Here is a 230,686-nt window from a genome sequence, read left to right as displayed (position 1 = left end):
AAATCTCACTCTCCCAACCCATAAAGCGTGTTTTTGTACAATCTCGCACTCTAAAATAAATCCTGACATTTAATTTTTATTTTCAATTCACATTGAAATTGAAATTATTAATATTTCAATTTTCCAAATTAACCTAAATAAAAACCCCACCCGTATAGTGAATTTAAAACAAAAATAAATAACCGTAACTTAAGATGAAATTTAAAATCTAAAAAAACACAAACTTGTTTATTTATAAAAACAAACACAAAATACTTAAGCTTTAATTCACAAGCGAAAAACATTCACGAAATTATATTTTATATCGAACTCAGTTCGGAGAGTTAAAATGAAAAAACAGATTATTGCATCGTTAATTGCAACAGGAACTTTATTAATTTCTGCTAATGGCTTTGCCAAAGATGGTGATATTAATTTCACGGGCGAAATTACCGATAACGCATGTCAGTTAGCATCCGGTTCTGATGCTATTCAAGTGAACTTAGGTAAAGTCTCTAAAACATCGCTGGCGGGTACTGGTAGTACTGCCGCTGCCACTAAGTTTACCATTCAATTAGAAAACTGCCCTGCCGCAGTAACAACTGCAACGGTAAAATTTGATGGCGTTTCTTATGAAGGTGATAACAGCGTTCTGCAGTTAACCAATGCAGGAACATCTGGAATTGCTAAAGATGTTGGTATTCAGATCCAAGACGTTAAAGGGATCACCGTACCTTTATATACAGCATCCAGTGAATATGCCCTAAAAGAAACGGTTGTAAATAATTTAGATTTTACCGCGCGTTATATTGCGATGTCTGATGCTGTTAGTGCAGGTTTAGCAAACTCAACGGCAACATTCACAATTAATTATAACTAATTTCAATTTAAGGTTTATAGGGATATAAGCCTTAGTGATTTATTTTTTGTTTTGTTATAACTCAGTGGTGGCTATATGAAATCAATAATTACTATTTTTATCTTTCTTTTCACACTTATCAGTACAGCCAATGCCGGTGTCATTATTGGTGGTACCCGCGTCATTTATCCTGAAGGGAAAAAAGACGTGAGCATTAGCGTGGAAAATCCAGATAAAATGCCTTATTTAATTCAATCATGGATTGAAAACGCCAATGAAGGCAAGCAAACGGACTTTACTATTACGCCACCACTTTTTCGTTTAAATCAAGAAAAGACAAATGCTTTACGGATATTTCTAACCCAAGACTCTCTACCAAAAGATAGAGAATCTTTATTCTGGTTAAATGTAAAAACAATTCCTGCAACAGAGAAAAAATCAGAAAACTCACTAAAGATCGCATTCAAAACTCAGATGAAATTAATTTATCGCCCTGATTCATTAACGAATGTCGATTTTAATGAAGAGCAAAAAAAACTTAAGTGGTCGAAAAACAGTAAAGCCATTACTGTTAATAACCCAACACCTTATTATATGAACTTCCAGAGTATTAAATTTAATGGAAAGAGCGCAGAAAACATTTCTTATGTCGCACCATTTTCAGAGAAAAGTTTTAATATTAGCAATCCTGAATTACATGGAACTATTAAATGGGAAGTAATTAATGATTATGGCTCCGCCAATATTCCAGCAGAAATAAAAATATAGCCTTAAGGATAGTTAGGTTTATCTATGAAAATAAATAAAATATGCCTTAGCCTATTTTTATCTCTAGGCTATATTGCGACGTCTTCGGCAGAAACGGACACCTATTTTGATCCTGAATTTCTTGAGCTACCGAATAAAGAATCCGTGGACTTAGAACAGTTTGAGCGTAATGAACAATTACCGGGTCAATATTATGTGGATATCTATATTAATAAGAGCTTGATTGGCTCAAAAAGTGTTAGCTTTTCCACCAATAAAAATAATGAACTAGAACCTTGCTTAACCCTCTCTGACCTGAAAGATGTTGGGGTTAAAGTCGGGGAATACCCTGAGCTGCAAGTCACGGGTAACCAATGCATTAATTTATCTGCTATCCCCGATGCCAAAAGTGAGTTTGAATTTGGTTCTCAGCGCCTTTATTTAAGCATTCCGCAAATTGCATTGAACATGAACCCGCGCGGTTATGTGGATCTCGCAGCGATCGACGATGGGATCACTGCCCTATTACTCAATTACAGCTATAACGGCTCGCGCAATACCGATCGTAAAAATGATAATAACAGCAGCAATTCCAACTATGTGAACTTGCGCCCAGGACTGAATATTGGCCCGTGGCGTCTGCGCAACTACACGACGTGGCAAAGTAGTGATGGGCAACGTAATAAGTGGGACACGGTATATACCTATTTAAGCCGTAATATCAATGCGATAAAAAGTCAGCTGATCCTCGGAGACAGCTCATCACCGTCCGATATTTTCGACAGTGTGCCGTTTCGTGGGGTACAGCTTTCCACTGACGATGATATGAACCCGGAAAGTCTACGTGGGTATGCGCCAGTGGTACGGGGTATTGCGCGCAGTAATGCGCAGATCACCATTCGTCAAAACGGTTACACCATTTACCAAACCGATGTGGCAGCGGGTCCGTTTGAAATTAACGATCTCTACCCTACAGGGGGTAGTGGGGATTTACACGTTACGATTAAAGAAGCCAACGGTAGCGAACAGTACCAAATTATTCCGTTTGCCTCTTTACCGGTTTTACAACGTGAAGGCTATCTCTCCTATAGCGTGACAGGCGGGCAATACCGCAGTTATGACAGTAGCGTAGATAAAAAAACCTTTGCGCAATTTGCACTAACTTACGGTCTACCATGGGGAGTAACTCTGTTTGGCGGAAGCCAAGTCAGTGACAAATATCAGGCTTACTCCATCGGTTCAGGGCAAAACTTAGGACGCTTTGGTGCGTTATCTATCGATGTCACCCACGCCAGTTCGACCCTCAGTAATGGTGAAAAAGAGAGCGGACAATCCTACCGTTTTCGCTATAACAAAAACCTGAATGATATTGGCACCAACATCGCTTTAGCGGGCTATCGTTATTCCACTAAAGGGTTTTATAGCTTGTCGGAAGTGTTTGATGGCTATCGAAAAGAAGCATTTACCGCATTGCATGAGCGCCGCCGTAACCGTGGAGAAATTACCCTTAGCCAAAGCTTAGGGGATGGTTGGGGTTCCTTATCGGTAGGTTTTGTGAGTGAAGATTACTGGAATAGCGATCGCAAAACTCAGTCTACAACTATTGGCTATAACAATAGCTGGAACGACATTAGTTATGGCGTGAATTATAGCTATAACAAAAACACCAACCCAAATAACTACGATGGACGCAATAAAGACGATGATCACCAGTTTGCCTTTACGGTGAGTGTGCCATTTAGCCTGTTTGATAGCACTTTCTATTACAACTTTAACGGCACAAACAGTAGTAGCAATGGCTCCTCAGGCAGCATGGGGGTTTCGGCAACGCAACTGGATAATCGCTTGAACTGGAGTGCTCAACAAAACTTCCCAACCCGCGATTCTGGGGCTTCCGGTAACTTAAACGCCAGCTACCGAGGGCAATATGGGGAAGTTTCTGGTGGTACGGGTTACAGCACCGACAATTACAACCTGTATTACGGTGCCAGTGGCAGCGTGGTCGCCCATTCCGGAGGGGTAGTTCTCGGTCAGCAACTGGGTGAAACGGCTGCATTGGTGGAAATTCCCGATGCGGCTAATGTCCCTATTCTGAACCAAACTGGTATTCAAACTAACGGGCAAGGCTATGCGTTAGTGCCGTATGTCACTGCATATCGCAGCAATGGCATCCAAATTGATACCAGTAAATTGCCAGATGATACCGAAATGGAGTTAACCACCCAGAATGTGGCACCAAGCCGAGGGGCAATTGCCAAAGCCAGCTTTAATGCCAATGTGGGCTATCGCGCCATCATGACCTTACATTTTAAAGATGGCAAACCCGTGCCATTCGGGGCGCAGGCAATTTTCCCAAGCAATAATCAGCTCAATGCCATGGTCGGTAATGATGGGGAAATTTATCTGTCAGGAATGCCAGAGAGTGGCTCATTTACGATTCAATATAACGATAAGCAACAGTGTCAGGTGAATTATAGCTTGGCGGGATTACCGAATTATATTGGCTTATATAAAACGGAGGCGGTATGCCAGTAACTGGAGGATATATGAAAAAGAATTTAAAAAAATTCGCTATGCTCGTCAGTAGTATTATTGTTTTTTATTCTAGCACGGTTAATGCATCCTGCATCAAGAACCCTAATTTCAGTGGTGTCAATAGAACATTACCGAGTGCCACGTATACAATACAGTTTGATAATACTAATTCATACACCATTGATACATTAAAAACGAGTAGCTACGTTAGTACTAAAACTAGCCTAGCAAGATTGCCCAATGATGTTGAATGTCGAGGTCAAATGCGTGCATATTATTTATCGCCTTGGTCTGGGCGTTTCTCTGTAGATAGAGTGTCGACCAACATTCCCGGTATTTACTTAAAAGTCTACGCTAGGGGTGCAGGCTGGGTACCCGTAAGTAGCCCTATAGCTACTACATCATATATCATGGACCCGTCATTTAATTGGCAGGTCGATATTATAAAGCAAGGCAACGTAACACAAAGTACAACCATCAACAGTGGTGCCCTCGCGGAAATTTACCAATTTAATTATGTTAATAGTTCTCGGTTCAATGTATCAACTCTTTATATTCCCGCAAATGGAATCAGAATAAATGTTGTAAATTGCTCATTAAAAAACAATCAAAATACCTACAACATTAATATGGGCGACTGGTATGACACACAATTTAAAAATATTAATGACACACAAGGTACCACCGCCATTCCGATTGCATTAAGTTGTCTTACTGGTACCAATATTAAGGTCACAGTGACTTCAGATAATATCGATAATGCGGCCAACGGTCGACTAGGTTTAACCGGTGCAGATAAAGCGACAGGCATTGCAGTTCAATTATTAAACAATGCAGGAACACCTATTGTATTAAATCAACAATTTATTCAGCAAAATGGTGTAACTCAAACCGATTATATTTTTGGCTGGAAAGCCCGTTATATTAAAACGGCCGCAACAGTTACACCGGGTACGGCAAATGCCAATGCCACTGTCAATATTCGCTATGAATAGAGGTTTAAAATGAAAAATTTATTAATTACCTTACTATTCTTAAATATTTCGATAATCTCTTACGCGGCCGATACGGTCTACTTAAAATTTACCGGAAATATCAAAGCAGCGACCTGTAATTTATCTACCGCTAATAATGTAGATGTGGATCTGACCACCATTCCTTTAGATACTTTTTATAGTGGAACGAAAGCCTCGGATTGGAAACCGTTTACCATTGAATTAAAAGATTGCTCTTCGTTTATTAATAGCGTGAAGCTCTCTTTTGCAGGAATTGCTGACAATGCGGATATCAACAGCCTGTATAAAAATAGCGGCACCGCCACCAATATCGCCATTCAACTGCAAAGTGGCGATGGCGCAACGCCGCTAGGCAATACCAAGGTATTAACGGTTCCCACCAATGGGCAATCTTTGGTGAGTGTACCGCTGCGTACACGGGCATTTTCTTCACTCGGTAATGGTACCGCGGGCACCTTATCTGCCAATATTACTGCCACCATTACCTATCTATAGGAGCGAATAATGAAAATATTTTTCTTCAGTGTATTGGGGTTATTAGCGCTACCTGCAATAGCAGAAACCGTCAATATTAAGGTGCATGGTAATGTGATTGCCATGCCCTGCAAAATCGAAAATACCAGTTATAACATAGAATTAGGTAAAATAAATCGCTGGAATTACCGTAACCCGGCACAAAGCCCATGGGTGGATTTTTCTATTAAATTGGTTGATTGCCCTGTGACAACAAAAAATGCCAAATTCAGCATTAACGGAACACCCGATACCATCGACAATAACTATTTTGTGAATACAGGCAGTTCCACAGGTAGCTTACTGCATCTCGCGCAAACAAATAATAAAACGACCATTAAAAATGGCAATATGGTAGATGTCACAATCAATAGCGCCACTAAAAGTGCCGAAATTCCACTATCTGCAAGAATGGTAAGTTTACAGCCTATGTTTACTGCTGGAGATTTTAAAAGCCATTTAGAGTTTTCAGTTATATATCCTTAATAAAGGAATATGATATTCATATGGTTATCCGTTAAAGATAATCTTAATATAATGCTCTTATTATGAAAAACATTATTAATAGGATGAAAATAGCATTCTCTAATTGAAATTTTAATTATTAACCTCCATATAAAATGGATAACTTTAATTGATGTGATTTAAGTCAAGATATCAAGTTAAATACCTGATAAACATATCTTTGAGGTAATAATATTCATTTGCCATCTGTTAGTTTATTTAACATATCGCAAATAATAAAAAGAGGTGAATTAATGGAAAATAGCTATCCAGTCTCCGCTGTTATTGGATATAAAATACGAAAATTACGTAAAGAAAAAGGGTTATCTCTACTCACTGTAGCTCAATCGATTGGAATTAGTGAACAGCAGCAACTTCGTTATGAGCGTGGAAATAATCGAATATCGATTGATCGGCTCAAACAATATGCTATTTATTTCAATACGAGTATTAATGACTTCTTTTTATTTAATGAAAGTGAAAGGGAAAAAATAAAGCAGAGTCTTAAAAGATCTCCAAATATATAGTATTTTTACTTAATCAATATTGGTCATTATAATGAAAAAGAACACCTCCAAAATTGTTGGCGCTCGCATTCGCTCATTCAGAAAAGAGCGAAATATGAGCATTCAACAGTTAAGCAAATTACTGGGCATTAGCCAACAACACCATTCCCGCCATGAACTGGGTGATATGCGTATTCACGTTGATACCTTATATTCAATTGCTGAAATTTTAGACATCGATATTATAGAATTAATCTGTGACGGCACTGAACAAGAAGATGGTTTTAATTATGTCTGTAAGGCTGATCGCAGTCGTCGCTATCAGGCTGAATCTTTGATTTCACCAGAACAAGATTTTTCACTGTTTAAATAATACTCAAGCCACCTACCGGTATCTTTTTTATCATTGATACTGGCAGGTATCCTTTTAAAGTTTCTCTCTGACCAATATTAGCAAAAATAACCCCCATTAATGACAGACTAAAATTTATAATCATTTACGCTATTTCGGTATAGATACTCATCCTAAGACTAATTTCGATATTCTTATTGAGAATGTTAAGTTTTATTTTTCATTTTTAGATAATACATATTTGTCACTAATAACAAAACCGTATTCTCCCCTCAAATTTTACGTTTAAATAATCTCCATATGCGAGATAGTTTATAGTTTAAAATCATAAAATAATTATTTTTAGTTTTATATTGTTATTTTACTTTAGTTTAAATAAATGAAGCTCAATAAAAATACCTTATTTAAATAATGATACCAAATGCTAGCGCATAATGTGTTTATATAAAAATTAGTAATAACAAATTAAAAATATTGTTATTAAAATTCAAAATACCCCTATCTTGTTTATTTATAAAAATAGTCACAAAATACTCGTGCTTTGAGTAGATAAGCAAATTTATATATTCCCCCCAATTAAATTGAATATCGAATTAAGTTTCGGAGAGTAAAAAATGAAAAAACACGTCATTGCATCTTTAATTGCAACGAGCACCTTATTAATTTCTGCCAATGGCTTTGCTAAAGATGGTGATATTAATTTCACAGGTGAAATTACGGATAACGCATGTCAACTTGCAGCGGGCTCAGATGCTATCCAAGTAAATTTAGGAAAAGTTTCTAGAACGGCATTGCCAAGCACAGGTAGCACCGCCGCTGCCACTAAATTTACTATCCAATTGGAAAACTGCCCTGCAGCAGTGACCACCGCAACAGTAAAATTTGATGGTGTTTCCTATGAAGGCAACAACAGCGTACTTCAATTAACTAATCCAAATACCTCTGGTGTTGCAACCGGTGTTGGTATCCAAATTCAAGACGTTAAAGGCTTAACTGTCCCACTGTATACCGCTTCTAGCCCATACACATTACAAGAAACCGTTGTGAACAACTTAGATTTTACAGCGCGTTATATTGCGATGTCTGACACAGTGACCGTCGGTTTAGCAAATTCAACAGCAACCTTCACAATTAACTATAACTAATGATTAATTAAGGTTTATACGGACATAAACCTTAATTATTTTTACCCAGTGGTGGCAATATGAAAACAATTATCTCTGTCTGTATCATGTTATTTGCGCTCAGTCAGTCGGCCTATGCCGGTGTGATTATTGGGGGAACCCGCGTAATTTATCCAGAAGGGAATAAGGATGTCAGTATTAGCGTCGAAAATCCGGATAAAGTGCCCTATTTAATTCAATCATGGATTGAAAATGCCAATGAAGGCAAGCAAACGGACTTTACCATTACGCCACCACTTTTTCGTTTAAACCAAGAAAAAACCAACACATTACGTATTTTCTTAACCCAAAATACACTACCCAATGATAGAGAATCATTATTCTGGCTAAATATTAAAACTATTCCAGCCACTGAAAAGAAAACAGAAAACTCATTAAAAATCGCGTTTAAAACTCAGATGAAATTAATTTATCGCCCGAGTGCCATTAGTAAAGTCGATTTTTTGGAAGAGCAGAAGAAATTAACCTGGTTAAAAGACGGTCAATCGATCACCGTCAAAAACCCAACCCCCTATTATATGAATTTCCAAAGTATCAGTTTTAATGGAAAAAAAGTGAATGATGTCTCTTACGTGGCACCATTTTCCAGCAAGTCTTTCTCACTAATTAGCCCTGAACTGCACGGCACCATTAAATGGGAAGTGATCAACGATTATGGCTCAGCCAATAATCCGGCGGAAATAAAAATATAGCCTTAATGGCAATTAGGTTTATCTATGAAAATAAATAAAATATGCCTTAGCCTATTTATCGCCTTAGGCTATATTGCGACGTCCTCAGCAGAGCCAGACACCTATTTTGATCCTGAATTTCTTGAGCTACCAAATAAAGAATCGGTGGACTTAGGGCAATTCGAACGTAATGAACAATTACCAGGTCAATATTATGTGGATATCTACATTAATAAGAGCCTGATAGGTTCAAAGAGTGTCAGTTTTTCCAATAATGCCAAGAAAGAGCTGGAGCCATGCCTGACGCTCAGCGATTTAAAAGATGTGGGTGTGAAAGTTACAGATTATCCTAATCTACAAACCGCAGGGAATTCGTGCGTGAATCTATCCGCGATCCCCGATGCCAAAAGTGAGTTTGAATTTGGCTCTCAACGTCTCTATTTAAGTATTCCGCAGATTGCGTTGAATATGAACCCGCGCGGCTATGTGGATCTGGCGGCGATTGATGATGGGATCAACGCCCTGTTACTCAATTACAGTTATAACGGATCACGCAATACCGATCGCAAAAACGACAAAAATAGCAGCAATTCCAACTATGTGAACTTACGTCCGGGGCTGAATATCGGCCCGTGGCGTCTGCGTAACTACACCACATGGCAAAGCAGTGACGGGCAGCGCAATAAATGGGACACGGTATATACCTATTTAAGCCGGAATATCAATGCGATAAAAAGCCAGCTGATTCTCGGGGATAGCACATCACCATCGGATATTTTTGACAGCGTGCCGTTTCGTGGGGCGCAGTTGGCGACCGATGATGATATGAACCCAGAAAGCTTACGTGGGTATGCACCCGTGGTACGCGGTATTGCGCGCAGTAATGCGCAGATCACCATTCGCCAAAACGGTTACACCATTTACCAAACCGATGTGGCAGCAGGTCCGTTTGAAATTAACGACCTCTACCCCACTGGCGGTAGCGGAGATCTGCACGTCACCATCAAAGAGGCCAATGGTAGCGAGCAATATCAAATTATCCCGTATGCCTCTTTGCCAGTTTTACAACGTGAAGGCTATGTTTCCTATAGCGTGACGGGTGGGCAATATCGCAGCTATGACAGCAGCGTAGATAAAAAACCGTTCGCCCAGTTCACATTGATCTACGGCTTACCGTGGGGGCTCACCGCCTTTGGGGGTAGCCAACTGAGTGATAAATACCAAGCCTATTCTGTGGGTGCGGGGCAAAACTTAGGGCGCTTTGGGGCATTATCTGTGGATGTCACCCACGCCAACTCCACTTTAAATAATGGCACCACGGAAAGCGGGCAATCTTACCGTTTTCGCTATAACAAAAACCTAAATGATATTGGTACCAACATTGCCCTCGCAGGGTATCGCTACTCTACGCAAGGCTTCTACAGTTTGGCGGAAGTGTTTGATGGCTATCGTAAAAGTGGATTTAGCCCACTGTATGAACGCCGCCGTAACCGCGGGGAAATCACCCTTAGCCAAAGCTTAGGGGATAACTGGGGTTCACTGTCTGTCGGTTTTGTTAGCGAAGATTACTGGAACAGTGATCGTAAAACCCAATCCACTACTATTGGCTATAACAATAGCTGGAATAATATCAGTTACGGATTGAATTACAGCTATAACAAAAATACTAACCCGAACATGAATAGTGGTGGACGCACGAAAGATGATGATCACCAATTTGCTTTTACAGTGAGCGTGCCGTTTAGCGTGTTTGAAGACACCTTCTATTACAACTTTAACAGTACCAGTAGCAGCGCCAATGGCTCGTCAGGGAGCATGGGGATTTCAGCAACCCAGCTGAACAATCGCTTAAATTGGAGTGCTCAGCAAAACTTCCCAACCCGTGATTCAGGGGCTTCCGGTAACTTAAATGCCAGCTACCGCGGGCAGTATGGGGAAATCACTGGGGGGACGGGATACAGCACCAACAATTACAACCTGTATTACGGTGCCAGCGGCAGTGTGGTCGCTCATTCCGGAGGGGCAGTTCTTGGTCAGCAACTGGGTGAAACGGCAGCCTTGGTGGAAATTCCCGATGCGCCTAATGTCCCGATTCTGAACCAAACCGGTATTCAAACTAACGGGCAAGGCTATGCCTTAGTGCCGTATGTCACCGCGTATCGCAGTAATGGGATTCAAATTGATACCAGCAAATTACCAAGTGATACCGAAATGGAGTTAACCACCCAAAACGTGGCGCCAAGCCGTGGGGCAATTGCCAAAGCCAGCTTTAATGCCAATGTGGGCTATCGCGCTATCATGATTTTGAATTTTAAAGATGGTAAACCGGTGCCATTCGGGGCACAGGCGATTTTCCCTAATAATAATCAGCTCAATGCCATGGTGGGTAATGACGGTGAAATTTATTTGTCGGGAATGCCAGAAAGCGGTTCATTTACCATTCAATATAACGATAAACAGCAGTGCCAAGTTTCTTATAACTTAGCAGGGTTACCGAATTATATTGGCTTATATAAAACCACTGCGGTTTGCCAATAAGGGAACATAAAATGAAAAAACTCATTATTCAATTTACATGTACCATTGGATGCTTATTTTTATATTCTGGTTATGGCTATTCTGCTGCATGTGCTAAGAATCCTAATTTAAATAATCGAACTGAATATATTCCTGCTAGAACATATACTATTCAATATGACGATAGTAGCACCAAAGTTTTAGATACCATCAAATTAACTTATGGAACTGCACCTTTATCTGTAACTGCGAATCCGAGTGGTTGCTACAATATTGGGCTACAATTACTCAACAGCCCGCCAATAACAAATACAACTATATCTACTTCAATTCCAGGCATCACTTTCACTGCTGAAACTGCGGCATTAAAAGTAAGTCAACCAATTAGTGTTTGGCAAGATAGTGGTACATTACTCAATATTAATAGCCCTTTATGGGAAATTAAAGTACAAAAAACAGGCTATGTTCGGACTGGTGGAACTGTGAATGCTAGAACTATAGGAACACTACAAGGGCTTGGTAATGAAAATGGTGTAAATACACGTTGGGCTTGGAATTTAACTACAGCAATACTTCCAGCAAATACAATGAAAATAATCGTATTAAGCTGTTCATTAAAAAACAGCCAAAGCACCTATAATATTAATATGGGCGACTGGTATGACACCCAATTTAAAAATATTAATGATACACAAGGTACAGTTGATATTCCAATTGCACTAAGTTGTCTTGCTGGCACCAATATTAAAGTCACGGTAACATCAGATACAATTGATAATGCAGCGAATGGTCGACTGGGTTTAACCGGTGCAGATAAAGCGACAGGTATTGCAGTGCAATTATTAAATAATGCCGGAACACCTATTGTATTAAATCAAAAATTTACTCAACAAAATAATGTTTCCCAAGGGGATTATATATTTGGCTGGAAAGCCCGTTATATTAAAACGGCCGCCACAATTACACCAGGTACGGCAAATGCCAATGCCACTGTCAATATTCGCTATGAATAGAGGTTTAAAATGAAAAAATTACTGCTCACCCTACTATTCTTAAATATTTCGATAACGGCTGATGCGGCGGATACTGTCTATTTGAAATTCACCGGAAATATAAAAGCTGCAACGTGCAATTTATCTACCGGTAATAATGTGGATGTGGATCTGACCACCATTCCTTTAGATACTTTTTATAGTGGAACGAAAGCCTCAGATTGGAAACCTTTTACTATTGAATTAAAAGATTGCTCCTCGTTTATTAATAGCGTGAGATTAACGTTCACAGGAACCGCAGATAGTGCCGATATCGCCAGCTTGTATAAAAATAGCGGCACCGCTACCAATATTGCCATTCAATTGCAAAGTGGCGATGGGGCTACACCGCTAGGCAATACCAAGATATTAACGGTTCCCACCAACGGGCAGCCTTTGGTCAGTATTCCCCTACGCACACGGGCATTTTCCTCACTCGGCAATGGTACCGCAGGCAGTTTATCCGCCAATATTACCGCCACTATTACCTATTTATAAGAGGCTGATCATGAAAAGAATATTATTCAGTTTACTTGGATTGTGCGCCCTGCCAGTGATGGCAGAAAACGTCAATATCTATGTGCATGGTAATGTCGTGGTTATGCCCTGCAAAGTTGAAAATACCAGTTATAACGTGGAATTAGGTAAGATAAACCGTTGGAATTATCGCAACCCTGCGCAAAGCCCATGGGTGGATTTTTCTATCAAATTGGTTGATTGCCCTGTTTCAACAAAAAATGCCAAATTCAGTGTTAATGGCACTGCCGATGCCACCGATAATAACTATTTTGTGAATACAGGTAGCTCTACAAACAGCTTGCTGCATCTGGCGCAAAAAAGTAATAAAGCCACCATTAAAAATGGCAGTGCAGTAGATCTGGCCATTAATAGCACCACCAAAAGTGCCGAAATTCCGCTATCCGCAAGAATGATTAGCCTTCAACCCATGTTTACCCCTGGGGATTTTAAAAGCCATTTAGAGTTTTCGCTGACATATCAGTAAAACATAATCTTAAAAACGTACTGTAATAGCTTAATAATATTTAACAGCACTCTTGTGATAAATCTTTAATAAGGTATACAAAATGAAAAATCGTATTTATCGCACCATATTAGTTATTGGGACTTTATTTTTATATTCCCATTACTCTTTGGCTGAATGTGCTCAAAATCCGCAAAATAACTTAAGAAGTACAGCTTCAGGAAAAACAATTACTGTGCAGTACGATAATATTTCAGCAGTCGGAACCGTTCTTGATACACAATATGTGCAAGCATTTTCGAGTAATTATAATTTTGCAGATGTTGCAACTGGTAAAATTGCATGCGGTGGATATCAAGATCTTTATTATGTGAATGGGTGGGCAGCTAACGCCAGTAAAATAGCAGCAACCGGTATCGCTGGTATAGGTATTAGAATCAATTACAATACTTTTGGTTCAGGTAGCTATATTCCTATAACATCAGCAAATGCAGGAAGTGGCTCTAGTTGGACTATGCCACCCTCTGGTTGGAATATTCAAATTGTAAAAACAGGTACTATTACATCCTCAGGAACATTAAGAAGTGGAGAAATCGCCTATATAACTCAAGGTAATTCGACAACAGGAACCCGATTTATAGGAAATAGATTAAGTCTTCCAACAAACTATCGAATCAACGTCGTTAGTTGTTCACTAAAAAACAGTAAAAATACCTATGATATTAATTTAGGTGACTGGTATGACACCCAATTTAAAAATATTGGTGATTTCCAAGGAACGGTTAATATTCCGATAACATTAAGTTGCCAAACAGGTACCAATATAAAATACACAGTAACTTCAGATACTGTTGATAATGCAGTAAATGGGCGGCTTGGGTTAAGTGGAGCAAATAAAGCCACAGGCATTGCTGTGCAATTACTGAATAACGCTGGAACCCCAATTCAGTTAAATACTAAATTAGTGCAACAAAATTCCGTTCCTGCAAATGACTATATTTTTGGTTGGAAAGCACGCTATATCAAAACCGCAGCAATAGTAACACCAGGAACCGCAAATGCTAATGCAACTGTTAATATTCGCTATGAGTAGGTAAGAAATAGATTATCTATTTTCGTTAATTAGAAATTTTATTGAATAATAATCGAATTAGATGATTAAAGAGGAGTTGATGATGCCTGAATATTACCCTGTGTCCCGAATTATTGGCAATAAAATAACCTATTATCGAAAAATGAATGGCTTATCTCTTTACGATATTGCCAAAATGATTCATGTTAGCGAACAGCAACAATCTCGCTATGAACGAGGTATTAATCGTATTAATTTGGATAGACTTAGCCAGTATGCGGAAATATTCAATGTTGATTTATTAGATTTTTTTAACCTGAGTGAACATGAAACTAAAAATATAAAAATACATTTTAATAGATAATCTAATATCGATAATTATCAAATAAAAGACAACAAGAGAAATTTTCATTTATTGACCTAGATCTATAGTTTAACCTGAGAATTAATGCTAGGTTAATAATCATATTGAGCTTATTAGGCTTAATAAATCATCTAATTAAGATTGATTTATTTCCATGTATTCACTTATTCACAGAGAGGCTCAATATGTCTAAAGATTATCTCATATCTAAAATGGTCGGTAGTAAAATTATTTATTATCGAAAAATGAATGGAATCACATTACGGGAGCTTGCGGATACCATTGGTGTTAGCGAGCAGCAGCAGTCACGTTATGAAAGAGGAGTTAATAGAATTAATTTAGATAGATTATGGCAATATGCGGATTATTTTGAAATTGGTATAAGAGACCTTCTAGATATCAATGAAAAATAAGTATTTCGATATATTCTATTTATATAAAAAATCTAATTAACTCTCATAATAAATATACCTAGGAGTTAACGATATGGAGAAAATCGTATCAAAATCTGTCGGTCTAAAAATAAGAGCGCTAAGAGATAGCCACGGAATCAGTGGAAAACAACTGAGCGAACAATTGGGGATCAGTCAGCAACATTTATCTCGCTACGAAAATGGCGATGTGAATATTCATGTGGACACGCTCTACCATTTCTCTCTTATTTTCTCGGTCGACCCTGCCTATTTCTTTGCAGAATTTAATGAAATAACTAGCAGCCGCGAGGAGCAAGACCATAAAAAAAGTTACTACGCTGCCGAGTCGGTCGTTTTCTGAACGAACGTTTCTGAATTCATACTCGCCACACCCTAGCTAATTTCACAATCGGTGCTTTAAAATTTAAGCACCGATTTATCACCCTATAAATGATCCTTCTTTTTGGATTCTTCAAGTAACCATTGCTGGAAAATCGTCATAGCTGGTGTCATCGGTTTGGATTTTAATCGACTCAGCCAGTAGCCCCCGAGAGTCACGGAAATATCAAATGGCTGAACCAAATCCCCTGCACTTAGCTCCCGCTCAAACATACAGCTTGGTGCGATGGCAACACCGTCCATCAATAAAGCCGCTTCCACCATTAAACGGGAAGAATCAAAAACAGGTCCTTTCACACGCCACGGTTCCACATTCGCCGCTAAAAACCATTTTTCCCATTCATCTTTACGATAAGATCGCATCAACGGAAAATTTTGTAAATCAATGGGATGCTTAAGTTTATGAGCGACCTTTTCGGCACAAAGCACCGTATGCGGCGCAGAAAATAACGGCGTATTTTCCACTAATGGCCAAAGCCCTTCCCCAAAACGGATCGCAAAATCAGCCCCTTCTCCAGCTAAATTCACCACGTTATTGTGGGTCATAATGCGCAAATCAATATAAGGGTAAAGATCGGAAAAATGCGATAAACGCGGTAATAGCCAGCCCGCCGCAAAGGTGCCTACCACAGAGACATTCAGGACTTCATGATAATGACCATCTTCGAATTGCTGCAATAATGATTCGATTTGGTCGAAAGATCGGCTAACGACAGGCAATAATGCCAACCCCTCATCGGTCAGTGCTAGCCCTCTAGGCAAACGAATAAATAGCTCTAAGCCTAGTTGTTCTTCCAGCGCACGAACTTGCTGGCTTACCGCTGCCTGAGTGACATTTAACTCCATACCTGCTCGAGTAAAGCTTAGATGGCGCGCAGATGCCTCAAAGGCTCTGAGTGCATTGAGGGGTAAACGGTAGCGAGCATTTTCAGCCATAAGATTTTCTTTTACCTCATCGAATTTTATATCGTTTTAACTAATGCCAAAAAAGCCGCATACTCCAACACCAGAATCACTCTTCCTTTGGTATGTGACCGCCTCTTGTTTGTCACTCATCATAACTAAAACTTTTATTTAAATGGATATCTGTATGAAAAATCTTTTTCGTCGCGGACGGCTGCTTGTCGCCCTAAGTTTGGCATTTACCTCACTATCTAGCGTGGCATTAACGCAATCCGATGTGGACAGCATTATTAAACCGTTGATGAAACAGCAGCAAATTCCGGGAATGTCTGTTGCGATTTCCGTGGATGGTGAGCATTTTATTTATCACTATGGCGTGCAGTCTAAACAGACTCAGGTGCCTGTGAGCAACAATACGTTGTATGAAATCGGTTCTTTATCAAAGACCTTTACCGCCACGCTTGCCGCCTATGCTCAAGGACAAGGTAAGTTAGATTTTGCACAAACCGTCAGCCATTATTTACCCGAATTAAAAAATAGCGCATTTGATAAAGTAACAGTGATGAATCTAGCCACCCACACTTCAGGCTTATCGCTATTTGTTCCGGATGCAGTGACTAACCGCGCGGAGCTAATCCATTATTATCAGCAGTGGTTCCCTGTAAAACCTATTGGTGAATACCGTTCATACTCCAATCTTGGTGTGGGTTTATTAGGCATGGTGACTGCTAAGCAACTTAATCAGTCATTCCCTGATGCAATAGAAAAGATGATGTTACCAGCTTTGGGCATGAAGCATACTTATTTACAGGTACCGCAAAATCAGCAAAAAAATTATGCTCAAGGGTATAACAAGCAGCATCAACCGGTGCGTGTAACTCCACAAATTTTAGATAATGAAGCCTACGGCTTGAAATCCAACGCGAAGGATTTGATCCACTTTTTAGATATTAATATGCAAGTCGCCGACGTGGCAAAACCGTGGCAGGAAGCAGTAGAAGATACGCATACAGGCGTGTATATGACGGATTCTTTTGTGCAAGATTTGATGTGGGAAAGTTATCCGTGGCCAGTTTCACTCGCCCAGTTACAACAAGGTAACCGTGATGATATGGCACTGAAACCGCAAAAAGTGGATGCCATTCAGCCACCGATGCCACCAGAATCTCGCTCACTGTATAACAAAACTGGCTCTACCGGCGGATTCGCCACCTACGCGGTATTTATTCCCGAGGAAAAAATCGCCGTGGTGCTGCTTTCCAACCAATGGTACCCAATTCCTGAGCGCATCAACACCGCTTACCAGCTGATCGAAAAAGTGAAGCACTAGCCCAGTGAAATATGAAGAATTTGGAATCTGGAATGTTTTAGATAACTATCCTAGCAAACATCCAATGTTCTAAATAGTTCGTGTTGTAGCTAGGCGGCAAGAGAAGCTAAGCCCTAGGAGCATACAAAAGTATGTGACTAGGGTTAGCGAACGTAGCCAACAACGCTACAGCACGAAATATGACGAACATTTAAATGACACGGGAGAATTGGCGAACACGCATTTGGCTTCTAAGATAAACATCAAAACACATACACACATTACGAATCAGCAAACGCCCACGTGGCGTGACTTTAATCCCCGTTTCACTGACTTCCACCAGCCCATCTTCTGCCATCGGTTTCAGCAGTTCTAGGTCTTCTTTGAAGTAGGTTTTGAAGTCAATTGGGTAGAGCGCTTCTATTTGCGCAAAACTCAATTGGAAGTTGCAAATCAATGTTTTAATCACGTCACGGCGCAGGCAGTCGTCGTCAGTTAGCACTAATCCACGCCATAGGGCATGCCCCTTTTCTTCCACTTGCGCGTAGTAAGTTTTTAAATCTTTCTGATTTTGGGCGTAGTTATCGCCGAGCATGCTGATCGCTGATACCCCTAATCCTAATAAATCGCAATCTCCTTGGGTGGTATACCCTTGGAAATTACGATGTAAAATTCCTTCTCGCTGTGCGACCGCCAGTTCATCTTCTGGGCGCGCAAAGTGATCCATCCCAATAAATTGATAACCGTCGGATGTCAGCGTTGCGATAGTATCTTGCAGAATATCCAGTTTTTGCTCCGCCGTTGGCAGGTCTTCATCTTTAATTTTACGCTGCGCTGCAAATAAATTCGGTAAATGCGCATAGTTGAAAACGCTTAAACGATCGGGAGCGAGCTCCGCCACTTTTTTCAATGTAAACGCGAAGCTTTCAGGGGTTTGTTTTGGTAAACCATAAATTAGGTCGATACTGGTTGAAGTGAAGCCAGTCTCTTTGGCACGTTTAATGAGTGCAAAAATAAACTCTTCATCTTGCTCGCGGTTAACCAGAACTTGCACTTCTTTATTAAAATCTTGAACACCCATGCTTAGGCGGTTAAAGCCTTCACTGCGCAGATGGTCAATCATGTCGAGTTCGATTTCGCGGGGATCCACTTCGATGGACATCTCGGCATCAGGCGCAAAATGAAAATGTTTTTTCAGCAAGCCAACTAAATGGCTCACTTGTGCCTTATCTAGATACGTTGGTGTACCGCCGCCCCAGTGCATTTGAGTCACTGTGCGGTTTTTAAGTAACGCAGCACGCTGGATAATTTCTTTTTCAATGACTTGTAGATACTCATCCGCTTTATGTTTTTGGCGAGTGACTAGCTTATTACAGCCGCAGAAATAGCACAGTTTGTGGCAAAACGGGATATGCACATACAGAGACAAAGGACGGTCAGGATAACGCTGGGTTGCCTCAACAAAAGCCTGTTCGTTGTAGTCTTGATTGAACTCTAAGGCTGTTGGATAAGAGGTATAACGCGGACCTGAATAGTTATATTTCTGGATGAGAGAGAGATCCCAAACGATATTTTGCTCTGACATTGATATTCCTTAATTGACCACAAGCTCGAAAGCATCACTGTTAATTATATCTCTTTAGATTATTTTTTAGCTATTTATGTAAAGAGTCTATACCGCAAAGATTATAGCGATGTTAGAAAATACAGATCCGATGCAACATCAAAGAAAAGGAAGATAGGCGAGAAATTAAGCAGAATTCCTCCCGCTTACTACGGGAGGAACGAATAGATAGGAAATTATTTACTTTTTAAGATGCGCATAATGTCATCAAATTTCTCTTCTTCCTCTTCATCACCGTCTTCGTCCGCATATTCGATACCGAGGATATTCATCAGTTCATCGATGCGATCTAAGCAGGTATCAACATATTGCTGCTCTTGAGCAGTAATGGTTTCGCCATCTTCCAGTCGTGCCAGAATCTCATCTAAGCGATCGTTGCTTTCCAGCATTTCCAGTTCTTTTTCTGGCGTCAGTTTTTCTTTAGCAACTGGCTTTTCTTTCACGACAGGACGCGCAACTGGCTGGTTACTTTCAACCACCAGTGGAATTGGTTTTTTACTGCCAATACGTGGGTCAGCCTGAACATTTTGCCCATTTTTTTGACCATTCGAAGCACCGTCTTGGTTACGGCTACCAGACTTATGCCCGCGATGTTTTTTCTCGCGTTTACGCTCACGACCTTCTGCGTTGAGCTCTTCTTTCGTCTTACGGTATTTTTTCTTCAGTTTTGCGGTCGGTTTTTTCGGTGAATTCATGGTTTGCTACCTTGATAAAATCAGTTTCTGCGGCGGAATCTAGCAGGATCCCTTAAGCAGCGAAAGCACTACTTTGCAATTTAGGTGAATTTTATCTCACTTTGCATTCGCAACAGTACTTTAATGATTATACCTTAAATAATTTGAGTTGCATGCAAGCAACAAAAAGGGAGAGCCTAACTAGCTGTACGCCAGAAAATAGAAAGATATCCTGAGCAATATTCTAAATAATTCAAGTTGCCTAAGCATTCCAATGCTCTCAATAGCTGTATCGCCAGAGGGCAAAAAATAGAGAGTCACCTTGAGCAATGCTCTAAATAGTTTGTGCTGTAGCAAGGCGGCAAGAGTTGCTAATCCCTAGGAGCATACATAAGTATGTGACTAGGGTTAGCAACCGAAGCCAACGCCGCTACAGCGCAAAATATGACGAGCATATTAGGCGTCAACGAGGATCATTTTTAGTAGAAACATCGCCGCGACAAGGATCACACACAGACCCAGATCACGCCAGCGCCCTGTACCAATCTTCATCGCACAGTACGCAATAAACCCTAGCGCAATACCTTCTGTAATCGAGAAGCTAAATGGCATCATGACCGCAGTAATAAACGCTGGAACGGATTCCGTTAAGTCATCCCATTTCACGCGCGTTAAGCTTGAAGTCATCAGAACGCCAACATAGATCAGCGCGCCTGCGGTTGCATAAGCGGGAACCATGCCTGCCAGCGGAGAGATAAACATCGTCAATAGGAATAACACACCGACGACAATCGCGGTTAAACCTGTACGACCGCCCACCGATACCCCTGAAGAGCTTTCGATGTACGCCGTTACGGATGAAGTCCCCATTGCAGAACCTGCCACAGAACTTAAGCTATCCACATACAGTGCTTGCTTCATGCGAGGGAAAGTCCCGCGCTCGTTGGTAATACCGGCTTTGTCTGTTACCCCAATCATGGTGCCCGAGGAGTCAAACAGGTTTACCAACATAAAGGCAAAGATAACCCCAGAAAGTGCCAGATCCAGTGAGCCTGCAAAGTCCACTTGTCCAACAACACTGGTAATGCTTGGTGGCATTGAGAAAATACCCGTATATTTCACATCACCCAGCGCTAAACCAATCAGCGTCGTCACGGCGATAGATACCAATACTGCCGCATGAATATTACGCGCCGCTAAAATGGCAATAATGAAAAAGCCTAATGCCCCTAACCACACATTATGGTGAGTTAGGTTACCAATTGACACTAAGGTATCTGGGTTTGCGACGATAATACCGGAGTTTTTCAGTCCCATCATGGCGATAAACAGACCGATACCGCTGGTGATCCCCACACGTAAACTCAGGGGAATATTAGCGATAATCCAGTAACGAATACGGAATAACGTTAGAATAAATAAGCCAACTGCGCCCCAGAATACCGCCCCCATAGCGACTTGCCATGAATAGCCCATCGCCCCAACGACCACAAAGGCAAAGAAGGCATTTAGCCCCATCGCGGGTGCAACAGCAATAGGTAAGTTAGCCAGTAAGCCCATTAAAATACTGCCGATGGCTGCGATTAAGCAGGTGGTCACGAATACCGCTTTGATATCCATGCCAGCGACGGACAAAATTTGTGGGTTAACGAAAACGATATATACCATCGTCAGGAAGGTGGTGAACCCTGCAACGACCTCTGTTCTTGCGGTGGTGCCGTGTTCTTGTAATTTAAACACACGCTGAAACAGACCCTGCGATTGCGAGGAGCCAGATGATTGATTAGTCATTAAAATGCGCCTTGTCGAAATGTCATGCCCTAGATTGCCAATGGATGCGTGGTGGGCACGAAAAAAAGTTTTTTTCGGCTCATGGTACAACTAAACGATGCAAAAGAAAACGATTGCGTCATTTTAAATAAGTCGTATTTCCTAACTGACTGATACTGTAAATGAATATCGAGGGAGATATGGCGGTTGTCATACCGCCATTGAGGGATTAAGCCGCCTTTGTGCGATTAAGAAAGCGCAATCAGCTTTTGACGTCGCCAAAACAGCCAACCGCGTTTTGCTGAACGGCTGCGCGCTGCACTTTTATCACTGAGCTTTTTCGCCACTTGATTGGCAATAATTTCTACTGACAGGCACATCACAAAGTAGATAAATGCCACAAACAAAAACACTTCCAGCGGATAGATCATTTCACGGTTATTCACCTGTGTTGCTAAGAATGACAGTTCTGCAACCCCCACAATATACGCCAGAGAGGTATCTTTAATTAACGCAACCCATTGGTTAATAAAGGAAGGCACCATCATTCGTAATGCCTGAGGTAACACCACATTCCACAGAACTTGCCAGCGGTTAAACCCGAGAGAAAGCCCAGCGTTCCATTGCCCTTGACCGATAGCTAAAATTCCCGCTTTCACGCCGTGCGCTAAATAGGCTGAAGTGATCAGCGCTAATGCGCACACCACCGCCGTCACGCCCGGAATTTCCGTTCCGAAGACAATAGGCAGTAGGAAGTAAGTCCAGAAAATCAACATGATGACGGGAATGGCGCGGAAAAAACCTAAAACGGCGGCAAATAAATTCATCCAGAAGCCACGTAGCATCGCCAGCGCAATACCACCCAATGTGCCGAGGACAATAGACGCAGCGCCAGCCAATACGCTCATAATCAGCGTCAGTGCTGCCCCTTCCAAGGGACCATCAGGATAAGCCCCAAATAACAGATATTGCCAGTTATCCGTAATGACTGAAAAATCCATCTTATACCCCCTGGGCCAATTGACGCTGTTGTCGCCACTGACCCCAGCCTTCCATAAAGGCAATGATTGCAATGTACAGTACTGTAGCTAAACCAAATGCAGCAAATGTTTGTAATGATTGGCTATCTACCTGGCGTGATACATAAGAAAGCTCAGCCACCCCGATCGCCATCGTTAATGACGAGTTTTTGACGACGTTCATGTATTGCCCTAACAGCGGCGGTAACGCGATTTTTACGGCTTGCGGTAAAATCACTAAACGCATGGACTGCCATGATGTCAGCCCTAAAGCGAGAGCTGCTTGTTTCTGTCCTTGACGCACTCCTCGGATACCAGAGCGCACTTCTTCCGCAATGAAAGGTACGGTGTATAGCGTTAAGCCGACAAATCCGGCTAAAAATTCAAAGGATGGCCAACCCAATGTTATCCCTAAAATTTCAATTTCATGGGGAGTATTCAGCCATTCCATCGCTGATTCAGGGAGAATTTCTCCCGAGGCGAAATACCAGAAAAACAGTTGCACCAGTAGTGGCGTATTACGGAAAATCGAAATATAAACGGTCACAAACCAGCGTAGCGGCGCGATTTGGCTGTCTCTTGCCGAGGCGGCAATAAAACCTAATAGCGTGGCAGCGATGATCGTACAAATCGAGATCCAGACTGTAAGCAAAAAGCCATAGCCAAACCACTCAAGGTATTGTGGTGCTAGTAGATGCGCAGACCAGAAGTCACCGCTGAAAAATTTGTCGAACATATTTCGCCTCGCTATAACTGACAACCCCTGCAACATGGCAGGGGCGTTTACTCTCACTAAACTGCATGACTAACTTAAGATTTAGGCTGCTCGCTCAATGGGGCAAATTTGAATTCACCACGTGGTTGTGCCGCTTTGGTGTCTGGACCAAACCAACGGTTATAAATCTCGTTCGCTTTGCCTTCTTTCTCCAGTTTCAGCAAGGTAGCATTCACGTTTTCAATTAAACGCGTTTCTCCTTTGCTCGCGCCTAGCGCTTGGTACTCTTTGGTTAAGCTAAATGGTGAAATTTCAAAGTCTGCTTTCACTTTTTCTGGCAAGTTACCAAGCAAGCCCACCAGCTTCGCATCATCTTGGGTGATCGCTTGTACGTTACCGTTACGTAGCGCTGCGAAAGCTTGCGGGGTATCGTCGTAAGAGATAACTTTGGTATTCGGGAAACGTTCGCGCAGAGTCACTTCCTGAACAGTTCCTTTGTCTGCACCAATACGCAGTGGAGCGATATCTTCAGGGGTTTTCAGTACGCCTTTACGCGCGATAAATTTTTGCCCTGTTGCAAAGTCAGGAATGGAGAAATCCACCTGTTTTGCACGTTCATCTGTAATTGTGAAGTTGGCACCAATCAGGTCAACTTTGCCGGATGTTAACAGTGGAATGCGGTTAGCTGGGTTGGTTGGACGCAGCTCTAATTTCACGCCAAGATCATCAGCAATCGCTTGGGCGATATCGATATCATAGCCAGCAAGTTTCTTGGTTTTAGGATCAATAAATCCGAATGGGGGATTACTGTCAAAAACAGAAATGCGGATCACTCCCGCTTGTTTAATATCATCTAATTTATCTGCGCTAGCGACATTCGCTGTCAGCGCCAGACCTGCAACTAAAAGTGCGGAAGTAAGAAAACGAGCTTTCATTGAATACCCCTAACGGTAAATTTGTGTAAATCGACCATCACAAGCTATCAACTATTTCTTAGCACCTGAAATAATATTAAATAATATATTTATATCAATTTGGAATATGGATAGACATAAAAAAAGGGGCGAAAATTCATCGGAGCGACCCCTAAAATGTTGCAGATTAAGACTCTTATCGAGCAAGAAGAAAATGAAGAAGATGAACACTGAGGTGGCCAGCACCCCAGTGGTTTAACAGTTACTCTTTGTTGCTGTCTTTCGAGCTAGTCAGCATTTTTTCAAGGCTGTCTCCACCTACATGGCGGAAATCTTGCCCTTTAACATAGTAGAAAATAAATTCACAAATGTTCTGGCAACGGTCACCGATACGCTCAATGGAGCGAGCACAGAACAGCGCAGTTAAAACACTTGGAATGGTACGCGGGTCTTCCATCATATACGTCATTAACTGACGGACAATCCCCTCGTATTCTTGGTCTACCTTTTCATCTTCACGATAAATACGGATAGCTTCTTCCAAGTCCATGCGCGCAAAAGCATCTAGCACGTCATGCAGCATTTGCACGGTATGGCGACCTAATGACTCCAAGCTCACCAACAATGGCTGGTGCTGCTGAGAGAATTTTTCCAGTGCGGTTTGGCAGATTTTATCCGCGACGTCACCGATTCTTTCCAGCTCAGCGATGGTTTTTGAGATTGCCATAATCAAACGCAAGTCGCTCGCGGTTGGCTGGCGCTTGGCGATGATTTTGACGCACTCTTCATCGATTGCCACTTCCATCATGTTGACTTTATGGTCATTGGCAATCACTTCTCGCGCTAGGGCTTCATCCTGATTATGCATCGCAGTGATAGCCTTGGTGAGCTGCTCTTCAACTAGCCCTCCCATGGTCATCAACTCAGTATGGATATGTTCCAGTTCAGCGTTGAACTGCCCTGATATATGTTTGTTGTGGTTCAGCGTATCCATCGTCGGCTCCATATCAACCGTAGCGGCCAGTAATATAATCTTCAGTTTGTTTCATTTCTGGGGTGGTAAACATCTTGTCAGTGTTATTAAATTCCACCAACTCACCCAAGTACATAAATGCCGTGTAATCAGAGCAGCGCGCCGCTTGTTGCATGTTGTGAGTAACGATCACCACGGTATATTCTGATTTCAATTCGCTGATCAACTCTTCAATACGCCCCGTTGAAATTGGGTCCAGAGCAGAACATGGCTCATCGAGTAACAGAACTTCTGGGCGAATGGCGATACCACGCGCAATACACAGACGCTGTTGCTGACCACCAGAGAGGCTATAGCCGCTTTGGTGAAGTTTATCTTTGGTTTCATTCCACAGTGCCGCTTTTGTTAGCGCCCACTGCACACGCTCGTCCATTTCGACGCGGGACAGCTTTTCAAACAAACGCACACCGAACGCGATATTGTCATAGATAGACATCGGGAATGGCGTTGGTTTTTGGAATACCATACCGACTTTTGCACGTAATAACGCGATGTCTTGTTTATCAGTCAGGATGTTTTGACCATCCAGTAAAATTTCGCCTTCTGCGCGTTGCTCACCATACAGTTCGTACATTTTGTTGAAGGTACGCAGCAGCGTGGATTTACCACAACCTGATGGGCCGATAAACGCAGTCACTTTGTTCTTTTCAATGTCTAAAGAGATATTCTTCAGCGCGTGAAACTTTCCATAGTAGAAGTTAAGGTCACGAACTTTAATTTTACTGTTTGCAATATCGTTTGCATTAATCATGGCTACTTCTCTCTATCAATTCTTTTATTCGTCTGGGATTAGTGTTTTTTCTGTGCAAACACAACACGGGCAATGATATTGATTAACAGGACACATAAGGTGATTAGGAGAACCCCTGCCCATGCTAATTGCTGCCATTCAGAGAACGGACTCATTGCAAATTTGAAGATAGTCACTGGTAAGTTAGCAATTGGCTCATTCATGTCGGTGCTCCAGAATTGGTTCGAGAGTGACGTAAACAGCAGCGGTGCGGTTTCCCCCGCAATACGCGCGATAGCCAGCAAAATACCGGTAATAATCCCAGATACAGATGCTTTTAATGTAATGGATAAAATCATTTTCCATTTTGGTGTGCCCAGTGCATATGCCGCTTCACGCAGGCTATCAGGCACGAGCTTCAACATGTTCTCAGTGGTACGAATAACAATTGGGATTTGCAGTAATGCAAGTGCAATTACCCCCGCCCAACCCGAGAAATGCTGCATTTGAGCCACCACAATGGTGTAAACAAACAGACCAACCACAATTGAAGGCGCAGATAACAGAATGTCGTTAATAAAACGCGTCACCGAAGCTAACCACGATTTGCGACCATATTCCGCTAAGTAGATACCCGCTAAAATCCCTAATGGTGTTCCGATAACGGTCGCCCACAAGATAAGCAATCCACTTCCCACAATGGCGTTCGCCAAACCACCACCTTCTGTATTTGGCGGCGGTGTCATTTCAGTAAACAGATTGAGGGACATACCATCAATCCCTTTGGTTACCGTGGAGAATAAAATCCACACTAACCAGAACAGACCAAATGCCATCGTCAGCATGGAGACTAATAATGCCATTCTGTTGACTTGACGGCGCCATGCTTGGCGGCGTGCACGCTCTTTTTGATTCACTACAACAGGTTCAGAAATCGACATATTAGCGTCCCTCATTCTTAGCAAGGCGCATTACCATCAGCTTGGAAATCGCCAGAACGATGAAGGTAATCACAAACAGAATTAAACCAAGTTCCATCAATGCCGCCGTGTGTAAACCACTTTCCGCTTCAGCAAATTCGTTCGCCAGCGCAGAGGTAATACTATTACCCGGCATAAACAGTGAAGGGCTATCGAGCTGGTAAGTGTTACCGATGACGAAGGTGACCGCCATGGTTTCTCCCAATGCACGACCTAGCCCCAGCATCACACCACCAATCACCCCATTACGGGTATAAGGCAGAACGATATTCCAAATCACTTCCCATGTAGTACAGCCAATTCCATAGGCTGACTCTTTCATCATCACAGGAGTTTGTTCAAATACATCGCGCATTACAGAGGCGATGTAAGGAATGATCATAATGGCAAGGATAATACCCGCCGCAAGAATACCAATACCAAACGCAGGACCAGTGAACAGTTCGCCAACAATTGGAATGCTCGACATGACATTACCAACTGGTTCTTGGAAGTATTCTGCAAATAACGGAGCGAAGACAAACAGTCCCCACATACCATAAACAATACTTGGGATTGCAGCGAGAAGCTCAATCGCAATACCTAATGGGCGTTTTAACCAGTTAGGCGCTAGCTCTGTTAAGAATAATGCGATACCAAAACTCACGGGTACGGCGATAATCAGAGCGATTAATGATGTGACGATGGTGCCGTAGATAGGCACTAATGCACCAAACTGCTCTGCTGGCGCATCCCACTCTTTATTCCACAAAAACGAAAACCCGAATTTCTGCATACTTGGCCAAGATGCGAAAATCAGGGAAATAATAATGCCACCAAGCATGAGGAGAGTGATTAGCGCTGCTATTTTGACTAATGCACTAAAAATCACGTCGCCCGATTTACTAGGGGCTTTGAATGCCGTTATTTTTTCGGCCATGCGCTTTGTTCTCATTCCATGCCTACTTTTCAGTAGGACTTACGTTACTACGGTGAATAAGCGGGAGCTATTCCTCAGCCCCCGCTTACCCTTTTCCAACCCGAGGGGCACTTAGAACAGTGCTTTACCTTGGCTATCTTTTACTTCTGTTTTCCATGCTGCACGTACTGCGGTCACAACTTCTTGAGGTAACACAGCGTAATCTAATGCTTCTGCTTGTTTACCGCCTTTGTCGTAAGCCCAGTTGAAGAAATCAAGAACCGCTTTACCTTTCTCCGCATCCGCTTGTTGCTTGTGAACTAAGATGAATGTGGTTGAGGTAATTGGCCATGCGTTAGCGCCTTCACGGTTAGTCAGGTCTTGTGCAAATGATTTAGACCAATCCACTTTTTTCGCTGCTGCGCTGAAGCTTTCACCTGTTGGTGAAACTGGCTGACCATCTGCAGAAACCAGCTTAGTATACGCAAGATTATTCTGTTTTGCGTAAGCATATTCTACATAACCGATAGAGCCTGGCAGACGTTGAACAAAGGCTGCAACGCCGTCGTTACCTTTACCGCCTACGCTGTTTTTCGGCCAGTTAACCGTTGAACCTGCACCCACTTCATCTTTCCAGTTTGAGCTAACTTTTGCTAAGTAGCTTGTGAAGACGAATGTGGTACCAGAACCATCAGAGCGGCGAACTACAGCGATGTTTTGGTCAGGTAATTTTACGTTTGGATTCAGTTTTGCGATGGCTGGGTCATTCCATTTTGCAATTTTGCCTAAGTAGATGTCGCCCAGAGTTTTACCATCAAGAACCAGTTGATTAGATTCGATGCCTTTAACGTTTACCGCTAAAACCACGCCACCAATCACGGTTGGGAATTGGAATAAGCCGTCTTCTTTGAGTTTTTCATCAGTCAATGGCGCATCAGACGCACCGAAATCAACTGTTTTTGCATTAATTTGTTTTACACCACCAGAAGAACCGATCCCCTGATAGTTAATTTTATTACCTGTTTCTTTCTGATAAGTATCTGCCCACTTCGCATAAACAGGAGCAGGGAATGTCGCGCCAGCTCCGGTCAGGCTGGTAGCAGCAAAAGAAGACATTGCAGTCAGAGATAAGGTTGCTGCCATTACGCTTGCTAGTGTGGTACGCATCATTTTCATAATCCCTCCGGGGATGTAAGAAATAATCAAGTATTAAATTATTGGGTGTATGTCACGGTAGGGAAAATAGGACAATTGAGTTACGGCAATATGTCAGCTTTATGACAGTTTTATGACATTTGCGGATTTTATCGACATGATTAAGTGTAGCAGAATGGTACAAAAATGATTATTTACTTATTTTTCAACAAACTAAATAAGAACAGCGAATGTGACAGCTTAGCGTTTGGAATATGACATATTGTCATAAATGAAAAAATTTATTTCTCTTTCTATCTTTCTATCTTTCTATCTTTCTATCTTTCTACAGAGCATATCTCTATGCAGTCCGCCTTCTATCGCCTTAGCATGCAATATTCAAAATAGTTTGCGTTGCAGCTAGGCGGCAAACGAGTTAAGCCCTAGGAGCATACACAAGTATGTGACTAGGGTTAACGAGCGCAGCCAACAACGCTGCGACACAAAATATGAAGAATATTTAGTCTTCGCGCTCTTTGAGAGGGAGCAAGGCCCGAATAGCAAACCCGCCGCGCTCACTTTTATGGATCTCAATATTCCCTTCGTGAGCATCTATAATCCTGCGAATTATCGCGAGTCCCAGCCCTGTACCTTTGTTGCTACGGGCTTTTTCACCCTGTACGAACGGCTGGAATAGGCGTTGAATGTCTTCTTCTTTGATCCCTGCGCCATCATCTTCAACTTGGAACCAAACATAATCTTCATTTTTACCACTGCTGACTTTGATCCAGCCATTTCCGTAGCGATAAGCGTTGACTATCATGTTGGTAATTGCGCGTTTGATGGCAAGATGGTTACCGTTGAACATCACTGGTCCTGGGACTAAATTGGTTTCAATCTCTCCCACGACGTTGGTTTCAGCAACAACAGCTTCGTTGAGAATAGCGTTAAGGTCGCAAAACTCCATATCCATTTCTTGCCCTGTTTTCAGGTAAGACATGAATTGACCGATGATTGCGTCGCACTCTTCAATATCTTTGTTGATAGATTCAGCGAGATAGCCATCTTCTGGTCCCATCATTTCCGTTGCGAGACGAATGCGGGTTAGTGGCGTTCGAAGGTCATGGCTGACCCCTGCCATTAATACAGTGCGGTCATTTTCGAGGGATTTTATCCCTGCCGCCATATGGTTGAACGAGCGAATAGCCGCGCGAACCTCTGTGGCACCTTTCTCTTGCATCGGCGGCATAACATGCCCCTTACCGACCTCACCCGCGTGATATTCCAGCTCTAATAATGGCTTGTTTTGATAGCGAATATAGAGCCAAACCCCCGCAAAAATCGTGAGGAAGACCGTGAGTGTATAGCGGAAAACTTGAGAAAACTGATTTTGGCCGATTTCGGTGAGCGGAACGCGCACCCAAATATCTGGTGCTAGGTAGGATGTTAACCACAATATCGGATACTCACGCCCAAGTTCCAGATGCACACTGGCCTTGCCACCCAAGTATTCCGACATGTTTTCACTTAGAAAATCATACTCTTTTGCCCAGTTTAATCCCTCTTCCATCGCCGCTGAATGGGCGTAAAAGGTAATACCGAGCTCATTGTAGATTTTTTTACGTAATGCGGGTGAAACTCGCACTGAGGTTCCATCTTGTAGAACCATTTTCTCTGTCATCAATGTACGTACTTCATAGGCAAGCACTTTATTGAACTGCTGTAAGCTTGGCATCACAACAAAATTCAATACAACCATATAGCTGGTCACAAGGCTTGCGAACAGGAGTGCGACAAACAAAAATAACGAGCGAGAAAATGTACTACGTCGTGAGAACCTCAGTCGCTTCATGCTTTACTTCCATCTGGAACAAATACGTATCCTAAGCCCCAAACGGTTTGAATGTAACGTGGGTGCGCAGGATCTTCTTCAATCATACGGCGTAAACGTGAAATTTGAACGTCGATAGAACGCTCCATCGCACTGTATTCACGACCTCGAGCCAAACTCATCAGCTTGTCACGAGATAATGGTTCGCGTGGATAAGAAACTAATACTTTCAACACCGCAAACTCACCACTGGTTAATGGCATATTCTCTTCGCCTTGGAACATTTCACGGGTTCCGAGGTTCAGTTTGAATTTACCAAAAGTGATGACGGCATCATCTTGCGATGGCGCACCTGGTAGCTCATTCGCTTGGCGACGCAGCACCGCACGAATACGCGCTAACAGTTCACGAGGGTTAAACGGTTTAGGGATATAGTCATCCGCACCAATTTCTAAGCCCACAATACGGTCAACTTCTTCGCCTTTCGCGGTAACCATAATGATTGGAATTGGGTTATTTTGACTACGTAAACGACGGCAAATAGATAAGCCATCTTCCCCAGGAAGCATCAAGTCCAATACGATTAAATGAATAGATTCCCGTGTTAGGATCCTGTCCATCTGTTCAGCATTCGCTGCACTTCTTACCTGAAAACCCTGCTCGGTGAGGTAACGTTCAAGCAGAGCACGTAAACGCATATCATCATCGACGACGAGAACTTTATAACTTTCCTGCATTTATAGCCCCCAAAGTGTGGAATTTTAGAATTATTCTGCTGATGAAAGTAACAAAAATAATATTCATGCCATTAATTTACCATTAACACTAACTTTAATGAATCATTTTACTCGTTAACTGATTAATGGTTTATAGCTAATCTCTAGCACAAAATAGGTGACTTTTCCGCCCGGCGTTGTGACGACCACTTCATCATCAACCTGCTTGCCAATTAATGCGCGAGCGACTGGTGAATCGATAGAAATCCACTGCTTAGCAGGATCAAATTCATCCGCCCCCACTAACCGGAAAATTCTGATATTTTCATTATCATCTTCAAGCTTAACCCATGCGCCAAAAAACACACGCCCCTCTTGTCGAGGATCGGGTTCAACAATTCTAAGCTGATCCAACCTTTTGGATAGAAAACGAATACGGCGGTCTATTTCCCGCAACCGTTTTTTACCGTAGATATATTCTGCGTTTTCGGAACGATCCCCCTGGGCTGCGGCTTCAGAGACAGACTGCGTCACTCGAGGGCGCTCTTCTTTCCAAAGATACTTAAGTTCTTTGTCTAAAGCGTCCCATCCTTCACGGGTAATTAAAAGGCTCTTATTCATCTCATTAAAGGTATATAAATCGGATAATTATAATATTTTATAAAATATAATCTGCGACTTGCCTACCACTAGACAAAAATTCTGTCTGGCAATTCTGTCTACCAGCAAGTATAACTGTGCAGTCTATTTTCACTGTTCTTTGAGTAGGTATTTAAACACGACATGAATGAAACTCTAAGCCAAATTATTGCGGCCGAACTACAAGCCCAACCAAAACAGGTGTTTTCAGCCATTACATTATTGGATGAAGGCAATACCGTCCCATTTATCGCCCGCTACCGTAAAGAGGTTACGGGGGGATTGGATGACACTCAGCTACGTCAGCTAGAGAGCCGTTTAGGGTATTTGAGAGAGTTAAACGACCGTAAGCAAACCATTCTAAAATCCATTGATGAACAAGGTAAGCTTACTCCAGAACTCGCTTCTGCTATCAATACAACGCTGAATAAAACCGAACTCGAAGATCTTTACCTCCCTTACAAACCAAAGCGCCGTACTCGTGGGCAAATTGCTATCGAAGCGGGCTTAGAACCCTTAGCGGATACGCTGTGGAACGATCCAAGCCAGTCACCGGATACACTTGCACAAAGCTATGTTGACGCAGATAAAGGCGTTGCGGATCCCAAAGCCGCTTTAGATGGTGCTCGCTACATTTTAATGGAGCGTTTCGCCGAAGATGCTACCTTATTAGCGAAAGTTCGCGACTATATTTGGAAGAATGCGCACATTGTTTCTGTTGTTGCTGATGGCAAACAGACTGAGGGTGTAAAATTTAGCGACTATTTTGATCACCATGAACCCGTTGCTCAAGTTCCTTCACACCGCGCTTTGGCCATGTTCCGTGGTCGCAATGAAGGTGTTTTGCAGTTATCCCTCAACTGCGACCCTCAGTTTGAAGAGCCGCCAAAAGAGAGTTATTGCGAAGAAATTATTACTCGCCATTTAGATGTTCGTTTGAACAATGCCCCCGCTGACCAATGGCGTAAAGCTGTCATCAGTTGGACGTGGCGAGTCAAAGTGTTACTGCACCTAGAAACCGAAATCATGAGCACCCTGCGCGAGAAAGCGGAAGAAGAAGCAATTAACGTATTCGCCCGTAACCTCAGTGACTTATTGATGGCAGCTCCTGCGGGTATGCGTGCCACGATGGGTCTCGATCCGGGTTTACGTACAGGTGTCAAAGTCGCGGTCGTTGATGCGACGGGTAAAGTCATGGCGACAGATACCATTTACCCGCACACAGGCCAAGCTGCCAAAGCGGCTGCTATCGTTGCCGCATTATGCCAGAAATACCACGTTGAGCTGGTCGCGATTGGTAACGGAACTGCATCACGAGAAACCGAACGCTTCTTTGCTGAAGTGCAAAAACAGTTCCCTGACGTCACGGCGCAAAAAGTCATTGTCAGTGAAGCAGGCGCCTCTGTTTATTCCGCTTCTGAGCTGGCAGCATTAGAATTCCCTGATTTAGACGTATCTCTGCGTGGCGCGGTTTCTATTGCTCGTCGCTTACAAGACCCGCTGGCTGAACTGGTGAAAATCGACCCGAAATCTATTGGTGTCGGCCAATATCAGCATGATGTCAGCCAAACTCAGCTAGCCCGTAAGTTAGATGCAGTCGTTGAAGACTGCGTAAACTCCGTCGGCGTCGATTTAAATACCGCTTCCGTGGCACTACTTACCCGTGTTGCTGGCTTGAGCAAAATGATCGCGCAAAATGTTGTTGATTGGCGTGATGCGAATGGTCAATTCAATGACAGAAAACAGTTACTCAAGGTCGCTCGCTTAGGTCCGAAAGCCTTTGAACAGTGTGCGGGTTTCTTGCGTATCACCAATGGGGATAACCCACTGGACGCCTCAACGGTTCACCCGGAAGCCTACCCAATCGTTGAAAAAATCCTTGAAGCTGTACGTCAGCCACTCAAAGAGATCATGGGCAATTCACAGGTATTAAATGGCTTAAGCCCACGTGAATTTACCACCGAACAGTTTGGGGTTCCTACCGTCACAGACATCATCAAAGAGCTGGAAAAACCGGGCCGTGACCCACGCCCTGAGTTTAAAACGGCAACCTTTGCTGACGGCGTCGAAACGATGAATGACTTAACACCGGGAATGATCTTAGAAGGTGCAGTGACTAACGTCACTAATTTCGGGGCATTTGTGGATATTGGTGTTCATCAAGATGGCCTAGTGCATATTTCTTCCCTTTCAAACAGCTATGTTGAAGATCCTCACAAAGTCGTCAAAACGGGTGACATTGTGAAAGTCAAAGTGCTGGATGTGGATATTGCTCGTAAGCGTATTGCGCTCACTATGCGCTTAGATGAACAAGCGGGTGAAGGTAACAGCGCACCTCGCAGTGCGGCTCCAGCGCAAGATAGAAATACCCGCAAAGCCCCTGCTTCACGAGGGAATGCGCGAGGAAATTCATCATCTAGCTCTGCGTCTAGCAACAGTGCGATGAGTGATGCACTGGCTGCTGCTTTTGGTAAAAAGCGCTAAGATATGATGCCCTTGCTGTTTCATCGGTAAGGGCATTTATTAAAATGTATTCAATCATCTCTCCGTACTTAATTTAAACATATTCCATTTTTCTTATAGAAATAAATTAAATAACTAATTCAATTTATTATCTGCATTTTGTCTTATTTAATTATATTAATTAACAATACTAACATCTGCCTTTTCGTTTTAAAAAACTCCGCCAACTAAATCCCTTTTTGATCCACATCATTTAATATTGCCCGAAAAAGAGGCTAAATATAATCATGGTAGATGATTATGATTCTCATTGTTAATTAGATTTAATTTTATCTTCCATTCTATTTCTTTTAAAGATAACCACTTTTATAATAATAATTATCAATATTATTCTTAATAACACTCTCTGTAATTTAACATCGCAGTTTTCATGTTAAATCAACAGAATAAACCGTAATTGGAAGGTACTATGTCCATACTTCCTCAATGCAGTTATAAAATACTTGGCTTTTCACCAGAGATAAGTCCGGCCTATCGCCAAAAATTACTTTCCCTCGGTCTGCTTCCAGGCTCAGTGTTCAAAGTTGTGCGCGTAGCGCCGTTTGGTGATCCCGTGCAAATTGAAACTCATCGCGTCAGCTTAGTATTACGCAAAAAAGATTTAGCTCTGATTAACTTAGATGAAGCTCAAGCGAACTAATTATTTTTGGATTAATTCCAATAAAGATTTTCATTTTCACGACTGGCATACACTATGAAACCATTAACTATCGGCCTTATTGGCAACCCTAACGCAGGTAAAACAACCTTGTTTAACCAGTTAACAGGGTCACGTCAGCGCGTCGGTAACTGGGCAGGAGTGACCGTCGAACGTAAAGTTGGACGCTTCCACACACCTGAACACAAGATTGAACTCGTTGATTTACCAGGTACTTATTCCCTTACAACTATCTCAGAGCAAACCTCCCTCGATGAGCAAATCGCCTGCTACTTTATTTTAAGTGGCGAAGCCGACATGTTGATCAACGTGGTGGATGCCTCAAACCTCGAGCGCAATTTATATCTGACATTACAGCTTGTTGAACTAGGTGTTCCCTGCATCGCCGCACTGAACATGCTGGATATTGCCAAAAGCCAACATATCGATATTGATGTTAAACAGCTCGAAAAACAGCTCGGTTGCCCTGTTATCCCAATGGTCTCTACCCGTGCAACTGGCCTTGAACAGCTCAAACAAGCGATTGATAGCCATCCTCAAAATAGCCAACAAGCCCTAGTGCAATATCCGCCACAACTGTTACAAACCGTGGATATGCTTTCAGAGCAAATTTCTGCTCAGCAATTTAGTCAGCAGCAGCGCCGTTGGTTAGCTCTCCAGATTTTAGAAGGCGATATTTATAGCCGCCAACGAGCTGATATCTCTGAGCAAGTATTTGCTGAAACTCGCCTTAGACTTAAAGATACCTTGCAAGAAGAACCCGAGTTGCTCATTGCGGACGCTCGCTATCAATCCATTGCCTCAATTTGTGACGCCGCGATTAATAACAGTGCCGCTGAGCCGAATAAACTCACTCAAGCGCTGGATAAATTTATCTTGAACCGCTGGCTTGGCGTGCCAATTTTCTTGTTCGTGATGTATCTAATGTTCGTCCTTGCGATCAATATCGGTGGTGCTTTACAACCGTTCTTTGAAGGGGCCTCTGAAGCTATCTTTATTCATGGTATTCAATGGATTGGAGCAACAGCAAACTTCCCTGATTGGTTGACCGTTTTCCTTGCTCAAGGTGTTGGCGGTGGTATCAATACCGTTCTGCCTCTGGTGCCACAAATCGGTATGATGTATCTGTTCTTATCTATCTTGGAAGACTCAGGCTATATGGCTCGAGCAGCTTTCGTTATGGATAGACTGATGCAATCTCTTGGTTTACCGGGTAAATCTTTTGTTCCATTAATTGTTGGCTTCGGTTGTAACGTACCTTCTATCATGGGAGCAAGAACCTTAGATGCACCTCGTGAACGCTTGATCACCGTGCTTATGGCACCGTTTATGTCCTGCGGTGCTCGCTTAGCTATCTTCGCAGTATTTGCAGCGGCATTCTTTGGTAAAAACGGCGCAAGCGTCGTGTTCTCCCTCTACATTCTCGGTATTGTCGTGGCAATCCTAACAGGCCTGCTACTGAAACATACTTTGATGCGCGGTGAAGCGTCCCCGTTTGTGATGGAACTGCCGGTCTACCATGTACCTCATGCAAAAACATTGCTTATCCAAACTTGGCAGCGTTTAAAAGGCTTTGTGATCCGTGCAGGTAAAGTCATTGTGGTAGCGAGTATTTTTATCGGTGCGCTAAATAGCTTTTCGTTATCCGGCAAGCCTGTGGACAACATTAATGACTCTGCGCTGGCTTCCGTCAGTAAAGTGATCACCCCAGTATTACAGCCTATCGGCGTACACAATGATAACTGGCAAGCGACTGTCGGTTTGATCACCGGTGCAATGGCTAAAGAAGTGGTGGTTGGGACCTTAAATACCCTGTACACCGCCGAAGCGATTACCAGTGAACCTTTCGATGCAGAATCGTTTGACCTGCTCGATGAGTTAGGTGCGGCAGTCACGGATACGTGGGATAGCTTAAAAGAGACATTCTCCATCAGTGCATTATCCAACCCAATCGAAGCGAGTATGGGTGATGCCGAGATGGCAACAGGCTCCATGGGTACCATGGCAGCGAAATTTGGTTCAGATATCGCCGCTTATAGTTACCTAATCTTTGTGCTGCTGTATGTGCCTTGTGTGTCAGTAATGGGAGCAATCGCCCGTGAAACCAACAAAAGCTGGATGACATTCTCTATTCTGTGGGGATTAAACGTGGCTTATAGCCTCGCAGCACTGTTCTATCAAACAGCTACATTTAGCGAACATCCACAAAGCAGCTTGATCACCATTGGCGCGGTGCTACTGTTTAATATTGTACTGATCACCGCTCTACGCCGTATGCGCAGCCGTGTGACGTTTAATATTAAATCCAAAACAGCGCAACAATGTTCAGGTTGTTCTAACAACAGTTGCCACTAAGGAAAATACGATGGTCAGCTTGCTGCAAGTCCGAGATTTAATTGCATTATATGGGCAAGCTGACATTGCGCTTCTGAGTTCTCAACTAAACGCCCCTGCTGCACTGGTCAATGCCATGGCTGAAAAGCTGGTCAGTATGGGGAAAATTGAAAAAATCGATGTGAGCGCGTGCCTTACGGGTACCAGTTGTAAAGGATGCCCCGAGAGTCACGATTGCTCACATTTTGTCTATAAGATTAAATAGTTGTTTTCATCTCAGCGAATCAGCTTCTAATACACTGATTTAGTTCAATGATTTCGCAAACTGAACCAATGTTTCACAAAACTCATCGGGATGAGAAATAAACGGCGCATGAGCGCTATTACGCATCACAACGGATAATGAATTGGGATACAACTCATCTAATTTCCCTGCGATTTTACGCGGGACCAAGCCATCTAAATAACCATAAACGCGTAAGAAAGGCACCTGTAAATGGGTGAGTTCCTCTCGTAAATCTTCAGTACGTAAAGATTCCAGCCCCATATTCAAGGCTTCAACCGATGGCATTGGCAACGCCAATACCACAGATTTCAATGTACGCGCATCCTCACGGGCGCTTTCAGTTCCCAATGTTTGCAGTGCCAGAAAACGCTCAACGGTACGCTGGAAATTTTCAGCCAGCATCTGCTCAAAATTAAGTAAGACTTCGGGCTTGATACCTTGCCACTCATCATGAGCCCCAAAGCAAGGGGAAGATGCCACGGTGATTAAGGCTTTTACCTCATTAGGGTGATCAAGCGCGATACGGCTTGCTACTAACCCACCTAAAGACCACCCCAGCCAAATCGCATTTTTAGGTGCTTGTTCCCACACAACATTAGCCATTGATTGAATGGTCATCGGAGTGAAATCGTGACTACGCCCATAACCCGGTAAATCAACTAAATGGATGCGAAATTGCGAAGCCAGTCGAGGAATAATTGTTTGCCAGACTTCGGCATTCAGTCCCCATCCGTGCAGTAACACAATATCTTGTTTTCCGTCACCCACTGTCTGCCAATATAACGTCGCCATGGTTACACTCTCTTCAATGTTATTTTCATTCTGATTTTTCAATCTAGGACTCGCCTATGCTAGCAATGGAAGGGGTCTGTTGGCTATGCCGGCAGTTATTAAAAATTCCCCAGCAAGGAATATGCAGCTTTTGTATCAAAAACTTACCGCCAATGCCGAAGGTTTGTCCACAATGCGCTCTTCCTTGTGAATATCATCAATTTCCTTGCGGGCGCTGCCTTGTACAGCCACCGCCTTGGCAAAGGTTGATTACCGTAACGCCATATCAAGCGCCATTACGCCAGCTTATCCATCAATATAAATTTCGTTATCAACCCCAGTTAGCTATCCCCCTGACGCGGATATTTTTACTTTATTGGCTGAATGGATATCGCCAACAGCAATGGAAAAAACCCGACTTATTGATAACCATACCTCCCCACCCTCGACGATGTTGGCGTCGAGGATTTGATCACATGGCATTAATTGGTGGTAATTTAACCACATGGTTAAATATTGCCTATTCGCAAAATTCATTATTGCGCTCTCGTGATACACTGGCGCAAGTTTCATTAACACGTAAGCAGCGCCGCAATAACCTAAAAGAGGCATTTACCCTTGAAACTTCGGTTTCAGGTCTACACATAGCTATTATTGATGATGTGATTACAACTGGCTCAACCATGCATGCCGCCGCTCAATTGTTGATTTGTGCGGGAGCGCATACTGTTGACGCGTGGTCACTCTGTCGCACCTTGTAGGATGGGTGTAAATGGGCGTATTATAACCAACTAAAGCAGTCAACTATTATTGAGCAAGAGATTATGATTAATATTACAGAAGCAGCACAGACTCACTTCTCCAAGTTATTGGAAAGCCAAGAGTCAGGAACCCAAATTCGAGTATTTGTCATTAACCCAGGCACACCAACCGCTGAGTGTGGTGTTTCTTATTGCCCTCCTGGTGCCGTAGAAGCCACCGATAAAGAGCTGAAGTTTGAAAAACTCTCTGCTTATGTTGATGAAATTAGCGCTCCATTCTTAGAAGATGCTGAGATTGATTTCGTCACAGACCAATTAGGCTCTCAGTTAACCTTAAAAGCACCGAACGCGAAAATGCGTAAAGTGTCTGAAGATGCGCCATTAATTGAGCGTGTTGAATACGTTTTACAATCACAAATTAATCCACAATTAGCGAGCCATGGCGGTCGTGTTTCCTTAATGGAAATCACCGAAGATGGTTTTGCTATCCTGCAATTCGGCGGCGGCTGTAATGGTTGCTCCATGGTCGATGTGACGCTGAAAGAAGGTATCGAAAAAGAATTACTGAAAATGTTCGAAGGTGAATTAAAAGGTGTTAAAGACCTGACTGAGCACCAACGCGGCGAGCACTCTTTCTACTAATAGATTCTGCTCACCCGCATTTTCTACTGAGTATTAGAGCATCCTCAGCACTCCTGTGGATGCTCTTTCATGACATTTCCCCTAATTTTCCGGTATTTTATGGACCATTTTGAGACACTAACACCTGAACAAGCTTATCAGCACTGGCTAGATGGCACTGCTATCCTTGTCGATGTTCGCGATCCCCAAAGTTTTCGTGCTGGTCACGCGACAGGCGCTTACCACTTAACCAATGAATCACTTCACCCGTTTGTCGAAAAAACAGATTACGAACAAACGATTATGGTGATGTGCTACCACGGTCACAGCAGCCAAGGTGCGGCGCAATACTTAATTAATATTGGTTTTGAATCTGTATATAGCATTAATGGCGGATTTGAGGCATGGTCACGGGAATACCCACAAGCCATAACGGCGCTCTAAACGAGACAACGTATTTATGATCCACATTATCTCTTTTGAAAACCCACGGATGGCTCAAGCGTTTGTCGATTATATGGCTGGACAAAATATCCAACTACAACTCCATCCTTCCAACGACCAACAACATTATGAACTTTGGCTCGCCGATGAGCAGCATACTGAGCAAGTACGCCAAGAGTTAGAAACCTTTTTGCGTAACCCTAATGATCCTCGTTACCTCGAAGCCAGCTGGCAAACGGGTCGCACAGATGCCCAATTTCAGTATCGAAACTATCTGACATTCAGTTATTTAAAACAGCAATCAGGCCCATTAACTATCGCCGTTATTTTGCTGTCTATCGCGGTCTATCTTTGGGTCACCCTGACAGATCCCCGTGTCGTTCTATACTATCTAGGTTGGCCTATTGGTGATCAGCAAAGTGAATTGTGGCGTTGGATAAGCCCAGCGTTCGTTCACTTTTCTATTTCGCACATCGGTTTCAACCTTGCGCTCTGGTGGTTTCTTGCCGGGCAAGTTGAGAAAAAAATGGGCACAGGAAAACTGTTCACCATTTTATTAGTCTCCGCATTATTCAGTAACTGGGGTCAATCCCTATTCAGTGAAAATAACTTCGGCGGCTTATCGGGTGTCGTTTATGCACTGGTTAGCTATGTTTGGCTCACTGGCGAACGTCGCCCAGAAATTGGTATCGGCATCCCTCGCGGGCTCATGGTATTCTCAATTATCTGGTTATTTTTCGGTTACTTTGACTTGCTTGGTATGGACATTGCTAATGCCGCACATACTTCAGGGTTAATTATCGGATTATTGATGGGAATATGGGATAATAGGCTCAGTTTTAAACACCAAGGTTCCAAATAGAACATTTTATAATTAGAGGCTAATGCTGTGAAACAAACCCAGAGACATGATGCAATTGTTGAACTTGTGCGTCTTCAGGGATATGTCAGTACTGAAGAACTTGTCGAACAGTTTGAGGTTAGCCCTCAGACCATTCGCCGAGACCTCAATGATCTTGCTGAACAAAATAAAATCCTACGACACCATGGTGGCGCAGCCTTGCCTTCGAGTTCCGTCAATACCGCCTATAATGACCGCAAAACTATGTGGTCTGAAGAAAAGGCGCGTATTGCTCAACGTGTGGCAAGCCAAATTCCTGACGGCGCGACCCTATTTATTGATATTGGCACAACCCCTGAGGCTGTTGCTCACGCATTGGTTAATCATAAAAACCTGCGAGTAGTGACCAACAACTTGAACGTCGCAACATTGCTCATGGCAAAAGAGGATTTTCGTTTGATCCTTGCAGGCGGTGAAGTTCGTTCTCGCGATGGCGGAATTGTCGGTGAAGCTACCCTCGACTTTATCTCTCAGTTTAGGCTGGATTACGGCATCCTGGGGATCAGCGGGATTGATATGGACGGCTCATTGCTTGAGTTTGATTATCATGAAGTGCGCACCAAGCGCGCGATTATCGAAAATTCTCGTCATGTCATGTTGGTTACCGACCACTCCAAATTTGGTCGAAATGCGATGGTAAATTTAGGCAATATGAACCTAATCAATACCTTGTTTACCACCCAAGCGCCTCCAGCCAGTATCCTAAAGGTTATCGAACAGCATAACGTTCAATTAGAGCTCTGCTAACCCCCTAGCTTTAACCTCCCAATGATGGTAGCTTGCCTACCATCAATTCTTATTTTTTCCTTTCTTTTCATTCTGTTGTCATCCCTTTGTCATATTGCCAACTTATTAAACAGATTAAATTTATACACAAAATGTTATTAGCATCACGCGCTTGTTATTTTTATGGATTACAGGTTGGCAGACGTACAAAATTTGATTACAATCAAATGAGCGAAAACGAACATTATAGAAAATGGTTCGAACATCTCAGGGGGATGCATGGAAACGAAAGACTTGATTGTAATTGGCGGCGGAATCAACGGCGCTGGTATTGCGGCTGATGCTGCTGGGCGTGGATTATCTGTACTGCTGCTTGAATCTCAAGACTTAGCGAGTGCAACTTCATCTGCAAGTTCGAAACTAATCCACGGTGGTTTACGCTACCTCGAACATTATGAATTTAGACTGGTGAGTGAAGCACTTGCAGAGCGTGAAGTCTTATTGCGACTGGCTCCGCATATCGCATTTCCAATGCGCTTCCGTCTACCTCATCAGCCTCACTTACGCCCAGCTTGGATGATCCGTATCGGCCTGTTCCTGTACGACCATTTAGGTAAACGCGTTAGTCTGCCAAGCAGCAAGAGCTTAAAATTCAACCAGAATTCTGTGTTAAAACCTGAACTAACCAAAGGTTTCGAATACTCAGATTGTTGGGTTGATGATGCGCGTTTAGTAGTATTGAACGCTCAAGAAGTAGTACGCAAGAACGGTGAAGTGCGCACTCGTACAAAAGTGACTCGCGCATACCGTGAAGGTGGTCTTTGGGTGGTTGAAGCTCAAGACTTACGTACTGGCGAAACTCATACTTGGAAAGCTAAAGGTCTGGTCAATGCAACAGGACCTTGGGTTAAAGAGTTCTTCGATGACGGCTTAAAACTGAAATCCCCTTATGGTATTCGTCTGATCAAAGGCAGCCATATCGTGGTTCCACGCGCTCACGATGAACCACAAGCATATATCCTGCAAAACGAAGATAACCGAATTGTCTTTGTGATCCCTTGGATGGATGAATTCTCAATTATTGGTACCACCGATGTTGAGTACAAAGGGGATCCAAAAGATGTGAAAATTGACGAAAACGAAGTTAATTATCTGCTGAAAGTGTATAACGACCACTTCAAAAAACAGCTGACTAAACAAGATATTGTGTGGGATTACTCTGGTGTTCGCCCTCTGTGTGATGACGAGTCAGACTCTCCACAAGCTATCACTCGTGACTACACTTTAGATATTCACGATGAAGAGGGTAAAGCGCCATTACTGTCAGTCTTCGGTGGTAAATTAACGACTTACCGTAAACTGGCTGAAGCAGCTGTGGGTAAATTAGCGACGTACTACCCTAACGCTAGCGGTCCATGGACTAAAAATGGTCAGTTACCGGGTGGCGATATCGAAGGTTGTGACCGCGATGGTTACGCACGTGTATTAACCCAGCATTACCCATGGCTCCCAGAAGGCTTAGCACTGCGTTATGCAAGAACTTACGGCAGCAACAGTAAGTTGATTTTAGCAGGTGCAAACTCACTGTCTGATTTAGGTGAAGCATTTGCCGCAAACGTCTATGAAGCTGAATTACGCTACTTAGTCGAAAATGAGTGGGTTGTAGAATTAGACGATGCAATTTGGCGTCGTACCAAATTGGGCATGTGGCTGAACGACGCTGAGAAACAGCACATTGCACAATGGCTTGCAGAGCACACTAAAGTGGCTGTGACAGCATAATCTCGCAAGAGATACGCAGTAAAGATAGAATCGTAAAAAACTCGTTGTTGTACCAAAAGCGCCTATCTGTGCCCACAGACTGGCGCTTTTACTTTATTATCTTTCTAAGAATTTGATGTTGTCATCAATTCTGGATTGGATCTGTTTCAATGTCGTGGACGTAATTCTATTAGGATAATGTTCATTTGCGATATCGCTAAATTTGCGAGCAACATGGCATAGGCGTGATATCGTCTCATTAGCTTCTTGCGCAGTGATATCCGCATCATCAGCCAATGCTAGCAAATGCCTCTTTCCAATTTTTAGCGCTTCACCCATCACATCCATTTGATGATACCCTCCAGGCCCTTCACAGAACGTCACATCATAGGCAGGCGCCAAAGCCCATTGACCCGACTGAGACAGGGTGTAAGCGAAATTCTTTGGGTGGTCATCACGATTATTAAAGATGACATTAAAGGCCACACGTTCAAATGCAGATTTTTTCTCTCTAATATCATTCGTGCATTTATGTGTTGCACGAAGAAAACTAAGATAATCAATGCTGCCTGGAATTGCATAATCTGCTCCAGTCAAAGCCGCTAAACTTTGAACAGGAATTTTGAAGCCGCCCTGCCTATCAAAACGTTCAGATGCAAATGCAGCTAGCCCATTTTTTAAATTAAACAGCAATGTGTTTGGGGTTGGGATACCGCAACGTCGTAAACATTCCGAATAGACCATTTCAATAGCGCAAACTTCAGGATGCTCATGTTTTGCAGGGAATTTAACTAGCCAAGCCTCAAGATTTGGCGCAGCAACGGTGGTAAAAATATTCGATTTTGGGTCTCGGTAAACAAGCGCTTTTGGTCTAGCACCTTGAGGTGAACCCCCAATTTGCAATAGTTGCTGTAAAAACTGCTCGCCTTCACCATTTAAAACATCTTGTACTTCTTCCGCTAATTGGTCGAGAGGAATATTAATTTGCTCATCAAGAAGCTCCGTGGCAACAGGCTCAAATGACATTGCCCCAATTGCATTATGCCCAACATACACTAAGCGTTCTAATGCACCGATACGAGCCACATTCAGGCCTCTTCGTCGAAATAATCTGTCCATCAACAACATTCCCCAGCCATCAGGTAATGAATCATAGACAGGTCCAGGTAAACCTAATTGATGAGCAGGAAAATCAGTGCGAAGTTGAGTCTCTTTCAGTGGCAGGAGCAGAGGTGAAAGTTCAAGTCCTCTGCGCTTAGCAGCATCGGAGTATTCAAATGCAATCAGTGGGCGACCTGTAATTGCGGTACTAGAAATCAAAGACCCCCATAACCAATGCTCCCCCCAGCCATTATAATAAACATCAACTTGCTTCAGCATTTCACTTATCCTTTTTCACGCGCTGACGGTTTTTGCTTTCATCGTAACGAACAATATCATCAATGCTGTTTAAATTTGGCATAAACAATCCTTCAAGCTCTTTACTGCGCCCAAGCACCATCGCAATACGGATCATGTTCTCAAAACTAACATTTCTCCCGGCCTCTAGGTTTGAAACTGTATTCGCACTCACACCCGCACGTTCCGCGACATCTGCCTGCGTCATTTTTAATGTCAGTCGCTCTAAACGTAATCTTTCACAGAGTTTTTTGACAATTTCACTCGGTTTACTCAAGCTTAAATCCAACATATTGCGCCTTAAGTTAAAATATTACCAATAACACACAATATTATGGATTTAGAAGTCGATTACTGCAAGTTTACTTTTCATACAACCCATGCTTGCTTCCACCTCGCAATCCTGTTTATAATTCACCCGCAATTTTGCCCCTTTTAAAGTGAGCCTTTCCGACGATGAACTAAGTACTGCCAGAAAATATCCACAATGCCTTGTTTAAGGTCATTATTTTTCTGTTCTTGGCAGACACAGTTTTCATCGCTTCTTTTTCGAAATATGCTTTTTAAAAGAAAATGCTTCGAAAAATGATCGTGCGAAAGATAGCGTAACGTTGTCTGCCCCTCTATTTGGAGGTCTCTATGACAATAGCTAACCCAGCTCTCGCGTGCCATTTTTCACAATTAACCATCGAGTTCGATCAGTCCACACTCTTTCCGCCATTGAGTGGTAGCTTATTTAGCCAAAAAAATGCGCTGATTGGTCACAATGGTCGTGGAAAATCCGTATTAATGCGATTACTTGCCCGACAACTCACTCCAACTCACGGCAAAGTTGATTGGCATTTACCGATAATTCATGTGGATCAACTCAACCGCTTAACGGGCGACACCCTTGCTCAAGCGCTAGGCATTGATGCACTTTGGCAAGCTTTTTCGCGCATTGAACAAGGTCGCGGCACCATGACCGATTTCGAGCTAACGGAAGATAATTGGCATCTACCCGCAACATGGGAAACGCTGTTAGCGTCTGCGCAGCTAACGGCATCAATGGATGCCGCTATTGAACAACTGAGCGGCGGTGAACGCACTCGCTTAGCGCTATGTCGTGCATTTTTACATCCTGACCACTTTCTTTTGCTCGACGAACCCGACAACCATCTTGACCAACAAGGACGCCAATGGCTAAGTGAAAAACTCAGTCAGCACAAAGCCGGCTGTTTAGTCATCAGCCATAACCGGCACCTTCTCGAAGAGATGGACGCAATTTTTGAATTAACCGATAAAGGCTTAGTGGAATACGGCGGAAATTACACCCTGTATGATGAGCAGAAAACCTTTGCTATCAACGCTATTGAAGCGGAAGGCGAACAACTCGAAAAACAAATTCGCCAAGAGAAAAAACAGCAGCAAGCCAACCTACAAAAAGCCGCTCAACGACGTAAGCAAGGCGAAAATATTCGCTATGGCGGTTCTCAATCCTTACTGTTGCTCGATATGCAGAAAAACAGAGCCGAAAAAAGACAATCCAATGTGGCAGAGCGTCACCAGCGAGTATTAGGCGAATTACAACATCAACATCAGCAAAATCAAGACAAAGTCAGCCATATTCAACCTCAAAAAATGGTACTCAATTACCAAAGCGAAGGTGGGAAAATGCGCATTTTTGTATCCCAATTAAAGCTACCTTATGGGCAAATTGCGCCACTCTCGTTCACTGCCTATAGCGGTGAGCATTGGCATATTCAAGGACGCAATGGCTCGGGGAAATCCACCTTATTGAAAGTGTTGGCAAATAAGTTGCAGGCACTTTCTGGGGAATCCCGCATTAGCGGTGCTTTTTGCTATTTAGACCAACATCTGAATCTTTTGGATAAATCATTACCAGTTGCCGAAGCTCTCTATCAATATCAACCAGCAATTTCCGTAGAGCACTGGAGAACTCAATTGGGTATGTTGCGTATTCGAGGAGATAAATCGTTACTACCATTGTGCCAGCTTAGTGGTGGTGAGCAGCTCAAAGCGACGCTCCTAGCTCTGACGCATAGCCCTTATCCTCCCGCTGTTTTACTGCTCGATGAGCCAGACAATCACTTAGATTTAGATTCAAAACAGCTATTGGAAGGGCTATTACGGGATTACCAAGGGATACTATTATTGGTTTCTCACGATGAAGCATTCGTGGAACAGTGCAATATTACCCATGATTTACAACTAGGTGGTTAATAAAGGTTAGATAGTTAACTGTGCGGGCTGTGCTTCGCAGCCCTTTCTTTAATTCACAAAGGTATTTTTAACGCGGGCAGAAACCAGAAAATAAGGAACCCAAATCAAGCAATAAAAACTGCCATTAAAAAAGCTAGTAATGTAGCTATAGTCGATTTCGAGGTGAAACGCGACGGGAAAAGCGATGCGCGAGGCGCCAATTACCACGACATAGAGCATCATCGTAATGATAAACAACCACTTAACCATAGCTTTCTTTTTAACCACCGCAATTAACGACCCCACCATTAATGCGATAATTACCCCAAGGCTGAACTGTACAGCATAAAAACCAGAGGCAAACCCTGACATATAAAAGTCCGATGCTGGATTCGTTGCCAACGACCAAGCACCTTGAACCTCAGAAATATCATTCACCATCATTTTGACCAAATTACCCAGCATATACAGTTGACCTAACAGAGGTAAAATCAGCCAGCCTCCAATCCCTTGGAAGAATTTTTGAGGTTTAGTATGACTCTGCGCAGGTATTTGAGCCGCGGGCAATGATTCGGGATTAGATGATAAATTCACATCCATAGTAATAACCTTTTTATTCTTTACGCTCTTTGAGTTTTTCTTCGATAAATGCTTTCAGAACCAACGCCTGATTATGTTGCGTATCTTTCGCGCTATATAACAACGTGATATCTCCTTGTTGCGCCTTCGTAAATACAGCACACCATTCATCATTTTGCTGAAGTTCTTGCTGATATTTCGTCACAAACTGCTCAAACTGGTCAGTATGTTGATGAAACCATTTGCGCAATTCATTGGAGGGCGCAACCGCTTTGTTCCATTCATCACACTGCAAATCCACCTTTTTGATCCCTCGAGGCCACAGCCTATCCACCAAGATGCGATAGCCATCCTGAGGACTACAAGGGTCATAGACTCGTTTACAGTAAATCATTAGCAGGCTCCACGGTCATTGGGGTTCACTAATTAATAAAAGTATTGCGAACACGCACAGAGACAAAAAAGTAAGGCACCCAAACGAAACAACCAAATAATCCTCGTATCAATTCACGAATATCATTGGAATCTATTTCGAGGTCTAACAATTGATTGGCAAGCACCAAATCAAAAACCATCACAGCCAATGAAAAAATTTGAAAAAAGGCATACACCTTAATAATTAATTTTTTCTTAGTGAAAAAGAGATAACAAAGATACAAGACTGTACCGTAAATAATCGCGTTACCAACCATTTCAAAATATATCACTTCTTTGAATAGCGGAATGAAATAGTCTGAACCCGGTGACGTCAATTCACTCCAATATTCAATCACTTCTTGATTATGATGCCAAAGTCTAAACGGCATAAATAGTGCCGAAAAAATCACCCCAAGTAATGGGAGAATCAACCATCCACCGATACCATTTAATTCAGGCTTAGGTTTTGGTACAGGAGGCATTTCATTATTTACTGCGTTCACCTTCACATCCTTGATTTAATTTATGCAGTTAATCTGCTCATCGATTTGCGCAAGAATTTGCTGAATAGATATGAGCAAGCTAAATTAGCACATGATTATCTGAGTCACCTTTTTGCTAAGCTAACATACTCTAACGGCTAAAAATGTAGCGTTTGACGTTTTTTGTCAAAATTTAACCAAAAATGAGCATAAATCAGAAGAAGACGAACTATGGCATCAACACAATCTGTTTCTATATCACTGCCACCTTATTATCGTATTGATGATTTTTTTGCTTTTCACTTGCGAGATCCGCAAAATATCGCTGAGATTGTTGAAAAAAACACCTTGCGCAAAGGGATTATCTGGCAGGAACGTGCTGCGCAAATTCGCCTATCCATTAACGACCAAGCCACTGACAATAAACAAGCAATATTGCAGCTTGATGTTGATAATGCAGAAACCTCGCCTTCCTTAAATGAGCTACACACACTTGCGATTCATTTACTCGGATTGAATCAACCCGTTGAGCAATTTGAAGAAAAATACCTTACCCACCCAATACTCGGTAAACTGATTGCGCCACAGCGAGGTGTGCGAGTATATCAATCCGCCACCACGTTTGAAGCGCTCGTATGGGCCATTATCGGTCAACAAATTAGTGTTCTTGCCGCCATCGCCATCCGCCGACGTTTTATTCAAGCTGTTGGGCAACAGCACTCATCAGGAATTTGGTGCTTTCCTACCGTTACCTCAGTCATCAATGTGGACGATGAAATTTTACGACAAGCGGGGTTTTCTCTTGGAAAAATCATCGCCTTACGCGGGCTTTGTAACGCTATTCAAGCGGGTGAATTAGACTTAGACAACGCCGTTACCCCCGAAAATGTCCATGATGTCACCGAAAAATTGCTAGCCATCAAAGGCATTGGGCCTTGGACTGTCAGCTATGGTCTCCTGCGGGGATTTAATTACCTAGATGGCTCCCTGCATGGGGATGTTGCCGTGCGGCGCAATCTACAAACTTTATTAGTTCAAGATGCGCAACCATCCGCGAAAGAAACCCAGCAATGGCTAGCCCAATTTGCACCGTGGCGAGCACTGGTTGCAGCCCACCTTTGGCGCAGCCAATCTGCTGCGGGTTATTAAACAAAAATCCCCAATCCAGTACACCGAATTGGGGATTTATTTATGATACTAATTTTAGGGTGCTACTCGATTAGATAACAATTAACGCAACCAGTTGGTTTTCACCAATTGCACCACCTCATCACCACGACCGCTCATAATCGCCTTCAACATATATAAGCTAAAGCCTTTGGCTTCTTGCGCTTCAATTTCCGGAGGCATTGAAAGCTCTTGCTTCGCCGTCAATACATCCACAACAACTGGACCATCATGGGCAAAAGCTTCTTTCAGCGCACCGTCCAGATCTTCACTTTTCTCAACGCGAATGCCTTTGATACCTGCCGCATTGGCAATCGCAGCAAAGTTTGGATTCTGTAAATCGGTGCCCGCAGTCATAAAGCCTGCAACCTTCATTTCCATCGCCACAAAGCCCAACACACCGTTGTTATGAATGATGATTTTTACTGGTAATTTCATCTGCGACAGTGAAATAAAGTCACCCATCAACATACTGAAACCGCCATCACCACACATCGCAACCACTTGGCGATTTTTATCAACAGCTTGCGCACCAATCGCTTGCGGCATTGCGTTGGCCATCGAGCCGTGGTTAAACGAACCGATCAGACGACGTTTACCATTCATTTTTAAGTAACGCGCAGCCCACACCGTTGGTGTGCCCACATCGCAGGTAAAGATAGTGTCGTCGTTCGCCAACTCGCTCAATTTGGTAGCTAAATATTGTGGATGGATCAACCCTTCATGACCCGGCTTAGCCAAATCATCCAACCCTTTACGCGCCTCGGCATAGTGCTTCAGTGCGCCATCCAAATGTTTGCGGTTCTGTTTCGCCGTTAAATGTGGCTGTAAGGCAGTCAATGTCGCCTTAATATCCCCGATTAGCCCCATATCAATATGACAATGGGAGCCTAAGCTTCCGGCATTCAGGTCAATCTGAATAATTTTCGCATCAGTTGGGTAGAACGGACGATACGGGAATTGGGTGCCTAGCAATACAACGGTATCCGCATTCATCATCGCGTGGTAGCCAGATGAGAAACCGATTAACCCCGTCATGCCCACGCTATTTGGGTTATCCCACTCAATATGCTCTTTACCACGCAGCGCATGTACCACTGGTGCATTCAAGGTTTCTGCTAGTTTCACCACTTCATCATGAGCGCCAGCACAACCATTACCGCAGAACAATGTGATATTTTCTGACTGATTCAATGCTTCTGCTAGTTTTTCAATTTCAGGGCGCTGAGGCATGATCAAAGGTGCTTGTGGCTGATACCACTCTTCTTTCGCCGATTCTGGTGCATCTTTCAGGGCGATATCACCCGGTATAACGACAACGGAAACGCCTTTATTCAGGATCGCTTTACGCATCGCAATACCCAGAACTTGTTGAATTTGCTCAGGGTTAGTTACCATTTCACAATAGTGGCTACATTCACGGAACAGTTCTGTTGGGTGGGTTTCTTGGAAGTAATTACTACCGATTTCACTCGATGGGATATGTGCAGCAATGGCTAATACAGGTACACGGTTACGATGGCAATCATACAACCCGTTGATTAAGTGCATGTTACCGGGTCCACAAGACCCCGCGCACACCGCTAGCTCACCCGTTAGTTGCGCTTCTGCGCCCGCGGCAAATGCAGCCACTTCTTCATGACGGGTGCCTAACCACTCAATAGCCCCTTGCTTACGTAAACTATCCGTTAAACCGTTTAATGAGTCCCCAGTGACTCCCCAGATGCGCTTAACACCTGCGTTATCCAGTACTTTCGCAATATAGGATGCAATACTCTGTTTTTTCATAATGGCACTCTTTTTAAGTCGGATTAAATTCAATGTATTCTTGTTAACAATGACATATTTAACAAGAGGTGCTAATTTTCAAATACGCTTAATAATATGTATTTGATTCTAACTAAATCGATTCCCCATTCCTACCAATGCAGTACATTCAAAAACAGAACAAGATATTCATCCGCGAATATCGAAAGAAGAATGAGATAACAGGACAAATTTAAGGTCGTAAAAAGAGGGTTAGTTTCAGTTATGAACAACCCAGCAAAATCGCGTTTATTTTGCGCGCATCGAAAGTCATAAATATCTTTATATTTTCCAAAGAACGATTCCAAATTGATAACCTGCACCTAACGTCCAAAATAAGACAATATCTTCATCACGGAGTAAATTCTTTTTCTGGTGGCAATAATAAGCAATAAATGGGCTGGTTGCCCCTGTATAACCATATTCATCCGCAATATATTCTATTTTTTTATTAGGAATATTTAATGCTTCTGCCAATTCTGAAATATTGCTTTTCATTACCTGAGAAAAGAAAAAACAACTTATATCATCAATAGTTAACCCATTATTTTTTAATAATTTGTCAATGTGATAAATAGCATGAGGCAAACACTCTTTTGTTGTAAATTTACCCCAGTAAATTTTCTCATCTTGCATATTTTGGCTCTGTGAAAAACCATGCTTAGGAAAACGAGTCTCCCGGCAAAAACTCGAATCCGTATAATAAAAGCTATCCATCAAACCAGAGCTTGTCCCGTTTTGTACTTTTTCTAATGTCATAGCAACTGCTGCATCCCCAAAGAGAACTGATGGGAATAGCTCATTTTGATTACATAGATTTGAAAGATGGTCCGAGGCAACAATAAGGGCTTTTTTAGCTGTTTTTTTCATCTTTAGTATGATCGCAGCCTGCTCTAACGCCATTAACATTCCGAGGCAATTACCGTTAATATCAATACATACACACTCATTTTTTAAGGCTAAATGATGATGTAAATATAGGGCATTAAGTGGTGACAAATATTCCATCGTCGTTGAGGCAAATATCAAAACATCGATATCTTTATCACTAATTGGGGCCAATGCATTAATCGACATCGTCAACGCATTTTCATCAGGCTGGATCGTGATATATCGCTGCTTCTGCCCAAAATCATTCAATAATTCCGGTAAATTTTTGACATTTGGATACTTATCAAAATAATATTGGTTATTCCTAATATTTTCAGGATGGTAGATATGAATAGATGAAATTTTTATTGCCTCATTCATTGCATTTCCCTTATCTGTATTAGTTTACCCACAAGGTATAACCCACCAATTAATAAAAAACAATCGACACAAACCACCGCATTTTACATTTTGTCGATATTATTGTATTATTGGATCATATTTGACTATCTAAAGGTGACATTTTTGCTTTATTTTAAAAACACAATAAATCAGTATTTCCCTATCAATACACTTCGTTATAAAAACTTGATATAGCTTATTCAACAAGCTTATTAATCAATAAATTTCCATTCAATTAGTTTAGATACTGCATTTAATTATCCATACTAATTTTCATTATTTGCAGATTGTCCGAGCAAATCGGATCGGGAAACCCACATCTTAAAATTCAAATAAGAGGATGGTTCCATGAAGCTCAGAAAGAAAAAAGAAAAACCATTAAATATCAACGATATTACAATTATTGATGATGGAAAATTGAAAAAAGCAATCACAGCGGCTTCGCTGGGTAATGCGATGGAATGGTTCGACTTCGGTGTTTACGGCTTCTTAGCCTATGTACTGGGTCAAGTCTTCTTTCCGGACGCATCACCGAGCGTTCAGATGATTGCGGCGTTAGCCACTTTCTCCGTGCCTTTCTTGGTTAGACCCCTTGGGGGCGTTGTCTTCGGTATTCTCGGGGATAAATACGGCCGACAAAAAGTGTTGTCCATGACCATTATTATTATGGCAATCAGTACCTTCTGTATCGGTCTGATCCCATCATATGAGAGAATTGGTATTTGGGCGCCTATCTTATTACTGCTCGCTAAACTGGCTCAAGGTTTCTCCGTGGGTGGTGAATACTCTGGTGCTGCTATCTTTGTTGCTGAGTATTCCCCAGACCGTAAACGTGGCTTTATGGGCAGCTGGTTAGACTTCGGTTCTATCGCAGGTTTTGTGATGGGTGCAGGTGTCGTCGTGCTGATTTCAAGCCTTGTCGGTGAAGCTAACTTCCACGATTGGGGATGGAGAATTCCGTTCTTCTTAGCCTTACCGCTAGGTATTATCGGTCTCTATTTACGTCATTCATTGGAAGAAACCCCTGCATTCCAGCAACATATTGAAAGTTTAGAGCAGCAAGACAAAGCCAATATCCAGAATCCACCGAAAGTCTCTTTCCGTGAAGTTGCATCTAAATATTGGAAAAGCTTGATGATTTGTGTCGGCTTAGTTATCGCCACTAACGTGACGTACTATATGCTGCTGACCTATATGCCGAGCTATTTATCCCATAATTTGAACTACTCAACCGACCACGGTGTGTTGATTATTATCGCCATTATGATTGGTATGCTGTTTGTACAGCCAATCATTGGTTTAGCCAGTGACAAAATTGGTCGCCGACCTTTCGTTATCATGGGCAGCGTGGGGTTAATTGTGTTGGCTTACCCCGCATTTATGATGATTAATAGCGGTTCTGTTGGCTTAATTTTTGTCGGATTGTTGATTCTTGCGGTATTACTCAACTGCTTTACCGGGGTGATGGCATCGATTTTACCGGCTATTTTCCCTACCCATATTCGTTATAGCGCATTAGCCATCGCTTTTAATATTTCGGTATTAATTGCGGGTGCAACACCAACAGCGGCGGCATGGTTAGTTGAAGCGACTAATGACTTGTATATGCCTGCATATTATCTGATAGTCATTGCATTGATTGGTCTGTATACCGGTATTAGAATGCCAGAAACAGCTAATAAACCACTACGTGGTGCAACGCCTGCAGCCTCAGATAAAGCGGAAGCAAAAGAAATTTTGAGTGAGCATTTTGACAATATCGAACAGAAAGTTGAAGATATCGAACAACAAATTGCTGAGCTGGAAAAACAGCGCCAATCGCTAATCAACCAGCACCCAAAATTAGATTAACCCTTAAAAAATAGCGAGGAAAGCGATGTCGGCTTGTCACTTAGTTTGGTTTCGCAACGATCTACGAGTCACCGATAATAAAGCGCTTACCTTTGCTTGTGAGGATCCTACTGCCACTGTGATTGGCGTCTATATTGCGACGCCAGAACAGTGGGCAACTCACAACGTATCACCAAGGCAAATTGCCTTTTTGCATCAAAACCTGGTGGAGCTACAACACGCTTTAGCGAAACGAGGTATTCCCCTGATTTGCCATACCACTGCGACCTTTGCGGATTCCGTGAAATGGTTGCTGGATTTTGCCCAACAGCAAAATGCCACAGGGTTATATTTCAATCACCAGTACGAGTTAAATGAACGCTTGCGAGATGAACAGTTACGCCAGCAGGCGCAACATCTGAATATTTTCACCTATGATGATGCGCTATTACTTACGCCAGGTTTAGTGACGACGCAAAAAGGGGATATGTACCAAGTCTATACCCCGTTTCGCCGCGCCTTTTTGAGCCAATTGATGATGAGTGATTTTCGCTCGTTTCCCGCCCCCAAACCACGGGAAGCGGCATTAGCCGTTGAAAATACACTTCCACTTTTTGCTCACCAATCCGTTGAAATTTCACCGCAATTTATTGCCGGAGAACAAGCTGCATTAGCAAAGTTACGGCAGTTTTGCAGCGAGCGCGTACAAGATTACCAACGCAACCGAGATATTCCCGCCATTGATGGTACTAGCCAATTATCCCCCTATTTAGCCCTTGGAGTGCTTTCGCCTCGCCAATGTGTGAATCGCTTATTGGCAGAGAACCCGCAGGTTTTTGACTCCCAAGAAAGTGGCGGTTTTAGCTGGCTAAATGAATTAATTTGGCGAGAATTTTATAGTCATCTATTGGTCGCTTTTCCGCGCCTTTGTCGTCACCAACCGTTTATTGAATGGACGCAGCATATTCAATGGAACCCCGATGATGCTGTATTTTCGGCATGGAAAAACGGGCAAACAGGCTACCCGATAGTAGATGCCGCCATGCGCCAACTCAATCAAACGGGCTGGATGCATAACCGACTACGGATGATTGTAGCGAGTTTTTTAGTCAAGGATTTGCTGGTCGATTGGCGCAAAGGGGAACACTACTTTATGAGCCAGTTAATTGATGGCACTTTGGCGGCGAATAATGGCGGCTGGCAATGGTCAGCGTCAACGGGTGTTGATGCCTCACCGTGGTTCCGTATTTTTAACCCAACCACTCAGGGGAAAAAATTCGACCCACAAGGGACGTTTATCCGCGAGTGGCTCCCCGAACTTCGCGATGTTCCCGAGAAGTTTATTCACGAACCCCATACATGGGCTGAATCTCACCAAGTTTCTCTGAGCTACCCAACCCCGATTGTTGACCATAAGCAGGCAAGGTTGATGACGTTAGAAGCGTTTGAGGCGGGGAAGCGGGACAGCATAAAAATAGAATAAATTTTATTGATTTAACTTAAACCAATCCCTTATCGTTGAATTCTTGCAAAACCCGTCTATAACCCGACGCCATTACCGATATAAATAATTTTGACAATAAAAATTTTATATCACCCATCCCAAAAGTAACGTCTAGTTACTATAACCACGGCGATAATAAATATTTTTCAGCTTAGATTATATTAATTACTCGTATTTAGACTAAACTTAAAAGTGAAAGCCAATACAGCCAACTTGCTTGTATTTGAATTAACTCTCAATACTCGAGATACCAAAGTACGACAAGCGAATAAACCATACTGGATATCAAAGCACTGCTAATTGCATAAATAAATATTGCCTCTATTACGTGATAAATGTCGCTGCAGCTTGAAAGTTGGCAAGTATAAAACTAGCTCAGTTAGGAGATCCGTCATGAAATACTTATCCTTAATTGCAACCGTTATTACGGTACTAATCTCTAGTTTTTCGTTTGCTTATGCTATTTCTAATGCAGCTAATTCCGCTAGCGGTGGCACTATCACTATAACTGGCGCTATCTATGAACCTCTATGTAACGTGAGAATTAGCAATAGCGAAAAGATTGATCTTATATGTTACCGAAATGGTCAGAATTTAGCTAAAACAAGTTCGTTGAAAAATGCGAAAACACTTAGCTCTAATCTCTTAAAAATGAAATATAGCCAGTTCAACAATAAACCAACTTTAAATATAAATTATAATTAACTATTCATTTATGTTCGGGATGTTTATTTAATATCCCGAATCATCTATTTTATAGGATTAATCCATATACTTATATGATATTTTATATGGATGTATTTATTATATATTAAGTCGCAAAGTTGCTAGCTAGACGAGTTTATCACCTAGCTAAATCTCAAATTATTCAGAGCATTAAAAATATTAGTGTTTGTTTAGCATAAAGGTTGCTTTACTACGTACAATACCAGGCACAACAGCTTCGCTGCCATATCGAACAATTCGAGCAGAAAATGCAACATTGACTGAGGACGCTGCTCCTGATGATGGTATTGATAATGATTGCCAGTTATTTGTATTTGAAATAACACCTCCTGTAGCCGCGAGATTCAAAAGTGGTATTTTAGTGTTATTTGAATTAAGAATTTCAATAGCAACCCCTTTTGCTGTAGACCCCATATTAGAGTCAAGTAGCAATACATCCGTTACGTTTTTGCTTATATTCTCTATTCCAGGTGCAAAACCATAATATATACCTGTTGAACCAGCATCGCATTTTACCGTAACAGAAAAATTAACTGGCGTTGACGGTAAAGCGTTAGCAGAATGAGAGCCCAGTTGTACATTTGTATCATTTTTTTCTATGTAGCATGAATTTACTGCGGTTGTACTCGTCCCGCGCAATCCTACTGTGAAGAATGAAAATACTTCAGGGGCACCAAATCCAAGATTCCCTGCTATTTGCTCGTTAATGCCAGGACCTTTAAAATAAACAAACCCTCTTACATACGGGGGAATTACCGGATTAAAACCGCTGGCCGTTACAGCTACATTAGAACGAACCTGTCTGTTAGTCACTCCAGAAAAATGCTTCCCTTTTATCAAAATATAATTTGAGTTTTTTGGATCAATATCGTACCCAATTCTTTTTGTCCTATTCGGCTGATTGTTAAATGCAGTGCCTGCACTAACTCCATTCCCTAAAAAAAATTCAAAGTTAACACCTGAAATAGGGGTGTTATTGGCACCAGTAATCCACATTGCCCAGTACGGTATCCCACCTATGGTTTGAGCAGGCGTTAAATGTTCATCATATGCTCTAAAGACATAATAACCTTCAAAAATTTGAGATGCATCTGATAATGCACAGCGAAATATTACCGTCTCTGCGGTGATTCCATATACTTCTGCCATTTGTGCGCCAGAAATATAGTCCTGACTTAATTGCGTTCCTGCTGGTTGAAACTGCAATCCAGAAATCGTAATTGGGTTTGACGTTCCTATTTGAATAAATCCACCTGTATTTAAAGGTGTTACTATACTGCAAATTGCATTAGCCAAGAAAGATGTAAACATTAGGCTTGCACACATAATTAATTTCACTTTTTCATTAATCAACATGTTTACCTCAATAAAAATAACAAATAGAATCAGAGACAGTATTTTTATTAGAAATGCTGTAATCTAATTTACAACGTTGGTTTTCTTTATCGCCCCATTTAATAAAAATAGTGCCACTATCAGATTGAGAAATAAAATGAACTAACCCACCCTGACCAACTAAACCAATTTTATTATTGGAACTATCATAGACATCAGAGCCAAATGGTATAGCTGATTTATCTTGTAATAAAATTCGATAAGAAATATTAATGCCTTTTTGGGTATTAAATTTAACTAATACAGCAGTTCCAGCGTAAGGCGCAACTTTTGCCATATTATTATCAATCTCAACATCTGAGCTCATATTTTGAGAATCAAGGTATAAAGTATTATATTGGTATGGCATTAGCGATGGAACAACAGCTTGCCCATGCTTATTCAAAACAATATTACTCCATGAAGATATAGATGCACCTTCACCACCTTCTGCCTCAACAATCGCAAACGTATCACCTAAATAACGTGAAGGGATAGCCCCCCCCTCGTAAATAACAAATGCGCCATTTGCACCTGCCGAGAGTGAACTATAATCACGCCCTTGCGAATACCCAGCATTCACCGAAGCTGATGACAACTCTTTTTGAATACTCGTTGAAAAATTACTATTTGAATGACCAACATCACTTGCTGTCGCATTCCATGAAATAGAATTGTCCTCACCAAAAGAACTACTCACACTGGTATTATTTGACCAACGATCACTAGAATCAGAACGTGTCACAGAGCTACTTAAAACCGTATTTTGTTCAGGATACCAAAGAGAAAACGGTATTGTGACACTCAACATGTAGTTGTTATCACTACCTTGCTCACCATTACGATATAATTTCATATAAGTAAGACTATAGCCGATACCTTTAAAATTATTCATGTAGCCAGCTTGTAATTGCTTACTATCTGGTAAGTTATCACGCCAAGTTTGTAGTGCCCCACTCACATATATGGAACCGTAATAAGCCAGACTCTGATTGACGGTTAAAACATATTGAGCTTTCCTTGGGTTAATTGATTCACCGTTATATAAATAGCTATCACGATATGTATCTGCCTCATATAAACTTAAATAATTTTGTGATTCATAACGGTAGCCTGCTAACGCAATGTTAGTGCTTGTAGATTGGATATCTTTATTCCAAGTCATCCTAGCTCGTGTGCCTTTATATGTTTCATTGTTATTTAATTGAGACTTTGAGCTAGCCATATCAAAACTAAAAGCACCAATTTGAGTATTAACCGCTAAACCTAGCATTCCTGATTGATATTTATTGGTGTATTGCATACCTACAAATGGAGTTAAAATATTATTTAAACCGTATTGCACGGTTGATTGCACAAATACATTTGAAGATGTGTTTGGCCCTCGCAATTCACCACTCACAATACTGTAATCAACCTGTCCAGGTCTCAATAAACCAGGAACTGTGGCAAATGGAACAATATATGTTGAGATACTACCATTTGCCTCGGTTACTTCTACGGTTAAATCACCACCATAACCCGTGGCATAAAGGTCATTAATCACAAACTCGCCTGGCGATACGTTCGTTTCATAGATCGTATAACCATTTTGAATAATTTTTACTCGCGCATTACTATTGGCAATTCCTCTAACTGTTGGGGCAAATCCTTGTAAAGATTGTGGTCGCATGCGATTATCGGTAGCTAACTCTGCACCTGTATAGGAAAAACTGTCAAAAAGACTACCACTAGTAAATGATTGCCCTACGGTTAATTCACTCTCAATTTGAGGGAATGCGCGTTGAATATAAGTTCTAATACTTTCATGATGAAATTTATCATTTTGGTTGTATTGAATATTTGATTGATGACGGACTCGATATAATCCTAAATTTAGTCCTGCATTAATATTTCCATAGGCAGAATGCTCATTCTCACCATGACTACGACTACTATAAGCATTGACGTTATAGTTCATAAATAGTGCAGGGACTCCTTCATTGAGAGAGTTAATGGGTACATAGCCACGAGCATATTCTTCCATCATTGCTTGAGGAATCAATATATCCAACCGTAAAACATCTTGTTTCAAATTAATTTTTACATCGTTTGAAAGCGCGGAAAGATCTTCACATTGACCATTTGATTTCACTAACGACAAAAATTCCGGCTTTATATTAAAGCTATTGATCTCATTTAGAGTTAAGCAAGGAATAACTCGACCTTTATCATTCTCATAAAATAAAATATTTTTGTTATAAATAAATTCATTATTTAGATAAATATCAACCGACCAATCTCCAGGAGAAATTTGATCTTCTGAAATTTTGTCAATAGAAATAGACTTTGCATTACCAACTAAAAAGCCTTCATTATATGAGTATTTTTTTTCATTCTGAATTTGTTCAATAGCAAAAGAAAAACTACTCATTCCTAAACTCAAGGATACAAGTGCAAATATTAATTTAATTTTCATATCAATACCGTATTGTTATATATTCGACTCATATGAATCTACACCACCGTAATCATTAATTACGCTGTAGTTCATTTTTTTAGAGTTAAGAAATTCATTCGGTATCGAATTACCATTTTCATTACCAAGTGAAATGGTTGAGAATGGCGCCACCATATTATTTTCTAATTTTAATTTTTTTGAATTATTCGAAATGGTAATATCCTGTAAAGTAACATACCATGGTGAATCATTTTTTACTAAAACCCTATTACCTTTCTCTGATTTCTCAAATGAAAATTTGAGCTTTTCATTTATTAACGCAGGCATACCAATCCCTTCGGGTCTAAAAAATAATTTTATTCTCGTCCTAATCGCAATTTGCATGGTATTTTGTTGTTTTTCAATCGCATCTTCATTTTCTGGTGGAACTTCTAATATATTTAAATAATAGATGGATTCTTTATTTTTAGGTAATGGTTCACCAAGATAGGTTATGCGTAAATTTTGTCCTGAGTTTGATCCCATTTTAAAAATAGGTGGAGTAATAGCAAATGGTGTTTTAATATTTTCAGGCGGCTCATCGGGGTTACCATTATCCAACCACACTTGAACAAGTGCTGGCCATTTATTTTCATTAACGAGTTGTACAATTTTACTTTTAGAGTTTTCATTATAAACCACGCGAGTGCCATTTATAATCACACTAGCATAAATCGATGTTGATATAGCAAATAATGAGAAAAATAAAATAATTTTATTTCTGATTGATGCTTGAGTTATCATAATGACCTAACCTTGAAATCATCTACTTTATTAAAAATATTTTCCTGAGGTACTGAAATTAATAATCATTATATTAATTAAAAATCATTATTAATTTTTTAATACAGCAAAGTGGGAAATATATTTCCACTTTGCTGATTATCTATATCATGAGGGTATTTTCTCTGACATTACTACACTTATGGGTATGTAATTGAATAGTTCACTTGTGCTACAACAACACCTGCGTTAGTAACCGGGGTTTTAGCAAAATAGTAAGCTTGGAATGGTAATGTTGCACTACCGCTAACAATAGTTGTCTGTCCTGCTACACCGCCATTAACTACAGCCTGCGTACCTGCAGCATCAGCTAAACGAATTTGGACACCCGCAGGACCTTGTGTTGGATTTAAATTTCCATTGCTAGTATCCGTATTTGTTGTATTTTCAAAGTTGGCTGCTACAGCGACGTTTGAAGTACAATTTGATAATAGCAAATCAAACTGTGTTACACCGGCAATATCCCCAGCATTTGCTAACGCCGTTGTTGAGACTTTAGGTAAGGTAACAGTGAAATCTTTGCTGCCCTCACTTGAAGAGATATCGCAAGTTGTTGCAGTAATTTCACCATTAAAAGTAATAACACCATTTTCAGCCATAACTGATGCCGAAATTGAAGATGTAACTAACAAAACTAAAAGAGATTTTTTCATATTTGACCTTTGTAGAATAAAACGAATGCTATCCTTTATTAATAGTAATAAGGATAATTAATAACCTATATTGATAAATAGATTTTAGCTAAATCCCTTTAGTACAACTTCCGAAAACTAAATAACTATAGAATTTGCAATGAATATGTTTTTTTCATAAATTGCCTTATCATAATCTGATAATAAAACTGCGATGCTCACATTAAATGCATTGGCAAATTTAACTAATGATTCAACATCAAGTCTATTTATTCCTCGTTCGAAACGCGAGATTTGCTGTTGGCTTATTCCTGTTATCTTTCCTAACACTTCACCACTCCAACCATTTTGTAATCTGAGTGATTTAATTCTTTGACCAATTTCCAATGAGTATTTATATCTTTCCATTTCCATGAGGGTACCTCTGAATTAATTATTCATGACTTGATTCAGACTGGTTCATAGCAAACATATTACCCACTTAAAGTTTAAAGACAAATAACCTCACTCATTAAAGAGTAAATTGAAATTAAGCAATTACTTGTTCTAGCCATACAATTCTCACAAAAATAAAATCAATTTAAACAAAATGTTACAAAACAACACACGGGCAGAATTAACACCTGAATCAATAAAATTAAACGAGACAAATAAGATAAAACACCTACTTTAAATTATAATATCGACATTAAATCCAAAAAAACTCATTTTATAATCTAATATATAACATTTTAGTTACATTTTTAGAGTGCTATAGCTATCATGTATATACCTAATTTAAATCCTTATTAAAAAACATCTAAATATAGCCGTCAGATAATGATTTAAAAATGAGTAAAGAATTATTTTTTGTTAATGTAATAATAAAAATACTTATTTTTACATATCTTTTATTTATTTCACTTTCCAGACAAATTATAAAAAAATCTAAAAATTATTTTTATAACTGACATTGAAATCATCAAAAATAATTCATGTTAATAAATTACAGATTATCAATAAAATAAGTAAATGATTTTTATTATTCTTATAATACAATAGTTACTCCATTTTGGTGTATAACTACCCCGCAGAAGCGGATTCAATATATTTAAGTTTGCCTGAATTGTTCATAAAGAAATTAAAATATAAGTGAAAATTAATAGAATAACCCATTTCCATTTCCAACATAAATTAAGTAGCAATTCACCATTATTCTTATTTGGTTAGTACATATTATAACCTTTTGTTCTTTATTAAATTATATTGCATACCGTATAGCTAAATCGATGATTAAATTCTTTCTGTATCCACCGCTCATTCAGCTCCATCACCAATATTTTCCGTACTAACACCGAAACACACCATGCTGAATATGTAATAACCTATGAAAAAATAGTAAATATCCGTACTCCCTACACTTTTTCCCCCCAATCCCCAATTTGATCAATCCTAAATAGAAATTACTGGTTATGATAATCAAACAACAACAATAGGAGGCAATAATGCAGGTGATTTTACAGGTTGATTTCCCATACCAAGGTCCGTGGGGTGAAGAGATGGCGGCGGCAATGGAAGGATTAGCGCAATCCATTAACCAAGAGCCGGGGTTTATTTGGAAGATTTGGACTGAAAACCAACAGACCCAACGGGCGGGTGGCATTTACTTATTTGCTAACCAAGCCGATGCGCAAGCGTATCTCGAAATGCACAGTGCGCGACTCAAATCCTTTGGTGTACCTGAAGTGAGCGGGCAAATTTTTAGTGTGAATACCGCACTCAGCCAGCTTAACCAAGCACAATTTATTCAAAAATAGTTTTAATGGAGAGGGCATTTTGCCTTCTCTTATCCCGTTAAAATTTACTCAGTAAAATCCAATTCATCGACATCCACAGATTGATGAATAACGCGGGAGATAAAAATAAATGGGGTTTGGGGCATGTAATAAATGGAATGTTTTTTAAACTCAAATCGCCTCATCCCTTCACATACCCAATGACATTCTTTACCTATCCATGGCGAACTAGCCAGTAACTCAAACGTTTTTTTTAATTCATTATGGTATTTTTTCGCTTGATTGACACCGAACTGCCGTATTGTGTAACGAGCAATTTGATAAATATCCTCTTCCGCAACTTGAGAAATTTTATACATTTAAATCCTTTTCCGCTCTGGCAAAAATGTCATCCATGCTGCTTTCACTTTCCGGTGAATTCAGTCCATCCAATACCATCTTTCTCACATACTCAAGGCGTTGTTCTCTCTCTTCCATCATACGCAATGCGTCCCTTATCACTTCTGATGTATTACCATAGCGGCCAGACTGGATCATATCGCCAATAAAACGGTTGAAATGCTCCCCCAATGTCACACTTGTTACTCTCGCCATAAACTCACCCACCATCGAATTGTATTACTCAGTCATACAACTATAGCAATGAATTTCTGTTGCTTCCAGCCAGCGAAAGAGAGGGCATTTTGCCCTCTCTGATAACTTCGCCCTCAAAAATCCCCGTGGCGACGCTCCACCAGCGTTAAAATACTGTACAGCGCCACAATGTCATTGTGCTGATTAAACACTTGGACATCCCACTCGATAACTCCATTAGGCTTATCTTCGGCTTTTTTCTGGGCTTTTTTGATCTTTTTCTTGCACGTTAAGCGCACTTGGATAGTATCGCCAATTTTGACTGGCTCGATAAAACGCAAGTTTTCCATCCCATAGTTCGCGATAACAGGCCCGACTCCCGCATCCACAAACAGCCCTGCTGCTGCCGATACCACAAAATAACCGTGGGCGATGCGCTCACCAAACATGGATTGCTCGGCGCCAAGTTTATCCACATGCACATAGAAATTATCCCCGCTGAGACAGGCAAAATTCACAATATCCGCTTCAGTTACCGTGCGTCTCGCGGTCAGTAACGTATCGCCAATCACTAACTCTTCGAAATATTTACGGAACGGATGCACCACATCAGCAATAGCCTCAGCGCCGCGCATCCACTGCTTACTAATCGCAGTCAACATGGATGGGCTGCCTTGAAGTGCCGTGCGCTGCATATAATGTTTTACGGCTCGTAAGCCGCCCAGCTCTTCACCGCCCCCAGCACGCCCCGGTCCACCATGTACCAACATTGGCAAAGGTGAGCCGTGCCCCGTGGATTCTTTTGATGCCGCTTCATCCAGAATAAACATCCGCCCATGCGCCCGTGCCGTTGCGCGGATCACCGTCTGCGCTACTTGGCTATCGGCAGTCACCAGCGAACCGACTAAGCTTCCGCCTCCTAGCGCCGCCAATTGCACCGCTTGATCTAACCCGTCATAACTCATTAATGTCGCCACGGGACCAAACGCCTCGGTTTCGTGTACCGCTTGATGCACAAATGGCTCGGCACAGTACAGCAATGTCGGTGGGAAAAATGCCCCTTTCTCGCTATCGCCACCCACCACCTGCATATTGACAAAGCTACCACCACATAAGCGTTCGCAGCCATTGGCTAGCAGATAATTCACTTTGTCCTGCACATCTTGGCGCTGTTCAAGGTTAATCAATGCGCCCATTCGAACCCCTTCGGCAGCAGGGTCACCCACCACGACATTCGAGATGCGTTTTAGGAGGGCATTTTTCACATTTTCCAACTGAGTTTTAGGGACGATAATGCGGCGAATTGCAGTACATTTTTGCCCTGCCTTCGTCGTCATTTCATTAACCACTTCTTTGATAAACAGTGCAAATTCAGGTTGCTCAGGCTGAACATCTGAACCTAAAATGGCGCAGTTTAATGAGTCCGCTTCCATGGTAAAAGGCACAGATTTTTGATTGATGCGCGGGTGAGATTTGAGTTTTTGTCCAGTGCCAGCTGAGCCTGTAAAGGTCACCACATCTTCAAAATCCAAGTGGTCGAACATATCCCCAACGCCGCCACAAATTAATTGAATCGCCCCTTCGGGAACTAACCCGCTCTCCATCATCAGTTTCACCATTGCGTGAGTCAGTTGGGCGGATGCGGTGGCAGGTTTGATAATAGCAGGCATCCCCGCTAACCACGTTGGCGCTAGTTTTTCTAGCATACCCCAGCACGGAAAGTTGAACGCATTGATGTGCAAAGCCACGCCACGGCGCGATGTTAAAATATGGCGGGCAACAAACTGCCCCTGTTTTGATAGCGGGATCATCTCGTCTTCTGACCACACGGTATCATCCGGCAGCTCACGGCTTGCCAGTCCCGCATAGGAAAATAGGGTGCCGATCCCCCCTTCGATATCCACCCAACTGTCTGATTTAGTGGCGCCAGTCTGGGCAGAAATGACATATAACGCCTCTTTATGGGCAAGTAAATGTCGAGCAACTGCTTTAAGCATCTCTCCACGCTGTTGAAACGTTAATTTCCCTAGCGCCTCGCCACCGACATCACGCCCGTACTGTAAGCTTTGCGCTAACGGTAGTCCTTCAGAGGTCACGGCATAGAGTGCTTCATTGGTCAGCGCATGAAAAATCGGACGACCTTCCCCTGCTCCCGTTGCCCACTTCCCCATAATGTAACTTGTTAAATGTTGCATGTTCCATCTCCAGAAAAACGACAATAAACTAGATTTAGATATTAAATATGTATCATATAAACAATCATAGATGCCAATCGAAATTTAACAAATAAAATACAAATAGGGTTGATTTGAATGTTTACGGCAAGAACCAAACAAAAAATGATGATTTCATTGCATTGATTTATATGAATATAATTTAATTACTTGTGAGGTGAATCGCAAAAACCCCACAAACAGCATTGATCTTATTGTTAACTATTCCTAGCATTAATGTTAAATAAATGTGTTCCATATTTTTACATTAACTTAATTTTTATGAATCACTTTAATGGAAAATAACAATGAGCGAGCAAAACCAAATCCACTTCGATGCCAAAATCGAAGCCGACATCGCCATCGAGCCAAAAGATTGGATGCCCGATGCTTACAGACAAAACCTCATTCGCCAGATTGGGCAACACGCCCATTCAGAAGTGATTGGCATGCTGCCGGAAGCTAACTGGCTCACTCGCGCCCCAACCCTACGCCGTAAGGCTGTTCTGCTGGCAAAAATTCAAGATGAAGCAGGACACGGTTTGTACCTCTATAGCGCCGCAGAAACGTTGGGATGTACTCGCCAAGATATCTACCAAAAAATGCTCGACGAAAAGATGAAATACTCCTCCATTTTCAACTATCCGACGCTCAATTGGGCGGACGTGGGCGTGATTGGCTGGCTGGTTGATGGTGCAGCGATAGTTAACCAAGTGGCACTGTGCCGCGCTTCTTACGGACCTTACGCCCGTGCGATGGTAAAAATCTGCAAAGAGGAGAGTTTTCACCAACGCCAAGGTTATGAAGCCGTCATGGCACTGGCTGAAGGGACTGATGAGCAAAAAGCCATGTTGCAAGACTCTATCAACCGCTTTTGGTGGCCAGTATTAATGATGTTTGGTCCGAATGATTCTGACTCCCCTCATAGCGCTCAAAGTATGGCGTGGAAAATCAAGCGCTTCAGTAATGACGAGCTGCGCCAGAAATTTGTGGATAACACCGTGCCGCAGGTGGAAGCCCTTGGCATGACCATCCCCGATCCTGATCTGCACTGGGATGACGCGCTAGGTCACTACCGTTTTGGTGAGATTGATTGGGAAGAGTTCTACCAAGTGATTAAAGGGCAAGGGATCTGCAACCAAGAACGCCTTGATGCGAAACGCAAAGGTTGGGAAGACGGAGCTTGGGTGCGTGAAGGCGCAATGGCTCACAGCCAAAAACAAAAAGCCATTAAATCTGCAGCTTAACCACCAAGAAGGAAAAGACCATGAACAATCAAGATTGGCCACTGTACGAAGTGTTTGTTCGCAGTAAACAAGGTTTAGCCCATCGCCATGTGGGAAGTTTGCACGCCGCCGATGACCAAATGGCACTGGAAAATGCTCGCGATGCTTACACTCGCCGTAGTGAAGGTTGCTCCATTTGGGTCGTCAAAGCCGCCCATTTGGTCGCATCTCAACCTGATGAAAAAGATCAATTTTTTGACCCCGCGGACAGCAAGGTTTACCGCCATCCAACCTTTTACACCATCCCTGATGGCATCAAAAACATGTAAGGAGCTTGAAATGACCGAAAAACAGCAGCTCCAACATTATGTGTTACGCCTCGGAGATACCCCACTGATTCTGGCACAACGCCTGTGTGAGTGGTGTGGTCACGCCCCTGAAATCGAAATTGACCTAGCGCTATCTAACATCGGCTTAGATTTACTGGGGCAAGCGCGCAACTTTCTTAGCTACGCCGCTGAACTCAAAGGCGCAGGTTACAACGAAGATAAGCTGGCTTACTTGCGTGATGAGCGTGAATTTAGCAATTTACTGCTTGTTGAGCAGCCAAATGACGGCTTCAACGACACCCTCGTTCGCCAGTTTTTTATCGATGCCTACCATGTGCCTCTTTACAGCGCACTGACCCAAAGCCGCGACCCGCAGCTGGCCGCCATTGCCGCAAAATCCCTTAAAGAAGCCTTGTACCATCTACGTTTTAGTCGTGGCTGGATGATCCGTTTAGGGGATGGCACCCCACTGAGCCAGCAGAAATTGCAGCAATCTATCAACCGCTTATGGCGCTTTACCGGTGAATTGTTCCATGCCGATGCCATTGAAATGGCATTAAGCGAGGCAGGCATTGCCGTTGACCCGCGTACGCTACGCGATATTTGGCTGCAAACTGTGAATGAAACCTTTGAAGAAGCCACTCTCAGCCTGCCTGAACAAGCAGCTTACCGATTAGGCGGTAAACAAGGCAGCCATACTGAGCACCTCGGTTTAATTCTCACGCAGCTGCAATTTGTGCAACGCGCTTACCCCAACAGCCAATGGTGATAGTGATGGAACAGAGAATGCAACTTCAATCCCCCGATATTCATCAGATCTGGCAGCAACTTCAGCAGATCCCAGACCCTGAATTGCCGGCTCTGTCTATTACTGATCTTGGTATGGTGCGCCATGTGAAGCCAACCGAACAAGGCTGGAAAATTGGGTTTACCCCAACTTATTCAGGCTGCCCCGCCACCGAATTTTTAATCAATGAAATCAAAACGGTTCTCGATAGCGCGGGCTTCTCGCCTGTGGATGTGGAAGTAGTATTAACCCCCGCATGGACCACTGACTGGATGAACCAAGATGCCAAAAGGCGCTTACGTGAATTTGGCATTGCGCCCCCACAAGGCGTTGCCTGTGAGCATCCTGAACATACTGGGGCAATTTGTTGCCCACGTTGTGACAGCGAACAGACGGAAAAAATTAGCGAGTTTGGCTCTACCGCCTGCAAAGCGCTATATCGCTGCAACGAATGCTTAGAACCGTTTGATTACTTTAAATGTATTTAAGGGCACACTCATGACTGTCTTTCACCGTTTAAGTATTGCCGCTATTGATCGTGACACACCCGATGCTGTGGCGGTCACCTTTCATATTCCTGAATCGCTGCAAGCGCAGTATCGTTACCGCCCAGGTCAACATTTGACGCTAAAAGCCGCGATTAATGGCGAAAATCTTCGTCGCTGCTACTCCATTTGTAGCGCCCCCGATGAAAACGGGCTCAAAATTGGCGTTAAAGCTATCTACGAAGGGCGATTTTCTAACTTTATCAACCAACAACTGAATGTTGGAGATAGCTTAGAAGTGATGATCCCTCAAGGGCAATTTGGCTACCAACCCGATAGCCAGCAACAAGGACACTATTTAGCCGTGGCGGCAGGCTCCGGTATTACCCCGCTGTTATCCATCATCAAAGCTACGCTGCAAACCGAGCCAAATAGCCGCTTTGTGCTGATTTACGGTAATCGCAATAGCCGCTCAGTGATGTTCAAAGAAGCCATCGCTGACTTAAAAAACCGCTTTGCCACCCGTTTTCAAGTGCTGTATCTGTTTAGCCAAGAGCCTCAAGAAAGCGCGTTGCTCAGCGGGCGCATTGATGCGCAACAACTTAGTGCCTTAGGAAAATCCCTTCTCAATTTTAGCCAATTCAACCGCGCCTTTATTTGTGGTCCAGAGTCCATGATGGATGAGGTTCAAGAAACCTTAATTCATCACGGCATGGCACAAGAGCGCGTACACACTGAGCGCTTTAATACCTCTGGCGCGAAATTCAAACCGACCCTTGCCACCAGCGAAAACCGCCAAGTCACCCTTCAATTAGATGGGCGCACCTTAAATATCAATATGGATGGGCAAGATGACAGCATCCTCGATGCCGCACTGCGCCAAGGCGCTGACCTGCCTTATGCCTGTAAAGGCGGTGTTTGCGCCACTTGCAAATGTAAGTTGCGCTCAGGAGAAGTTGAAATGGGCGTGAACTACAGTCTCGAACCTGACCAAATTGCCGCCGGTTATATCCTCAGTTGCCAAGCATGGCCAAAAGGGGATGGTGTGGTATTGGACTTTGATGTGTAGGGATGAGCAATGGAAAATAATTGGATTTTATCTCAACAACATCACCGCGTTCTGACGCTGACGCTTAATCGCCCCGATGTGCGCAACGCACTGAGTACACCGTGCCTTGAATTACTGGTTAAGCATCTTGAACATGCGCAAACCGACGACAATATCGGCGCTATCGTCATCACGGGTAATCCGCGTTTCTTTGCCGCAGGGGCTGATCTTAAAGAGCTTCAGCAGCAAACCGTTGCCAGCGCTATAACAGATAAACGTCCGCAAGTTTGGCGCCGCTTTGCGCAAATCAGCAAGCCGATTATTTGTGCCGCTAATGGCTATGCGTTAGGCGCGGGGTTCGAGTTATTGCTCGCCAGCGACATCATTATTGCAGGGGAATCCGCTCGCTTTGGTCTACCGGAAATTACCCTTGGACTGATCCCCGGAGCGGGCGGTACTCAGCGACTTATTCGTGCCGTGGGTAAATCCCTTGCAATGCAGATGGTACTTACCGGAGAAACCATCAGCGCTGAGCAAGCCCAACAAGCCGGATTGGTCAGTGAAGTGTGTGTGGACGCACTCACCCTTGAACGCGCTCAAGCCATTGCCAAACGCATTGCAGGTCATGCGCCTTTAGCCGTAAACGCCGCCAAAGCTGCGCTAGTGAGCGCCCAAGAAACTCACCTGACCGAAGGCTTAAAACTGGAGCGCCAATACTTTGTCAGCCTTGCGGGTACTGACGATCGCCAAGAGGGGATCGCCGCCTTTTTCGAAAAACGATCCCCCCAATTTACAGGACGCTAATCATGATAAATGACACTGTGATCACCGACGAGATGATCCTTACAACGCTGGAAAATGGGGTGCTCACGATTACCTTAAACCGCCCTGACCGCCTAAACAGCTTTAACGATGAGATGCATCGCCAGCTGAGCGCAGCCATTAAAATCGCCGAACAAGACGAAACCGTCCGTTGCTTAGTGATCACCGGAGCGGGCCGTGGATTCTGTGCGGGGCAAGATCTTAACGATCGTAATGTCTCCGTCGGATCCAAAGCCCCTGATCTGGGCTTTTCCGTCGAAACCTACTACAACCCGCTGATCCGCCGTTTAGTCGCATTACCCAAACCGATTATTTGTGCCGTGAACGGCGTTGCCGCAGGCGCGGGTGCGGCGATTGCTCTTGCGGGAGATCTTGTTATCGCGGCGAAAAGTGCCAGCTTTATTCAATCATTTTGCCGCCTTGGGCTGGTGCCTGACTCCGGGGGAAGCTGGTTTTTACCGCAATTAGTCGGTCGTGCTCGTGCCATGGGTATGGCGATGCTAGGGGATAAAATTAGCGCGGAACAAGCATTGCAGTGGGGTATGATTTGGCAAGTCACGGAAAATGACCAACTCGCCACCACCGTCAACAACCTCGCGAAGCACCTTGCAACTCAACCGACCTATGGGTTGGGGCTGATCAAAAAAGCGATTCACAGTGCCGCCACCAATACCCTTGATGAGCAGCTCAATTTAGAGCGAGATTTACAGCGCTTAGGCGGGCGCAGCCAAGATTATCGCGAAGGCGTCGATGCGTTTTTAAATAAACGTGAACCGACGTTCCAAGGGAAATAACCATGAAGACTTCACTAAGCTCATCAATACAAAATGTCGCTGTGATTGGTGCAGGTACTATGGGGATTGGAATTGCGCAAGTCGCTGCGAGTGTAGGTCTACAAGTGCACATTTTTGACGTGAACGCCCAAGTGTTGCAGCAATCTTTAACAGCACTCACCACTCGTTTACGCAAACGCGTTGAGCAAGGAAAAGCCGACGCCAAATGCACGGAAGAAACCCTTGATCGCCTCCATGTTGTCGACAGTCTTGCCGCCCTTGCTGACGCCGATTTAGTGATTGAAGCAGTCGCAGAGAAACTTGCCATTAAGCAGGCTATTTTCAGTGAACTTGAAGACATTTGCCGCGAAAATACTATTTTTTCCAGCAACACCTCGTCATTATCTATCACGGCAATTGCCAGCGTACTCAAACACCCTGAGCGTATGGCTGGATTGCACTTTTTTAACCCTGCCCCCGTGATGAAACTGGTAGAAGTGATCCGCGGACTCGAAACCGCGGAGAACGTGATTGAAATCCTAAAAACCCTGACACTGTCATTCAATAAAATTCCGGTGATTTGCCACTCCACGCCAGGCTTTATTGTTAATCGTGTAGCAAGACCTTTTTATGCAGAAGCCTTACGCGCATTAGAAGAGCAAGTGGGCAACCCCGCCACATTAGACAGTGTCATGCGTGATGCTGGAGGCTTTTCCATGGGTCCTTTGCAGCTCACCGATTTAATCGGACATGATGTTAATTACGCCGTGACAGAATCCATGTTCCAAGCATTTGGCTATGACCCGCGTTTCCAAACCGCCTTTGCGCAATTGGCATTAGTACAAGCAGGGCACCTAGGACGTAAATCAGGTCGCGGATTTTATGATTACACCGCCGATAATCATGATGATCATAATAAATCCGCATCTCGGGTCGATATTGCGCCTGCCGTGACACAGCCTCGCCAGCTCGACATCAAAGCCTATGGAAATTGGCAAATATTTCCTGAACTTAAGCAACTCTTACAGCAAAACGGGATCTGCCTCGAAGAAGTTGAACAAAAAACGCGCCCGTCACCCTCACTGGTTGTTAACGGAGTTATTATTATGTTAACAAATGGTGAAATGACATCCACCCTTGCGCAAAAACTTGATAAGCCCGTAGTGCAATTTGATTTATCCGCCAACTACGTTGCGGCAACCACTATCGCTATCAGTTGCGCAGTACAAAATAGCCACCAGCAAAACCAAGATGCGATTGCCTTTTTTCAGTCCCTCGGTAAGCAAGTGATTGTGCTGCCGGACTACCCTGCACTGTTAACCCTGCGTACCGTTGCCATGTTGTGCAATGAGGCTTTGGATGTGGTGAATAAAGGGGTCTCAAGCGCCCAAGATACTGATCTGGCGATGCGTTTCGGCGTGAATTACCCGAAAGGGCCATTAGCATGGGGCGCGCAAATCGGTTGGTCACATATTTTGCACACCCTTGAACAGTTAACTGATTTCTATGGGGACACGCGCTATCGCCCCAACCCATTACTACGCCAGCTTGCTGCCGGTTTTCAATCACTCTCATTGGAGGCGTTGTCATGAATTCACTGCCCAACATCACCCTCGCTCAGCAAGCGGCACATGCCATGTATCGCGATGATACTTGCGCTAAAGCCATGGGCATGGTGATTGAAGATGTTGCTGAAGGCTATGCGCAACTCACCATGGTGGTTATGCCCAATATGCTTAACGGGCATAAAACCTGCCACGGCGGGCAGTTGTTTAGTCTGGCAGATACCGCGTTTGCGTATGCCTGCAACAGCCAAGGTTATGCCGCCGTCGCCTCTATGTGCTCTATCGATTTTTTGCGCCCCGGTTTTGAAGGGGATGTACTGACTGCCACCGCAAAAATGCAGCACCAAGGTAAGCGCAGCGGGCTGTATGAAGTAGAGATCATCAACCAAGATGGCAAGCCACTGGCGCTGTTTCAAGGCCGTTCCCACCGTTTAGGTCACCGTTTAGTTGGAGAAGCCTCATGAATGACGCCTATATTTGCGATGGTATTCGCACCCCGATTGGTCGCTATGGCGGCGCATTATCCTCACTGCGTCCCGATGACCTTTCTGCCGTCACTCTTAAAGCATTGATGGCACGTAACCCACAACTGGACTGGACACTGACCGATGACATTATCCTCGGTTGCGCCAACCAAGCGGGGGAAGATAACCGCAACGTCGCGCGAATGGCGGGGCTACTGTCTGGCTTACCAATTTCAGTTTCCGGCACCACCATCAATCGCCTGTGTGGCTCTGGCTTAGATGCCATAGCTCTTGCCGCTCGCAGTATCAAAGCAGGGGAATCGGGATTGATGATTGCCGGTGGTGTAGAATCCATGAGCCGCGCGCCGTTCGTGATGGGAAAACAAGATTCTGCCTTTTCTCGCCAAGCGCAAATTTTTGATACCACTATTGGCTGGCGGTTTATCAACCCATTAATGGAGCAGCAATTCTCCACCGACTCCATGCCAGAAACCGCGGAAAACGTGGCGCACACCTACAATATCAGCCGCGAAGACCAAGATGCCTTTGCCCTGCGCAGCCAACAGCGCACCGAAGCGGCTCGCCTTAAAGGTATCTTTGCCGAAGAGATTGTTCCCGTCACCGTGACATTGCGCAAAGCACAGAAGCAAGTCACTGAAGATGAGCACCCACGCCCTGAAACCACACACGAACAGCTGCAAAAACTAAAAACACCGTTTCGTGAAAATGGCAGCGTCACCGCAGGCAATGCTTCTGGAGTCAATGATGGCGCCGCAGCCTTAATCATCGCCTCCGAAGCGGTTGCCAAGCAGCAAGGATTAACCCCACGAGCGCGAGTGATTGCCACTGCCACCTGTGGCGTCGAACCGCGTTTAATGGGTATCGGCCCTCTGCCTGCCACTCAAAAAGTGTTGAAAATGGCAGGGCTGACTATCGAACAAATGGATGTGATTGAACTTAACGAAGCCTTTGCCGCTCAAGCACTGGCTGTATTACGGGGCTTAGGTCTGCCAGATGACGCCCCACAGGTTAACCCCAATGGTGGGGCTATCTCCTTAGGGCATCCGCTGGGTATGAGCGGGTCTCGCTTGGTGATTTCCGCCATGAATGAACTGCACCGCAAGCAAGGTCGCTACGGGTTATGCACCATGTGCATCGGTGTGGGTCAAGGTATTGCAATGATTATTGAACGCGTCTGAATAACAAAACTGCCTGACTCCCCTACACCTGTTCAGGCAAGTATCAATAATAATAAGGATTGGCAATTATGAGCATGACACAACACGATAATATCGACCCGATCGAGTTTGCTTCCCGCGATGAGATCGAGGCGTTGCAGTTCTCACGAATGAAGTGGACACTCACTCACGCATACGAAAATGTGCCAATGTACCGCAAAAAATTCGATGCCGCAGGCGTACACCCTGACGATTTTAAACAGCTTAGCGACATCGAAAAATTTCCCTATACCACAAAGCAGGATTTACGTGAAAACTACCCATTCGATACTTTTGCCGTACCAATGGATCAAATTATCCGTATTCACGCCTCTTCCGGTACCACAGGGCGCCCGACGGTTGTCGGTTATACCCAACAAGATATTGATAATTGGGCAGATTTAATCGCTCGTAGCCTGCGCTCTGCGGGTGCCACTCGCGGGGATAAAGTCCACGTTGCTTACGGTTACGGGCTATTTACTGGCGGACTCGGAGCACACTATGGTGCTGAGCGTCTTGGCGCGGCAGTTATTCCCATGTCCGGCGGTCAAACCGAGAAACAAGCGCAGCTGATTGTCGATTTTAAGCCCGATATCATCATGGTAACGCCATCTTACTGCCTTAGTATTATCGACGAACTTGAGAAAATCATGGGCGGAGACGCTAGTAAGTGCTCACTAAGAATTGGCGTCTTTGGAGCAGAACCGTGGACAGAATCCCTCAGAACTGAAATTGAAACTCGCTTGGGGATCAAAGCCTTAGATATTTATGGCTTATCTGAAGTGATGGGACCTGGCGTTGCCATGGAGTGTGCAGACTCCGACGAAAGCGGTCCAACTATCTGGGAAGACCACTTTTACCCTGAAATTATCTGCCCAAATAGCCTAAAAACCCTCGGTCATGGGGAGCATGGTGAGTTAGTGTTCACTACCCTTACAAAAGAAGCCATGCCAGTGATCCGCTATCGAACCCGCGACCTTACTCACCTAAAATCCGGTGGAAACCGCCAGATGCGCAGTATCGGAAAAATCACGGGGCGCTCCGATGACATGATGATTATCCGTGGCGTGAACGTTTTCCCGTCTCAAATTGAAGAGCAAATTATGCAATTCAAAGAGTTATCTCCACACTACCAGCTGGAAATCGGTCGCCAAGGCAACATGGATAACCTCTCTGTTCGTGTTGAGCTCAAACACCCTGAACAACTGACCTTTGATGAACGCTGTAATATCTGCCACAACCTCAAACACCGTATTAAATCCATGGTGGGGATCAGCACCCGCGTAAGCATAGTCAACTGTGGGGATATCCCCCGCTCACAAGGCAAAGCCCAACGAGTGATTGATACACGAATTGCCATTTAATCTCCGAGAATGAGGTGTATTCATAATGAATACACCTCTCGGCAGGTTTCCTCACAATGCTCACACTCTTTGGTATGAAAACAAGACAACCTTCTGGTTTTTGTCTAAGATTTGCCAAGTACCTGATACATTAATTTTAGGGATAAAAGCATAATGGAAACCAAACTCAGCCAATTTATACACTACGCCATCGAGAGCCAACCTATCAGCGGAACATCGCTTATCAGCTCCCTATATGGGGATGCCCTGCACCACCGTGGGGGCGAGGTTTGGCTAGGTAGCCTGACCAAATTGCTTGAGCCTATGGGTTTTTCCGACCGCTTTGTGCGTACTTCCGTATTTCGTCTACAAAAAGAAAACTGGCTGGATGTCGAGAAAATAGGACGCCGTAGCTATTACCGTATTTCAGAGCGTGGGCAAAATCGCTTTCGTCGAGCGGAAAGCAAGATTTACCTCAGCAAACAACCTGAATGGGATGGAACATGGGATTTATTGCTGCTGGAAAGCGCAGATAAAGATGAAAAGATTCGCCTTAAAAAAGAGTTTGGTTGGCTCGGGTTTGGGCAATTTAATAGCGGCTTGATGGCAGCGCCAAGCCGGACACAAAGCGACATTCCCGCCTTACTGGGGGAGTTAAACGCGGCTGATCAAGTCATTTACTTCCGTGCCGATTATCCCTTCAACCGCTCCGAGAAAAAATTAAAAGAGTTAGTGTTTGATGCCTGGTCTCTCCCTGAAATTTCAGAGCATTATCATCAATTTATCAGCTTATTCCGCCCAGTCGCATTATTACTGAAAGAGCATGGAGAACAGGCGATTTCCCCTGAATTATGCTTCCAGCTACGCCTATTACTGATCCATTTTTATCGCCGCGTGATATTAAAAGACCCGTTGCTGCCCGATGAGCTGCTTCCAGCACAGTGGGAAGGACACATTGCGCGCCATTTGTGCACCAATATTTACCAGCGTATCGACCAAGGTGCCACCCAGTACGTCACTGGCTTGTGTGAAACCACCGTTGGGGAACTTCCACAACCCTCCAGCGCCTATTATCGACGTTTTGGCGGTATTCTTCGGGAGCTAGCAGCCGCATAATCATTATGCTAAAGGAACCTTTATGCCATTTTATCAAATTGACGGTATTACCCCTGTAGTCAGCCCTGAAAGTTTTGTTCACCCTACCGCCGTGATCATTGGCGATGTCGTGATTGGAAAACGTGTTTATATTGGACCTAACGCCAGTTTACGTGGGGACTTTGGGCGACTGATTATTAAAGATGGGGCGAATGTGCAGGATAACTGCGTGATGCACGGTTTTCCGCAATTCGATACTATCATTGAAGAAGATGGACATATCGGTCATGGGGCTATTTTGCATGGCTGCCATATTAAACGTAATGCACTGATAGGCATGAACAGCGTGGTGATGGATGGCGCGGTAGTGGGCGAAAATTCTATTGTTGGCGCCTGTGCATTTATCAAAGCGGATGCACAATTCCCCGATAACAGTTTGATTGTTGGAACACCCGCTAAAGTACTGCGTAGCCTGTCAGAGCAAGAAATTGAATGGAAAAGCAAGGGGACACTGGATTACCAAACCTTAGTGACCCGCTGCCTCAATACGTTCCAAGAAGTGACGCCGCTGACGGAGGAAGAGCCTAACCGCCCGAAACTGGCCTTTGACGATGTTGTTCCAAAGTCCAGACTGTAAAAAACCATTCTGTAAAAACTATTGTGTAAAAACCTGCCATAAAAAAGCGCGTGCCAATCACTCACGCGCCCTTATTTCCATCAATGACTCGCCGTATTTATGATTTATTAGCTTTGCTGCCAAACGGCGGCTTCGCAAACCACACCGTCACAATCAACGCGATAAACACCCAGCCACATAACCAGAAAATCTCATTCGCCGCGATAATCAGCCCTTGGCTAGTGATCTGCTGAGCAATAAAGCCGGAGGTTTGCTCCGTGGTCATGCCATGCGCCGCCATCCCTTGGTACATATCGAGGGATTCTGGGTTGTAATCCGTAATAAATTCAGTGAGCTGGCTATGATGCACTGCCTCCCTATCACTCCACAGTGTGGTGGTGATCGATGTCCCAATTGAGCCCGCCAACGTACGGAAAAAGTTCGCCAAGCTGGAAGCTGAGGCTAATTTTTCAGGAGGCAGCCCCGACAGCGTCAAGGTGGTCAACGGCATAAAGAAACAGGCTACCGCCATCCCCTGCACCAACTGCGGCCAGACAACGGCATCGAACCCCATGGATGGCTCAAAAGTATAGGCGCGCCAGAAGAAGCAAATGGCATAAAACACGAAGCTAAAGGTGACTATCCAGCGAATATCTAAAAAGTCAGAGAGTTTTGCGACAGGTGCTGAGAACAAGACTGGCAAAAGACCGATTGGCGCGAGTGCTAACCCCGCCCATGTTGCGGTATAGCCGTACACTTCTTGCAGCAGCTGCGGCAAAAGTACGATCGCCCCAAAATACGCCATATACGCCAAACTGACCGAAATCGTCCCGATGGTAAAATTGCGGGATTTAAACAGTGATAATTCGACAATTGGGTTTTTGGAGGTCAGTTCCCAAATAACCATAAACACCAGCGCAATCGTGGAAATCACGGCAAGAATCACAATCTCATTGGACGCTAACCAACCGAGCTCTTTCCCTTTATCCAGCAATACCTGCAAGCAGCCCACACCGACAGATAACAACGCTAAACCGATCACATTGAATGGCACTTTAACCACTGTCGATTCCATTCCCTTGAGGATGATCGAGCCAACAATGATCACGAAGATCCCAAGAGGGATATTCATAAAGAAGATCCAGCTCCAATGGAAGTTATCGCTAATATAGCCGCCAAAAATAGGTCCAAAAACAGGGGCTAAAATAATGGTCATCGACCAAAATGCCAATGCCATATTCTGCATTTTAGGCGGATAACACCGCATGATGAGACTTTGCGAGAGCGGAATAACAGGCCCAGCAACCGCCCCTTGTAGCACACGGAATAAAATCAGCATGCCAAGGCTATCAGAAAATCCACACAGTAATGAAAATAGCGTAAACAGTGCCGTTGCCCACAGGAAGACTCTTATTTCCCCAAACCGTTTGGCTAGAAAACCGGAAATCGCGATAGAGATGGCGTTCGATACCCCAAACGAGGTGATCACCCACGTCCCCTGAGAGACAGACACCCCAAGATTTCCCGCAATTGTCGGGATAGCCACGTTAGCAATCGTGGAGTCCAACACCTGCATAAATGTCGCCAGAGACAGAGCGATAGTCGCCCAGACGAGTTTAGCCCCTTTTAGCGGTTGAATATCAGCCATGGGACTAATCCGCGTTATCGCTGATAATGGTGTCGATCACCTGATCCACATCGTCTAACTTCAGCACCAAAACATCACTTTCAAACGCAGGGGTAGTGCGTTGAACTTCTGACAACACAGGGCCATTTTGGTCTTTAATATCGATGGTCACATTCATGGATAAACCGATGCGCAGCGGGTATTTCGCCACTTGCTCAGGGTCTAACTCCACACGGACAGGTAGGCGCTGCACCACTTTGATCCAGTTCCCCGTGGCATTTTGCGCAGGTAGCAATGAGAACGCACTTCCCGTCCCCATATCCAGCCCCACTACGGTGCCTTTGTAACTTACATTGCTACCATAAAAGTCACTGTTAATCGTGACTGGCTGACCGATACGCACATTTTCAAGTTGCGTCTCTTTAAAGTTAGCATCGACCCAAACAGGCTGAACCGGCACAATCGCCATTAACGAGCTTTGCGGGCTAACTTGGGAACCCACTTGCACATTACGGCGAGAAACATACCCCGTCATCGGGCTTTTGATTTCTGTCCGCTGTAGATTGATCCACGCACTGCGCACACTATCAGCCGCTTGTTGCACCGCTGGCTGGTTTTTCAGTGCCGTATTACGCAACAACGCGCGGTTGGCATTATATTGTTGAATCGAAATATCCAGCGCCGCTTGCGCCAGTTGAACAGCTTCTTGAGAGTGCTGTAAGTCCTCTTTTGAAATCGTCCCACTGCGACCTAATGCGGCACGGCGCTGATAATCTTTTTGCGCTTGTGCAAGCGAAACTCGATTTTGTTGGATTTGGGCTTGGTACTGATCTCCATTGATATACAACTCTTTAGTTTTGCGCACCGTAGACGCTAAATCATGTTTGGCCTGTTCATAAGCCAGTTGCGCATTGGTTTTATCTAATACCACCAGCACATCACCTGCTTTCACCAAGTCGGTATTCTCAAAGTTCACTTGAGTGACATTTCCGGTAGTTTGCGCAACGATAGGGATCTGCAAACCCGACACATAGGCATCATCGGTATATTCTTGAAAACGCAGAACCAAAAACCAATACACGCCATAGGCGACAAACAGCAAAACAAAAATAACCGTGGCGATGATCATCCACAGTGTTCTTTTATTTTCTTGTTTCGTTTTTTGATGTTCTTCAATTGAATTTGTCGGTTGTTCCATAATAACTCTCAAGGGAAATAGACTTTATTTAAGCAATAAACCTATCTTTACGAACTCACCGTGATAATGCAATAGCCAACTGTTTTATATTAACTAAATATCCATTTTAATTTTTATTTTCTGTTTTAAATCAATCTTCAATCTTGTTTTTAAATTAGAAAAATCAAATGCAATCAAAAAAAGATGAAATTATTTAAAGATAATAAAAAACATTCTAAATAAGATAATTGCGAATCGTTAAATAATAATTGGTATTTATTTCTTTCACTCCAGAAAAGTCATTCTCTCGTTTTTTAGTCCATTTTCTACCATGTGTACGGCTTTTTACTCTCTCTAGTTCCCTCGCAAAAAATGTTAACCGTGATCAAACTTTGCCCAAAAAATAGCTCGCTAATTATTTATTTTCTATCTGCATCGGTGTTAATATTCGCAAACATTATGATTATCATTATCATTTAGTTTTACTAGGGAAAAACATGAGAACGCACTATCACTACTCTTTAATCGCTGCGGGTGTTTGCGCAGCGTTGGCTTCATTTAGCGCCACAGCAGAAGAAAATTCAGACAAAATGATCGTTACGGCATCGGGTTATTCCCAGCAATTACGCGATGCTCCTGCCAGTGTTACCGTTATTACCGCCGAGCAGCTACAAAACAAACCTGTGCGCGACTTAGCCGATGCAGTCAAAGATGTTGAAGGTGTCAGCGTCGTCGGAAGCGCCAATAAACAAGATATTAATATTCGCGGGTTATCCGGCGAATACACCCTGATTTTGGTGGATGGTCGTCGTCAAAATAGCCGTGAATCTCGCCCAAATGGTAGCGGCGGCTTTGAAGCGGGCTTTATGCCGCCTGTTGAAGCTATCGAGCGTATCGAGGTGATCCGTGGTCCTATGTCCTCCCTGTATGGCTCTGATGCTATGGGCGGCGTCATTAACATCATCACCAAAAAAGTGACCAATGAATGGCATGGTAGTGTCACTACGGGCGCAATTATTCAAGAAAATAGCGAAAGCGGCGATTCCATGGACGGTAACTTCTACCTGTCTGGTCCGCTGATCAAAGATAAACTTGGTTTACAACTGTATGGCGGCGGGGATTACCGTAAAGAAGATGAAATTACAGATGGCCATCATAAAAAAGATAATAAAAGCTTAACCGCTAAATTAACTTTTACGCCGATGGAAAATCAAACTTTCTTACTTGAAGCAGGTAGAACAACACAAAAGAGAGAAGAAAACCCAGGTAAATCTCTCGCTGAATATGAAATGCGTGGGTCATCTAAACAATTCAATAAAAAAACTGAAATTTATAATAACCGAAACCATGCCGCACTGACTTATAAAGGTGAGTGGGACTTATTCCATACTGAATTAAGTGTGTATCAAGAAAGTACAAAAAGAAAAACTAAAACAGAAATCAAGAACCCAACAACAAAGCTTAATGAATATCATTACGAAGCTCGGACTCCAGAAATTACAAACACTGTCGTTGATGGAAAGGTAGTTGCGTTTCTACCTGATAATATCCTTACTGTTGGTGGACAATTCCAGCACTCAAAATTAAAGGATAGTTCTCTTGTAGCAAAAGATACGATGGTGAAAACACAGATGAGCGTTGATCAATCTGCGCTCTTTATTGAAGATGAATTCACAGCAACAGAGAATTTGATTCTAACTGGTGGGCTACGACTGGATCACCATGAAACTTATGGTAACCACTGGAACCCTCGGGGCTATGCGATTTACCATCTAACCGATGAAATCACTATTAAAGGCGGGGTATCACAAGCATTCCGCGCACCAACATTGCGTGAAGTTAGTAAAGGCTATGGTACATCGACTGAAGGAGGAAATGGTATTATCTATGGCAACCCTGACCTCAAACCAGAGAAAAGCCTTAGTGAAGAAATTGGGATAGCTTATGACCATGAATCAGGGTTCAACGCTAGCCTAACACTTTTCAATACCGACTTTAAAAACAAGCTTACTAGCTATTCACTTAATAAGTCCGATCCTGCTCATTCTAATCTCACGCTTTATACTTATGACAACGTCGGTGAAGCCAACATTAAAGGGGTAGAAGTGGCAACGGGTATCCCTATCGCTCAAGACTGGAAACTCAGCTTAAACTACACCTATACCGATTCAGAACGTAAAAGTAATGACGAAAAATTAGGGAACGGAACTTCCCTCAAAGGCTATCCACTGGATAAAACGCCGAAGCACTTAGCGAATGCGAAGTTAGATTGGCAATATAGCCCAGATCTCAGCTTATACACCCGAGCGCATTATGAAGGCGAGCAAGTGTGGGCAGCCCAACGTAATGGGTCAAAATATCCTCGTTACCGTAGCGCCTATACCACCATGGACGTAGGAGCAACCTATCAACTATTCAAGAACACCAAATTAAACCTTGCAGTATTGAATATTGGTAATGAGAAAGCGTCTAGCATTGAAAAAAAATACGGTAACTGGGATGTTGAAGATGGTCGCCGTTACTGGGCGAATGTCAACGTGACATTCTAATCCCTGATTGCGGGTATGATGCTTATCGCTGATTACCCGCTGATTCTTTTTAGTTCGATGACAATCCCAATGATAAAAAAACGGTTTATAGCGAGCCTATTGATGTGTATCGCAAGCATCTGTATCACAAGTAATACGTGGGCGCGTCCCAACCCGAATATTCCTGAATTCGATGCGCGCGTGGCGGACGTATACACGGTGCAGCATCATGACATGCGCAATGGTCAGCGCGAGCTGCGTATCTACAGCGCCGTTCCACGGCATATTTCAGGAAAACGTCCCGTGCTGTTCATGCTAGATGGGAACGGTCTGTACCCACTCGCGGTCAATCAGGCTGCTCAACAATTTTCTCCCGAAAGATTACCGATTATTATTGGTATCGGCTATCCCAGCCCTGAGGCTTTTCCCAAGAAAGAACGCACATACGACTACACGCCGAAAGTTGCTGGCGATGCATTCCAACACGGGGGCGGTGCGGAATCTCTGTACCAGTTTCTCACCTTCACCATTCGCCCATGGGCTGAGCAGCAGTTCCCGATAGATACCCAGCGTGAAACCTTATTTGGGCACTCATTTGGGGGGTTATTTACCCTGATGGCATACCAAGACCACCCTGCGGATTTCCAGCATTTTGTCGCGGCAAGCCCATCATTGTGGTGGGGAGAAGGGAAAATGGTGAATTTAGATAAGTTAACGCGCCCATCGAAGGCATCACCGCTAGATATCACTCTCGGTGAGTTAGAAGAGACGCCAGATTTAAGCCGTTTAACCGATGAGCAGAAGCAGAATTATCAAACGCGCAAAAGCTGGATTTCTCCGCGTGAAGTGTGTGAAGCCATAAACAGCCCTCAACGGGTTTGTGATTTCACCTTATTTTCGGGCAAAACTCATGGTGGCGTCATTCCTGATGCCATCAAGAAAGCGTTGGAAATCGCCACATCCGAGCCATAAAAAACTCGGTTTCCTGCCCAAAAGCACGAAACCGAGTTGTTATTGATGAAAACTGGCAAGACAACTTAACTGTCTATGGTGGCGCTAACGAGGTAATCCACAATATCTTGTAATCGTCGCCACTTCATCCACACCTCATCCTTTAATGGCTGTTCAGTATATTCCTCTATCGCTGTAATCAATTCCAACAGCTCTAAAGAATCGATATGCACATCGGCAATCAGCTCTGCATCCATGGAATAGGTTTTGTTGATACCTGAATACTCACGAATTTGCTGAAGATGGCGTTCTAGCCATTGCTGCGCAATATCTTGTTGTGTGGTCATGTCATTACCTTATGGAAAACATTTGGCGTTATCGTTATACCGCTCGACTTCCGCTTGGTTTGGTCTTAAAGCGCCATGCTCCGTACCTGTGAAAAGCCCACCAGCTTTTGCGATAGAATCTGCAAACATTTGCTCAGCAGGTACCGTTTGTGGTGCTGTACGCAACCCTTGATAAATCTCTTTATCTGCTTGGCTGCGGTTTAACCCTCCTACTGTCGTGACAACGGGTTTTGCCGCATTTTCTGATCCATTACTCAATTTCCAGCCTGATTTCGTTTGAATATAGCGATTCTGGAAACCTGAATTTTTCGACAATAGCCATTGAATATCCGCAACATATTTTAGAGGTTCTTTAACTTGCTCGGTGGTTTCTAACTCAATGCCTGGCTGAGTTTCTTGCTCAATTACTGGCTTAGTTTCTTTCTTAACCGTTTTCTCACTTACTAATAGCTTACTTTCTAAAAATGACTTTTCAGCAACTTGTGGTTGGTATTGCTTAATGTTTGGGATTTCAAGTGTGGTTTTCACACTTCCCAATGTTTGAACGACAGGTGAAGCTAATTCTATATTCAAAACAGATTTAAATGACGTCGGTAATAATGGTTTTTCATTTCCTTCATCATTGGATGGAACAGAATTGATGCTCGTCGTTTCATGAGGAAAGGCATAGTTATTATTTGTCGTATTATACGTAGTATAAGTATTATACATATTTTCATTATGGCTAGTGCTGCTTGGCAATAACGGTGTTGACGGTGTTAAAGGCGTTGATGGAGAGGCTCTGAAATGCGGTCTTCCAGCGTCAATTTCATCATCCCCCATGCGATTTGCCCTTAAAGGTAATTCTTCGGTTGGAGATTGTGTCTGAGCTGAAGACTGACCTAAATCCATAATCACTTTTAAAGGGCGAATGGTTTCAATTTTTTCCTCCAACGCCAAAAATAGATTATGAATTTGGCAGGCTTTATCCACAAATGCTTGGCTTTTATGTTGCTGATACTCATTAATCGCACCCGCTGCTCGTTGCTCACAACCATGATTCAGAGAACTCACTAAGAAATCGTTGATCGGGCGACTATCAATTTCCTCTTGATTGAAATAAGTCAGGAGGGTTTCTTTGATTGCAGGGTCAACATACTGTTGCTGAAAACGCTGGGCTAATATTTGCAGTTTATCTTGACCCAATCCAGAGATTACCGATTCGATTTTTTTATCGAATGTTTTTTCTTCATTCCCCAGTACATGTTTTGCCTGCGAGTTTTTTTCACCCATCACATGCAGTTTTTTAATTAGGTTTGCGGCGCTCTCTATAAGACCTCTTTCAGCTTTTAATTCTTCCGGTTTTAATAACGTTAATAGAATTAAATTATTCTCTGGGCGATAATTAATCTCTTGTTGAATCAGATTACCACTCGCACCTGCACAGAGTGCCGATAAGATCATTTCCTTTGAAATTGTTGGAAATGCCTCACTTAACATCTGATGAATAATCGTAGCTTGTTTATTATGATTAGCTCGGTGTAATTCATTACGATCTCCGGTAATCGCAACTTGGTCATTTGTTATAGAACGCCCAGGGAAACTATTTTGATCCCCTACCGAATTAACAGCCGAAATTTGTGAGCTGATAGGATTATTACCCGCTAGCGATGTAGTATTTAATGATATATCTGACGAACGTCTTATTTCAGAATTAGCGCTTCCAATAATAGGCATAAAAACTCCTCATAATTACTTATGATTAAAATTAAATAGGATAAATGACTTAAATTACATATTGATCAGACTATTATTATTTTGATTTAAGTCTTTAATTAATTGAATTAATAACTGAACTAGTGTTTCAAAATGACTATTATCTTGACGAAAAGTCTCTAATAAACGGGAAGTACTGCTATTAACCGAATTTTTTTGGGCATCAATGGCTGTTTGTAGGCTCTGCAATTCCTGAGCCATGATGTCACTTCCCCCCCACTCAGCTGATGATTCAACAACAGACTTAAATATTTCACGTATAGGCTTTAAATCAGGGCAGATTTCAATTTTTTCACCCTGTTTCCTAACAATAAATCCTTGACCACTGAGTTTTTTTTCCCAGAATTTAAATTCTGCCTCCGTGTAGTCAAACGTAACAAATGGCTTTGTTTGAGAGTCTTTACTAGACCAGGATTTATAATATGTACTTGGTTCAGATACTCGCATAGCCAGATCTTTAGGAGTAGTGGGTTTATCGTCCGTATATTTTGAAACCGAACCTTCTAATTTGTGTAAAAAATCGAGAGGTTTAAAATTAATTTTGCCGTCTTTCCCTGCCTGGACACAAGAACTCATTAGGCCCACAGCCGTATTAACATCCTGCATATACTCCGTCGATGCTTTAACGATTTCACCGTATTTTTTCTGGTAGTCTCCGTGAATTTCTTCAATTAAATTAAAAGTTGCAGAAATATGGCTACGACCATCCTCAACTAATTGAGAGGCACGTTGAAACTGATCAGATGAATGTTTCATCGCCATCATCATTGAGCGATATTGATCTTTGACTTTATCAAGGTTGCCCGAAACAGCACTCTCACGAAATTGCGTTTCAATCACTTCTGAGCCCAATTGTGCGGCAAATTGAAGACCTTGTTGGTAGACATCTAAAGAGGGGTCTAGTACTAACCCTTCCCCTATAACAAGGGAAGAGTCCTGAGCATCTAGATGCTTGGTCGCTGATCCATTGACTGGTGATTGCGGGTTTAAATGTCTCTGTGTGATGATTTCCATCGTGCTTAACCCCTTACCACGCTTTGGAAGGTACGCAATTGACCTTCACGGATCTCGCGCAGGTGCTCATTCATCTGTTTAACCAAGTCCATGCTTTTATCAATTTGCTTATCTTTATCCGCAGAGACGCTCCGTGCCACATCCGCAACAGATTGCTGCGTCATTTTATTCGCTTCTTCCGCTTTGACATTAACCTGATTCGCTGATGTTGCCATTTGACCTGCGTTGTCAGATAAGCGCCCACCTTGCTCAGCAATCCCCATCTTTGTACGGGTTTTGTTCATAATACGCTCATGTTCATCGCGCTCAGACAGCCCCAATTTATTAGTACGTTGTGCAGCCTCTGCACCACGCTGGTTAGCCAGTGCCTGCTGTGCTGGCGTTGCTTGATCAACGAGTTCCACACTCACACCCTCTTTATTTTTCAGTGTCAGTGAACTGTTTTTTGAAGACGAAGACAGAGAATTTGCATTCAGCTCATTCAAGCGGTCTGCTGCTGAGCCATTTTGGTTCGCCTTAACCAAGTTATTTTTAATTGATTGATTCTGTTGATGGAGAGATTTTGCTTGGAAAGCTGCGCCTGCTGTACTAATTGCCAAGGCAGTAAAGAACCCCGTCAATGCACCCGTGAACATCTCTTTACCTTCTTTGATGGTTGACTCTGCTGCCGCTTCAACCATTTTCGCGTTAAGCATTAAAAATTCGGCACTAATTCTACGGTCCGAAATATTCAGCTCTGCAACCACTTTACGAACTAGCTTAATCAGTTCCAACATGATGTCGCTACTAATGATGCCAACAAATTGCTGAGCTTTTGCACCTTCTAGTGACTTGGTGGATTTCTTATCCAACTCAATCACGTCCGAATTTTTCGATGACCCATCGAAGAAACTGCTGCCAATCATCACTTGAATGGCAAGGGCAATTTGTTTGTAATCAGTTTCATCCAGCTGCTGGTTATTAGCCAATACCTGATTAAGTGTTTTACTTTCTGCGGCGAAGACTTTTTCTACTGCTTGTTGCGTTTGCTCTGGTGTGACGCGAATAAAGCCATATAAATCATTCAATAACGCATTTTTCTCTACTCCGCTTAGCTCAGATAATGCCACTTGCATTTGTGTTGCTGTCATCATTGATGCAGGTACAGATAGTGCAGGTCTATCAATGGCGCTATCCGCAAAATCACTCGAAATATCATTTAGCTGAATATCTTGGCGTGCATTATTTACTGTTGAAAGTTGAGTTTTAGGCATCAGTGAAAATCCAATGCCATTTTGTTGGATCTGTGCAGGTAAATTTAATGATTGAGCGATAGTTGTCATATAAAAATTCTCCAAAATTTAAGCGAAGCGAGCCGTTTTTAGCATATCGACTTTATTGTTATTTGATTGGTGAAGAGTGGTCATCATGCCGCTGAACATTTCCTCAAATTGCTCATGGCTTTTAGACATAGATTTGATTAATGAATTAATGAGCTCCGTCAGCATTTGGATACTTTCATTATTGAGCATCATGCCTGCGAGCATCTCTTTCATATCACGCATCTGAGCAGCTGCTTCTAGACGTAACCCGCCTGAAGTTGCCGCATTAGCAACAGAAAGACCTGCGCCGGTTCCTTTCATACCCACTTCCAAACGCGCCATATTGACGCTTTGCGTTTTTCCTGAAGAAGAGACTTTTTCTACTGTTTTACCAATATCTTTTACGTCATCAAGCTTATCAGCGGCTTTCGCAAGTTTTGTTGTATCACTCACTTTCACCATTTGCCCACCAAGGGAAACATAGTCCGAAGATTGATCCGTCGCCTTAGCAAAGCTTTGAACATCATCGAATTTATCGGCTAGCTTGGTGAATTTTGTCAGTTTCACCATTTCATCCGTATTATCTGCAACGGCCTGTCCCATTTTGGCGCCTTTCGTTGCCATATTGCCCAGTGCATTGGTAAAACTTTTCGGCATCGCTTTCACGGCACTTTTCAGTAAAGTTCCCACGTTCTTCGCCAACATTTTGGTGACGTTGGTTACGGTATTTGCGATGTTTTTAACGAATGAAGACATAGAAAGTAGTGAGATTGCCAAGAATGCTACTGCGGCCAGAACCATTCCCACGATGCTGCCAATCTTTTTGGCTTCCTCTTCTGGCACGCCAAAAGTGATCAGCATATCCGTGACGACACTGGAAATTTCCGTCGCCAACATTTGCATCAAGCTCCCTTGTCCCGTTTCTTCCAAGACAATATCCGCAACAGACATCGCAATACCAATCGCAGCAACCGCCAACGTTAAAGGCGCGGCTGCACCAAATGTAGCAACCGTAGCAATCACAGAAACTGCGAGCATCACATAACTGAAAATCTTACTGGCGCAAGATGCCGCTTTATTAGCGTCTGCCGCTTTACGTTCAGCTTCGGCAGCTTCTTTGGCTTTTTTATCAGAGTCTTTACGAGAGGCTTCATTGATTTTCATCATCACCTCTTCTTGCTCTTTCATGTTGCGGATTGAATCTTCATTCATCGCTTTTTTGAGCTGCGCGGTGAGCATGGTTAACAGCGCAATGGTGTTTTCCCATTTTTCACCATCAACATTCGTTTGCAGTGGTGCAGTCTCTATAAATTGATTTAATTTTTGACGATCTTTATCCGCAATTTCCGCTAGCTTTGTGGAATCGCGCAGCAATGAATCTAATGATGAATTTAGCTGGTCAATCTCATTTTTGAGTACGCTGAGCTCGCTATCGAAGGCTGTAATGTTTGAATCTAACGTTTTTTGCTGTTGGGTAACTTGCTCAATTTCACTCGAAAATTGCGCAATGTTCGCTTCCAACATCACCTCTCGCTGATACACTTCTTCGGTATAAGGTTTCGGGAGTGAATCTAATTGGGCTAATGCTGTTTGGTTTTCGGCTAACTTGGTGCTTAGCTCGGCCAGCTTTTGCTCATTACTTGTGAATAAAGACTCATTTTTCGAGCGCTGGTTAACAAGGTCATTAGATTTAAGATTCAGCGGCTTTAACTGAGCCTTTTTTTCAGCAATTTTGTCATGGGTGTCTTTCAGCTGGTCAGTGGAACCAGCAAATGAGTCCAATAACTCCGCACCTTTTTGGCGTAATGCAGCCGACTCAATATTTAATAACTGCAATCGGTTATTTAACTCACTAATATTACCTTCATGCAATAACTGGCGGATGGTTGAGAATGTTTCAATCAGTACCGCATTGGCATTGAATCCTTTAGCTTGCTGAGCTTCTGGTGACATTTTCATTGCCGACATTTTAGGCTTTACTAGCTTTGGAAGATGCTCTGAACGCTGACGTTTCATTTGCTCTGAAGACATCAGTTCACCACATGCCTCTTCTAAGGCTAATACCGCTTTTGCAGTCGCCTCACCTAGCTCCAAAGGATTATTCCCTTGCAAGAAGGTGTGAATATTATTAATTCGTTCATTACCTGAAGCGTGACTTACGCCTGGCATGGTGACTTGACTCATGGTGTTTCCTTCTCTAGGTATTAGAGTTCGATGACTCTGATGACTCTGCCTTTTCGATGTTTGCCTTCAAAGCACTCAAATAAGCTTCTGATTTTTTCTGTAAATCTGCATCAAGACTGTTTTCAATTACGCTTTCAAAACAGTGGATTGCCGCACTGCTCTTCTTCAGCATCAAATTGCACTGCCCTGCATGGAATAATGGTCGGTAATCATTTTTCGCCAAAACAAAGGCGAGTGCGTATAATTCCGTTGCTTTCTCATAACGTTTTGTTAATTGATAAACAGCCGCTAACCCCATGACATAGTCAGTGTTATAAAAATCGTAAATACTTAAAAAGCGGAAAAAGGTTTCTGCTTCTTCTAACTTGCCTTGCTGATAAAATTCATAAGCGTAGGCATAAATGCCATCCATCGTGGTTTGTGGAATACCATGAATATCTTTATACGTTGCCCCATCCATGAGTGCCGTGGTAATTCCGTCGAGTAATGCTTCCATTTCGATTTGAGTGCTGTTAGTTTGGGTACTGCTTGTTTCTGTGTGGTTCATATAGTCACCTCGTTATTAATACGTGATATATGATGCAAACTGCTCTGTTGCATCATAATTAATCAAATTTCTCATTTCTTATAAAAAACGATTCAATGTATGAATAATTAATTCATAGCGTCATAAATTTATGATGAAATTAACTTTTCCAATGCTTCATCAACATCTATTCCTAATTTCTCTAATTCCACGCGGATCAGCCAAGTAATTATTTGCATAACATCCTGTAATCCATTTTCATCAATAAAGCTGTTCTTTTTATAATTTCGCCATATTTGACGAGCCAAAATAATATCTCGTACTACAGGTACATTCTGTTGCTCTGCATATTTAATAACGGCTTTCGCTTGTACCCCGCGAGTTTTTAACATTAAGAAAGGCAGTGGTGCGACATTCGAGTCATAGTAAATTAACATGGCAATGTGTGTCGGGTTTGCCATAACGAATGTCGAGTTTTTAATATTTGACTTCACTTCCTCTGATAATATTTCTTGGTGTAGCTCTTTACGTGCGCTTTTAATGTGGGGATCACCTTCATTATCTTTGTACTCTTTTTTGACTTCCTGTTTTTCCATTTTTAGGTTTTTAATAAATAAGAAAAACTCTGCAATTGCATCCACCAAAACAATAATGAGCGCCACTGCAAGAAAGACAAATACAAAGATAATACAAAGAGTTACCCACTGTGTAGTCATGCCATTTATCGTGGTTCGATATAACATGAAAATTTCGTGCCGCCACACCACAAAAAAAGTGGCAGCGGAAACACTAAAGACCAATAAGTACAAAATGGCTTTAATCAGCTCTTTAAGCGAATTTAAAGAGAATATTTTTTTAAATCCGGCAATTGGGTTTAATTTTGTAAAATCGAGTTTGATTGCCTCGGTCGCTAATCTAAACCGACTCTGCAATAATGAAATAATGGTGCCTGAAAAAAAACAGGCAATCAAAATAGGTACCACTATGCTCAAAAATATTTTTGAGAATTGCCAAAGTAAATTATCGATATGAATATCATGTGGGTTTAATAATAATTTTTTCATTAACCCACCCAGTTCATATAAACTGGACATTCCGCCAATAACAAATGCACCAGTGACTAAAACAATTGCTGCTATGGTGTCCTTACTTTTATAACTTTGTCCTTTTTTGGCAGAGTCTTTTATTTTTTTGTCGGTAGGCTTTTCTGTTTTTTCAGCCATAGCACAGCCTCATAATTCCGTATCAATAATCATTAAGGTGAATAAAAAATAGTTTTTAATGGCGATATCGAAATCATATTGACCAAAATATCTGGAACTTCATTTTGGAAATAAAGTAAAAATACAATAAAAGCAATAATCGACTTAATTGCCAAAGACAATGAAAATGCGTTTAATTGCGGACAAAAACGGGAATATAACCCGAGCGCTACTTCCGAAATAAAGAGTGTCACAATAATCGGTGCCGTTAATATCACTCCGTTCACTACTGCCTTATTTATCCATTCCCCTAACGGTAAACTATTGAATGACGTAAACCCATGAGCAAAGGGCAATAATTGGTAGCTTTGCGCAAATACGTTGGCGAGTTGGTACATGCCCCCTTGCGCCAAAAACACCATACACACGATATAACTGATAAATACTGCTAATTCAGAGGCTTCTGTACCACTCGCAGGGTCTACAATACTACTAATGGTTTCTCCCCGCTGGGTATCTATCAACTCGCCGATAACATTGGCAATCATAAATGGCAGCCCTAAAATTAGCGCCAATACAATGCCAATACTGATTTCGTAAATGAAAACCTCACTGAGGCTGATTTCATCCCAATTTATTTCGCGAGCGGTAAGATAAGGCCACATTCCTAACGCCAAATACGCAACGACACAGTTTTTAATGATCCCACCATTGAGTAATTTATTACTCAAAAAAGGCAGGAAGAACATCACAGGGGCAATGCGCAACCATGCAAACGCAATCTTCACTAGCCCTTGTTGGAAATTAAAATACAAGGACGACGCTAATGAGAGCATCTCCTGGTTCATCCAAATAACCCTATCGCAGGCAGAGCGGTGGTCATGACTTCAATAGCGTAATTCATCACTTTATCCGCCAGCCAACCTGAAATCATAAACAAGGAACCAAATACGGCTAATAGCTTGATACCAAAAGGTAATGTCTGTTCCTGAAGTTGGGTCACGGTTTGTAAAAGCCCGACTAACAACCCCACGACCGTCGCCACAATCACAGGAATCGCTGACAATATGACGATCAACAACATCGCTTTATTACTGACATAAATGATTGAATCCATTTTCTATTCCCTTACGTCAATGCTGTGCGAGTTCGAAATACTGCATCACCAGCCCTTTCGAAATCAGTGACCATCCATCAATTGCCACAAACAAAATCAATTTCACTGGCACTGAGATAGTCACGGGACTCATCATCATCATACCGAGTGCCAACAGAATGCTTGAGATCACCAAGTCGATAACCACAAACGGTAAATAGATATAAAAACCAATTTCAAACGCGGATTTAATTTCACTCAATGCGTAGGCTGGCAGTAATGAAAATAGCGTTGGCGCCGCTTGCTCTTCTTGTACCTCGGCTTCCGTTTTACCCTGCTGAATAGACTCGAAGAAATTCACTAATTGAGGATCGGAATATTTCACTAAGTAATCTTTATAACGCCCTAGTCCGTTATCAACGAAGTTGTCGATGGATTCCACATTGCTAAAATCCACGCTTTCGTGGCGCATGTAATTGTTCACATCTTGCAGCACAGGCATCATCACAAAAATAGACAGTAATAAGGCGATACCATTAAGTGCCATCGTCGAAGGGACTTGTTGTACGCCCATCGCATTGCGCACCATAATCAGCACAATCGAGATTTTTAGATAGCAAGTTCCCGCTGCAATAATAAAAGGTAGCAGTGTGGAAAAGGCGATAAGGACTAATAAAGGTATTTCATTCGGAACCGTTGGCATGCTTATAACCTTTTATCGCCTAAGCTTACCAATCGCTTAATTTCTAAGCCTAATTCGTCACTATCACCAATATAGGTCAGCTCGCCTTCTGCGATCAGTTGCTTGTTGGCATACACCTTCACTTCACGTTCTTTATTTTCACCAATTGAGTAGATTGCTCCCGGCTGGAGTGAATCCAATTCCTCTACACTGATGTCTGAATGACCCAATACAAAGGTCAGTTTGACCGTGAGGTCGTGCAAATTAAAAGGACGAACAGTTTCATCAACAAACTCCTCTTCCACCGCAGAATCTATCTGTTCGTCATCTGCTGTCATTAACTGCTCAATCATAAAAATGCCTTCTTGTTGTTTTTGAAAATGGGCCAATACACGCCCTGCAACGGTCATATCTAATTGTAATTGCTGAATACGCAGCACATCGCCAAGCGCGATAGACTGCAAAATTTTGCGACTGATATGGCTATAACCTAAAATCCAGTCGGCTTGCAGCTTAAGCTGCTCGGCTATCCCGTTTTGCGCCTTACGCTCGATTAGCCCTTCAATAGGCTCAGCTAACAGCACAATGCCAAGTTTCTTTTCTTTCACCGTGAACCTTGGTTGTAGGAGCTGTTCATCATCAATAATCTCGACGCCATGACAACGGAATTGCTCGGAGAAAAACGCCTTTCCGGTATTTTCATAAGTAAAAACTTTGCATAAGCTTTTGGTATCTAAAAGATTCCATGCGTAATGAGCCAACTTAGGCCAGCGGTGACGGCACCACTCTTCAGCATTCACCAGCACTTGAGTTTTCTGCTTTTTACTGTGTAGAGTGACTTGAAAATAGCGCTCTCCAACTTTGGGAATATGCATGTCTAAGTCCCATTGAAAACGCTGCTGCCACTCTCTCACCTGCTTTTCTCGGTGGCTAATTCGATGAATGTTTAGCATTAGGACTCCTCATCTTGCTGATGCTGTTGCTGCCGTTGACGCTGTTGACCTTCCTGCTCTTCACGCCGGATTACCATTTTTTGTTCACCTGTCCATAAATGCTGGTTGTCTTGCAAAGCCTGCTGAACCTCATCGCTTTGCGTTGATGCCACCACCTGATCTTTGTTGGTACTCGCTAAAGCAAAAGAGACCGTTGGTGCATTTTGCCATTGGCTAAAGGTGTAACTCAGTGTGCGAGAAGGCACCGTTTTGAAACTTTCAACTTCGGAAGCTGCCATCAATTCAGCGACTTTGCTTACCATTGAAGAGGCTTGCTGTGTGTGTGTTGAAGTTTGAGAAGCCGAGGTTTGAAAAGTAGAAATTTGAGGCGTCACCGCCAGTGGCTTATCTCCCATCTCTGCACGCACTTGCGTTAAAATGTTTTTGGTAATATCCATTTCATCCGGTTGAATCACTTCTGATTTTTCAATATTGAAGCTTTTCATATCAGGAAAATGTTGCGGTGCCGGGCGCTCATTTGGTACAGGACGCTCATTTGGCACAGGTCGGCTTTCGTGACTCGCAGAGGCATTCTGCCCCTCAAAATCATGCTGAGCTTGCATAACAGGCTCAGTCACAGAGTGAGTTTCACTCACTAAACTTGATTGACCATCACGCAAAGGTGATTTCAATACCGCGATATCCACAACTTCAGTCTGCTGCGCTAATGGGATGCTCATCCATTGGGTCTGCTTGACACTTGTCGGGTTATCTGACAAAAAGCGAGCCGCTTTTTGTTCTATAGTTTTTGTTTTAACGGTCTTCGCGTTAGTTAATTGACCAATCGATACCACCTCAACATTGGCGTTAAACGTAATCTGAGGAATATCATCTTCACTCACCGCTTGCCCTAATAAGTCATCAGGTTGTGCACTTAGTGAATGGTTCGCTTCGCTGTTGTTTTTATCTGAGCCATATTCTGCAGAGAGAAATGCCACTTTCACGCCAGAGTGCATATGCTGGATTTGAGTCGGTAAGTTCAACAGAACGGGTACTGCCAACTCCTCTACTGGTTTTTTAGGCTTTTTATTATTACCGGTCACTTGAGTCAGTTTTTTTTGAACAATATCCTGAGCCGCTTTTTTGACTGAATGCTGCTGACTACCCTGCTTTTGGAAACCCGGTTTTTGCTGGTTATATTTTTGATGATTAAAACCAAGTGATGAACTTTTAGCTTCCATTACGGAATTAAATGTATTGTCACTGGGCAGTGATTTTATTGTCGACATGAACAAACAGCTCCTCGATTTCATTTTGTTGCTGACGCTCTAATTTTAACCACCGCGCCCTACGTTGTTGCTTGAGATATTTTCGGAATTTCTCGCACTTATTACGCAAAATGAACGTCCGTTCAGTCATTTGCTGCTTCAATAAATGGTACTTAGATAATTCAGCGTTGATGTTTTCTATCTGAAATTCACATTGGGCGATTTCTGATAAAACCACGGCTTTTTGCCGTTGACGTTCCCAAAAATCCATTTGGGTTAATTCTTCAGATTTTTCATACACCCCAACTTGTAGAGTTAATATGGCGATCCGTTGGTGGATATCTTGGCGCTGTTGCTGCAACTGCAAAATGGCGATTTTCAGCTTGCTTTGCTCTAACTGCACTCTTTCGAGACGCTTTTCAGTCAACGCTAATAATTGATTAATCATCAGGATGCCAAATGGTGTAATTGGGCTAACATTTCCTCAAAGCCCTCTGACTCATCCATGTTTTGTTGTAAGAAATGATTGATATCCTGCTGTTTATCTAAAGCACGGTCATTTTCTTGGCTTTCACCTCGCTGGTATTCCCCTAATTCGAGGTACAGCTTGATCTGCTCTAAGCGAGATAAATTTTCACGAATATCGACAGCAAATTGGCGATGTTCCGGCGTTGTTACCTTCTGAAAAACACGGCTAATACTGTGCAAAATATCAATCGCAGGGTAATGTCCTCGCCCCGCAAGTTTATGACTGAGATAAATGTGTCCATCCAAAATAGAGCGAATTTCATCTCCGATAGGGTCGGCTTCTTCCTCGCTTTCTAATAACACGGTGTAAAACGCAGTAATAGAACCCTGTTTTACGCGCCCTGGACGTTCGAGTAATAACGGAAGTTGCTCGAAAACAGAGGCAGGATAACCACGACGTGCAGGAAGCTCTCCTGCCGCAAGAGCCACATCGCGCAACGCCCTTGCATAACGGGTCATCGAATCGACATACAATAAAACCTGTTTTCCTAAATCGCGGAAATATTCCGCCATCGCTGTCGCCAATAAGGCGGCATTACAACGCTCAATCGGCGGGCTGTCGGAGGTGGCATACACTAAAATGGTTTTATCCGCATGGGGGGACTGCTTGAGTTCTTCAATAAACTCAATCACTTCTCGCCCACGCTCACCAATCAGTGCCACGATATGAATATCCCCGTGAGCGTGATTAATCAGCATGTTCATTAAGGAGGTTTTACCGCTACCCGCGGCTGCAAAAATACCGATACGCTGACCTAACCCGCACGTGAGCAATCCATCGATAGCGCGAATTCCTGTGACCATCGGTTCATTCACCGGACGGCGTTTATTCACACTCACTGGAGGATTATCAATGCGTTGCAGCTTGGTTTTTAACTGGGTGATTTCGCTATTTTTCTGACTTAATGCGCCTTCTAATTCCCCAGCAGCATTAAAAATATTCCCAGCAAGATGCTCCCCCATTTGGAATACAAATGGGTAGCCACTTGGGCGAATAACCACTTCACGAGTGAAGCCCTGAGCACGGCCAATGAGGCTCAAAACAGTTAGCCCTTCTTTGAAGCCTATTACTTGCGCTTTGGCGATAACTTTTGGCTGTGCCAATGACTGCTCAATAAAGCAGATCTCGCCAATAAATACGCCATTCAATGGAGCTTCAATCAGGCATCCATGAATGCGCACAGGATGTGCGCAAACGTCAAAAAGTTTCATCATCAATTACGATAATTGCAGACGCAATTCGTTAACGCGTTCAAAGAATTCTTCAAAAGAATCAGCAAATAATTGCATGTCATCCAATGAAGTCTCCTTTAATACCGCGGACAGCACCAAGTTATTTTCCATAATATTGAGTGCAGGTTGCCCTGGATAAAAATTACGTGGTACATATTCTAAAATGCTTTTTAATAATGAAGCGTGGGATGCATCGAGCCGGCTGTAATTACATTCCATTAAGCTGCACCAAATAATTAAATCATCCGATGACAAATCAATATTAATCGCAGGTACATCACTCATTTCGAGTTGAATATTGGAATGGCAATCAAGCTGCGGATTCACTAAATCACTGCGCCCCATGGCATTTAAAAATTCATTCAATTTTTCGACAAAACGGTATTTCATTTACGTATTCCTTATATCGTTTTAATAACGTTGACCTTCACCATTTCGGAAACCTCATTAAATGAGAGCACCTCAAGTTCAGGGAAACGACCTTCTAAGATTTTTTTCACAAACCGGCGGATATCCACAGGTACCAGTACATTGACATCTCTAACAGATAAGTAACTGTTTTCTAATGCCAATTCAGCAGCCTGAATAAGCTCATTGCTTTTTTCAGGTTCTAAATGCAAATAAACGCCACCAGATGATTGACGGATACCTTGGCGAATGGTGTCTTCCAGTTCGGCATTCACCATTAAGACATTCAAACGCCCTTCCACCGAGAAACGGGATGAGATATAACGCGCCATTGAGCTGCGAATGTGCTCTACCAGCATCATGCTGTCTTTCTCTTTGGGCACCCATTGCACTAAGGTTTCAATAATTAGCTTCATATTGCGCACCGAAATTTTTTCCATTAATAAACGTTGAAAAACTTCCGTGACTTTTTGTACGGTGGCGTGGCGATAGCATTCTTTCAGTAATTCGGGGTACTTTCTTTCAAGATCATCCAGTAAATTTTTAGTTTCTTGGATCCCGAAGAATTCATTGATGTGGCGTAAAAGCAGCGTACTGACGCAATCAATCATTTCCGTTACGTCATCGCGCACTAATAGACCGAGTTGCTCGACGTTTTCGCTGTATTGGTTGTCAAACCAGGTGCTGACTGAACCATATTCATCGGTATATTTGATGAGTTCCATACCAAGGTATTCCAGCTCATCATTCGCTGTTAGTAAGCGTTGACCATGAAAATAGACATCGTATTCACCCGCTTTTACTTCGTTTATTAGCACCACAATTTTGTTTTCTGGCACGATAGGCGAATAGTTAATGGCAATATCTGGAATGCGATATCCATAACGAATAAACACATCTTTTTTCATGCGAGATAGAAAATTATTATCTTCTAGATGCTGCTTATATTGCTGATTAACCGAGATAATGACGGGTAAAGTTTCAGGAATATACTCATCGTCGAAATCATCATTCGCGCGCTGAGTTTCCCCTTCAGTGGCTTCGGTTTGCAGATTTTCCTCACCCAATTGCTGCTCTTTTCGCTGTGCTTTACGCTTTTTAAAATAGCGAGTGGCAAATAACCCCATCAGCAATGCCGCAAGGAATAAGAAAATGGCGGTTGGAAATCCGGGTAAAAACCCCATGAATAGCACGATAAATGCGGTGATCAGGATGGTGAAATCATTGTCAAAAAGTTCAGAAACAATGTTTTCACCCAAGTTTTTATCATTGCCACCCACGCGGGTCACAATAAAGCCCGCACTGATAGAGATAAGCAGCGCTGGAATTTGTGCGACCAACCCATCACCGATGGTTAATAACGTGAAGGTATTTAATGCCGTGGAGAGATCCATGCCTTGCTGAGCCGTACCCACGGATATTCCGCCGATTAAGTTGACGAAAATAATCACGATACCGGCAATGGCATCCCCTTTGATGAACTTCATCGCACCGTCAAAAGAACCGAATAATTGGCTCTCTTTTTCCAGTTCGCCACGTTTAATTTTCACGGTCGCTTCATCGATAACCCCAGCGCGTAAATCCGCATCGATGCTCATCTGTTTTCCGGGCATCGCATCCAAAGAGAAGCGAGCTGCCACTTCAGCAATACGTTCTGAACCTTTAGTGATAACAATAAATTGCACGATCGTCACGATGGCGAATACCACCATTCCTACCACTAAGTTGTCCTGAATAACGAACTCACCGAAGGTATCGATAATGTCGCCAGCATCTGCTTCAAGCAGAATAAGTCGGCTGGTACTAATAGAGAGCGCCAATCTAAACAGCGTGCTAATCAGCAAAATAGACGGGAAGGATTGGAAGTTAAGAACGCGCGTAATATAAAACGAGCTCATAAAGATCAGCACCGAAATCATAATGTTCAGTGCAATCAATAAATCGACCAAGACGGTAGGTAACGGAATAATCAGCATCGCAATAACCATCACCATGATGACTAGCACCATCAGCTCAGGGCGATTACGGATCTGCAATAAAAATCCGGTTAAGTTTTTCATGAAATCGTGTATTTCCTGTCAAATTAGGGTTGTCGACGTAAGCGCTGCTCTTGCGCCAACAGTTGATCCATCTGTATTTTTAATTGGTCGAGTAATTCATCACGCGCTTCCAATGAGTAAAAAATGGCAACTGGGATAATTGAAAACGCAATAATCAGAAGCTGAACAAAGCGAGCACGTAGGTCCGTGGTCATGGCACTTAATTGTTCCTGAATAAAATTCACCAGCTTGTCATTGAAACTTTCTTGGCTACGGATCCCACTGGTAAATAATTGGCTTAGCACCTTCTCCAATTGGCTCTGCGGCAAGAGGTTTTGTGACAACTGTTTTTGTGACAAGCTCGCTTGCTGGCGAAACAGACCCGATTGGAGAAATTGCTGACTAAATGTGCGGTCTAGTGACTGCAATTCACGCAGACGACCAATTCGTGTAAAGAAGCTGCCAAACTCACTGATATTGAGGTCTCCCAGCGGCAGTGCTTGTAAGTCACACGCCAAGGCCCTTGCGAGATAACGCATCATGTTTTCCCGTTGAATCAGTTCCATTTCTTCTACCCACTGTTCGTATAAATAGACCACTGGACCGTCATAACCGATAAATTCGCGGTATAAGGTGCGTAAGTTCCCAGCACTTTCACGCAGAGTTTGGGCAAACGCTTTGGCAATTAGCGCGATGTTTGCCCCTGCCTGCGCCGTACGGTTGGTATCTTCCGTTAGCAGTAACCGCTCTAACTCTTGTAAATGATCAATCTGCTCCTGCTTGAGTTTTTTACGGTTGATAAGCGCGGCAAGCACCATAAGTAAATCGCTAGGATCAGAGAAAAACTGCAATAAAAAGGTGCGTAGCTGCTGAGGTGTCATCAACTGACGATTGAGTATTCCTTCAATCTTCAGCACTTTTTCGTCCGCATTGTTTTCTAAGATGCGCTCAGCAAAGCGCATCCACTCCTCTTCTTGCCCTTTTTTCGAACCGCCTCGACGAACATGGCTCGCGGCCAACATCGCCATCGAAGCGTATTCGCTGGAACTGTCAATCACCCCCGCACCACGCGCAGCTTCATCGGAGTCATCACTGCTTTTCGTGGCTGTACGACTCTTATCTTGTGCGTTCAGTAGCGTGCGATTGCTATAGCTCAGCGGGGTTATTGCCATGAATCCCTCATGTATTGCTGGAGAAACTGTACAGTTCCATGCAGTTGGCTATCTTTTTGTGTAATACGGGCTTTCTCGGAAAATTGTCTCCCATCCCACACTTCGTTTTCATCCAATAAACGCGGCTGGATTAAAAAGATGCGCACCATTTTTTGTTGATTGGTCGAACTATGGCGGAATAAGCCACCCACCCAAGGAATATCACCAAGAAGAGGAATTTTGCTTTCATTTTCAATATATTGGTCGCGGGTATAACCACCGATTAATAAACTGCTATCTTTGGCGATACGTGCCACGGTATTAATGCTGGTACGGTTAACCGTCGGAAGCCCTTCAACGCTGGACGTTTTACCGCTGCTATCACGGTTCTCTGCACCGTCTTCGATATTGACTTCCATTTCAACACTTTGGCCGGCTGAAATGCGCGGCATGACGCTGATCATCGTGCCGTAAGTGACAGATTCGAGAGTTGCGGTACGTTCACCTTGTAGCTTGGCGTAGAAACTGGTGTTGTTATCAAACAGCGCAGGAACGTTTTCTTGGGTCAGTAGCACCGGACGCGAGACAATTTGGCTATTACCATTTTTGCTTAGCGCATCAATTTGTACTAAAAACTTGCTGCTATCGGGTAAAGTGCTTCGATTGAAAGAAACAGAGCCACCGCCTACGTTAAAAGAACCGACTTCCCAATTGACCCCTAAGTTATCTAACTCAGAACGCGTGATATCGATGATCCACAAAGAAAGCTCCACTTGGCGGCGGCGGTTATCTAATGTTTTAACCAAATCGCGGACGTAACGGATCTGCTCAGGGCTACCTTTCACAATCAGGCTGTTGCTGTCAGGATGGGCAACCAGAGAAAAGCTACTATTTGATGCGCCACCACGTTTGACGGTGACTTGGCGATTTTCAGGACGAGCGCCACCAATGGGTGCATCCATCAAGGCATCAATTTCATCCCCATCGGTATTGAGCTTTGCAGGTAAAATTTCGAGGGTTTCTTCGACGCTACTGCCCCCATTTTTAAACAGGGAACTGATCACCGATAACATGCCGGGAACCGTGATCGATTGACCACGTAATGAGTAACTTCGATCGCTTACAGAGGCATGCTTCAGCGGGAGTACCGCAACATTACCACTGGTTTTTTCTTCTTGTTTGCGTTGCTCGCCAAGATACAACGCGGCACCTTTAATCAACTCAACATAGAGCGGCGGTCCCGACACAAATAACATCGTGTCGCCACCTTGGGAACGAACAGGAAAACGCGCATCATAGATGCCATTACGTTGAATATAGCTGAGAACTTGCTGGCTACTGACTTTATGAGTTGGAATAATCAGACTACGCATTTCACTATTATCATAGACATAAATGCCTGCACCATCGTCATACCAGACTAACGCGATACGACGCGTTAAGGCTTTAAACATTTCATCGGCATTCGCGAGGTTAAAATTTCCCGTCACTTTTTTCTGGGATGCCAATTTACTTAAAATAATCGGCTTGTTAATTTGTTCCGCTACAGCATCAAACACTTTGCCTACCGCGATATTATTCGCGACAAACGTGTCTGCACTTCTTTCTTGTGTTACCGGCTCTGCAATCATCATTTCTGATTGCGCGGTATTGATATTTACACTCAGTAAAAACAGCGAGATAAAAACCGCCATTAATTTTTTACTGTTCATATAACGTTGCTCCAAGGTGCCTTATTTCTGATGGGGTTAATCCCAATTCTTTTTTCAAATCATTCGTGAAGTGAGAGGCGGAGCAGTAACCTGCTTCTAACCCAACATCTAAAATAGAACTTTCACTTTCAATTAATTGCAAAATGGCCGCCCCCATACGTACGCCCATAATTTTGCGTTTAGCGGTTTTATTAAAGTTTTCTCGGTAGAGTTGTCTAAAATAAGAAGCGGAAATGCCGTAACGGGCACACAGTTGATTAATATTGGCGTTTTTGTCTTGCTGAGCGGCTGAAATTAAAAAGCGCATCATTCCATACGCTTCATAGCGTCTTAATACATCACACCAATCATCAAATAACGGCTGCTTTTTAATGATCAAATCAATTACGATATTTTTAATTAAAACAGGTGCTGATATTTCATCGTCAAATAGAATGAATTCACCTAGTTGGTTTTCATCACTCTCTCTGGTGGCTTTTTTTGCAAGAAAGGATTGCCCCATTGCAGTATCAATAATAGCCAGCGTTTCAACGAGTTCAGATAATTCCATTGTATAGATATCCCATAAGGCTTTATCTTCAATCGTTAATTCATCCAAACCGCAAACAAAGATAGCGGGTTCTTGTACTTTAATATTTAAATTTGTATACCGAGATTTATAACAAAGCGTCGCTTTCGCTTTTACTGTGGTTACAGTTTCTATTGAGGTTATAGTTTCTTTTGGTATTGACAAGACCAATACGTCTTGTAAAGAAAAGCAACTATTTCTACTCGCCAATAATTTAGCAATATCTTCATTCGACATTATAAATAGACCTTATCCATTGATTTTTACTTGATATAGGTTCATTGATTAAATATAAAAAAACAAATGAATACTCTGGAATAGTTTGGAATTAACTATAAAAATAAAGGGTGTGAATGAATAAGATAAATTCAGCTGACTATATTATGTTCTTATATTTAAATGCTGAGCATTGAAGTCAATATGATTCGCTATTTTTTATTAATTGAGATTATCTTATGATAGAAACAAAATACCACACCTGCATAATGAAAATCATTAGTGGTTCGATGAATAGTCAAGAGCTAATGATTAACATCGATAAAAATCTTATTATCGTTGGGCAATATACTAAATACAAAACTGAAATAGATGAAAACGGTTTCACAACCTATTATATTCCTAGCGAACATACCCAGTGCGAGTTTTCTATTGTTTCTCATGACGAACATAGTAATAATTTTGCAATTAATCTTAAACAAGATGGAAAAAGTCGTCACCTCACTGTCACACTACAAGAAATCTTGCTCATTGACACCTTTCCAATCGTAATTAAGCTATTGAATACTGAATGGAATTACCCCGAAAAAGACCAAAAACCATTGTCATCTAAATCACTATCGCTTACAGAAAATAGATCCACTGCCATAAAACAGAAACCAAAGTTTAATAAGAAATGGCTTTTTGTTTTATTATTAACATTTGTCGTTATTTTTATATTATTCGTTGAATTCCAAATTAATCCAAAAAATAACGCTGCAAAACAGATTAAAAATATAGATAATATATTAAAAGGAAGCTATTACCCTATTATCTATACGCAGAATAAAAATGGCGAAATACTTATTCTCGTCAAATCGCAAAGAGATGAAGACTGGAGCCGTCAAGTTTTACTAAAATCAGATTATCAAGAAAAATATACCATCAAAAAAATAAACCTTCTTGAAAAAGAAATTGAAGATAAGTTAATAGATACTGTACCCAATTTATTAAAGGTTGACATTAGCAACCCTTGTCAACCCGTCATTCGAGTCGTGAAAAACCCACTACCGAATAATGATGATAAAAATATTAATCGCATTTTATCTAGTTACTTCAGTTGTTATAACCAAAGCCAACTTGTACAGATTCCTCTTGATGAACTCATCAAGAGAGCAGAGTTAGGATTGACTGAAAGTAATGTGAAATGGCAAAGAATAACCAAAGGTAACTACATTATCTTTGTTATAAGAGATAGTTTAAATGATAAACAGACTCTCTCTTTAATTAGCTTCACCAATTCATTTAGTCAAAAGTGGGGAACCAAGCAAATTCAATTTTCCGTCTCCCTTGCCAATAATGAACTGGCTGGAAAATCGTTTATCACCAATTCTAATGGTATTACGTTGTTAGGTAATAATCATTGGTTATTTAACTCAAATCAACCTAATTAATGAGGTAATAAATATGGCAACTCCAGGCATTAGTAATGCAAATGGTAATTGGGATGCATCTGCATTAGAACAAGCATCTACCATAGCAACAGATAATAAATGGGGCATGATGTATCGCAGCTCCGCAGGTATTAGCGAAAGAACAAAAACTATCGCTGATGAATTAAAGTCTATGATCGACAACCCAAATCTGGAAGTCGATAACCCGCTGACTCTGGGTAAAATCACAGCATTAAGCGGTAACTATAATATGGCACGTCAATTACAAAGCAACATAATGAAGTCCTTTAAAGATGCGGCGCAAGCCATTATTCGTAACGTGTAAGCCCGCAACGTTTAATTTACATCAGAGCATCACTGATCCTGATGCTCTATTTTTATAGGAGATACTTATGTTACCTATTAATCCTGTTTCAGTCTTATCAAATATCGCTGAAATGGCACCTGTTACTCCAGCGGCTATCCCATTGGAAGATAAAGTGAAACAGTTATTTGCTGAGTACACGACCTCTGTGAGCCAAGAAAAAGCGGATCTTCTGGAGAAAATGAATACCGTTGACCCAAGCGCCCCCGCTAAATTATTGGAATTACAAAACCAAGTCGGTAATTACAGCCTCGCCTTGAATATGGTCAGCACACTCACACATAAAAGTGTTTCTGCCATCGATACGGTATTAAAAGCACAATAGACCATGAATATATTAAAGAAATTCCTATTAATCGGGTTTATTAGCTTACTGCTCGGCTGTGATAACCAGCTATTACTGAGCAATTTAAGCCAGCGCCAAAGCAACGAAGTGCTTGCGATTTTGCAAGAGCACGGGGTTGATGCTAAGCGTAAACAGGATTCTAAAAATGGAGACTCGATTCGCGTAGCACCTGACGATTTTGTTATTGCGGTGGATCTTTTACGTCAATACAACCTGCCATCCAAAAATCCAGTGGAAATTATTGATGCCTTTCCTGGAGATTCGTTGGTTGCCTCACCGCAAGCTGAACGAACACGATTATTATCTTTGATTGAACAACGGCTTGAGCAATCTCTACTAACCATTCCTAATGTGGTCAATGCGAGAGTCCATGTGAGCTACCCTATCTCAGGTAATGGTCCCGTAAAACAGGCGCAAAAAGTTTCCAGTCTCGTGACTTACTCAGGTAATGAAGACCCAAAAGTGATGATGAATAAGATTAAGTTATTCCTCAATAATAGCTTTGCCGAAACCACCTATGACAATGTTTCTGTTGTGATAGTCAACCGCCCTCCGCTGCTGTATCAAACCCAAAATGGTCCAACCCCAGCATTTAATCCAGTGATTGCCTCTGCTTTAATCACTGCATTAATCGGTATGCTAATTGCATTTGGATTGTATCTATACCATCGCAACAATAAACAAAGCGATGAAAATGAAGAAGAGGTGGAGAAATCAAATCATGCCCCAATTGAGTAAGCTGCTGATTGACCAAAAAAATATTTTTTTAGCACCGGGGGATTATTTTCACTCGGAGTTCGTTGATGAGCATTATCATCAGCTACCCGTTCCGCTACAACAGCTGCAAAACTTGCAGCTTATTGAGCAATATCAATTAGATTTACCCGATGAAAAAACGTTGATATTACCCGAGATACTTGCCGAAAATTGGTCATTATTACCTTCTGTGGCGTGGGGTTTGGGGGTTATTCAGTACCCAGGCCCTCTGCCTTGGTGGGGAGAGCTATCTCAATATAGACAATTGCATCAGAAATTTAGCCACCCTTCATGGCAAGACATAACACAGACAATCGATACGCCTCAGCATTTACTTGCATTAGGCGCTGAGCAGCTTTTGATGTGTTTAAACACCTTTAGTCACGGCTATGCTACCCGCGCAAAATATATGTTTAGCCACCGCACACAGCAGATGATCCCTCACACGGCTTCCACTCTGCTACCTTGGAATATTATTGAAGAAACTTGCCGCTATGTCAGAGAACACACAACCTAATATCCAGCAGACTTTAATTGAAAATGTGCTGATTAAGTATCCGGTTTTAGACACCAATAGATATGCCCAGTCGGTTGTTAAACAGGCACATCAAAAAGCCAAAGCACATATTCAACAAGCTCAACAGTCTGAGAAAAATATTCATACTATTGCCTATCAACAAGGCTACCAAGATGGATTAACACAGCTTTTGAATGATTTTATTGGTGCCCTCAATGACAGTGAAGCCCAATACCAAAATCAGGTGAGCCAAACAGAAAGCCAATTAACTCAATTACTCATCGGTTTGTTTACTGACGCGCGTCTACAAGAAATTGTGGTAGAACACTTTGCTCAATTACAATCCGAAGCTCGCCAGGTTCAATTACACATACCGGCATCCTTGCAAACCAAGATAAGCACTAGAGCTAACGGCACCAAAATATGTACTAGCCCCGATAATTCAATCACGTTAGAAGTGAATAACGAAATTACACAATTCTCGCCGAAACTGGCGGCAGAAAAAATATTACCGCATATTTTTCCGATTTCGACCCGTTGTTTAATTTTGCAACAACACAAACAAGCTTATGCACTATTAATTCAACAAAAACGGCTAATCCAACAAGAACGTGCACTCCAACAAGAAGAAACAAGGAGGGGAAAATATGAAAATTGACTCTAATTTGCTGAATACTTTGTCAGCTTCGCGTACTCATGGCAATACGCCATCGAGTCTATCCGACCTACACACTAAAATGAGTACCCTTTGGAATTCCCATATCAACATGAAAGAGATACAGAACTATCAGGAAAAAAATATCCCCCACATTTCTGAGGATAAAAACACTAAAATACAAAGTTTTATTAGTGAATTTAAACACCAAGATAGTGATAAAACACGATTCGCATTGGTGTTTAAAACCATGGTGAATTTGAACCGTAATGATAAAGAATCATTCATTACTCAAATCGTTCAAACATTAAAGTCTTCATCTGAATCTGACCCTGCTTTATATAAATATTTCACTAAAGCTATTCAACGTTATATGTCGATAAGTTTAATGAATACTCCATTTACTGAACAATTGAATAAAAACATGACTAGCTTCAATCTTGATGGCGATGAAGATGAAGATTCATCAATCATATAACCATAATGATTAGATAACCTTGTACTATTAGATTAGTTCATTACTTAACGCCTCACCGACGAATATTTATAAGCTTAGAGTACATTTTTTATAACCTAAGCTTTTTAACTCCCTCCTTTTTAAAAAACATAAAAAAAATAAATTTGAAATTGATATATACACTCACAGATAGTAGTTTAAATTTACATCACCAAAACACATTGTTCGAATTTAAAAAAACGCCTTAATTTTTCATTAACTCATTACCCTACTGTTTTTTTATATTCAACATAATTTTACTGATGATTACGATGTCGATAATTAATTTTATATTGAACTATATCTGTGGGAAATATTATGAATAACATGGAATACAATAAAATAGAGCCAATGATGCTTTTATGTGGTCAAGTCGTTTATGACCCTCTGAAGAGAACGCTATCTCGCGGAAAAAGAACCGTGAATTTATCTGAAAATGAATCCTGCCTCTTAAAACTGTTGTTATTAAAAACGAATAGCAAGCGAGAGGTGATGCATGAAATTTGGGAAAAGCGCGGAACTATCGTGACTGAAAGCAGTTACTACAAGTTAGTCAGACAATTACGACAATCATTTAAGAAAGTTGAGTTAGATGAAAATCTTATCATGACACTGCCCAGAATTGGTATCTTGTATACTGGCGAAAAATCAGAAATGCCAATTTTATCAAGAGTTAATGAGCGAAAAAACATGTATGCGTATGTTCGCTGTTTTTTTCAGAAAGTATTTAATCGCTCATATCAATAAATTATTCATATAAAAGAAGAAAAATCATGCCAAGAATTGCTATATCAAAATTTATTTTACATTCAATTTTTATTTTAGCGTGTTGTTTATTTCTATTTGCTTGTAATAACCCAATAAATCAAAATCGAAATACATTTAATATTCAAGGTGATGTTTACAGCCAATCTATCGATATTCCTAGTGATGCGCTAATTACCGTTTCGGTCACCCCAATAAACGGAAACAGTTACTCTGAAAAAAGTCATTATGATTATACTATGACAACCAGAAAATCAGCGAGAACGGTTAATTTTTCCATTAATTTACCGGAACCGTTATTAACCCAAGGTCACTATTTTGGATTAAGCGTGAGAGTTGAAAAAAAGGGTGAATTACTGATGATGAGTAATCAAATTACTCCATTAAATCAATCTAAATCTGAAAGATTTTCTTTAAAAGTAAATTCTATTTGATTTATTAGGTTAGAGAATATCAGTAACTGCAGCACTTAAATACTTTAATGCCTAATGAAAAATTGCTAAATGCATAAATCGACACAACAAAGAATTAGTCATCACTAGAATTCATTGGAATTACTTTTCTTTGAAGAAAAATTCCAAATTATTCAAAAAATAGATCTTAAAAAAGTAAATATACTTCATTCAAATATAAATCGAATGATGTTGAGTATTGGCAGCTTATTTTAATGACTGTGAAAATCTTAAGGACTGTTATAAATCAGGGATTTTTAAAATACTCATCAACGATATTTAATTAACCCTATATTCTCGGAGTTCCTTAATGAATCGCAAGTCTAAGGATTTTATTCCTTATCATGTTACATTTATTGCGTGGATAAATATTGCAACGCAGATTAGTTTTCCTTTAGTATCAGTTTTTGCACCTGTCGCAGCCAATGCATTTACAGAGCAAAACCATCAACAACGCACGTTTTTATTACCCAAAAAAAATACGCTTACTTTAAGAGAAACTCAGCCATATACACTACAAGTGGGAGAAACAACTCAGAGTATTGCCAAAAAATATAATATAAGTTTGGAGCAATTACGTAAGCTTAATCAATTTAGAACATTTTCTCAAAGTTTCGAGACCCTAAAAGCCGGCGATGAGCTAGATATTCCTATGTCGCCGTTACCAACTTTAGAATGGGAAAACGAAAAACCTGTTTATATTCCACCAGAAGCATCGAGTGAAGAAGAAATTAAACTGGCGCAGTTTGTTTCCAAAGCGGGCCAATTTTTTACAAAGCAGCCTAATCATCACAAAACCAAAGCATTTACCCAAGAGATAATCACAACCACAGCAAGCAGCTATCTACAAGATTGGTTTAATCATTTTGGTAGCTCACAAATAAAGCTGGTTGCGGATAAGAAATTTTCATTAAAAAATTCGCAAATTGATTTGCTGCTGCCAATTTATGAAAACGAAGAAAGTTTATTCTTTACTCAAGGTAGTTTTCATCGTCAAGAACAGCGCATTGAAACCAACCTCGGCTTTGGGGCACGTTGGTATGGTGAAAATCAAATGGTTGGCGGAAATACCTTCTTTGACTACGATATTTCACGTGGTCATTCTCGTTTAGGATTAGGTGTTGAATATCGTCGTGACTTCTTAAAATTGTCAGGTAACAGCTACCATCGTCTTAGCAGCTGGCGCAATGCCCGAGAATTAACCGATCATTCAGCTAGACCATCTAATGGATGGGATCTCCGCGCAGAGGGTTGGTTACCTACCTATCCACATATTGGTGGAAAGCTCACTTACGAACAATATTATGGTGATGATGTTGCGCTATTCGGCACCAAAAATTTACAACGTGATCCATATTCCATCAATATAGGTCTTAACTATACTCCGGTTCCATTAATCACATTCAATGCGGAACATCGCCAAGGAAAAGCCAGCAAGAAAGATTCGCGAATTGGTTTACAACTCAACTACCAATTTGGCAAAAGCTTGAAGCAACATTTGGATCCGGAATCCGTCAATGCATTTCGTTCATTGATGGGCAATCGCTATGATTTCGTCAGTCGTAACAACCATATCGTTCTGGATTATAAAAAAAATGACGTCATCCACCTAAACATAACGGACTCTATCACGGGCTACGCAGGGGAAAAGATCCCTTTACATTTCACAGTGACCAGCAAATATGGGTTAAGTCACATAAAATGGGATGCTCAAGCACTGGTTGCCGCAGGCGGACACATACTCAATGAAAATGGTCAATACAGCCTTGTGTTGCCTTCTTATAAAAATATCAAAAATGCGAACAATTACGCCATTACTGCCATTGCCATCGACAAGAAAGGAAATACCTCTTCCAAAGCTATTGTCCGAGTTTCTGTTACTCAACCAGCTATTCACACCCTAAAAAGTGTCGTTTCATCCAGCAGAATTGATTTAATCGCTAACGGTAAAAGCAGCCAAAAATTGTCGTTATCCATTAAAGATAAAGCTGGAAATGTCATTGATCTCGCAGCTAAAGAAATTACGCTTGAGCGAGCAACAACTCGAAAAGTGAAGAGAGCGATGCCAGCTAAAGGGCTAAAAGCAGCTCCACCAGCCAAGTACACCGCCATAAGCCCATTTACCCGCTTAGCAGCTGGACAATATGAAGCGACGTTAACCGCAGGCACTAAGCCTGAAAGCTTTATACTGGTTCCCAAAGCCCGTAATGCTGTCTTCCCTGAAATTAAAGTAACCGTTGTTGCGGATACGGCAACAATTCAAGCTACAAAGCCCACGCCCAATACGCAAACGCCCCAGTTAGCTAACGGAAATTCACCTATTGAAGTTAAAACACTGCTTAAAGATGCGAATGGTAACCCTATCATTAATAGTGTGGTGACTTGGAGCTCCAACAAAGATCCGCAAAAAGTGATATTCACCCCTGTGAGCAGCACAACGGATAACAACGGCTATGCCACCACTCTAATCGCCAGCACACTAGCTGGTGAAGTCACGATCACGGCAACACCAACAAATGGCTCTCCACAAGACGTCACGCTGACATTTATACCGGATGCCACCACTTCAGTGCTGAAACCGCAAAATATTAACATTACTCAAAATGGTTCGATTGCTGACGGGAAAAAACCCAATCTGGTATCTATCACCATTACCGACCAATTTGGCAACCCATTACCAAATGTCGATGTACAATTCGCAACGGATAAAGGAACTCTCGCCAATACTCTCGTAAAAACGGATGCTAATGGAGTTGCACAAACCGCAATAACCAGTACGCAAGCGGGTGAAGCGAATGTGACGATTACTGTGGATGGCAAAGACATCCAACATAAAGTTCAATTTGTGGGAGATAAATCAACACCACAAATCGCAAAGCCAACCGTCAGCCAGATAACGCAAATCGCCGATGGTAAAAAACCGATTGAAATCACCACGAAATTAGTCGATGCCCATAATAACCCGCTGCCAAATACAGTCGTGACCTGGAGTTCAAATAAAAACGCCAATGATGTTCAGTTTACGCAACAAACCACCACAACCGATGCTAATGGTCTAGCAACCACCACGATTACCAGTACCGTGACCGGGGACATCATCATTACCGCCACAGCACCGAATGCTACACCACAAGAAGTAAAAGTGGATTTCTTACCTGATACCACAACAGCTGCGGTGCAATCGAATGATATTCATGTATCCCAGACAAGCACTGTCGCGAACAGCAACTCGGCAAATACCATTTCTATTACTGTGACGGATGCAAAAGGCAACCCAGTTCCAAATGTTGAGGTCGCATTCGCTACAGATAAAGGAACATTAGCTGATAGCAAAGTGACCACAAACAGCCAAGGAGTCGCACAAACCGCTATTTCCAGCGATAAAGCTGGAGATGCTACCGTGACGATTACCGTAGATGGCAAAGATGTTAAACAGACTATCTCATTTGTTGGAGATAAAAACACTCCACAGGTTGTGAAACCGACAACCAATACCGTTCCTCAAATTGCCAATGGTAATAAGCCATTTGAAGTCAAAACACAGATTGTAGATGCCAATAATAACCCGCTGCCAAATACCGTGGTTAATTGGACATCAAATAAGAACGGCAATGAGGTTAGCTTCTCTGAAATCAGCAGTATCACTGATGCCAATGGTTTTGCTACGACTCAAGTCACCAGTACCGTTTCAGGTGATGTCCTGATCACGGCGGCAACACCTAACGCAACATCACAAGACATTAGCCTTACGTTTTTACCGGATTCAACCACTGCAACAATTAAACCTACAGATATCATTGTTGGCTCAATGACATCCGTTGCGAATGGTGTAACAGGCAATCCAATTGCGATCACCGTGACGGATGCTAATGGCAACGTCGTTCCAAATGTTGAAGTTCAATTTGCAACCAATAACGGTTCTCTGGCTGACCAAAAGGTGATGACAGATAACCAAGGTGTGGCAAAAACCACCATCACCAGCAAGCAAGCAGGAGATGCAAAAATTACGGTGACTGTCGGTGGAAAATCGTTTGATAAAACCGTTGTATTTACGGCAAATATACAGACGGCGAAAGTCAGTTCAGTCATACCAGAAGTTAAAAATCAGTATCTCGCTGATGGCAAAATGACCGTCACTTATACAGCAAAAATTGTGGATGCGAATAACAACCCTATTTCTAATGTTGATACCGACTGGCTATCTAACTTAAGTGCATCAGAAGTGAAATTTAGCCAAGCAAAAACCAAAACCAATGCCCAAGGGGAAACGACCACTACCATTACCAGCACAAAAGCTGAAATGGTGATCGTGACAGCATCAACAAATGGCGATGGGAAAATGGCCAAAGAAATTCATTTTGTTGCCGATAAAGCCCAAGCTCAAATCACATCGTTAAACGTCAAGAAATCAACTATTGTGGCTAATGGCGTGGATAAAACCGATGTTTATGTCTTCGTGGAAGATAACTACGGCAACCCTGTTGAAGGTGTAGATGTTCAATTACAGACGAACAATGGTGCCCAACTCACCGTAATCACACCGTTCTCTAAAACAGATAGCCATGGATTGGTTCGCGCCACGCTGTCTACCTCCCAAGCTGCCAACAATATTATGGTTGCAGCAGTATTAGCGAACGGTAACCAACAACCGATTTCGAGCACCGTAAAAGCGGTCGCTGATAATACGACCGCGACAGTGACGATTGCATCATCAGCTAACCAAGTGCAAATTCGGCCACAAGCCCAAAAAGTATTACTGACAGCAACCGTCGTCGATAACCTGAACAACCCATTAGTTGAAACACCAGTAACTTGGCTCAGTGATAACAACACGCTAAGTGTAAATACAACCCGTACTGATAATCGAGGGCAAGTGACCGTTGAACTATCGGGCTATATCGCAGGAGAAACGACGGTCACTGCACAACTGCTTAACCGCCGTGAAGCACAGGAAAAAATTCAATTTATTGCAGGCGATGCAAACTCACTAAATAGTTTCTTTGAAATTAAACCACAAACTATTGTGGCGAATAACCGTGAACAAGCAACAGCAACGTTGACCTTACGTGACCAATGGAATAACCCAGTTACAGGGCAAAGAATTGATTGGGATAGTAACAACAATGCCATTACATTCACGGACTCAAAAGAGCTTGCTAACACAGGTGAATACCAAGTTAAAGTGAGTGGTAATCTTGCAGATACCATTGATATTACTGCTAAAAATGGTGCTGTTTCTAAACAAAAAAGCCTCGGTTTAATCGCGGACAGCGCCACTGCGCTCATCAAGGATATGAACATCACCAGTCAGGCTACGGTTCCTGCTGATGGCATCAGCCGCATTACCGTACAAGCAACCATTACAGATGCCACCAATAATCTGGCACCTGCGGGTATTGCGATTGGTTGGCGTAGTGATGTTGGTGAGCTATCACAACCCGTTAGCCATACAGATAATAACGGTATTGCCCAAATTACTTTAACTAGCACACAAGCTGGAAAAGGCAGCGTAACCGCCATTTTAGGTCAAAATACTAAGCAAACCGTTCAAAATATCGAGTTCTTAGCGGGGAACGTTTCTAGCAGCGCCTCCACTGTTGCTCTGAGCACGCCATCATTAACAGCAGCAACAGGTGAAACTGAAATTACCGTTACGCTGAAAGATGATATTGGTAACCGACTGGGTAACTTGGCGAATAAAATCACGCTAGATTACTCAACTGATTTGGGCTTAGCAAACTCACCGACTTTCACAGAGGTAACACCTGTAGGAACCTATCGTGCGAAGTTACACAGTACCAAAGCAGGTAATACAGACATTACCGTCCTGGTTGATGGTGTGACTCTGAACCAGAAAGCCCCTCTGACTGTGATTGCTGACGCACAAAGCGCACAGGTACGTGGTGATATCAAGGTTTCAAAAACAACTGAAACCGTCGGTAATCAAGTCACTATCAGCGCCCAGTTTGAAGATGCTAACGGCAATCAGCTCGGCGCAGGTATTCCCGTATTCTGGACGGCTAACGATGGCAGCCAGCTTTCGGATAACCAGACAACCACCGATGCTAATGGACGCAGCGAAGTTACCGTTCAACGTAGTGATGTGGGTTATGCAAATATTACCGTTAACTTAACATCGCAAAATACTAAAACCGCCCCAACTATCTCCTTTACACAAGGTACGATTGATACCAGTAAAACAGTATTCAATATAACCCCTACCACAATTGTGGCGGGTCAACCTGCGACGGTTGAACTGATATTAAAGGATCAGTTTGGTAATTTATTAACCAATCAAATATCTGCTATTCAAATCAGTAGTAATAACAATGAGGTAAGAATTGCTCCAGTAACGATGCCATCGGCAGGGGTGTATCACGCCGTTGTGAGCAGTGATAAAACAGGCGCTGCCATATTATCAGCCAATCTCAACGGCAGTGCATTATCGCAAACCTTAACGTTGAATGTGACTAGTGACAAAGCCACCAGCGTAATCACTAGCTTAGATACCAGCACCAATAACATTCAGGCGGGTAATGCCCAAGGCGTAGTTTATACCGCCAAAATTGTGGATAAGTTCAATAACCCAGTGCCGCAGGTGAATGTTTCATGGCACTTACAGGGTAAAGCAGAACCTTTCCCACACTCATCAATAACGGATATTAACGGTAACACTAAAATTTCGGTCACCAGCCATACCGTAGGTGCATTAGTGATGACAGCAGCACTTTCCGCAAGCGAAGATAAAAAAGCCAGTGTGGTTAACGTCCTTGCCGGTACTGTAAACATCACTAACTCTACCTTTACGACCACTAAAACTGATATTGGTCCAGATGGGCTTGAAAGCACCTTGTTCACGGTTAAATTGCAAGATGATTTTGGCAACGCCTTACTGAATGAAACGGTTGATATTACAAGTAATGTCCCTGCTCAGGATTTTACTATCAGTCCAGTCACCAATCACCAAGATGGCAGCTACAGTGCAACAGCCACTGCGACGAAGCAAGGCACCGCTAAAGTCACGGCAAAAGTGGGCAATCAAACCATTGCTAACCCGATTGAAATCAAAGTCGATGCCATTAACCCAACACTACGTTTTGACAACATGCAACAGCGTCTGACTTACTCTTCCGCCGTAAATAATGGTCAGGTTGTTAAAGGGTTGCCAAACGGTGCTCAACCTGTTTGGTCCAGTGATAACACCAGTATTGCTACCGTTGACCAGCAAGGGAAAGTTAAACTGAAAAAAGCGGGACGCACCAAAATTTGGGCGCGTATCGATGGAAATGGTATATATAAATCCGCAGCGGCTAGCTATGAGGTGGATGTTGAAAAAGCCAAACCAAACTTGACATTAACCAGTGCAGACACTATTTCCACAATTTGGTCAGATAACCAAGCTCACAATATTCAAACCTCATTCGGTAATACGGATGTCACTACCATTCCTCTCGAATATGTCAGCCAAAATACCAATATCGCTCAAATAGATTCTGTTTCTGGTGCAATTACTCAGGTCAAGCCTGGAGTAGCAAAACTGACCGTGCGTTCCAAAGAGACAGATCAGTTTGTTTCTGAAAGCCAAGATATTACCTATAACCTCGCAAAAGCACGTTTTAATGTGAATTTTAACCAGAAAGAACAAGAAATCACGGATCAGCGTAATCTTTTTAACCTACAACAAACCAGTGTAGCTATCCCACCTAAAGCAGATATTGAATGGAATTCAGGAGCCAATAATGTCGTTAATATTGCCAAAAATGGCTCGATTCAAAGCCTAGGCAAAGGCGAAGCCAATTTAACCATGACAGTAAAAGCCAATGATTACTTTGAGCAAAGTAGCGGTGATTATAAGGTCAAGGTGTACACGAAGCCTGCAATTACTATAAATTCAATCTCTTATGGCAATAATGGCAATCAAGAAACTAATTCGGCTTATTGGTCCCCTGTTTATACCGACGATAACCTAACAGTTAACTGGTCTGTCGCAGGAACAAGTGATTTTGATATGCCTTCCGATGTCAAAATCGTTATAACAAAACCAGATGGTGGGACAGATAGCGCCACATCATCAGTGACTAGCGGTCCGCGTTCAAATACCTATGAGCCAAAGCAAAGCTACTTGAAAACGAACCAAAAAGTTAAAGTTGAAATTATTGCAATAGGTAAGTCCCAACATAAAATTGAAAACCGAATCCAAGCTGTTGATGTTCCTATTGTTATAACTGAACCCAAAGATATCGGAAACTTATCTATTAGCTATAGGACTTTCGCTTACATTGTTGGAGACGACGTAGTCGATAACGCTAATCGTTGTAACCCAATTACTAGCATTTCTTGGTTCAACAACCATCGTAAAGCGATTATATTTCCTAAAGTACAGATTGGGTTATCAGGAAAACAGCTATTAGAGAATATTCAGGTGAGCCATCAGATATTGAAGTCTGAATATAGCGGGAACGAATCATTTGGCTCAAATAGAATAACGTATCCAACGCTGACAAAACCCACTAATGGTCTAGATACATACGAGTACAGTTACTCACAGATTAGCAATCAGCCAATAAAAGATGAATGTTATATGAATCATAATGGTAGCGGAAAGCTCACCACAATATTAGAATTTGCAGGTCTACAGTCTGAACTCAAAACCCCATTCTATTGGAGTGGTTATTAACTTATTCCACAGGGTGCTTTGCACCCTGTTTTTTTATTACCCTCCCGCTTTACCTCGTTCAACAAATTACAATCACTAAGTAAATACACGTAAGATCTTGGAGGTTTTTAAAATATGCGAAAATCATAATCTGAAATTTATTACTTTATTGATAGCCGTATAACGAATATTTATACTGCAAAGATTAAAATCGGAAATCCTTTACTACTAAAGTGGCAGACAATTTAGTACTATTTGACTTAAAATGATTAATGCAAAGTTTTAATTTTAATCATCATACAAACCTCCAACTTGCTCACCAAATCTTTGATACTAAAATAACTATCACGTTAGAAACAAAAAAAAGAAAATAGAAATCAAAATATTTTGATCTTTATTAAGATGCCATGAATATACATATTTCATAAAATCATAAAAAAATTGATCAAATAACGATCTTCCTAGATTGATGTCTTTATGAAATAAATCAAAAATCAAAAACAATTAAGCTAAATCACAAAGATTAAATATAGAAATCCTGTATTGTTAATGTTTTATTTTCTGTTTTTTTGGGTTTATATATTGAATTAATCAAAATTGACAATAAATTATATTGATCAAAAACAATACACTAAAATTTACATTTGTTATAACATTGCAGGAATTTAAATTTAACCCATTGAAAATGAAAAAATAATTCTTTCATTAAATATTTAAAATTAATAATCGTAAACATGTAGATATTTTAGACGTCATTTTGGGACTAATTGAAAACAATTATAAGGATAGTATATCATTCAGTGAGTGGCACTTGAGGGTCACTATATATTTAGCCCAAAATTAAAATGCGCAGATTATATTAAATCACTTTTATAAAATCTGAAAATTCACATTGATTGTTATCTCAACAATATAATTTAATAGAGAATATTTATGAATAGAAAATTTCCTGTCGCTTATGCTGTCGGACAAAAAATCAAGTCATTAAGAAAGTCTCAAGGTTATACTGTGTTTCAATTAGCACGAGAATGCAATATCAGTGAACAACAACTATTCCGTTATGAACGAGGTGTTAATCGTATTGATATTGATTGCTTAGCTAGAGTAACAAAAATATTAGATGTTAATATCAGTGATATATTTTGTGATGTATTTCAAGACAATCAAGATACTAAATACGAAAATAAAATCCAAGAATCAGTTGAATCTTACGCATAATATGCGTAATCGGTATTCCGTATTAACTTCAACTATTTTTTGATTTAAAAAAGTCCATATATGATGCTCTTGCATAAAAAGTAAAAGCCTATTTTAAGGCTTTTACTTTTTATTTTACCTCGAGCTCTGTTTTCCAATATTGGCGCTTTCCACCTCTGTTTGCGATTTATCACCACAAGCACTACCCTATACGCAGTTTTATTCACCCATCTGCGAAAAACCATGTCACAGCCAACTACATTAATACAGCGATTCGGATTTGATTCTGACCGTTTACGCTTTGCAATAATCACCGCCTGCGCATCCATTCTTGCACTATTTATTGCTGAATATGCAGGACTTACTCACCCCCAATGGGCAGCAATGACTGTATGGGCTTCCGCGCAACCTTGGCGTGAAAACTTATTAGAAAAAAGTTGGTGGCGTTTTGCAGGTACTGTTATTGGTGTCGTTGCTGGCATTGCTCTCATTCAAATTCACCTAATCAGCCCATTATTATTTGTGATCAGTTTAGCGGGGTGGTTAGGTGCATGTAGCGGTATCGGACAGCTACAAAAAGGCTTTGTAGCCTACGGTACTTTTTTGGCAGGTTACTCAGCGGTGATGGTGAGCATGCTTAGCGTTCATGCCACCGATAATATTTTTGCCGTTGCATGGGATCGATTTTGGACTATTTTAGTTGGCGTATTATGCGCAGTTTTGTTTAACTTTTTATTTACCCCTAAACGAGAACAAGCCTCTATCATCGCGCTCAAACAACAAATTGATCAGCAGTTTTACCAGATTTTGCACCGTTCTTTATATAGAAAAGAGTCTATTGAACAACAGGACATTGACATCTTATGGCAGCAAATGGCCGCCTATGATGAGCAGTTAGAAGCCAACCGTATTGGATGGCGTTATCACCGTAAACAAGTCGTAAAAGCCCGCCAACAACTACTCGCGCAAAGCCAGATTTTGCTACAACTTGATACGTTTAAAGGGATAGCTGCATTTCCATTCCCAGCAACACAACCGACTGAATTACAATGGAAACATATCCTATCCCTATGCCCGAATGGCGTATTGAAAAATCTTCTTATCCCACTGTTTTACGCGTCAAAAGGGTTAGCTATCAAGGCAAAATACCGGGTAGATAAGCTAAAGCTCCACCATGATCGCATTGCTGCTTGGCAAGCTTTTGCGCGCTCGTTCGTTGCCATTGCCACCGTAGGCTTACTCTGGCTAGTGACCCAGTGGCAAGCACTGGCATATTTAACTCTCGGGTTATCGGTGATGATCGCTCTGTTCGCATCCCTCGATTACCCCGCTAGGTTTATGAAAAACATCTTCACAGGACAATCTTTCGGAGCACTTGCCGCGTTGATTTGTACTTGGTGTCTATGGCCATTTGCATCATCATCATGGCAAATGACCTTATTCATTGTGCCCGTCATCATCAGTGGAATTTTGGTTTTTGCCCACAAAAAACTGATTTTAATTGCCTTTGATTACATCATGGTCTCTTTGATCTTACTGCAACCAAGCTACCCTTTTACCTTAAGTTTTCCAGAAAGCCTCGGTAATGCCATCGCCATTATTTGTGGACCGTTAGTCGCGATGGGGGCTTTTTATTGGATTTACCCAACAAATCCGAAGAAACGTTACCAAAACCTTATTTTACTCAGTGAACAACAATTTAAATTAGGTCTTAATAAGATTATTACCGGACAAAAACCATCAACATCACAGATGAGCCATCGCCTATTTAGCGGGTTAATATTGGCGCGTAAAAGTGATTATCCATTTGATAGAACAATACAATTTTTTGCCGTTCGCCACGCTATTTGGCTCAATCTGATGCAAGTTTATAAACAGTTTTCTACCTCTGAATCACACAATCGAGCCCTAAAAGGACTCGTTTTACGTTTGCAGCACCCACAGCCTAATGTTGAAAAAATTCACCGCCTGTTGAAAACACTATTACGTAGACAACAAAACAGTGCTGAATTACGTCAATTGTATAATGATGTTCATCTCTACTTGCATTATTTAGAAACTAACAATTGAATATAAAAAATAACAATCAGCGAGAGATTGAAAACAATAAAATAAATTACCGTTCTAAATTGATTAAAAAAAATAAATCTCTTACTTAAATTATAGAACCCCAAAATATCATCAATAAATAATGAAAAAATCGAGGGTTAATTTAAAAAATATTTAAATTAACCCTTAATAACCTCAATCTGTTACAAACGTAAAATTTGTTATATTTTCGTTTAATATCAGTAATTTGATAAATATCATGCAACCTTCTTTTTTTCATACTTCTGTTTGACTTACTCCATTTCTATTTGCATAGTAGTACTCATAATAATTTTTATACTTTTCTGCTTTTTATTTTCAATCCTATTTATTCCAACACATTTAAATATATCTGATTACAATTTATGAAAGAGGTTTTCATGACTAGGGAATTATTTTCTACTAATGAAATGAAATTATTATTTGAAAAATTAGCATCCTTTACTGTTTATCCTGAAAATAAAGGTGTGACACGTTTGGCTTATACACCCACAGACCAATTGGCACACCAATACATGATAGAAACCATGCAAAAAGCTGGGTTTACTGTTCGCCAAGATGCGATAGGGAATATTTTTTGCCGATTACCGGGAAAAAATCCCGATTTGCCTGCTGTTGGCACTGGCTCTCACTTGGACACGGTTCCTAATGGTGGTGCTTATGATGGTACACTTGGTGTCGTGGCAGGATTTTATGCGCTGATGCAGTTTAAGCCACAGCAATTATCCCGCTCCCTTGAACTCGTCATTTTCAGGGCGGAAGAATCCAGCCGATTTGGTTTTTCCTGTATTGGTAGCAAAGTGTTACTTGGGAAAGTTGATCGTGAAAAATGGGCTCTCAACCGAGATGATGATGGACGCAGCTTTTTCGATGTCCTCGATAGCCTTGGTTATCCAAGCCACGAAATTGAACAGTGCGAATTGGCTGATAACCATTATTCAGCTTTTATCGAAATGCATATCGAACAAGGTCGGCGCCTTGAACTTGAAGGAAAATCAGTGGGAATTGTGAACGGAATTGCCGCTCCAACCCGCTTCCAAGTTCAGGTTACAGGGCATGCAGATCACTCCGGCGCCACCCCAATGTACCAACGCCACGATGCATTAGTGGCCAGCGCCGCCATAATCAGCGATGTGAACCGAGCGGCTTGCCGTGAATCTGTATGGGGAACCGTCGGTACCATTGGGAAACTCAATGTATATCCAAATTCCATGAACGTTATTCCCGGTGAAGTGAACTTCTTGGTTGATATTCGCGGCATTGAACCAGAAAGTATTGCCCGCGTTGCCACTCACTTGAAAAATTCCATTAGAAAATCTGAACAAGACAACGATGTTTCGATTCAAATTCGTGAAATTTCAGCAGAAGCACCAGTGAAATTAGATAACGAGATTTGTCAGTGTATTGAACAGCATTGCCTTGAACAAAACATCGGTTATATGACCATGTTGAGCGGTGCGGGTCATGATTCTATGAATCTCGCCCAAAAATTCCCAACCGCAATGATTTTCACACCATCAAAAAATGGAATTAGCCATCACCCTGATGAATTCACTGATTTCGACGACATCATTATTGCCGCTAATCTATTGAAAGATACCCTGTATTCATTAGCAAAATAAAGCCTTAGCGAAATAGAAAAGCCGCTGGGAGATTACTCTCAGCGGCTTTTTCCTATCACCAAAAAATTACATTAATGACACCAAACATCCGGTATACAGCTGATAGGCTGTTAACATCTGTTTTTCATCAAAATCAAAATTAGCTTGGTGATGCCCTGCGGTTCTGTCAGCACCGACAACAAAATACAGAGATTTACCCCCGTGACGCTGGACGCGTTTTGCCAAAATAGTGGCATCTTCGCTACCACCAAACGGTCGAGTCGCTACTGCAGTTAATTCCCCATGTTGCCCTACCACACTAGCCAAGGTGTCAATCAACTCTTGGTCATTGGTTAAATCAACCGCTTCTCCCATCACTTCACTTTCCATTTCTAGCTGGAAGCTGTGTGCGGAGCCTTCTGCCATGCGAATCGCATTTTCGCTCATAAAGCGGTTAATCTCTTCATTTTCGCCGCGGACTTCTATCTGCATTTGAGCATAAGATGGCGTCACGTTTCGCCCTTCACCGGCATTCAGTACCCCAACGTTAATGCGCGACATTCCTTTACCGTGTCTTGAAATTCCCAACATTTGCGTTGTAGCATGACAAGCGCCGGCTAGCGCATTACGTCCCAATTCAGGCTCTGCTCCTGCGTGGGATGGTGCACCTTTGAAGCGAAAATCCAGTTTTGTTGTGCAGAGGAAATGGGTTGGGTTAATCACAATTTCACCGCTATTGGCAATGAACCCTAAGTGCGCCCCTAAGAAATAATCCACATCATCCACAATGCCACTTTCAGCCATCGCTCTCGCACCACGAACGCCTTCTTCCGCAGGTTGGAATAACAATTTTACTTTGCCAGATAAGCTCTCTTTATTTGCTACTAGCCAATGCGCGACCGCTAAACCAATCGCGATATGCCCATCATGACCACATGCATGCATTTCACCAGGATGACAAGAGCTAAAATTATCATTTTTTGGGCGATGGGTTTCATCAGTACTTTCTGTCACACCGACACAGTCAATGTCAAAACGCAGTGCGATTGTCGGTCCTGCTTTGCCACTATCGAAAATGGCAACACACCCTGTCAGCTCCTGCATTTCAGCCAGCAGATTTTCATCAACTTGGTGCTTTCTCGCCACCGCTAAACCTTTATCAACCACTTTCTGTTGACGTCCAAAGGCATATTCAGGATTGATCACCTGCGGACCCACTTTGACGTCCAAGTTTAAACGACGCAGTTCTTCAACGATTTTTGCTGTGGTTAAAAACTCAGACCAACCAATTTCAGGGTATTGATGGAATTCACGACGCCATTGAGTCAGTTGTTCTAATGTAATATTTGACATGTTATCTCCTTAAAATTAAAGCATGATGAGCGCAATGAAGATCACCCCAACAATCATGCCAGGCGCAGTACGCTTCACAATTTCCATCGGGTTCACATTGGCTAAACCTGCACAGACGATAGCCGCACCTGCTAACGGTGACATGGTTCTACCCAATGCGCCTGAAATTGCAGAAGCCATCCCCAAATCAGGAATTTCATAACCAAATTGCTGGGCAAATGGTGTTACCGTTTCGTTGAAAGCAAACGCGGCCGCATCACCTGAACCCGTGATAATTCCCATTAAGAATGGGCCCAATGTCCCTCCCCAACGTGCAAATTCAGGAGAGTGGATCAGAAAACCAATAAAGGAATCAATTAAGCCAGATGCTTTGAGACCCGCAGAGAAAACTGCAGCAGCGATGATGATCCCAAGAACATCCCCATAGGCATTCCCCATCCCTTTAAAGAACTCTTTAGTAATGGTTGAAGGGTTAGTACGCGTGATAACTAACGCATAAATTGCCCCAATGACCATCGCTGCTGGCACACTAATTTGATACGCTTTCAGCGCATCCATAAATGGCAGAATTAATAGGATTAATGGAATAAACGGCGCTGTCGCGTAAAGATAATTTGGCTGTTCTGCCGCTGCATTTTGTTCTGTGCCCGCTGTGCCATTCACTTCGACAACCGCTTTCATGTTGTACTCTTTTTTCACTAAAGCAACGATAGCTAAGGAAACGGCAGCGATGCCTCCAACTGCTAAGCTGTATGGTCCGTGGCGAGCAATTAAGTCAACAATACTCATGTTCGACATCTGCGCCACAAATGGGTTATGTGACAACCCAGGGCTTAGCATAGAACCTATCGTACCGCACAGCACAGCACCACCAGCAATAGCTGGGTGAATACGTGCAGCAATCAGTAACGGAATCAATGTCGCACCAACCGCGGCGGCACATCCAGCCGCAGAAGGGATCGCAATATTAATAAAGAAAGTCAGTACGACTGCTGCGGGGATCAGGAAAAAACCCAGTCGAGTCAGAACACGAGATAGCACCAGTACTAAATGTTTATCGCACTTGGTGTATTTCATAACATAGGCAAAACCCATACTGGAACAAATGGCTTGGATCAGCGGAGCCGAAACCATGCGCTCGCTAAATGCATTTAAGGCATCCATTGGCACGAGGCTAATAATACAGAGTACTAGCCCAGCAGCAATTAATACCATCCGAGTTTCATATTTTTTAATTAAAAGATAAATTGTAGCAACGATAACTAATGCCGCGATAATTTGTATTATCATGACTGACCTCTTTTATTCCCTGGAGAAATAGATAGAACAAATAAAGAAAAGAATGAATTTTTAATTGGTAATTCATTGTGAACTTTAATTGTTTTATTTAATTGAGGGATATCAATTTTAATTCCCTATCTGGAAATTAACCCTCATTTTGTGATCAGCGCGATGTTTACTATAAAAAAATCATTCAAAATTAAAAAATATCCTTTAAAAACATAATCATGATCAACCAGAAAGAAACATTAAATTCCGTCAAAATGACGATAAAATTAACGTTGTTATCATTTTGGTAATATTGAAACTCTTTTTTTACTCTTTACTCATTAAATAATTAAATATTAAATTACGTAAATAATTAGATTTATAAATATCGATTCTCATTTAGATTAAAATCATATTTTACTCAAAAAAAGGAGTAATAAATTCCAATCAACAATTTAAATGCGTAATAATAAATAAAATATTAAAATTTGTTTGAACATTATATTTTATTGAATAAATATAAATAAAAAAAACGAATCATTGATACCCACACATTCGGAAGTCTTTTATCTTAATTTTACGTTTTTTGTTTGTATCATTGGCTATTCTAACCGCTGGTTTTTATCGTGACTTTATCTCACCCCATCGAGCTGTTTACCGCCTCACGCCCTTTCCAGTTACGCTACAGACTAGAATAAAAAATGAGCAAAAACACAATTCATTAATTCTTTTTAAGCATGTGCGAAACCGTTTGCTTTTTATTTTTACGGCTATAGAATTCGTCAGATTTTTTTGGCCAGAGGAAAGCTACAGGAGGCAATTGTGTCCGGTGATAAAAATTATAGTCATGAGCCAGTACCCATATCCGCAAGAAAAGGCGGGCTCGCATTAACCTTTGTAATGCTGGGTTTAACGTTCTTTTCCGCCAGCATGTGGACCGGAGGCGCTCTCGGTACCGGTCTTAGTTTCAACGATTTCTTCCTCGCAGTTCTCATTGGTAATCTTATTCTTGGTGTCTACACCGCCTTCCTTGGTTTTATCGGTTCTAAAACAGGCTTAACAACCCACCTTCTTGCACGTTATTCTTTCGGTATTCGCGGCTCTTGGCTCCCTTCTTTCTTACTTGGCGGTACACAGGTCGGCTGGTTCGGTGTCGGCGTTGCCATGTTCGCCATTCCCGTTGGTAAAGCAACAGGCTGGGATATCAACTTACTGATTGGTATTTCCGGTATTTTGATGACCGTCACAGTGTTCTTCGGTATCTCCGCGTTAACCGTGCTGTCCATTGTCGCCGTTCCTGCCATTGCTATCTTAGGAAGCTACTCCGTATATCTTGCTGTCACTGATGCCGGTGGTTTAAGCGCTCTGCAAATGGTAAAACCGGAACAACCAATCGATTTCAACCTTGCACTGGCGATGGTCGTCGGCTCGTTTGTCAGCGCAGGAACCTTAACCGCTGACTTCGTACGCTTCGGGCGTAAGCCGAAAATCGCGGTACTGGTGGCCATTGTGGCGTTCTTCTTGGGCAACTCACTGATGTTTATCTTCGGTGCGGCGGGCGCAGCTTCCTTAGGTATGGCGGATATCTCCGACGTAATGATCGCGCAAGGATTACTCTTACCAGCAATTATCGTTCTTGGTTTGAACATTTGGACAACCAACGACAACGCGCTGTACGCTTCCGGCTTAGGGTTCGCCAACATTACAGGCTTATCCAGCAAGACGTTATCCATTATCAACGGCTTAGTGGGCACACTCTGCGCACTGTGGCTGTACAACAACTTTGTTAGCTGGCTGACCTTCTTATCCGCAGCCATTCCGCCGATTGGTGGCATTATCATTGCGGATTACTTAATGTATCGTCATCGCTATGCCACTTTTGACATGAGCAAAATGCGCGATGTGAATATCAGTGCGTTAATCGCCGTGGCTGCGGGTGTTGCCGCAGGACATTGGCTACCGGGAATTGTCCCTGTTAACGCAGTGCTTGGCGGCGCTATCTGCTACGCCATCCTGAATCCATTATTGAATCGCGTACGCGCCACTAATTCGGAGATGACCCGTGCTTAATCAACATATTCAACATATCCACAATGTCCGTTTACCTGAGCGTGAAGGTCTGTGGCGAATCGATATTGAAAATCAACAAATTAAAGCTATCGTTCCGCAGCCCGCAGGTGAAGTACTCGCTAATAGCCTTGATGGTGAAGGCGGCTTAGCCATTCCACCATTTGTTGAGCCACATATTCATTTGGATACAACACAAACCGCTGGGCAGCCAAATTGGAACCAGTCTGGCACCCTGTTTGAAGGGATTGAACGCTGGGCCGAACGCAAAGCGATGCTAACCCATGACGATGTTAAACAGCGCGCTTGGCAAACTCTAAAATGGCAGATTGCTAACGGTATCCAACATGTTCGTACCCACGTTGACGTTTCCGATGCCACTTTAACAGCACTGAAAGCCATGCTGGAAGTGAAAAAAGAAGTGGCACCTTGGGTGGATATGCAAATCGTTGCTTTCCCACAAGAGGGGATCATGTCCTATCCAAACGGCGAAGAGCTATTAGAAGAAGCGCTACGTTTAGGGGCGGATGTGGTCGGGGCTATCCCGCATTTTGAATTCACCCGTGAATATGGTGTGGAATCCCTGCATAAAACCTTTGCACTGGCACAAAAATATGACCGTTTAATCGATGTTCACTGTGATGAAATTGATGATGAACAATCACGTTTTGTCGAAACCGTTGCCGCCCTTGCTCACCGTGAAAATATGGGCGCACGCGTTACCGCCAGCCATACAACGGCGATGCACTCTTACAACGGGGCATATGCTTCACGTTTATTCCGTCTGCTGAAAATGTCAGGGATTAACTTTGTCGCCAACCCGTTAGTGAACATTCACTTACAAGGTCGTTTCGATACCTATCCAAAGCGTCGAGGGATCACCCGCGTGAAGGAAATGCTCGCCGCCAATATTAATGTCTGCTTCGGTCACGACGATGTGTTCGATCCATGGTATCCACTGGGTACCGCAAATATGCTGCAAGTGCTGCATATGGGTCTGCATGTTTGCCAATTGATGGGCTATGGTCAGATTAATGATGGTCTGAAGCTTATCACTGAGCACAGTGCAAAAACGTTGAATTTGCAAAATTACGGTATTGATGAAGGGAAACGTGCAAGCTTACTGATCCTGCCTGCTGAAAACGGTTTTGATGCTGTACGCCGCCAAGTGCCAGTACGCTATTCCATCCGCGATGGTCGCGTCATTGCCACTACGCAGCCAACCGTGACCCAAATTCAACTCGACGATATCGAGACAATTCGTTACGGTTATCAGCCACATAGCGAAAACTAAGTATTACCCCAACACGGGGCTTGTTGAGCCTGCAATCAATGAGTTCCCCGTGTTTTTTTCCCCTGAAATATCTTCATATACCTCATTTTTATTGCTAAACCCCAGACTGTTTCTTTACAGTAAAAGTTTCTTTAAGATGAATTAAGTCAAATAAAACGATTGCTGGGTTTCCATGAGAATACTATTAATTGAAGATCACCTTAAAACCCAAGGTTGGGTTAAAAATGGCTTAGAAGAAGCGGGTTTTCTGGTGGATGTCGCTAATGATGGCCGTGATGGACTCTACTTTGCTTTAGAAAACAATTATCAATTGGTTATTCTCGATATCATGCTGCCGGGTATGAGTGGCTGGGATATTTTAAAAATCTTACGCACTGCGAAAAGTATTCCCGTTATTTGTCTCACGGCGCGGGATGCCGTAGATGATCGCATTAAAGGCTTAGAGCTCGGTGCCAATGACTACCTTGTGAAACCATTTTCGTTTTCTGAATTATTAGCGCGCGTTAAAAACCAACTCAAAGTGAATCAGCCAACCTCGACAACCATGACGATTGCAGATTTAAAGATAGATCTGACCCGCCATGATGTTGAACGCGGAGGAAAGAAAATCATCTTAACCCGCCAAGAATTTTCTTTGTTGCTATTTTTCGTGCTGCATAGCGATGAAATTTTACCTAGAACCTTAATTGCCAGTGAAGTTTGGGGCATCGATTTTGACAGTGATACCAATATCATCGATGTCGCCATTCGTCGATTGAGAAAGAAAATTGATGATGAGTTTGAAGTTAAGCTTATCGAAACCATCCGAGGGATGGGATACCGCTTAAATAGGCCAATAGAATGAAAAAAAAGTCGCTACGCTTTAAACTTATTTCCCTGTTTATCATTCTAATGGTCGCTAATGCTGGCGTCGTGACATGGGTTTTATATCACTCGCTGAAGAATGAGCTGTCTGAACAAGATAATAATTTGCTCGTGAACCGTGCGGAGCAGCTCGCTAAATTAATTTCGGGTGGCATCGATATCAAAACGCTGCCGATGTATTTCCAAAGCATGATGGACATGCGCCAAGATTTGATCCAGATTTCTGATGCGAGTGGGCATATACTCGTCGCGACTAACAGCGAACTTCTGGATACCCAACCACTGCGGCTAGTAAACCTTGAGCAGCTCAATATCCATGCCATCAACCATTGGCAAACCACACAAAACATTCCCATCTCCGCGGTCTATTTCGCCATGAACTCACCATTAGGGCAGCTCCATGTGGTACTCGGTAAAGTCTCCGTCGACCGCAGCGGAGTATTAACCCAATATTTAACCCAAAGCGTGCTGGTGTCTGCCCTCTCAATATTGTTGATGGGATTACTGAGTTTATGGTTACTGAAAAAAGGGCTCTCCGATATTCAATCACTGAGCCAGATCACGATCAAAACGGACGTACATGCGCTGAATGATCCGATCGATATTGATCAGCTTCCACAAGAGTTAAAAGAGCTGGGCGAATCAATGAATACCATGCGCCAACGGCTAAAACATGACTTTGTTAAACTAACCCAGTTCGCCGATGACTTAGCCCATGAGCTAAGAACGCCCATTAATGCCATTCGAGTGCAAAATGAAATTACACTCCAACGCTCCCGTAATGTGAGCGAATATGAAGAGGTCATCATTAGCAATATTGAAGAGCTTGATAAGCTGGCACAGATGATCCAAAGCACGTTATTTATTGCTCGTGCTGAAAATAAAAACATCACGTTAAATCGAGAAAATCTCTCAATATCAGAATTAGTGAATGATGTTTATGAACTATTTTCGGCTTATGCAGAAGAGAAACAGATTGCGCTTTATTGTGAGCCTTCAACTCTCAGGATTGATGCTGATCCGGTATTACTGAGCCGTGTATTCATGAATGTTATCGCTAATGCGATTAAATACTCTCACCCAAATACTCGCGTGGTCACCCAGATCATTGAGCTTCCCCTGCAGAGAGAAATCCGCATCACTAACCAAGGGAACTCCCTACAAAATAGCGAGGAAATTTTCACCCGTTTTTGGCGCGGAGATAATGCCAGAACCACGGAGGGAACTGGATTGGGGCTGGCGATTGTCAAAGCGATTGTTGAACTGCATGGCGGTTCGGTTAGTTTTAAACACGAAGCAGGTACCAGCACCATTACGCTAACGTTTCCTACAATCTAAAATCTCCTACAATTAAGTAAGATGACAAATTTGTCATCTTACTGTCAGCCACTTTTATCACGCATTCGGTATAACTGATTTCATTCTTCTTTTTGCTATGGAGCGCACAATGAAAAAGTTACCTAAAATCCCCGGCTCTCAAATCACGGATGAATCCATTTTTTTTATGAAGCGCCGGCAGCTACTCAAAGCCTTAGGTCTGGGGGCAGCAGGTTTAACCGTTGCAGCGACAGCAAATGCGGGCTTATTTTCTTGGCTAAGTGACGATGCGCCAGCAACGCCCTCAGCGCCAAGAAAAGCACTGACATTTATTCAACCTGAAGAGTTTCAGTCATCGTTAACCCTGACACCTGAAGATAAAGTGACTGGCTATAATAACTTTTATGAGTTTGGGCTAGGAAAATCTGATCCAGCTGAAAACGCGCATACCCTCATTACCGACGAATGGACAGTAACCATTGATGGGGAAGTGAATCGTCCTTTGACCCTTAATTTAGATGATATCAACGCCAAGTTTCCCCTAGAGGAGCGTATTTATCGCATGCGCTGCGTCGAAGCTTGGTCGATGGTTATTCCTTGGGTGGGCTTTCCGTTAGCCAAACTATTGGCATTGGTGGAGCCCACCAGCAAAGCCAAATATGTCGCCTTTGAAACTCGTTATGCTCCCGAACAAATGCCAGGACAAAAAAGCCGTTATATCGGCGGTGGCTTACCTTATCCCTATGTTGAAGGGCTACGTTTAGATGAAGCCATGAATCCGCTAACCTTACTTGCCACTGGCGTATATGGAAAAACATTACCCAATCAAAATGGCGCACCGATCCGCTTGGTTGTTCCTTGGAAATATGGTTTTAAAGGAATTAAGTCTATCGTCAAAATTCGCCTAACCGAACAGATGCCAGATACCACATGGAACCTATCCGCGCCCAGTGAATATGGTTTTTTTGCCAATGTGAACCCGCAAGTTGATCATCCTCGTTGGTCGCAAGCGACCGAGCGTTTTATTGGTGCGGGGGGTTTAGGTCAAGTAACCCGACAGCCTACGTTACTTTTTAATGGATACGCAGACCAAGTCGCGAGCTTGTATCAGGGAATGGACTTGCGGAGATACTTCTAATGCCCCAAGAAAACAGGCTATTAGTGAGATTAACCAAAGGAGGCTTTCATCTTATTGCTCTGCTTCCTTTGGCATGGCTGATTTTTTTAATTGATACTCAGCGACTTGGCGCTGATCCCGCTAAAGACATCCAACATTTTACGGGAATAGCCGCTTTGCGTTTGCTCATCGTTATCGCACTGATCCCCGTTATCGCTAAATTATTGCGATTTACCACGCTGTTTCAGACACGAAAATTACTGGGATTATGGTGCTTTTTCTGGGCTCTACTGCATTTGAGTAGCTATTTATTATTGGAGATTGGCGTCAATAATTTATCACTCTTTTTTGAGGAGGTTTTTTCGCGGGTCTACTTAGTGATTGGCGCCATGGCTTGGCTATGCTTATTTTTGATGGCGGTGAGTTCGTTCAACCGCATACGAATGAGCCTAGGTGTATGGTGGAAAAGAATTCACATGCTGCTTTACCCAACACTATTACTCGCACTTTGCCACTATGCTTTGTCATTAAAAACCCTAACGCCTGAGCCAATGATTTACTTAGTGTTAGTGGGCGCTGCTTTTGCTTATCGTGTTTGGAGCCAACAAAAACAGCCGATCAAACCTTAGGATAAATTGGCGATCCCCAAGATCGCCAACCGACTCATCAGCGATAAAAAATCAGTTTTTTATCCACTTCAATATTCATCGAATCCTGCCAAGCCACCAGCGTTAAATGCGCTAACTTACTCAGCCCCACATAAAAGGGAGAATCGCCTTTTTCCTGCATTTTATCTAAATACAGCAGGCCCCACGGCAAAATATGTTTCCCTAATAATTCAGAAAGATTTTCAGGTTGATGTTCCGCCACCCAAGCCACCATCATCATCAATAAACCAAAATGGTCTTCGGGTTCATTTTGGGTTAAATGAATATCAATTTGGTTGGCTTGCATCCACTCACGAAGTTGCAAGGTAGACTCACCAAACAGCACATTTTCTTTATCAAGCCAGACCGATCCCCATGGTGGAGAAGGGAGTGCGTAAGGACCAATAAAGAGGCGTTGATAAGCTTCATCAAGGGTTTCATCATCACGTTGCATTGTCGCCATCTCTGCGGCAATCCCTTGTTTTTGCTCTTCAGAGCCGTAGTGCCAATCTGCAACCCATTCACCGGATACCAATAATTCGATAATCTCAGGCACTTGGTCAGGGGAATAATAGAATGCCGCACCAAGGATCCGAGCTGTCACAGAAACGTCATTTAAAGCGAATTCGTTCATGGTGTGTAATCCACTGTTCATGTGTTATTTGTTGTTTTGCTTATTATTGATAAAAATTCTTGGGAACGAAAGGCTTAGCAATCATCTGCTAAGCCTCAGACCATTTCCAAACCCATCAGGTTTGGAAATGGCTCGTTTGGGTTGTAACATTAACGAGGAAAATCAATTTATTGATTTTCTCCTGATAACACAAAGAGGGAAAAACCACGCTTTTATCCCTCTTTATCATCAACCTTAGGCTTAGCAACCATCTGCTAAGCCTTTGAGGTGATGATTAGTTAACTGCCATGCCCACGGTCATGTGCAGACCATAGAACACACCGCGTCCAACAATCTCACCCGCCAACACTAACAAAGTACCGATACCCAAGTTGATGACGGATGGATTACGTTTTGCGATTAACGGCATGACCCAGCAGCCCAGCCCCATCGCTACGGCAACAATCTTAATATCCATTAAGAAACCGTAATCAGGCACTAAATCCGTTGCTTTTTGTACTGCGGTTTCAATGCTCGCCAAGTCAAATCCTTGAGAGATTGCGGCGGCTGCACTCACTAATAATGCTATCGCACTCAATGCAGGGAGACGACGAATGCATTGCAGGTCAAACCCAGCAACACGCAATAGCAATGCGGCTAAGATAGGTCCGCCCAAGAATGCCGTTAGCACAAAGTTGATCATGGTGTAGCTGTTATTCCATGTTGGTACCGTTGGGATTTGGTACACACGGGAAGTCGCCACCACAAAGATAGCCGCAAGAACAGCTACCACCACTAACCACAGTTTGCCTAGCGCAGCAGGCATTTTATTTAACACTGCCAACAACCAATACAAGCCACCAAAGGCAAAGAAGATTGCACCACTGGCAATTTCATTACTCAGTGAAGAAGCCCCTAAGCGATTGAAGGCATTAAATGCACGCAGTGGTGTGCCCATGTGCATCGTGGATAATAAGAAACCAATCCCCATTAACACCCACAAGCCAAACATGCTGTAATGCACTTTACGGTTAAGTTCAGGGGATAGTTTTCCACTTAACAAAACCGCTGCCATCACAATAAATGCACCCGCAACACTTTGACCAATAACGGTGAAAAACATCAATGGCCATTCATGAATTCCCGCGCCCATATTAAACTTCCTCCGGGTTAGCCAGATGACCCGTGGTATCACCGACAGGTTTGCTATTGGCATTCAATTTTAAAACGATATTTGGATGAGTATACTCAGCCGATGGTAACGGTGCGATTTCCGCTAAATCGCCATATTTAGCGCGTAGCTCTTCAATCGGCGCCATATCCAATGCGCGTAATGGGCAAGATTCCACACATATTGGTTTTTTGCCTTCTGCAACACGCTCATAGCAACCATCACACTTGGTCATATGACCTTTGACTTGGTCAAACTGAGGCGCACCGTAAGGGCATGCCATACTGCAATAGCGGCAACCAATACAGACTTCTTCATCCACCACCACAAACCCGTCTTCGCGTTTGTGCATCGCACCACTTGGACATACTTTAGCGCACGCTGGATCATCGCAGTGGTTACACGAAATAGACAGGTAATAGGCGAAAACATTCTGCCCATAAACGCCATCTTGCTCAGTCCAATCACCGCCCGCGTATTCATAAATACGGCGGAAATTCACTTCTGGAGATAAATTTTTAAAGTCTTTGCAGGCTAACTCACAGGTTTTGCAGCCAGTGCAACGACTTGAATCGATATAAAAACCATATTGCGTTGACATATCTGGCATCCTTAAGCTTTCACAACTTCAACAAGATTAGAGTGTGATGGGTTTCCTTTCGCCAGTGGCGATGGACGCTGCGTGGTCAGCACGTTAATGCTGCCCGCATGGTCAATACGGTTACCATCTGGGTCATACCATGCACCCTCTCCTAAACCAACCACACCCGGTAAAATACGCGGGGTAACTTTGACTTTGACACGCACTTCGCCTCGGTCATTGTATACGCGGACTAAATCCCCATGTTTCAGGGAGCGTTTCGCCGCATCTTGTGGGTTGATCCATAACTCTTGAGGACAAGCCGCTTTCAATACATCCACGTTGCCATAGGTTGAGTGGGTACGTGATTTATAGTGGAAGCCCGTCAACTGTAATGGGAATTTCTCCATTAATGGGTCGCCATACTGCTCAAACCCAACGGAATAGACTGGCAATGGATGGATAACATCTCCCTCTTCCAGCTCCCATGAGTTTTGCAGCTCCGCTAATTGTGCGGAATAGATTTCGATCTTGCCTGATGGCGTGGTTAATGGATTCGCAATCGGGTCTTCACGGAAACTTTGATAAGCCACATGGTGACCTTTAGGATCACGTTTTTTGAAGATACCTTGCTCACGGAACTCTTCGAACGTTGGCAGCTCAGGTAATGCTGCGCGAGATTGTTCGTATAAATGACGTAACCACTCTTCTTGGGTACGATTTTCAGTAAACTGCTCACCGACACCCATGCGTTTGGCAATTTCGCTGGTCATTTCATAGATATTTCGGCTTTCAAAACGGGGTTTGATAGCTTGGTCAGCAAAAATAACGTAGGACATATTCCCCGCGGAAGCATCCATACAAAAATCCATTTGCTCAGACGCAGTGCAGTCTGGCAGTAAGATATCGGCATATTTTGCAGAGGCGGTCATGTGGTTATCAATCACCACAATCATTTCGCACTTCGATTCGTCTTGCAGGATATCGTGGGTACGGTTGATTTCTGAATGTTGGTTAACTAAGCAGTTACCTGCGTAGTTCCATACCATTTTAATTGGCACATCCAATTTATCTTTACCACGGACACCATCACGGGTAGCCGTCATTTCAGGACCACGCAGGATAGCGTCTGTCCACATAAACATGGAAATGCTGGTTTGCACTGGGTTAGTTAAGGTCGGCATACGCACGAATGGAATACTGTAAGAGCCTTCACGAGCCCCCGTGTTACCACCATGAATACCGATGTTACCGGTTAAAATCGCCAGCATTGAGATAGCACGAGACGTCAGCTCACCATTCGAACGACGCTGAGGACCCCAACCTTGCACAATATACGCAGGTTTTGCGGTACCAATTTCACGGGCTAATTTTACAATGCGATCTGCCGGAATACCGGTGATGGATGACGCCCATTCAGGGGTTTTCGCTTGACCGTCAGGACCATCACCCAGGATATAAGCTTTGTAATGCGCATTTTTTGGTGCGCCAGCTGGCATGGTGGTTTCATCGTAGCCTACGCAATATTTATCTAAGAATGGCTTATCCACTAAGTCTTCTTTGATCATCACATACGCAATGGCGTTAACGAGCGCCGCATCAGTACCCGGACGAATTGGGATCCATTCATCTTCACGCCCTGCACCCGTATCGGTGTAGCGAGGATCGATGATGATCATTTTCGCGTTAGATTTTTCGCGTGCTTGTTCAACATAGTAAGTCACCCCGCCGCCGCTCATACGCGTTTCGCCAGGGTTGTTACCAAACATCACCACTAATTTAGAGTTTTCGATGTCTGAAGGGCTATTACCGTCTGCCCAGCCACCAAAGGTATAATTCAGACCTGCCGCAATTTGTGCGGTACTGTAGTCGCCATAATGATTTAAATAACCACCACAGCAGTTCATGAGGCGAGCAATCAAAGTTGCGCCCGGTGGCCATGATTTTGTCATGGTACCGCCAAGAGTACCTGTACCGTAGTTCAGGTAAATGGACTCATTGCCATAATCTTTAATTAAACGCTTCATGTTATCGGCAATAGCGTCGAAAGCTTCTTCCCAACTGATTCGCTTAAATTTACCTTCACCGCGTTTGCCTACACGCATCATTGGGTAGCGCAGACGGTCAGGGTTATAGACGCGGCGGCGCATAGAGCGGCCACGTAAACATGCACGGACTTGATGCAGCTCTTCATACACGTCATTACCCGTATTATCGGTTTCGACGTATTTGATCTCGCCATCTACGACATGCATGCGCAATGGGCAACGGCTTCCGCAGTTAACTGTACATGCACTCCAAACAACTTTTTCATTCCCTGATGGTGTCGATGTTTTTTGCTCTGTTTCCGCTGAAGCGCTAAACGGAAGAGAAAATCCTCCCGCTGCGGCGGCTAAACCTGTCACGGCGCCCGCTTTCACAAAGCCGCGACGGCTAAGAGGAGCAAAAATAGCAGCTTTCTCTTTTATATTGGCCATATATAACTCGCTCACTTAAATTGCAATTGCTTAAAATAATAAGAAGTTTTTTCGCTAAATTTTTTTCGTTAAAACAATGGAATTAAAAAATGCAGTTTGTGTGCCATTAGCGATAAAACCGCCAGCCACATAATTAGAGGTAATTAGAGTTTTTGATTGAGTTAATAATATCAATCGGGGAACTCGAGAGATTGTCTTACATCAATAAATACATTGATAATCAACATCATCAATATGTTTATGCCGCTTCATTCGCGGTTTATTTCACCTATTCGCTATATAATTAAATATATAAAAAAGAGATTTATAATATATAACTGTCTATATTCAAATGATTATTCAAAAATAACACGCTTAAAGCTTTATTATTTTCTGATTATTTTTATCGATATTCCTGCGAAAAGAACCCTTGATTAAAAAACATCATATTGCGCAAATTATTGTGATACCACTAATAATAAATAATAATCTTAATAAGATTGGTTTCTATTATCATTTCAAACGATTTCTCTTTCAAAATACTCATTTTGCTTTTAATTAAGAAAATATGAAAACTTAATTTTTTAATAAAGAAATTCCCTAACTACATAAAAAACCTAGATTAAAAGACTAAAAACTATTTGATTTTTAATTTGGTTTACACCCCTCGGTGGAAATACAACAATTATGATTCCATCACGCAAGAGGACATATGATGAGTGAACACCTTTCCTTTGAAAGCACGCAAGCCTATAAATTACCCATTCAAGATATTAGCTTTTACTTTGCCGGAGAGAATGAAGCTCAAATAAACAATTTAATCGGGCACTATATAAGAAAAAAAAGAAAAGAACTGGGTTTGACTGGAAGCCAAATCGCTAGCCGTGTCGGTGTCAGTCAGCAACAGTTTTCACGGTATGAGGTAGGGATCAGCAATATCACATTACCGAGATTATTTTTAATTATTAGCAAACTTGACATGGATATTGAGACTTTCCTCAACGACCTTGTCATGATCGTTAAACGACTACATACACAGGATTAAAGAGGTAGTGATAGATAATCTTTTTATTGGGTAGATTATCTATCACGCTCATATTTAATCATTTGCAATAAAAAGCATACATATCATTGGTGAAAAAGACATACCCACCACTTTTCTGAGGATAGAGAAAGATATCCATATCTAGGTTGGGGTCCAAATAAGACTGAGACAAATATTTTTCTAACTCCGAAGAGTCCGTATTATCCGAATTCAATAAAATATTTTTCTTAGATTTAATTTTAAGACTATCGCCAATCTTTATAATATCGATATAAACCTTTCTTGCTACCTCACTCTCAATACCATTTTGGCTAAACTTGCCCTTTAAATTCACCCACCCTTCATGATCGCCTAAGGTGTAAGAAATACTCAAAGAGAGTTTTACATTGTTTTCAATAGAAATAGTCCTAAATGAGGATCGACAAATAATGTCATCTGACTCATTAACCTGGTATACAGCAATAGAAGAAAGAATAATTGCTGATGTATAAACAACAGCTTTCAAGATGCTTTTTTTCATTTTTATTATCCAGCCCAATCCATGATGTAATACGAAACACATTCATTATCTTTTAACGAAAATGAATCTAACTCTCTGATGCAATAAATGATTGATAATTTATTAGTGAAATTCCGTCTTATCACATACATATATTGATAATCATCAAATGACTTTGAAATAATTTCATCTGAGAGAAATTTAGATAATTTCGCATTTAAATCCATCTGCTTATTACAGAGTATTATTTTACTATTAATTTCTCCACAATGGGTGTAGTTCGATAAGCTACTACTTTTTTTTTGAAAATCGATATAGCTAAAAAAAATTGTTGTCATCAACACAATTAGAACTAGCATAATGATTGTTCTTTTCACTTCACGATTTGAGAAACTGAGCCACACATTCTTTTTTTTAATATACCCAGAGGGATATTTAGGAGGAGTATTTATGCTGATATTTTTATGGTTTTCTACTTTTTCCACTTTAGGGATATGGATTTTTTCTATTTTCCCATCATATTTCCTATCAATTTTGTGTTTATTTCTAAACCTACTACTATTTACATTATTTATCGATGAGTTAAGAATATGTATATCATCAACAAGCCTATAGCCTCTTTTAGGAATATTCTTTATTATCTCAAAATTGTGTTCGAGTTCGCTAAATGCCTTTCGTAACAATAAAATGTTTTGATAAAACGTATTGATTGTCACAAACTTCTTTTTTTCACCCCAACCTGCACTAAATAGCTCATCTTGTGAAATAACTTCATTATCTCCATCCACCTTGTTTTTTATTAAAAATAAAAGAATATTCGCAGCTGGCGTTAAGACTTTACGTTTATCTCCATTAAGTATGTATGTGATTTTCTTATTGGTGTAGTCAAACTCAAACTTGTCATTAATTATATATTTTATACTCGATTTCATAATTTCATTCTTTATTAATATAGTAAAACATCGCCACACTATACTACCCATGCGAGTGAACCGAAAATTGAAATAAATCATAAAAAACTAAAATAAATTTGAAGGTTTTATTGAGTTTTTTAGCACCACAAATCCACAACCTATTGTTAATAATGAATATTTTTAGAATTCCATATAAATAAAAATACTTAAGTAGTTTATTTAGTTTATCCAGCTGAGGAGTGAGAGTATTCTGCATCACAGAACGAGCAGGCTCCAAAACATTCATCTCTTAATGATGTAAATGATTTTTATTATCTATCATTTCGCCTGCACAGTTCCTGACATTAAAAATGGTGAAATTTAAATTTGAATCTTTGGATATGCATATCCAGAGATTCTTAATACACATTATTAAATATAAATACTCTTATGAGGATGATTAAATGAAAAAGATGTTATTACCTTTAATTTGTAGCAGCGTATTACTTAGTGGCGCTGCATTTGCAAATACAGGGGAAGTACAATTTATTGGAGCGGTAACTTCTGCAACTTGTGATATTGATACCGAAGTCGGTGGGTTAGTTAAATCTACAATTGATTTAGGCAAAATGACAACAGCAGATACCAATGGTGACTACGTTGAATTTAGTTTAGTTCCACGTACTGACGAATGTTTGAAAAAAACTAATGGTCAAGTAGGTTGGCAAAGCGCTGGATTTACTAATTCTGGTCTTGCAAATATGAAAGGAACAGCAAATGGTGTTTCTATTCAATTAACCGCAATGAACTCAACCACTCCAAATCAAGATGTAACTTATAACAGCCAAACAGTTGATTTTGGTAATGGAACCGATGCTATTGGAAATATGAATTTCAAAGCAAGAATGTTGGCAACAACAGGTCAAACTGTTACCGAAGGTACCATCATTTCTACTGCAACTTATGCAGTGGCATATAAATAATTAGTTTTATATTTTTAAATTAAGGGTCTTTGACCCTTATTACCGCTTACAAATAGTGATGGATATATGCGTTTAAAACCAGTCAATGCTTTTATATTATCCCTGTTGGTAAGTCCATTTTGTGTATATGCAAACTTGAATATGGACTTCTTACATGGAGGAGTTCAATCTCAAGCAGCAAGTATTTTTGATGACAGTGTTAAATATCCTGAAGGTCACTATATTGTAGAGGTGATTTTTAATCGCCACCCAATGGGAAAAAAAGAATTAATTATATTAACCAAAGATAGAGAAAATCTTTGTTTAAATACAACATGGATAAATGAGCTTTCATTGCCTATTAATTTATCATTATTTGAAAATGAATTCGATGCAGAAAGAAACTGCTACAACTTAGGTCATTATCCAGGTGTTAAAATTGACTTTGATAATGCAAAACAGGTTTTGACTTTTAATATTCCACAAGTCGCCTTAGATAACTCAAAAAATCAACAAGAATGGGATTATGGAATACCAGGGATCAAAGTTAACTATTCCGGGTATGTCTCTAAAACAACATCCGCTAATACCCAACTTTATGGGGATTTCGACTTATATTCTAATTTTGGTCGATGGGTAGGCTACGTCCGCAGTAGTTATCTTAAAGATTCAGGAACCGAGACTTCAGAAGCTACCATTTCAACTGCCATGAAGTCTATACAGGGAAGTTTTATTGCCGGTAAAACAATAACATCAATGACGATGTTACCTAACTTTGTGTTTTACGGAATGGCGTTACGTTCAGAAAAAAATATGCGCCCATGGGAAATGCGAGGTTACGCCCCTGTCATTTCAGGTGTGGTCAGTTCGAATGCAAAAATTACTATTTCACAAAATGGATACGTTCTTAGTTCTCAAGTCGTTCCTGCGGGAGCATATCAATTAAATGATATTTCACCCGTCAGTAATGGTGATTTGACCATTACTGTTGAAGAAGATAATGGAACCAAAACCGTGAGATATGTGCCAGTTGCCACACTCCCATCATTATTACGAGCCAATGAGATGGATTACAACCTCGTCATTGGTGAGCGAGAGCTAGCTGGAAAGCGTGAAAGCCACCCATTCCTTTTGGGCGCTCTTGATTATGGATTTACGTATTTTACGTTGCAAACGGCGGGAATTTTACACAGTGATTATCAAAGTGCTGGAATTGGTCTGAGTAAAGAGTTTGGTCAATTTGGTGCGGTCTCTTTTAACGTGAACGCGGCCAACAGTCACTTTCAAAAACAGACTCCCACATCACCTGATGCTAAGCAATCAGGGATAAGTTATATGCTGAAGTATGCCAATTCACTGTCGAATACGACTAACTTACAGCTTTTAACTTACCGTTATACAGGTAAAGAGTACGTTGATTTTAATGAGTTTAACCAAAATGCGCTGTACCAAAGAAGTAATCGTAAAGAGCGCTATGAAACCATTATTTCTCAAAATTTTGATAACAGCTTTATCAGCCTGTCGGGATGGGTACAAACCTACCGTAATCGTATCCGCAATGAAATCGGTGCTAACGTGACTTATAACACGGCCTTCAAAGGTATCGACTTTTCGGTATCTGCTGATTATCAAAAATTAAATGACCATGACCGTGATAATTATGCCATCTCCGTCGGTGTGAATATTCCGTTTAGTGTGTTTGATAAAAACCATTTTTGGACGAACTCGGTGAGCTATGACCGTGATAATAAAGCCAGTTTTAACTCTGGTATCGCAGGGAACATTAATGAAAAAGTGAACTACAGCGTGAATACCAGCAAAGATCGTGATAGTTGGTCAAACTCTGCTTACTTTGGATTTAACCAAGACTGGGTGAATACAGGTGTGGCTATTGCCCAAAACCAGCATCAAACCACAGGCTCTATCAATGCCTCCGGTAGCTTGCTTGCCACGCAACAAACCGGCTTATTTTTAACTAATGTGCGACAAGATACTGTCGCCATCGCCAACATTAAGAATATCGGAAATATTGTTTTTAATGACTCACCGCCTACAGATAGACATGGAAATACCGTAATTGGTGTCTCCCCTTATATTGAAAATAATTTAAAAATCAATACTGAGGAAGTTCCAAACAACGTTGAGTTACTCGATTCTGTACAACGCGTTGTTCCAACAGATAAAGCCATTGTTTATCGCGAGTTCAAATACTCAACCATACATCGATACATTTTGAGACTGAAAAAGAAAAACGGTGAGTTTGTGTCTGCCGGTAGCTCAGCACGAACAGAAAATAACGACTATGTGGGATTTGTCTCCAATGGCGGTGTTTTGCTGTTGAATTTATTAAGTCAGCCTAATGCCATTTTCATTACCTCCTCAAATGATGAGGTATGCACCTTAAATATGAATGGGGTAGAACCCAATGAAAACCAAATCATGGAGATCGAATGCAATGATTAAGCTCATATCCAAACTCGCTATCTTGCCATTTTTGTTAACCTGTTTTAATGCCTATTCCGCATTCACGCTGAATGGCACTCGATTTATCTATGATGAAGGTCGTAAAAATATTGCGGTTGAAGTTAAGAATAATAGCGAAAAAGCCTACGGTGGGCAGGTCTGGATCGATAACCTCAAAGGGGATGATGTTTTCTTTGTTCCTGCACCCAACTTATTTAAAGTCGCAGCCAATGAAAAACAGCTTGTTCGCTTAATTTATATTAATGACATACTGCCAAAAGACAGGGAATCACTGTTTTGGCTGAATGTTCAAGAAATCCCACCAGTTGCCTCTGCGGAAGAGGGCAATGTCCTTGCTGTGGCATTAAATACACAAGTTAAGCTCATTTATCGCCCTAAAATCCTTGCAGAAAGCCGAGAGGATGCAGAAAAAAATATCACATATAGCGGTTCAACACTGAAGAACCCAACACCTTACTACTTTGCACTCACACAAGTTTCCGTCAACAACAAACCGCTGTCTTTATCCGCGGATGTTGAACGCTCAATTAGCTTATTCCCGCCTTTCAGCGAGATGGATTTACAGCGCCCGTTATCCGGTAAAGTCACTGTTGAAGCCATTGATGACTACGGCGCTCGACGTGTGATCGAACTGCAATAAGGACATCATCATGGCAAAAAAAGGGTTTTACCTTGGAATATTGATGCTTTTTTTCGCGTTAGATGCCTCTGCGGCAAGATGCCGAAATATATCCATCAAATATTCATTTCCAGCACAAATCGACGTGACGAACAAAAAAGTTGGCGATCAACTCTATACTTTTGGCGCCCCTGGTGTCCCATTAACTTTAGCAGGGCAATGCTTACGTGCTTCAAGTGGTGCGGGGAATACGACAGGTAACTTTATTTATATTGTTGATAAATATGGCGCATCACCAAATGATTGCCCAAATGGTGGAACCGTCGATAAAACCTCATCCGATGGCATTTTAAGATTTCGATCAACAGGAAGCTGTAGTAACAGTGCTTGGATACTGGTTTTAGACTACAAAACCAGTGGAACGGGCTATACCAATTTAGCCAATGCTGGCGGAGGAACAGACTCTGGTACCGTTTACTTACAGAAAAAACCCCCTGTTGGAAAAACGGTTGTAAACCCTACTTACATGTTAACCAGAAAATTCTATTCACGAATTGGTAATAACAGCCGTACGTTAATGACAGAGAGTGTCGCGTTCAGTGCCCCAACATCGATGACCCTCGTCAATAACGCATCATGTGCGGTCTCAGTCAACGATGTGGATTTTGGCAACCAAACTGCAAGTTCAGTTAACGCAAAATCTGTTGCCGGTAAAACCATCAACGTCGCGTTTACCTGTAATGCGGTACTACCCGCCTATACCTTAAGTTTTTCAGGAAAGGATGGTGTCAACAATGCTGCGAATGGAATTATCAATGTGAAAAGTAATCCATCCGTTGGTTATCAATTCACATGGGGCAATAGTGCATTTAAACCTGTAAATAGTGCCGTCGTTATCAATGGCGCCGCTATTGCACCAAACACTAAGCCAACAACAGCAAACTTCACGATCCCAATTACCGTCAAACCCGTTCCGTTAACAACTCAAACGGCAGTGGGGGCAGCTAATACCGCCTTGACCATTAATGTAAAACTAAACTAACAGGATTTTTTATGATCAAGAGATCTCTCTTCCTTTGTACTGCATCGTTATTTTCTATTTATGCTAATGCAACAAGCTTTGCGACCAACGTAACAGGCGGGACAGTCACCTCCAATATTAAGATGACGGTCAAGGCTTCTTGTGCCGCTTCAGTTGCAGATATCGACTTTGGCGAGCAATCTGTCAGTGACATTAAAAATGGCAAAGTGGTTGAAAAACCGATGACGATTGCAATCACTTGTGATGCGACTTTAGCATCTTATACGATGGCATTAACCTCGGCTGATGGCGTTGATTCCACAAAAAGTATTTTGAAGACCAAACAAAATGCCACTATAGGTTATCAGTTGACATGGAAGACCGCTGAAATGGCTGCCATCAATACTCCTGTTTTGGTTGATGGCGTTGCGAAAGCCCCTGTCACGAAACCCACAACACCTAACGTATCCATTCCTATTAACGTAAAACCCGTTTTACTTGGTACGACGGGTTCACCTGGAGCCGCCAGTACAGCATTAAATATTAAGTTAACATTCAACTAGTTGAGGTGACTATGCGCAAATCTATTTTGCTCATCAGCGTATTGATTTTTACGCATATCAATAGCTATGGAGCACTCACCAAACAATCATCCATGGTTGGTCAAGAGCTGGCATCGCAAATTAGGATGAGTGTGAAAATTGCCACTTGCCTGCCAGCAACGATCGATAATATTGCTTTTGGTGCATTAGATAGCGCAACTGTTTTATCTGGCGAAATAGAGGGACATACCACGCTATCATTAGATTGCTCAGGAACCATAGTTCCACAACGTGTTTCACTCTTATTTGAACCCGCTACCCCTCATTTAACCATGGGGGCATCTGGCTATATTGGATCTGTTAACAACACTCTTGGTTATTTAGTCGCATGGGAAGATAGCCAAGTTGGAAATATTGGTGCAGGTGTGCCAATGGGAAAAGAGCTTTTACTTAAAAAACCCACCGCTTCATTAATGAAAGTGAAACTGAAAGTAAAACCTATTGCACTACCCATTGGCAGCAATAGTGTGACTCTAGGCAGTGGGAGCACCCACATTACAATCAAAATAAAATATCTTTAATGTGAGCGAATTGATGAATAAAACACTTCCCTTCTGCTTTCTTTTCATGCTGATGAGTGGCTACCCTTTGCATACCGTTGCCGATGAAATTTTACCCGACACGGTTCTGAGCATCTCGCTAGATATCGTCAATATCACTTGCGATATTAATGATGGGAAAGGCTTCAATAAAATTGTCGATTTCGATGTGATCAATGAAACCGATTTACTTGCAGGAAAACAACCTGCTGTAAAAACGCAATTTATTGTGGATTGCAATAAAAGTGGCTTTAAGCCTAATAACATAGATATTAAAGTTTATCCTGGTGCTCAAGGGGCTCTGAATAATGGTGTTGGTGGTGAGTTGAAAACCAACTTATCTGGTGTTGGAATTTATTTATCTTGGATGGATAAGAGTCCTATTGATTTATCTGGAAAAAACCAACGATTCAGTGCTAATGGTAATAACCAATTTGATATTAGCTTTTTTGCCAAGCCATATGCTCAATCACCAAGTGTCGAAAAAGGTATCATGAAAAGCAGCGTTATTATTAGTGCGCTCTACAAATAATAACGATTACTCACAGTTACCTACAGCGTAATATTTATCAAAAATCACAATGTACTTGCGACTTTTCTTGGTTAAACGTGCATCTTGATACGTTTGATTAGGTAGCAAGTAAAGGACGTAAGGCTCAGTATCATCCTCTGCATCACAATTGTTATGCAAAAGCACTCTAAAGTAGGTATTCCCCGTGTTTTTCAAAATGCCTGCATTTTGGTCGAGCGTATATTTAAAATCAGGCTGTTTGGGTCTCACGACGAAGTACGTTTCTAAACTGACCGTTGGGTAAAACAGCGGCTGTTTACGTTCCTCATGATCATTTTGCATTTCAAGCGGCGTTTCACTAATGATGATTTTGTAATAGCGCTCTTGGTTATCCGCGGTTCCGCGATAAAAAATTTTAAAGAATTCCTGCTCTCCTGGTAATAAAATTTTCTTCAGTGGGGTAAAGATAATTTCCCCATTATGAATGGCTCGCCCTTGTTCATGGCTGCCCGGTTTATCAATTTGATACGCGCTAAAATTATATAAATTGGTCTTTTTCGTATCGTTAATATAGGGCTTAGAAAAAAATTCTTTATCGGACTCCATCGAAGAGATATCCGAATTAATGTAAAGCGCATGAACGCTAGCATTAAACGAAAACAGTGTGCATAGTAATAAGAATTTCAGCAAAGAATTGAGTTTCATAATTAACCTGTTAGCGCTGAAGAATAAGGCGACTGAATACTGAATGAGTCGCCTAAAAAATGGATTAATTTATTGAATATCGGGCCCTGTCCAGATGGCTTTTACTGTCACCGTTCCGCTTGCTGAGACTGTCCCTAGCCAATCAATGCCATCTAACGTGAAGAAAGAATTCGCCTCATTCATTGGGAATAGCAGGTCTAAATTGGTTCGATAAAAGGAACCTAAATCTTCATTTGGTCTTGCCCACGGCGTCTCTTCCCATAGCGCATTTTTGAGGGAAATTTCATTGCTATCGCAACTGGCTCGGTAAGACTCTAAGCTTCCCGTGTGATTTTTAAATGACAAATACGCTGAAAATGGCACTTTGAATTTGTCATCATTTGAGCTAAATAAGCAGTACGATTGCCCTTTTAGCGTGGTGCTTGGACCTTCCACTTTGGCGGTGATTGAATCTGCCTGCCTTGGTCCGCTGGTCGTCACAATATAATTAAATTCAATTGGCGGCTCTTCATTACCCACTTTCCCGGTTTTCGATTGATTCGGGTTAAAGTCGGCAGGGATAATACTGATCCCATAATCTCGAGGTTTAATAATCAGATAGTTCGATGGAGTAAACTCATAGAACCCTGATTGAGGCAGTGGAGATTGAAAAGCAAACGTATAAACACTATCCGCCAAGGTCACGCTCGAGTTAGGAGACGCATCAACAATGGATTTCAAATATGTATTCGATAGGAACACTTCAATAAAATTCGAGCCGTTATTAAATATTTCCGACATATTGGTGGTTGATGACCAGTTAGTCCAACGGGTACTGTTACTCCCTTTATATTGGATTAATGCAGCTCTAGGCGCCGCCGTCAGACCCAATTTTTGGTGATCGATATACATACGGACGGTAAATGACCCACTGATCGATGAACCTTTCGTTTCCAATTCAACGAGCTGACAAATAACGCCAGAAACGTTTCCAACAATTCCCGTAGTACAGAAGTTTGAGCCCAACCCAACCGTTGGGTTGCCGTTACTATCCACGAAGACTTCCTGCAAAGCCCCCGTTCCCTTCAGGATAATATTTCCCTTTTTATTCGTTGGAATATAATGCTGCTGAGTCGAGGTTCGCCCGCCGCTGGTCATACAGGTCGAATTACTCAGGTCATAATCATCTCGACTCGTACAAGTTCTTAAATCAAACGTGTATTCGGTTCCCGGCGGTAATTCTGCAATCCAACGGTAAAATGATTCAGAAAAAATGGGTCTAGAGTATCCGGACTCTCCTGGTGTTCCTGTTTGCTGAATTTTATATGCACCATTATCCCGAAGTTGTTGAGCTGACCAATAGGATGTCGCAGGACAATTTCGGTTGTTTGTCATACAACGGTTCCCCACAAATGGTTGGTTTACAGGGGAGTTTTCTAGCCAAATATCCCCTATATTATAGGTCGAGCTAAAAGGGGTACCGGTATACCCCATATAGCCTAAGCTTAATTGGCTATTTCGTTGATATTTAGTAAAAACGTTGGATCCAGAAAAGCGAGGGTCAACCCTGTTGGCAACGATAAAAAATTCGTTATCAATCTGGTTCTCAACAATGACGTATTCCTGCAATGGTGCTGTCGCTGCCAATGCATTTGACGTGAGTACCGCCAGTGAAAAACAGAGTGCTGATGTCGATAATACTCGCATGTTTTATTAACCTTAAAATTGAGAGTTAGCGTTTTGCTAATGCTTCTTGAGGCTCACAAGTCACCTCACCGACCCATAAAGCACCGCGTGCGCCTTGTAGGTTTAAATCGGCTTCGCAGATCGTTTTCTCATCTTCTTGCAATAACGAAATTACGGGATAGCGCACATCAACGTCCATGGAGAACTCCCCATTTTTATCGGTTTTTGTTCGCCCTATATGGTTACGAATCGAGGCATATTTTATGTATTCACCATCTGGTGATTTAAGCCGTCCAAACACCGTGACCAACTGACGAACCTCAGGTTGATAAAACGCGATATTGCCGGGATACAGCGTGACGGATTTATTGCGTCCAGAGACAATGTCAAAACTGTCTTTTGACTTCCCGTCGTTCATTAACTGGATGTCGTAATCTGAATACGGTGACAATGGAATAAAGGTATTTTTTCCGCTAATTGGGTAATTTTGCCCATTCACTTTTGCCACCATGCTACCGGCGCCTTGAATCTCAGAATTAATAATTACCCCTGATTTTCCTTGATTGCCGCTTGGTGTGATCATGCCGTTGCTATAAGCCACCGACCCGCGAGAGGTTAAGTTACCGTTCAGTCGGTCACCATCCGGTCGGTTAATCGTAACGGTGCCCGAGTTATATTTCATGTCATAAGAGGCGTAAGCCAGCGTCGAAAAATCTGATTCGCCATTATCTTTGTCACGCACTAACTTAGAGACTGAAATTCCCGCATTGGTGATCGGCGAGTTTTCAAAACTCTTGTTGGCATAAATATTGGCTTTCATGTTGCCATTCGTGGAAGAAACGCCCGTGCTTAACCACGTAGACAGCGGTAATGAGAAGTCCAGATTCACATATTTTTCGTTGGTACTGTTTTGATTGTCATAGTGATAACGCTGCACACCGGCTCTGAGTCCAACTGTTCCATAGCGTCCAGAAAACAGCGTATTCGCATATTCGTAGTTAATTGAATCACTGCCTACGCGACGGTCTTTGGTATTACTGATCGTGAATGAACCCGCCCTATCAATAATCTTGTCGAAGTTAACTGTTGCGCCATAGGAATAGTTATCCGCATCGTAAAGCGGTAAATCCCCTTCGACCACCGTTCGCTCTCGTGATGCCCAAAAGGAACCATAGCCTTCAGGAATACTGACAGAAATTGTCCCAATGTTGCGATGGCTGCCGTGGTTTTCCAGCATGCCCTGCCAAGAAACCGAAATGTAGTTATTAATCGACGCGTTGATGCTCGTTTCTTGAACTAGGAATTTATCAAAACCATAGTTTGACATCTGGAAGCGTATCCCCGACAGCACGGGGAAGTTATAGGCGAATGACGCGCCCGCTAAATAACTTTTCTCTGGAGCTTGGCTATGACGATCTTCACCACGGACATAATTCCTTTTATCGAAATCAACATAGCCCCCGTACATTTCCCAATTCAGTTTGTCGAAGTTTCCTCCGATTGCCCCTAAGGATTTATTGATGGTTTGATTTTGAGTGGTGACCACTTTCCCATCAACAACCGTTTCGATAGTGACGTCATAAATACCAAAAGGCAGTGTACTGGTGTCTACCTCAAAGTTACCCATTGGGAAGTTTTGGATGTTAAGAAGCTTACCTTGACGATAAATACGAACTTCGCCAGGGCTATTTAAGAAGGCATAAATAGGGGTCAGTGACTGCTGTTTATTATTGACCACACTCGCGGAGTTATTCCCGATAGTGACCGCATAAATTTTGCTGCTACTCAACGCAGTTAAGCTCGCAATGGATTGTAAATTCCACGTACTCATTAAACCCAATGCGACACGCAGCCCATTAAAGTCACGCTCATACATCGCTCGGTATAATTCAACACTTGCATTGGATTTACCGATGCTATAAGCCGATGCATTAATATTAAAATGGTGCTCTGCTGCGGCAAATAACGCGTCTAAATTGAAATAGCTACTGGAGCTATTTTTTGCATTTTTTACCTGACTTTGGAATACACCTAAATCATAGTTTGCCACTGCTGAAAGTGAATTAACGGATGAATCACCTAATACAGAATGCCTTGCGTGAGTTTTCGGTGTAAATGCAGATTTATCAACATCTAATGATAAATTGAATGACGAAATATTTAATTTCAGCACTGCATTATTGTCGATAACAATACCATTGTTATCATCAAAAATGGCATCTTGTTTATTTTCAATTTTATCAACTAACAAACTATTCAGTTGTGGACCTTGCGTACTGTCAATGAGGTGAATACTCGATAACTTAATTTTACCTTGGTCAATGACAATAACTGCATCCGCGATTTTATCTTCGCTTTGGTTTTTTTTAGCATCATCACTTAATCGTAGAAAAACAGGCACAGACATTCCTTCTTCCAATGCACTCACAAATGCCGGAGGAATAATGTAACCACCAATTTTAATACTCTTCATCTCACTAGCATGAATGGTGTTTGAAAAAAAAATGCTTAATATTGATAAAGCAATAACACTCTTACGCATGATTAAAGTCCGTTATTAATTATTTGACGACAATGAAATCTCCTTTGTGCCAAATACCTACGCTAGATTTTTTATTATTAAGATCGACAAACTGTAGTTTCACAGCTAAATGTGGCATGAGGTAATAACGTTCACGACAAATACCATCCACGCTATATTTTTGTTTTTCAGGTAAACATGGCCCTGATGCCACCACACGAAATGAACTATTCCCTATATTGGAAACTTGAGAGTTTGCATATTGGTAATTAAATTTTTCAATCCTTGGTGCAACAACCAAGATGGTGCTAATGGTCGCTGACGTTGTCGCTGAGGCAGATTTTGCACTTTTTGTTACACCGCTTTCGCCAATAGGGTCATCTTTCCAATTTAATCGGTAATAACGTTCTTTATCGTCTTTGGGACCTTGATAAATAATTTTAAAAACATCTTTTGCTTGCCCCGGCAAAATCAGATTAGCGGGGGTTGATAATATTTCGTTCGGATCCGTAACGGGAATGACTTTTCCATTCTCAAGTGGCGAATCTATTTTCTCGATAGTTAAATTAACGAGCCTTGCCGTATTAACTGTATTTTCAATTTCTTTTGCTAATGAGTCTTCATCTGACGATATGATTTCAGTAATATTACCTACATTAACCGCCAAGCTCATTTTTAGTGGGAGAATAGATAATAAAGCTAATGCTAGTGTTATTTTTTTCATAATTATTAATTTTAAAAAAGATAACGATAAAGATAATATTTCCCTATAGTATCTTTATCGTGAAAATTAGTTATTCACTAAGCGTAAATAATCAATTAAGGAGCTGGTGTGAAAGTACCATCCCAAGTTGCAGTGAACTGAACTTTAACATCACCATCCCATGAACCGTCGGTCAGTGCTTTGAAGTCTGTCGCTGCACCAGCCGCTTCCGCGCTAGCGATAACGAAGGTGAACTCACCACGGTCAGTTGCACGCTCTGAACCATTGTAGATACCATCTGCAGCTAAGTTATCTAAACCTGATGTTAAGCCTTTTGAAGTATCGATTAACACAGTGTCAGTCGTTTTATTCAGATCTTCACCATTCCATTTAACGCCAACAGTTAATTTAGAATCATCTGTTGTTCTCGCTAAAGTGTTAGAAATGATTTTTGATGCTAATTTAAAATCTGTTGCACCTGATTGACCTTGAATAGCGATATCAAATGCGCCATTTTGTTGGTTAAAGCTTTTCTGACCTTCTGCATAGTTAAATGTTAAGCTTTTTAATGGCGTAACAACCAGCATACTTGTCGTATCTTTAATTGCGGTCGCTTGCCATGTTGCTGTCGCTTGAGCAGTACGAGTGTCAGCATTAGCAACTGTAGCAAAGGAAGCAGCAATAATTGTTGATAGCAAAACAGATGCCATTTTTTTATTTAACATGTTGTTCTCTCTATTTAATATCCATGAAGAAAAATTTAATTGCATAGCATAAAAAACACATTCATTGTGTGTTTTATAAAAAACAATCGAATTTCCCAGAGAATATGCTTAATAAAATAACCAGAATTAACTGATTATTTTATTTCTAATTTAAGAGGAAAAATTAGCAGTTATTTATGATGGTTTTTGTTGAGTAATTTCCCCAGGAAATATATTTACTCGCACTTCCTTTATTACCCATTCTTTTTTCAGAGTCAGTATCTTTTTCGACATATTTAATGACATCGACCCATCGTTTATCTAGAATATTTAAAAAAACATCTAGCTGATCTAAAGTAATCGCAGTGATTCCCATTTCATATCTTGATATCTGTTGCTGGCTGATTCCTATTAATTTCGCCAGTTGCTTTCCCGTCATGTTCTTTTCTTTACGTGATTTTCTTAAAAAAGCTCCCACCTGACCACTAATTATATTAGATTTCATTAACCACACTCCAATATAAAGAAACAATTTATTTAATTTCCATTAATAATAAATACATTAAAATAAGAGTAAAAACGTTTATACCGATCGAACAAGATTATTTTGATAGGTACCACCTATCAAATAGTAATTTATTGATCGTCGGGCTTTATTAAGATACAACGAGTGCGAGTACACCTAATATGATAAGCAGAATTAACTAACTGATATATATTAAATAAAGCGTTGTTCAATTTATTTAATATATTTTTTATTTTTTTAAAATAAAATTTACGTGGGAGGAGTAAAACCCTATAAAAACGAGATAAAATACATCATTTATTACAACAAATTACAATTTGAAACAGCTAAATTGTTTTTTGCAAAATAAAAAACTCATGAGATGAGTAATATACCAATATAAAAATATATTTCTACAGCTTAATTCGTTATTCCGCAATAATTTTCATTTAGATTACCAACTTAACAACAACCAACTCGCATCATAATATTTACAATCCAGATTGTATGCCATAAAGGCGCTATAAATTGGACGTATCAGAATGCAGTTCGCGCATATATTAATACATCTTGCTTAATATGTAGCGTTTGCTTATTAAAAATATTCTCTTTTTAGATCATTTGTTGATCTTTTATTCAAATTTAGGAAAGGGTATCGCAAATAGTGCTGGAAAAGCATTGCCTCTAAATGAGAGGCAATGGCGTTGGAGGATTTTTTAGTTCAGTCGAAAGCTATTTAACACCTTTAAGCTGTTTCATGGTTTCATCCACGTCAATCTCATCTTCAGAGAACGTTAATGTTGTTCCATGCTGGGTTTCAATAATTAGCTTTTTCAGTGCTCGAGTTGCCCCCGGCTTAATATTCGTTTTAGGTTTAATGCTGTTCATTAATGCACCAATCGATAACACGGTATTTTCTTTATCAATACGTGTATCTGCCGGAACATCTTCATAATAGATACGGAATGATTTGATAGCCGTCAGCTTAATGCGCTCACCAGCAATATAGATATATTTGCTTTCAGGGATCACTTTAACCGCAAAGGCGGATAAACCTTTATTATTTGTGGTTGGCTCAAACGTAACCGCCGCCCCTTTTTTAATCAGTTCTGGGTTGGCAACTTTAATCACATGAAAATAACGGTTATCCCCGTTTTCATCTTTGAGAAACCCAAAACCTTTATCTTCAAACCACGTTGTGATTGTTCCGTTCATTGCCATACCACCTTCTATATTGACTCAATTTCACAGCGCGCAGTATAAAACACAATGCCTGCCCAGACTACGCCTTTAGTTTTACACACCCAATAACATTATCGTCAGATAGCGCAAAATTGGGTATTATCCATAGCCACTTTTTATCTGGATAACCTGATGTCGACGATTATTGATACCTTTATTGCGCCCCCTTGCCATGATGACATTGAAATCATTGAGCAGGATGAGCACCTTATTATTATCAATAAACCTTCAGGGATACTGAGCCTCTCTGGAAAGAATCCACAAAATCTCGATTCAGTACATTACCGGCTCGTTCAATTGTTCCCTGAATGCACCCTAGTGCACCGCCTTGATTTTGGTACTTCTGGTGTCATGGTCGTGGCTCGCAATAAAGCCATAAATGCAGAGTTATGCCGACAGTTTAGCCAGCGAACCGTGACGAAAGCCTACAGTGCGTTACTGTGTGGGCATGTGGAAAATGATCATGGTGTGATAGATGCGCCGATAGCCAAAGATCCGGCTTTATTTCCCCGAATGTCGATTTGCGTGACTCACGGTAAACCGGCACGTTCCAATTATCAGGTAATTGAGCGGTTTTATCGTGAGCTAGACGATGGACGTAAGTTGCCACTGACGAGGGTGAAATTTATCCCAGAAACAGGACGAACCCATCAGCTGCGCGTTCACAGCCAACTTTTCGGTCATCCTATTTTGGGATGCGATCTGTATGGAGGCTTACTGCTTGCAGATATTGAACCTGCGCCGAGACTGATGCTGCATGCCAGTGAATTGAATTTTATTCATCCGATAACTGGAAAATCCATTCAAGCACACAGCAAAAGCCCGTTCTAAACAACTACCACATTAAATCGTCAGGAATTTTAAAATCTGCGTACGGATCGTCTTCATCCTGCTCTTCCTGACTCAAGGCGTTATTTAATACGATGCTGCTTTCATCACGTTGAGCGATTTTATCCGCCACACTCGCAGGAATAATTGCGTAAGTGCTCATTTCTGGATTGTCAGTCGCTAAACGCGCAATAGCGAGACGGCCGCTAATAAGTTGGTTTTGTGTTGTTTTATCGACGGTCACTTGCTTGATGAGGTTATTATCTGTGAAGTTAAAGCTGATATCGCCTTTCGCCACGTCAATTTTGTTCATCTCAATCAGCTGCTTCACCTGAGCTTTATACTCTTTCGTCAGTGCCGCTTGTTTTTGTTGATCGCTCAGTTGCTTATCGCGCTCAAGCTGCGCTTTTTTATTCTCTTCTACCGCTTCTCTGGCTTCTCTAGCCTGCACGCGTGATTTCTTCGCTGTGCGCTGTACTTTCGCCATTTTTTTACTGGTGACGAGTCCCGCTTGGAGCATTTGCTCTTGTAAGGTAAGTTTTGCCATGTGGGTATCTAAGCCTGTTGAATGAAATTGGAGAGATTATACCTGCAAATTCGATTTCTTTTCGGTTACTTTTGCGATTCTTGCTTGATGAGTGATGGAAACATCATGTCATCAATTCCCATCAAAAAATGTCGGTATGACCAACAATAATCTGAATTTGTTTCAACCCCATAAATAAAACCCGCGTCTTAAATGAATGTGTCATTTTCAATACATCTTAAAGTGATCTGAATCACAAACATCAACAACTTAAGTCAAATTCAATGTCATTAAATGTAATCGAAATAACATTTCGACATATTTTGTATATTTCATTTTTTGAATTCATAATTGTTACTAAGCATGTCTTGAATAATGCATAGCCTATACATCTGAATTTTATTGTTATTTTTATATTCCTCATTGTTATGCATTCATATTCTTTGATTTTTTAAAATGTAACTATGAAAATATATTTTTGACGACATATAAATCTAAAATTACCTACAAAAAAAGAATTATAATAGAATTTATCGCTACCATATTAAGCCGCATTAAGCCATATTACGAGTAAGGATATCGTAACCTTTTGTAATTTATTTATTTTAACAAACTCACATTGAGGATAATGTGTAAATCATGCTTTGGTTGGAAATATTGTCAAATTTCACCCTATTGTTTTTTACTCTTAATTTGTTTAAAAATAAAAACAGATATGTGCTTACGCATTTGTTTTATTTAATATGTTTTGAAATTGATTCTTATTTAAGGTTTATGATGAGTTTGAAAAAAATAGAGAGAATTACAGAATCATTTTCTCAAGCTATCGCAGATGAAATTGCAAGCTTAAGAAGGAAAAAATTATTATCAGGTAGACAATTAGGCTCACTCATTGGAGTTTCCCAACAACAAATTTCACGCTATGAAAATGGTATCTGTGAAATAACTTTATCTACCTTATGTCTTTTACTTCATTATTTGGGTGTATCTTTAGAATCGTTCTTCTTCTTTGTTTCTGAACGCATAGAAGCCAAGGAACCAGAGCTTTACGATGAGTTTAATTTATTATTTGAGCAACATGGCGCTCTAATTTCAAAATAAATAACAGTGAATTAATAACACTAAATTTAGCGTTTAATTTAAAATCACTTAAATTAAAACTTATTATCATTCATTCTCAATTAAAAAAATAATTAATTGAAATTAATGTTTTTTAATCTATAAAAAAACAATTTTAAAAACCCACTCCATATGGGTATTTTCCATTTGTTTTAATCAATACTTCTAGAATAGCTTTATTTAAAGCTATTTATTGTTTTTTTATTAAAGAAATTAAATCAGTGAAAAATCATTGTAGATGCGCTTGCTGTTAGTTTAATGAGCGCATCTGTTTTTACTGTGAATGTGGGTAAAGATATCACCACTTTCACAGATTTCTTGAAGTATGTTTTATTTCGTTTTTATATATAAAGGAATTTCAATATGGCTTTTAAAAAATTAGCGTTAACAACATTATTTGCTGGCGCTTCCTGTGTAAGTTTAAATGCAATGGCAGCACCTTCTGCAGAAGTGACTCTGCAAGGGATCCTAACCAACACCACCTGTGATGTCACCATCAATGGCGGTAAATCAGTCTTAAACGTGGGTGTCTTAAAAACCTCTGTGGGTGCAGGTTCAGACTTTACCACAGTCAATGCAATGTCCTCTACAACCGTTGATATGCCAGTGACTTTAGTCGGTTGCACCAAGGGTGAAAAGGGCAACTTGATCATTCAAGGGATTACTTCCGTAGGTAACAACGAACGTAACCTCTTTGTTTCTGACGATTCGAAAACCGTTGGTTTTATGATTGAAAACGAAGCGAATAAAACTGTCACTAATGGCGAAAAAATCGCATTTGGTATTGGTGCAGAAAATACTGACGCGCAATACACCTTCAAAGTTGGTATGGCAACAACAACAGATGCACCTGAAGCAGGTTCCTACAGCGCACCCATCTTAGTGGCTTATATCGTTGACTAATTCGATTTAATTAACTCAGTCGATTGAGGTAAGGCGGGCTCCGTCTTACCTATATTCTGCCACGAAAACTATGAGGATAGACAAATGCGAAATAACCGACTAATGCAAGGGATCTGCGGTGGCTTGCTATTGCTATCAGGTTCATCGATAGCCGGGATCGCTATCGACACCACTCGAATTATCTTTTCAGAAAGTGATAACACCACCGGAAAAAGTGTGGGTATCACCAGCTCAAGCCAGTCACTCACGCCTTATTTAGTCAAAGCACAAATGTTGCGTGACCCCTATGGCGATCAAGGAGAAACCCCTTTTGTGGTGACGCCCTCCTTATTCCGCTTAGAAAAAGGGTCGACCAATCAAGTCCGTATAATGAAAAACAGTGTGGCGCTCCCGCAAGATAAAGAATCTGTTTTTTATTTTCGTACCATCGCCATGCCGACCAGCGAAAAAGGATTGAATGCCCCACAAAATCATATTGATGGTGCCGTACAAGTGTCGACGGGAAACATCATTAAGCTGTTTTATCGCCCGAATCAGTTAGGCATGACCCAGCCACAAGCCATGAAATCGCTGAAATTTTCGAGTGTAAATAATGGGGTTCAAGTGTCCAATCCGTCCCCGTACTACATCACCTTAGACAGCTTAAAAATTGCCAATAAGCCCGTTTCTCTGAGTACCAAAAAGGGAAATAACATGATTGCGCCGTTTAGCAGCATCACCTATTCCCATGTTCAACGACAAGGCTCGGTTGAATGGAAAGCCATTAATGACTATGGCGGAAAGGACGAGTTTCATGCGCAAATTCAATAAATTATGCATGTTTTTTTTCGCCGTTTTACTTAACGGATGGCACATGGCACTGGCCGAAAAAACCGAGATTAGAGCGCTCATTACCGATGATGTTGGGTGCGAAATTCGCATTCCCAACTCATTGCAATTTACCCCGATGCGCACATCCGATTTTCAAGGCGCGATAACCACACATCAAATTAAGCCCTTGAAAGCGCAATTTATCTGTGTGGATAAAACGGGAAATCTCACCCCCAAGATTACGTTACAGGGAAATACCCCCTATAACGAAAGCACGATTTTCTTGGATGGTACCCCAAATAGCACAGGGTTTATGTTACGCCTCAGTGATGGCACGCCGCTCTCCCTGAGTGATTTTTATGACACAAGCAAAGCCTTTAAACGCGGTGAACAGATTGCCTTAACGCCACTGACCAAAGAGAACCATCACCAAACCGAAGAGACTTTTCTCGTGGGTTTAGTGGGGCCCGTGGATGGGGAAGCCATTCCTGGTGAATTCTCAGCCTCATTGACGTTTAACCTTATTTTTCAGTAAGACCTAAAAATAGGAAATCATCATGACACTGACTCAAAAGTCACTCTATTCCCTGCTCATCCCCACTGCATTGTATGCGGCAAGTCTGGGGCAATCCGCGATAGCGGCAACCTCGGCCACCACTAAAATCAGTGCCAGCATTGTCGGTGGTGGCTGCCAAATTACCGCGCCCTCAACTGTTTCGATTCGTAACGGGGATCTGATTCCTGCTGAAGAGATCACCACCACCAGTGATATCAGCGAAACCTTTGACCTCACCATTCTTGGCTGTAAAGGTTACGGGTTAACCCCCTCGATAACCCTCGAAGGGGACACCGATAGTGCCTCCGGTGAAGCGCTGTTTGTGAGTCCCGGCAGCACCAGTACAGGCTATGGCATTTTATTGTCGACGGCTGGCAATACTAACTTCGAAGGTAGTGACAACCTGGCAACGGATAAAAAAATCACGGCTCTCACCACCAAAGAATGGAATAAAACCTTTGCCAGCACATTGAATGGAACCATCCCACTGAAGGCAACCGTCAGTTGTGGAACCTGTACTGCCAATAACTTACAAGGCGGCGAGTTAACCGCCTCATTAACATTTAATTTTTTCTATCACTGATTTTGAAGGCCGTTAATAACAATGATACGAAAACTGTCTTTCTTTAGCGTGATTGTAGGGTTGCTATTACCAGCCAGTGAATTACAGGCAGGCAGTGCCTCAACCACCCTCTCCTTTTCCGCCTTTTTTTATGGTGGTAGCTGCGATGTGACGGTGCCAAATACCGTCACGTATAACAATGGCGCACCACTGCCCTACGATGAAATTCTGAAAAATCCGCAACGTAGCGGATTCACGTTAACCCTCTCAGGGTGCCAGGGCTATTTTTTAACACCCAGAATTGCGGTCAAAGGGAACACGTTCACCGCAGATAACAATGAATCGCTGTATGCCGATGCATCCAGCACCGCAAAAGGCTATGGCATTAAGCTATCCACCCCCGGAAATACGCTTTTTAATGCCAATGACAATACTGCGAAACCCGGCAATGAGGTGATCACCATCAAAACATGGCCATCGGATGGAACCAGCGATGTCGCAAGATTAAACAGCTCACTTGATTTTACTGCCGTGCTTGCCTGCGGCACCTGCACGGCCAGTGACAATTTGCAAAACGGTGAACTTATCGCAACCGTCACGTTTAGCTTCGTATATGACTAATTGGGTAATCAGTATGTTTTCGAATCGTTTTTCTTACTCTCACACGCTTATTATTGTATTGATATGGGGTGTTTTTTCAGCCTTGGCTTCCGCTACTGAAGGCGGTTTACGCTTGGCTCAAACGCGTGTCGTGTTCGATGCGGCAAACCCAAATGCCAGAATTGCTATTAAAAACAGCAGCCCGCAGGTCTACTTAATCAAAGCTGACGTCCTCAATACGCCAGAGGGGAATGCCCACAAACCCGCGCCCCCGTTTATTGTGACCCCACCCATGTCTCGCTTAGAAAAAGAGAGCCAAAATACGCTGCTCATTGTGCGTAATGGTACCGCAGAGCTGCCGACAGACCGAGAATCCGTGTTTTATTTAAGCTTATTAGCGATCCCTTCCACCACAAAAGCGAATGCCCCCGAAGGTGAGATGACCAGTGCGCAAGTTTCGGTGGGGATCCGCAACGTGATCAAACTGTTTTATCGCCCGAAAGGGTTACCCATGAGTGTCGAAACCGCTTCAAGCCAACTGACGTTTCGCCAGCAAGGTCAACAGCTCGAAGTCAGTAACCCAACGCCGTATTACATAACCTTGGCACAATTGAGTGTGGATCAGCATCCCATTGATGTACGAGGACTGGGGCCTATGATTGCGCCCTTCTCCACCCACACTTATCCCGTCAAAGGCGGTGCTACACGTGCAGAGTGGAGAGTGATTACGGATTATGGGGATATGAGCCCCGCGTATCAGGGGAAGGTTCAATCAGGAGATATTCGCGATGAACAACATTAAGTTATTGAATGTGACAAAGCCTGTGTTATCTCGTTTGGTTAGCGGTGTCGCTCTATGGGTAGCACTTTTTACCCAACCTGTGTTGGCAAATAACATCCAAGACCAAATTAATGGGCTGACACTGCATTCAACCCGTATTATCTACCCCCATGATGCCAAAAACGGGGTGACGTACACTACACCAATAATACGGCGATACCGTATTTATTGCAGGCGCGCCTCTTGCCGTGGGAAGGAATTCATCAAGCAAAACGGCGAACGAGAATACCGAAGCCGCCGATGAAAATTTGACGGCATTCATTGCTTTACCGCCGTTACAGCGCTTCGAACCGGGTGAAAACACTCACATGCGCATTCTTCAAAAACATCATTTACTCGCGCAAGATAAAGAGTCGATTGCGCAGTTGTCACTGACGGCGATCCCCGCGCAATCAAAAGAGGCGGCGGAAGGCGCGCAAATGATCCTTGCCGTACAAAATAATCTGAAGCTGTTTATCGCCCCGCGCGGATTACCGGAACATCATCTCGACAACATCGCCGAACAGCTGCAATTTCAGCGTACAAAAAACACGCTAACCCTGAAAAACCCGACGCCTTTTTATGTCACGTTAGCGTCACTGTCGGTGGGGAAGAACGCCCTGAATTTAAGTTCCTCACGCATGATCCCCCCCTTTGGGGAGGCGCAGTGGCCCCTTGATGCCAGCCATATGGGAAGCGACATTCATTGGCAGCTCATGGAAGACGATGGCGGAGCCGACAAAATGAGAACACGCCAACTCTCAGCAATGTAACCACACCCGACAGATAAAACACATTCACCCGATGCGCATTGGCAAGGGGGGATTCTTGCATTCGCAAGATAAAGGAAGATCATGAAAAAAGCCCATAAAATTGCTGAAAATCAGCCAAAAATCCCTTTTTTCCGTTATCACCCGCTGGCGTGTGTATTGCTATTGGCGGTCGCGCCAACACAGGCCGAAGATTACTTTGATCCCAGTTTTTTAGGGGTTGCAGGTGAAAACACAGACGTGGATTTATCCGCCTTCTCACAAGCCGGTGGCGTTGCCGAAGGGGAATACACCGTTTCCGTATTTGTGAACCAACAGGACGTGGGGCAATTCACGCTTAATTTTATCAAAAATACCCACGGTGAAATCGCACCGGAATTAACCCCTGAGCAGCTCGACACATTTGGGGTCAATGTGTCGCAAATTCCTGTCCTGAAAGACTTACCTAACGGCGAGTTTATTTCAGATTTAGGCGCCCTGATCCCACAAGCGACAACCCGATTAGATTTGTCACGCTTACGATTAAACATCAGCGTGCCGCAAGTGGCGATGCAATCTCAAGTCAACCGTAATGCGGATCCGTCATTATGGGACGATGGCATTCCGGCACTCATGGCGAACTATAACGTCAGCGCCGGTCGCACCACGAGCCGCTATGACCACGGCAAAAAAAATCAAAATACCAACGTCTTTGCGTCCGCACGATTGGGTGCCAATGCAGGGCCGTGGCGTCTGCGCAGTAACCTCACCCACTCCCGTTTCGAATACAGCGGGAGCGAGAACCAATCGGCCACGACCAACACCCAAACCTACTTTTCCAATACCACCCTATCACGGGATATTCGGGCATTGCGCTCGACATTGTTAGTCGGTGAAAGCAGCACGGGCAGCGATGTGTTTGATGGTGTGCCCTTTAAGGGCGTGCAGCTAACCTCTAACGAGCAAATGCTGCCAAGCCAATTACGCGGCTATGCGCCGGCGATCAGTGGTGTTGCCAACAGCAACGCTCGCGTCACTATTCGCCAAAATGGCAATATCGTGTATGAAGCCTATGTGGCTCCAGGGCCCTTTTATATCAATGATATCCAGCAAGCGGGCTTATCCGGGGATTATGACGTCACAGTCACCGAAGCCGATGGCGCTGAACGCCAGTTTGTGGTGCCCTACTCATCTTTACCCGTGATGCTGCGCCCCGGTGGCTGGAAATACGAAGTGGCCTCTGGTCGTTACAATGGCAACTTGACCACCAGCTCACGTCGTTCTGACTTTATTCTCGGTACTGCTGTTTATGGGCTGCATAACGATGTCACGGTGTATGGCGGCGCCTTGCTGGCAAAAGATTATCAATCTCTGAGTTTAGGAACAGGAGTCTCTTTAGGTGACTTCGGTGCTGTCTCCACGGACGTCACGCACTCATCGGCTAAATTTACTTATTCCAACCCAGTTACCAGCTCTAGCGAGCGAAAAACGGGGCAATCTTACCGTATCCGTTATTCAAAAAGCTTAATGGCAACCGGTACGTCGGTGGATTTAACCGCATTACGTTACTCCACCGAGCATTTCTATAATTTTAGCGAATTTAACAGCCAAGGTTATCGCCTTGAAGAGGGTCTTAACCCGTGGACGTTGCAACGTCGTCGCAGCAGCTTCCAAACCCAGCTCAGCCAACAGATGCAACAGTATGGCTCACTGCATTTTCGTGCTAACCGCGATGATTACTGGGGCAGCAGCCGAACCTTAACGGGTTTATCCATGGGCTACAGCAACAGCTTTAAAGGGGTCAGTTACGGTGTGAACTACAATATCGACCGCGTGAAAGACAGCCGTAATAACTGGCCGGAAAACCGCCAGCTCTCCTTCAACTTAAGCGTGCCGTTCAGTGTATTTACTCAAGACCGTAATTTGCAGTCGATTTATGCCACCTACTCCATGAGTCATGACCAAAATGGACGCACGCAAAATAATAGCGGCCTGAGCGGCAGCTTTATGGATGGCAAGCTGTCTTATGGCGCATCACAAAGCTGGGGAAATAAAGGGCAAATCGCCAACACCAACCTAAATGCGGGCTACCAAGGCGATAAAGGCAGTATCAGTACCGGTTATAGTTATAGCAATAATTCTCAGTCAATCAATATGAATGCCAGCGGCGGCGCCTTGCTTCATTCAGAAGGGCTGACGTTAAGTCGTTCGATGGGGGACTCTGTCGCACTGATTAGTGCACCGGGTGCCGAAGGCGTCAGTGTTAATGGCGGAACCGCCGTGACCGATTGGCGCGGCTACGCCGTGGCGCCTTATCTTTCCGACTATAACAAAAACAGCATTGGCTTAGACCCAAGCACGCTGCCTGAAAACGTCGATTTACCGCAATCCAATACCAACGTTTACCCCACCAAAGGCGCAGTGGTGAAAGCCAGTTTCCGTACCCGTATCGGCTACCAAGTGCTCATGACCTTAAAACAGGGGGCCAAATATGTGCCCTTTGGGGCGATTGCAACCTTAACCTCCGATAACAGCGCTGACAACATGAGCAGCATTGTGGGGGATGCCGGGCAGGTGTACCTGACGGGATTACCAGAAACCGGGGAATTGTTAGTGAAGTGGGGAGAGACAGCCGCACAGCAATGTCAGGTGAAATTCGATTTACGCCATGTTGATGTCTCCGCGGATATGCCAATCCGTCAAGTCTCTTATCGCTGTGTCAGTGGGCAACCGCAAGCTCAGCCTATGGTATCGAATACACCAGAAACGCGTTAGTTATAGTCACCAGTAGGAGAAAAATAATGCAATTAGATCATCAAAAATGCTGGCGACAGACACCAGCGGAGGAGCACTATTATGCATAAGAATGAATCGTATTCTCGTAATAACACTTATTTGGGCACGGCTTGGAAATTGTTGTATGAGAAAAGTAAGTTAATGATATTAAGGTCTTACATATTAGCAATTTTTTATATTTTCAGTAGTCACTATAATATAGCTATCGCAGCAGAAACTTGGTCCGCCATATCAGGCAAAAGTACTTTGATACCTGATGTCGGATTGCAAAGCGAAAATCTTGAAGTAGGGGGTGGTAATTGGTCGCCTTATAATTACGTTTACCCTACCGCAATATCTATATCAACAATCAGTAATAGTGGTAGTTGTTCGTATCCGGAAAACTATCCTACATTTACTACGATTGATGGATATAGTGGGTTAAAAATTGCAGAGGGAATATTATTGATAATTGATGGTGCTGTTACAGGTACCACTAAGGCAACGACTAATTCAAACGCAACAAAAAACTTTACTATTAGTTTTAATGGAAGTGGTGGTGTTCCATATAGTTTGACTAATACTCTGAATATCCTTAGTACTGGATTATGTTCATCAGGGGTTGTACCACCGTCAGATAATCAATATACAGGGGCAAGCAGTGTCAATGTACGTTACTCTTTGTATATTTCACCATCAGCGTCAGCTGGTACTTATGTGATCCCCGACTATTATTGGCGTAAAGAGTCGGGTTCTATTGCCTCGAAAATTTTTACTATTAGTAATAGCACTATTACTATTGAGAAACCAATGATGTGTACCATTAACACCCCGCCTAAGATTGATTTCGGTAAGGTCAATGTTTGGGATTGGGAAGGCAATACTTCCGGTACACCAGGGGGGAATCGTAAGGATGTTTTAGGGGTAGCTGATGGGAATTTTTCCATAAATTGCACAGGTGATAATAACGCTGTTACTCCTGCTAAATTAACACTTAAGGGAAACACTCAAGGTTATGCGAATGACTTAAAAATGACGATGGATGCCACCGGTGAAGTTGCTCCTGCAACCGTACGAGCGTCAATTAAATCAATCAAATCAGCATGCAGCTCTGACGGAATATATTTTGATCCCAGCACAAACCCTGAACCAGGAAATGTCGTGGATTTAGGTGGACTTACCGTCGGTTCACACCAAGTCCCTTACCGTTTTAGCCTCTGTGCGCTTGGAGAAGGCTTTAAATCTGGCGCCGCTTCTGCCACCGCCACTGTCACCATTGATTGGGAATAACCTAGGTAAGTTTTCTGGTCAAACAGTGATTATTCTAAATAATAACTAAATCGGCTGATCATCATTTAAATTATTTTCCTTCCCTTTAAAAATTAACCATCTCTTTAAATTGTATCTAAAGAGATGGTTACAGCCATTCTCCACTATTCTTCTGAGATAAATTGTTCTTCATAAGCGTCTAGATGATGCTTAAAAAATTTCTCGAACTCTTCTGCTGACTCGACTAAAACCGTTACCTCGATGTATTGCTCACCAAACTTGTCTGAATGATCTTCAATCATGATAGATTTACAAAGGATCTCTTCATGGGTATCACTGCAATACAGTTTGCAGCTCACGGTACTGATATTGGGTTTATAAAACGGTGTTGGTACTAATTCACCAAAGACAAATCCCATTGGCGGGTCACTTTTTTCAAGTTCGCTCATCCCAATAATTTGGTCTTTGTAGATAATTTTATATTTCATTGGGAAGTCCTTTGTATCTCTTCACCATAAAATGTTATTTTAAAAAACCTCAAGCATTAAGAAACAAAATCACATCATAAAATTAACATTAAATAATAAACTTAAACATTACCCTCACAAAATCAAAACTAGCATATTATTTTATCATTACCAAATTAATTAGTTAATTTTAATGTGATAATGGTTTAATCAATATAATTTAGTTACCTTAATATAACTGGCTGATACTAAATATTAGCATTGAATTTTAATCAAGGGTCATACATTAAATGAGATGCTATTAATACCCTTCAGTATCACTATTAAAATTCTCTTACTGACTTTTAAAACTAAAGTATTAAGTCTTATTAAACTTCATGTTTAAGACATATTTTTACCAATAAAACGAGTATTTAATATATTAAAAATAATCATTACCTCCCCCAAGAAAACCCAATCAATAAAAAATTAAAAACCGAATATAATTCCAATAAAAACAACTAAATACAATAACACCACCAACAATTTAAATTATTTTCATCTCAACATTCAGATACATTCAAAAAGAAATATAAGGTACATAGAAAGCGAGCCACCTTATTAGATGCACCATCAAAAATTGCTTTTTATTACTTTTCTATATAACGAATTAAGAATTATCTTAATTTTTAGGCGGAAACATTTTTTACTAAAAAATTTATTACATACGTTTTTCTACTTATCCTAAATTTAAATTAGTCTAACTAAGTTAACTTAGAGTGATTCATTTTTATTTATTTAATTAGCCTTTTGATTTTTCAGAATAATAAGCATCACTTATTTATCATTAATTATTTTTATGCTTTAAGATTTTGTATCAAAATATGTTTAATTGTTTCAAATTGAAAGTATTTACATCCCTAAATTTGTTTTTCACACCTTTTAAGTGAGTATTAGTTATGTTAATATTTTTTTGATTTAAATTTCCTTGTATTTATAGGGATACATTTTTAAATGTGGTAACGATAATAAAGAAATGAAATTCATTCTTATAACTTTATTTTCCTAACAAAGAAAAATTAAACATCTCCTTTAAACATCTCTCATTAACTTATTAATGAGATGGCTTTTAGCATCTTTAATAAATAATGTATTAGTTTTTCTTGTATCAATTTAATACTTTTTTGTAAGCAAATAAAAATTACATATTTTTGAATGGAGAGAATGTAATCATGAATAAATATTTAGTTATCGCAGCCTGTATTGTTTCTTCTAATGCAATAGCTGCTTCTAATAATACAATACGTTTTCAAGGCGAAGTTGCTGATGAAACATGTACTGTAACAATTAATGGAAACACCGCGTTACCTGTTGTTTTATTGCCAACAGTATCAAAGAAAGACCTAGCATCATCAGGTAGTACTGCTGGTGAAACACCATTTACCATCGCAGTGAGTGGCTGTACAGGATCGACAACTACAGATACAAATATCAACACCATTTTTGTTGCTAACAATATTACATCCAGTAACCGCGTTGGTAATACTGGTACGGCAACTAATGTTTCTTTAGAACTCATTGAACCAACTGGTAGTAAAGCCGCACTTGATGTAACAGGTACTAAATCTAATGCTGGATTAGTATTAAAACAAAATGAAAAATCGGCAACTCATGACTATGCCGTTCGTTATTATGCTGAAGGTCAGGCTGAAGCGGGTACTGTGTTAGGAAGTGTTCAATATTCTATTTCTTATAATTAAGCCCCTAATCTCTCTTCTCAAAAAGAAGAGAGATTGTTTTTATAAAAAGAGCCAAATAATGAAAAAATTTATTTTTTTTATTCTTTTTATTTCTGCCTTTGTTTCAAGCGCATCAGCATCTGTCACGATGTTAAAAACTCGTGTTGTTTATCTGTCAGATACCAAGTCAGAAACATTAAAATTAAAGAATAACGACAATACCCCCTATATCATGCAAATCTGGACGGATATCGATAATCCGAATTCAACACCAGCCGATGCAGATGGCCCTTTCATTGTTCAACCGACAGTATTTCGTATTGAGCCAAATACAGGTAGAGACGCGAACTTAATTTATACCGGAGGAAGTTTACCTCAAGATAAGGAATCCCTATTTTATTTAAATTTAGTGCAAATTCCTCCTCGCGATGCTGCTTCAAGTGAGAATGAACTTTCTTTTTTAATTCGCCATCGTATTAAAATTTTCTACCGTCCAACATCACTCTCCTCAGGAGCCGATGACATAGGGAAACATATCTCATTTTCAGGCATAACGTCTTCAGGTATCGAAGTTAAGAACAACTCACCTTATTTTTTATCATTGAACTCTGTAAAAGTATTCGGTCAAGCAGGTGAAAAAATAGAATTAATACCAACAATGATCCCGCCATTTGCCAGTAAAAAATTGCCGCTTAAAGATGAAAAAACCATAAATTCCAAGCAAGACAAAGTCATATTCTCATTTACCAACGATTTGGGTGGTAATGTCGAATACACGTATAAATATAATTAGTGGATAAAAATAAGATGACAATCAGACGTTGTTCCTATTTAAGGAGAGAAAACCTATCGTTTAAATACAAGATTGCATCTTATTGCTTTATTGCTGTTTTATTTATCTCTAAAGCTAATGCTCAACATCATGAGCAATCATTTGTCTTTGACCAAAGTATGTTACTAGGTGGAGGGCAAAATATTGATATTAATAAATTTAGTGAGAATAACTATGTCCCAACAGGGCAATATTTAGTCAATCTTTTTGTTAACAGTAACTTCTATGAAAAAAAAGAGGTTGAGTTCAAGTTAGATAAGACAGATACCACCTCTCCATGTTTTTCACCTGAAGAATTAGAGTCTATGGGCATTTTGCTCAAAAAAGCCAATGCTTCCATAGAAACAGAATCCGCCCAATGCTTGTTTATTCAAGACATTATCCCTGACGCTAAAGTGAGTTTTGACTCTTCTAATTTAAGATTAAATCTCCTCATTCCACAGATTTATATCAAACAAGATGCTAAAGGATTTGTCCCGGAAAGTAGCTTAAATGCTGGAACAGCGATGCTTTTCGCTAATTATGATACCAACTATTACAAAAATAAGTCCAAAGGGTACAACTCTGATTATGCGTTTGCCAGTTTCAACGGGGGAATAAATTTAGGTTTATGGCAGTTTCGCCAACAAGCATCAATGAATTACACATCGACAGAAAATAATAATGGCAAAAAAACGAAATTTAATTGGATAAGAACTTATCTGCAACGTCCTATTGTTTCACTAAAATCGCAATTGTTAGTTGGTGAAATATCTACCGCTGGTTCAATTTTTGGCAGCCTTTCATTTAGAGGCATTCAGTTAATTTCAGATGATCGGATGCTGCCTGACTCGCAAAAAGGATATGCGCCCGTTATCCGTGGTGTCGCCACAACAACCGCTCGCGTCTCAGTAAAGCAAAATGGCGTTGAAATCTACCAAACGACGGTATCTCCAGGCCAATTTGAAATCACAGATTTATACCCAACCAGCTATGAAGGCGACCTGCTTGTTGAAGTTCAAGAAGCAAATGACAAGGTAACATCATTTGTTGTGCCTTTCTCTGCCGTACCTGAGTCTGTTCGCCCAGGATATACTCGCTATGCTATCGCGATGGGTGAATTGAAGAATTTCAACCGAATAAATAATCGGTTTGTTGATGCATCTTTTCAGCATGGTTTAACAAACATGCTAACGCTAAGCAGTGGTATCCGTGCAGCAGATAAATACTATGCGGCTTCTGTTGGAACAGTACTTGCGACTCAATTTGGTGCTTTTGGGCTACAATCCGCCTTTTCTAATGCTGATATCAATGGTGAAACTCATCAGGGCGCGCGAGTTGGCATAAATTACAGCCGTACTTTGTCGACAACAAATACGATTATTACATTAGCTGGCTATAAATATTCAACTGAAGGGTTTCGTGAATTAGCTGATGTTTTAGGTGTGAGAGGAATGAAATCAGAAAATGAAGTCTGGAACTCCAATACCTATAAACAAGAAAGCCAAATGGTGCTACACATCAACCAATCTTTAGGGGAGTGGGGACAAGTTTTTACATCGGGTTCAATCAATAATTATTATGGTAACCGTGAACGCGATACTCAATTCCAACTAGGGTATTCAAACACATATAAAAATATTGGATACAGTATTGTTTATAGCCAACAAAAAGTTGGACATGTTAACGACAATTACACGTATAGTGATCAACGTGATAATTCAAAAACCGATAAAATCGTGATGTTCACGGTTTCAGTCCCTCTGGGAGGGAGCTATGACTCTCCTATGCTGATGCTCGGTGGTACAAATAGCGACAGTAATTCCAGCTATCAAGCCAACCTATCTGGAATTATGGGAGAAGACCAAACACTCAGTTACAGCGTGAATGCCGACTATGATGCGAATAATAGAAATGTAAGCTCAGGAATTCATTTAACGAAACAATTTCCTGAAGCGACAATTTCCGGCAGTGTATCTAAAGGTGAAAATTATACTCAAGGCAGCCTTTCTGCTAGGGGAGCCATCGTTGCTCATGGTGGAGGAGTCACCATGGGTCCGTATGTTAGCGACACATTTGCGTTAGTTGAAGCGCAAGGCGCTAAAGGGGCTAGAGTGATTAATGGTTCTGGCGCTTCAATTGATAGGTTCGGATATGCAATTATCCCGTCTCTCATCCCTTATCAATACAATAACGTTGGCTTAGACAGTAAAGAAATTGAGGATAATCATGTTGCATTAGCTGAAAACTCCCAAAAAATTGCACCTTACGCAGGTGCCAACGTAAAACTGAAGTTTAATACATCCGTAGGTTATCCTATCCTTATTTCTATACCTCAATCTATATCATTACCTCTGGGTGCAGACGTTTATGATGCCAACAAACAAGTCGTTGGATTAGTAGGACAAGGAAATCAGATATACGCTCGAGTTGAACAATTGAATGGCACTCTATCCGTTGCCCAGCAATTAGGCGATTGCCACGTAACGTACAACATTCCTGATGACAAAAAAGCATTGAGTCTTATTTTATTAAATGAAACTTGCGAGTAAGTAAAGGCGATTAAAATGACAACATCTTCTTTTGCAAAAATATTGCTAGCCCTGCTACTTTCTTCTTTTACTACCTATACATTCGCAACATGCTATCGAATCACATCAATAAATACGAACTCTGGTAGCGTATATTATACCGAACCTGGAAAGGGAACGGCTGGTGCTTGGGGAGGGTCTACGGATTCATCGGGTACAATGGGTACAACGCCAAGAGTTATTAATATTAATAATAATAACTTTCAACCTTTAGGGTCTTTAATCGCTACAGGATATGTTTCTTTTTTAGATTCAGGTTCTGCACGTTATGAACCGGAACAAATTTTATTTCGTTGCACCGCTGATGAAGATGGGTTTTTAAAAGAATTCTATGCCACCAATGGTGATTCAGCATATGCTGGCATGTATCAAGCTAACCCTGCTTTAGGGCTCGATCAGACCTATACAACCATCGTTAATGGTGTCGGAATTAGAGTTAAGAATGTCAATACAGGGGAGTATTTTTCTCGCTATTGGAAATCTCGCCCACTAACAAATCTAGATAGAGATAGCCAAGGTTGGATTCTGGTTAAAGCCAAAAACTTTTCCGACTCAAGCATAGAGTTATTTAAAATTGACTATGGTTCAGGAGTTCCCGTGCCAAGCGTAACAACGGGGACTGTTTCTTGGACTCAACCTTCTACCTATACGGCGTTTAAATGTAAGCAATGCTCTTTAAACGTAACGGAGAATGCAGATTCCGCATACTACTATAATGGTTGGTATCTATATTGGCCCGGAGCCATTAATTTGCACCAAAACATCGTTGTTAGACGAGCCGCCACTTGTATGGTTGAAAACGTGACACCAAATGTATTTTTCCCATTAATCTCTAAGAATGAGATCGATAATAATGTGAAAGTCACCGCGCCTATTAATATTCGATTTCAGTGCCAATCCGGCTCCCCTGCAAATAGCGGACTTTCAGGGTTTGTCAGCGGAACCGCAAATACACAAACTGCGATGGGTTTTTTACCTAACCCAGCAAATATTACCTCTGCCATTCAAGAAAACTTAACCGTTAGTTCGGGATCCGGAGTCACGCATTTACTGTCAAATGGGTATGGCATGCCAAACATTGCAACAGGCGTCGGGGTTAGATTGTATCAACTGAACGGCACGGCTTTAAATTACCTATCGTCTTTATCAAACACCGGTCAAGGAGCGGCTAATGGGTGGTACCCTGTTCTGACCGATGCTATTTCTGTTGGTGTAGTCAATGGCGTGACGACGTATTCTAAAACAGTCAATGCCTCACTTGAAAAGATCCCAGGTAAAGTCGTCAAACCCGGAAAGTTTGATGCAACTGTTCAAGTGATTATTCAGGTTCAATGACAATGAAATCTACCTTATTCGCGTTAATGATCTTGCTTTCTTCTTATAGTCAGGCAGCAATGATGATTGAAGGCTCACGGGTTATCATCAAGCATTCTCAAAGAGAAGCAACATTGCCCATTAAAAATACCAGTAAATACCCAGTTATTATCCAAAGCTGGGTTGATGATGGGGCTCCCGATGGCACACCAGAAAAAGCAAGTCACTCTCCTGTCATTGCTATTCCTACTATTTTCCGCCTTAATGAAAACGAATTAAAATACATTCGGTTAGTTAATAAATTTATGCCATCTTCAACAGACAGAGAATCACTTTATTGGCTAAATTTATATGAAATCACACCGACCCCTGACAATGAAAAAGGCAATGCCAGTATTATCAATGTCGCAGTCAGGCTACAAATTAAGGTCTTTTACCGACCTGATAACCTTAACGCGACCATTGGTGAAATAAGCGATCAAATCCAATTTACGTTAGATAAAGGAAGCCAACGCTTAACTATCAAAAACCCCACCCCTTTTTATATTACGTTCAATAAACTACAAATGGGTAAAACAGAAGAACAACTACCGACCATGTTATTGCCCCCCTTTTCGGAGCAACAGACTGAAATTAAAAAAGATAATACTAATAACAAGATACTGTTTAGCCTCATTGATGATTCCGGTGAACAAAATCATTATGAAAAAGAAATAATTGTCCGCTGATAATTCAACTCACCATGCTTCGAATTGGTTTTTGAGTAAAAATAAGCAGTGAAATAGTGATAGATAAATCGCAAATAACCGTATTTTGATGATGAGCCTTAATAGGTGCTATCCCCTTTCGCCCTCTTATGCGGAATGATGTATACTTGCCGGCAGGAAATTTATTCACGGTTAATTAATGATGAAAGAAACTGAAAAAACACAGATTAAAACGCTTAGCGACCGCTTAGACCTTATTCGTCACCAAATGGCAAGTATGCAACTGTCGACCCAAGCGGAAAAATACGCCGAGCTCGAAAAAGAAAAAGCGACGCTGGAAGTTGAAATCGCTCGTCTGAAAGAAATGCGTAACAAGAAGCTAAGTAAAGAAGCACAGAAATTGATGGATATGCCATTCAAGCGCCCTATCACAAAGAAAGAGCAAGCGGATATGGGCAAACTGAAGAAATCCGTACGAGGCCTCGTTATTGTCCACCCAATGACAGCATTAGGTCGCGAAATGGAGTTGGATGCTATGACCGGTTTTTCTAAGACTGATTTTTAATAAGAAAAATTTGTCTTAGATCGTGTTTTGCCTAGATTAAAAAATGCGCGGTTTCTATATTGGAAAGCGTGCAGTTCTCTGACAAATTGTGTGCTGCGAACAGAACGGACGCGGTAACCGACCATAAGAATGGCAAGTAAACTATAGTAATCGACCTCTCTGGAAACCTGACCATTTCCCTCTAATCGAACTATCCGGAACTTCAGGATGATTGAGTTTTGAGCAAGTCTTTATAGATTAAGACAAACTACAAAAAATGGTATTAATACGAAGATAGAGGGAGAAAAGTGGCGGAAGATCACAGGAGTCGAACCTGCCCGGGACTGCTGGCAGCCCCAACTGGATTTGAAATCCAGCCGCCTCACCGGAGACGACGATCTTCCTCTATTTGGTAGGTGTTCGATTATAAACTGAATTATTTATTTTCCAAGGTATTGTGAGAACAACCATTCAAATTATTGATACACGCCAATAATGCCACGCCATTCTCAAAAACTGATAACAAAAAGCACAAATGTGATATTGAGGTTTATACAATTGCCCCCATATACTTATTCATGTCTACATACGGCGCGCTGATTTCACAAATAGTCACCCCGCCAACACTTTCATTGTCAGCACAGTAAGCCTTGGCTCCCGAGCGCAAGCCTGCATTCAAGGATGTTTTTTTATGACAAACTCATTATTAGCCGATTCCGCATTACCCCGTTTTGAACATATTGAACCTGCACATATTTTCCCGGCAGTTGAACATGTTTTAGGCGAATATCGCCAAACCGTTGAAAATATTCTGGCAGCCAACAGCCACTATACTTGGGACAACCTGTGCCAACCATTAGAAGAAGCGAGCGATAAACTCTCCCGCGTTTGGTCCCCAGTAAGCCATCTGCATTCTGTTAAAAATAGCCCTGAGCTACGTGAAGCTTATGAGCAATGCCTCCCATTACTGTCCGAATTCAGTACATGGATGGGACAACATGAGCCACTGTATCAAGCTTATAAATCCCTCAAAGAAGACGCTGGATTTAATCAATTAAGCCAAGCTCAACGTAAATCTATCGAAAATACCCTGCGTGATTTTGAACTGTCCGGTATTGGTTTACCTGCTGAAAAACAGCAACGTTATGGTGAAATCGTCGCACGTTTATCGGAGATCGCCTCTAAGTTTGGTAATAACGTCCTAGATTCCACAATGGGTTGGTCAAAACTCATTAAAGATGAAAGCGAGCTGGCAGGCATGCCAGAAAGCGCCATCGCCGCAGCAAAAGCCATGGCGGAATCTAAAGGTGAAGAAGGTTATTTACTGACTTTAGATATGCCAAGCTACCTGCCTGTCATGACCTACGCCGATAATGCAGAGCTACGCCGCGAAATGAGCTATGCCTATAGCACTCGCGCCTCCGACCAAGGTCCAAACGCAGGTAAATGGGATAACAGCGAACTTATCGATGAGTTAATGGCGTTACGCCATGAGCTGGCTCAACTGCTTGGTTTTAAAAACTTTGCCGAAAAATCCCTCGCCACCAAAATGGCAGAATCCCCTGAGCAAGTTTTAGGTTTCCTGAATGATTTAGCAAACCGCGCTCATCAGCAAGGTAAAGAAGAACTCGCGGAACTGACCGCATTCGCGAAAGAAAATTATGGTGTTGAAACCCTCGAATCTTGGGATTTAGCCTATTACAGCGAAAAACAAAAACAGCATAAATTCTCACTTAATGATGAGCAATTGCGCCCTTATTTCCCAGAGCAGCGCGTGTTAAATGGGCTGTTTGAAGTCGTTCACCGTATTTATGGTTTAACGGCTAAAGAGCGCCAGGATGTTGAAACTTGGCACAATGATGTCCGTTTCTTCGAACTGTATGATGATACCAATACCCTACGCGGTAGCTTCTATCTCGATTTATATGCTCGCGAGCACAAACGCGGCGGTGCATGGATGGATGATTGCGTGGGTCGTATGGTGCATAAAGATGGTTCACTGCAAAATCCTGTGGCTTATTTAACTTGTAACTTTAATAAGCCGCTAGGGGATAAGCCTGCTTTATTTACCCACGATGAAGTCATCACCCTGTTCCACGAATTTGGTCATGGTCTACACCATATGCTGACCCAGATTGATGTTGCCGATGTGGCGGGTATCAATGGGGTTCCATGGGATGCCGTTGAATTACCAAGCCAATTTATGGAGAACTGGTGCTGGGAACCTGAAGCCCTTGAGTTTATCTCTGGTCACTATGAAACTGGCGAACCTTTGCCAGCCGATATGCTACAAAGCATGTTAGCCGCGAAAAACTACCAGTCGGCGATGTTTGTACTGCGCCAGCTTGAATTTGGTCTGTTTGATTTCACCTTACACGCGGAATATGACCCAGCAAAAGGCGCGCAAGTGATGCCAACGCTGTATGCCATCAAAGAAAAAGTTGCCGTGGTACCATCACCAAAATGGGGGCGTTTCCCGCACGCATTTAGCCACATTTTTGCCGGCGGCTACGCAGCGGGTTATTACAGCTATTTATGGGCGGATGTGTTGGCTGCTGATGCGTTCTCTCGCTTCTCTGAAGAAGGCATTTTTAATCGCCAAACTGGTCAATCCTTCCTCGACAATATTTTAAGTCGCGGGGGTTCTGAAGCGCCTATGGTACTGTTCGAGCGTTTCCGTGGTCGTAAACCAGAATTAGATGCGATGTTGAAGAGCTACGGTATTCATGGCTGAAAATATTGCTATCCAATTAATCTGTGAAGAGGGTGCCGATATTGGCACTCTCAATCAACTTGCTGAAAAATGGCAACTCACACATACACCTGACGCCTTGATGGCATTGGTGTTAACCCCCGAAAACCTGCAATTACGCAAAATGGATGAACCAAAATTAGGCGGCATCTTTGTGGATTTTGTCTCAGGCGCGATGGCGCATCGCCGTAAATTTGGTGGTGGACGCGGTGAGGCGGTTGCTAAAGCGGTGGGGATCAAAAAAGAGTATCTGCCCGATGTAATTGATGCGACAGCCGGTTTAGGGCGCGATGCTTTTGTACTGGCGGCTTTGGGCTGTAAAGTACGGATGTTAGAGCGTCATCCAGTGGTAGCTGCACTGCTTGATGATGGTTTACAACGTGGTTATCAAGACCCTGAAATCGGGGAATGGCTACAATCACGAATGTCACTGATCCACGCATCGAGCATTACCGCATTAGCCGAAATTACTGAAGCGCCGGACGTAATTTACCTCGACCCGATGTACCCACATCGGCAAAAAAGTGCATTAGTGAAGAAAGAGATGCGGGTGTTTCAGTCATTGGTCGGGGCTGATGATGATGCAGATTCTTTACTGGCACCAGCCATTGCGCTGGCAAAACGCCGTGTTGTGGTTAAGCGACCTGATTACGCCGAACCGCTTGCGGGGCAAAAAGCACCTTCAGCAGTCACAACCAAAAGCCATCGATTCGATATCTATCCCTGTATTAAACACAGCGATTAAAACGTAACGGCGAAGGGCGTTTGTACGGTTTATCACAGCGACAAACTTGTACGACCGCCCTTTCGCTTACGTTTTGAGTTAAACCTTACACAACGCCTTGTGCAAACATAGCGTCAGCGACTTTAACAAAGCCAGCAATGTTCGCGCCTTGGACGTAGTTGGTTTGTTTGGCTTCGCCACCGAATTCAACACAGTGGTGGTGAATGTCCAACATAATGTGGTGTAAACGCGTATCCACTTTTTCTGCTTTCCAGCTTAAGCGTGCTGCGTTCTGCGCCATTTCCAGACCTGAAGTTGCAACACCGCCAGCGTTAGCTGCTTTACCAGGAGCAAATAGAACACCTGCTTCAAGGAATAGCTCAGTTGCAGGAATAGTGGTTGGCATGTTTGCGCCTTCCGCGACAGCTTTAACGCCATTTTGGATCAGCACTTTAGCCGCATCTACATCCAGTTCGTTCTGTGTTGCACATGGCAGTGCGATATCCACTGGAACGCCCCAAGGTTGTTTACCCGCTAAGTAAGTTAAACCAAACTCTTTCGCGTATTCTTCAACACGACCGTAGTTGTTTTTAATAGCTTCTAAGCGTGCAAGTTTTTCAGGGGTGAAACCGGCTTCATCCACGACAGTACCGCTAGAGTCGGATGCAGTAACGACTTTTGCACCTAATTCCATACATTTTTCAATGGTGTATTGAGCAACGTTACCCGAACCTGAAACAGCCACTCGCATGCCTTCAAAACCTAAACCGTGGCGTTTGAGCATCGCGTCAGTGAAGTAAACAAGACCGTAACCGGTTGCTTCTGGACGAATTAAGCTACCACCAAATGACAGACCTTTACCGGTGAAAACGCAAGAGGTGTCATTAGACAGTTTTTTCATCATCCCAGTCATAAAGCCAACTTCACGACCGCCCACACCGATATCACCAGCAGGAACGTCAGTATCAGCCCCTAAGTGGCGATAAAGTTCTGTCATTAATGCTTGGCAGAAACGCATCACTTCACCATGGCTTTTTCCTTTAGGATCAAAGTCAGAACCGCCTTTTGCTCCGCCCATTGGTAGGGTTGTGAGTGCATTTTTGAGGGTTTGTTCGAAGCCTAAGAATTTCAGGATGGATAAGTTAACGGATGGGTGGAAACGCATGCCGCCTTTGAATGGACCAATCGCAGAGCTGAATTGAACACGCCATGCGCGGTTAACTTGCACCTTTCCTTGATCGTCCATCCAACATACGCGGAACTGGATCACTCTTTCTGGCTCAACGAAGCGTTCGAGAAGTGCTTGATCGCGATATTTTGAATTTTGTTCAATGAAAGGCCAAAGAGAAGTGAATACTTCACGCACTGCTTGTAGGAATTCAGGCTGTGAAGGATCTCTTTTTTGGACAGACTCCAAGAATGAAGATAGTGTTTGAGCCATCTTTGTCTTCCTTTTTCAATGTGGATATTGTTGTGAGGTGCCTCACTATTTCTTATCTTTTTTTTTAGGAAATGTGAGGTCGATTTGTGTTTGCCTATTGAATATATCATTAGTTTATATTCTCAATTCAAGGTTTTTTTTTACTCATTTGAAAAAAAAATTGCTTGACCTGCCAATCACTCCCTTCAGACGATTATTTTGCCGCAAAAAAAACGCCTGCATAAGCAGGCGTTTTCAGTGAATAATATTTCAATTTATCGATGAAGAATTATTCTTCTTCGTCATTCAGTGGAACAATCAGCATATCCACATGAACAGTATTGATTAGCTGGCGAGCCGAAGACATCAGCTTGCTCCAGAAATCTTGGTGATGTCCGCAGACAACTAAGTCCATGTCGTATTTTTTGATAGCATCCACTAACACCTGACCTAAGTCACCGCTACCGCTAAGGGTTTCTTGGATGTCATAACCCGCACCTGCGGAAAGGTCTCTTAGTGAATTACGAGTTTCGTCAGTGATGCGTTGTTGCATATCACCTAAATTCACATCGATAAGGCCGGTGTACAGATCCGAGTAATTAACATCAACATGGATCATAGAGACTTTGGCTCCGTACGGTTTCGCCATAGAAACTGCTTTATCCAGTAAAACTTTACTTTCAGGTGATAAATCAACCGCGACAAGAATATGTTTATAAGCCATAAGTAAACTCCTTCCAAATGCTGATTTAACTGGTGGTTAACGACGTTCACCAATATCTTATGAATATACTATACCTGCTAATCGCGATAACTAAGTGTCGTTTTGATCACATCTAGCAGATTAATTTTTAAGGATTAAAAGACAGAACATTTGATAAAACAATAACATCATTCATTCAATATTAATATATATCAGTTCAAAATTCGAATTACCGCAATGCCAGTAAGTGTAATCAACAATCTGTAAATTAACAGTTTATGACTCCCACTTTTTTGAAGTCAAAATTTGAACCATCTGCACTTTTTTTAAGCAATGAATTGTGTTTAAGTAACGACATGCCCTACAATGAAAATAAATGATGTTAGTGCAATATTTTGGCGGTATTTCCTTTAGTGACAACGGGGCAATTTAGGTTCGTTCTAAGGAGGGGATTATGTTCAGTGTAATTGCATTATTTTGGGCACTCTGCATTTTGTGCATCTTAAATATGATGCGCTATTTTTCTTCTATTCGCGTTTTATTATCTATTCTGAGGGATTCGGATCCTCTACTTTATCAATCCGTTGATGGTAATGGCTTTTTCACGACTCACGGTCAGCTTAACAAGCAATTGCGCCTTGTCCGTTATATCAATACCAAACAGTACCTTGAGCACTACGATCCTGATGTAATATTCCGTTGTGAACGTATTCGCAAGCAGTTTATGTTGATCAGCCGATTAAGCATTTTAGTCGTTGTGAGTTTGGTCTATATGGTGATAGCCAATTAACCTCGCGTTTGTTATTCCCTTTATTCAAGGCAAAAAAATAGTGATGACCGGAAACCGATCATCACTATTTTAGAATGCTTATGCTTAGAGTGTGCAGGAAGCCCTAACTGGGCTCCCTACCGCTGATTAGATAATCTTCAGCGCAATCCAGTACAGTACACCGGACAGAATGATGGAAACAGGAAGCGTCAGTAACCATGCAAGCGCAATGCTCTTAATAGTTTTACTCTGAACACCACCACCATCAACTACCATCGTACCCGCTACCGCAGAAGAGAGAACTTGGGTTGTTGAAACAGGCATACCTGTATAACTTGCCACACCGATAGATACCGCCGCAGTGACCTGAGCCGATACGCCTTGTGCGTAAGTCATACCTTTCTTACCGATTTTCTCACCGATAGTCACCGCAACACGCTGCCAACCGAACATGGTACCCAGTGCCAGTGCTAACGCAACGGCAACGATAATCCATAACGGTGCATACTCAACAGTATACAGCAGGTCATTACTCAGCTTTTTCAGTAAGCTCGCATCTTTTGCGCTAGTTTCTGGTAACTTCGCCACAGCATTCGCAGTATCGGAGATACACATTAACAGGCGACGAGTTTGGTTGCGCTGATCAGGTGTTAACTCATCATAGCTCTGAATGCCGCTGAGCATCTTCTGAGCTTGATTTAAGATAATTGGCGTACGCGAACTGTCACAATGGAACTCGCCTTCTTCTGGCTTGTTCTCCGCCATCATAGGCGTATTTTCAATTGCGTGGTTTAAGGCTGGTTTATGTGTTTCATAGTATTGTTGCAGATGAACCACCGCATCATGTGTTCTCGCGATATCATAACCGTTTGAATTCATGTTAACGACGAAGCCTGCTGGTGCAACACCAATTAACACCAGCATAATCAGACCGATACCTTTTTGCCCATCATTCGCGCCGTGAGAGAAGCTCACGCCGACAGCAGACAGGATCAATGCAGTACGCGTCCAAAATGGTGGTTTGCGTTTACCATCTTTCTTCTCACGCTCAGCTGGCGTTAAGTGAATACGGCGACGTTTTTTCGTTCCGCTCCAATAACGGCGCAACATGAAAATCATCAGCCCTGCAATCACAAAACCGATAGCCGGAGAAAGAATTAAGGACATGAAAATACTGATCATTTTAGGAATATTCAGCGCATCAACCACCGATGTATCAGTCACTATCGCATTGGTTAAACCAACACCGATAATGGCACCGATCAGCGTGTGAGAGCTTGATGCTGGAATACCTAAATACCAGGTTCCAAGGTTCCAGATGATAGCAGCCAGTAGCAATGAAAAGACCATTGCAAGGCCGTGAGCAGAGCTCACGTTAAGGAGAAGGTCTGTTGGTAAAAGATGAACAATGGCATATGCCACGCTCAGCCCTCCCAGCAAGACACCGAAAAAGTTAAATACCCCGGCCATGACAACCGCGAACTGAGCGCGCATTGCTCGGGTGTAAATCACCGTTGCGACCGCGTTAGCAGTATCATGGAATCCGTTAATCGCCTCATAGAACAGCACAAATAACAGTGCTAGAACTAACAATAGACCTGTGTAAAATTCTAAACCTGTAAAAAGATGTAGCATAGACGTTAAGCCATTATTGGTTGGACATGAACGCGGCGCATTATCAGTGACAAACGCTAGCGGTGGAAGCGAAATCTGACCTTTTTTTGATTTAAATACCAATCAAAAAATCATCAAATACAAACTATCCCTTTAATATCATCCAGTTACCACAATTAAAGTTATTCTGAATTTTTGAAACTTTTTTTATGATAATTTGTGAAAATCTGGGGGAAATAGTCTTTTTTCGCGATTTTTCCTAATTATAATACGTCTACCATACTTTTCATTAATTCTTCGATGATCCGCTGCATTACAACCTACGTTAAATCGCGTAAAATAGCGGCATAAATATTCGTAATTACGATAAAAATCAAATATATATAGAGAACCCTGATTGTGAGAAATATTGACGTTATTATTTTAGGTGCAGGCGCGGCCGGATTATTTTGCGCTTCACTCGCTGGTAAGCGCGGTTTAAATACCCTTGTACTGGATAACGGTAAAAAATTAGGGCGTAAAATTTTGATGTCCGGCGGTGGACGCTGTAATTTCACCAATATGTACGCCGATCACAATAACTATCTCTCGACTAACCCTCATTTTTGTAAGTCAGCACTTGCTCGCTATACACAATGGGATTTTATTGAGCTTGTTGGCAAATATCAGATTCCTTATCACGAAAAGACCCTAGGACAGCTATTTTGCGATAATAGTGCGCAAGATATCGTCGATATGCTGAAAAGTGAGTGTGATCAGCCCAATGTCACTATCAAGCTACGCAGTGAAGTCACCCAAGTCGACAAAACGGATGACGGCTATGTTGTCACGGTGAACGGAGATCAAGTAAGTACTCGCTTACTGGTGGTTGCAACTGGCGGACTTTCAATGCCAGGCTTAGGAGCAACTCCGTTTGGTTATCGACTTGCCGAGCAATTTGGGCACAGCATCATCCCTACCCGTGCTGCACTCGTTCCTTTTACCTTACACAAACCTCTACTTGAAGCACTTCAAGCCCTTTCTGGGGTTTCCGTGGCGGCAACCGTCACATCCGCCAGCGGTGTGCTATTTAAAGAAAATATCCTGTTCACTCACAGGGGACTATCAGGTCCGGCAATTTTACAAATTTCGAATTACTGGCAACCCGGCGAGTATGTGAGTATTAACTTACTTCCAGAGATTTCATTGGGGGAATTTCTGACCAATGAGAAACAACAGCGCCCTAATCAATCGCTCAAAAATACCTTAGCGACACTGTTACCTAAACGCTTAATTGAGGTCTTACAACAACTTGGACAGATTCCAGATTGCCCACTCAAACAACTCACCCACGCACAGATTGATGCTCTTGATGACTTGTTGCATAACTGGCAAGTACAACCTAACGGCACAGAAGGTTATCGTACTGCGGAAGTGACTCTTGGTGGCGTTGATACCCATGAAATTTCATCCAAAACCATGGAATCGCTCAAGTCTCCCGGACTTTATTTTATTGGCGAAGTGATGGATGTGACGGGTTGGTTAGGGGGATACAATTTCCAATGGGCGTGGAGTTCCGCTTCTGCTTGTGCGGAAAACTTGCTCCATCAAGCTTAATCGCGCACGCTTTTATGAAATTATTTAATCCATTGAAAAATAATGGATATTATTTAATTTCAACCAAATCAGGCAGTTGAGCATTGAGTTTAAATAAATCTAAAATTGGTTAAAAATAACTCTTTACAAACGATAGTGATAACTATTATCATTATCACATCTTCCGCAGGCGACTTAACTTAGTCAGTCTCTTGTAGGAGGTACGACATTGCTCACATTGCTTCCAGTGTTTACTTTAGCCAGCATATGCTGGCTATTTTTTTATCTGTACCTTGCCATTTCATACCGAAAATCATCTTGGTGATATCCTAGAATCTTATTCAAATTTTTTGGATCCTATGGTTAATGTCGCCTACTTTTCTCTTTCTACAATTTGGCTAAACTGTCATCAACAAGTTAAGCAAGAGCCCAATGAAAATTGGATATCCGCTTTTAAGGAGATGACTCAATGATCTATTTACGCCAAGCAAATGAACGTGGACACGCAAACCACGGTTGGCTGGACAGCTGGCACACTTTCTCGTTCGCTAACTATTACGATGAAAAATTTATGGGTTTCTCAGCGTTAAGAGTCATCAATGAAGACTACATCGCTGCGGGACAAGGGTTTGGTACTCACCCTCATAAAGACATGGAAATATTGACCTACGTGCTGGATGGTGCCGTTGAGCACAAAGACAGCATGGGCAATATGGAACAGATCCCTGTGGGTGAATTCCAAATCATGAGCGCGGGAACGGGTGTTCGTCACTCTGAATACAACCCAAGTAATGAAAAAGAGCTGCGTTTATACCAAATCTGGATCATTCCAGATAAAAATGGCATCGAGCCACGTTACGAGCAAAAACGCTTTGATTCGACAAGTGGTAAGCAATTGGTGTTATCACCAGATGCACGCGATGGCTCGCTAAAAGTTAACCAAGACATGACCTTATGGCGCTGGGCATTACCAGCTAATGAGCAAAGCACTTACGACATCGCAGAAAAACGTGTTGTTTGGATCCAAGTCGTTAAAGGCAACATTGAAGTTAATGGGCAGAAAGCAACGACTAGCGATGGTTTAGCCATTTGGCAAGAAAATCAGCTAACGATTAAAGCTGATGAAGAGAGTGAAATTTTAGTTTTTGACTTGCCTGCTGCGGAATAATTTTTCAGGTAAGTAAACGCTAACACCAATGGGAAAGGCTCTACACGATGATGTTATCTTCAATCGTTGTAGAGCCTTCTTTTATCTGTACTACCCGAAATTACAGTTTAGGACCGGCTTTAACCAGTGCTGCACCTGCAGGGGTATCAGTGTACTTATCGAAATTCTTCACGAAGCGATCCGCTAAGTCTTTAGATTTTTCATCCCACTGAGATTTATCAGCGTAAGTATTACGTGGGTCAAGGATATTGGTATCCACACCCGGTAATGCTGTTGGGACTTCTAAATCAAACACTGGCAGCTTGATGGTATCCGCTTTTTCGATATCGCCACTTAAGATTGCATCGATGATTGCACGCGTATCTTTAATAGAGATACGTTTGCCTGTACCGTTCCAACCAGTATTGACTAAGTATGCTTTCGCGCCTGCGGCTTCCATACGCTTCACTAATACTTCCGCGTATTGAGTTGGGTGCAGAGATAAGAATGCTGCGCCGAAACATGCAGAGAATGTTGGAGTTGGTTCAGTCACACCACGCTCTGTACCGGCTAACTTCGCCGTGAAACCAGACAGGAAGTGGTACTGAGTTTGTTCTGGCGTTAAGCGAGAAACTGGTGGTAACACACCGAATGCATCTGCCGTCAGGAAGATAACTTTTGTCGCATGACCCGCTTTAGAAACTGGTTTTACGATGTTTTCGATGTGATAGATAGGGTAAGAAACACGCGTGTTCTCAGTTTTAGAGCCGTCATTGAAATCAACTGAACCGTCAGCCAATACCATAACGTTTTCTAATAACGCATCACGTTTGATAGCGCCATAGATGTCTGGCTCAGCTTCTTTAGACAGGTTGATAGTCTTCGCGTAGCAACCGCCTTCGAAGTTGAATACACCGTCATCATCCCAACCATGCTCATCATCACCAATTAACTTACGTTTTGGATCTGTAGACAATGTGGTTTTACCTGTACCAGACAGGCCGAAGAAAATTGCAACGTCGCCTTTTTCACCAACGTTTGCAGAGCAGTGCATTGATGCGATGCCTTTTAATGGCAGCAGGTAGTTCATCATAGAGAACATACCTTTCTTCATTTCGCCGCCGTACCAAGAACCGCCGATTAACTGCATACGCTCAGTTAAGTTGAAAGCAACAAAGTTTTCTGAGTTCAGACCTTGCTCTTTCCAATTCGGGTTAGTGCATTTTGCACCGTTCATCACGATAAAGTCTGGTTCAAAACCAACTAACTCTTCATCAGATGGACGAATAAACATGTTTTTCACGAAGTGAGCTTGCCATGCAACCTCAGTGATAAAACGGACTTTCAGACGAGTATCTGCGTTCGCACCACAGAATGCATCCACAACAAACAAACGTTTGCCTGATAGCTGCTCAGTCACTAAGTGTTTCAGGCTGCTCCAAACCTCTTGGCTCATTGGTTTGTTATCGTTTTTACCTTTACCTTGGTCAGCCCACCAAACGGTATCACGGGTTACATCATCGCGAACGATATATTTATCTTTTGGGGAACGTCCTGTAAAAATACCGGTATCAACAGCAACAGCACCTAACGTAGTGACGGTACCGCGTTCATAACCTTCAAGACCTGGCTTGGTTTCTTCCTGAAATAACAGCTCATAACTTGGGTTATAAACAACTTCAGCGACGTCATGAATGCCGTACTTTTCGAGATCCTTCAGGGTAATGCTTTTAGCGCTCATTATATTGCTCCTGGTAAACATAGCTATTCTGCCGACGATCATAAATCTTTACGACTAATTAACAGCGATAGTTATCAAAGAATTGAAAATGTATAATTTTTTTTAATTCATAATGAGACTTAGAGCACGTTATAATCCTTTAAAATTATAAAAAAAGGGTGCAAAATTGCACCCTCGTCACATAATTAGGTTGCTAAATCGTATCAGTGAAGTTGCTGATTTCGCTCATTATTTAACCCGATGATATCGGATTCAATAAATACATAGTGTGAGCCACAATATTCACACTCCATATCAATTTTCCCATCTTTGTGCAAAATATCCATAACATCTTCATGGGTTAATGTCGCTAAAGACGCTTCACAACGTTCACGTGAACAAGTGCAACGGAACTCAACAGATTGTGGGTCATACAGCGTGACATCTTCTTCATGATATAGACGATGAAGTACCTCTTTCACGTCTAATTCGCTGAGCTCTTTGCCTTTGATAGTCGCAGTCAGTTGCACTAAGTGATCAAAAAACTCGTGGCTAGTCTCTCCTGCAGCTGGTAAAACTTGCAGCAACATCCCGCCAGCAATCGCTTTGCCATCTTGTTCACTAACACGGATAAACAGGCGGGTTGGTAACTGTTCAGATTGGCGGAAATAGGCATCAATACTCTCTTCAATGCTATTGCCTTCAATCGCCACAATCCCTTGATAACGCTCACCTTGTTTTGGTGTAATTGTGATGACAATGAACCCGTTACCAATCATTTGCTGCAACGTACTTCCCGCGACAACAGGACCCTCAACACGGGCAACACCGCGCATTTGTTGTAGGTTATTACCGTTAATCACGGCTAACTTCACAGGGCCATCACCTTGGATTTGAACGGTAATGTCACCATCAAATTTTAAAGTTGCAGTCAGTAAGCTGGTCGCAACCAGCAGTTCTCCCAGCAGCATTTTGACGGCTTCTGGGTAATCATGATTTTCTAGAATATGATGAAAAGTCTCATCGACAGTAATCATTTCTCCACGTACCGCATGCTGTTCGAACAGGAAACGGTGGAGTTGGTCTTGTTTAGCCATAATTTCTCTCTATTACTCAGGCAGTCTATTAAGACGATTCATGGGAATTCGTGTGTTTAAATTTTAGCAGAGTCCGACGCTCTTTTTTATCGGGACGTCTGTCAGGATGTGGCATCGTGAGTGCATTCATCTTACGTGCCATCGCCATCTTTTCACGTTGTTCAAGGCTTTCTACGGTTTCACGGTAGAGTAACTGAGCTTCTGGTGCGCCTTTACGTTGATTGCTGATCTCGAGCACTTCGATAATCCGCTCATCATTTCCTTGACGCACTTTTATCATCGCACCCAATTCAACAATTTTGCCCGGCTTACTTCTTTGCCCATTGTAATGGACTTTTCCGCCATCAATCATCTCACGAGCAATGGAACGTGTTTTATAAAAACGTGCAACCCATAGCCATTTATCAAGGCGAACTTGTTCAGCGGATGATGGCTTTGTTGAAGATTGATTTGTCGATAACGGCTTCATGGTGCCTCCTCACACTTAGTTTGAATGCCAAACCAAAATGAGGCTCCATGGTCAGGGAAGGATAATACTATCTAGACTCGGAAGGATTATCTGCCTCATAGCATTTATCGTAATATTCAGTGATTTTACGCAAACGCCGTTTGTTATTCAAAACTCGAATAATAATTAATGTTCCATTTATCAAGGTACAAATGATTAAGAAGAAAACCAACATTGAACGGCAGACATATTCTGATAACACATCTTCATCCAAGCGTTCATGAACCACCACTTGCAATGTGCCATTGGCATCTGTCGAAATGTTCGTGATAACCCCTTCAACATCAAATGGGGTATTAATCAGAATGCTAGATAAGCGCTTTAACTCATACCATCGCTGAACTTGGTTCATTTCGCTCAGTGAACTTACTGGCATTATATCTACCAGCGGGCGGTTTTCATCGCTGATCAACAATACCCCACCTGGTGGTGGGCTATTGAGTTTACGAACTTCCTTCTCAAGTTCTTTCTTGATGAAATCATATGTGGTGTCTTCAACGAGGTTTTCCAAGGCATCAGCACTTCCTGCACGTAATAAAACATGCGCACCACTTAATTTTCCTGAAGACGCTTTATTTACCAATCCCGGCCAATCATCCACACTTCCACCCAAGTTAGACAATGCGCTTTTGAGTTTAATGCAATGATCTTGTTGATCACACAACGCGTTGGTTTTTAATACGATTTCTGAAAAATCGAAAATAATATTCATTCCCGATTTCATGATTTCACGCTGCAATCTTGGGTTAATTCCCGGGGCATCTTTATCTGGATGTAATTGATTTTTTACGCTATTCAATAAATCTATGGCTCGATTCACAATCTCAGATTGCGGCTCAGTAATCAGGTTAATATTATTCCAATACACACCCGAACAATCAAAAGGCACAAACAACGCTTGATTGGCATCATTCAAATTAGGAGGACGATAACACATCCCCATTCCCTTCGCTGATAATGTATCTCCAACTCTAATTTTACGCGCTGTTAAATCTGAAGGGTCAACAACACTGACTTTTTTCGCACCTTCAATCCACGCAAAACCTAATTTTACTGGCAAACTAATCGATTGATAAGAAAACACCATCGCCAAAACGAGCAATGCACTGAAAAACATCAGCACATTCTTTTTAAATCGTTTATAGGGGTAATAGCGTTCCTCTTCATGAACTGAGAGATATCGACCATACCGTAGCACTTCTCCCGTCGAATAGAGGTCAATATTCGTAGGATGGTTTAGCTCATATTTTAGGTAAGGGAGCCAATAGGTGGGGTAGTGCAAATCTACACCCCCTATCGAAATGGTGGATGAGTATTTTTTATCTAACTCTCCGTACAATTCCCAGCGTTTGGCTTGCCCATAAATACATTGCACATCTTGATAGGGTCTAGGAAAAAGACGTAAACGGAATAATAAAAACATTCCGAGGATAAAAACCACCGCAGCTAATGTCAGCCCCCATCCTTGAAAAATGGGAATAGAAACAATCGTCAGATAGCCGATAAAAAAACTGAGGCTCACCACAATCGCCCCTAACCACCCGGAAGAATTATGGAGTCGATGCTCCTCTTTACTTTCCTTACGCATCTTCAGCAATTGAATGGTATTCGGTTCACCTTCATGGATATCAGCCTCAGGTTGAGTCCTAGGCTCCTCTGAAGGGACTTCCCATTCATAGCTAAATTCCTTCAATGAGTGACCATTGAGAGCCACAATTAAAGGCAGATGATCCGTTTCTACAATTTCCATGGCATTTTGTCGTTGTAAGAACGGTTCTAGTTGAGAAGGTAACTGAACTTCAATCGTATCAATAAAATAACGCCAACCCTGCCCTTGCTCTTGACGCAAATTAAATCGCGTAATGGCATTACAGATGGTAGCAACAGTCGCATTTTTTCGTATTTGCCATGCAGCTTGGGAAGGCGAATGAAGGTTTTTAGATGCACTGTGATTAAGATACTGGGTGATAGTCTGGAAATCAGACTCAATCATTTTTTTAAACGCGGGTGTTGCTAGAGAGGGTATTTGATAGACACTAGAACGCCGTCCCCGCCGGAAGAACAGAACGGAAACCATTATAATTAGGCTAGCTATTATCAGAGCCAGTATAATGACGGTGTTTAGCATTTTTTTCTCAACAGAATTGTCTACTTAAAAAGCATAGCAACGTAATGCTATTCACTATATAAGCCAATTCCTATTCTCTTTCAGTTTTTGTTTTATTTTACAATATGTTGTAAATAAAATGTTTTACTTATTAATCAGTGCGATTTTCATAAGTAGATTATACTAACAGCATTTTCTCCACCCTATAATCTCTATCATTTTTTTTTGATATGCGTCATAGTTAAAGACAATGTATGCTTGCCCTCATGGATCCCATTCACCTGATTCGGAAATCGTTATGACAGAGTTAAAAAAACCAAAAATCCTGAATATTCAAGATGTTGCTAAATCTAAACTATTCAGTATCCAATCTGTTGACCTCGAATTTAGTAATGGCGAAAAACGTATTTATGAAAGAATGCGCCCCGCAAAGCGTGAAGCAGTTCTTATCGTCCCCATCATTGATGATCACCTGATTTTGATCCGTGAATACGCCGTGGGTATCGAAAACTATGAGCTAGGCTTCCCTAAAGGAGCCGTAGACCCAGGAGAAGCCCCTCTTGAGGCAGCTCAGCGAGAACTCAAAGAAGAAATCGGTTATGGGGCTCGCCAAATTACCCCTTTGGCAAAACTCACCATGTCCCCATCTTACTTTTCCAGCAAGATGAACATACTTATAGCTAACGACCTATTTAGCGAAAAACTTGAGGGGGATGAGCCAGAACCGCTCCAACAAGTCAAATGGCCGATTGCACGTATGATGGAGCTCCTCGACCACCCTGACTTCAATGAAGCCCGCAATATTAGCGCGTTGTTTTATGTGGAACGTTACTTAAAAAATAACGCGAAATAACGCCACTCGATATTCAATCTATCCAATACCCTAAATAAGTACACCCCATGCCAAACGGCGATGGGGTGCAGTTTATTTACACTCAAAACAGCTCATTAGAATAGCTCTTGGCTGGCTCCATTTTCCGTTGAAATGGTCGTTCCAACCTCTTGTACCGCGCGCTCTTTCGGCTCAGTTCCTTCGATAAAGTATTCACTACGAGAAGGTCCACCGGATGAGAGTTTACCTGTACGGGTATCGATAGAGACTGAAATAATTCCTTTTGGTGGTTGCATAGTTTTCACCGGAACGCCGTCAAGGGCGGCTTTCATAAAGTCATCCCAAATCGGCTGAGCACTCTTCGCACCTGCTTCACCACCGCTTATTCCGGTACGACCTAATGTGCGCTTGTTATCATCAAAGCCAATCCATGCTGAGGCAACAATATCAGGACCATAACCGGAGAACCACGCATCTTTCGAGCTATTCGTGGTTCCTGTTTTCCCGCCAATGTCACGACGACCGCCCAGATCACGCCCCGCACGCCAACCGGTACCTGACCAACCTGGCTCACCATAAATATTTGTCACCATCGCATCGCGAATTAAGAACGCCAGCGGTGTGCTAATAACATGCGGGGCATATTGGTCTTCAGGGCTCTGCTGTTCTGCGGTCGTAGACAGTGCCATCGTTGGCTCTTGCTCCACCACATTATTATTCGATTGAGTCACTTCCTCTGTTGCGTCTTCGCCTTCAGAATCACTCAGCGCAATCGTACGCGCCGTATCCCCATAAATGACCGGAATATTTGTACACTCAGGACACGCAATTTTTGGTTTCGCTTCGAAAATTACTTCATCGCTGTGATTCTCAATCTTCAAGATATAGTAAGGATCAACAAGGTATCCCCCATTCACCATCACGGCGTAACCACGCACCATTTGCATTGGGGTAAATGATGGAGCACCCAGCGCCAACGCTTCTGTACGGTTAATATTCTCTTTCGGGAAACCAAAACGCGTTAAATAATCTGCGGCATAATCCACACCCATGGCGCGCATCGCACGCACCATCACCACGTTTTTCGACTGACCTAAACCTTGACGTAAACGGATAGGACCATCATAGCGCGGTGGTGAGTTCTTCGGACGCCAGTCTGAACCAGCTCCCGCATCCCAACGGCTAATCGGCACATCATTGAGTAATGACGATAACGTTAAGCCTTTATCCATCGCAGCCGTATACAAGAATGGCTTAATATTTGAGCCCACTTGGCGCAATGATTGCGTCACGCGGTTAAATTCACTCATATTAAAATCAAAACCACCCACAAGGGCTATCACCGCCCCATCATTCGGATTCAATGCAACAAATGCTGCGTTCACATCAGGGACTTGTGCTAACCACCAGCTATCTTTAACCTGACGAACCCAAATTTGCTCACCAGGCTGCACAACTTTATTCACGGCAGATGGCGTACCACCTTGCTGAGTATCTGAAATAAATTTACGCGCCCAGCGCACACCCGCCATCGTAATTTGGATGTCCGATCCATCCGCCAGCATGACTTTTGCATCGCTGCTGCTCGCAGACGTGACAACGGCTGGAACCAATGAACCATAGTTTGGTAATTTTTTCAGTTTCTCAACGATTTGTTCTTTATCCCATGCGGCTTGGCTACCGCTCCATAACACTTCTGCAGGACCGCGATAACCATGGCGAATATCGTAATCTATCAAATTATTACGTACGGCTTCGGTCGCCGCTAACTGGTCTTTACGCACAACCGTGGTGTACACCTTATAACCATCGGTATAGGCATCTTCACCGTATTTTTCATACATCGTTTGGCGTGCCATTTCCGCTAAATAAGGCGCAGAAAAATCCACTTTTGGTGCGTGATAAGAAGCGACAATTTTTTCACTTTTCGCTTGCTCGTACTGATCTTGCGTGATGTATTTTTCTTCTAACATCCGCATTAATACGACGTTACGGCGGTTAACCGCACGGTCATAAGAGTAAAGCGGGTTGAATGTTGATGGCGCTTTCGGTAAGCCGGCAATCATTGCCATTTCACTTAGCGTTAACTCATTGACTGTTTTACCAAAATAAACATAAGCGGCTGCACCCACACCATAAGCACGGTTACCTAAATAAATTTTATTCAGGTACAGCTCCATAATTTCATCTTTGGTAAATAACTGTTCGATACGAATCGCCAAAAATGCCTCTTTTGCTTTACGCATCAAGGTTTTTTCTGGGCTTAAATAGAAGTTTCTCGCCAGCTGCTGAGTAATGGTACTCGCCCCTTGCGATGCATGACCCGATGAAGCCATCACAGTCACAGCACGGAAAATACCAATTGGATCAATACCATGGTGCTCATAGAAGCGGCTATCTTCTGTTGCAATAAAGGCATGCACTAACATTGGAGGAATGTCAGTTAATGGCAATGGAATACGGCGCTTTTCACCATATTGGGCGATCAGTTCATTATCTGCACTGAATACCTGCATTGGCGTTTGCAGACGAATGTCTTTCATTGTTGCGACATCAGGCAGCTCACCTTCGACATATTTGTACATGCCATAAATCGAGGCGCTTCCCAAAAAAATGCAACAGAAAATCAGAATTAAAAAATATTTTACGAACTTCACCGAAGAATTCCCATATGCAACTGACAGGCGGGTTTAGATATCACTGCTGCATAGTATAAAGCTTATACAGCACAATAGAAAACGTAATTTAATTGTTAATGATAAGGATATTATGTATGTATTCACCAAAATGGCACATCGGGATTGAGCTATCTCAGCACCACATTCAGTTAGTTGCTGCAAAAAAACATCGCAAACTCTGGTCGTTATGTGAATGTTGGCAACAAGCGCTACCTTTTGACAGCGCATCACATACCCTTGATGAACACCGCGTAATTTTACGCAATATTTTGCGACAATGGCGTCAGAAATTACCTAAAAACTGCTCTGTTTCTATCGCATTACCCTCACTAAGGTCTCTCCAAAAACAGGTCCCACTTCCCAACCAAATGAGCTTGCAGCAACCCGAGCTAAGCTGGTATTTACAAGCGCAAGTTGACCAACTTTTTCCCATGCAAGCCCAAGAGCTTGCTGTAGATTATCGGATCATTGGGCAACAAGTTTACTTCAATGCCGCACGCCAATCTGATATTACCTTCTGGCAAGATTTATTACTGGAGAGCGGCTATCACCTGCTGGCTGTAGATATTGCCCCCATCGCGCTGCGTTACCTTGCTCGGCATGCTCAGCTGCCTAACGAATGTTGGCTTGTTTACTATCGCCAAAACGAATGGTTTTGGTCAGGGCCTATCAGCCAACCTGCAAGTTATAGTCATATTCAAAACGATAATCCGACTCAAGATAATCAACCAGTGCACATTAACCAGATTCAATCCTTATTAACTGACGATCCTGAAGCCTTAAAATTACCGATTTACTACATTAGTGACCACGATATTCAAGGCATAGAGTATCGATGGGATTTACTGCAAGCTTTTCATCAATACCCCATCAAATTACCCCGTCAATTGGGGGACTTTGTGATTGCCGCGGGGCTGGCTCTGCGTCATGGGGATCTTTAATATGTATCAGGTTAACTTCCTACCTTGGCGAACCGATAAGCTCACTCGCCAGCGACGCTATTTTTTAATGGTGACGTGGGGCAGCTGTATTTCCGTCATCATTATCTTTGGTTATTTAATCAGTTTGCTTCTAGAGGATATATCGCAAGCCTACTTATACCTTGCGACTCAGCAGCAACATCAACAGCACATTGAACAACTAAAAACACAATTACAAGCGCAGCAACAACAGCTAGAAAAATTCACGTTTCAGCAAAATCAGCGTCAATCCTATGCGCAACATAACCATGCCTTACTCAACCTATTAAGGTCGCTATCCAATCTCACGCCACCTAAAAGCTGGCTATCCACCTTTCAGCTACGTGAAGGTCGTTTAGAAATCAAAGCGCTCAGTTATCGCTTTCAAGATCTGAATTTGCTGTTAACTCAATTTAGCCAAACACCTCAGGTCGATAACGTGCAACTGCGCACGTTACGGCGGGTTGCTACCGTTAATCAATTGTACCTAACAGCCGATTATCGAGGTGTCATTGATGAATAACCACTTTGCCGCTTTTTGGTACCGACCCCTTTGGCAGCAATATCTAACAATACCGTTGATTTTGGTGGTGAGCATTGCCGCTGGCTATACCTTCATTTGGCAAGACAAGCGAAATCAATGGGCAGATTTACAACAAAACAGCTCTGTCTTGCACCTACAAAACCAAGCCAGTAGTCAATTTTTCGCCCAAAATCCGACTCGCGTTTGGCTAGAACAGGAACTTGCTTCATTCCCTTCTAATGAGGAAATCACCTTAGATCCTCATTTCTTTATTCTTCACTTACAGCAGCTTATTGCGAATAACAATATTGTCTTAAATCAGCTTCAGCCATCGGATCCGTTGAATTCTCATTACCAACTTGAGATCCAAGGGAAATTTAAGGATCTCCTCGAATTTATGCAATCACTCACCCATACGCTCCCTCAGCAATATTGGCAATTTTCTGATGTCATTTTGACTACCAAAAACCAGCAACTGACCGCCAATTTATCGCTCTTATTTATCAAGGATGAACAACCTAATGAGTAAAACTAATTTTTTTGTCCCCTTATTAATGTTAATGCTATGCAGCTCCTTCTTCGTGTATGCCGAAACACCCCGAGACCCTTTTGAACCCATACTCCCAACAGAAGAAGATACTCAGCTCTTAGACACCATCGTTCCACCTAAAGTACCGGAGATAATTCTCACCGAAAAAATTTTTCCATTAGTCTCTATCGACGCTCAAGCTGTTCATCAACAGATCACGGAGCCTGACATGCGCCTACTATCCGATAAAGGCATAGCCCACTTTGATGCCACCACCAACAGTTTGATCATTACGGACACCAAAGAACGCTTGGAATTAATTGAAACATGGCTTGCCCAAAAAGATATTCCCCAGCAGCAAGTACAAATCACAGCCCACATCATCAGCAGTTCACGCACCGCTTTACAAGCGCTAGGTTTAGAGTGGGGAATGCTAGGTGAGTCAGCAACTGATGGGCACCATAGCCGCTATAACCGTTACAGCAGCCAATCAGGACAGATGGCATTAAATGTATTACGGCTCGGAGAAGGCCTACTTGAAATGAAGCTTAACGCCCTAGAAAAAGAAAATTTATTGTCAATTATTGCGAGCCCACGTTTGGTTGCATCCCATAAACAGCCCGCCAGCATCCAACAAGGCAGCGAAATTCCCTATGTCACCACCTCTGATAAAAAAAGCCACGTTCAGTTTAAAGATGCGGTATTAGGTATGGAAGTTACGCCAACCATTGCTCGGGATGACAGAGTCGAAATGGTATTAAAAATCAGCCATAACTCCCCAGATACCGCTCTCACCGTCAATCCAAACCAACATCTCGCCATCAACAAACAAGAAATTGCGACGTCAGTGACTATCAAAAATAATAACACCCTAATATTGGGTGGCATTTTTCAACAGAAGCAAGAAAAAACGGATTCAGGTATCCCATTTTTTTCACAAATCCCACTATTAGGAAGTTTATTTATCAATAAGACGCAACACGTTGATAAGCGTATTTTACTGGTATTTATTACACCAAAACTTATTAAGATTTAGCGTAAAAAATAACGCCTATACATTCAATTAGTTGAATGTTTAATTCATCAAAGTACCGTGAAATTATTACTTTTTGTGCCATAAACATACCGGATAAATTTGACGCTGAGGTCGTTTTAGCATACAAGGTTATCCATTGAGTGTTCTAACTATCGGTAGATGAAAGAACAAACTATCAGCCGCTTATAAAATAGCTACAGAAATTTTGCTTTATAATTAACAGGTTCCATTCATTTAGTGGAATAAACAACCTGTTAATAAGCTCGCTAAACAGTGCATTATGTAATGTAGACGGCTCAAATATATAGAAACCCGCAACGAAGAATATGGCACTTTGTTTTCTAAGTGCCATATTTATATAGTTGCAATTCAGGTTGATGTATTGAGATAATTTTCTTATCTGATCTCACATCATCACTTATGAGGTTTCAGTTTAGGTCCCGCCGCTAATTTGATTGGCGGGGCGGGTGATCATTAACGAATAATCGTAGTAATACCAAAAAACATGGCAGAGAAACGCAATATCTTTCTGGTTGGACCAATGGGAGCCGGAAAAAGCACTATTGGTCGTCAGTTAGCTCAACAGCTTAATATGGAGTTCTTTGACTCCGATCACGAGATTGAAAAACGCACTGGCGCAGATGTAGGTTGGGTATTCGACCTAGAAGGTGAAGAAGGCTTTCGCGATCGCGAAGAGAAAGTCATCAATGAACTCACTGAAAAGCAAGGCATTGTCTTAGCGACAGGTGGTGGCTCTGTTAAATCCAAAGAGACGCGTAACCGCTTGTCCGCTCGTGGGGTTGTCGTGTATCTCGAAACCACCATTGAGAAGCAATTATCCCGCACACAACGCGATAAAAAACGTCCTCTTTTACAAGTGGATGAGCCCGCTCGCGAAGTTTTAGAAAAATTAGCCGATGAACGCAATCCTATGTATGAAGAGATAGCGGATATAACAATTCATACTGATGAGCAAAGCGCAAAAGTTGTTGCCAATCAAATCATTGAAATGTTAGAAAAAAACTAATTTTTATACATCAGAAGTCATGAATTCAAGGTAAAGCAAGATGGAAAAAGTCACTGTTACTCTGGATGAACGCAGTTATCCAATCAATATTGCACCTGGTTTGTACCAAGGCAAGGATGCATTTTGGCCACTAACTGCGGGTCAGCGAGCAATGATAGTGACTAACGAAACTCTCGCTCCACTTTACCTACATAAGATCCAAGCCGTTCTTGAAGCCTCAGGTGTCAAAGTCGATTCTATCGTCTTACCTGATGGCGAACAGTATAAATCTTTATTTATCATGAATGATGTTTTTACGGCATTACTCGAAAAGCACCATAACCGTGACACGACCCTCATCGCCCTTGGTGGGGGAGTAATCGGTGACTTAACTGGATTTGCAGCAGCTAGCTATCAACGTGGCGTACGCTTTATTCAGGTTCCAACTACATTACTCTCCCAAGTGGACTCTTCGGTTGGTGGAAAAACCGCCGTTAACCACCCATTGGGGAAAAATATGATTGGGGCATTTTATCAACCGGCCTCCGTCGTGATTGACCTCGATTGCTTAAAGACCTTACCTAAGCGCGAACTCTCTTCTGGTCTGGCTGAAGTCATTAAATACGGCATCATTCTTGATGGTGAATTTTTTAGCTGGTTGGAAAAAAATATCGATGCCTTAATGGCATTAGATAACCAAGCCATGGCCTACTGTATTCGCCGTTGTTGCGAGCTGAAAGCACAAGTGGTCGCCGCCGATGAAAAAGAAACCAGCGGGCTACGTGCACTATTAAATTTAGGGCATACCTTTGGTCATGCTATCGAAGCCGAAATGGGCTACGGTGTATGGCTCCATGGAGAAGCTGTTGCTACTGGTATGGTCATGGCTGCTAAAACCGCTGAGCTGATTGGCCAATTTACCCCAGAACAAACAGAACGCATCATCGCCCTTTTAAAACGCGCCGAGCTACCTGTTACTGGTCCTGCAAAAATGCAACCTGATGACTATTTACCTCACATGATGCGAGATAAAAAAGTCATGGGAGGCAAATTGCATCTTATCCTTCCAACCACTATCGGTAGTTCAGAAATGCGTTCCGATGTGGATGCCTCAACAGTAATTGCCGCTATTTCGGCTTGTATGCCATAAATTATTACTGAACTAAGTAAAAATCATTAATTGGCTCCTGAATATTTTCAGGGGTTTTAAAATGTTACTGGCAGATATCAACTAAAGCCGTTAAATTATACGCACGCCTAGCACCTATAACGAGTAACGAAGTAAGGTGGTCGCAATCTCATTGAAATTGGAATGAAATTGCTAAACAATCTATTCTTTAAAAGTGAGCAGAAGCAATTGCTTAGTCGTGAACAGGTCGTAATGATAAGAGACATTTCATCTCTACACAGGCGAACTAATTTCGGGAGAGGAAAATGGACGAATTTAAACCAGACAATCAGCCTCAAGTACAGAATGATTTAAGGCCTGATACATCAGATAGACCAACCGGACGTGCGCGTCCTGCTGCGGCAGCTAAGCCAAAAATTGCGTTATCACGTCAACACATCATGATCGGTGTCGGCGTTTTAGTGCTGCTTCTGCTGATCATTGCAATCAGTTCCGCATTAAAAGCACCAACAGAACATGAGAAATTACAAAATGATAGCGCTAATCAGCGTAATATCGATTTATCAGGTTCTTCATCACTGACCAACTCAGATACTCAATCCACAACGCAACCGCAAACAAGCCAAGCGCAAGAGTTAAATGGTCAGCAAATTAACCCAATGCCAACTCAAGCAGACACTCAGACTCAACAAAATGGTCTTGGTGAACGTATTGAAATTCCAGGTGATGTTGCCGACGCTCTCAACCAAGGTCAAAACCTGCCGTCTGAAAGCACCACGACGCCACCACAAAATGTGACACCGTTGACACCACCACAAGTCAAACCTGTGGAAAAACAGCCAACAGTTAAACCTGTCACCCCAGAAAAAACACAACCAAAAGCGACTAAGCCTGTTGAACAAAAACAACCTGCTCAGCCAAAAACAACTACTAAGCCAGCAACTAGCACAAGCCAAAGTGGTAGTACCGTTGCAGCCCCCTCTGGAAGCTATACATTGCAATTAAGTAGCGCAAGTCGTTCAGATACACTGGAAGCTTTCGCAAAAGAGAATAAACTTGCTAACTATCAAGTGTATAAAACCATTCGTAATGGCCAAACTTGGTATGTATTGATCCACGGAAATTACAGCTCAGTGAGCGAAGCAAAAAATGCAATTGCAGCCTTACCTGCCGCAGTGCAAGCGAAAAAACCGTGGGTGCGTAATATGAAACAAGTTAAACAGGATCAAAAATAACAACGTTTTTCCCCGGGCGCATAATGTTGTCCTGAAAGAGCCGCCAAGTGGCGGCTCTTAAACGATTGTAATAATAAGACGGCATGAAAAAAAAACGCGCTTTTTTAAAATGGGCTGGGGGTAAATACCCGCTTGTGGACGAGATCAAAAAACATCTTCCACAAGGAGATTGCTTAATAGAACCTTTTGTTGGTGCAGGATCGGTATTTTTAAATACCAACTACGATTCGTACGTACTTGCAGATATTAACAGCGATCTTATCAACCTCTACAACACGGTTAAATATCGCTCTGATGCTTTTATCGAAGAAGCTCAGCAACTGTTCACACCTGAATTTAATACCTCTGAACAGTATTATTTAATGCGCCAAGCATTTAACCAATCAGATGACCCTGCTAAACGTAGCATTCTCTTTTTGTATCTTAACCGCCACTGTTATAACGGACTATGCCGCTATAATTTAAGTGGTGAATTTAATGTGCCTTTCGGGCGCTATAAAAAACCCTATTTTCCGAAAGACGAATTACTGTGGTTTGCTGAAAAAGCTCAGAAAGCGACCTTTGTGACGCAGTCTTACAGCAAAACATTACTCGATGCGCAGGATGGCTCAGTCATCTACTGCGATCCACCTTATGCGCCGCTGTCTGATACCGCTAATTTTACGGCCTATCACACCAACGCCTTTAGTGCGCAAGAACAACAGAATCTGGCTTTTTTGGCACATAAGTTGTCATCTGAGCGCAAGATCCCAGTTCTTATCTCAAATCATGAGACCCCGGTGACTCGAGAGTGGTATTATCAAGCACAGTTACATATCGTAAAAGTGCGTCGCACCATTAGTAGAAATATTTTGAACCGTGCCAAAGTCAACGAGCTTTTGGCTTTATATGCGGGAGCGGGAGCATCTAAAAAATCATAGGTGCTGTCAGATAACGACGAATAATCGGAGACAATTATGAAAGATTTTCTCATTGCCCCATCTATTTTATCTGCTGACTTTGCACGTTTAGGCGAAGATACCGCCAAAGTTCTTGCTGCGGGCGCAGACATTGTCCATTTCGACGTGATGGACAACCACTATGTACCGAACCTCACGTTCGGTGCACCAATCTGTAAAGCCCTGCGCAATTACGGTATCACCGCCCCGATTGATGTTCACTTAATGGTTAAACCGGTCGATCGCATTATTCCAGATTTCGCTAAAGCGGGTGCGACTCACATCAGTTTCCACCCAGAAGCCAGCGAGCACATCGATAGAACCTTACAACTCATCAAAGAGAATGGTTGTACTGCGGGTCTGGTATTTAACCCAGCGACCCCACTTAGCTATCTCGATTATGTGATGGATAAAGTTGATATGATCCTACTGATGTCTGTTAACCCAGGATTCGGCGGTCAATCTTTTATCCCACAAACCCTGAACAAATTGCGCCAAGTTCGTAAATTGATTGACGAAAGTGGTTATGATATTCGCTTAGAAGTCGATGGTGGCGTGAAGGTCAATAACATTGCAGAAATTGCCGCAGCAGGTGCAGACACCTTCGTTGCTGGCTCCGCGATTTTTGATCAGCCAGATTACAAAAAAGTCATCGATGAAATGCGCCAAGAATTGAAAAAGGTATCTCAATGACATATGCGGTTTTAGAGAGTATTAAAGCGATTGCGTTTGATTTGGATGGAACCCTTGTTGACAGCGCCGGCGGTTTAGCCGACGCCATCGACAAGACCCTCGAAGAGCTTAACTTACCACCAGCAGGCAAAGAGCGTGTCTCCATCTGGGTAGGTAACGGCGCTGATATGCTCGTAGAGCGTGCGCTAGAATGGGCGGGAATGACTGTAACGCCAGAGCTGAAAAAGCAAGCTCGTATCCGCTTCGATGAACATTATGCGACGACCGTTAATACCGGTAGCCAGCTGTTCCCTGAGGTCAAAGAGACCCTCGAAACCATTGCGAAACACAACTTGCCTATGGCGATTGTAACCAACAAACCAACCCCATTTGTGGCGCCATTACTCGAAAAGCTGGGCATCGATAGCTACTTTTCATTAGTACTTGGTGGCGATGATGTGGTAAAAACCAAACCGCACCCAGCGCCACTCTATTTAACAATGGGTCAGTTCGGTTTACGCAAAGAAGAATTGCTTTTTGTCGGCGATTCCCGTAATGATATTATCGCAGCCCACAATGCAGGCTGCCCAAGTGTAGGGTTAACCTACGGCTACAACTATGGTGAATCAATCGCAATTACCGAGCCCGACTACGTGTTAAGCCACTTTTCTGAGCTACTCTCCGTTATTGATTTATCAAAATAAAATCCCCAATAATTCGAGTCACCAACGGCGTGGCTCGAAACTTAACAGGGTATAAAAATACTACAAGGACATACAAAGAAATGAGCACACCCACTGAGAAATCTAAACAAACCCAGAAACCTATTGTATTCAGCGGCGCACAGCCTTCCGGTGAATTAACCATCGGTAACTACATGGGTGCGTTACGTCAGTGGGTTAAAATGCAAGATGATTATGATTGCATCTACTGTATCGTTGACCAACACGCCATTACCGTTCGCCAAGACCCTGTTGAACTGCGTAAAAGAACCCTTGATACATTAGCGCTCTACTTAGCTTGCGGTATTGATCCTAAGAAAAGCACCATTTTTGTTCAGTCACATGTGCCACAACATGCACAACTGAGCTGGGCACTAAACTGCTACACCTATTTCGGTGAACTGAGCCGCATGACCCAGTTCAAAGACAAATCTGCTCGCCACTCAGAAAACATCAACGCCGGTCTGTTTGACTACCCAGTTCTGATGGCTGCCGATATTCTGGTTTACCAAACTAACCAAGTTCCTGTTGGAATTGACCAGAAACAGCACCTTGAACTGAGCCGTGATATTGCTCAGCGCTTCAATGCCATTTACGGAGATATTTTCACCGTACCTGAGCCATTTATCCCAACTGATGGCGGCGCTCGCGTGATGGCATTACAAGAGCCAACCAAGAAAATGTCTAAGTCTGATGACAACCGCAATAACGTGATTGCGCTGTTGGAAGATCCGAAATCCGTTGTGAAGAAAATCAAGCGTGCCATGACTGACTCTGAAGAACCACCACGTATTTGCTACGATGTTGAAAACAAAGCGGGTGTTTCTAACCTGCTAGATATTCTTGCTGGCGTGACAGGCAAAAGCGTGAAAATGCTGGAAGCCGAGTTTGAAGGCAAAATGTACGGTCATCTGAAAGGTGTGGTCGCGGAAGCAGTTTCCGACATGCTGACTAACTTACAAGCTCGTTACCATGAGTTCCGCAATAATGAAGCGCTGCTAAACCAAATTATGGATGAAGGCGCGACCAAAGCAGCGGCTCGCGCTCAAGAAACCTTAGACAAGGTTTACGATGCAATCGGCTTTGTAAAACGCCCACAGCTTTAATCTTACATCGCTATTCAATAGCAAAAAGCCAATTAACTTTCTCACAGTTAATTGGCTTTTATTTTATCTGTAATCCACTTACTTCGCGGTATATAACTTACCGTCTTTAATCAGACCCTGCTTTAATAGCTCGCCATCCTGTCCGCGCTCTTCAAGAACACCTTCCGCAACCCCATTAACAAAACTCGTTTTAAGATGCAGATTATTCTTTGGCGTGTCGTAATAGGATTTATAATCGCCGTTGAGTCGGTCATTGCTATATCCCATCTCGGTATCTAAATTTCCATTAGGATGGTAAGACTTAATGACACCATCCACTTTGCAATTTTTTATAGGAATAAACATTTTTGGCTGACCATTTTTATAATAAACCGTAATGCTTTTATCTAAGCAGTTGTTTTTCACCCACGATTTAAACTGAATGGCACCATTTCCATAACGTTCAATATAGTCCCCGTCCGGCGCCCCTTCAGGAATATCCAGCTCTGGCATTCTCAAGCTTTCTAGCTCTTTAAACTCTTCTAACTGTATACCATTGTTGTCATACTGAGGCGCTGGCTGAGAAAGGCAGCCAGACAACATGAAGGCAACAGAAAATGCCATGGCGATATTAGTTGTTTTCATAACAATCCTTTTATCGGAATCACAGGTTTACTCGGAGACATCATACCTATTTAGTATTCTTGATCGTTCATGTTTAAGATGAATAAATGAAGAGGAACGCTCCGATTTTTGCTAACCCGAAGCATACTAGAAACCGACATTTAACTCACTCATCCATGACTACATTGTTCTATTTATAGAACAATCAAACCTATTTTTGCCTCTACTCACCCTGCTTTGGCTCTTCTATTATTGGTTCATCGAAATGATTAGTTCATAACACTGATCAGTTTATAAAACCAGTTTGGAGTCTCACCATGAAAAAGATTATTGGTATTTATCAATCCCCACGTAGCCACTGGGTTGGTGATGGTTTCCCTGTTCGCTCCATGTTTAGTTATAGCAACCACGGGAAATACCTGAACCCATTCTTACTGTTGGACAGAGCGGGTCCGCACCCATTCCCAGCATCTGAAGGGGATAATCGTGGTGTTGGCGAGCATCCACATAAAGGCTTTGAAACCGTCACCATCGTGTATGACGGCGAAGTGGCTCACCACGACTCTACGGGAGAAGGTGGGGTTATCGGACCGGGTGATGTGCAGTGGATGACAGCGGCATCAGGAATACTTCATCAAGAATATCAGTCTGATAACTTTATGAAAAATGGCGGTACTTTGGATATGGTGCAGTTGTGGGTCAACTTACCCGCTAAAGATAAGCTGGCTGCACCGGGTTACCAATTGCTGACTCGCGATGCTATCCCGACCATTAACTTACCGAATGAGGCGGGCACATTACGGGTCATTGCAGGCGACTATCTAGGCAACACAGGCGCCGCACGCACATTTACCGCCCTTGATGTCTGGGATCTGCGTCTGAATAAAGGGAAAGTCGTGGGATTGCCAACCAAAACTGGTCGCAATGTTGGACTGGTGATGTTGAAAGGCAGCCTATTTGTGGATGGTCATACTGCATTGAATGAAGGTGAGTTGATGATCCTCGATGCTACTGATAGCAATGTGCTGTTAGAAGCCACCACCGATGAGGCTTTAGTGCTGCTGCTTAGCGGTGATCCTATCGATGAGCCAGTGGTGGGATATGGCCCATTTGTGATGAATACGAGCCAGGAAATCAACGAAGCCGTGAATGATTTTAATAGCGGTAAATTTGGTCGGATCCCGAATGCCAGATAACCATAAAGTCCTCTGAATTTTTTCAGGGGACTTTATTTTTTCCCAGCCGCCATATTCTCAGCCAAATAAGTTAGAAATAACTGAACTGCGGGTAACAACCCTTTACGGGAAGGGTACACAGCATGAATGATATCTTCTGGAAATTGCCAATCTGGCAACACTTCCACCAATTCACCACTTTTTAACTCATTTTCAACCACACCTCGGGGTATACGGGCGATCCCCAGCCCTCTTACCGCAGCACGGTATAACGTTAAAATATCGGTGGTGGCTAGCTTGGGAGTGACATGCACAGTTACACTCAGCTCATCACTGTTTTTTAAAGATAGAGTGTAACGCTGTGAATGCTCCGTATTGGCAAGAACTGGGTAATCCACCAGCTGTTCAGGGGTTGATGGTTCCCCTTTTTCACGGAATACGCTTGGATTTGCAACTAATATCCGCCGAGAATACCCCAACACTTTCATCATCATTCCAGAATCATCCAGGGGTAATGAACGTACGCGTAATGCCAAATCCAACCCTTCACTGATCACATCGACGGGGCGGTTAACTGCCAGAATTTGCACATCGATATCAGGGTATTTTTCCATAAAATCAATCAGTAAATCCTGCAAATAGACTTGTAATAAAGTAACGGGGCAAGAGAGCTTAATAGTACCTTTGGGATGTGTTTGTACTGAGCAAATCAGTTCATGGGCGATATCCGCTTCTTCCACGACATTCTTACATTGCTGATAAAAAACTTGTCCAATATCAGTGACATGAAATTGCCGTGTTGATCGATAAATCAGTGAGACATTTAGTTTTTGCTCTAAGTCGGCAATACGACGACTGAGTTTTGATTTTGGGATCCCAAGCGCCGCACCTGCTTGAGAAAAACCACCATGTTCAACGACTTTAACGAAATAATAGAGATCATTTAAATCGTACTGCATGCTGTTTTCCTCAATCCTAATGACAGTGATAAACCATCAGCCGCGTCGACCAAATAAACGGTGGCTAAACTCTTCAATTTTATGATGCTCTAACCGATTTTGCATCGTCAGGCTCCAACTCGCCGATAGCCCCGCCGCAGACAATAATCGACGATACAACTCTTCATCATACGGCGCATGGAAAGCTATCATAATCGCTTCTTGCATAGAGACATCACTATTACGGCTCAAGAGTTTAAGTGGGGTATCCACACCGACACTACCGCCTTTAATGACTCGATATAACCAACCACAGCGACCTTCGTCCTGCATGACTTGAGCAAAATTTTCCACTCCCGTTAACCCATTGAGTTTATAACAAGGGGAACGCGGTTGAGTGACTTGAATACGTGCGTCACCCCAAGCATAAATATCACCGATAAAAACGTTTTCTTCGGTCATTCCTTGAGTTGACAGGTTTTCACCAAAAGCGGAAGGAAGGAATAAATCCTCTAATTGCGGGTATCGTTGTCGCCAAAATTCATAATGTTCTTGCGGGTAATGACATAACGCTCTATCAGGCCCACCGTGAAAACGCGTTTCTGCTTGTTCATCCCCTTCAATGCCTAAGCTGTTTAAAGTTAATACCCCATCCACTGCTCGCTTATGAATAGCGCTAACTCCACAATGGGCAGTGCTTTGAATGGTACCAATAAAAACTTGAGGATGTATTTTCACCGTTTTGCTCCCGATAACCCAGCCAGAAAGAGTTTTCATCATAAAGAATGACCATAGAGATAACAACGTTATACCGACGGTAAAAACAAAAAACGCGACTCCTAAGAACCGCGCTTATTAAAAAAATCAGTTAGTAAAAAAATTACTTGGTTTTTTCTACGAAGCGTTTTGCTGCTTCATCCCAGTTCACAACTGACCAGAAAGCTTTGATGTAGTCAGGGCGACGGTTTTGATATTTCAGGTAGTAAGCGTGCTCCCAAACATCTAAACCAAGGATTGGGTAACCTGAAGCGCCGGAAATTGCTTCACCCATTAATGGGCTGTCTTGGTTTGCAGTAGAAACCACAGCCAGTTTGCCATCGGCTTTTAATACCAGCCACGCCCAACCAGAACCAAAACGGGAAGCTGCGGCTTTTTCGAACAGATCTTTAAAGGCATCAACGCTACCAAAGTCACGCTCAATAGCGGCTTTCAGTTCGCCTTGCAGGTCAGTACCTAATTTTAACCCTTTCCAGAACAGGCTATGGTTTGAGTGGCCGCCCGCGTTATTACGTACAAAAGTACGTTGATCTGCGGGGATTTGGTCTAATTTTTGGATTAACACATCAATATCCAAACCCGCCAATTCAGGCAGTTTTTCTAAGGCGGTATTGGTGTTATTCACGTAAGTTTGGTGGTGCTTGGTGTGATGGATTTCCATGGTTTGTTTATCAAAATGAGGTTCCAGCGCATCGTAAGCATAAGGTAAAGCAGGTAATGTATAACTCATATTGTTTGTCTCCAGTGACTTATCTTTCTACCTCACAGACTGAATTAGGATTTCAGTAACTGCGTGTTTTTAACCACGCACCCATTATAGTTATTTTAGTGTTAATGAAAATCATTATCATATCCATGTGAATTCTGTGGATTTTTCCAACAACTATCATCAATAGATTATTCAGTAACTAATACCACTATAATTCGCCTTTGTTTTTCTTTAATTCTAATGTTAGTTATATTTTTGAATTTTTATTTCAATCATGGATTTAGCATCAAATGATCATACTGCAAATCCCATTACTATTAATACGTGATCTTCCGCTCAAAAGAAAAACAAAGTAACCATCCATACTTCAGTTAACTGTTTTTTGACATACTATTAACATCTGCAAGGAGATAATAATATGACACAAATAACTAAACATCCCGTTCCTGCTAATATTGCTAAAAATGCCCTGATAAACGAACAACAGTATAACGATGAGTACCAACGCTCGATTCAAGACCCCGAAGGATTTTGGGGCGAAAAAGGGAAAATCGTTGATTGGATTAAACCTTACACTCGCGTTAAGAACACCTCATTCGACCCAGGGCATGTCAATATCCGCTGGTTCGAAGATGGCACCTTAAACCTGAGCGCTAACTGTTTAGACCGTCACCTAGCCACTCGTGGCGACCAAACCGCTATCATCTGGGAAGGTGATGACCCTAACCAATCAAAAAATATCACTTACCGTGAGCTGCACCATGATGTGTGCCAGTTCGCAAACGTTCTTAAGAAGCAAGGCATCCGCAAAGGGGATGTCGTCGCTATCTATATGCCAATGGTGGTTGAAGCCGCTGTCGCGATGCTGGCATGTGCGCGTATCGGTGCTATCCATACCGTCATCTTTGCGGGATTCTCCCCTGAGGCAGTCTCTGGGCGCGTTATTGACTGTAAAGCTAAGCTTATCATCACCTCTGATGAAGGCTTGCGTGCAGGTCGCGCTATTCCACTGAAAAAGAACGTGGACGATGCACTGCAAAACCCACAAGTCACTACCGTCGCGAATGTGATTGTTTACCGCCGTACAGGTAATGCACCAAGCTGGGTTGAAGGTCGTGACCTTTGGTGGCACGACGTTATCCAAGGCGTAAGCGCAGATTGCCCACCGGAAGAGATTAATGCAGAAGATCCGCTGTTTATTCTCTACACTTCCGGCTCCACAGGTAAACCTAAAGGGGTTCTCCACACCACGGGCGGTTATCTGGTTTATGCAACGCTGACATTCAAATACACCTTTGATTATCATGAAAATGAAGTCTACTGGTGTACGGCGGATGTGGGCTGGGTAACGGGTCATAGCTATCTGCTTTATGGACCGTTATCTAATGGTGCAAAAACCTTAATGTTCGAAGGTGTGCCAAATTATCCAGCGGTTAACCGCATGGCTCAAGTCGTTGATAAGCACCAAGTCAATATCCTATATACCGCACCAACTGCTATTCGTGCACTGATGGCGGAAGGTGATAAAGCGATTGAAGGTACCCAGCGCGATTCTCTACGTATTTTGGGATCGGTCGGTGAGCCAATCAACCCAGAAGCGTGGGAATGGTTCTACAAGAAAATGGGGAACAGCCGCTGCCCAGTGGTTGATACATGGTGGCAAACGGAAACCGGTGGTTTCATGATCACACCACTGCCGGGTGCAACGATGTTAAAACCAGGTTCAGCAACACTGCCATTCTTTGGCGTTCGCCCTGCATTGGTTGATAACCTTGGTGAGCCGCTCGATGGCTCAACGGAAGGTAACTTAGTCATTGTGGATTCTTGGCCGGGTCAAGCTCGTACCCTGTTTGGAGACCATGAACGTTTCGAACAAACCTATTTCTCCACCTTTAAAGGAATGTACTTTAGTGGTGATGGTGCGCGTCGTGATGAAGATGGCTATTACTGGATCACAGGTCGTGTTGATGACGTCCTGAATATTTCAGGTCACCGTTTAGGGACAGCAGAAATTGAATCTGCCCTCGTTTCACATCCGAAGGTTGCTGAAGCTGCTGTCGTGGGTATTCCTCATAGCATCAAAGGGCAGGCAATCTATGCCTATGTCACGTTGATTTCTGGCGAGGAACCATCCCCAGAGTTGTACACTGAAGTGCGTAATTGGGTTCGTAAAGAAATTGGTCCGATTGCCACGCCAGACGTTTTGCATTGGACAGATTCTTTACCGAAAACGCGTTCCGGTAAGATTATGCGCCGTATCCTACGAAAAATTGCATCAGGTGATACCAGTAATTTTGGAGATACTTCCACACTGGCAGATCCAGGTGTTGTCGAAAAACTGCTCGAAGAAAAACAGTCAATGAGTATCTCGTAGCTATATAAATAGTTGTGTAGATAGCTCATGGCACTACAGGTCGCCTTCGGGCGACCTAAAATCAATACTCAGCATCACTCAATCAGCAGAAAATAGAGTCTGACCGAATACCCAGTTAATTCCTTGGGTAGCCATGTGTCGCCCTAAAATCCGCCTTTGAGCTATCAGAGTATGCCAATAATACAATAACAGAGGAGAACTCTGATGAATGCTACTGCTTACGAAAAGGTCGAGGCGAACCCTCTCTTTCAAGAATTAGTGAGAAAACGTAGTCGCTTTTCATGGTTGTTATCTGCAATAACGTTAGTTCTGTATGTTGGTTTTATCTTTCTTATCGCGTTTGATCCAAGCTGGCTAGGAACCCCAATAACTGAAGGTTCCTATATCACCCGCGGTATTCCTGTAGGCGTTGGGCTGATTGTGATCTCGTTTATCTTAACGGGTTTATATGTCATCCGTGCTAACAGTGAATTTGACCGCTTAACCGCCGAAATCTTAAAAGAGGTAGAAAAATGAAAGTCTTGCTCTCACTTATTCTGTTTTTTACCTCGTCAATGGCGTTCGCTGATGCCCTGACAGGCGATGTTGAGCGTCAACCTGTCAATATTCAAGCCATTGTGATGTTCTTGCTGTTTGTGGGTTTTACGCTTTATATCACTTACTGGGCTTCAAAAAGAACTCGCTCTCGCTCTGATTACTATACTGCCGGCGGAAAAATTACGGGTTTCCAAAATGGAATGGCAATTGCGGGTGACTTTATGTCCGCAGCTTCATTCTTAGGGATCTCGGCTCTAGTTTATACTTCGGGATACGATGGGCTTATCTATTCCATCGGCTTCTTAATTGGCTGGCCAATTATTCTGTTCTTAATTGCCGAGCGCTTACGAAATTTAGGTCGCTATACTTTCGCGGATGTCGCGTCATATCGATTACAACAAAGACCTATCCGCATTCTGTCTGCAATGGGCTCCTTAGTGGTTGTGGCACTGTACCTAATCGCTCAGATGGTTGGGGCAGGAAAGCTGATAGAGCTGTTATTTGGGCTTAACTATCATATTGCTGTCGTGATTGTTGGGATATTGATGGTGCTGTATGTCCTATTCGGTGGGATGCTCGCAACCACATGGGTACAGATCATCAAAGCCATTTTGTTACTCGCAGGCGCAACCTTTATGGCTGTTATGGTCATGAAACATGTCGGCTTCAACTTCAATACGTTATTTAAAGAAGCCGTTGAAGTACATAAAAATGGTATCGCCATTATGAGCCCCGGAGGACTGGTTTCCGACCCAATATCCGCCTTGTCTCTTGGATTGGCCTTGATGTTTGGTACAGCAGGTTTACCTCACATCATTATGCGCTTCTTCACCGTTAGCGATGCAAAAGAAGCCCGTAAGAGCGTGTTCTACGCGACTGGATTTATCGGTTACTTCTACATTCTGACATTTATCATCGGTTTTGGAGCTATCGTTCTGGTTAGCTCAAACCCTGACTTTAAAGATGCAGCTGGCGCCTTAATCGGTGGTACCAACATGGCAGCGGTACACCTCGCCGATGCTGTAGGTGGAAACTTCTTCCTTGGGTTTATCTCTGCGGTTGCTTTCGCCACCATTCTCGCGGTTGTTGCTGGTTTAACGTTGGCGGGTGCGTCTGCGGTTTCCCACGACCTGTATGCGATGGCGATTAAAAATGGTAAAGCCGATGAACGCGATGAATTGCGCGTATCAAAAATTACCGTGGTGATCCTTGGCTTCGTAGCAATTGGTTTAGGAATTTTGTTCGAGAAACAAAATATCGCCTTCATGGTGGGCTTAGCCTTCTCTATTGCGGCAAGCTGTAACTTCCCAATCATCCTACTATCAATGTATTGGAGCAAGTTAACCACGCGAGGTGCTCTTGCGGGTGGTTGGTTAGGCCTGATTACAGCGGTTGTTCTGATGATTTTAGGCCCAACAATCTGGGTGACTATTCTGCATCATGAAAAACCGATTTACCCTTATGAATACCCAGCATTCTTCTCCTTGATTGTCGCGTTTACGGCATCTTGGCTATTCTCAGTCACCGATAATTCAGAGAGAGGTAAAATGGAAAGAGCCCGCTTTAAAGAGCAGTTTGTACGCTCACAAATTGGCTTAGGTATTGAGCAAGGCAAATCTCACTAAATTCATCGATAGAAACAAAAAAGCGACTCAAATGAGTCGCTTTTTTAATGCTTAGACTTAATTGGCGTAAGCGCGTTTTTCTATTGCTAACCAATCTTCTACTAAAGCATAAAAGCCTTGAGGGTTACTTTGCTTTTCAACGAGTAACTTTTGATACTCCGCTTTATCTTTAGGTGTATAACGCGAAAGCAATTGCTCCAACATAGGGCGTTTATCAACAAACTTAGCCCCTATTCTAAAGCTTTTATATAAACCAGCGGCAATTCCAATACTAAGAACAACCACTGAAACAATTGCCATAGCATTGTTCTCTAACCCAAGGTGATTTTTCACCATCACGAGTAAAGAGAAGGGTATAAAAAACATAACTAACAGTGAAAGGATAATGGCGCCATCTTGTCCATTGTTAAATTCATTCTCTTGCTGTTTATTCACAGAAATAATCTGCTCAAAAATCTGGCTATTGCTGCTTTTCATTTTATTCATATAACCCACCTATTTGATGAATGCTCATCTTCTTTCCGCTAAATTTAACAATTCAACATCTTAATTGATTAAAAATAACCATTTTTAATAGTATATGAATAATGGAATTAAACATCAATTTAACAATACTTACCTATTATATTTTACATTAGAGTAATTGAGGGGGAATTCTGTGTAAAAAATAGAGAAAGAATAATGTGTTAGATGCTTAAATGATAATCAATTAATTTCGATGAGCGATTATTAATTTTAATCAATTGTGAAAATAATGGTTTTTATAACAGAGTTTTTATAACTAGGGTCACAATAAGCCAATGTATTACCAATTATTCATTTCCCCCAAACGCAAAAAAGCCACCCAATGGGTGGCTTCTCGGCTAATTTAATGTCTGGCAGTTCCCTACTCTCACATGGGGAGACCCCACACTACCATCGGCGCTACGGCGTTTCACTACTGAGTTCGGCATGGGGTCAGGTGGGACCACCGCGCTATTGCCGCCAGACAAATTCTGTTTATTCCCGTCTAAGTTTTCTCTTAAACCAGAATATCAATCCTGAACAAGCTGTGTGCCTACCTTTCGGCTTCTCACTTTCTTTGAAAATCAACTTAATCTCTCATCTCGAAAACACCTTCGGTGTTGTCAGGTTAAGCCTCACGGTTCATTAGTATTGGTTAGCTCAACGTATCGCTACGCTTACACACCCAACCTATCAACGTCTTAGTCTTAAACGTTCCTTTAGGACCCTTAAAGAGTCAGGGAAGACTCATCTCAAGGCAAGTTTCCCGCTTAGATGCTTTCAGCGGTTATCTCTTCCGCACTTAGCTACCGGGCAATGCCATTGGCATGACAACCCGAACACCAGTGGTGCGTCCACTCCGGTCCTCTCGTACTAGGAGCAGCCCCTTTCAATCTTCCAACGCCCACGGCAGATAGGGACCGAACTGTCTCACGACGTTCTAAACCCAGCTCGCGTACCACTTTAAACGGCGAACAGCCGTACCCTTGGGACCTACTTCAGCCCCAGGATGTGATGAGCCGACATCGAGGTGCCAAACACCGCCGTCGATATGAACTCTTGGGCGGTATCAGCCTGTTATCCCCGGAGTACCTTTTATCCGTTGAGCGATGGCCCTTCCATACAGAACCACCGGATCACTAAGACCTACTTTCGTACCTGCTCGAGCCGTCACTCTCGCAGTCAAGCTGGCTTATGCCTTTGCACTAACCGCATGATGTCCGACCATGCTTAGCCAACCTTCGTGCTCCTCCGTTACTCTTTGGGAGGAGACCGCCCCAGTCAAACTACCCACCAGACACTGTCCGCACCCCGGATTACGGGGCTACGTTAGAACATCAAACATTAAAGGGTGGTATTTCAAGGTTGGCTCCACGCAGACTGGCGTCCACGCTTCAAAGCCTCCCACCTATCCTACACATCAAGGCTCAATGTTCAGTGTCAAGCTATAGTAAAGGTTCACGGGGTCTTTCCGTCTTGCCGCGGGTACACTGCATCTTCACAGCGAGTTCAATTTCACTGAGTCTCGGGTGGAGACAGCCTGGCCATCATTACGCCATTCGTGCAGGTCGGAACTTACCCGACAAGGAATTTCGCTACCTTAGGACCGTTATAGTTACGGCCGCCGTTTACTGGGGCTTCGATCAAGAGCTTCTCCTTACGGATAACCCCATCAATTAACCTTCCAGCACCGGGCAGGCGTCACACCGTATACGTCCACTTTCGTGTTTGCACAGTGCTGTGTTTTTAATAAACAGTTGCAGCCAGCTGGTATCTGCGACTGGCTTCAGCTCCATGAGTAAATCACTTCACCTAATGCCAGCGTGCCTTCTCCCGAAGTTACGGCACCATTTTGCCTAGTTCCTTCACCCGAGTTCTCTCAAGCGCCTGAGTATTCTCTACCTGACCACCTGTGTCGGTTTGGGGTACGATTAATGATAATCTAGAGCTTAGAGGCTTTTCCTGGAAGCGGGGTATGAGCTACTTCGCCACCGTAGTGACTCGTCATCAGACCTCAGCATATAGTGAACCGGATTTGCCTAATTCACCTGCCTACATCCTTAAACCGGGACAACCGTCGCCCGGCCAGCCTAACCTTCTCCGTCCCCCCATCGCAATTATCACCAGTACGGGAATATTAACCCGTTTCCCATCGACTACGCATTTCTGCCTCGCCTTAGGGGTCGACTCACCCTGCCCCGATTAACGTTGGACAGGAACCCTTGGTCTTCCGGCGTGCGGGTTTTTCACCCGCATTATCGTTACTTATGTCAGCATTCGCACTTCTGATACCTCCAGCATACCTCACAGTACACCTTCACAGGCTTACAGAACGCTCCCCTACCCAACAATATTTACATATCGCTGCCGCAGCTTCGGTGCATAGTTTAGCCCCGTTACATCTTCCGCGCAGGCCGACTCGACCAGTGAGCTATTACGCTTTCTTTAAATGATGGCTGCTTCTAAGCCAACATCCTGGCTGTCTGAGCCTTCCCACTTCGTTTCCCACTTAACTATGACTTTGGGACCTTAGCTGGCGGTCTGGGTTGTTTCCCTCTTCACGACGAACGTTAGCACCCGCCGTGTGTCTCCCGTGATAACATTCTTCGGTATTCGTAGTTTGCATCGAGTTGGTAAGTCGGGATGACCCCCTAGTCGAAACAGTGCTCTACCCCCGAAGATGAGTTCACGAGGCGCTACCTAAATAGCTTTCGGGGAGAACCAGCTATCTCCCGGTTTGATTGGCCTTTCACCCCCAGCCACAAGTCATCCGCTAATTTTTCAACATTAGTCGGTTCGGTCCTCCAGTTAGTGTTACCCAACCTTCAACCTGCCCATGGCTAGATCACCGGGTTTCGGGTCTATACCCTGCAACTCATTCGCCCAGTTAAGACTCGGTTTCCCTACGGCTCCCCTATACGGTTAACCTTGCTACAGAATATAAGTCGCTGACCCATTATACAAAAGGTACGCAGTCACACCATAAAGGTGCTCCCACTGCTTGTACGTACACGGTTTCAGGTTCTATTTCACTCCCCTCGCCGGGGTTCTTTTCGCCTTTCCCTCACGGTACTGGTTCACTATCGGTCAATCAGGAGTATTTAGCCTTGGAGGATGGTCCCCCCATATTCAGACAGGATAACACGTGTCCCGCCCTACTCGTCGAGTTCACAACACTAACACCTTCGGATACGGGGCTATCACCCTTTACTGCCGGCCTTTCCAGACCGTTCTCCTGATGCTAATGCTGATTAAGACTCTGGGCTGCTCCCCGTTCGCTCGCCGCTACTAGGGGAATCTCGGTTGATTTCTTTTCCTCGAGGTACTGAGATGTTTCAGTTCCCTCGGTTCGCTTCGTTTGACTATGTATTCATCAAACGATAGTGCAACGAATTGCACTGGGTTTCCCCATTCGGAAATCGTCGGTTGTAACGGTTCATATCACCTTACCGACGCTTATCGCAGATTAGCACGTCCTTCATCGCCTCTGATTGCCTAGGCATCCACCGTGTACGCTTAGTCGCTTAACCTCACAACCCGAAGGTGTCTTTACCAACTGACCCGACGGCCAGTTGAACACGTTCACGTTGAGATTTTTGAGAGACTCTCACATTGTTTAAGCGATAAACAATGTGCGTTGTTTTCAATTTTCAGCTTGTTCCAGATTGTTAAAGAGCATAATTATTCGCAATAGACTATTTCTAATCTATTCTGAATAATCAGAAAGTTTATGGTGGAGCTAAGCGGGATCGAACCGCTGACCTCCTGCGTGCAAGGCAGGCGCTCTCCCAGCTGAGCTATAGCCCCATAAAGGTAATTCCAGTATCGATTTAAGTCATTAAAATGACAAATCGAATTTAGGCAAGGCATAACTTGGCGACGTTTACGTCTGGTAAACGAGCTGAGTTATAACGAAACATCAATTCGATTTTGGTAGGCCTGAGTGGACTTGAACCACCGACCTCACCCTTATCAGGGGTGCGCTCTAACCACCTGAGCTACAAGCCTATCGATACCGTTACTCTATTTCATCAGACAATCTGTGTGAGCACTTCACAAGTACACTTCAATGGTAAGGAGGTGATCCAACCGCAGGTTCCCCTACGGTTACCTTGTTACGACTTCACCCCAGTCATGAATCACAAAGTGGTAAGCGCCCTCCCGAAGGTTAAGCTACCTACTTCTTTTGCAACCCACTCCCATGGTGTGACGGGCGGTGTGTACAAGGCCCGGGAACGTATTCACCGTAGCATTCTGATCTACGATTACTAGCGATTCCGACTTCATGGAGTCGAGTTGCAGACTCCAATCCGGACTACGACGTACTTTATGAGTTCCGCTTGCTCTCGCGAGGTCGCTTCTCTTTGTATACGCCATTGTAGCACGTGTGTAGCCCTACTCGTAAGGGCCATGATGACTTGACGTCATCCCCACCTTCCTCCGGTTTATCACCGGCAGTCTCCTTTGAGTTCCCGACCGAATCGCTGGCAACAAAGGATAAGGGTTGCGCTCGTTGCGGGACTTAACCCAACATTTCACAACACGAGCTGACGACAGCCATGCAGCACCTGTCTCAGAGTTCCCGAAGGCACCAAAGCATCTCTGCTAAGTTCTCTGGATGTCAAGAGTAGGTAAGGTTCTTCGCGTTGCATCGAATTAAACCACATGCTCCACCGCTTGTGCGGGCCCCCGTCAATTCATTTGAGTTTTAACCTTGCGGCCGTACTCCCCAGGCGGTCGATTTAACGCGTTAGCTCCGGAAGCCACTCCTCTAGGGAACAACCTCCAAATCGACATCGTTTACAGCGTGGACTACCAGGGTATCTAATCCTGTTTGCTCCCCACGCTTTCGCACCTGAGCGTCAGTCTTTGTCCAGGGGGCCGCCTTCGCCACCGGTATTCCTCCACATCTCTACGCATTTCACCGCTACACATGGAATTCTACCCCCCTCTACAAGACTCTAGCTGACCAGTCTTAGATGCCATTCCCAGGTTAAGCCCGGGGATTTCACATCTAACTTAATCAACCGCCTGCGTGCGCTTTACGCCCAGTAATTCCGATTAACGCTTGCACCCTCCGTATTACCGCGGCTGCTGGCACGGAGTTAGCCGGTGCTTCTTCTGTTGGTAACGTCAATCGTTGATGATATTAGCATCAACGCCTTCCTCCCAACTGAAAGTACTTTACAACCCTAAGGCCTTCTTCATACACGCGGCATGGCTGCATCAGGCTTGCGCCCATTGTGCAATATTCCCCACTGCTGCCTCCCGTAGGAGTCTGGGCCGTGTCTCAGTCCCAGTGTGGCTGATCATCCTCTCAGACCAGCTAGGGATCGTCGCCTTGGTGAGCCATTACCTCACCAACTAGCTAATCCCATATGGGTTCATCCGATAGCGCAAGGACCGAAGTTCCCCTGCTTTGCTCCTAAGAGATTATGCGGTATTAGCTACCGTTTCCAGTAGTTATCCCCCTCTATCGGGCAGATCCCCATACATTACTCACCCGTCCGCCGCTCGTCAGCGAGAAGCAAGCTTCCCCTGTTACCGCTCGACTTGCATGTGTTAGGCCTGCCGCCAGCGTTCAATCTGAGCCATGATCAAACTCTTCAATTAAAAAGCTTGATGCTCAAAGAATGTTACTGTCGTTTGATTTCCGAAGAAACCAAATTACCTATTAGTTCATATATATGAATTAACGTGTTAGTCACTCTTCAAGACTTAAAATCAAATATTTTTTTGATAGTGTCCTGTGAGTGCCCACACAGATTGTCTGATAAATTGTTAAAGAGCGGTGCGACTTAATCTTTTGATTATCGACTTTAGGTCGTTGTCGCGAGGTGTCGTATACTACGTTTTTTATTTAGAAAGTCAAGCGATTATTTTCAACTATTTTCTTTCTTCACCTCTGTTATCACGGGGCTTCGAGGTTTTCTTCGAGCCGGTTTGTCGTGACAACGGATGCGCATTATAGGGAGCTCGAAAAATCTCGCAAGTGTTTTTTTACATATTTATTTCGTTCGCGTTTTTTTTAGCCAAATATGACTTAATAGCGTAAATTACTACTGTTTTTTGACTATTTCAGCAGCAATAATTGATTTACTCACGTAACATATCATTGATTAGTATCTGTATGAGATGAATTATGGAATTGAGCAAGCAACAAAATGCCTCACAAAAAAACCTCTCTTTTATTATTGCGCGGAGTCTTGGACAGCTCATATTAAAAGGCACCTACTTATCTGACTCTATTCTTCCCAGTGAATTAGAATTATCAAAGCAGTTTAATGCCAGCCGAACCGCCATAAGAGAAGCCATTAAAACATTAGCAGCAAAAGGCATGGTTTTAGCTCGCCCTCGAATTGGTACACGAGTCATGCCCTCATCGAATTGGAACTTTCTCGACCAAGACTTATTAAATTGGTGGATTAACAGCGAAGAAAAGTCAGTGGTAATTACACACTTTCAAGTTGTTCGTCTCGCCATTGAGCCTCAAGCTTGCTATCTCGCTGCACTGAATGCCACAGAAGAACAAAAACAGTCTCTACAATTACTATCAAATGAAATGGTAACCTTAGAAAAAGAGTTCGATAGACCTCACTGGATAAAAGTTGATTTTCGTTTTCATCTCACTATCTATCGGGCGTGCTGTAATCCTTTTTTAATTTCGTTCGCGAATCTGTTTAGATCGGTGTACCAGCTTTATTTTGATGCAATAACAGAAAATGATGCGATTGAAGTGGAACTTCATCAACAACTTGCTGATGCTATTATTAATGGCAATAGTCGTGAAGCTTACGATCTCTGCTATACCTTATTAACGACAATGAACAAATAAGCTAACAGAACGAATTCGCTCACCAAATTTATCAATAGGTAACGGATGTTTAAAACTGCTAAAAATATGTCGGGTTTGCCATGGATTGCCGCGATGGCTTTCTTTATGCAAGCGTTAGATGCCACGATATTGAATACGGCACTGCCTGATATCGCCAAAAGTTTGCATCACTCCCCATTAGCGATGCAATCTGCCGTGGTGAGCTATACCCTAACAGTTGCACTGTTAATTCCGGTGAGTGGTTGGTTTGCCGATAGATTTGGTACTCGACGTATTTTTATTATTGCGGTTTCTCTGTTTTCTTTAGGATCATTGCTCTGCGCTCTTTCCCCTTCATTAACAGTGCTTGTTATTTCTCGCGTTATCCAAGGAATTGGCGGGGCGATGATGATGCCAGTAGCGCGACTCGCATTAATTCGGGCGTATCCGCGCAGTGAACTTCTACCTATATTGAATTTTGTCACCATCCCTGGATTAGTCGGCCCCATCTTAGGACCTCTATTAGGTGGTATTCTCGTCACCTATGCCACATGGCATTGGATATTCATTATTAATATCCCTATTGGTGTGCTTGGGATTGTGTATGCATTAAAACATATGCCTGATTTTAAAATGCCAAAACGTAAGTTTGATACCCTTGGCTTTCTTTTATTTGGGTTTGGCTTGGTCATGCTCTCAGTCAGTCTGGATCTGTTCGGCGATAAATCATTATCTAGCTATATTCCTTTGGCTATTGTTCTGGGCGGTTTTCTTTGTCTTCTTCTTTATATACTTCACGCAAGGCGCATTAAGCACGCTATTATTCCGCTCAACTTATTTAAGACAAGAACCTTTTCCATCGGTATTAGCGGTAACATCGCCACTCGATTAGGTACTGGAAGCATTCCATTCTTAATGCCATTGATGCTGCAAGTGGGATTTGGTTATGAAGCGGTGGTGGCAGGAATGATGATGGCTCCACTGGCCATTGGCTCGATTACAGCAAAATCCGCAGTCACAAGAATTCTAACCCGATTTGGATACCGTAATACGCTATTTACTGTCACGGTGATTATTGGGTTGATGGTCTCGCAGTTTTCGCTGCAATCTCCAGATATGTCGATTTATCTGCTTATAGTTCCGTTGTTTGTTTTAGGAATGGTAATGTCCACCCAGTTCACTGCCATGAATACCATTTGCTTAGCGGACTTAACAGATAATAACGCTAGCGCTGGCAACAGTATGCTAGCGGTGACTCAGCAACTTTCGATTAGCTTTGGGATCGCGGTGAGCGCCACCATTTTGAGCTTTTTTGATAACCAGCCAAATAGTAATGTCGTGGATAACTTCCATTACACCTTTATTACTATCGGGGCTATCACGTTACTTTCTGCCTTTGTGTTTTTATTACTCAGTAAAACTGATGGTGATAATTTGATTAAAGGCAAAAGCAAAAAATCTGAGAAAACGCAGAATTAGCGTTTCCTCACTGATTGGCGTTCCACGAGTTTTGGCGTTAAAACTAAAATAGAGGGTTCCGCATCTGGGTTATCCATTCGATAAATAAGTTGGTTAACCGCTTGCTGACCAAGTTCATCCTTTGGCTGATGAACAGTGGTAAGTGGTGGGATCATATAAGAAGAGAGTGCAATATCGTCATAACCAATAATGGAAATGTCGTCAGGTACTTTCATGCCTTTTTGGTAAATAGCTTGGTAAGCACCGACCGCCATCGCGTCATTCCCCGCAAAAATAGCATCTGGAGGATTCGATAACGCCAAAAGCTTATTCATTGAATCAAATCCACCTGAAAATTCAAAATCACTAAAGATAATATATTCTTCGTGGATTTTGAGGGATGCAGCCTTCATGGCATGAAGAAAACCTTGATAACGCGCTTGTGCGGGAGATTTATCTTGAGGACCGGCAATACAGGCGATTCGAGTAAACCCAGCATCGATTAAATGACGCGTGGCGATTTCACCGCCGAGGAACGAGTTATCCTGAATAATATCTCCGGCTGATTCAAACGGAGACCAGTCCATCATTACTGTAGGAACGGAGGGATAACGAGAAAATACCGCTTTGGATGGACCTTGCGCTTCGGTGCACATAATAAGAAGCCCATCGACGCGTTTTTGCAGAAGAGTTTCTAAGCTATGATCCATCCGCTTAAAATCCCCTTCGGTGTTACACAGGATCAAACTGTAACCCAATTCGTAGCAACTACGTTCTACACCACGCACGACTTCCGCATAAAACGGGTTATTACTGGCTGTCAGTAACATTCCAATGGTATTGGTGCGGTTCATCTTCAAACTTCTCGCTAAGGCCGATGGCGCATAGTTGAGTTGTTCGATGGCACTTTTTACCCGTGAAGTAACGCTTTCGCTAACATAGCGATTTTGATTGATAACATGGGAGACGGTGGATGTTGACACGCCAGCAAGGCGAGCAACATCTTTCATTGTTGCCACAAATTTATCCTATTGAAGAAGAAACTGGTCTATTTCATTACGCCATGGAACAGAAGGTTGTGCGCCGGGACGCGTCACTGCAATTGCAGCAGCCGCATGGGCAAAGACAATCGCATCTTCATCGGACTGACCTTCAAGTAGCGCGGTTACATACGCCCCATTGAATGTATCACCTGCTGCAATGGTGTCCACCGCTTTCACTTTAAAGCCCGGAATTATTTTGCCTTGCTTGCCAGATTCACTGAACCAAACCCCTCTGGCACCCAATGTAATCATCACTTTATTAATGCCTTTTTGATGCAGTGCTTGTGCTGCTTTTTGTGCGCCTTCTTCATCATTAACAGCGATGCCCGTTAAATGCTCCGCTTCCGTTTCGTTTGGCGTGATCACATCCACCAGCGACAGTAGCGAATCAGGTAACGCTTGTGCAGGCGCAGGATTTAAGATCACTTGGGTTTGATGTTGGCGCGCAATCTCAGCGGCCATTTGGACAGTTTCAATTGGGGACTCAAGCTGCATCAATAGCGCATCCGCATCGACAATTTTTTGCTGATACCCTGCCAGTCGCTCTGTGGAGAGATGACCATTAGCCCCAGCATTAATCCCAATAATATTTTCGCCTTGCCCGTTTACGTAAATAAGTGCAACACCCGTGGTTTCGCCAGCAACTGAGTCGATGCAATCAATCTTAATCGTATCTTTTTGCAGTTGTTTTTTGATGCTGACGCCGATATCGTCATCACCGACACAAGCAATAAATGTGATATCAGCACCACTACGACCTGCGGCGACTGCCTGGTTCGCGCCTTTACCGCCGAAAGCAACTTGGTAACTATCACCTCTTACTGTTTCGCCTGGCTGGGGAAACTGTTGCACATTAAGAATGTGGTCAACGTTGATACTACCTAAAACAACCAGTTTAGCTGCTGCCATCACATTTATGTCCTTTCGCTACGCAATTAAATAAACCGCCGCAAAGTTTCACGGCGATTTACCAATCTTATTGTTTTATCAAGGATAATTACTTTATATAGATTTATTGTTTTACCACGAGTTCTAATTCAACGGGAACTGTTGCTTCAACTTTCTCGCCTTTTAATACTTTATCTGCGATCTGCACCCCAACAATACCAATTTGATCTGGGCGCTGAGCAATCGTCGCGCCTAATTTTCCGCCTTGAACTGCTTTGATACCGTCATTTGTGCCATCAAAACCAACCACTAAAACGTCATCACGACCAGCAGTTTGTAATGCTCTTAACGCACCTAATGCCATTTCATCGTTTTGTGCAAAAACAGCCTGAACTGCAGGGTGCGCTGTCAATAAGTTTTGCATAACGTTCAAGCCTTTAGTTCTGTCGAAATCCGCAGGTTGGCTCGCTAATACGTTGAATTTATGCTCTTTCGCACCCGTATTGAAACCTTCACCACGTTCACGAGCTGCCGACGTTCCAGAAATCCCTTCTAATTGAATAACTTTGGCGTCATTGCCCGTTTTCTTGGCAATAAAGTCTGCCGCCATTTTTCCACCCATGCGGTTATCAGAAGCAACATGGCTCACCACTTCACCTTTGTTAGCGGCGCGGTCTAAGGTGATCACGGGGATTTTCGCTTTGTTAGCCATCAGGATAGAGTTACCCACTGCGTCAGAGTCAGTTGGGTTGATCAGCATTAATTTGGTACCACGTACCGTTAAATCTTGGACGTTCGCTAACTCTTTCGCCGGGTTATCTTGAGAATCCAAAACAATCAGTTCATAACCCAGTTTGTCCGCTTCTTTTTGTGCCGCATCTTTCATAGTCACAAAGAATGGGTTGTTCAGGGTTGAAATAACCAGCGCAATGCTCTCTTTGGCCATCGCGTTCACACTGACGGTTGCTGTTAGTGCAAAAGCGGTAAATAAAGTCGCTAATTTGTTCAGTTTCATAAGAAAATTCCTGTCATTATCGGGTAGGGGTCAGAATCACTATTTTTTGTTATCAACAAGTACAGCTAATAAAATCACAACGGCTTTTACGATCATTTGGTAGTTCGAGGAAATACCGAGTAAGTTCAAACCATTGTTTAAGAAACCAAGGATCAGCGCACCAATCAGCGTACCTACAATGCGCCCTTTACCACCAGCAAGGCTTGTGCCACCCAGTACAACCGCAGCAATCGCATCCAGTTCATAACCGTTACCCGCCATTGGCTGAGCTGAAGATAAACGTGCAACTTCAATCACACTCGCCAGCGCTGCTAATAAACCACACAAGGAGTAAACGATAATTTTAATTTTATCGACATTAATACCGGATAAGCGGGTCGCTGATTCATTTCCGCCTAACGCATAGATATAACGACCTAAGCGAGTGTGGTGTAGCATGTACCAAGCCGCCGCAAAGACGATAACCATTAACCATACTGGGGTAGGAATACCTAATGGGCGACCAATACCAAACCAACCAAATAAATCGGCGTTATCACTAAAACCCGTATTGATTGGGCTGCCATCGGTATAAACCCGGGTTACACCACGTAGTAATAGCATCATGACCAATGTGGCGATAAAAGCTTGGACTTTACCTTTTGCAACAATCACCCCTGTACATGCACCAATTGCAGCACCGAGCGCTAATGCTCCTGCGACAGCAACAAAGGCATTCACTTCAGCTCCGACCATCGATGCAGCTACTGCGCCTGTTAATGCCAATAGTGATCCCACAGACAAATCAATGCCCGACGTAAGAATCACTAATGTCATTCCCACCGCCATAATCGCATTCACAGAAGTCTGTTGCAGGATGTTAAACAGGTTGTTGACCGTAAAAAAGTTAGGGCTTAGGGTTGAAACAATCGCAATTAAGACTAATAGGGCTATTAAGGATTTTTGCTCCATTAGCCATGCTTTGCTGAAGTAGCGTTTTGATGGTGCGGTTGTTGAACTCATGCTGTTAACTCCTGAACTGAGCCGTAATTTTTACCGACTGCGGCCGCCATTAAGGCTTCCTGCGTTGCTTCTTTGGCAGAGAATTCGCCGCTGATATGCCCTTCATGCATAACCAAAATGCGATCGCTCATCCCAATCACTTCAGGCATTTCTGAAGATACGAGGATGATACTCAGCCCTTCTTTTTTAAATTGGTTGATTAGTTGGTAGATCTCTTTTTTTGCCCCGACGTCGACACCACGGGTTGGCTCATCGAGGATAAGCACTTTCGGTCGTGTCATTAGTCCACGGGCAATAGCCACTTTTTGCTGGTTACCACCAGATAAGTTGCCAATAATTTGGTCCATGGATGGGGTTTTAATATTAAATAAGCGGATAAAATCCCCCACGGTCATTTGCTCTTCGCCATGTTTTAATGTGCCGCCAAAGTGGCTGAAGTAACCTAATGCCGTTAAGGACATATTTTCTTTTACTGACATCCCCAGCACTAACCCATCGCGCTTACGGTCTTCCGAAATATAAACGATGCCGTTATTCAAACCATCTTGCGGGGTTTTTAAGGTGACGTTTTTACCTTCTAACTGGATATTGCCGGATTTTTTCGAAGCTGCACCGTAGATGATTTTCATCAGCTCCGTACGTCCTGCGCCCATCAAACCTGAAACACCTAAAATTTCACCGCTTCTTAGCGTGAAACTGGCATTGGTGACACCGGGGCCAGAAACATTTTCAACTTGCAGGCGAATATCGCCAACAGGTACATCGACTCGCGGATATTGGTCTTCCAGTTTGCGTCCTACCATCATCTCAATCAGTTTTTCTTCTTCTAATTCACTGACTGGCTTTTCACCAATAAACTGGCCATCACGAAAAACAGTCACGTCGTCGCAAATTTCGAAGATCTCTTTTAAACGGTGAGAGATATACACAATGCCGCAGCCTTGGGATTTTAAATCTTCAATCACGCGAAAGAGTGAGGCAGTTTCGGTATCGGTCAGTGCGTCCGTCGGCTCATCCATAATGATGACTTGAGACTGAAAGCTGAGAACTTTGGCAATTTCCACCATTTGTTGTTCACCGATAGATAATTCGGCGATAGTTTGGTGGCTATCGTAATCAAGGTTTAATCGCTGGAGCAGTTTGTCTGATTCGCTGAACATTTTTTTCCAGTCGATTTTGCCGAATTTGTTCACAAATTCGCGACCTAAAAAAATGTTTTCAGCGATGGTAAGTTCAGGAATTAAATTCAGTTCTTGGTGAATGATCCCGATCCCCGCTTCTTGGGAACTTTTCGGACCATTAAACACGACTTCTTTACCAAGGTAACGGATCGCGCCCGCATCTTTGTTGTAGATCCCCGTGAGCACTTTCATCATGGTGGATTTACCCGCACCATTTTCCCCCACCAGCGCCATCACTCGACCAGGGTAGACTTTTAAGGCGGCTCCCGAGAGAGCTTTTACTCCGGGAAAGGCTTTATCAATGCCAATAAGTTCTAATAAAGGTTGCATAGTCACCTCAGAAAGTCACACCAGAACAAAGAATGATATTAGCGTATGGTGAACATTCCCCTGTTCGGATCACGGCTTTGCTTTCATGAGTGCGTTGCTTGAAATGTTCATGGCTGCAATAGATGACTTCAATATGGTTTCCCTGTGCCGCTTCCAATTCATGAAGATGGGCTAAAATGGCTTTTTCCATTTGAGGATTTATTTTGCTGATTTCTTGAGCAAGTATCGCTTTTTCTACCTGCATCTCTTGGGTAATCACTCGCAAAACAGACATAAAATCCGGTAGTCCTTGCGTCACAGCCAGATCGATACGTTCAGCGCTGGCAGGAATGGGTAAACCTGCATCTCCCAACGTGATATGGTCGGTATGACCGAGTTTTGCAATCACGGAAGCAACATTTGAGTTAAGCAACATACCTTTCTTCATTCTTTACCACCGTTTTTAGTCTGTTTTTTCTACTTTCGAGTTTTGGCTCTGCATGAGCGAAACGTTTCGCTTATACAATAATAGTAAAGAATAGTCACAACTCAATGTTCTTATCTTGGTTTTGTGATCACTATCGAAACGTTTCGTTAGCCTATTTTTACAAATAAAAAGCTAACTTATTGAATAAGTTGTCGCTGAATCGTTCCTGCTTAATTAATACTCAGCTGTTCGCTACAACCTAAATTTGTTGCTCTTTATCCGAAATAACATCAAAGAAAAATCACAAAACTGATTGCACAATGAATAAAAGGACAGCTAACCTAGCAATAGCTTGGTCAATAACCATCTCCCTCTAACCCTTAGAAGAGTTATTTAGAGAAAAGGAACACCTTATGCAATTAGCAGAACGGATAGCCCAATTAAGCAACTACCTTGAAGGTGGTTTGTATGAACGTCAGCAAGCTATTCGTTTGTGTTTGCTCGCCACGCTGAGTGGGGAAAGCGTGTTCTTGCTGGGTCCTCCTGGGATAGCGAAAAGCTTAATTGCCCGCCGCATGAAATATGCCTTCCGCCAAGCGAATGCGTTTGAATATTTAATGACGCGCTTTTCTACCCCCGAAGAAATTTTTGGACCGCTTTCCATTCAAGCCTTAAAAGATGAAGGGCGTTATGAGCGTTTAACCAAAGGATACCTGCCCGATGCGGAAGTGGTGTTTTTGGATGAAATTTGGAAAGCAGGCCCTGCCATCTTAAATACCTTACTAACTGCCATAAATGAACGCAAATTCCGTAATGGGGATGAAGAGAAAAATATCCCAATGCGCTTGCTAGTCACCGCATCCAACGAGCTACCGGATGCGGATAATAGTCTTGAAGCGCTGTTTGATAGGATGTTGCTGCGAATTTGGCTGGATAAAGTACAAGAGAAACAAAATTTCCGTGCGCTGCTGACTGGCAAATCTCAGCAAGAAGAAAATTTGGTTCCTGATCACCTAAAAATCAGTGAAGAAGAGTACCGAGAATGGCAAAAAGAAATTCCCAAGGTTTCGCTGCCCGATCACTGTTTTGAATTGATT

At 42.4% G+C, this 230,686-nt stretch carries 208 protein-coding genes, 3 tRNA genes and 3 rRNA genes (1 of these 214 running past the window's edge); 119 read left to right on the top strand and 95 right to left on the bottom strand.

Going from position 1 to position 230,686, the window contains the following annotated elements:
* Window positions 1-328: 328 nt before the first annotated feature.
* From M5X66_RS01290 to M5X66_RS01205, 18 genes are all read left to right on the top strand, one after another.
* Window positions 329-859, top strand: a complete 531-nt coding sequence (locus tag M5X66_RS01290; protein ID WP_154609486.1) for a fimbrial protein — start codon at window positions 329-331, stop codon at window positions 857-859.
* A gap of 75 nt (window positions 860-934) precedes the next feature.
* The gene (locus tag M5X66_RS01285; RefSeq protein ID WP_154609487.1) at window positions 935-1,606 is read left to right on the top strand and encodes a fimbrial biogenesis chaperone; all 672 of its coding nucleotides are present in this window, start codon (window positions 935-937) and stop codon (window positions 1,604-1,606) included.
* Window positions 1,607-1,630: 24 nt separating this feature from the next.
* Window positions 1,631-4,120 (top strand): fimbria/pilus outer membrane usher protein, encoded by a 2,490-nt coding sequence (locus M5X66_RS01280; RefSeq protein WP_154609488.1) that lies wholly within the window; start codon window positions 1,631-1,633, stop codon window positions 4,118-4,120.
* Window positions 4,111-5,115, top strand: coding sequence for a fimbrial protein (locus M5X66_RS01275; protein WP_230083344.1), 1,005 nt, complete (start codon window positions 4,111-4,113; stop codon window positions 5,113-5,115). Before M5X66_RS01280 ends, M5X66_RS01275 begins: the two co-directional genes overlap by 10 nt.
* A 9-nt stretch (window positions 5,116-5,124) precedes the next feature.
* A complete protein-coding gene (locus tag M5X66_RS01270) occupies window positions 5,125-5,631 on the top strand; it encodes a fimbrial protein (protein ID WP_154609489.1) in 507 nt (168 codons plus the stop codon).
* A gap of 9 nt (window positions 5,632-5,640) precedes the next feature.
* Window positions 5,641-6,135 (top strand): fimbrial protein, encoded by a 495-nt coding sequence (locus M5X66_RS01265; RefSeq protein ID WP_154609490.1) that lies wholly within the window; start codon window positions 5,641-5,643, stop codon window positions 6,133-6,135.
* 272 nt (window positions 6,136-6,407) lie between these two features.
* On the top strand, window positions 6,408-6,680 hold the full coding sequence (locus M5X66_RS01260) for a helix-turn-helix domain-containing protein (RefSeq protein WP_036948525.1): 273 nt from the start codon (window positions 6,408-6,410) through the stop codon (window positions 6,678-6,680).
* Window positions 6,681-6,711: 31 nt separating this feature from the next.
* On the top strand, window positions 6,712-7,032 hold the full coding sequence (locus tag M5X66_RS01255) for a helix-turn-helix domain-containing protein (protein ID WP_108478715.1): 321 nt from the start codon (window positions 6,712-6,714) through the stop codon (window positions 7,030-7,032).
* Window positions 7,033-7,625: 593 nt separating this feature from the next.
* The gene (locus tag M5X66_RS01250; RefSeq protein ID WP_108478714.1) at window positions 7,626-8,156 is read left to right on the top strand and encodes a fimbrial protein; all 531 of its coding nucleotides are present in this window, start codon (window positions 7,626-7,628) and stop codon (window positions 8,154-8,156) included.
* Between the two features lie 59 nt (window positions 8,157-8,215).
* Complete coding sequence (locus tag M5X66_RS01245) at window positions 8,216-8,887, top strand: fimbrial biogenesis chaperone (protein WP_036948517.1); 672 nt, start codon at window positions 8,216-8,218, stop codon at window positions 8,885-8,887.
* A gap of 24 nt (window positions 8,888-8,911) precedes the next feature.
* Window positions 8,912-11,404, top strand: a complete 2,493-nt coding sequence (locus tag M5X66_RS01240) for a fimbria/pilus outer membrane usher protein (RefSeq protein WP_270103816.1) — start codon at window positions 8,912-8,914, stop codon at window positions 11,402-11,404.
* Between the two features lie 11 nt (window positions 11,405-11,415).
* The gene (locus tag M5X66_RS01235; protein ID WP_270103815.1) at window positions 11,416-12,396 is read left to right on the top strand and encodes a fimbrial protein; all 981 of its coding nucleotides are present in this window, start codon (window positions 11,416-11,418) and stop codon (window positions 12,394-12,396) included.
* A 9-nt stretch (window positions 12,397-12,405) separates the two neighbouring features.
* Window positions 12,406-12,912 (top strand): fimbrial protein, encoded by a 507-nt coding sequence (locus M5X66_RS01230; protein ID WP_036948512.1) that lies wholly within the window; start codon window positions 12,406-12,408, stop codon window positions 12,910-12,912.
* A 10-nt stretch (window positions 12,913-12,922) separates the two neighbouring features.
* The gene (locus M5X66_RS01225) at window positions 12,923-13,417 is read left to right on the top strand and encodes a fimbrial protein (RefSeq protein ID WP_036948510.1); all 495 of its coding nucleotides are present in this window, start codon (window positions 12,923-12,925) and stop codon (window positions 13,415-13,417) included.
* A gap of 82 nt (window positions 13,418-13,499) precedes the next feature.
* Entirely contained in the window at window positions 13,500-14,489 is a 990-nt protein-coding gene (locus M5X66_RS01220) for a fimbrial protein (protein WP_270103814.1), read from the top strand.
* An 82-nt stretch (window positions 14,490-14,571) separates the two neighbouring features.
* Window positions 14,572-14,832, top strand: a complete 261-nt coding sequence (locus M5X66_RS01215; protein WP_036948506.1) for a helix-turn-helix domain-containing protein — start codon at window positions 14,572-14,574, stop codon at window positions 14,830-14,832.
* 185 nt (window positions 14,833-15,017) lie between these two features.
* Entirely contained in the window at window positions 15,018-15,245 is a 228-nt protein-coding gene (locus tag M5X66_RS01210) for a helix-turn-helix domain-containing protein (protein ID WP_270103813.1), read from the top strand.
* Between the two features lie 73 nt (window positions 15,246-15,318).
* Window positions 15,319-15,606, top strand: coding sequence for a helix-turn-helix domain-containing protein (locus tag M5X66_RS01205; RefSeq protein WP_036948501.1), 288 nt, complete (start codon window positions 15,319-15,321; stop codon window positions 15,604-15,606).
* 83 nt (window positions 15,607-15,689) lie between these two features.
* Here the strand turns inward: M5X66_RS01205 and M5X66_RS01200 are convergent, their stop codons facing one another.
* Entirely contained in the window at window positions 15,690-16,580 is an 891-nt protein-coding gene (locus tag M5X66_RS01200; RefSeq protein ID WP_036948499.1) for a LysR family transcriptional regulator, read from the bottom strand.
* Between the two features lie 154 nt (window positions 16,581-16,734).
* Between M5X66_RS01200 and ampC the strand changes: the two genes are divergently transcribed.
* On the top strand, window positions 16,735-17,877 hold the full coding sequence (gene ampC, locus M5X66_RS01195; protein WP_036948496.1) for a class C beta-lactamase: 1,143 nt from the start codon (window positions 16,735-16,737) through the stop codon (window positions 17,875-17,877).
* Between the two features lie 190 nt (window positions 17,878-18,067).
* Here the strand turns inward: ampC and hemN are convergent, their stop codons facing one another.
* The 14 genes from hemN to greB form a co-directional block, all read right to left on the bottom strand.
* The gene (gene hemN / locus M5X66_RS01190) at window positions 18,068-19,441 is read right to left on the bottom strand and encodes an oxygen-independent coproporphyrinogen III oxidase (RefSeq protein ID WP_270103812.1); all 1,374 of its coding nucleotides are present in this window, start codon (window positions 19,439-19,441) and stop codon (window positions 18,068-18,070) included.
* A 215-nt stretch (window positions 19,442-19,656) separates the two neighbouring features.
* Complete coding sequence (gene yihI / locus M5X66_RS01185; RefSeq protein ID WP_036948490.1) at window positions 19,657-20,175, bottom strand: Der GTPase-activating protein YihI; 519 nt, start codon at window positions 20,173-20,175, stop codon at window positions 19,657-19,659.
* 435 nt (window positions 20,176-20,610) lie between these two features.
* Window positions 20,611-21,945, bottom strand: a complete 1,335-nt coding sequence (locus M5X66_RS01180) for an NCS2 family permease (RefSeq protein ID WP_036948487.1) — start codon at window positions 21,943-21,945, stop codon at window positions 20,611-20,613.
* A 227-nt stretch (window positions 21,946-22,172) separates the two neighbouring features.
* The gene (locus M5X66_RS01175) at window positions 22,173-22,925 is read right to left on the bottom strand and encodes an amino acid ABC transporter permease (protein WP_036948484.1); all 753 of its coding nucleotides are present in this window, start codon (window positions 22,923-22,925) and stop codon (window positions 22,173-22,175) included.
* Between the two features lies 1 nt (window position 22,926).
* Window positions 22,927-23,679, bottom strand: a complete 753-nt coding sequence (locus tag M5X66_RS01170) for an amino acid ABC transporter permease (protein WP_036948481.1) — start codon at window positions 23,677-23,679, stop codon at window positions 22,927-22,929.
* 74 nt (window positions 23,680-23,753) lie between these two features.
* Window positions 23,754-24,593: an ABC transporter substrate-binding protein gene (locus M5X66_RS01165; RefSeq protein ID WP_036948477.1), complete on the bottom strand. Its 840-nt coding sequence runs from the start codon at window positions 24,591-24,593 to the stop codon at window positions 23,754-23,756.
* A gap of 241 nt (window positions 24,594-24,834) precedes the next feature.
* On the bottom strand, window positions 24,835-25,566 hold the full coding sequence (gene phoU / locus M5X66_RS01160; RefSeq protein WP_006663093.1) for a phosphate signaling complex protein PhoU: 732 nt from the start codon (window positions 25,564-25,566) through the stop codon (window positions 24,835-24,837).
* Window positions 25,567-25,579: 13 nt separating this feature from the next.
* Window positions 25,580-26,356: a phosphate ABC transporter ATP-binding protein PstB gene (gene pstB, locus M5X66_RS01155; protein ID WP_036948470.1), complete on the bottom strand. Its 777-nt coding sequence runs from the start codon at window positions 26,354-26,356 to the stop codon at window positions 25,580-25,582.
* Window positions 26,357-26,394: 38 nt separating this feature from the next.
* Window positions 26,395-27,276, bottom strand: coding sequence for a phosphate ABC transporter permease PstA (gene pstA, locus M5X66_RS01150; RefSeq protein ID WP_036948467.1), 882 nt, complete (start codon window positions 27,274-27,276; stop codon window positions 26,395-26,397).
* Between the two features lies 1 nt (window position 27,277).
* Window positions 27,278-28,234, bottom strand: a complete 957-nt coding sequence (pstC, locus tag M5X66_RS01145; RefSeq protein WP_036948465.1) for a phosphate ABC transporter permease PstC — start codon at window positions 28,232-28,234, stop codon at window positions 27,278-27,280.
* A 111-nt stretch (window positions 28,235-28,345) separates the two neighbouring features.
* Window positions 28,346-29,389, bottom strand: coding sequence for a phosphate ABC transporter substrate-binding protein PstS (pstS, locus tag M5X66_RS01140; RefSeq protein ID WP_036948462.1), 1,044 nt, complete (start codon window positions 29,387-29,389; stop codon window positions 28,346-28,348).
* A gap of 478 nt (window positions 29,390-29,867) precedes the next feature.
* The gene (envZ, locus tag M5X66_RS01135; protein ID WP_036948459.1) at window positions 29,868-31,199 is read right to left on the bottom strand and encodes a two-component system sensor histidine kinase EnvZ; all 1,332 of its coding nucleotides are present in this window, start codon (window positions 31,197-31,199) and stop codon (window positions 29,868-29,870) included.
* Window positions 31,196-31,915: an osmolarity response regulator transcription factor OmpR gene (gene ompR, locus M5X66_RS01130; RefSeq protein ID WP_036948456.1), complete on the bottom strand. Its 720-nt coding sequence runs from the start codon at window positions 31,913-31,915 to the stop codon at window positions 31,196-31,198. The genes envZ and ompR overlap by 4 nt, the downstream gene beginning before the upstream one ends.
* A 114-nt stretch (window positions 31,916-32,029) precedes the next feature.
* On the bottom strand, window positions 32,030-32,515 hold the full coding sequence (gene greB, locus M5X66_RS01125) for a transcription elongation factor GreB (protein WP_036948453.1): 486 nt from the start codon (window positions 32,513-32,515) through the stop codon (window positions 32,030-32,032).
* Window positions 32,516-32,677: 162 nt separating this feature from the next.
* On the opposite strand from greB, the gene M5X66_RS01120 reads away from it, so the two are divergent.
* The 4 genes from M5X66_RS01120 to M5X66_RS01105 all read left to right on the top strand — a co-directional run bounded on the left by M5X66_RS01120 (window position 32,678) and on the right by M5X66_RS01105 (window position 38,313).
* Window positions 32,678-35,017 (top strand): Tex family protein, encoded by a 2,340-nt coding sequence (locus tag M5X66_RS01120; protein ID WP_270103811.1) that lies wholly within the window; start codon window positions 32,678-32,680, stop codon window positions 35,015-35,017.
* A gap of 448 nt (window positions 35,018-35,465) precedes the next feature.
* On the top strand, window positions 35,466-35,696 hold the full coding sequence (gene feoA, locus M5X66_RS01115; protein WP_036948447.1) for a ferrous iron transporter A: 231 nt from the start codon (window positions 35,466-35,468) through the stop codon (window positions 35,694-35,696).
* A 54-nt stretch (window positions 35,697-35,750) separates the two neighbouring features.
* Window positions 35,751-38,069, top strand: coding sequence for a Fe(2+) transporter permease subunit FeoB (feoB, locus tag M5X66_RS01110; protein WP_270103810.1), 2,319 nt, complete (start codon window positions 35,751-35,753; stop codon window positions 38,067-38,069).
* A 10-nt stretch (window positions 38,070-38,079) separates the two neighbouring features.
* Window positions 38,080-38,313 carry a FeoC-like transcriptional regulator gene (locus M5X66_RS01105; RefSeq protein ID WP_036948442.1) on the top strand — a complete coding sequence of 78 codons (234 nt, stop codon included), beginning with the start codon at window positions 38,080-38,082 and terminating at the stop codon, window positions 38,311-38,313.
* Window positions 38,314-38,352: 39 nt separating this feature from the next.
* Here M5X66_RS01105 and bioH read toward each other — a convergent pair whose 3' ends face one another.
* On the bottom strand, window positions 38,353-39,126 hold the full coding sequence (bioH, locus tag M5X66_RS01100) for a pimeloyl-ACP methyl ester esterase BioH (protein WP_154609438.1): 774 nt from the start codon (window positions 39,124-39,126) through the stop codon (window positions 38,353-38,355).
* A 56-nt stretch (window positions 39,127-39,182) separates the two neighbouring features.
* Here bioH and M5X66_RS01095 point away from each other — a divergent pair, with 56 nt between their 5' ends.
* The 6 genes from M5X66_RS01095 to glpD all read left to right on the top strand — a co-directional run bounded on the left by M5X66_RS01095 (window position 39,183) and on the right by glpD (window position 44,340).
* The gene (locus M5X66_RS01095) at window positions 39,183-39,866 is read left to right on the top strand and encodes a phosphoribosyltransferase family protein (protein WP_108478700.1); all 684 of its coding nucleotides are present in this window, start codon (window positions 39,183-39,185) and stop codon (window positions 39,864-39,866) included.
* Window positions 39,867-39,929: 63 nt separating this feature from the next.
* Complete coding sequence (gene nfuA, locus M5X66_RS01090) at window positions 39,930-40,508, top strand: Fe-S biogenesis protein NfuA (RefSeq protein WP_036948432.1); 579 nt, start codon at window positions 39,930-39,932, stop codon at window positions 40,506-40,508.
* 99 nt (window positions 40,509-40,607) lie between these two features.
* Complete coding sequence (gene glpE / locus M5X66_RS01085) at window positions 40,608-40,931, top strand: thiosulfate sulfurtransferase GlpE (RefSeq protein ID WP_036948430.1); 324 nt, start codon at window positions 40,608-40,610, stop codon at window positions 40,929-40,931.
* A 16-nt stretch (window positions 40,932-40,947) separates the two neighbouring features.
* Entirely contained in the window at window positions 40,948-41,793 is an 846-nt protein-coding gene (glpG, locus tag M5X66_RS01080; protein ID WP_154599868.1) for a rhomboid family intramembrane serine protease GlpG, read from the top strand.
* Window positions 41,794-41,820: 27 nt separating this feature from the next.
* On the top strand, window positions 41,821-42,579 hold the full coding sequence (locus tag M5X66_RS01075; RefSeq protein ID WP_036948423.1) for a DeoR/GlpR family transcriptional regulator: 759 nt from the start codon (window positions 41,821-41,823) through the stop codon (window positions 42,577-42,579).
* A gap of 258 nt (window positions 42,580-42,837) precedes the next feature.
* Window positions 42,838-44,340, top strand: coding sequence for a glycerol-3-phosphate dehydrogenase (gene glpD / locus M5X66_RS01070; protein WP_270103809.1), 1,503 nt, complete (start codon window positions 42,838-42,840; stop codon window positions 44,338-44,340).
* 96 nt (window positions 44,341-44,436) lie between these two features.
* Here glpD and M5X66_RS01065 read toward each other — a convergent pair whose 3' ends face one another.
* Together M5X66_RS01065 and M5X66_RS01060 are read right to left on the bottom strand one after the other, a co-directional pair.
* Window positions 44,437-45,699, bottom strand: coding sequence for a type II toxin-antitoxin system HipA family toxin (locus tag M5X66_RS01065; RefSeq protein WP_108478698.1), 1,263 nt, complete (start codon window positions 45,697-45,699; stop codon window positions 44,437-44,439).
* A 1-nt stretch (window position 45,700) separates the two neighbouring features.
* Window positions 45,701-46,009 carry a helix-turn-helix transcriptional regulator gene (locus tag M5X66_RS01060; protein WP_036948418.1) on the bottom strand — a complete coding sequence of 103 codons (309 nt, stop codon included), beginning with the start codon at window positions 46,007-46,009 and terminating at the stop codon, window positions 45,701-45,703.
* Window positions 46,010-46,356: 347 nt separating this feature from the next.
* On the opposite strand from M5X66_RS01060, the gene M5X66_RS01055 reads away from it, so the two are divergent.
* Window positions 46,357-47,940: an ATP-binding cassette domain-containing protein gene (locus tag M5X66_RS01055; RefSeq protein ID WP_270103808.1), complete on the top strand. Its 1,584-nt coding sequence runs from the start codon at window positions 46,357-46,359 to the stop codon at window positions 47,938-47,940.
* A 48-nt stretch (window positions 47,941-47,988) separates the two neighbouring features.
* Here M5X66_RS01055 and M5X66_RS01050 read toward each other — a convergent pair whose 3' ends face one another.
* Genes M5X66_RS01050 through M5X66_RS01040 form a run of 3 tightly spaced genes read right to left on the bottom strand, consistent with a single transcriptional unit; the run spans window position 47,989 to window position 49,418 of the window.
* Window positions 47,989-48,519, bottom strand: coding sequence for a DUF2569 family protein (locus M5X66_RS01050; protein ID WP_108478696.1), 531 nt, complete (start codon window positions 48,517-48,519; stop codon window positions 47,989-47,991).
* Between the two features lie 13 nt (window positions 48,520-48,532).
* On the bottom strand, window positions 48,533-48,892 hold the full coding sequence (locus M5X66_RS01045) for a DUF488 domain-containing protein (RefSeq protein ID WP_036948410.1): 360 nt from the start codon (window positions 48,890-48,892) through the stop codon (window positions 48,533-48,535).
* A 28-nt stretch (window positions 48,893-48,920) separates the two neighbouring features.
* Window positions 48,921-49,418 carry a DUF2569 domain-containing protein gene (locus M5X66_RS01040; RefSeq protein WP_230085102.1) on the bottom strand — a complete coding sequence of 166 codons (498 nt, stop codon included), beginning with the start codon at window positions 49,416-49,418 and terminating at the stop codon, window positions 48,921-48,923.
* Window positions 49,419-49,628: 210 nt separating this feature from the next.
* Between M5X66_RS01040 and M5X66_RS01035 the strand changes: the two genes are divergently transcribed.
* Window positions 49,629-50,546, top strand: a complete 918-nt coding sequence (locus M5X66_RS01035; protein WP_154609435.1) for a DNA-3-methyladenine glycosylase family protein — start codon at window positions 49,629-49,631, stop codon at window positions 50,544-50,546.
* Window positions 50,547-50,627: 81 nt separating this feature from the next.
* Here the strand turns inward: M5X66_RS01035 and poxB are convergent, their stop codons facing one another.
* Together poxB and M5X66_RS01025 are read right to left on the bottom strand one after the other, a co-directional pair.
* Window positions 50,628-52,352, bottom strand: coding sequence for a ubiquinone-dependent pyruvate dehydrogenase (poxB, locus tag M5X66_RS01030; protein WP_036948406.1), 1,725 nt, complete (start codon window positions 52,350-52,352; stop codon window positions 50,628-50,630).
* Window positions 52,353-52,652: 300 nt separating this feature from the next.
* Window positions 52,653-53,621 (bottom strand): 3-oxoacyl-ACP synthase III family protein, encoded by a 969-nt coding sequence (locus M5X66_RS01025; protein WP_036948404.1) that lies wholly within the window; start codon window positions 53,619-53,621, stop codon window positions 52,653-52,655.
* Window positions 53,622-53,990: 369 nt separating this feature from the next.
* Between M5X66_RS01025 and proP the strand changes: the two genes are divergently transcribed.
* The 3 genes from proP (at window position 53,991) to M5X66_RS01010 (ending at window position 57,681) form a co-directional block, all read left to right on the top strand.
* The gene (proP, locus tag M5X66_RS01020; protein WP_036948402.1) at window positions 53,991-55,493 is read left to right on the top strand and encodes a glycine betaine/L-proline transporter ProP; all 1,503 of its coding nucleotides are present in this window, start codon (window positions 53,991-53,993) and stop codon (window positions 55,491-55,493) included.
* Window positions 55,494-55,518: 25 nt separating this feature from the next.
* Entirely contained in the window at window positions 55,519-56,955 is a 1,437-nt protein-coding gene (gene phrB / locus M5X66_RS01015) for a deoxyribodipyrimidine photo-lyase (RefSeq protein WP_154609434.1), read from the top strand.
* Between the two features lie 414 nt (window positions 56,956-57,369).
* Entirely contained in the window at window positions 57,370-57,681 is a 312-nt protein-coding gene (locus M5X66_RS01010; RefSeq protein ID WP_154599863.1) for a hypothetical protein, read from the top strand.
* A 180-nt stretch (window positions 57,682-57,861) separates the two neighbouring features.
* On the opposite strand, the gene M5X66_RS01005 is transcribed toward M5X66_RS01010, so the two are convergent.
* The 5 genes from M5X66_RS01005 to M5X66_RS00985 all read right to left on the bottom strand — a co-directional run bounded on the left by M5X66_RS01005 (window position 57,862) and on the right by M5X66_RS00985 (window position 63,384).
* Window positions 57,862-59,058 carry a fimbrial protein gene (locus M5X66_RS01005; RefSeq protein WP_154599862.1) on the bottom strand — a complete coding sequence of 399 codons (1,197 nt, stop codon included), beginning with the start codon at window positions 59,056-59,058 and terminating at the stop codon, window positions 57,862-57,864.
* A 7-nt stretch (window positions 59,059-59,065) separates the two neighbouring features.
* Window positions 59,066-61,534, bottom strand: a complete 2,469-nt coding sequence (locus M5X66_RS01000; protein WP_154634544.1) for a fimbria/pilus outer membrane usher protein — start codon at window positions 61,532-61,534, stop codon at window positions 59,066-59,068.
* A 15-nt stretch (window positions 61,535-61,549) separates the two neighbouring features.
* Entirely contained in the window at window positions 61,550-62,299 is a 750-nt protein-coding gene (locus M5X66_RS00995; protein ID WP_154599861.1) for a fimbrial biogenesis chaperone, read from the bottom strand.
* Window positions 62,300-62,478: 179 nt separating this feature from the next.
* Entirely contained in the window at window positions 62,479-62,991 is a 513-nt protein-coding gene (locus M5X66_RS00990) for a fimbrial protein (RefSeq protein WP_154599860.1), read from the bottom strand.
* Between the two features lie 117 nt (window positions 62,992-63,108).
* Complete coding sequence (locus M5X66_RS00985) at window positions 63,109-63,384, bottom strand: helix-turn-helix domain-containing protein (protein WP_154599859.1); 276 nt, start codon at window positions 63,382-63,384, stop codon at window positions 63,109-63,111.
* A gap of 1,070 nt (window positions 63,385-64,454) precedes the next feature.
* Here M5X66_RS00985 and M5X66_RS00980 point away from each other — a divergent pair.
* Window positions 64,455-64,766, top strand: a complete 312-nt coding sequence (locus tag M5X66_RS00980; RefSeq protein WP_154602233.1) for a monooxygenase — start codon at window positions 64,455-64,457, stop codon at window positions 64,764-64,766.
* A gap of 44 nt (window positions 64,767-64,810) precedes the next feature.
* Here M5X66_RS00980 and M5X66_RS00975 read toward each other — a convergent pair whose 3' ends face one another.
* The 3 genes from M5X66_RS00975 to paaZ all read right to left on the bottom strand — a co-directional run bounded on the left by M5X66_RS00975 (window position 64,811) and on the right by paaZ (window position 67,513).
* A complete protein-coding gene (locus M5X66_RS00975; RefSeq protein ID WP_154599858.1) occupies window positions 64,811-65,104 on the bottom strand; it encodes a type II toxin-antitoxin system RelE/ParE family toxin in 294 nt (97 codons plus the stop codon).
* Entirely contained in the window at window positions 65,097-65,339 is a 243-nt protein-coding gene (locus M5X66_RS00970; protein WP_006663118.1) for a type II toxin-antitoxin system ParD family antitoxin, read from the bottom strand. Before M5X66_RS00970 ends, M5X66_RS00975 begins: the two co-directional genes overlap by 8 nt.
* 113 nt (window positions 65,340-65,452) lie before the next feature.
* Complete coding sequence (paaZ, locus tag M5X66_RS00965) at window positions 65,453-67,513, bottom strand: phenylacetic acid degradation bifunctional protein PaaZ (RefSeq protein WP_036948391.1); 2,061 nt, start codon at window positions 67,511-67,513, stop codon at window positions 65,453-65,455.
* A 326-nt stretch (window positions 67,514-67,839) separates the two neighbouring features.
* On the opposite strand from paaZ, the gene paaA reads away from it, so the two are divergent.
* The 13 genes from paaA (at window position 67,840) to paaY (ending at window position 79,322) form a co-directional block, all read left to right on the top strand.
* On the top strand, window positions 67,840-68,778 hold the full coding sequence (paaA, locus tag M5X66_RS00960) for a 1,2-phenylacetyl-CoA epoxidase subunit PaaA (protein WP_108478685.1): 939 nt from the start codon (window positions 67,840-67,842) through the stop codon (window positions 68,776-68,778).
* Window positions 68,779-68,798: 20 nt separating this feature from the next.
* A complete protein-coding gene (gene paaB / locus M5X66_RS00955) occupies window positions 68,799-69,086 on the top strand; it encodes a 1,2-phenylacetyl-CoA epoxidase subunit PaaB (RefSeq protein ID WP_036948387.1) in 288 nt (95 codons plus the stop codon).
* A gap of 10 nt (window positions 69,087-69,096) precedes the next feature.
* Window positions 69,097-69,855, top strand: a complete 759-nt coding sequence (paaC, locus tag M5X66_RS00950; protein ID WP_036948384.1) for a 1,2-phenylacetyl-CoA epoxidase subunit PaaC — start codon at window positions 69,097-69,099, stop codon at window positions 69,853-69,855.
* 5 nt (window positions 69,856-69,860) lie between these two features.
* Complete coding sequence (gene paaD / locus M5X66_RS00945) at window positions 69,861-70,361, top strand: 1,2-phenylacetyl-CoA epoxidase subunit PaaD (RefSeq protein WP_036948382.1); 501 nt, start codon at window positions 69,861-69,863, stop codon at window positions 70,359-70,361.
* Window positions 70,362-70,371: 10 nt separating this feature from the next.
* The gene (gene paaE, locus M5X66_RS00940; protein ID WP_154599857.1) at window positions 70,372-71,427 is read left to right on the top strand and encodes a 1,2-phenylacetyl-CoA epoxidase subunit PaaE; all 1,056 of its coding nucleotides are present in this window, start codon (window positions 70,372-70,374) and stop codon (window positions 71,425-71,427) included.
* A gap of 9 nt (window positions 71,428-71,436) precedes the next feature.
* On the top strand, window positions 71,437-72,210 hold the full coding sequence (gene paaF, locus M5X66_RS00935; RefSeq protein WP_036948377.1) for a 2,3-dehydroadipyl-CoA hydratase PaaF: 774 nt from the start codon (window positions 71,437-71,439) through the stop codon (window positions 72,208-72,210).
* A 2-nt stretch (window positions 72,211-72,212) separates the two neighbouring features.
* Window positions 72,213-73,022 (top strand): 2-(1,2-epoxy-1,2-dihydrophenyl)acetyl-CoA isomerase PaaG, encoded by an 810-nt coding sequence (gene paaG / locus M5X66_RS00930; protein ID WP_154599856.1) that lies wholly within the window; start codon window positions 72,213-72,215, stop codon window positions 73,020-73,022.
* Window positions 73,023-73,024: 2 nt separating this feature from the next.
* Window positions 73,025-74,593: a 3-hydroxyacyl-CoA dehydrogenase gene (locus M5X66_RS00925; RefSeq protein ID WP_154609577.1), complete on the top strand. Its 1,569-nt coding sequence runs from the start codon at window positions 73,025-73,027 to the stop codon at window positions 74,591-74,593.
* A complete protein-coding gene (paaI, locus tag M5X66_RS00920) occupies window positions 74,590-75,030 on the top strand; it encodes a hydroxyphenylacetyl-CoA thioesterase PaaI (protein ID WP_036948371.1) in 441 nt (146 codons plus the stop codon). Before M5X66_RS00925 ends, paaI begins: the two co-directional genes overlap by 4 nt.
* Window positions 75,027-76,229, top strand: a complete 1,203-nt coding sequence (pcaF, locus tag M5X66_RS00915) for a 3-oxoadipyl-CoA thiolase (RefSeq protein ID WP_036948369.1) — start codon at window positions 75,027-75,029, stop codon at window positions 76,227-76,229. Before paaI ends, pcaF begins: the two co-directional genes overlap by 4 nt.
* 68 nt (window positions 76,230-76,297) lie before the next feature.
* Window positions 76,298-77,611: a phenylacetate--CoA ligase PaaK gene (paaK, locus tag M5X66_RS00910; protein WP_132496859.1), complete on the top strand. Its 1,314-nt coding sequence runs from the start codon at window positions 76,298-76,300 to the stop codon at window positions 77,609-77,611.
* A gap of 153 nt (window positions 77,612-77,764) precedes the next feature.
* Complete coding sequence (gene paaX / locus M5X66_RS00905) at window positions 77,765-78,706, top strand: phenylacetic acid degradation operon negative regulatory protein PaaX (RefSeq protein ID WP_270103806.1); 942 nt, start codon at window positions 77,765-77,767, stop codon at window positions 78,704-78,706.
* Window positions 78,707-78,728: 22 nt separating this feature from the next.
* A complete protein-coding gene (gene paaY, locus M5X66_RS00900; protein WP_036949970.1) occupies window positions 78,729-79,322 on the top strand; it encodes a phenylacetic acid degradation protein PaaY in 594 nt (197 codons plus the stop codon).
* Window positions 79,323-79,419: 97 nt separating this feature from the next.
* Here paaY and M5X66_RS00895 read toward each other — a convergent pair whose 3' ends face one another.
* Entirely contained in the window at window positions 79,420-80,949 is a 1,530-nt protein-coding gene (locus M5X66_RS00895) for a DHA2 family efflux MFS transporter permease subunit (RefSeq protein WP_036949968.1), read from the bottom strand.
* A gap of 4 nt (window positions 80,950-80,953) precedes the next feature.
* The gene (gene emrA / locus M5X66_RS00890) at window positions 80,954-82,126 is read right to left on the bottom strand and encodes a multidrug efflux MFS transporter periplasmic adaptor subunit EmrA (protein WP_036949966.1); all 1,173 of its coding nucleotides are present in this window, start codon (window positions 82,124-82,126) and stop codon (window positions 80,954-80,956) included.
* A 476-nt stretch (window positions 82,127-82,602) separates the two neighbouring features.
* On the opposite strand from emrA, the gene M5X66_RS00885 reads away from it, so the two are divergent.
* Together M5X66_RS00885 and M5X66_RS00880 are read left to right on the top strand one after the other, a co-directional pair.
* Complete coding sequence (locus M5X66_RS00885) at window positions 82,603-84,654, top strand: TonB-dependent receptor domain-containing protein (protein WP_036949964.1); 2,052 nt, start codon at window positions 82,603-82,605, stop codon at window positions 84,652-84,654.
* Between the two features lie 102 nt (window positions 84,655-84,756).
* On the top strand, window positions 84,757-85,605 hold the full coding sequence (locus M5X66_RS00880; RefSeq protein ID WP_270103805.1) for an alpha/beta hydrolase: 849 nt from the start codon (window positions 84,757-84,759) through the stop codon (window positions 85,603-85,605).
* A gap of 65 nt (window positions 85,606-85,670) precedes the next feature.
* Here M5X66_RS00880 and M5X66_RS00875 read toward each other — a convergent pair whose 3' ends face one another.
* The 19 genes from M5X66_RS00875 to M5X66_RS00785 form a co-directional block, all read right to left on the bottom strand.
* A complete protein-coding gene (locus tag M5X66_RS00875; protein WP_036949962.1) occupies window positions 85,671-85,931 on the bottom strand; it encodes an acyl carrier protein in 261 nt (86 codons plus the stop codon).
* Between the two features lie 9 nt (window positions 85,932-85,940).
* Window positions 85,941-87,647 carry a hypothetical protein gene (locus M5X66_RS00870; protein ID WP_270103804.1) on the bottom strand — a complete coding sequence of 569 codons (1,707 nt, stop codon included), beginning with the start codon at window positions 87,645-87,647 and terminating at the stop codon, window positions 85,941-85,943.
* 54 nt (window positions 87,648-87,701) lie between these two features.
* The gene (locus M5X66_RS00865) at window positions 87,702-88,700 is read right to left on the bottom strand and encodes a hypothetical protein (protein WP_154599852.1); all 999 of its coding nucleotides are present in this window, start codon (window positions 88,698-88,700) and stop codon (window positions 87,702-87,704) included.
* Window positions 88,701-88,705: 5 nt separating this feature from the next.
* Complete coding sequence (locus M5X66_RS00860; RefSeq protein ID WP_036949958.1) at window positions 88,706-90,022, bottom strand: IpaC/SipC family type III secretion system effector; 1,317 nt, start codon at window positions 90,020-90,022, stop codon at window positions 88,706-88,708.
* 18 nt (window positions 90,023-90,040) lie between these two features.
* The gene (sctE, locus tag M5X66_RS00855; protein ID WP_154634538.1) at window positions 90,041-92,185 is read right to left on the bottom strand and encodes a type III secretion system translocon subunit SctE; all 2,145 of its coding nucleotides are present in this window, start codon (window positions 92,183-92,185) and stop codon (window positions 90,041-90,043) included.
* Window positions 92,186-92,198: 13 nt separating this feature from the next.
* The gene (gene sicA, locus M5X66_RS00850) at window positions 92,199-92,732 is read right to left on the bottom strand and encodes a type III secretion system translocator chaperone SicA (protein ID WP_051422582.1); all 534 of its coding nucleotides are present in this window, start codon (window positions 92,730-92,732) and stop codon (window positions 92,199-92,201) included.
* 128 nt (window positions 92,733-92,860) lie between these two features.
* Complete coding sequence (locus M5X66_RS00845) at window positions 92,861-93,934, bottom strand: EscU/YscU/HrcU family type III secretion system export apparatus switch protein (RefSeq protein WP_154609573.1); 1,074 nt, start codon at window positions 93,932-93,934, stop codon at window positions 92,861-92,863.
* 32 nt (window positions 93,935-93,966) lie between these two features.
* Window positions 93,967-94,761 (bottom strand): type III secretion system export apparatus subunit SctT, encoded by a 795-nt coding sequence (gene sctT / locus M5X66_RS00840; RefSeq protein ID WP_036949956.1) that lies wholly within the window; start codon window positions 94,759-94,761, stop codon window positions 93,967-93,969.
* On the bottom strand, window positions 94,758-95,030 hold the full coding sequence (sctS, locus tag M5X66_RS00835; protein ID WP_036949954.1) for a type III secretion system export apparatus subunit SctS: 273 nt from the start codon (window positions 95,028-95,030) through the stop codon (window positions 94,758-94,760). Before sctS ends, sctT begins: the two co-directional genes overlap by 4 nt.
* Before the next feature lie 16 nt (window positions 95,031-95,046).
* The gene (locus tag M5X66_RS00830) at window positions 95,047-95,712 is read right to left on the bottom strand and encodes an EscR/YscR/HrcR family type III secretion system export apparatus protein (protein ID WP_036949952.1); all 666 of its coding nucleotides are present in this window, start codon (window positions 95,710-95,712) and stop codon (window positions 95,047-95,049) included.
* Window positions 95,713-95,714: 2 nt separating this feature from the next.
* Window positions 95,715-96,644: a FliM/FliN family flagellar motor switch protein gene (locus M5X66_RS00825; protein ID WP_036949950.1), complete on the bottom strand. Its 930-nt coding sequence runs from the start codon at window positions 96,642-96,644 to the stop codon at window positions 95,715-95,717.
* Window positions 96,644-97,912, bottom strand: a complete 1,269-nt coding sequence (locus M5X66_RS00820) for a SpaN/EivJ family type III secretion system needle length determinant (RefSeq protein WP_154599849.1) — start codon at window positions 97,910-97,912, stop codon at window positions 96,644-96,646. The genes M5X66_RS00825 and M5X66_RS00820 overlap by 1 nt, the downstream gene beginning before the upstream one ends.
* Window positions 97,884-98,339 (bottom strand): hypothetical protein, encoded by a 456-nt coding sequence (locus M5X66_RS00815; RefSeq protein ID WP_036949946.1) that lies wholly within the window; start codon window positions 98,337-98,339, stop codon window positions 97,884-97,886. Before M5X66_RS00815 ends, M5X66_RS00820 begins: the two co-directional genes overlap by 29 nt.
* Window positions 98,339-99,631 carry a type III secretion system ATPase SctN gene (gene sctN, locus M5X66_RS00810; RefSeq protein ID WP_108478767.1) on the bottom strand — a complete coding sequence of 431 codons (1,293 nt, stop codon included), beginning with the start codon at window positions 99,629-99,631 and terminating at the stop codon, window positions 98,339-98,341. Before sctN ends, M5X66_RS00815 begins: the two co-directional genes overlap by 1 nt.
* 6 nt (window positions 99,632-99,637) lie before the next feature.
* Entirely contained in the window at window positions 99,638-100,042 is a 405-nt protein-coding gene (locus M5X66_RS00805) for a type III secretion system protein (protein WP_036949943.1), read from the bottom strand.
* An 11-nt stretch (window positions 100,043-100,053) separates the two neighbouring features.
* The gene (locus M5X66_RS00800; protein ID WP_036949941.1) at window positions 100,054-102,120 is read right to left on the bottom strand and encodes an EscV/YscV/HrcV family type III secretion system export apparatus protein; all 2,067 of its coding nucleotides are present in this window, start codon (window positions 102,118-102,120) and stop codon (window positions 100,054-100,056) included.
* Window positions 102,121-102,143: 23 nt separating this feature from the next.
* Complete coding sequence (gene sctW, locus M5X66_RS00795; protein WP_270103803.1) at window positions 102,144-103,271, bottom strand: type III secretion system gatekeeper subunit SctW; 1,128 nt, start codon at window positions 103,269-103,271, stop codon at window positions 102,144-102,146.
* Window positions 103,262-104,962 (bottom strand): type III secretion system outer membrane ring subunit SctC, encoded by a 1,701-nt coding sequence (gene sctC / locus M5X66_RS00790; RefSeq protein ID WP_108478664.1) that lies wholly within the window; start codon window positions 104,960-104,962, stop codon window positions 103,262-103,264. Before sctC ends, sctW begins: the two co-directional genes overlap by 10 nt.
* Window positions 104,952-105,767: an AraC family transcriptional regulator gene (locus M5X66_RS00785; RefSeq protein WP_036949931.1), complete on the bottom strand. Its 816-nt coding sequence runs from the start codon at window positions 105,765-105,767 to the stop codon at window positions 104,952-104,954. The genes sctC and M5X66_RS00785 overlap by 11 nt, the downstream gene beginning before the upstream one ends.
* Before the next feature lie 218 nt (window positions 105,768-105,985).
* Here M5X66_RS00785 and M5X66_RS00780 point away from each other — a divergent pair, with 218 nt between their 5' ends.
* The 13 genes from M5X66_RS00780 (at window position 105,986) to M5X66_RS00720 (ending at window position 125,093) form a co-directional block, all read left to right on the top strand.
* The gene (locus M5X66_RS00780) at window positions 105,986-107,179 is read left to right on the top strand and encodes a PrgH/EprH family type III secretion apparatus protein (RefSeq protein WP_108478663.1); all 1,194 of its coding nucleotides are present in this window, start codon (window positions 105,986-105,988) and stop codon (window positions 107,177-107,179) included.
* A gap of 13 nt (window positions 107,180-107,192) precedes the next feature.
* Window positions 107,193-107,504, top strand: coding sequence for an EscF/YscF/HrpA family type III secretion system needle major subunit (locus M5X66_RS00775; protein ID WP_036949926.1), 312 nt, complete (start codon window positions 107,193-107,195; stop codon window positions 107,502-107,504).
* 67 nt (window positions 107,505-107,571) lie between these two features.
* Window positions 107,572-107,868, top strand: coding sequence for a type III secretion system inner rod subunit SctI (gene sctI, locus M5X66_RS00770; RefSeq protein ID WP_270103802.1), 297 nt, complete (start codon window positions 107,572-107,574; stop codon window positions 107,866-107,868).
* 3 nt (window positions 107,869-107,871) lie between these two features.
* Window positions 107,872-108,627, top strand: coding sequence for a type III secretion system inner membrane ring lipoprotein SctJ (gene sctJ / locus M5X66_RS00765; RefSeq protein ID WP_108478662.1), 756 nt, complete (start codon window positions 107,872-107,874; stop codon window positions 108,625-108,627).
* Window positions 108,611-109,162, top strand: coding sequence for a hypothetical protein (locus M5X66_RS00760; protein WP_036949918.1), 552 nt, complete (start codon window positions 108,611-108,613; stop codon window positions 109,160-109,162). The genes sctJ and M5X66_RS00760 overlap by 17 nt, the downstream gene beginning before the upstream one ends.
* On the top strand, window positions 109,140-109,820 hold the full coding sequence (locus M5X66_RS00755) for a hypothetical protein (protein ID WP_154599843.1): 681 nt from the start codon (window positions 109,140-109,142) through the stop codon (window positions 109,818-109,820). The genes M5X66_RS00760 and M5X66_RS00755 overlap by 23 nt, the downstream gene beginning before the upstream one ends.
* Entirely contained in the window at window positions 109,810-110,295 is a 486-nt protein-coding gene (locus M5X66_RS00750; protein ID WP_230082483.1) for a hypothetical protein, read from the top strand. The genes M5X66_RS00755 and M5X66_RS00750 overlap by 11 nt, the downstream gene beginning before the upstream one ends.
* A gap of 336 nt (window positions 110,296-110,631) precedes the next feature.
* A complete protein-coding gene (locus M5X66_RS00745) occupies window positions 110,632-111,060 on the top strand; it encodes a winged helix-turn-helix domain-containing protein (RefSeq protein WP_036949913.1) in 429 nt (142 codons plus the stop codon).
* Window positions 111,061-111,086: 26 nt separating this feature from the next.
* A complete protein-coding gene (locus M5X66_RS00740; protein WP_036949911.1) occupies window positions 111,087-111,512 on the top strand; it encodes a YbaY family lipoprotein in 426 nt (141 codons plus the stop codon).
* Between the two features lie 328 nt (window positions 111,513-111,840).
* Complete coding sequence (locus M5X66_RS00735) at window positions 111,841-120,207, top strand: Ig-like domain-containing protein (protein ID WP_270103801.1); 8,367 nt, start codon at window positions 111,841-111,843, stop codon at window positions 120,205-120,207.
* A gap of 912 nt (window positions 120,208-121,119) precedes the next feature.
* Window positions 121,120-121,404 carry a helix-turn-helix domain-containing protein gene (locus tag M5X66_RS00730; RefSeq protein ID WP_036949907.1) on the top strand — a complete coding sequence of 95 codons (285 nt, stop codon included), beginning with the start codon at window positions 121,120-121,122 and terminating at the stop codon, window positions 121,402-121,404.
* Window positions 121,405-121,626: 222 nt separating this feature from the next.
* Window positions 121,627-123,453, top strand: a complete 1,827-nt coding sequence (locus M5X66_RS00725) for an FUSC family protein (RefSeq protein ID WP_270103800.1) — start codon at window positions 121,627-121,629, stop codon at window positions 123,451-123,453.
* Window positions 123,454-123,851: 398 nt separating this feature from the next.
* Complete coding sequence (locus M5X66_RS00720) at window positions 123,852-125,093, top strand: Zn-dependent hydrolase (protein ID WP_108478659.1); 1,242 nt, start codon at window positions 123,852-123,854, stop codon at window positions 125,091-125,093.
* Window positions 125,094-125,159: 66 nt separating this feature from the next.
* On the opposite strand, the gene M5X66_RS00715 is transcribed toward M5X66_RS00720, so the two are convergent.
* Both M5X66_RS00715 and dcuC read right to left on the bottom strand, forming a co-directional pair.
* Window positions 125,160-126,425 (bottom strand): amidohydrolase, encoded by a 1,266-nt coding sequence (locus M5X66_RS00715; RefSeq protein WP_036949898.1) that lies wholly within the window; start codon window positions 126,423-126,425, stop codon window positions 125,160-125,162.
* Window positions 126,426-126,440: 15 nt separating this feature from the next.
* A complete protein-coding gene (gene dcuC, locus M5X66_RS00710) occupies window positions 126,441-127,715 on the bottom strand; it encodes a C4-dicarboxylate transporter DcuC (RefSeq protein ID WP_036949897.1) in 1,275 nt (424 codons plus the stop codon).
* Between the two features lie 801 nt (window positions 127,716-128,516).
* Between dcuC and codB the strand changes: the two genes are divergently transcribed.
* The 6 genes from codB to M5X66_RS00680 all read left to right on the top strand — a co-directional run bounded on the left by codB (window position 128,517) and on the right by M5X66_RS00680 (window position 134,982).
* Complete coding sequence (gene codB / locus M5X66_RS00705) at window positions 128,517-129,764, top strand: cytosine permease (RefSeq protein WP_108478658.1); 1,248 nt, start codon at window positions 128,517-128,519, stop codon at window positions 129,762-129,764.
* A complete protein-coding gene (locus M5X66_RS00700) occupies window positions 129,757-131,055 on the top strand; it encodes a cytosine deaminase (RefSeq protein ID WP_036949892.1) in 1,299 nt (432 codons plus the stop codon). The genes codB and M5X66_RS00700 overlap by 8 nt, the downstream gene beginning before the upstream one ends.
* A gap of 172 nt (window positions 131,056-131,227) precedes the next feature.
* Entirely contained in the window at window positions 131,228-131,899 is a 672-nt protein-coding gene (locus tag M5X66_RS00695) for a heavy metal response regulator transcription factor (protein WP_036949891.1), read from the top strand.
* Window positions 131,896-133,257: a heavy metal sensor histidine kinase gene (locus M5X66_RS00690; protein WP_154609797.1), complete on the top strand. Its 1,362-nt coding sequence runs from the start codon at window positions 131,896-131,898 to the stop codon at window positions 133,255-133,257. The genes M5X66_RS00695 and M5X66_RS00690 overlap by 4 nt, the downstream gene beginning before the upstream one ends.
* A gap of 109 nt (window positions 133,258-133,366) precedes the next feature.
* Window positions 133,367-134,374 carry a protein-methionine-sulfoxide reductase catalytic subunit MsrP gene (gene msrP, locus M5X66_RS00685; RefSeq protein ID WP_036949887.1) on the top strand — a complete coding sequence of 336 codons (1,008 nt, stop codon included), beginning with the start codon at window positions 133,367-133,369 and terminating at the stop codon, window positions 134,372-134,374.
* The gene (locus M5X66_RS00680) at window positions 134,374-134,982 is read left to right on the top strand and encodes a sulfite oxidase heme-binding subunit YedZ (protein ID WP_036949885.1); all 609 of its coding nucleotides are present in this window, start codon (window positions 134,374-134,376) and stop codon (window positions 134,980-134,982) included. Before msrP ends, M5X66_RS00680 begins: the two co-directional genes overlap by 1 nt.
* A gap of 37 nt (window positions 134,983-135,019) precedes the next feature.
* Here M5X66_RS00680 and dmsD read toward each other — a convergent pair whose 3' ends face one another.
* The 4 genes from dmsD to dmsA all read right to left on the bottom strand — a co-directional run bounded on the left by dmsD (window position 135,020) and on the right by dmsA (window position 139,841).
* Window positions 135,020-135,634 (bottom strand): Tat proofreading chaperone DmsD, encoded by a 615-nt coding sequence (gene dmsD, locus M5X66_RS00675; RefSeq protein ID WP_036949883.1) that lies wholly within the window; start codon window positions 135,632-135,634, stop codon window positions 135,020-135,022.
* Between the two features lie 274 nt (window positions 135,635-135,908).
* On the bottom strand, window positions 135,909-136,766 hold the full coding sequence (locus M5X66_RS00670) for a DmsC/YnfH family molybdoenzyme membrane anchor subunit (RefSeq protein ID WP_154637839.1): 858 nt from the start codon (window positions 136,764-136,766) through the stop codon (window positions 135,909-135,911).
* Between the two features lies 1 nt (window position 136,767).
* On the bottom strand, window positions 136,768-137,385 hold the full coding sequence (locus tag M5X66_RS00665; protein ID WP_036950397.1) for a DMSO/selenate family reductase complex B subunit: 618 nt from the start codon (window positions 137,383-137,385) through the stop codon (window positions 136,768-136,770).
* A gap of 11 nt (window positions 137,386-137,396) precedes the next feature.
* Window positions 137,397-139,841 carry a dimethylsulfoxide reductase subunit A gene (gene dmsA / locus M5X66_RS00660; protein WP_108478651.1) on the bottom strand — a complete coding sequence of 815 codons (2,445 nt, stop codon included), beginning with the start codon at window positions 139,839-139,841 and terminating at the stop codon, window positions 137,397-137,399.
* 691 nt (window positions 139,842-140,532) lie between these two features.
* On the opposite strand from dmsA, the gene M5X66_RS00655 reads away from it, so the two are divergent.
* Complete coding sequence (locus tag M5X66_RS00655; RefSeq protein ID WP_051422597.1) at window positions 140,533-140,865, top strand: helix-turn-helix domain-containing protein; 333 nt, start codon at window positions 140,533-140,535, stop codon at window positions 140,863-140,865.
* Window positions 140,866-140,923: 58 nt separating this feature from the next.
* Here the strand turns inward: M5X66_RS00655 and M5X66_RS00650 are convergent, their stop codons facing one another.
* Both M5X66_RS00650 and M5X66_RS00645 read right to left on the bottom strand, forming a co-directional pair.
* On the bottom strand, window positions 140,924-141,385 hold the full coding sequence (locus M5X66_RS00650; protein WP_036950393.1) for a hypothetical protein: 462 nt from the start codon (window positions 141,383-141,385) through the stop codon (window positions 140,924-140,926).
* 5 nt (window positions 141,386-141,390) lie between these two features.
* On the bottom strand, window positions 141,391-142,296 hold the full coding sequence (locus tag M5X66_RS00645) for a winged helix-turn-helix domain-containing protein (RefSeq protein ID WP_036950391.1): 906 nt from the start codon (window positions 142,294-142,296) through the stop codon (window positions 141,391-141,393).
* 425 nt (window positions 142,297-142,721) lie between these two features.
* On the opposite strand from M5X66_RS00645, the gene M5X66_RS00640 reads away from it, so the two are divergent.
* The 7 genes from M5X66_RS00640 to M5X66_RS00610 all read left to right on the top strand — a co-directional run bounded on the left by M5X66_RS00640 (window position 142,722) and on the right by M5X66_RS00610 (window position 149,016).
* On the top strand, window positions 142,722-143,240 hold the full coding sequence (locus tag M5X66_RS00640; protein WP_036950387.1) for a fimbrial protein: 519 nt from the start codon (window positions 142,722-142,724) through the stop codon (window positions 143,238-143,240).
* 66 nt (window positions 143,241-143,306) lie between these two features.
* Window positions 143,307-145,682: a PefC/AfrB family outer membrane usher protein gene (gene pefC / locus M5X66_RS00635; protein ID WP_154599832.1), complete on the top strand. Its 2,376-nt coding sequence runs from the start codon at window positions 143,307-143,309 to the stop codon at window positions 145,680-145,682.
* Complete coding sequence (locus M5X66_RS00630; protein ID WP_108478649.1) at window positions 145,675-146,343, top strand: fimbrial chaperone; 669 nt, start codon at window positions 145,675-145,677, stop codon at window positions 146,341-146,343. Before pefC ends, M5X66_RS00630 begins: the two co-directional genes overlap by 8 nt.
* Before the next feature lie 10 nt (window positions 146,344-146,353).
* Window positions 146,354-147,364: a fimbrial protein gene (locus M5X66_RS00625; RefSeq protein WP_154609626.1), complete on the top strand. Its 1,011-nt coding sequence runs from the start codon at window positions 146,354-146,356 to the stop codon at window positions 147,362-147,364.
* A gap of 11 nt (window positions 147,365-147,375) precedes the next feature.
* Window positions 147,376-147,906 (top strand): spore coat protein U domain-containing protein, encoded by a 531-nt coding sequence (locus tag M5X66_RS00620; RefSeq protein WP_154599829.1) that lies wholly within the window; start codon window positions 147,376-147,378, stop codon window positions 147,904-147,906.
* An 11-nt stretch (window positions 147,907-147,917) separates the two neighbouring features.
* On the top strand, window positions 147,918-148,466 hold the full coding sequence (locus M5X66_RS00615) for a fimbrial protein (protein ID WP_132496818.1): 549 nt from the start codon (window positions 147,918-147,920) through the stop codon (window positions 148,464-148,466).
* Window positions 148,467-148,479: 13 nt separating this feature from the next.
* Window positions 148,480-149,016: a fimbrial protein gene (locus M5X66_RS00610; RefSeq protein ID WP_108478647.1), complete on the top strand. Its 537-nt coding sequence runs from the start codon at window positions 148,480-148,482 to the stop codon at window positions 149,014-149,016.
* 6 nt (window positions 149,017-149,022) lie between these two features.
* On the opposite strand, the gene M5X66_RS00605 is transcribed toward M5X66_RS00610, so the two are convergent.
* The 7 genes from M5X66_RS00605 to M5X66_RS00575 form a co-directional block, all read right to left on the bottom strand.
* Window positions 149,023-149,700, bottom strand: a complete 678-nt coding sequence (locus tag M5X66_RS00605; RefSeq protein ID WP_154599828.1) for a fimbrial protein — start codon at window positions 149,698-149,700, stop codon at window positions 149,023-149,025.
* Window positions 149,701-149,769: 69 nt separating this feature from the next.
* Window positions 149,770-151,386 (bottom strand): fimbrial protein, encoded by a 1,617-nt coding sequence (locus M5X66_RS00600; protein WP_108478645.1) that lies wholly within the window; start codon window positions 151,384-151,386, stop codon window positions 149,770-149,772.
* A 25-nt stretch (window positions 151,387-151,411) separates the two neighbouring features.
* Entirely contained in the window at window positions 151,412-153,907 is a 2,496-nt protein-coding gene (locus M5X66_RS00595; protein ID WP_154634527.1) for a TcfC E-set like domain-containing protein, read from the bottom strand.
* A 19-nt stretch (window positions 153,908-153,926) separates the two neighbouring features.
* Window positions 153,927-154,610 carry a hypothetical protein gene (locus M5X66_RS00590; protein ID WP_036950370.1) on the bottom strand — a complete coding sequence of 228 codons (684 nt, stop codon included), beginning with the start codon at window positions 154,608-154,610 and terminating at the stop codon, window positions 153,927-153,929.
* A 95-nt stretch (window positions 154,611-154,705) separates the two neighbouring features.
* Window positions 154,706-155,314: a common pilus major fimbrillin subunit EcpA gene (gene ecpA / locus M5X66_RS00585; RefSeq protein ID WP_108478643.1), complete on the bottom strand. Its 609-nt coding sequence runs from the start codon at window positions 155,312-155,314 to the stop codon at window positions 154,706-154,708.
* Between the two features lie 163 nt (window positions 155,315-155,477).
* A complete protein-coding gene (locus M5X66_RS00580) occupies window positions 155,478-155,798 on the bottom strand; it encodes a helix-turn-helix domain-containing protein (RefSeq protein WP_036950366.1) in 321 nt (106 codons plus the stop codon).
* 732 nt (window positions 155,799-156,530) lie between these two features.
* On the bottom strand, window positions 156,531-157,013 hold the full coding sequence (locus tag M5X66_RS00575; RefSeq protein ID WP_181477794.1) for a cold-shock protein: 483 nt from the start codon (window positions 157,011-157,013) through the stop codon (window positions 156,531-156,533).
* 159 nt (window positions 157,014-157,172) lie between these two features.
* Here M5X66_RS00575 and M5X66_RS00570 point away from each other — a divergent pair, with 159 nt between their 5' ends.
* A complete protein-coding gene (locus M5X66_RS00570) occupies window positions 157,173-157,871 on the top strand; it encodes an RluA family pseudouridine synthase (RefSeq protein ID WP_270103798.1) in 699 nt (232 codons plus the stop codon).
* A 4-nt stretch (window positions 157,872-157,875) separates the two neighbouring features.
* On the opposite strand, the gene M5X66_RS00565 is transcribed toward M5X66_RS00570, so the two are convergent.
* A complete protein-coding gene (locus M5X66_RS00565) occupies window positions 157,876-158,415 on the bottom strand; it encodes a DUF2058 domain-containing protein (protein ID WP_036950360.1) in 540 nt (179 codons plus the stop codon).
* A 618-nt stretch (window positions 158,416-159,033) separates the two neighbouring features.
* Between M5X66_RS00565 and M5X66_RS00560 the strand changes: the two genes are divergently transcribed.
* The 11 genes from M5X66_RS00560 (at window position 159,034) to M5X66_RS00510 (ending at window position 168,578) form a co-directional block, all read left to right on the top strand.
* Window positions 159,034-159,495 carry a helix-turn-helix domain-containing protein gene (locus M5X66_RS00560; RefSeq protein WP_230082482.1) on the top strand — a complete coding sequence of 154 codons (462 nt, stop codon included), beginning with the start codon at window positions 159,034-159,036 and terminating at the stop codon, window positions 159,493-159,495.
* A gap of 381 nt (window positions 159,496-159,876) precedes the next feature.
* A complete protein-coding gene (locus M5X66_RS00555) occupies window positions 159,877-160,416 on the top strand; it encodes a type 1 fimbrial protein (protein ID WP_270103797.1) in 540 nt (179 codons plus the stop codon).
* An 84-nt stretch (window positions 160,417-160,500) separates the two neighbouring features.
* Window positions 160,501-161,226: a fimbrial biogenesis chaperone gene (locus tag M5X66_RS00550; protein ID WP_270103796.1), complete on the top strand. Its 726-nt coding sequence runs from the start codon at window positions 160,501-160,503 to the stop codon at window positions 161,224-161,226.
* A gap of 43 nt (window positions 161,227-161,269) precedes the next feature.
* The gene (locus M5X66_RS00545) at window positions 161,270-161,761 is read left to right on the top strand and encodes a fimbrial protein (protein ID WP_270103795.1); all 492 of its coding nucleotides are present in this window, start codon (window positions 161,270-161,272) and stop codon (window positions 161,759-161,761) included.
* Window positions 161,762-161,783: 22 nt separating this feature from the next.
* Entirely contained in the window at window positions 161,784-162,365 is a 582-nt protein-coding gene (locus tag M5X66_RS18650; protein WP_108479724.1) for a fimbrial protein, read from the top strand.
* A gap of 21 nt (window positions 162,366-162,386) precedes the next feature.
* Window positions 162,387-162,965: a fimbrial protein gene (locus tag M5X66_RS18645; RefSeq protein ID WP_270103794.1), complete on the top strand. Its 579-nt coding sequence runs from the start codon at window positions 162,387-162,389 to the stop codon at window positions 162,963-162,965.
* 13 nt (window positions 162,966-162,978) lie between these two features.
* On the top strand, window positions 162,979-163,746 hold the full coding sequence (locus M5X66_RS00530) for a fimbrial biogenesis chaperone (protein WP_270103793.1): 768 nt from the start codon (window positions 162,979-162,981) through the stop codon (window positions 163,744-163,746).
* A complete protein-coding gene (locus tag M5X66_RS18640) occupies window positions 163,733-164,029 on the top strand; it encodes a hypothetical protein (protein WP_270103792.1) in 297 nt (98 codons plus the stop codon). Before M5X66_RS00530 ends, M5X66_RS18640 begins: the two co-directional genes overlap by 14 nt.
* Entirely contained in the window at window positions 163,974-164,537 is a 564-nt protein-coding gene (locus M5X66_RS00520; protein WP_270103791.1) for a fimbrial biogenesis chaperone, read from the top strand. The genes M5X66_RS18640 and M5X66_RS00520 overlap by 56 nt, the downstream gene beginning before the upstream one ends.
* Window positions 164,538-164,618: 81 nt before the next feature.
* Window positions 164,619-167,288: a fimbria/pilus outer membrane usher protein gene (locus tag M5X66_RS00515; RefSeq protein ID WP_270103790.1), complete on the top strand. Its 2,670-nt coding sequence runs from the start codon at window positions 164,619-164,621 to the stop codon at window positions 167,286-167,288.
* Window positions 167,289-167,369: 81 nt separating this feature from the next.
* Window positions 167,370-168,578, top strand: coding sequence for a hypothetical protein (locus M5X66_RS00510; protein ID WP_154609962.1), 1,209 nt, complete (start codon window positions 167,370-167,372; stop codon window positions 168,576-168,578).
* Window positions 168,579-168,721: 143 nt separating this feature from the next.
* Here M5X66_RS00510 and M5X66_RS00505 read toward each other — a convergent pair whose 3' ends face one another.
* Window positions 168,722-169,045, bottom strand: coding sequence for a hypothetical protein (locus M5X66_RS00505; RefSeq protein ID WP_154599738.1), 324 nt, complete (start codon window positions 169,043-169,045; stop codon window positions 168,722-168,724).
* 1,190 nt (window positions 169,046-170,235) lie between these two features.
* On the opposite strand from M5X66_RS00505, the gene M5X66_RS00500 reads away from it, so the two are divergent.
* From M5X66_RS00500 to M5X66_RS00475, 6 genes are all read left to right on the top strand, one after another.
* A complete protein-coding gene (locus M5X66_RS00500; protein WP_036950066.1) occupies window positions 170,236-170,763 on the top strand; it encodes a fimbrial protein in 528 nt (175 codons plus the stop codon).
* Window positions 170,764-170,821: 58 nt separating this feature from the next.
* On the top strand, window positions 170,822-171,535 hold the full coding sequence (locus M5X66_RS00495) for a fimbrial biogenesis chaperone (RefSeq protein WP_154610015.1): 714 nt from the start codon (window positions 170,822-170,824) through the stop codon (window positions 171,533-171,535).
* Window positions 171,536-171,549: 14 nt separating this feature from the next.
* A complete protein-coding gene (locus M5X66_RS00490) occupies window positions 171,550-174,105 on the top strand; it encodes a fimbria/pilus outer membrane usher protein (protein ID WP_051422589.1) in 2,556 nt (851 codons plus the stop codon).
* A gap of 15 nt (window positions 174,106-174,120) precedes the next feature.
* Window positions 174,121-175,479 (top strand): fimbrial protein, encoded by a 1,359-nt coding sequence (locus tag M5X66_RS18635; RefSeq protein WP_036950069.1) that lies wholly within the window; start codon window positions 174,121-174,123, stop codon window positions 175,477-175,479.
* A 2-nt stretch (window positions 175,480-175,481) separates the two neighbouring features.
* A complete protein-coding gene (locus M5X66_RS00480) occupies window positions 175,482-176,186 on the top strand; it encodes a fimbrial biogenesis chaperone (RefSeq protein WP_051422591.1) in 705 nt (234 codons plus the stop codon).
* Between the two features lie 181 nt (window positions 176,187-176,367).
* Window positions 176,368-176,730 (top strand): YibL family ribosome-associated protein, encoded by a 363-nt coding sequence (locus tag M5X66_RS00475; RefSeq protein ID WP_036950146.1) that lies wholly within the window; start codon window positions 176,368-176,370, stop codon window positions 176,728-176,730.
* On the opposite strand, the gene rhuM is transcribed toward M5X66_RS00475, so the two are convergent.
* Entirely contained in the window at window positions 176,727-176,924 is a 198-nt protein-coding gene (rhuM, locus tag M5X66_RS18835; protein WP_430248549.1) for a RhuM family protein, read from the bottom strand. The genes M5X66_RS00475 and rhuM overlap by 4 nt on opposite strands.
* A gap of 94 nt (window positions 176,925-177,018) precedes the next feature.
* Window positions 177,019-177,113 (bottom strand) — tRNA-Sec (locus tag M5X66_RS00465).
* A 287-nt stretch (window positions 177,114-177,400) separates the two neighbouring features.
* On the opposite strand from M5X66_RS00465, the gene prlC reads away from it, so the two are divergent.
* The gene (gene prlC, locus M5X66_RS00460) at window positions 177,401-179,443 is read left to right on the top strand and encodes an oligopeptidase A (RefSeq protein ID WP_036950074.1); all 2,043 of its coding nucleotides are present in this window, start codon (window positions 177,401-177,403) and stop codon (window positions 179,441-179,443) included.
* Complete coding sequence (gene rsmJ, locus M5X66_RS00455; RefSeq protein ID WP_036950077.1) at window positions 179,436-180,206, top strand: 16S rRNA (guanine(1516)-N(2))-methyltransferase RsmJ; 771 nt, start codon at window positions 179,436-179,438, stop codon at window positions 180,204-180,206. The genes prlC and rsmJ overlap by 8 nt, the downstream gene beginning before the upstream one ends.
* 85 nt (window positions 180,207-180,291) lie before the next feature.
* Here the strand turns inward: rsmJ and gdhA are convergent, their stop codons facing one another.
* Both gdhA and uspA read right to left on the bottom strand, forming a co-directional pair.
* A complete protein-coding gene (gdhA, locus tag M5X66_RS00450; protein ID WP_036950079.1) occupies window positions 180,292-181,626 on the bottom strand; it encodes an NADP-specific glutamate dehydrogenase in 1,335 nt (444 codons plus the stop codon).
* Window positions 181,627-181,894: 268 nt separating this feature from the next.
* Entirely contained in the window at window positions 181,895-182,329 is a 435-nt protein-coding gene (gene uspA / locus M5X66_RS00445; RefSeq protein ID WP_036950081.1) for a universal stress protein UspA, read from the bottom strand.
* Window positions 182,330-182,762: 433 nt separating this feature from the next.
* On the opposite strand from uspA, the gene uspB reads away from it, so the two are divergent.
* A complete protein-coding gene (uspB, locus tag M5X66_RS00440) occupies window positions 182,763-183,098 on the top strand; it encodes a universal stress protein UspB (RefSeq protein ID WP_036950083.1) in 336 nt (111 codons plus the stop codon).
* Window positions 183,099-183,224: 126 nt separating this feature from the next.
* Here uspB and pitA read toward each other — a convergent pair whose 3' ends face one another.
* Window positions 183,225-184,712: an inorganic phosphate transporter PitA gene (gene pitA / locus M5X66_RS00435; RefSeq protein WP_036950148.1), complete on the bottom strand. Its 1,488-nt coding sequence runs from the start codon at window positions 184,710-184,712 to the stop codon at window positions 183,225-183,227.
* Window positions 184,713-185,090: 378 nt separating this feature from the next.
* Between pitA and M5X66_RS00430 the strand changes: the two genes are divergently transcribed.
* A complete protein-coding gene (locus M5X66_RS00430; protein ID WP_036950085.1) occupies window positions 185,091-186,287 on the top strand; it encodes an NAD(P)/FAD-dependent oxidoreductase in 1,197 nt (398 codons plus the stop codon).
* 448 nt (window positions 186,288-186,735) lie between these two features.
* The gene (locus M5X66_RS00425) at window positions 186,736-187,434 is read left to right on the top strand and encodes a pirin family protein (RefSeq protein WP_270103789.1); all 699 of its coding nucleotides are present in this window, start codon (window positions 186,736-186,738) and stop codon (window positions 187,432-187,434) included.
* Window positions 187,435-187,534: 100 nt separating this feature from the next.
* On the opposite strand, the gene pckA is transcribed toward M5X66_RS00425, so the two are convergent.
* The 4 genes from pckA to M5X66_RS00405 all read right to left on the bottom strand — a co-directional run bounded on the left by pckA (window position 187,535) and on the right by M5X66_RS00405 (window position 192,866).
* On the bottom strand, window positions 187,535-189,154 hold the full coding sequence (gene pckA / locus M5X66_RS00420) for a phosphoenolpyruvate carboxykinase (ATP) (protein ID WP_036950089.1): 1,620 nt from the start codon (window positions 189,152-189,154) through the stop codon (window positions 187,535-187,537).
* 203 nt (window positions 189,155-189,357) lie between these two features.
* A complete protein-coding gene (hslO, locus tag M5X66_RS00415) occupies window positions 189,358-190,230 on the bottom strand; it encodes an Hsp33 family molecular chaperone HslO (RefSeq protein WP_036950091.1) in 873 nt (290 codons plus the stop codon).
* A 28-nt stretch (window positions 190,231-190,258) separates the two neighbouring features.
* Window positions 190,259-190,699, bottom strand: a complete 441-nt coding sequence (hslR, locus tag M5X66_RS00410) for a ribosome-associated heat shock protein Hsp15 (protein ID WP_036950093.1) — start codon at window positions 190,697-190,699, stop codon at window positions 190,259-190,261.
* Between the two features lie 67 nt (window positions 190,700-190,766).
* Window positions 190,767-192,866, bottom strand: coding sequence for an IgaA/UmoB family intracellular growth attenuator (locus M5X66_RS00405; protein ID WP_108479671.1), 2,100 nt, complete (start codon window positions 192,864-192,866; stop codon window positions 190,767-190,769).
* Between the two features lie 277 nt (window positions 192,867-193,143).
* On the opposite strand from M5X66_RS00405, the gene nudE reads away from it, so the two are divergent.
* Window positions 193,144-193,698, top strand: a complete 555-nt coding sequence (gene nudE, locus M5X66_RS00400; protein ID WP_270103788.1) for an ADP compounds hydrolase NudE — start codon at window positions 193,144-193,146, stop codon at window positions 193,696-193,698.
* Window positions 193,699-193,793: 95 nt separating this feature from the next.
* Here the strand turns inward: nudE and mrcA are convergent, their stop codons facing one another.
* Window positions 193,794-196,334, bottom strand: coding sequence for a peptidoglycan glycosyltransferase/peptidoglycan DD-transpeptidase MrcA (gene mrcA / locus M5X66_RS00395; protein WP_036950099.1), 2,541 nt, complete (start codon window positions 196,332-196,334; stop codon window positions 193,794-193,796).
* A 116-nt stretch (window positions 196,335-196,450) separates the two neighbouring features.
* On the opposite strand from mrcA, the gene pilM reads away from it, so the two are divergent.
* The 11 genes from pilM (at window position 196,451) to trpS (ending at window position 206,210) form a co-directional block, all read left to right on the top strand.
* On the top strand, window positions 196,451-197,296 hold the full coding sequence (gene pilM, locus M5X66_RS00390; RefSeq protein ID WP_154610018.1) for a pilus assembly protein PilM: 846 nt from the start codon (window positions 196,451-196,453) through the stop codon (window positions 197,294-197,296).
* Window position 197,297: 1 nt separating this feature from the next.
* Window positions 197,298-197,837, top strand: coding sequence for a PilN domain-containing protein (locus M5X66_RS00385; RefSeq protein ID WP_154610019.1), 540 nt, complete (start codon window positions 197,298-197,300; stop codon window positions 197,835-197,837).
* On the top strand, window positions 197,830-198,366 hold the full coding sequence (locus M5X66_RS00380) for a hypothetical protein (RefSeq protein WP_036950105.1): 537 nt from the start codon (window positions 197,830-197,832) through the stop codon (window positions 198,364-198,366). Before M5X66_RS00385 ends, M5X66_RS00380 begins: the two co-directional genes overlap by 8 nt.
* Window positions 198,359-199,402 (top strand): secretin N-terminal domain-containing protein, encoded by a 1,044-nt coding sequence (locus M5X66_RS00375; protein WP_270103787.1) that lies wholly within the window; start codon window positions 198,359-198,361, stop codon window positions 199,400-199,402. The genes M5X66_RS00380 and M5X66_RS00375 overlap by 8 nt, the downstream gene beginning before the upstream one ends.
* Before the next feature lie 505 nt (window positions 199,403-199,907).
* Entirely contained in the window at window positions 199,908-200,429 is a 522-nt protein-coding gene (gene aroK, locus M5X66_RS00370) for a shikimate kinase AroK (RefSeq protein ID WP_036950109.1), read from the top strand.
* 40 nt (window positions 200,430-200,469) lie between these two features.
* Window positions 200,470-201,558 (top strand): 3-dehydroquinate synthase, encoded by a 1,089-nt coding sequence (gene aroB, locus M5X66_RS00365; RefSeq protein WP_036950111.1) that lies wholly within the window; start codon window positions 200,470-200,472, stop codon window positions 201,556-201,558.
* Window positions 201,559-201,842: 284 nt separating this feature from the next.
* Window positions 201,843-202,772, top strand: coding sequence for an SPOR domain-containing protein (locus M5X66_RS00360; RefSeq protein WP_036950113.1), 930 nt, complete (start codon window positions 201,843-201,845; stop codon window positions 202,770-202,772).
* 83 nt (window positions 202,773-202,855) lie between these two features.
* Window positions 202,856-203,692: an adenine-specific DNA-methyltransferase gene (gene dam / locus M5X66_RS00355; protein WP_036950115.1), complete on the top strand. Its 837-nt coding sequence runs from the start codon at window positions 202,856-202,858 to the stop codon at window positions 203,690-203,692.
* Between the two features lie 36 nt (window positions 203,693-203,728).
* Window positions 203,729-204,403, top strand: coding sequence for a ribulose-phosphate 3-epimerase (gene rpe, locus M5X66_RS00350; protein WP_108479679.1), 675 nt, complete (start codon window positions 203,729-203,731; stop codon window positions 204,401-204,403).
* Window positions 204,400-205,086, top strand: a complete 687-nt coding sequence (locus M5X66_RS00345; protein ID WP_036950119.1) for a phosphoglycolate phosphatase — start codon at window positions 204,400-204,402, stop codon at window positions 205,084-205,086. Before rpe ends, M5X66_RS00345 begins: the two co-directional genes overlap by 4 nt.
* 80 nt (window positions 205,087-205,166) lie before the next feature.
* A complete protein-coding gene (gene trpS / locus M5X66_RS00340; protein WP_108479680.1) occupies window positions 205,167-206,210 on the top strand; it encodes a tryptophan--tRNA ligase in 1,044 nt (347 codons plus the stop codon).
* A gap of 78 nt (window positions 206,211-206,288) precedes the next feature.
* Here trpS and M5X66_RS00335 read toward each other — a convergent pair whose 3' ends face one another.
* Window positions 206,289-206,834: a toxin-antitoxin system YwqK family antitoxin gene (locus tag M5X66_RS00335; RefSeq protein ID WP_036950123.1), complete on the bottom strand. Its 546-nt coding sequence runs from the start codon at window positions 206,832-206,834 to the stop codon at window positions 206,289-206,291.
* 296 nt (window positions 206,835-207,130) lie between these two features.
* Here M5X66_RS00335 and M5X66_RS00330 point away from each other — a divergent pair, with 296 nt between their 5' ends.
* Window positions 207,131-208,009, top strand: a complete 879-nt coding sequence (locus M5X66_RS00330) for a pirin family protein (RefSeq protein ID WP_036950125.1) — start codon at window positions 207,131-207,133, stop codon at window positions 208,007-208,009.
* 32 nt (window positions 208,010-208,041) lie between these two features.
* On the opposite strand, the gene M5X66_RS00325 is transcribed toward M5X66_RS00330, so the two are convergent.
* The 3 genes from M5X66_RS00325 to sodA form a co-directional block, all read right to left on the bottom strand.
* On the bottom strand, window positions 208,042-208,947 hold the full coding sequence (locus tag M5X66_RS00325) for a LysR substrate-binding domain-containing protein (protein WP_036950127.1): 906 nt from the start codon (window positions 208,945-208,947) through the stop codon (window positions 208,042-208,044).
* 36 nt (window positions 208,948-208,983) lie between these two features.
* The gene (gene yiiM, locus M5X66_RS00320) at window positions 208,984-209,664 is read right to left on the bottom strand and encodes a 6-hydroxyaminopurine reductase (protein WP_108479683.1); all 681 of its coding nucleotides are present in this window, start codon (window positions 209,662-209,664) and stop codon (window positions 208,984-208,986) included.
* A 142-nt stretch (window positions 209,665-209,806) separates the two neighbouring features.
* Window positions 209,807-210,433, bottom strand: a complete 627-nt coding sequence (gene sodA / locus M5X66_RS00315; protein WP_270103786.1) for a superoxide dismutase [Mn] — start codon at window positions 210,431-210,433, stop codon at window positions 209,807-209,809.
* Window positions 210,434-210,830: 397 nt separating this feature from the next.
* Here sodA and acs point away from each other — a divergent pair, with 397 nt between their 5' ends.
* The 3 genes from acs to actP all read left to right on the top strand — a co-directional run bounded on the left by acs (window position 210,831) and on the right by actP (window position 214,948).
* Window positions 210,831-212,786: an acetate--CoA ligase gene (gene acs / locus M5X66_RS00310; protein ID WP_036950132.1), complete on the top strand. Its 1,956-nt coding sequence runs from the start codon at window positions 210,831-210,833 to the stop codon at window positions 212,784-212,786.
* 204 nt (window positions 212,787-212,990) lie between these two features.
* The gene (locus M5X66_RS00305; protein WP_006663518.1) at window positions 212,991-213,302 is read left to right on the top strand and encodes a DUF485 domain-containing protein; all 312 of its coding nucleotides are present in this window, start codon (window positions 212,991-212,993) and stop codon (window positions 213,300-213,302) included.
* Window positions 213,299-214,948: a cation/acetate symporter ActP gene (actP, locus tag M5X66_RS00300; RefSeq protein ID WP_036950135.1), complete on the top strand. Its 1,650-nt coding sequence runs from the start codon at window positions 213,299-213,301 to the stop codon at window positions 214,946-214,948. Before M5X66_RS00305 ends, actP begins: the two co-directional genes overlap by 4 nt.
* Before the next feature lie 57 nt (window positions 214,949-215,005).
* On the opposite strand, the gene M5X66_RS00295 is transcribed toward actP, so the two are convergent.
* The 6 genes from M5X66_RS00295 to M5X66_RS00270 form a co-directional block, all read right to left on the bottom strand.
* Window positions 215,006-215,434 (bottom strand): hypothetical protein, encoded by a 429-nt coding sequence (locus M5X66_RS00295; RefSeq protein WP_036950136.1) that lies wholly within the window; start codon window positions 215,432-215,434, stop codon window positions 215,006-215,008.
* A 387-nt stretch (window positions 215,435-215,821) separates the two neighbouring features.
* Window positions 215,822-215,937: ribosomal RNA gene (gene rrf / locus M5X66_RS00290) — 5S ribosomal RNA — on the bottom strand.
* A gap of 139 nt (window positions 215,938-216,076) precedes the next feature.
* Window positions 216,077-218,982: ribosomal RNA gene (locus tag M5X66_RS00285) — 23S ribosomal RNA — on the bottom strand.
* A gap of 201 nt (window positions 218,983-219,183) precedes the next feature.
* Window positions 219,184-219,259: transfer RNA gene (locus M5X66_RS00280), tRNA-Ala, on the bottom strand.
* A 124-nt stretch (window positions 219,260-219,383) separates the two neighbouring features.
* Window positions 219,384-219,460, bottom strand: a tRNA-Ile gene (locus M5X66_RS00275).
* A 65-nt stretch (window positions 219,461-219,525) separates the two neighbouring features.
* Window positions 219,526-221,065: ribosomal RNA gene (locus tag M5X66_RS00270) — 16S ribosomal RNA — on the bottom strand.
* Together the 16S, 23S and 5S rRNA genes with 2 tRNA genes alongside form the textbook arrangement of a ribosomal RNA operon.
* Window positions 221,066-221,594: 529 nt before the next feature.
* On the opposite strand from M5X66_RS00270, the gene M5X66_RS00265 reads away from it, so the two are divergent.
* The gene (locus tag M5X66_RS00265; RefSeq protein WP_036950581.1) at window positions 221,595-222,287 is read left to right on the top strand and encodes a FadR/GntR family transcriptional regulator; all 693 of its coding nucleotides are present in this window, start codon (window positions 221,595-221,597) and stop codon (window positions 222,285-222,287) included.
* A 45-nt stretch (window positions 222,288-222,332) separates the two neighbouring features.
* Window positions 222,333-223,745: a multidrug transporter subunit MdtD gene (gene mdtD / locus M5X66_RS00260; RefSeq protein ID WP_036950583.1), complete on the top strand. Its 1,413-nt coding sequence runs from the start codon at window positions 222,333-222,335 to the stop codon at window positions 223,743-223,745.
* On the opposite strand, the gene rbsR is transcribed toward mdtD, so the two are convergent.
* The 6 genes from rbsR to rbsD form a co-directional block, all read right to left on the bottom strand.
* Complete coding sequence (rbsR, locus tag M5X66_RS00255; RefSeq protein WP_410431404.1) at window positions 223,742-224,743, bottom strand: ribose operon transcriptional repressor RbsR; 1,002 nt, start codon at window positions 224,741-224,743, stop codon at window positions 223,742-223,744. The two genes, mdtD and rbsR, sit on opposite strands and share 4 nt — an antisense overlap.
* A gap of 9 nt (window positions 224,744-224,752) precedes the next feature.
* On the bottom strand, window positions 224,753-225,676 hold the full coding sequence (rbsK, locus tag M5X66_RS00250; protein WP_154637077.1) for a ribokinase: 924 nt from the start codon (window positions 225,674-225,676) through the stop codon (window positions 224,753-224,755).
* 103 nt (window positions 225,677-225,779) lie between these two features.
* Window positions 225,780-226,670: a ribose ABC transporter substrate-binding protein RbsB gene (gene rbsB / locus M5X66_RS00245; RefSeq protein WP_108479110.1), complete on the bottom strand. Its 891-nt coding sequence runs from the start codon at window positions 226,668-226,670 to the stop codon at window positions 225,780-225,782.
* 39 nt (window positions 226,671-226,709) lie between these two features.
* The gene (gene rbsC / locus M5X66_RS00240; protein WP_036950589.1) at window positions 226,710-227,672 is read right to left on the bottom strand and encodes a ribose ABC transporter permease; all 963 of its coding nucleotides are present in this window, start codon (window positions 227,670-227,672) and stop codon (window positions 226,710-226,712) included.
* Window positions 227,669-229,183: a ribose ABC transporter ATP-binding protein RbsA gene (gene rbsA, locus M5X66_RS00235; protein ID WP_036950591.1), complete on the bottom strand. Its 1,515-nt coding sequence runs from the start codon at window positions 229,181-229,183 to the stop codon at window positions 227,669-227,671. Before rbsA ends, rbsC begins: the two co-directional genes overlap by 4 nt.
* Window positions 229,184-229,190: 7 nt before the next feature.
* Window positions 229,191-229,610 carry a D-ribose pyranase gene (rbsD, locus tag M5X66_RS00230; protein WP_108479112.1) on the bottom strand — a complete coding sequence of 140 codons (420 nt, stop codon included), beginning with the start codon at window positions 229,608-229,610 and terminating at the stop codon, window positions 229,191-229,193.
* 392 nt (window positions 229,611-230,002) lie between these two features.
* On the opposite strand from rbsD, the gene ravA reads away from it, so the two are divergent.
* Window positions 230,003-230,686: the 5' portion of an ATPase RavA gene (gene ravA / locus M5X66_RS00225; RefSeq protein WP_154599608.1), read on the top strand. Its footprint extends 840 nt past the window's final position; 684 of the gene's 1,524 nt are visible here — the first part of the coding sequence; it begins with the start codon at window positions 230,003-230,005; its stop codon lies off the right edge, out of view.

This window comes from Providencia sp. PROV188 (assembly GCF_027595165.1).
GTDB lineage: Bacteria > Pseudomonadota > Gammaproteobacteria > Enterobacterales > Enterobacteriaceae > Providencia > Providencia lanzhouensis.
Note: the sequence above shows the minus strand (reverse complement) of the source record. Positions and strands in the feature narration are given on the sequence as shown.

Coding starts and splice junctions, on each gene's coding strand:
- M5X66_RS01290 (WP_154609486.1), top strand. CDS start 329: ATGAAAAAACAGATTATTGCATCGTTAATTGCAACAGGAACTTTATTA.
- M5X66_RS01285 (WP_154609487.1), top strand. CDS start 935: ATGAAATCAATAATTACTATTTTTATCTTTCTTTTCACACTTATCAGT.
- M5X66_RS01280 (WP_154609488.1), top strand. CDS start 1,631: ATGAAAATAAATAAAATATGCCTTAGCCTATTTTTATCTCTAGGCTAT.
- M5X66_RS01275 (WP_230083344.1), top strand. CDS start 4,111: ATGCCAGTAACTGGAGGATATATGAAAAAGAATTTAAAAAAATTCGCT.
- M5X66_RS01270 (WP_154609489.1), top strand. CDS start 5,125: ATGAAAAATTTATTAATTACCTTACTATTCTTAAATATTTCGATAATC.
- M5X66_RS01265 (WP_154609490.1), top strand. CDS start 5,641: ATGAAAATATTTTTCTTCAGTGTATTGGGGTTATTAGCGCTACCTGCA.
- M5X66_RS01260 (WP_036948525.1), top strand. CDS start 6,408: ATGGAAAATAGCTATCCAGTCTCCGCTGTTATTGGATATAAAATACGA.
- M5X66_RS01255 (WP_108478715.1), top strand. CDS start 6,712: ATGAAAAAGAACACCTCCAAAATTGTTGGCGCTCGCATTCGCTCATTC.
- M5X66_RS01250 (WP_108478714.1), top strand. CDS start 7,626: ATGAAAAAACACGTCATTGCATCTTTAATTGCAACGAGCACCTTATTA.
- M5X66_RS01245 (WP_036948517.1), top strand. CDS start 8,216: ATGAAAACAATTATCTCTGTCTGTATCATGTTATTTGCGCTCAGTCAG.
- M5X66_RS01240 (WP_270103816.1), top strand. CDS start 8,912: ATGAAAATAAATAAAATATGCCTTAGCCTATTTATCGCCTTAGGCTAT.
- M5X66_RS01235 (WP_270103815.1), top strand. CDS start 11,416: ATGAAAAAACTCATTATTCAATTTACATGTACCATTGGATGCTTATTT.
- M5X66_RS01230 (WP_036948512.1), top strand. CDS start 12,406: ATGAAAAAATTACTGCTCACCCTACTATTCTTAAATATTTCGATAACG.
- M5X66_RS01225 (WP_036948510.1), top strand. CDS start 12,923: ATGAAAAGAATATTATTCAGTTTACTTGGATTGTGCGCCCTGCCAGTG.
- M5X66_RS01220 (WP_270103814.1), top strand. CDS start 13,500: ATGAAAAATCGTATTTATCGCACCATATTAGTTATTGGGACTTTATTT.
- M5X66_RS01215 (WP_036948506.1), top strand. CDS start 14,572: ATGCCTGAATATTACCCTGTGTCCCGAATTATTGGCAATAAAATAACC.
- M5X66_RS01210 (WP_270103813.1), top strand. CDS start 15,018: ATGTCTAAAGATTATCTCATATCTAAAATGGTCGGTAGTAAAATTATT.
- M5X66_RS01205 (WP_036948501.1), top strand. CDS start 15,319: ATGGAGAAAATCGTATCAAAATCTGTCGGTCTAAAAATAAGAGCGCTA.
- M5X66_RS01200 (WP_036948499.1), bottom strand. CDS start 16,580: ATGGCTGAAAATGCTCGCTACCGTTTACCCCTCAATGCACTCAGAGCC.
- ampC (WP_036948496.1), top strand. CDS start 16,735: ATGAAAAATCTTTTTCGTCGCGGACGGCTGCTTGTCGCCCTAAGTTTG.
- hemN (WP_270103812.1), bottom strand. CDS start 19,441: ATGTCAGAGCAAAATATCGTTTGGGATCTCTCTCTCATCCAGAAATAT.
- yihI (WP_036948490.1), bottom strand. CDS start 20,175: ATGAATTCACCGAAAAAACCGACCGCAAAACTGAAGAAAAAATACCGT.
- M5X66_RS01180 (WP_036948487.1), bottom strand. CDS start 21,945: ATGACTAATCAATCATCTGGCTCCTCGCAATCGCAGGGTCTGTTTCAG.
- M5X66_RS01175 (WP_036948484.1), bottom strand. CDS start 22,925: ATGGATTTTTCAGTCATTACGGATAACTGGCAATATCTGTTATTTGGG.
- M5X66_RS01170 (WP_036948481.1), bottom strand. CDS start 23,679: ATGTTCGACAAATTTTTCAGCGGTGACTTCTGGTCTGCGCATCTACTA.
- M5X66_RS01165 (WP_036948477.1), bottom strand. CDS start 24,593: ATGAAAGCTCGTTTTCTTACTTCCGCACTTTTAGTTGCAGGTCTGGCG.
- phoU (WP_006663093.1), bottom strand. CDS start 25,566: ATGGATACGCTGAACCACAACAAACATATATCAGGGCAGTTCAACGCT.
- pstB (WP_036948470.1), bottom strand. CDS start 26,356: ATGATTAATGCAAACGATATTGCAAACAGTAAAATTAAAGTTCGTGAC.
- pstA (WP_036948467.1), bottom strand. CDS start 27,276: ATGTCGATTTCTGAACCTGTTGTAGTGAATCAAAAAGAGCGTGCACGC.
- pstC (WP_036948465.1), bottom strand. CDS start 28,234: ATGGCCGAAAAAATAACGGCATTCAAAGCCCCTAGTAAATCGGGCGAC.
- pstS (WP_036948462.1), bottom strand. CDS start 29,389: ATGAAAATGATGCGTACCACACTAGCAAGCGTAATGGCAGCAACCTTA.
- envZ (WP_036948459.1), bottom strand. CDS start 31,199: ATGAAGCGACTGAGGTTCTCACGACGTAGTACATTTTCTCGCTCGTTA.
- ompR (WP_036948456.1), bottom strand. CDS start 31,915: ATGCAGGAAAGTTATAAAGTTCTCGTCGTCGATGATGATATGCGTTTA.
- greB (WP_036948453.1), bottom strand. CDS start 32,515: ATGAATAAGAGCCTTTTAATTACCCGTGAAGGATGGGACGCTTTAGAC.
- M5X66_RS01120 (WP_270103811.1), top strand. CDS start 32,678: ATGAATGAAACTCTAAGCCAAATTATTGCGGCCGAACTACAAGCCCAA.
- feoA (WP_036948447.1), top strand. CDS start 35,466: ATGTCCATACTTCCTCAATGCAGTTATAAAATACTTGGCTTTTCACCA.
- feoB (WP_270103810.1), top strand. CDS start 35,751: ATGAAACCATTAACTATCGGCCTTATTGGCAACCCTAACGCAGGTAAA.
- M5X66_RS01105 (WP_036948442.1), top strand. CDS start 38,080: ATGGTCAGCTTGCTGCAAGTCCGAGATTTAATTGCATTATATGGGCAA.
- bioH (WP_154609438.1), bottom strand. CDS start 39,126: ATGGCGACGTTATATTGGCAGACAGTGGGTGACGGAAAACAAGATATT.
- M5X66_RS01095 (WP_108478700.1), top strand. CDS start 39,183: ATGCTAGCAATGGAAGGGGTCTGTTGGCTATGCCGGCAGTTATTAAAA.
- nfuA (WP_036948432.1), top strand. CDS start 39,930: ATGATTAATATTACAGAAGCAGCACAGACTCACTTCTCCAAGTTATTG.
- glpE (WP_036948430.1), top strand. CDS start 40,608: ATGGACCATTTTGAGACACTAACACCTGAACAAGCTTATCAGCACTGG.
- glpG (WP_154599868.1), top strand. CDS start 40,948: ATGATCCACATTATCTCTTTTGAAAACCCACGGATGGCTCAAGCGTTT.
- glpD (WP_270103809.1), top strand. CDS start 42,838: ATGGAAACGAAAGACTTGATTGTAATTGGCGGCGGAATCAACGGCGCT.
- M5X66_RS01065 (WP_108478698.1), bottom strand. CDS start 45,699: ATGCTGAAGCAAGTTGATGTTTATTATAATGGCTGGGGGGAGCATTGG.
- M5X66_RS01060 (WP_036948418.1), bottom strand. CDS start 46,009: ATGTTGGATTTAAGCTTGAGTAAACCGAGTGAAATTGTCAAAAAACTC.
- M5X66_RS01055 (WP_270103808.1), top strand. CDS start 46,357: ATGACAATAGCTAACCCAGCTCTCGCGTGCCATTTTTCACAATTAACC.
- M5X66_RS01050 (WP_108478696.1), bottom strand. CDS start 48,519: ATGGATGTGAATTTATCATCTAATCCCGAATCATTGCCCGCGGCTCAA.
- M5X66_RS01045 (WP_036948410.1), bottom strand. CDS start 48,892: ATGATTTACTGTAAACGAGTCTATGACCCTTGTAGTCCTCAGGATGGC.
- M5X66_RS01035 (WP_154609435.1), top strand. CDS start 49,629: ATGGCATCAACACAATCTGTTTCTATATCACTGCCACCTTATTATCGT.
- poxB (WP_036948406.1), bottom strand. CDS start 52,352: ATGAAAAAACAGAGTATTGCATCCTATATTGCGAAAGTACTGGATAAC.
- M5X66_RS01025 (WP_036948404.1), bottom strand. CDS start 53,621: ATGAATGAGGCAATAAAAATTTCATCTATTCATATCTACCATCCTGAA.
- proP (WP_036948402.1), top strand. CDS start 53,991: ATGAAGCTCAGAAAGAAAAAAGAAAAACCATTAAATATCAACGATATT.
- phrB (WP_154609434.1), top strand. CDS start 55,519: ATGTCGGCTTGTCACTTAGTTTGGTTTCGCAACGATCTACGAGTCACC.
- M5X66_RS01010 (WP_154599863.1), top strand. CDS start 57,370: ATGAAATACTTATCCTTAATTGCAACCGTTATTACGGTACTAATCTCT.
- M5X66_RS01005 (WP_154599862.1), bottom strand. CDS start 59,058: ATGTTGATTAATGAAAAAGTGAAATTAATTATGTGTGCAAGCCTAATG.
- M5X66_RS01000 (WP_154634544.1), bottom strand. CDS start 61,534: ATGAAAATTAAATTAATATTTGCACTTGTATCCTTGAGTTTAGGAATG.
- M5X66_RS00995 (WP_154599861.1), bottom strand. CDS start 62,299: ATGATAACTCAAGCATCAATCAGAAATAAAATTATTTTATTTTTCTCA.
- M5X66_RS00990 (WP_154599860.1), bottom strand. CDS start 62,991: ATGAAAAAATCTCTTTTAGTTTTGTTAGTTACATCTTCAATTTCGGCA.
- M5X66_RS00985 (WP_154599859.1), bottom strand. CDS start 63,384: ATGGAAATGGAAAGATATAAATACTCATTGGAAATTGGTCAAAGAATT.
- M5X66_RS00980 (WP_154602233.1), top strand. CDS start 64,455: ATGCAGGTGATTTTACAGGTTGATTTCCCATACCAAGGTCCGTGGGGT.
- M5X66_RS00975 (WP_154599858.1), bottom strand. CDS start 65,104: ATGTATAAAATTTCTCAAGTTGCGGAAGAGGATATTTATCAAATTGCT.
- M5X66_RS00970 (WP_006663118.1), bottom strand. CDS start 65,339: ATGGCGAGAGTAACAAGTGTGACATTGGGGGAGCATTTCAACCGTTTT.
- paaZ (WP_036948391.1), bottom strand. CDS start 67,513: ATGCAACATTTAACAAGTTACATTATGGGGAAGTGGGCAACGGGAGCA.
- paaA (WP_108478685.1), top strand. CDS start 67,840: ATGAGCGAGCAAAACCAAATCCACTTCGATGCCAAAATCGAAGCCGAC.
- paaB (WP_036948387.1), top strand. CDS start 68,799: ATGAACAATCAAGATTGGCCACTGTACGAAGTGTTTGTTCGCAGTAAA.
- paaC (WP_036948384.1), top strand. CDS start 69,097: ATGACCGAAAAACAGCAGCTCCAACATTATGTGTTACGCCTCGGAGAT.
- paaD (WP_036948382.1), top strand. CDS start 69,861: ATGGAACAGAGAATGCAACTTCAATCCCCCGATATTCATCAGATCTGG.
- paaE (WP_154599857.1), top strand. CDS start 70,372: ATGACTGTCTTTCACCGTTTAAGTATTGCCGCTATTGATCGTGACACA.
- paaF (WP_036948377.1), top strand. CDS start 71,437: ATGGAAAATAATTGGATTTTATCTCAACAACATCACCGCGTTCTGACG.
- paaG (WP_154599856.1), top strand. CDS start 72,213: ATGATAAATGACACTGTGATCACCGACGAGATGATCCTTACAACGCTG.
- M5X66_RS00925 (WP_154609577.1), top strand. CDS start 73,025: ATGAAGACTTCACTAAGCTCATCAATACAAAATGTCGCTGTGATTGGT.
- paaI (WP_036948371.1), top strand. CDS start 74,590: ATGAATTCACTGCCCAACATCACCCTCGCTCAGCAAGCGGCACATGCC.
- pcaF (WP_036948369.1), top strand. CDS start 75,027: ATGAATGACGCCTATATTTGCGATGGTATTCGCACCCCGATTGGTCGC.
- paaK (WP_132496859.1), top strand. CDS start 76,298: ATGAGCATGACACAACACGATAATATCGACCCGATCGAGTTTGCTTCC.
- paaX (WP_270103806.1), top strand. CDS start 77,765: ATGGAAACCAAACTCAGCCAATTTATACACTACGCCATCGAGAGCCAA.
- paaY (WP_036949970.1), top strand. CDS start 78,729: ATGCCATTTTATCAAATTGACGGTATTACCCCTGTAGTCAGCCCTGAA.
- M5X66_RS00895 (WP_036949968.1), bottom strand. CDS start 80,949: ATGGCTGATATTCAACCGCTAAAAGGGGCTAAACTCGTCTGGGCGACT.
- emrA (WP_036949966.1), bottom strand. CDS start 82,126: ATGGAACAACCGACAAATTCAATTGAAGAACATCAAAAAACGAAACAA.
- M5X66_RS00885 (WP_036949964.1), top strand. CDS start 82,603: ATGAGAACGCACTATCACTACTCTTTAATCGCTGCGGGTGTTTGCGCA.
- M5X66_RS00880 (WP_270103805.1), top strand. CDS start 84,757: ATGTGTATCGCAAGCATCTGTATCACAAGTAATACGTGGGCGCGTCCC.
- M5X66_RS00875 (WP_036949962.1), bottom strand. CDS start 85,931: ATGACCACACAACAAGATATTGCGCAGCAATGGCTAGAACGCCATCTT.
- M5X66_RS00870 (WP_270103804.1), bottom strand. CDS start 87,647: ATGCCTATTATTGGAAGCGCTAATTCTGAAATAAGACGTTCGTCAGAT.
- M5X66_RS00865 (WP_154599852.1), bottom strand. CDS start 88,700: ATGGAAATCATCACACAGAGACATTTAAACCCGCAATCACCAGTCAAT.
- M5X66_RS00860 (WP_036949958.1), bottom strand. CDS start 90,022: ATGACAACTATCGCTCAATCATTAAATTTACCTGCACAGATCCAACAA.
- sctE (WP_154634538.1), bottom strand. CDS start 92,185: ATGAGTCAAGTCACCATGCCAGGCGTAAGTCACGCTTCAGGTAATGAA.
- sicA (WP_051422582.1), bottom strand. CDS start 92,732: ATGAACCACACAGAAACAAGCAGTACCCAAACTAACAGCACTCAAATC.
- M5X66_RS00845 (WP_154609573.1), bottom strand. CDS start 93,934: ATGGCTGAAAAAACAGAAAAGCCTACCGACAAAAAAATAAAAGACTCT.
- sctT (WP_036949956.1), bottom strand. CDS start 94,761: ATGAACCAGGAGATGCTCTCATTAGCGTCGTCCTTGTATTTTAATTTC.
- sctS (WP_036949954.1), bottom strand. CDS start 95,030: ATGGATTCAATCATTTATGTCAGTAATAAAGCGATGTTGTTGATCGTC.
- M5X66_RS00830 (WP_036949952.1), bottom strand. CDS start 95,712: ATGCCAACGGTTCCGAATGAAATACCTTTATTAGTCCTTATCGCCTTT.
- M5X66_RS00825 (WP_036949950.1), bottom strand. CDS start 96,644: ATGCTAAACATTCATCGAATTAGCCACCGAGAAAAGCAGGTGAGAGAG.
- M5X66_RS00820 (WP_154599849.1), bottom strand. CDS start 97,912: ATGTCGACAATAAAATCACTGCCCAGTGACAATACATTTAATTCCGTA.
- M5X66_RS00815 (WP_036949946.1), bottom strand. CDS start 98,339: ATGATTAATCAATTATTAGCGTTGACTGAAAAGCGTCTCGAAAGAGTG.
- sctN (WP_108478767.1), bottom strand. CDS start 99,631: ATGAAACTTTTTGACGTTTGCGCACATCCTGTGCGCATTCATGGATGC.
- M5X66_RS00805 (WP_036949943.1), bottom strand. CDS start 100,042: ATGAAATACCGTTTTGTCGAAAAATTGAATGAATTTTTAAATGCCATG.
- M5X66_RS00800 (WP_036949941.1), bottom strand. CDS start 102,120: ATGAAAAACTTAACCGGATTTTTATTGCAGATCCGTAATCGCCCTGAG.
- sctW (WP_270103803.1), bottom strand. CDS start 103,271: ATGGCAATAACCCCGCTGAGCTATAGCAATCGCACGCTACTGAACGCA.
- sctC (WP_108478664.1), bottom strand. CDS start 104,962: ATGAACAGTAAAAAATTAATGGCGGTTTTTATCTCGCTGTTTTTACTG.
- M5X66_RS00785 (WP_036949931.1), bottom strand. CDS start 105,767: ATGTCGAATGAAGATATTGCTAAATTATTGGCGAGTAGAAATAGTTGC.
- M5X66_RS00780 (WP_108478663.1), top strand. CDS start 105,986: ATGATAGAAACAAAATACCACACCTGCATAATGAAAATCATTAGTGGT.
- M5X66_RS00775 (WP_036949926.1), top strand. CDS start 107,193: ATGGCAACTCCAGGCATTAGTAATGCAAATGGTAATTGGGATGCATCT.
- sctI (WP_270103802.1), top strand. CDS start 107,572: ATGTTACCTATTAATCCTGTTTCAGTCTTATCAAATATCGCTGAAATG.
- sctJ (WP_108478662.1), top strand. CDS start 107,872: ATGAATATATTAAAGAAATTCCTATTAATCGGGTTTATTAGCTTACTG.
- M5X66_RS00760 (WP_036949918.1), top strand. CDS start 108,611: ATGCCCCAATTGAGTAAGCTGCTGATTGACCAAAAAAATATTTTTTTA.
- M5X66_RS00755 (WP_154599843.1), top strand. CDS start 109,140: ATGTCAGAGAACACACAACCTAATATCCAGCAGACTTTAATTGAAAAT.
- M5X66_RS00750 (WP_230082483.1), top strand. CDS start 109,810: ATGAAAATTGACTCTAATTTGCTGAATACTTTGTCAGCTTCGCGTACT.
- M5X66_RS00745 (WP_036949913.1), top strand. CDS start 110,632: ATGAATAACATGGAATACAATAAAATAGAGCCAATGATGCTTTTATGT.
- M5X66_RS00740 (WP_036949911.1), top strand. CDS start 111,087: ATGCCAAGAATTGCTATATCAAAATTTATTTTACATTCAATTTTTATT.
- M5X66_RS00735 (WP_270103801.1), top strand. CDS start 111,841: ATGAATCGCAAGTCTAAGGATTTTATTCCTTATCATGTTACATTTATT.
- M5X66_RS00730 (WP_036949907.1), top strand. CDS start 121,120: ATGAATAGAAAATTTCCTGTCGCTTATGCTGTCGGACAAAAAATCAAG.
- M5X66_RS00725 (WP_270103800.1), top strand. CDS start 121,627: ATGTCACAGCCAACTACATTAATACAGCGATTCGGATTTGATTCTGAC.
- M5X66_RS00720 (WP_108478659.1), top strand. CDS start 123,852: ATGACTAGGGAATTATTTTCTACTAATGAAATGAAATTATTATTTGAA.
- M5X66_RS00715 (WP_036949898.1), bottom strand. CDS start 126,425: ATGTCAAATATTACATTAGAACAACTGACTCAATGGCGTCGTGAATTC.
- dcuC (WP_036949897.1), bottom strand. CDS start 127,715: ATGATAATACAAATTATCGCGGCATTAGTTATCGTTGCTACAATTTAT.
- M5X66_RS00695 (WP_036949891.1), top strand. CDS start 131,228: ATGAGAATACTATTAATTGAAGATCACCTTAAAACCCAAGGTTGGGTT.
- M5X66_RS00690 (WP_154609797.1), top strand. CDS start 131,896: ATGAAAAAAAAGTCGCTACGCTTTAAACTTATTTCCCTGTTTATCATT.
- msrP (WP_036949887.1), top strand. CDS start 133,367: ATGAAAAAGTTACCTAAAATCCCCGGCTCTCAAATCACGGATGAATCC.
- M5X66_RS00680 (WP_036949885.1), top strand. CDS start 134,374: ATGCCCCAAGAAAACAGGCTATTAGTGAGATTAACCAAAGGAGGCTTT.
- dmsD (WP_036949883.1), bottom strand. CDS start 135,634: ATGAACGAATTCGCTTTAAATGACGTTTCTGTGACAGCTCGGATCCTT.
- M5X66_RS00670 (WP_154637839.1), bottom strand. CDS start 136,766: ATGGGCGCGGGAATTCATGAATGGCCATTGATGTTTTTCACCGTTATT.
- M5X66_RS00665 (WP_036950397.1), bottom strand. CDS start 137,385: ATGTCAACGCAATATGGTTTTTATATCGATTCAAGTCGTTGCACTGGC.
- dmsA (WP_108478651.1), bottom strand. CDS start 139,841: ATGGCCAATATAAAAGAGAAAGCTGCTATTTTTGCTCCTCTTAGCCGT.
- M5X66_RS00655 (WP_051422597.1), top strand. CDS start 140,533: ATGATGAGTGAACACCTTTCCTTTGAAAGCACGCAAGCCTATAAATTA.
- M5X66_RS00650 (WP_036950393.1), bottom strand. CDS start 141,385: ATGAAAAAAAGCATCTTGAAAGCTGTTGTTTATACATCAGCAATTATT.
- M5X66_RS00645 (WP_036950391.1), bottom strand. CDS start 142,296: ATGAAATCGAGTATAAAATATATAATTAATGACAAGTTTGAGTTTGAC.
- M5X66_RS00640 (WP_036950387.1), top strand. CDS start 142,722: ATGAAAAAGATGTTATTACCTTTAATTTGTAGCAGCGTATTACTTAGT.
- pefC (WP_154599832.1), top strand. CDS start 143,307: ATGCGTTTAAAACCAGTCAATGCTTTTATATTATCCCTGTTGGTAAGT.
- M5X66_RS00630 (WP_108478649.1), top strand. CDS start 145,675: ATGATTAAGCTCATATCCAAACTCGCTATCTTGCCATTTTTGTTAACC.
- M5X66_RS00625 (WP_154609626.1), top strand. CDS start 146,354: ATGGCAAAAAAAGGGTTTTACCTTGGAATATTGATGCTTTTTTTCGCG.
- M5X66_RS00620 (WP_154599829.1), top strand. CDS start 147,376: ATGATCAAGAGATCTCTCTTCCTTTGTACTGCATCGTTATTTTCTATT.
- M5X66_RS00615 (WP_132496818.1), top strand. CDS start 147,918: ATGCGCAAATCTATTTTGCTCATCAGCGTATTGATTTTTACGCATATC.
- M5X66_RS00610 (WP_108478647.1), top strand. CDS start 148,480: ATGAATAAAACACTTCCCTTCTGCTTTCTTTTCATGCTGATGAGTGGC.
- M5X66_RS00605 (WP_154599828.1), bottom strand. CDS start 149,700: ATGAAACTCAATTCTTTGCTGAAATTCTTATTACTATGCACACTGTTT.
- M5X66_RS00600 (WP_108478645.1), bottom strand. CDS start 151,386: ATGCGAGTATTATCGACATCAGCACTCTGTTTTTCACTGGCGGTACTC.
- M5X66_RS00595 (WP_154634527.1), bottom strand. CDS start 153,907: ATGCGTAAGAGTGTTATTGCTTTATCAATATTAAGCATTTTTTTTTCA.
- M5X66_RS00590 (WP_036950370.1), bottom strand. CDS start 154,610: ATGAAAAAAATAACACTAGCATTAGCTTTATTATCTATTCTCCCACTA.
- ecpA (WP_108478643.1), bottom strand. CDS start 155,314: ATGTTAAATAAAAAAATGGCATCTGTTTTGCTATCAACAATTATTGCT.
- M5X66_RS00580 (WP_036950366.1), bottom strand. CDS start 155,798: ATGAAATCTAATATAATTAGTGGTCAGGTGGGAGCTTTTTTAAGAAAA.
- M5X66_RS00575 (WP_181477794.1), bottom strand. CDS start 157,013: ATGAACGGAACAATCACAACGTGGTTTGAAGATAAAGGTTTTGGGTTT.
- M5X66_RS00570 (WP_270103798.1), top strand. CDS start 157,173: ATGTCGACGATTATTGATACCTTTATTGCGCCCCCTTGCCATGATGAC.
- M5X66_RS00565 (WP_036950360.1), bottom strand. CDS start 158,415: ATGGCAAAACTTACCTTACAAGAGCAAATGCTCCAAGCGGGACTCGTC.
- M5X66_RS00560 (WP_230082482.1), top strand. CDS start 159,034: ATGCTTTGGTTGGAAATATTGTCAAATTTCACCCTATTGTTTTTTACT.
- M5X66_RS00555 (WP_270103797.1), top strand. CDS start 159,877: ATGGCTTTTAAAAAATTAGCGTTAACAACATTATTTGCTGGCGCTTCC.
- M5X66_RS00550 (WP_270103796.1), top strand. CDS start 160,501: ATGCGAAATAACCGACTAATGCAAGGGATCTGCGGTGGCTTGCTATTG.
- M5X66_RS00545 (WP_270103795.1), top strand. CDS start 161,270: ATGGCACTGGCCGAAAAAACCGAGATTAGAGCGCTCATTACCGATGAT.
- M5X66_RS18650 (WP_108479724.1), top strand. CDS start 161,784: ATGACACTGACTCAAAAGTCACTCTATTCCCTGCTCATCCCCACTGCA.
- M5X66_RS18645 (WP_270103794.1), top strand. CDS start 162,387: ATGATACGAAAACTGTCTTTCTTTAGCGTGATTGTAGGGTTGCTATTA.
- M5X66_RS00530 (WP_270103793.1), top strand. CDS start 162,979: ATGTTTTCGAATCGTTTTTCTTACTCTCACACGCTTATTATTGTATTG.
- M5X66_RS18640 (WP_270103792.1), top strand. CDS start 163,733: ATGAACAACATTAAGTTATTGAATGTGACAAAGCCTGTGTTATCTCGT.
- M5X66_RS00515 (WP_270103790.1), top strand. CDS start 164,619: ATGAAAAAAGCCCATAAAATTGCTGAAAATCAGCCAAAAATCCCTTTT.
- M5X66_RS00510 (WP_154609962.1), top strand. CDS start 167,370: ATGCATAAGAATGAATCGTATTCTCGTAATAACACTTATTTGGGCACG.
- M5X66_RS00505 (WP_154599738.1), bottom strand. CDS start 169,045: ATGAAATATAAAATTATCTACAAAGACCAAATTATTGGGATGAGCGAA.
- M5X66_RS00500 (WP_036950066.1), top strand. CDS start 170,236: ATGAATAAATATTTAGTTATCGCAGCCTGTATTGTTTCTTCTAATGCA.
- M5X66_RS00495 (WP_154610015.1), top strand. CDS start 170,822: ATGAAAAAATTTATTTTTTTTATTCTTTTTATTTCTGCCTTTGTTTCA.
- M5X66_RS00490 (WP_051422589.1), top strand. CDS start 171,550: ATGACAATCAGACGTTGTTCCTATTTAAGGAGAGAAAACCTATCGTTT.
- M5X66_RS18635 (WP_036950069.1), top strand. CDS start 174,121: ATGACAACATCTTCTTTTGCAAAAATATTGCTAGCCCTGCTACTTTCT.
- M5X66_RS00480 (WP_051422591.1), top strand. CDS start 175,482: ATGAAATCTACCTTATTCGCGTTAATGATCTTGCTTTCTTCTTATAGT.
- M5X66_RS00475 (WP_036950146.1), top strand. CDS start 176,368: ATGAAAGAAACTGAAAAAACACAGATTAAAACGCTTAGCGACCGCTTA.
- prlC (WP_036950074.1), top strand. CDS start 177,401: ATGACAAACTCATTATTAGCCGATTCCGCATTACCCCGTTTTGAACAT.
- rsmJ (WP_036950077.1), top strand. CDS start 179,436: ATGGCTGAAAATATTGCTATCCAATTAATCTGTGAAGAGGGTGCCGAT.
- gdhA (WP_036950079.1), bottom strand. CDS start 181,626: ATGGCTCAAACACTATCTTCATTCTTGGAGTCTGTCCAAAAAAGAGAT.
- uspA (WP_036950081.1), bottom strand. CDS start 182,329: ATGGCTTATAAACATATTCTTGTCGCGGTTGATTTATCACCTGAAAGT.
- uspB (WP_036950083.1), top strand. CDS start 182,763: ATGTTCAGTGTAATTGCATTATTTTGGGCACTCTGCATTTTGTGCATC.
- pitA (WP_036950148.1), bottom strand. CDS start 184,712: ATGCTACATCTTTTTACAGGTTTAGAATTTTACACAGGTCTATTGTTA.
- M5X66_RS00425 (WP_270103789.1), top strand. CDS start 186,736: ATGATCTATTTACGCCAAGCAAATGAACGTGGACACGCAAACCACGGT.
- pckA (WP_036950089.1), bottom strand. CDS start 189,154: ATGAGCGCTAAAAGCATTACCCTGAAGGATCTCGAAAAGTACGGCATT.
- hslO (WP_036950091.1), bottom strand. CDS start 190,230: ATGGCTAAACAAGACCAACTCCACCGTTTCCTGTTCGAACAGCATGCG.
- hslR (WP_036950093.1), bottom strand. CDS start 190,699: ATGAAGCCGTTATCGACAAATCAATCTTCAACAAAGCCATCATCCGCT.
- M5X66_RS00405 (WP_108479671.1), bottom strand. CDS start 192,866: ATGCTAAACACCGTCATTATACTGGCTCTGATAATAGCTAGCCTAATT.
- nudE (WP_270103788.1), top strand. CDS start 193,144: ATGACAGAGTTAAAAAAACCAAAAATCCTGAATATTCAAGATGTTGCT.
- pilM (WP_154610018.1), top strand. CDS start 196,451: ATGTATTCACCAAAATGGCACATCGGGATTGAGCTATCTCAGCACCAC.
- M5X66_RS00385 (WP_154610019.1), top strand. CDS start 197,298: ATGTATCAGGTTAACTTCCTACCTTGGCGAACCGATAAGCTCACTCGC.
- M5X66_RS00380 (WP_036950105.1), top strand. CDS start 197,830: ATGAATAACCACTTTGCCGCTTTTTGGTACCGACCCCTTTGGCAGCAA.
- M5X66_RS00375 (WP_270103787.1), top strand. CDS start 198,359: ATGAGTAAAACTAATTTTTTTGTCCCCTTATTAATGTTAATGCTATGC.
- aroK (WP_036950109.1), top strand. CDS start 199,908: ATGGCAGAGAAACGCAATATCTTTCTGGTTGGACCAATGGGAGCCGGA.
- aroB (WP_036950111.1), top strand. CDS start 200,470: ATGGAAAAAGTCACTGTTACTCTGGATGAACGCAGTTATCCAATCAAT.
- M5X66_RS00360 (WP_036950113.1), top strand. CDS start 201,843: ATGGACGAATTTAAACCAGACAATCAGCCTCAAGTACAGAATGATTTA.
- dam (WP_036950115.1), top strand. CDS start 202,856: ATGAAAAAAAAACGCGCTTTTTTAAAATGGGCTGGGGGTAAATACCCG.
- rpe (WP_108479679.1), top strand. CDS start 203,729: ATGAAAGATTTTCTCATTGCCCCATCTATTTTATCTGCTGACTTTGCA.
- M5X66_RS00345 (WP_036950119.1), top strand. CDS start 204,400: ATGACATATGCGGTTTTAGAGAGTATTAAAGCGATTGCGTTTGATTTG.
- trpS (WP_108479680.1), top strand. CDS start 205,167: ATGAGCACACCCACTGAGAAATCTAAACAAACCCAGAAACCTATTGTA.
- M5X66_RS00335 (WP_036950123.1), bottom strand. CDS start 206,834: ATGAAAACAACTAATATCGCCATGGCATTTTCTGTTGCCTTCATGTTG.
- M5X66_RS00330 (WP_036950125.1), top strand. CDS start 207,131: ATGAAAAAGATTATTGGTATTTATCAATCCCCACGTAGCCACTGGGTT.
- M5X66_RS00325 (WP_036950127.1), bottom strand. CDS start 208,947: ATGCAGTACGATTTAAATGATCTCTATTATTTCGTTAAAGTCGTTGAA.
- sodA (WP_270103786.1), bottom strand. CDS start 210,433: ATGAGTTATACATTACCTGCTTTACCTTATGCTTACGATGCGCTGGAA.
- acs (WP_036950132.1), top strand. CDS start 210,831: ATGACACAAATAACTAAACATCCCGTTCCTGCTAATATTGCTAAAAAT.
- M5X66_RS00305 (WP_006663518.1), top strand. CDS start 212,991: ATGAATGCTACTGCTTACGAAAAGGTCGAGGCGAACCCTCTCTTTCAA.
- actP (WP_036950135.1), top strand. CDS start 213,299: ATGAAAGTCTTGCTCTCACTTATTCTGTTTTTTACCTCGTCAATGGCG.
- M5X66_RS00295 (WP_036950136.1), bottom strand. CDS start 215,434: ATGAATAAAATGAAAAGCAGCAATAGCCAGATTTTTGAGCAGATTATT.
- M5X66_RS00265 (WP_036950581.1), top strand. CDS start 221,595: ATGGAATTGAGCAAGCAACAAAATGCCTCACAAAAAAACCTCTCTTTT.
- mdtD (WP_036950583.1), top strand. CDS start 222,333: ATGTTTAAAACTGCTAAAAATATGTCGGGTTTGCCATGGATTGCCGCG.
- rbsK (WP_154637077.1), bottom strand. CDS start 225,676: ATGGCAGCAGCTAAACTGGTTGTTTTAGGTAGTATCAACGTTGACCAC.
- rbsB (WP_108479110.1), bottom strand. CDS start 226,670: ATGAAACTGAACAAATTAGCGACTTTATTTACCGCTTTTGCACTAACA.
- rbsC (WP_036950589.1), bottom strand. CDS start 227,672: ATGAGTTCAACAACCGCACCATCAAAACGCTACTTCAGCAAAGCATGG.
- rbsA (WP_036950591.1), bottom strand. CDS start 229,183: ATGCAACCTTTATTAGAACTTATTGGCATTGATAAAGCCTTTCCCGGA.
- rbsD (WP_108479112.1), bottom strand. CDS start 229,610: ATGAAGAAAGGTATGTTGCTTAACTCAAATGTTGCTTCCGTGATTGCA.